This is a genomic window from Lactobacillus sp. JM1 (assembly GCF_009834385.1).
Classification (GTDB): domain Bacteria; phylum Bacillota; class Bacilli; order Lactobacillales; family Lactobacillaceae; genus Lactobacillus; species Lactobacillus paragasseri.
The window spans coordinates 1,669,803-1,900,488 of sequence record NZ_CP044412.1; the positions used below are offsets into that span (position 1 = coordinate 1,669,803).

Genomic DNA, 230,686 nt, shown 5'->3' on the forward strand with positions numbered 1-230,686 from the left:
ACTACAAATGTATGTTGACTAACTCTCTTAAAGCCATCTTTTTTGTAAAAAGCCTGAGCTTGATAATTTTTCTCCCAAACACCAAGCCACATATTAGCCTTGTTCTTTTTCCTAGCCAGTTCCTCAGCTAGTTTAATTAAAACCAAGCCAAATCCCTGATGCTGAAAGTTTTGTTTCAAGTAAATTCTTTCCACTTCTAAAGCATTGTCTGCCACCCGCTCTGTTTGAGCATCGCCTTCATTTACCTTTAAATAGCCAGCTACTTGATTATTTACAATTAAAAAATAAAAATTACTATTTTTGTTTTCGATTTCAGATCTCAATTTTTCTTCTGCATAAGCTTTATTCAGAAATTTTTCCATGTTTTCAGTACTATTTTGCGAGCCAAAAGTCTCTGAAAAAGTCTCGCGCGAAATCTGTTGTAAGTCTTGAATATCAGCTATCGTCACTTTTTTTATTTCATATGCTTGCATCATCCTAGTACTCCCTTTTTCCACCATTCTTTACAAAGCTCCAATTCTCATTAGCATTTTTTTCAATAATGCTCAAATATCTTCCTAACTCAGCTTGTTCAGTCTTACTTAGTCCCTTTATCATTAGTTCATTGGAATAAGTATTTTCTTTTTCTATCTCTTTCGCTAATTTTTCACCAGCTTCTGTGACAAAAAGATGCTTAATTTTCTTATTAACCTCATCATCTTTTTTAAAAACAAGTCCTGCCTGTTCAATCTTTCTAACTCCACGTGAAGTAGTAGTGCGATCGATATTCAATAATATAGCTAATTGATCAGAAATAATTCCAGGACGTTCAAAAATTCGAACTAAATATAAGTATTGTCCCCGATTCAACTTCAAATCCTTAAATTCAATATTCGCAATCGAATCTAATGCCCGTGAAATTGAACCGATTTGTCTTAGAATATCCTCTTTTTCCATGTTTACTCCTTTTATTTTTATCTAGTATATTTCACTATTGTTGTAAATGCAACAATATTACTAATTTATATTAAGTTGATCAGTTGCTTTACCTACTAACAATAAGTAAAATTTATCTGAAAGAATTAGTAAGGAGAGTACAAAATGATTTTAAGAAATATTGGAGTTATTCTAACAATCCTTGTCGGAATAGAACATATTGGAATTATGTGGTTAGAAATCTTTGGAAAGCCCGATTTACAAGCCAAATCATTTGACATGGATATAAATTTTGTTAAACAACCTGCTGCCAAAACTGCCTTAGCCAACCAAGGCATCTATAATGGAATGTTAGGTTTATTAATTTTAATCGTATTTTTCTTCTTTAGAATGCCAACTTTAATCACGATCTGGCAACTATTACTAGCATTTGTTGTAGTTGTTGCTATTTTTGGCGGTTTTACAGCAAGTAAAAAAATTTTTGTTGTTCAGATGTTACCTGCGTTAATTGCCTTTATTCTACTTTTCTTTTAAAAATCATCAAAAAAATGAGGATTGTCATCACGACAGTCCTCATTTTTTTACTTAATATTCTGTTTTTATTGATTCCAAGCACTTTGGAACTTAGTCTTACCAGCATCAATTTGTGAATTCCAGCTTTGACCCTTCTTTGCTTGTGCAAAGATGTTTTGCATAATTGAATTCAATTGAGTGTATGCGGCATTACTGTTCTTAACTACAGGAACACTGTATAAGTGCTTCATTGCCTTATCTAATTGAGCAGGAACTTTAGTCTTAGTTGAGTTCTTGTAAGCACTAGAATTAATTACTTTATTAGTTACAGGAATGTATCCAGTCTTATCAGCCCAAGTTAATTGTTGGTCCTTACCTAACAAGTACTTAATGTACATGAAGGCAGCTGCTTTTTGTTGAGCAGTACCCTTGTTAAACATGTAAATATCAGTACCTTGTTGCATATTGTACTTAGAAGGACGAGGTGCAACACCGTATTGGAACTTGTTACCAACACCCATCTTAACGAAGCCTTCACCAGCACTAGTACCTACAAACATAGCAATCTTTTGGTTAGAAAAGTCACCTGAAAGGTAGCCAGCTGAACCAGCAGTCTTAAAGTAGCCAGCCTTAATACCATCAGCATAGTAATTAATTACTTTCTTAGACTTAGAACCAGTAAAGTTGATGTTCTTAGAGAAGTTTACGCCTTCATCCTTCATACCTAAAACGTAGTAGTTTGAAAGTGAGTCAAATCCAGCACCAACAACTTTGTGGTTACTCTTTTCATAGATCTTCTTAGAAGCTGCCTTTAATTCAGACATAGTCTTTGGTACTTTAACACCGTATTTGTCTAATAAATCCTTGTTGTAAGTTAACATTTCAACAGATTTATTAAATGGAATACCATATTGAGTCCCCTTAATTTGAGCACCCTTTAATAATTCTTCACGGATATCACTCTTTTTAGCTGAACCCCAACCAATCTTACTATTATTAATGTAAGGGGTCATATCAACTAAGCGTTTGCTGTTAGCGGCATTTAATAGCCAGCCAGGATAAGCTTGAGTAATTGTAGGTAAGTTATTTGGTGATTGCAAAGTTGAGTTAATCTTTGCTTGCAAATCATTGTACTTACCTTGGTTTTCAAGCTTAATAGTAATGTTAGGATTCTTCTTTTCAAAATCCTTAGTCAAGCTTTGCAAAGTCTTTTCTTGAGTACCAGTCATACCATGCCAGAAAACAACAGTAGTCTTCTTGGTAATCTTAGTTGGAATATCAGCAGACTTACTACTTGAGCTATCATTACTCTTAGAATTTGAGCAAGCAGTAGTGCCAACAAGGGCTAAAGCAGCAACTGCAACTGCTGCAAATTTTTTAGTGAACTTCATATGTTCCTCCCAATAAAAACAACAACAAAATAAAATTTTAATTTTAACTAAGCGTAAATACCTCTCCGCGCTTAGGTAAAATCCTTTCTCCAAATGGGTTTTCTTCTAATTCAGGATGCAATGTGTGCACTGGAGCCAAGATTTTCGGCTCAAAACCCGCAATAATTTCTTTTAATTCAGCTACATCCGCATGTCCTGAGCAACGCAAAGTTATTAATTCAATTCCACGCTTCTCAATATTTTCAATAAACGGAGCATAGGCTGGATCAAAATCCCCTAAAGGCTCGGCATTACTGTGAATGTACAAGCCACCTTGTTGTAATTGATCATAATGACCAACTACTTGCCAGAAATATTGATGATCGTCCTTTAAAAGATCTTGATAACTAATTTCAAGATCAGGATCAAGCGCATCAATTTTTTTATCTTCTGGTAAATAATAATAAGGAACATCTTGCTTTAATGCTAGCTTCAAGAGTTCAGCACGTTTAGCATGAAGGACTACTTTTCGAGGTGAATCTGAAATGATTCTCAAAATTCGCTCTACATTTGTAGGATAAGTATTAAAAGTTAATTGGCGCTTCGGATTATCTTTTTGGTATTGAACTATTCTTTTTGTCAATTCAATTTCATTCTTAACGCCTTTAAATTCCTCGCTATCGTCTTCACTACGATCTGGCCATGAAACACCAGTACCTTCAATAATTAGCATATCACATCCCTTACCAGCTGCCATAAATTTACGCACCCAATCAGGATGATAGCCATGCAGACGTATATCACCAGTATGAACAATTGTTTTATCTGGCGTCTTCATAATTAAACCTGTTGCCCCATAAGCATCGTGGTCACTTGGGACAACTGTTAAAGTTATGTCACCAACATGAATTGGCTCATTTAACTTAGCAGCAATTATTGGGCGAGTATAATTTTTAGGCTTATCAGCCGCTGGCAATAAAAATTCGCCATCACGATTTAGCACTGGCAACAAGGCTGCTGTTAATGGACCTGCATATAAAGGAATTTCTGGCGCTAACAAGTTCATTGCCTTACTGTGATCTAAGTGAAGATGAGAAATATATGCTGCGCTATGTTCCCACCGTTCATGATCAATTTCTTTTCCTGTAACTTTAGGATCATAGAAATCTGGCACATCACCAATTAGTTGATACTTGAGCAGAGTAGCAAAATCTTCATCTTCCATTTTTAGCCCTAATTCTGGACGATATACTTCTCCTAAATCAAACAATACATGCGACTTATCATAAGCCACTTCAATCATTGGGCCACCGATGGTAGTTAATCCATTATAAAAAGTAACTTTAGTTTTAGGCTTTGAGGTCATTACGTACTACTCCTCGAATAATTTGCTTTCTAAAAATGAAGTAAACAATTAAAACAGGAACAACTGTTAAAGTTGCTGCTGCTAATTGCAGTTGCGTTTGAGCTCCTGCATCTGACGCAAATGCAGCTAACCCATTGTTTAATAAACGCATCTTATCTTCATTTGTAACCAATAATGGCCATAAGAATGAATTCCAGCCAGAAATAAAACTAAGTAACGCTACAGTAATTAACCCACCTTTAGACATTGGAACTAAAATTCTCCAAATATATTCCCAATCAGAAGCCCCATCGATCATGGCTGCTTTATAAATTGTTGGCGAAATTGCTGTGAAGTAGCTTTGCAAATAATACATATAGAAGATTGAAGTTAAGAATGGTAAAACTAATCCTAAATAAGTATTCAATAAGCCTAAATGAGCAATCGTGTTATAGTTGGTAAAAATTATTGCTTCTCCAGGCACCATTAACAATGAAAGAAAGACCAATTGAATTAATCCTTTTCCCCTGAACTTTAAGTTAGTCATTGCAAAAGCACCAAGGATTGAAGTAAATAGAGTAACAATTGTTGTAGTTGCTGCTGTGATAAAGGTATTCAAAAAATATCTTGCAAATGGCGCTTGTTCGAATACTTTTTGATAGTTACTCCACCTAAAGACTTTAGGAATCAAAGTTGGCGGAATAGTCGTGGTTTCTTGATATGACATCAAGCCACCTAAAATCATATAAATAAATGGGAAAACAGTTATAATGCCAAAAATTCCAATGAATAAATAGACAAAAATCATTCCCCAACGTAATTTTTTCTGCTTCATTTTAACTGTTCACCTTTTTCATCAATTTTCTTTGTAAGAAAGTTACGAACAATATAAATAGGAACAAGACCACAGTAGCAGCCATAGCTACGCCCGGAGTTCCAACAATTTGGAATTTATTATAAATATAGTAAACTGCCGTCATTGCTGAATTTCCTACTCCAGCTTGTCCATTAAATAATGCATAAACTTGAGTATAGATCTTAAATGCCCCAATTAAGTTAACTGTTAAAAGAAAAGCTAAGGTTGGTACTAGTTGAGGAACAGTTATCCGCCAAAATTTTTCTTTACTTGTTGCCCCATACATATCAGCCAAAACATAGTAATTCGGTTCAATATTTCTTAACGCACCCATTAAGATAACAATATTAAAAGCTAAGGATGACCAGACACCAAAAATAATTAGTGAAACAAGACTTAAGCTAGGATTATCTAACCAATCTGGTTGCGGTAAATGAACAAGTTTTAATAAGAAATTCAATAGGCCATATTCACCATTGAAGATGTAGCGAAAAACAATTCCGATTGCAATTGTACTTGTAACATATGGCATAAAGAACATTGTTTCAAAGAAAGCTGTATGCTTAATTTTAGAAAAAATAAACCAAGCAAGGGCAACAGAAATTATTAAAGCAATTGGAACAGCTAAAAATGAATAAATAGCTGTATTCATAATTGCACGCCAAAATTCTGGATCACTAAAAATATACTGATAGTTTGAGAAGCCATTAAAATGCAGATCAATTAATGGGCCTCCCTCAAAACTCATCGTAAAGGCACGTAAAATCGGCCAGATGCTAAATACAGTAACGCAAACAATTGCCGGTGCTAAGAATAACCAAGCTTTTTTCTGATTATCTTTCATTAATAGATTCGCTCCCCATCTGGCTTAAATAAGTAAATGCGATCCAAGTTCATCTTAAATTTAACTTTATCTCCGCGTTTTACTTCTTGCTCTAAATCAATTAATGCACGTTGACTAATTCCAGCATGATTAAACTTTAATACACGCTCACGTCCAATTAACTCAATATCATCGATCACTTCAGAGAGTTCGCCTTCATCAGCTAGCTTCAAGTTTTCTGGACGAATACTTAATGTATAATCGCCATCTGTTAATTCGCTTCTAAATTTTGAGCTATTTAACTTTGCAACTGGAATTTCAAAATCTGAGCCAACAATTTGATCATTTGCTACCTTAACATCAAAGTTATCAATTACTGGATTACCAATAAAGTTAGCCACAAATTGATTATTTGGTTCTAGATAAAGATCTTGTCCCTTATCATCTTGTTGAATTACACCATTATGGAAAAGAATAATCTTATCTCCAATTGATAAAGCTTCTTCTTGATCATGCGTAACAAATAAGGTTGTAATGCCAACTTCTTTAACTAAATTACGAATCTCTTCACGAATCTTTAAACGCAGGCGTGCATCTAAGTTGCTTAGCGGTTCATCCATTAATAAAATCTGGGGTTCTTGCACTAAAGCACGTGCAATTGAAACACGTTGTTGTTGACCACCAGAAAGGTTACCTGGTTTTTGATCAGCCAACTCTTCAATATGAGTTAACTTCATAAATTTTTTGGCAATTCTTTCAGCCTCGTCTTTAGGCTTCTTATTCTTTCCAACTGTCATTGGAAACATTACATTTTGTAAGACTGTCATATGAGGGTACAAGGCATAGTTTTGAAAAACATAGCCAATATTGCGATCTTTGGGCGCAACATTAAGAAGAGACTTACCATTTACAATAATGTCTCCTCCAGTTGGATTCAATAAACCCGCAATCATATTTAAAGTAGTGGTTTTCCCACAACCACTAGGACCCAACAAACATACCAAGTCGCCTTTCTTTACGGAAAAGCTAACAGATTTAATTGCTTGGTAACCATTCTCATAAGTTTTTTCTAGGTTATTTACCTGAATGAATTTATCTTCGTTCATATATCTCTCACTACTACATTTAGATTTAAATCATATTACACCACAAATTTTATGATAAAAGCAACAAAATCACAAATATTTTTTCAGTAAATAATTCGTACTTTGTGAATTTTTTATTGCTTTTTTGTGGATAAGGTGTGGATAATAATATCATTTTAAGAACATTTTCATATAAAAAATATTAATAAATCGTATTTTGCTACTTGCATTTTTTAGTTTTATGTTTTGTATTGGTTTTCTCAATATACAAGATAGAGAAAGTCGAACAATAAAAAAACACTACATCTTGTGCAGTGTTTTCTCAAAAAATTATAAATTATCGCCGCGTTCAAATTGAAATTTAGATGTATTTAATGCTTGTCTAGTTAAGTCACTAATCAGTTTCTTAGTTTCAGTAGTAATATGAGCAGCAGTTTCAGCATTAGCAGCCGTTAAATATTTAGTTTGTTCTTTTCCAGACATTTCTCTTGCTTTCTCATCAGTTGCTGAAACGCGACTTACAGCATAACTTTGACATTCATCTCTAAAGTTATCAACTTGGTAAATAAATTGATGATATCTTGGTTCTACTAATACTTGTAAGCTCTTATATAACCAATAAGCACTAGATTCAGGCGTAACCATATGACTAGCTTTTTGATAGTTAAGTGGCGTGTCATCAATATTGGTATAGAAAGGTACATAAGGACTATAAGCATAAAAACCAAAGTTAATCCATTGAATACCAGCTATTTCTTTAGGTACATCATTTCTAATTTGAAGAATACAACTAGATTGGTTTCTATCTAAAGCAATTGACCTGAACATCTTTTGCTTCTTATCATCCCCAGAAGCAAAAGATCCCATTGGATCATATTCAGTCCCGTTATAGTGACTTGATAAGAAATACTCTACATCTTCAACGCCAATCTTCTTTTCAGGCTTTCTGATAAATGGCATTTCTTGACTTAGAGGATCTTGTTCAACACTAGGGTTAAACAACTTTTGACCATACCAAGTTCTAGGAGTGTTGTAATAACTATCAGCTTCAGCTTTAGTACCGAAAATATCTCTAAAACTCCACTTGTCATCAGTACTTGGATTCAAATGGTTCTTTTCCACAAAATCACGAATTGTAGAAGCATACATAAAATTCTCATGATCATCAAAGTCGATATCTTGAATAACCATAATATTCGGACAAATTGCATAAGAATCTTCTGGAATTCTTTGAGCAACCCATTGATGGCCAGCACCAGTTTCAAAATACCAAACTTCATTGTGATCAGAAAAAGCGATACCGTTACTTTCACCAGTACCATATTTTTCAATTAACTTACCTAAGCGTTCCACACCCTCACGAGCACTTTTAACGAATGGTAAAACAAGATACACCATGGAATCTTCATCAACACCATTTTTAACTAAAGGATCATGTCCTAAACAGCGAGCATTGGTTGCTTCAGTTTCAGTAGCTGACATTGCTACGTTATATTCATTAATTCCTTGCTCATCCCAGCGACCTTCTGAAGCATCTGCTGTTGGTGTAGCAGTCCACTTGCAGCCATGCCCCTTTAAGTGAAGCTTCAAGCCGTTATACTTTGATACATAGTCTTCATCATAGTCCTTAGCTTCATGAACGACAAAAAGCTTTTCATTAATACCACCATAACCATCTTCATCACGTGCAATGATAGTTGAACCATCAATTGTAGCTTTTTTTCCGACAATCATTGCCGTACAGTTATCTTTACTTTTCTTCATTGTTTTCTCCTAAAAATTATTTATTGATTAACTACCATATTACGATCTATTTTAGCCCTACCATTATTATAATCAAACACATAATCAGGCTGCACGTTAAAAAGATAAACATTAAAGTTCAAATTATTGTTCAAGCTTATTGCCTGTAAATTAATACCACGCGCCATTAATTCATTTCCCCTAAAAATTGGTGTTGCTTGAAAAATAATTTTATTTCCTTGTTTTAAAGAATTTCGAACTTTTCCCTCAAAAATGGTCTGGATTTTTTGATTAGAAAATGCAGTTTGCGTAAATAAATTTTTCGGATTATTTTGATCACCTGACTGATTATTAGGATTATAGTTACCATCCTGATCAATTCCTGCCGAAATTGAATAAGCAATCAAATGACCACGATTATAGATCTGCGTTCCATTTTCTCGGTTAGAATGCCATGCCGTAGGATTTATAAATTGTCTTACTCTTAAAGAATCATTAGCCACATTTCTTGGTTCGAGAAAAGCAGTATTTGAATGAGAAGTACGATTTAAATTATCTAAATTAGAATAGATTACCTTATTAACTTTCCAGGCATTCTTAATCAATGTCGACTTATTATTATTTACGTAGACATAAGCCTTGTCGCCACTTTTAAAATCCAAATTGGCTAGTTTTTGATAATCATCACTAGATAATCCGCCATAATTAGTATTAGCTGTTGTAGCCTTATTTATTACTTGTTGAGAACTACTTGGTTCTTGACTTTGATTTGATGTATGGTTAGAAGATTGAAGCTTAAACCAACCACCCCAAATAATAATCACAATTGCTATAATCCAGTTTGCTACTGTATTTTTTTGCTTTTTTCTATATTTTCTTCTCTTTGCCATTTCCTATTCCCCTAGCTTTATTTCTTTCAGTATAGATATTTGAACGTATGTTTGCAATATGATTAATAAGTTTTTATTCATTTAGACTGCTACAATAAACATGGCAACTCTATCAAAAATAGAAAGAAGAAAAAGAATGGAATATTTCAATTTAAACGATGGGAATCGTATCCCCAAAATCGGTTTTGGAACTTATAAATTAAACGGTTCTCGCGGCGTTTTTGCTATCCAAGCAGCCTTAAAAAATGGTTATCGTCTACTAGATTCCGCTGTTAATTATGAAAACGAGGGAGCTGTAGGGCGTGCCATCAAAAATAGTAGTGTAAACCGCGACAATATTTTTATAACTTCTAAATTACCTGGGCGTCATCACAAATACCAAGAAGCACTTGAACAAATTCAAGAATCTCTTTACTCTGCCGACCTCGACTATTATGATCTCTATCTAATCCACTGGCCAAATCCAAAGGAAAACCACTACCTTGAAGCTTGGCAAGCCATGATTGATGCACAAAGATTCGGCTTAATTCGCTCAGTAGGAGTTTCTAACTTCGAACCAGAACATATTGAATACTTATACCGTGAAACTGGTGTTATGCCAGCTGTTAACCAAATCGAACTGCATCCTTACTGGTCAAGTAAAAAAGTTCGTGAGTATGATAATCAACATCATATTATTACTGAAGCTTGGAGTCCGCTTCAGCGTGGTGGTGAGGCCTTTCAAGAAAAAGAAATTATTGAATTAGCACAGAAATATCACAAATCTCCCGCTCAAATAATCTTACGCTGGGAAACGCAAATCAATGTTGTGCCAATTCCAAAAGCCAGTTCTTATGAGCACCAACTAAGCAATTTAGACATTTTTGATTTCAAATTAACTCCTGAAGAAGTTCAAAGCTTAATTGATTTAGATAAAGAATCCGCACGCCGTTTCGATCCGAATGAGCACGAAGAATTCTAAAGAAAGCAGGTAAAATCTTCATGCAAGCAATTTTAAATAAACGAGTTTCAAAAATTGCTTTATTTTATGATCTCGTTTTTGTCTACATGATCTCTAAAACAACTGAGATACTTCATCATCTTGAGCATGGCCTTGTTTCCCCTACATCTTTTGCACTATTTGCATTAATTGTTATTATCTTTATTAATTCATGGATGGTTCAAACTGTCTTTACTAATCGCTATGGGATAGGTAGCTGGGCAGACATTGCTTTTTATTTCATTGACATGATGATTCTGCTTTACATGTCTAACTCTTTTGACACAAACAACCTAACTGAAATGAAAATTTTATTTATTTCTGCTGGTTTACTTTCTTTTACTTTAGCAAGTCATTACTTAATTAATTATTTTCAAACTAAAAGTGAAATTGATCAAAATATTTCCCGGGCATTTTTTCTAATTTTAATTTTTAGATCAATTACTTTAATCATTGGCGGACTATTAGATAATATTCCTGGCTTTGTTTTAGCAGTCATTGGCATTATTTTTAGTTGGTTAATGCCTATTTTAACCACAAAATATACTATTAAACATCCTATTATTTTTCCTCATTTACTTGAAAGATTAAATCTTTTAGTAATTATTATCTTTGATGAAACAATTATTGGAATTGCGGATTATTTTCGACCTAATACTTTTTCACTTTATTCAATTCTTATCTTTTTAACAGTCGCTTTATTATTTTTCACTTATGCTTTACAATTCGATAAGTTTACTGATGAAGATCAAGATGACGTTACAGGTAATGCTTTAATTTATTTACACTATTTAATAATCTTTGGAATCAGTCTAATTACTGTTAGCATTAAATTTATTCACGAAACAGACGCTAATTCTTGGTTTGCCGTCTTATGTCTATATTGCGGGGTTGGTTTATTTTATTTAGGATTATTATTTGCAACACGCTACAATAAACCGCAATTCAAATTAAGAAGATCTACTATTCTGGTCTTTTTAATTACAACTATAATTGGAGCAACTGCTTGCCTTATTTGGTCTAGTTTTGAGGTAATTACAATTCTAACTTTTATAATCGTAGCAATTAATATCAGCTGGTTAGTCCATCTTAATCTTCCCCACATAAAAAAAGGAATCCTACTATAGGATTCCTTTTTAGTATCTAGATTTTTAACTACGTGCCCAATTATCAAGCACATTTAAGAAAAAGCTCTCTGACCAAGTTCTAATGTTTTGCCCTTGTTTTTTCAGAGCTTTTGCCTTATTTAATTCAGTAACATCTGTTCTGAAGAAATCGTGATCACCAACTAGAACGTAATCCGTATCTTGCCCCACTTCTTCTTGAATAAAGCCGCCTAGATTTTTTACTGCGTTAGCTAATTCATACTCATCTAGGTCTAAATCACCAGCAATTACCACTTTTTTATGAATAAAAGGACTGCGAAAAGCTTGCGTTTGCTTAACAATATCAGGCCACTCACTAGTTAAATCTAAAGTTTTAACTGCCTCTTGTGCTCTAAGCATATGCTCTTGTTTAAATAGTTTATGAAACTCATCAAAAACCTTTTTAGTATCTAAGCAATCATCTAAACCACGGTGTTCTTGGTTCTCTGCAATATTCATTCGATGCATGCAATCAAGCAAGCGATTATGTCGCTCTTGTGGATAAAAGCTACGCGCCAAACGGTAAACATCTACATAGTCATTGTTTAAAACTGTCAAATGATACTTTTCAGCTAAATCATAAACAAAGTTCAAATCAAAATTTACATTATAGCCAACAATTGGATCACTGCCGATAAATTCGCGATACTTCTTAATTGCTTCTTGAACTGGTAATCCTTTTTCTTCAATAGCTGCTTCATCAATTCCATTTAATTTAGTAATAAAAGCAGGTACCTTATTATTATCAGGAAACTTCACTAATTCTGAAAAAGTTGCTACTACTTCTCCATGACGTACTTTCAAGCCACCCATTTCGGTAATTCGATCACGATATGGACTAAGACCAGTAGTTTCAACATCAATTAAAGTATAGTTTTCTGGAAAACCAGGCTTTTCAATTCCTTTTTGACGTATTTTATCTTGAGCAGCTGGAATTCGTAGCACACCTTGAATAACTGAAATACTCATTTTTTAACCTTCATTTTTAGAAATTTTTTCAATCACTTCAGGAAGCGCCATCCTTAACCCGGCACTTCTTTTTTGAATGTTATCAGGTAATTCATCCTGACTTAAATCGGCTGCAACATAATGCCAATCTTTAAATTGTTCTACTAATTTTACCATTGGATCAAGCAATTGTGGACTAGTTGGATCAACACCTAATTCTAAAACCACAACTTTCTTAGTTTGATTTCTAGTTAAAAACCACCGAAATCTTGTATTAGCATCTTCATCTGGGAAGAAATGTGCATTAAGCGGCATATGAATTTCCATTGGTGAATCACAATCTTCGCAGCGCGGAATCTCGCCTTGTCCATTAATATATCTCTTTACAACAGACAAATCAGAGTAAGTACCATGGTTTAATCCACTAGAACACTGCATTCTAGTCCAATCGCCAAAAACATCAAAAATTTTCTCTTGCTCAAATCCCGCTGTTTCAAAAAAGTGGCCAAAAGCACTGGTCGCAATAAAATAGTTCTTTCCATTTAAGAGCTCTTTTAATTGCTTCATTGCCTTACTTGGTTCATATTCAACTGAATATTCATTAATTAACTGACTCCAAAACTGCCATTTTTCATCCCAGGAATCAAAATTTTTGTCTAAGGCATCTGCAATAGTTTTAACATGATATTTTTTGCTTACTGCTTGATATTCAATTGGAAAAGCCGCGTCCTCAAACATATCAAGCCCCTCCATTTGTGCAAAGCCATTACCAGCAGTAACAATTACTGCATCTGCTTCAGCTAGCCATTTTTGTATTTGTTTAAAATCTTTCATGTTATTTCTTCCTTTTTATTTTTCAGAATATCCAACCAAACGTAGTTTTCCTTCGATATATTCTCCTAAAAAGACATCATCAATACTATTATAACCAGCTTTAGTTACTTCTTGTTCAAGCCAAGCACTAGATTTATGAATTAAATCTAAAACGTCATCATTAATTTGACCATCACTAATAATTGGAAAGCGAATATTATCTTCATCGTTTTCAATTACCGTTAACTGCCCATTTTGTTCAAAAATGCAATTTTTAACTTTTTCAACTGAATAAATTCCTCGACTCCTCAATCTAAACATTAATTCATTAGCTGAAATACCCGCCTTCATACAATTTCCAACTAAGACCTGACCATTCTTTATCACTTGAACCGGTTTTCCATCAATTAAATTACGAACCCAATTACTACGTTCACGTCCAAACTTCAAAATAAAAACTACTAAAGTCCAAATCACTAATACGAGTAAAAACTGAATAATTGTAATGCTGGAATTATAAATTAAACCACCAATAATTCCACCAAGGACATAATTTTGTAACTGATCTAATGCTGTAGTTGGTGCTAAATTGCTCTTACCAAAAACGTTAATCTGAATAATGAGAGTTAAGATCCCTAAAGCAAACTTAATAAATAATTGTGTATAATCCATCTTTTACCTACTTTTGTACATATACATGATGATCAATTACATGAGCACGAGTCAAAGTGTAACTATTATTATCTTCATTTAAATTCAATTGATAATCTTCATTTTTGGAATCGATTCGGATAATCATTCCATCTTGCAAGGTCGTCGAACTTACCATTACATCGCTTTTCTTAACATTTGCATCGTCTGCAATTGACTTAATAAAAGGAACAATTTGAGCAGCCTTTGATTTTTGCTCATTATTTTGAATATATTTTTCATACTGAGTACCAGCAAATAATACCAAAAATAAAAGTGCGATGATTCCTAAATCACGATACCTGGTATTAAAACGATCTCGCAAATAAAGAATAGTAAAAATAATCATCGCACTAGCTGCTACAATCATTAAGATATATAAGGCCGTCCGATCAGTGTTTTGGTGACTTTGAATATAATTTATTGTATAAAAATTCATTTAACTTAATACTTTCTCTTTAATGGACGTTCATCACGATTACTATTTAATAAAACATGTTGCCGAACAATTTCAATCAAAGTTCTAGAAAGCAATGCCATACTCTCAGTTGTTACATATTCATATGGCCCGTGGAAGTTCGCACCACCATTAAATAAGTTAGGTGTAGGAATGCCCTTTTCTGAAATAAAATCTCCATCTGTTCCACCGCGAAATGGAATAATTTTAGGCTTTAATCCTAGAACTTCATAGGCATGTAAAACTAAATTTACAACATAAGGATGTTTCTTAATTAAATCACCAGGACTACGGTATTGATCATGTAACTCTAAGGTTACGCGATCTTTTCCATATTTTTCATTTAACTTATCCACTAGGTCTGTGACTAACTTTTTCTTTTTCTCAAAGCCATCAGTATCAAAGTCTCGGATAATCAATTGAATTTGGGCATGATCAACATTACCGTTATTGGATAAAACCATAAAATAGCCATCAAAGCCCTTACTATTTTCTGGGACCTCATCAGCTGGCAAGCCTTGGATAAATTCACTAGACATCAAAGCGGCATTAACCATTAAGCCATATGCTTCTCCGGGATGAACAACTGTACCATGAAAATGAATTGTAGCAGCTGCTGCATTAAAAGTTTCAAAAGCAATGTCACCTGGATCTCCATTATCTAGAGTATAAGCGAACTCAACTGGAAAACGTTGAACATCAAAACGAGCTGCTCCTTTGCCAATTTCCTCATCAGGACCAAAAGCAACCCAAATATCACCATGCTTTACGCTAGAATTTCCTTTTAAATATTTGAGCATTCCTAATAAACCCGCAATTCCGGCCTTATCATCCGCTCCAAGCAAGGTTGTTCCATCAGCAGTAATTAAAGTCTCACCTAAGTGCTTTTTCAAACTAGAAAATTCACTTGTGGACAAAACTCGACCTTCTTTTAATACAATATCTTTTCCATTGTAGTCTTGATGTACTTGCGGCTGAACATTTTCTGCATTGAAATCAGCTGTATCCACATGGGCCACAAAACCGATCGGAGTAACTTGTTCATCTCTCACTGTGCCAGGTAGTTTTCCAACAAGATATGAATCTTTTTTAAAAAAAGAGATATTTTCTAAGCCTAAATTTTCTAATTCTTGTTCGATTATTTTTAGCAATTCAATTTGTCCAGGTGTTGTTGGTACTTCTTTACTTTGGTCATCTGAGCGCGTGTTTACTTTACAATATTCAATAAATTTATCTTGAATATACGCTTGATCAATTACAGCCATTTTAACTACATTCCCTTCTCCTAGATATTTTAATTATATTTTAAGGAAAAATATGCTTATGTCAATTTTCTATAATTCAGACGCTCCACTTTCGGCATCAATTTCTTGATTTTTACGATAAACTTCACCATTCGGATTATTTGGATCATCAACTAATTTTTGCCCAGTTTCCTTTAAATAATATTCCACAAGTGGATAAATATCTTGAATACTCTCATTAATTCCTGAAAATTGATGATTTTTATCAAAAACAGCACGATAACTATCCACCATAAACCTCTTTTGAGTATTAGTCTGGTCCGCAAAGCGGAATTCTTTTTCCCGACCTGTGCTTAATTTGTGGAAGACTTCCTCTAACTGTTTCTTTTCTTGCTCTGTTTTACCCAACGAAATAATATTTTCTCCAAGCTCTGGTGGATTATAGTTCATTCCCGGCAATTGTTTATAATATGTAAATTTTCCCAATTTATTAAAAGCAAGCAAGTTACTAGGAAAAGATGATAAATAATTATTTAAATCTGATACTCTCATTAAGCCCGTATTTAGCTTTACATAGTCATCATTATTTGCTGCATTTGCCAATTTCTTTTTCCACTTTTCATTCATCTATTTATACCTCACAAACAAAAAAGCATGCCGAAACTCGACATGCTCATTTTAACTTATTTCGATTTTTATTAGTCTTTAATAGCTTTTAATCCTTCACGCTTTCTTCCCATATTAAACCAAGGGGAAACAGTAAAGGCCAAAACGTCATTAACAACATAAATTAAGGAGTTAACTGCCATTGCTAAAGTTGCATCTCCTTGTGCGTAAGTTACACCCCAAAGAATTAATTGAAAAATTCCACTAGCAGTCCACCAGAAGTATTGGTTGTTGTAGCGTAAGAAACACATAATTCCAGCAGTTAATGAAATAGCGAAACTAATTGCATCAATCCAAGGACGTGGATCGTTAGTAAATTTACCAATTAAGTAACCTGATACTGCATACACAATTAAGGTACCAACAATTGCAATAATCCATTCTTTAGCACCAAATTTACGTAAATGGTTCTTAGTATCATCATTCCAAGATCTAACTGAAATAATAACTGGTAAGTCTAAAGTTAAAATATAAGCAATTTGCTCAAAAATCGATAAGTAATTTTTAGCAGCTAAACCTGCATAAATAAAACAAGCTGCCGAAATCAAACCAAGCCAACCATTAATTGCCTTAGTAGCATTGATTGCTAACACACATAATGTTCCAAGTAGAGTACCAATGAAAGTAATTAGTGTTAAAGTAGTAATTTTGTTTTGAATCAAAATAGCCAATTGAAACCCAAAGGCAAAGAACCAAAGCATATAGTTTTGTACTGGCCAGCCATGTAATTGCTTAAATAGCCAAACAAAGTAATTATCCTTTCTTTCCTTATGATCTTCTTGTAATGATGTTGAATTATCCATCCATTAACTCCTCTTTCTCTATATTAGGTCACACCATATATTGTGCCTTATCCGCCTTTTACTCAAAAAAGCATCTGTATCTAGTATAGTAGTCAAAAAATTCAAAACAAGAGTTTACATCTTTAGGTAAATATGCGGTAGGCGTTCCTTCCAGTTAAATAAAGCGTTTTCTTTTCTTAGTCATTAGGATTTTCGAATAATTTAATATTTTTTTGACCTTTCAGCTTGCATCATCAGCATAACTTTACGTTCCAATTTATTTTTTTGATACCTCTTTTAATAACGTTTTTTAATTAGGTGCTTATTTTATTATGGTATAAAATTTATAGTCTTTGCCTTTTAAAGCTATTAATAGCAACTTTTTATCAAAAATAATATGAATATTCAGATTAATCAATCTTTTTTGATTTCATTATTTAAAGTTGAGTTATAATAACTTGTTGGAAAACAAAATTGTTATTTTATATATAAAATGATTGTAATCGAGGAAAAAGAAATGTCACATAAGAATGATTTATCTTTTATTGCTAAGCTTAATGGGAAAGAAAAGTTTAGCCTTAGAAAACTTTCAGTTGGATTAGTTACTGTTGCATTAGGTACAACATTCTTTTTAGAAAGTTCTAATACCGCGCATGCTGCTGAAGTAGACACTACAAATCAAAATGTTACTAGCCAAGAAAGTACTTCCGATTCTCTCAAATCGCGCACTTTAAATATTCAAAAAACTAAAGCTACAGAAGATTCCACAACTAGCACTAAACCTGTTCAAAATAATGAACAAACTTCTGTAAATCAAACTAGTAAAAATAGTGGAACTACTGTTAGGCAAGAAACTAACTTATTAGCTACTAAGTCAGAAAAAGCAAACACTACACAAGCATCAGCTCAAGCAATTAATTTTGAAGAAAAAATTCAAACTACCACTGATCAGAATCAATCTACAGCTGTAAGTATTACAGGTGATGACGCTAATAAGTCAATAATGGCTAATGTTACTCAAGGAACAATTAGAGTTCATATTAATCAAAATAAAGAGAACCCCATTACTATTAATAATGGACAAAAAATCACAGTTTCAATCGCTGCCACTAATAACTTGTTACGCTTTAGTACTCCTCCTTCTAAGATTAACGACTTTGAGATAAGCACATCACAAACAAATACCAATAAAATCTTTACTTTTACTTATACTGGTAGTGATGATGGGATTCTATCAAATTTTAATCCAACCTTTTATTTTACAGCTGATAATGACGCAACTAAGCAATATAAGGACATTCACGGTACTTACCCAGACTTCAATTTACCTGTTACCGTAACTTTATTTAATAACCAAAAATTTACTCAAAACTTACCAATCAAGATTACTCCATATAAAGATTTAGTTGTAACCAAAGAAATTCTTCACGGTTTTGTTATGGGACCAAAATTAATTGGAACCCCTGGGCAAGACGGTTATCCTGGTAATAATGGTTCTTATACCGAAAATGGTGCAACTTATTATGGACCAGAACCAAGTGCTGCGGCAGATGTTCCTGCTGATAAACAGAAATCTGCTCGGCTAATGCAATACGCACTTGAGTGGAATTATGGTTCTGCTAAAGATCCAAGTTTAAATCCATTAATGAATGTTTTAGCTAACATAAAATTTAATAATGGGCAAGAAATTCTTCCATCTACTATTAAGGCTTTCAAGATTCCAGCAGATATGGAAGTCGTTGATTCTGAGGGTCAAAGAGTACCAATTAATAAGTACTATGGTAACCTTGCAACTCTTCCTGAAGACACCAACTTTGAAAAATTTTTAAGAGACTCAATTTCTAGCGACAAAAAACAAATTACTATTGATCAAAAAGGCAATTTTACAGTTAACGGCGTAGATTATTCTACAATGGGGCCTTACTTTATTCAGTTAGATACCCTATTAAACCCTAACGCTATTGACAATTGGGCAAGTAATCCAGATTCCGGTGTGGGGCCTTCAATTACTACTCCAATTGTTAATGAAAATGATTGGAAACACTCCGGTTCAGGAAGTACAACTAATACCTCTACTCAAACTTATACCGACTTCAAATTTGATCCTGCAGTTGATCGTGTTGTTAGAATCTACTTCATTGACGAAAACACCGATAAAGAAATTCCAGATACTGTAAGATCAATTATTGCTAAAACTAATTCTACTGTTGATAACCCAACTAGCAGTATTATCAATGATCTTAAGAAACAAGGCTACGTGTTAGATAAACAAGCAACTAACGGTGAATCAAGTGATTTCAGCAAGAATCTGAAAAATTACAATATAAGTAATCAAAACTTTAAGACAGATTCTTTAGAAAATAACTACAACAGTCAAAAGATTAATATCAAAGATAAATCACTTAAGTATTACGTTTACCTTTACCATGGTACTACACCAGTTAGCGACAAAAAGACAATAAAAGAAACAATTAATTACGTTTATGCTAACGGTACTCAAGAAGGAAAAACGGCCGCAAATCCTTATGATAAGACTGTAAGTTATACTCGCACTGGAACTAACGATTTAGTTACCGACCACATTACGTGGGAAAAATGGCAACCTGATTCCAGTTTCAATGCTGTAGAATCACCTAATGCAAATGATAAGAATTATACCTTAGTTGATAAAGATGAAATCCCAGTCATTAAGTTAAATATCGACAATGACGGTAAGATTACTATTGAAAATAATGTTCCATTAATTTACACAGTTCATTACTATGCCCCAGAACATGCACGCCTTACTTTCTACGATGATACTGAAAATCAAAACTTATCTGATTATTTAACCAAAAATGGACAGAAGGCCTCATTAACTGATACTTATTCTGAATTAGACAATAATTCAAGCAAGCAGCCTATCTCATTTACTGATGCAGATAGTATCGTTAACTTTTTAAAGAACAATCACTACATCTTTACCGGTGTTTCTGGTAATGGTTCTATCACAAATTCTGATTATTCAAAGATCGCTTATGGAAACTTCGATAATGATGAAACTAAGGATCAAGAGTTTATTCTTCATTTTAAGCATGCATTAGATAATCAGAATGAAACTGCTGTAGTTGCAGAAAAAGTTAACTATGTCTATGAAAATGGTCCCCACGCAGGTAAGACAGTGGTTGATGCTGCAACTTCTCCAATTGACCAAAAAATTACTTACACAAGAACTAGAACTGTAGACCTTGTCAATGATCCTAAAGGTGAAAACACTAAATGGTCTAACTGGATACCTGATAAAGCATTCATTGAAAACTTTAATTTACCAGAAAAAGTTAGTGGTCTTGATAACCAAGAAAAAATTTATTCATTAGATTTAGCTCAAGTTAAAGCTACAAAAGATGGTAAAGTGTTCGACTACTCTTCACTTAAACTGCCATTTGAAACATCAGAATTGAGTAATGATAAGACTATTAATCTAAACGTCACTATTCCATATACTTTAGCTGAAAATATTACAGTTAACTATATTGATGACACGACTGGAAAAACTTTAGAGAGTAAGTCATTATCAGGTAAGCCTAATATAGAAGCCAATTATTCAACTAAGGATACTATTGATAAATATGTCGCTCAAAACTACGTTCTAGTTAGCGACCCAACCAATCAAGCCCCTCTTTCATTTGACAACGACGAACTTCCTAATAATCAAAATTATGAAGTTCATTTCAAACATGGAATCGGTCCTGTTTCTAATAAGAAGACAGTTACCGAAACTATTCACTATATTTATAAAGATGGTTCCCTAGCTGCTAAAGATGCTACTAACCAGCTCACTTTCACTGAAACTGGTACAAAAGATTTAGTTACTGGCACAACTGATACAAAATGGTCTGCTCCACAAACTTTCGCTTCAGTCACTTCTCCAACAATTTCTGGCTATACTCCAGATCAACTTAAAATTGATGCTATTAAAGTTGACCATAACTCTCAAAATATTGAGAAGACAGTCATCTACAATGCTGATAAGCAAGGTGCTGTTCTTCGCTTCTATGATGATACTGAAGGAAAATTCATTGACTTTGCTAAAGACCTTAAGACAGATGGAACAAGCAAATCTACTATCTCATTTACTATTCCATCCAATTACGATTTTTCAAACTATAACTTTGTTGCAGTAAACGTAGGTAATGATCCTAAAAATATAACTACTAAGTTGTCAGGCGATACGTTGTCTGATGTAACTTACGGCAAGTTTGATACTAATGATCAAGTCGACCAGTACTTCATCGCTCACTTTACTCATAAGACAAATGACGTTAAAGAAAATAAGTCTATTTCTGAAAAAGTTGTCCTTTATGCCGAAAATGGTCCTAAGAAAGGTCAAGCTCTCCAAACTATTGAATTAGGTAATACCGGTTTCACTAGAAATGGACAAAAAGACTTGGTTACAAATCAAGTTTCTTGGGAAACATGGACAATAGAAAATAATAGTCACGCTGTTTCTCTACCAGTGACATTTTCAACTGTTTATAAGATTGATCCTACTAATATTACTCAAACTACACCTGTTTCCAAGAAGTTTGAAATTAATAATCAAATAGTATCTCCACTAACCTTCAATGCTACGACGGATCAAGATTTGATTAAATCTTTAGCAAACAGTACAGAATTTATGGTTAAAGTTCCGTATGAATTAACTGAAAATGTTAATATAACTTATATTGATGATACTACTGGTAAAACATTAGAAACTAAGAGCTTATCTGGTGAGCCTAATACAAATTCACAATATTCTACTAAAGATACAATTGATAAATACGTAGCTAATAATTACGTTTTAATCAGTGATCCAACTGATCAAAAGAACATTTTCTTTGATAATGATGAAAAGCCTAACAATCAAAATTATGATGTTCACTTTAAACACGCCTTTAAAGAGATCGATAATTCTAAGACTGTTAACGAAACTATCACCTATATTTATGATAACGGCAAAGAAGCTGCACCAACTTATAATACTTCTGTAGAATTTACCCAAACTGGAAAGCTTGATTTGGTAACCGACAAGGAAGAATTGAATGATTGGTCTCCAGTTTCTAATACCTTTATCGCAGTTACTTCACCAGTCATTAAGAACTATACTGCCGATCAAAAACAAATTGCTGCACAAGCAGTTCAACCAAATAGTAGTGACCTTTCGTTCCAAGTTGTTTACACTGCTGTTCCAGTTCAACCTACCAAACCAACCGAACCTACTAAGCTGGTTCAACCTGCTAAACCAACTATACCTACTAAACCGGTTCAACTTGCTAAACCAGCTAAATCAACACAAACCCAATTAGTAAGAAAGAACAACGAAACAAAATCACCTATTTCTTCTCATTTAGCTTTACCAACAAACGCTGCTAGTCACGAAACTAAGAAGACTGAAGAAAACAACTTACCTCAAACTGGCGCTAAGCCAAATGATGCTAGCCTAATCGGTTTAGCCTTTGGCGCTACTTCATTCTTACTTGGTCTAGTTGGCAGTGAACTTAAACGAAAGAGAAAGAATTAATTTCTTTTCAACAAAAACGTTAGATTAAAACTCTAACGTTTTTTTGTGTTCTAAAAGCATTTTTCTAGTGAGAAGTTAATTACTTTCGGTATAATTTTTAATTAATAGCTACTTTTTTAGAAAGGAAAAGCAAATGATTAAAGAATTCAAAGAATTTATTTCTCGTGGTAACATGATGGACTTAGCTGTCGGAGTTATTATCGGTGCAGCATTTACCGCAATTGTAAATTCATTAGTTAAAGACTTAATTAATCCCCTCATCGGATTATTTATTGGTAAGATTGACTTATCAAATCTGAAATTTACTGTCGGTGAAGCCACATTCAAATATGGTAGCTTCTTAAATGCAATTATTAACTTTTTAATCATCGCATTGGTTGTCTTCTTCTTAATTAAATTAGTCAATAAAATGATGCCTAAAAAAGAAACTGAAGAAGACGATCCAACACCAACTAATGAAGAAATATATCTTCGTCAAATTCGTGATTTATTACAAGAAAAAACTAAATAGATTACTGCATCCCTTAAATATTTGAGGGATGCATCTTTTTCAAAAAATAAAACTCCTTTTTGCGTAATTTAAATTAGAGATCTTTCTCTAATACACTTAAAGGAGCGTTCTATGAACAAAAAGGAGCTTGAAAGCGCGTTGATGAAGCAGATATCACTGCTGATCCGATCTTTAGCTGGGTTATGGAACAAGGAACTAATTGCCGCGATCTTTTGCAGGCAATTGCACCTGAATTGCATATTCAAACTGCTAGTTTTGAAACGCAGAAAAGATTAAAGTTTCATCCTGCTATGCATAGCATTATTCCAGATATCTACGCTACAGACGACAAGGGCCGAGTCTTTGATATTGAATTACAAATGACTCTGCCAGACTTTTTAGGAAAGCGAATGCGGTATTATTTTTCAATGATGGATCAAAGTCTGTTTATGCAAGGTGAAAATTATCGCAATTTGCCTACTACGTACTTAATTTTAATTCTGCCAACTGATCCTCTCGGACTTGATCAGTATCGCTATGATACGACTTGGAACACCAAGGGATTCAAACATGATCCACTAAATATTGGTCAAAAATTAATTTTACTTAATGCAAGTGGAACAAAAGGAAAAATCACGCCACGTCTCCAAGGATTTTTCGATCTAATGCGTGGTAAAATTAATACAAATGATAGCTTTATTCAAAAGCTACAAAGCGATGTTGAGAAATACAAAACCAATCCAGAAAGAAGGAAAGAACTCATGGATTATCAAATGAAACTTGATGACATGCGATATGTCGGCGAAAAAAATGGTAAAGAAGAAGAACGAATTGATGCCATTAAGAAGATGATTAACCTCAGTAGAAAATTAAATGCTAGTAATGACTTCATATTAAAACAATTAACTGATGATTATGGTGCATATTTTTCTCAAGAAGAATTAAAACAATTTATTAAAAATAATTAGATAGTTAAAAGACACCCATGACTCTATAAAAAATTAAGTCATGAGTGTCTTTTGTATTTAAACTAAAGTCTAATTTTTCCTAAAGGTAATTATTTGTACCTTATCACCAGAACTAATAGATCCTTTTTGAACTGGAGTAATAGATTCAATTAAATCCATATTAGTATAAACAACAATTACAGAATCATCGCGACCGCTATCAGTAACTTGTTTTAAGTCCATTGTTCCAAGCAACTGACCAGGAGTAACATGATCTCCCTTTTGAATTTCCATCTTAAAAGGTGCCCCATTTAACTCCACTGTATCAATTCCTAAGTGTACAAGGATTTCTAATCCTTCTTTGGTCTTAATACCAATAGCGTGCTTAGTAGGAAATAAAGTAGATATGTCGCCCTCTACTGGTGAATGAATTTCTCCACTAGTAGGCTTAATAGCATAACCATCGCCTAACATTTTAGTAGAAAACACATCATCTTTTACTTCGGTAATTGGTATTAATTCACCATCAACAGCGGCATCTACTTCTAATCCTTTATTTTTCTTTTTAAAAAAATTAAACATTTCTCTAACCTCTTAAATCTTTTAATCCAATTAAACCCAGCAAAAGAATACACAAAACATACAATACTGTACTGATGATAATAGTTGTCTTAAAATACGCTATTGCTCTGTCTGTAACTTTAAAACTATGTAAAGCACGTAAGCCAAAAAGACTTAATAGAAAACAAATAATATTGCCTACTAGCAACTGACAGAAACACTGACAAATCCAAAAAATTTTTAGTTCTTTGGTACTATTGACTAACTTATCTTTCTTTATCCAGCAATAATATCCTAAAAGAAAATCAGTAATGGCAACAATGACGGAAACAGCTATCGTGGGCTGACTATGAAACATATCTGCCAAACTTACTTTCGTCATTACAACTCTAAATTCAAGCAGTCCCCAAAAAAGTAGCGGAGCAACAAGTAGAATAATTGAGTACCACTTCAAAATAGAACGTATATTTAACCGTAGTCGTTCCATAATCTGATCACAAAAATCAGTTACTTTATTCTTCGTCATAGTCCACATTATCTAACTCTCCTTTTTGTTCCTCCCACTGATAGTACTTAGCAATCAAAAGGTCAATGAAAGTATACGCAGGACTAAAGGCGTCATTGGTAGCCTCTTCTTCCCCTCCAGAAAATTTTTTAAACTTCAAGGTACGGAAGAAAAAACTATAATCTACTAATGAGATCAACTCTGCTGGGCGCAAGGTTGTAAATGATACTGTCGTTATTTTGTTATTCAAAAGTTTTATCTTACTTATTTCATCGCGGATTTGAATATTATCACCACTATAAGAAATGATAAACAGCATATCTTCCTCTACGGCCCGTCTACTTACTATTCTTAGTTCTTCAATTGCCGATGGAAGAATTACAGCTCTTTTCCCGATTATGAATAACTCATGAGCCAAATATTTTGCTATTAACTCTTGAGACCAACCTGTTGAATATAAATAAATCGTATTTGCGCGCTCAATATCAGAAAAAACCTTTTCTAAGTCTAACGTGTTATAGTAATTCAGCACCTCTTGACTTGCATTTTCTACTTCAGTTGCAATATCAATCGTATTCATTTTCTTTTCATGAGTTAAATCTGATAATTCAAACCGCAATTCACTGTAGCCTGATAAACCTATTTTTTTGCACAGTCTAAAAATAGAAGATTCTGAAACATACAATTTTTTTGCTAGTTTTGCTAAGCTCAAATGGCTACATAATGTTGAATTTGAAAATAAGAATCTAACAATCTCTTTCTCAGATTCACTTAACTCTCCGTTTTTTTCCCAAACGCGTCTTTTCAAGTCAGTCATTGTTACATTAATCTCCCCAGTAATGTAAATGCTATCATAATTACACTACTAGAATAACATAAGACTAGTCTAAAAAGCGTTTGGAGTACTACATATTTTCTTTCATTTTATCAACAATACTATCTGCATTTAAGCCAATAACAATATCAATTTCATTGTCTCTACGAGTAACTTCATGAGCTCCTAAATCTTTAAAGTGAGCATCATCTGCAACTTTAGATAGATCATAGACTTCAACCCTAATTCTAGTTGAGCACGATATTAATTTCTTGATATTATCACGACCACCAAGTAGATCAATAAATCCAATAGCTTGTTCAACTTCTGGATCTTGTTCTTGACTTACCTTTGTACTTTGACCAGCTTTTTCAATTAATGTTTGCATTCTTTCTAAGACTTGCGCAACATCAAGACCAACAATCACTTGAATAGCTTTACCATGGTGAACAACATTAACAGCTTTATTAGCTCTGAATTGAGCATCTGATCCCAACTTATCTGGATCCTTTACAGTTACACGTAATCTAGTAGCACATGACGATAATTCTTCAATATTGTTTGGTCCACCTAATAATTCTAGATAAGCTTGTGCTCTAGCAATATATGGATCAGAAGCATCGACACCAGTAGCTTGTTGAGCCGCCTTTTGTTGAGCCATCTTTTCTTTATATTCTTTCTTATTGATTAATTTAACATCTTCATCATCAGCTTCACGGCCTGGAGTTACGTAGTTAAATTTTTCAATCATTATCTTAAAAATAAAGTAAGTAAGAAGACCGAATACAATTCCGACAATAAATTGCATTACATAGATGTGCCAGTGATTTGCCCAAAGTGGAAGCCAGTTCATTGACGCAATACCAATTGCACCATCTGACATAAGTCCTCTTAAACCAAAACACCACATAACCGTATTCATAGTAGCAGCCATAACTGAATATACAATCCAGAGTACTGGGGCAGCAAACAAGTAAGTAAAGTCAATAGGTTCAGTAATACCAGCAAAAACAGAAGTTAGTGCAGCTGGGATAAGCAATGCTGAGGTTTGTTTCTTCTTATTCTTCTTAGCGGTTGCATAGAAAGCCCAACAAATAAATGGTACTAAGAAGACTTTTTCATTACCGTAAAGTTGAAATCCTTCTACAGAAGCAATTTGTGATAAAGGTTTTGTACTTGCAGCATATTCTGTTAAGTGCTTTAACCAATATGGTTGAAGTCCACCAGCAACCACGGCTGGTCCAAACTGGAATGGAATATATACTAAGTGGTGGAGTCCGGTAGGAATTAATACACGGTTCAAAAATGAATAAATCCAAATTCCTACAAAACCACTGCTTACAATAAAGTGTTGCATACTGTTAATACCTAATTGAACTTTAGGCCAAATTAAACAAGTTAAAAATGCAACTGGGATCATTACAAAGAACCCTAAGAAGTAAACATAAGTTGACCCCTGAAAAGTACCTAGCCATTCTGGTAATTTCTTATCAAAGTAATGATTATGGAGATAAACAACAATACCAGCAATAATTAGGGAGAAGACAATATTAGTATCTAGTGTCTTAATACCGGCAATTTCAGTTAAACCACCGTTAGTCGCATTAGCAGTAATTTGAATCTTATTAAAGTTTGGTACTCCAAAGAAAGCACCCCAATGACTTAGCATAGCTCCAACAAAATAGTTGAAAGTCAAGTAAGTAATAAGAGCTTCCATTGCAGCACGTCCGCGTGATTTATTTGCTAGTCCAATTGGCAATCCAACAACAAATAATAGACATTCTTGATTAAATACAGTCCAACCACCAGCGGAAATTGTATCCCAAACTTTATACCAACCAGTCGTAGGATTAGCTAATGATCCAAAAATTGTCGCATTGTTAAATAAGCTTCCTAAAGCTACCACAATACCGGCAAACGAGAAAAGCAAGACAGGTACGAACATTGCCGCCCCAAATCTTTGTAGTTTCTGCATCATAATTCATTCACCTCACAAAAAGAAGGACCTATTAAACCACAGCATTAACAAGTCCCCCCTTTAATAAATCGTTTATCTATTAAATTCCTATTTCAGTTCTGGCCAGTAAGGCTTGTTTTCTGGAATCATATCGTCAAGTATCTTCTTAGCAACAAGTGCATCTGGAACGGTCTTATTAAGTGCAAATGCTTCCCACATCTTTTCATATGAGTGTTGTTCGTATGCATCAACAACTAGTTTTTCACAAGTTTGTTGTTCCATCATCAAGCCTCTTTGGAAGATTCCAGCTTTACCAGTTGCCATTGGTTCAACGCCATGTGAGGTAAACAAGCAAGGAACTTCAACGATTGAATCAGGATCCATATTTGAAATAGCACCATTATTTGGAATATTTGCTAAGAACTTTTCTCCGGTGTTATAAGCAATTGCATGACAGATATCAACAATATATTCTGAGTGAGTTGCGTTACGATCCCACATATTATTTTCGGCAGTACCTTCTTTAACGATTCGTTCACACTCACCAAATACAATCTTTTGACGATATTCACGAATTTCATCAGTACGAGTATGATGCGGATCTGCATGCTTAACTTCATATTGTGGATAGTAATAATATTGCATGTAAGTGTTTGGTAAAGTATTTGGTTCCAAAGCATAGCAATCAGCTGCTTTCTTAAAAGTTGCTTCCCAGCTAGGCTCAGTATCCTTATCAAAATCACCGCCTACCCAGTAACCATTCTTTGAAACGTATTTCTTAAGTTCTGGCATTAAATCTTTTCCAGTCTTCTTGTCCCAAACACCTTTCCACCAACCAAAGTGGTTTAAGCCGTAATAGTTGAAATCTAAGTCATGATAATCTTTCAAGCCACAAATTTGTGCCATTCTTGTCATGATATCAATTGGCATATCACAAATATTAATAACTTTTGAATGTGGGCGAAGTCGACGACATGCTTCAGCAACAATGGCAATAGTATTAGAATAATTAATCATCCAAGCATTAGGTGAATATTCTTCCATCCAGTCAATAATTTGAATAATTGCTGGAATAGAACGAAGACCGTATGCCATTCCTCCGGGTCCTGTAGTTTCTTGTCCATTAACTCCATATCTCAATGGTATTTTCTCATCTAAACTACGCATGTGGTATTTACCAACACGAATTGAACCCATAACGAAATCAACATCAGTAAATGCTTCCTTAGGATCAGTAGTATATTCGAACTCAATTTCTGGAGCTCTTTCTTTCATAATAATTGCTACTGCATCCCCAATTTTCTTTTGACGTTCTGCGTCATTATCGTAGAATTTTAACTTTCTTAATGGAAATCTATCTTGATTCTGTAATAAGTTCAGTACAAAGCCTGGTGTAAATGTACTACCACCACCAGCAATAACAACTGAAAACTTACGGTTATCTTTAGTCATACAGTTTCTACTCCCTTTTGTGATTCTCTTTTATAAGATATATCTCGAAAAACTTTTCCTTGTTTTTCCTCTCAGCTAGCTTACACATTATTTATACCGCTCCCAGTCTATTAAAGAAAGCGATTTCAACACTTAAGAATTCTATTTCACTTGTTCAAAAATTCTTGTCAAATACTGAAATATATTTCATCCATCAGTTTAATTAAAAACATTACGTATCAATACTGTTTAACAATACAAATTTTATCAATTGGTATTTACCATTGATGTGATATTTCATCATACTAATTAGTTAATAGACATCCCTTTAGCAGTTACTCCTTATCTACATACAAGCAAAAGAAAAAGCCTACTTCAAAAAAGTAGGCTTTTTAAAATCTAAAAATTATTCAATTAATATTCCGAAGCACCAGAGTTAGTATCAGGTTTTGCTTCTTTCTTTTCTTCTACGTGTTCTTCGTGCTTAGACGCACTAGTTGCAGTATCAACTTCATCTTTCTTATAAGTTGCGCCAGTGGTTGCGTCAGGATCATCTACCAGCTTTTGACCAGTAGTTTCACAGAAATATTTTACAAATGGATAAATATCTTGTACCCATTCATAAGTTCCCATATAGTTACCATCTTCGTCTTCAATTCGCTTATAATCATGCAAAATCAACTTATGACGATTACCATTTGGCACTGGCATCTTAACTTCATCGTGTCCATCTACCTTATTTCTTAAAGCATAGATAACTTTCTTAGCTTCAGGAATAACATTACGAATATGAGGGTGAACTGCTCCCATAGTATCACCAACTTGGTCTGGAGTACGACCAGCAAGCATCTTTTTATTTGGATCAGTTGGCTTGTTATACCATAAAAATTGGTTATTATCATCAACATAAGTCAATTCGCCAAACGTACGACGGAGCATCCAATTAATTTGATTAACCGTAAGAAGACCAGCATCCAGCTTTACATAGTCATCACCTTCAGCTGCATTAACTTTCTTAGCTGCCTTATCTAACCACTCTGGATCATTTTTGTCTATACCTTCAACAGTGTAGCGTGATTTACCAGTCGCATCAAAATCTTCTTTAAGATAATCTTCTTCTTTTAAATCTTTTAACCATTTAGGTTCTGCCATTTTACTTCACCTCATAAAACTTATTTACTCTCAAGTTGATTATACCTACTAAAGAAAGAGCTTTCAATGTCTATATACAATATTTTATATACTGTTTTAGCATAATATATATTTATGGAATATTATTTTTTTAAGATTAATTGTTGACTAAAAGTAAGTTATAAGATATTATAACTTGTGAAAAGTAAGAAAGAAGCTAATGATTATGTTTAATGTACGTCAAGCAAATTCTTGTTGTTGTAATTGTCAAAAAATTTGGCAATTATTTGGCGTACAGTCATTAGTTCACTTCAGGAATTTCTCTAGTTAGAAACTAGCTTTTCAAAGTTATAACTATGATTTTTCTCAAGAGCTGTTGGCACTAGGCCAATGGCTCTTTTTGGTTTGCTTAGAATCGGGGTTGAATAAATTGCAAACTACTCTCATTGTTTTAGTAGCCGTCGCTATTCTAGCTGGCATGGCTTACTTACATAAAAAGAATTGGGGATTTACCAAGCTAGTATTTCTCTCATTAGTCGTTGGAATCGTCTTTGGAGTTTCTATTCAATTAATGTTTGGTGCCAAAAACGAGATTGTAAAAAATAGTATTGATTGGATTTCAATTGTTGGAGATGGGTATGTCTCCTTATTACAAATGTTGGTTATCCCACTAATCTTTGTTTCATTAGTTGGTGCCTTTACGCAATTAAAAATGACTACTAAAATCCGAAAAATTGCTACAAGTGTCTTAGCTATCTTGCTAGGAACTACTGCAGTTGCTTCATTCCTGGGCTTTAGCAGTGTTGCAATTTTTAATTTAGGCGGAGCTGGCTTTGCTAAGGGAATGACTGCTTCTTCAACTGCTCTTAGTGCAATTAAGGACCATCAAGAACAATTGAAAGGCCTAACTTTACCGCAACAAATTACTTCGTTTTTCCCGCAAAATATTTTTGCCGACTTTGCAGGAATGCGTTCAACTAGTACAATTGCAGTTGTAGTTTTCTCTATCTTTGTCGGAATTGCATTCTTACAAGTTAAGAAAGAAAAAGCCGAAGTTGCTGCAACTTTCGCACGTGGCATCCAGGCATTACGCGCAGTTATCATGCGTATAGTAAAAATTGTACTTGAACTCACTCCATATGGAATCTTTGCTTTAATTGCTAGAACTACTGCAACTAACAGTTTTGCAACAATGAGTAAATTATTAGTCTTCATCGTTGCCGCTTATGTTGCAATTGCAGTTATGTTCATTGTTCACGCTGTTTTACTTTTAATTAATGGAATTAATCCTATTACTTACTTCAAGAAGGCATGGCCAGTTTTAGTTTTTGCCTTCACTTCTAGAACTAGTGGTGGTAGCTTGCCACTTAACGTTCGTACTCAACGTGAATCAATGGGTGTTAGCGATACAATTGCTGATTTTGCCGCTAGCTTTGGTCTAACTATTGGTCAAAATGGATGTGCAGGTATTTACCCATCGATGGTTGCAGCAATTACTGCTCCCCTTGTTGGAGTTAATATTTTCTCATGGCAATTTATCTTAACCTTAGTTGTAATTGATGTTATTTCAAGTTTCGGCGTTGCCGGTGTTGGTGGCGGTGCAACATTTACTACTTTAATGGTACTTGGAGCACTTAACCTGCCAGTTACAGTGCTTGGAGTTTTAATTGCTATTGACCCAATCGTTGACATGGCAAGAACTGCTCTTAATGTTAATGATTCGATGGTCGCTGGTGTAATTACTGCTAAGCGTACTGGTGAATTAGATTGGAATATCTTTAATAATCAAAAAGATGATGTAGATACTGAAATTGAATAATTTTTATAAATATTCTTGACATTATTATTTAGTCATTGTAGTATTATGACAACAAAATTAATTAAAGCTTAGAAAAGATGAGTAAGCACTTAATGCATCTCACAGAGAGTCGGAACAGGTGTAAGCCGATGTTGCTAGAGTGAAGAAGATGGTCTTGGAGCTAAATTAAAATGCGAGCTATTTAAAGTAAGCAATTTACGATTGACGTACGTTATCACGTCTGAGTCTTCCATATTTTGGAGTACTTATTAAGGAACTGATTGTGAAATTGGTTTGAATATAGGGTGGTAACACGTATTAAGCGTCCCTAGTGTAGTGTAATAGCTATACTAAGGACGCTTTTTCTTTTGCCGATTTATTTTTTGTCAAAGGAGGGATCATTATGAAAAATAAGAATATTATTTTTAACGAACGGGTATTTAATCGAATGTGCTACTTAAATATGATCCTCTGGTTAGTGGATCCTCAAAAAACATTTAAGTGAAAAAATTAGTTAAAATTAAGAGGTAGATTACTATGACAGAATTAGCACATTTCGACATTGTTGGTAGTTTTTTAAGACCGGAAGAATTAAAACAGGCTAGAGATAAATTTAATCACGGAGATATTTCGCAAGCTGAACTAACTCAAGTAGAAAACCAAGAAATTGAGAAGTTAATTCATACAGAAGAAAACTTAGGCTTAAAAGCTGTAACTGATGGCGAATTTCGTCGCAGTTGGTGGCATCTTGATTTTTTATGGGGTTTAACTGGCGTTAAAAAATATGATTATCACGAAAGCTACAAGTTCCATGGCGCTAAAACTAGAACAGATAATGCAGAATTAGCTGGCAAAGTAGCTTATAATCCCGAGCATCCATTCTTTAAAGCGTTTGAGTTTGTTAAAGAGCATACTAATGTGACTCCTAAACAAACTATCCCATCCCCTACACTGCTTTTTAGAGATAATCGATCAGACAATTGGCCTAATTTTTATAATAATAAACGAGCTTATCTTGATGATCTGGCTAAAGCGTACCATGAAACAATCAAGCACTTTTACGACTTAGGTTGTCGCTATCTTCAAATTGATGACACAACTTGGGCTTTTTTAATCAGTAAATTGAACGAATCCAAAAATGATCCTAAGGAACATGAAAAATATATTCAATTAGCGGAAGATTCGGTGTATGTAATTAATAAGTCACTAGAAAATCTACCAGATGATCTGACTGTTGCTACACATATCTGTCGTGGTAATTTTAAATCTACATTTCTTTTTTCAGGCGGATATGAACCAATTGCTAAGTATTTGGCGCAATTAAATTATGATCGCTTTTTCTTAGAATACGACAATGACCGTGCTGGAGATTTTGCTCCAATTAAAACAATCTGGAACAACCGGGATGACGTCACAATTGTTTTGGGATTAATTACATCAAAAAATGGACAGCTAGAAGATCCTAATACAATTATTCAAAGAGTCAATGAGGCCGCCAAACTAGTTCCTTTAACTAATTTAGCTCTCAGTACACAATGCGGCTTTGCTTCAACAGAAGAAGGCAATATTCTAACTGAATCTGACCAGTGGAAAAAGATAAAACTAATAGTTGATACTGCTAATAAAATTTGGAAATAAAAAAGATTTTATAAGGAGGAAATTTATTATGGGTAAAGTTGAAAGTTTTGAATTAGATCACACTAAAGTTAAGGCACCTTATGTTCGCCTAATTACTGTTGAAGAAGGTAAAAAAGGTGACAAGATTAGTAATTTTGATCTTCGCTTAGTTCAACCAAATGAAAATGCCATCCCTACTGGAGGTTTACATACTATCGAGCACTTGCTAGCTGGATTGTTACGTGATCGCATTGACGGCTACATTGATTGTTCACCATTTGGTTGCCGAACAGGCTTTCATCTCTTAGTTTGGGGCACCCCATCAACTACAGATGTTGCTAAGGCTCTTAAGGAAGCACTTGAAGAAATTCGCGATAATATTCAATGGGAGGATGTTCCTGGCACTACTATTAAATCTTGTGGGAATTATCGCGACCATTCTCTATTTTCTGCTAAACAATGGTCAAGAGATATTTTAGAAAAGGGTATTTCTGATGATCCATTTGAAAGAAACGTTGTAGAATAATTATTTTTGAAAAATAGGACAAAAAAGATGCATATTACTGCTTCAAACAGTAAAAATGCATCTTTTTTCGTATTTATTTAATTTTTATCTTTTTCTTCTCTTCCTTTCTTTACCACCAATTAGTCCAATTATTGCTCCGACAGAAGCTAATGCTAATCCTGCTAATGATAAATCTGTCTTTTGACTACCAGTTTGCGGTAGTGTTGTTCTAGCACGATTAATTTGCTTAGCTGATGTGACATTTCTTGAAGTTCCAACTGCATAAGTTGTATGAGTTAAGCTTGTAGAAGTGTTTGAAGCACCTGCGTTATTAGAATCATTTATTTTGCCAATTTGTTCAGAAGTCTTAGGTGATTCTGTTTCATTCGATTGATTTGGCTTGTTAGGTATTGTTTGTTCTTTCGGCTTTGTTGGTTCACTCGGTTGTGCTGGCTTACCTGGTGTTGTCGGTTCTTCCGGCTTCGTTGGTTCACTCGGTTGTGCTGGCTTACCCGGTGTTGTCGGTTCTTCCGGCTTCGTTGGTTCACTCGGTTGCACTGGCTTACCTGGTGTTGTCGGTTCTTCCGGCTTCGTTGGTTCACTCGGTTGTGCTGGCTTACCCGGTGTTGTCGGTTCTTCCGGCTTCGTTGGTTCACTCGGTTGCACTGGCTTACCTGGTGTTGTCGGTTCTTCCGGCTTTGTTGGCTTACTTGGTTGTGTTGGCTTGTCCGGTGTTGTCGGTTCTACAGGTTTAGCTTTATAAATTACTGTACGTTCAATATCCTTCGAATCTTTTGAAACAACCATAGAATTAATCTTTCCTTGATCTGGTGTGTAACCTGGAATTTCTGGAGAGAACACTTCATTAAATACCTGTGGACCGCTCCAACTGCTCTTTTCTTTACCAGTTACTAAGTCTTTGCTCCCAGTCTTAGTGAATATTACTTGCTTTTGAACATCATCATGAGCTTTTGCGCCATCTTCATATAAATAGTGAACTATTTCAGTTACTGCCTTTGTATCCTTAACTGGTACAGTCTTGTGAGTAAAGTGAGCAATAAATACTTGATCTGCATTCTTATCCGTATCAAATCTGCCATAATTTACATTATCTAAACTATCACCATTCAACTTATCAGATTTATTTGCTGGATCATTGCTGCTATCAACCTCAATAAAACTATAGTTTGATAAATTATATGGAACATTGAAACTGATATTTTCATTGCTCTTACCTAGAGTATTAATATCTGGCGCTAATTCAATAAATTTATGATCAGTATCATCGTAGAATCTCAATTTAGCTTTTTGTTCATCAGCTTTGTACGTTACTGTTCTATCAATATCAGAGTCAGTTGGTTTTACCTTTATTTCAGGAACAGCATCAACATTAGGTATATATCCCACTATTTCTGGAGATTGAACCTTATCAAAACTATCCTTTTTAGTCGTCCAATCGTTCCACATATCTTCATTAGTTACTTCATCACGTTCTCCATCACGAGTGAAAACTACTGGAGTACCAATTACATCAGGTCTTGCAGTCTTGCCATCTTCATAAACGTAATGAATCGTTTCATTAATCGTCTTTGTATCACTAATCGAAGACAGATGATGGATCAAGTGTACATTGTAAACTTGGTCTACCTTATCATCGTGATCAAAGATCAATTCACTTCCATTTGTTTCATCAGAAACTAAATCATAATGTTGCTTTTCATAATTAGCAATTGAATCACCAGTTGTATAGCCTGACTTTTCATCAGATTTACCATTAAGCTCCTTGGTAGCTAAAGTCTTACCTGTTGTATCATCGACATAGTTTACTGTGATCTTTTGCGGATTTGCCTTATAAGTCACTATCCTAACAATATCTTTTGAATCATGTGAAACTGTGACAGAATCGATCTTTTCTTGATCTGGTGTATAACCTGCAATTTCTGGAGAAACTACTTCTTCAAATTCTTTTGATTTACTCCAATTGCTCTTTTCTTCACCTGTTACTAAATCCTTAGTTCCTGTCTTAGTGAATGTTACTTCTTTTTGTACATCGTCATGAGCTTTTGTACCATCTTCATAAACATAATGAACTGTTTCAGTTACTGTCTTCGTATCCTTAACTGGTGCGGTCTTGTGAGTAAAGTGAGCTATAAAAATTTGATCAGTATTTTTATCCTTATCAAAATTACCATAGTTTACTTTATCTAAAGTATCTCCATTTAATTTGTTAGATTTATCCGCTGGATCATTACTACTATCAACTTCGATGAAACTGTAATTTGAAAAGTCATAAGGAACATTGAAACTAATATTTCCATTGCTCTGGCCAGTTGTATTAATATCAGGTGCTAACTCGATAAATTTATGATCAGTATCATCGTAAAATCTCAATTTAGCTTTTTGTTCATCAGCTTTGTACGTTACTGTTCTATCAATATCAGAGTCAGTTGGTTCTACCTTTATTTCAGGAACAGTATCAATATCAGGTGTATATCCAGCTACTTCTGGTGATTTTACTGCATCAAAGCTATCTTTTTCAGATTTCCAATCGTTCCAGTGTTCCTTATTAGTTACTTCATCACGTTCTCCATCATGGGTGAAGACTACGGGTGTACCAACTACATCAGGACTTACAGTTTTGCCATCTTCATAAATATAATGAATAGTTTCGTTAATCGTCTTCGTATCATTAATTGGCGTCATATGATGAGTCAAATGAACGTTGTAAACCTGGTCCACGTCGTCATCGTGATCAAAGAGCAATTCATTTCCATTTGTATCGTCAGAAACTAAATCATAATGTTGCTTTTCATAATTAGCAATTGAATCTTTAGTCGTATAGTCTGATTTTTCATCGGATTTACCATTAAGCTCTTTAGTAGATAAAGTCTTACCTGTCGTATCGTCAATATAGTTGACTATGATCTTTTGATTGTCAAGACTGTAGGTCACAACATAGTTATAATTATGAGTCTTTTCATTTTCAAAATCACTATCAACTGGAACTGGAGCAGTAATTTCTTTCTTGTCAGCAGTATACCCATTAATTAATGGTGAAGTCACAGTTTCAAAATTAGTATCTTTTTGATTAATGACTGGTTTCCATGCACTCCACTCACTATCATTATTTGTCACTAAATCATGAGTTTTTGTACGTGAATATTTAATTGTACGGTCATAATCATTTGCAACTTTAGAACCATCTTTATATTGATACTTAATATTTTCATGTAGAGTAGCGTTTTGAACAGTAGTGGTCGTAGCATGTTTTAAATATACATAAACATCCTTATTTGGTGCAGAAATTATACCACTTGTTGCTGCATTAGGAACATCTGCTGCCAAAATATAATTATTCTGTGCATAATCCCAAAGCTCGTTACTGTAACTATCACCATAATTTTTATCGGTTAAATTCTGGGCAGTATCAGAAATCTCTGTACCATCGCTTGGATTGAAATCTTTAGTCTTAGCAGAACCATTTACGTCAATGTAGTGAACAGTTACTTTACCTTTCTTATAGGTAGCATAAATAGTAAATAACTTAGATTCAGTATCACTAAAGTTACCGTTAATTTTATCTGTTACTTTTAATTTTTTATTATCTGTTGGTTCTAGAACAAAATCATAGTTTTTATACTTAGGATTTTTCTTCAAAGTATCAATAATACTTTGATACTTTTGTTCAAGTGTTTCTAAACTATGTCCAGTTGGATCTGCAAAACTAGTGGCAATATCTTCATCCTGGCCACCTATTCCTAATTCAGTTAAGCCAACTAATTCTTTTTCAACCGTGCCATTATCATTTTCTAAGAGAACCTGATAATTTGCTGGATATTGCGCCTGCTTTTTGAGGAAAACATAGTAGTTTAAAGTTGCCCATAAATAGCCGCTATATCTCATTCCGGCATCATTACTATCATATGATCCATTTCCTTGATCGCTATCAAAGATATTAAATTGTTGCTTACCACGGGTTTGTTTATCACGTTGAACAACAACATATCCTTCTTTAGCCAATTTTGAAACAATTTCATTATCTTTATTGGTATTATCATAGCTTTGATCAACATTAGCAATATTAAATATTGATGGAGGATTGCCCTGGTTATCTAATTCCAGTTCATTCCCCATATAAGCTCCATACTTACTTGTTGCTGGATTTAGCTTATAAGTAATTCCTTGATTTTCCGGATTTAAATGATCTACTCCCGTAACATCTACGTAGTGAATTTGTACCTTAGCTACACTACCATCTTCTGACAACGGAGTCGGAGCATAATGTAAGTGTAGAATTTGAGGACTAGGATCTTGCATTTTACTAGAATCGTAGTCAGTATTATCAAAGGTCCATATTTCATCCGCGGGTATATCTACATAGCTGACTCCTGATTCATCGTCTTTTACTTTCCAATCTTCACTACCAGAAATTTTAATTTTATAAGGAGTTGTATCTGAAGTATAACTTTCTGGCATCAAGTAGCACTTTTTACCACTATTTGATGGACCACTTGTTAAATAGTTCAAGATAGGTAATAAGCCATTATCACTAGAATATGACACATTAACAGCTTGGCTTAGATCAAAATTTTTGGTTAATTCTACATTAAACTTAATTTGATGTTTTTTACCTTGAGAATCTTTATATTCATATATTGCTTCATCAATATAGTAACCTGTCCGTTGATAAACCATTAGTCCACTTAAATACGGATTAGAATCATCTGAAGGTATACCTGGATTATGTTTGATCAGATTACCATTTGCATCATAATCATACTGTCCTTGACTATAATTAGTTGCAGACCCCTGATTATATAAGGAGTTATACCTTGCTCCACCAGATTCATTATACGGGATCACTTCACTCCCCTTATTTCCCTGTATCTTAAAGTAATCTGTTCCAGATTTATCTGCATCTTGAGTAGTTTCAGGCAATGCAAATTGCTTAGTTATCGGATCTCTTCTATATGGATCATTGTCACTAATTATATAAAAGTTTTGTTTTTCTTGTTGCACGGGCGTATAAACCACAAAGAAATTCTGAGTATAATCTGATACGACATTACCATCAGCACTTGAATCATATTGGTTATTAGCCTTCAAGGCATCTGCTAAACTATCATAAGCAGGAAAGCTATTTTGTGTCGCATAATTTATTAGCCAAGATTGATTAATAGCATGAACTGCATCCTCACCATTTATTACCGAACCAATTGCACTGGCTGCTAAAGAAGCCAAACTACTACCATCTTCAGCGTAATAAATCTTATAAGTATAGCCATCACGCTGTAGTTGTTTATCAGTATATTTGAAAGTGATTTTGTCTTTATCATTTCCAATAGAAGAATCTAATAGCTGATTTGTTTTTCCAAGCGCTTGTCCAATCAATACTAAGTTAGCATGGTTACTTCCATACTGAATCAAAATATTTTGATCGAATTCAATTGTATTATCATCTACTTTTGCAGCACTTAATTCTTTAATATTATATGGATCATTAATATTATATGCTTTTCCTTTAGTATCAAATTTACCTGTACCTATTCCTCTAACACGTACATATGAGCCTATTAAACTTCCAGAAACTTTAGGTATAACGTGTTCTTGATTTTGATTATAACTAACAGTAGCGTTGGCAGACTGATAAATTAGCCCATTAATTTCATCTGGGAAACTATATTCTTTTAAATCTAAGCTCGATGTCTTACTTGAAAAATCGGCAATACTAATTATTCTGCCAGTTAAAGGATTATATAATCCAGAGACTTCTATAGGATCTAGTTTTTTATTGTAATCTGGTTTTAAAGCTACACCAGGTTTATCAATATTTTCAAATTTAACATTTCTTTTAACAATTATTTTTTCGTTGATTGTAAAATCAAATTGAACACTTTAGAAAAATAAAAAGTCCATTCGGACCTGTTTGATAGAATGTTAATAACCACAAAAACTTTCTATTGGAGGTCAAAATGGACTCTTTACATTCTACCATGAATCGGCACGTTAAAGGAAAGCATTTATCATTTGAAGAGCGAGTTATTATTCAATTGCGTTTGAAAGATGGCTGCTCTTTGCGTGCAATTGCTCGTGAACTCAACTGTTCTCCTTCTACTATCAGTTATGAGGTTAAACGTGGCACTGTAAAACTGTATCATGGTAAAGTCAAAAGATACAAGGCTACTCAAGGACATGATGTATATCAAGCTCATCGTAAAAATTGTGGGCGTAAATCAGACTTTCTCAAAAAAAATCAATTTATTCACTATGTCCACAAACATTTCTTTAAAGACGGTTGGTCGCTTGATGTTTGCAGTAATCGTGCCACTGTTGCTGGCGAATTCTCTAGCAGCGATGTTGTCTGCACCAAAACTCTTTATAATTACGTTGATAAGGGCTTATTAGGCATTTATAATTACGACTTGCCTGAGAAGCTTAAACGCAATACCAAGCTTCATCGTGTTCGCAAAAACAAGAAAAAGCTTGGCAGAAGTATTGAAGAACGTCCAAAAGAAATTAGTGAACGTAATGAATTCGGTCATTGGGAATGCGATTTGGTCCTTGGACATAAGACTAAAGATGATGAAGTGCTGTTAACCTTATCTGAGCGCATGAGTCGTGAATTCTTAATTATTCGTATTCCCGACAAGACTTCTATCAGTGTCATGCAGGCCTTTAAAGAACTCCAAAGACAATACAGTGAACACTGGAATGATATTTTTAAAACTATTACCACTGATAATGGTTCAGAATTTGCGGATCTTTCCAACCTAGAAGAAGCCTCCAATACACTGGTTTACTATGCCCATCCTTACACTTCTTGTGATAAGGGAACAGTTGAAAGACACAATGGTCTTATTCGCAGATTCATTCCTAAAGGAGAAGCAATAGCTAACTATTCTTTACAAAATATCATTGACATTGAAACCTGGTGCAACTCATTGCCAAGAAAGATCTTAGCTTATCATACACCAGATGAAATCTTTGAAAGAGAATTAGATCGAATCTATCAAGCAGCTTAACCAAAAGTGTTCAATTTATTATTGCAATTTACGACAATTTTTTTTTTAGTAAAACTATTAGCTTTAATCAAGTTATAAACGACGGTATCGCCATCAAAGTAATACATTGATGTCTTACCAAATTCAGCAGTTCCATTTTTCATTCCATTAGGATATTTAGTATCAGAGTTTTCAATCTTAGCGCCAGATTCAACATCTAATACATAACCATTAGGAATGGCGTCAAGTACAGCTTTAGGAATTAGGGAATAATCCTTATTGTTAACAGCATTATCATAGTCACTATTTTTAGTTGCCTTAATAAAGTCAGACTTATTGACAGTATCAACGCCATCTTTATAAGTATGATTTATATCTGGCACTAAAATATCTGCTTGACTACCATCATTAAAATGAAGTTTAAAGTTAATTGTTGATTGCCCAGAAATAGTTATAGAAGCTGAATTTTTATCTCCTGCGTTAATAACAATTGGTTTAAGTAAATCCGTCCAGGCAACAGAAGATCCATAAGCAGTCTTATTCAGATCTTTTTCAAAAGTTGGATCATAACCATTTAGAGTAACGCCATAAGTACTATTAGCAGGAACAACAGAAATCGTTGTTAGTACTGTCTTAATCTTTGCCCAATCAGTTACTTTATCAGCTGTTACAAAATGTGACTTCAAGCTAGGATCATCCCACTTAATACTATTCAAATTAATATTTTCAGTAGAATAATATTTTTCTATACCTGACTCAATAATATCTCCCGTGGCGGTATTTACTACTTGAACTGAATTTGCATCCTTTAGCTTAAAATCAAATTGAGACTTGCCATCATCAGTTCCAGGTACATGTGAAACCACTACAGCATTGTAAGTATCTTTGTCTTCTGAGTTAACCAACACATTAGAAAAGGTCATATTCCATGAACCTTTATCATCTGATTGTCCTTTAAATAATAAATCAATATCTTGGTTACCTTGAGCCAGACTCTTAGAGTAAGTTCCTGTTGCTGCAATAACATCCCAGTTACTTGTGGTTAAGCGATAAGCATTTTCAGAATTTTCAACAAATGGTAGTAAAGATTGATCAGTAACACGATAAGAAGTATTACTTAACTTTTTGCCTTCTGGTAATGCTAAGTAAACTTGCAAATCACTTGATAAGTTAAGGTGCGTAATTAAGTTTGAATTATTTAAGACTAGCTCCCAATTTTGATTAGTTGCAGTAAATTCACCAGAAATTTTAACAACTGTACGACCATTTACTTTAAAGCTAGTTATCTTTACATCTCTAGGTAATGCAGTTTTATTAATGCTTGATAAAACTGTATTAATTGGTAACACAGCATAATAAGTCAATTTTTCAGGCTTGTTTAATAAGTCAGAAATATAAGAAGAAATACGACCAGCTTCTGATGCTCCAGGAACTTTATTATCCTGTCTTCCAGAAGCCGTGATGGTATTATAGTGAACCTCGGGCCTAACTGGAATTTTTTCAACAATAATTTGATTTTGAGTAAAGAGAGCTGGGGCACTTGAATTATTAATACCATCAGCAGTCACATACAAGTCAGTATGTAAATTATTACCTACTTTAACCTCACTGCCATCTGCATAAGTTTTAGCCAATACACCATTTAGGCCAAAATTAGGAGTAGATTCAAAAGCATTAAGTTCGTCAAAAGTCAGAACAACTTTCTTAATCAACTTGCCCGCATTATCTTTTAAAATTGTAGATTGATTGTTGACATCAACTGAACCCGTTTCAGTTGTTCCATCAGCGAGTGTAAAAGTATATTTAAATCCATTAGTGTTTGAAGGAACTGATAAACCACTTATATTCATTCCATCTGGAATATTAACAGTCATTACTACGTTTTTTAAATTATAGGCCGTTGTGTTTCTTGCAGAAATAGAACTATTTAAATTATGGTTACGTGTATCTTCCATTGGAGTAACTGGCTTACTGTCATCAATACTGCCATCGCTCTTAAACTCATATCTATCCGGGTCAATAGTTGCAGTAAATATATCTCCAATTGGCAAACTATCTAATCCGTGATCTTTTCCTAAAATAGTTACTGTAACCGGATTTATGGAACTACTAGACTTATCCCCTACAGCATTAGTCTGCTGAGTTATTGTTGGTTGATTCGAATTGGATAATTGCGTATTTCCTCTTGGAACATCCATTTTAAACTGACCAATAATTTTAACTGCACTATAAATATTTGATGCCCTGCTTAGTTGAGCTTCACTTAATTGTGGTAACGTAAGTTTTACTACTGTACCATCTTGACTAAAGCTAGCATTATATGCAGATAGATCTGAATTATTAGCTTTATTTGTAGCATCAGTATTTAAAACAAAATTTTCTGGCATTGGAATTTCTAAAGTCGTACCATAATTGAAATTTTCGTTAAAGTTACTTATATTTAAATGCCATTCATAGTCTGTATTAGCTAATAAAGGATAATTTTCATTAGAATCTACATTTACCTTATTTCCTTTTGTCGTATAAAGGGAATTTTTAGAATCTCCTCCCTGTTCCCAATATAAATAAACGGAATCTGTTACAGTCTGTTTAAATTCGACGGTCTTTAATAGATGATCATTCTTATATAAAAATGCTTGGCGTGTGAACGTACCAGTTGAATGAAGTTTGTCATCTCTAAAATGATTTGAAGTAGTTAAAATAATTGGCTGACTACTAGTATTATCATGCGTAAATGTATCAGTAATTACCCATTGTTTTTTATCTGCATCATAAGTTTTAGTTGCTGTTCCGTAGCTACTATCAAATTGACCAAAATCTACTGAATCTATAGTAGCAGGATTTTTATCAGTAGACTCACCATCTTTAGTCGTGCCGTCAAATCCATCCGTGGTTGTTTCGGGGATAACAATCTTATAAACGTCCCCAGCTTTTGCTTCATTAGTACTAAAATTGAATGTTACTGAATCTTCAGTATCAATTTTATCCTTGTCTACAGTAAAGTCAGTATACGTATTTTCTGCCTTACTTTCATTAAGTTCAGCCGTGTTAGTTGGAACTGCTTTTAAGGTATCTAAAGTTTGAGTATTTTGCCGTACCTTTTCAGCAGAATTTACATCCTTAGTTGCTACTGGTTTATCGTCTTTTTTATCTACATTAGCCTCCGTAGCTTGAACAGTAGATTTATCTGTTTTATTTTCTACATCTGTCTTTGCTAATTCAGCAGTTTTTTGGTGAACTATCTGAGTTTTAGCATTTGTATCTGCTGAACTTTTAACTGTTGTAGCCTCATTTTTTACAATTGGGGAAGTAGCTACAGTCTGCACTTCTTTCTCTGCACTATCAGCGCTTGCAGCTTGAGCTGTCGTTTCACTTGTTCCTAAATAAAAAACTGTTCCCAATAAAACAGAAGCTGTACCGATGGTAAGTTTACGAATGCTAAAACGTTGTCTTGCGTTAGCACTATTTTTTATATATTTTCTATTGTTCATCGATTACTATCTCCTAATAAATACTAGCTGTAATAAATAACACACTTACATTTTAACACCTAAGTTTGTTTAGTATTAGTCTTGACTTATTTTTAGTTACTATAAAAAACATTTACTATCAAAAGTTATCTTCATTCTTAAACCATCCCAAAATAAAAAACATAATTATCAACTAGACAATTATGTTTTCTACCTTAATTATTCTTTTTATATCTCTTCCACAAGACTATATTCCAAATTATCAACAAGCACACCCAAAAGATGACTAAAATCATCGTATTCCGATAACCACTGCCTTTTTGAATCTTATTCCAAATTTCGCTAAAGTATGTTCCACTTAAAAATGCACTTAAAGTTATTATCGATAAAGTCAAAGACATCTTTTTAATTTTACCCTTAACCTTCATCAACTGAATCCAGTTATAGACAACTTCACAAATTACGATTAGTAAAACTAGTAAGTCATACCACCATTCACGTTGTTTAACAAATTCATCAATGGTAGTAATAAAATAGTAACCTGCAAGGATTGCAAATATATTTAAGATCAACAGCTGTCCCACAACTGTACTTTGTTCTTTTTCTTTCATGATCTTCCGCACTTTCTACTTTTTCTCTTCATATAAATTATAAAACATTCGCTTTTCTTCTTGCTTAACCTAAGGCTCTATTTTTTAAACTGCCGCCAATAATTAGCAAGGTATTCTGTTGTTAAACTCACGGGATGGTTAATCAAATCTTGTGTTTGTCCTGCAGCAACGACTTTTCCACCATTTTTTCCGCCACGTGGACCTAAATCAAGAATATTATCTGCATTAACTATCATATTTAGATCGTGCGTAATCATAATAATAGTTGCCCCTTGATCTAGCAATTTCTGCATTACTTGAACTAAAACTTTCACATCAAGCGGATGTAATCCAATTGTAGGCTCATCAAATACAAATAAAGTATCGTCCTGTTTATGACTTAAATGTGTCACTAACTTCAAACGCTGTGCCTCTCCACCAGATAAAGTTGGTGTACTTTCACCTAAATGAAGATAATCTAGTCCCACTTCTTTTAATAAAAGTAAGTCACGCTCAATTTTAGGTTCTTTCTTAAAAACAGGAATTGCTTCATTAATATCTAAATTTAAAATATCAACAATTGAGTAGCCGTTCCACTTTACTTTTTGAACTTCTGGATTATAGCGATTACCCTCACAGGTCGGACAAATCTGCTGCATATCAGGTAAAAATTGAATATCTAAAGTTACAATTCCAGTTCCACCACAAGTTGGACAAGCTCCCTGTTTATTATTATAAGAAAAGTAAGTTGGCGTATAATGCTTGTTTTTTGCAAGAGGCTGCCGAGCAAATAATTTACGTAAATTATCCATAATTGAAGTATATGTAGCAACAGTTGACCTGGTACTTTTACCAATTGGTGAAGCATCAACGCTAACTACTTGATTAATTGGCGATTCAAAGTTCTTAACTTGTTTAGGTAAATTTTCACCTTTTGCTTGTGCTTGAATTGCTGGAACTAAACTATCTAGAATTAAACTTGTCTTACCTGCTCCAGAAAATCCAGTCACAGCAGTTAATTGATTAACAGGAATATTCGCATGAACATCTTGCAGATTAAAATAATGATCCACATTAAATGAAATTTTTACAGAGTTAACTTTTTCTGCTCGCTTTCTCCCCATTAATTCAGCAGTTCCATCAAGATAAGGTCTAATTAAAGAGTGCTTGTCTTTTTTTATTTGATCAACGCTACCTTGATCCAGAATTTCACCGCCTTGTTCACCTGATCCTGGTCCAATCTCAATTATTTCATCAGCTGCTTTAATAATATCCACATTGTGATCCACAACTACTAGTGAATTTCCTTGTGCTACTAATTTATGCAAGACCTTAATTAAGCCATCAACATTAGCAGGATGTAGCCCAATTGAAGGTTCATCTAAGACATATAAGACGCCAGTTGTTTCTGTTCTCAACGTGCGTGCTAACTGAATTCGCTGTAATTCACCTGTGGATAAGGTGTTACCATTTCGAGCCATTGTTAAATAATCTAAGCCTAAATCAAGTAGTGGTTGCAAGTTCTCCACAAACTCTGTGAATAAGGCGCTGGCCATTTTATGCATCTCAGCTGGTAAACTCTTAAGCACTTGATCTTTCCAAGCAATCAAATCACCTAACGGCATTTCAGCTACTTCGTTAATATTTAAACTACCTACTAATTGCTTCAATAATCCTGGCTTTAATCTTGAACCATGACACACAGGACAAGTCTGATATGAGAAAAATTCTGAAATCCGCTTTTGCGCACGTTCGCTCTTACTAGTTTTGGCAGAACGTAAAACGGCTTGGTGAGCATTTTCATAAAGGGCATTAAAATCATGAAAAACTCTCCCCGTTCCTGATAAAAAGTCCATTTTATACTTCTTTTCAGGACCATTAAGAACAAAATCTTTTTCTTTATCAGTTAAATCCTTATAGGGAATGTCAATCCTAACCCCCGCATGTTCTGCTACATTGGGCATAAAGTTTCTACCAGGTAGCGACCACGAAGCAACTGCTCCATCTTTAATAGAAAGACTAGGATCAGCAATCAACTTACTATCATCCAATTGACGTACTTTTCCTGTCCCGCCACATTCTTCACAAGCTCCATCAGAATTAAAGGCAAATTGCTCAGCACTTGGCACATAAAACTTAACACCGCAAACTGGACAAGTAAGTTGACCCATTTCTTCACCTGACTTTGCCATTGCTTCTGCAATTTCTAGACTTGGCTTTAAACGGTGACCATTAGGACAAACAGGCGAGCCTAATCTAGAAAAGATCAACCGCAAAATATTAAAAGTTTCGCTCATTGTTCCAACCGTTGCGCGTTCAGATGGAATAGTTGGACGCTGCCTTAAGGCTAAAGCTGAAGGAATATGCTTGACGCTAGTAACGCTCGCCTGATTTCCCTGCTTGATTCGCCTGCGCATATAAGTAGACAAAGCATCTAAATATCTTCTTGAGCCTTCTTCATATAAGATACCCATGGCTAAAGAAGATTTTCCTGAGCCTGACAAACCAGAGATTGCAACAAATTTATGAAGTGGGATATTAACATCAATATTTTTCAGATTATGAACACGTCCCCCACGCACTTCAATCTGAGTTGGTAACTTTGCAGTCAAAGTCAGTTCCTCCTTACTTTTTATCAACTACTATCTTACAACAATTATTATAAAAAATAGCCATTCTATCGTTGCCTATACAAAAAGAAGACTCTGCTTTATAAAAGTAGAGCCTTCTGTAGGAATATAACTATGAAAATTTAATTTAAGGAAATATTATTTAAGAATTTGTGTTAATGTATGAGGATTATATGTATGGAATAAATTAAAAATTATCCCCAGTAAGTGTGTCCTGGGGCAGGCCAACGACCACTACCAGGGCCTACTTCGATTCGGTTAAGATTAGATCCACCAAAAACAGCTAAGTTTAGTTTACTCGAAGTAGACAATGCCAGTGCTGAGCCTAATGTTAACAAAACTACAACTGATAATAATAATTTTTTCATATTTTTCTCCTTCCTATTGTTTTAAATCAAAAATTACTTGCTAAAGCCAACATCGTACCATCTACTATTGCTTGCTGATGGCTTAAGTGACCAGCCAGTTACCTTGTTGTTAACTGCAGTTACTGACCAACTGTTTGTGGTAGGTACAACATAGGCATTGTCATACATCCATTGTTGCCACTTATCAAATGCTTGTACACGGTACTTGTGGTTAAAGGCCTTAGTTGAATCAATGTTAGTAAGAAGCTTAGATTGAGTTGGAGAAACAAAACGAGCCATGTTGTATGGAGCACCTTCACTGTAAAGGTCCATTGGTGATGGTTCAGATGATAGGCTCCAACCACCTTCAAATACATCAATCTTAGGACTATCTGCTTGAACATCTTGTACCCAAGAGTTGAATTCCATTGGACGACCACCAACAAATTTAGCATCTAAGCCAATCTTTTGCCATTGTTGGAGGTAGTTAGTCCAGATCTTTTCAGCGTTTGGTTGTGTATTACGAACGGCAACGTTAATAGTTAACTTCTTGCCATTTGGTTGGCGACGGTATTTTTCACCCTTACGCTTCTTGTATCCAGCCTTGTCTAACAATTCATTAGCCTTCTTCAGGTCATATGGATAGCCCTTGATACTCTTGTCAGAGAAGTCGCCAAATTGTGCTGGGATTAAGGTGTTAATACGGAAAGTCAAGCCATTACCGTAGCGCTTGCTAACAGCGTCAATGTTCATTGCATAAGCCATCGCCTTACGTAATGAAACATTGTTCATCTTAGCATTCTTATCTTCAACGTTCTTGCCAGTCTTCTTGTCAAACTTACCTACCTTAAAGCCTAAGTAGTTGTAAGATAGAGGAATCTTACCAACGAAGTTAACGCCCTTAGTATCCTTAACGTTGTTCCATTGAGAGTTAAGCACACCAGTAATATCAAACTTGTGACTCTTAATAGCTTGAGAAACAGAGTTAGTTCCGATTACTTCCATAGTAACCTTGTCTAAGTTTGGCTTACCACGCCAGTAGTGTTCATTTGGTACATAAGTAACTGATTGACCACGAACAACCTTTTGAACCTTGTAAGGACCAAAGAATAATGGTTGCTTACGAACTTTATCATCAGATAAAAGCTTATCAAATGGCACATCTTTCAAGTAATGGTACGGTTCTGCAGTTTCAAGGAAGTAACCATTACCAGATTGAAGCATACCTGGTTTCATTTCTTTAAAGTGAAGAACGACTTTTCTGCCATCTTCGCCATTTGGCATTTCGATACCAGAAATCTTGTCGCTCTTTCCCTTGTGGTATTCTTCTAACCCAACAAGGTTAGCTAAAGAATCTGTATATCTTGAAGTCTTAGTCTTAGGATTACCAACGATCTCATAGGCATATTCAAGGTCCTTAGCAGTTACTTGCTTACCATCTGACCACTTAACACCCTTTTTCACTTCAATAGTGATTGTCTTGGCATTCTTATCTAACTTAAAGGTAGCTGGACCCTTACTATTAATCTTATAGCTATCATTAACATCGAAGAGTCCTTCTACTCCTGGTGCTTGAATCTCACCATCAGTAGCAGTATCAGATAATTCTGGTAAGAAAATACCTGTGAAAGGTGAGTCACTTTCAATTGAATACTTTAACGTTCCACCCTTTTTAACTTGTTTCTTAGGAACAGCTTCTTTAAAGCTAACTTTCTTGTCGCTAGCGTTATTATTGTTGTTATTGTTCCCACAAGCAGTTAAAGTTAATGCCGCACCGGACAATACTGTAATTGCTCCTAACCACTTAACTTTTTTCAATTTGTTCTCCTCCTTTGTGAGATGACTTAAATTTCTCGATTTTTATTATATGATATTAAAATGAAAAAAACAATACAAAATTAAAATATTTTTTGGCTAAATTTGTGTTTTATTAAAAATCTAGTATTAATACACTTGTTTTCTTTAAGGTGTAATCTGATAGTTATAAAAATCGCCAAAAGTTATAAAGAGTTATAAAAAAAGAAAGATGATACACATGAATAATAATCCTTTCAATCCTAGTTTTGGCAAAATGCCAAGTATCTTTCTAAAACGCGATAATTTATCTCAAAGAATAATCGACGAATTAAATAGAGAAAATTCTCCATTTCAAACTTCACTCATTTATGGTCAAAGAGGGTCTGGAAAAACCACCCTTATGTCTGAAATTTCTTCTAAACTTAAAGAAAATAAAGACTGGATCATTATTGACTTAGTCTTTGATAATGATTTACTCATTTCTCTAACTAATCAACTTCAAGAACATTTATTAAAATTAAAACTAATTAAAAATTTAGATATAAAAATGAACTTTCTCGGCATTGATATTAATGCTTCCTTAGCTCAAAACATCGATGCCAATTTTCAACAAATTTTGCAAACTAGTCTTGAGAAATTAACAAGAAAAGGCAAAAATGTGCTAATTAATATTGATGAGGTTCATTTAACTCCTTTACTAAAGAAATTTGCCAATTGTTATCAGATCATGATTAGAAAAAATCTTAAGGTTTCTTTATTAATGGCTGGTCTTCCAGAAAATGTTTCTGAAATTCAAAATGACGATGTCTTAACTTTTCTTCTGCGAGCTAATCGGATTGTCCTCAATCCATTGAACTTAGAAACTATTAAACTTAGCTACAGCATATTTTTCAAAATGCCAACTTCAATATTGATGATAAAACTATTTTATATATGACCAAGCAAACACAAGGATTTGCATATGCCTTTCAACTTTTGGGTTATCATATCTGGAGATATGCTACAGAACAGAATAAAAAGACTATTTCTCTTTCTTTAGTAGACGAAATCTTAGACATTTATTTGAGTGATTTAAATCGCAATGTTTACTTTAAGGTTTACAATGATCTTTCAAAAGGAGTTCGTGCAAGCAATGGGAAAAGTTGGAAAACAAAAAGTCAAAAGCCAAGAAATCGGGAAAATAATGAATAAAGGTGCTAATTATTTAGCTGTTTATCGGAGAAAATTAATAGATGATCAAGTAATCAAACCTGATGGTTATGGCTATGTCAGTTTCTTACTCCCGCATTTTGACAAGTTCATTGAACAAGAAATGATCTTAAATGAATTCTAAAATTTCAAGCAAAAAAAGCTGGTAATACCAACGCCATTTCAAGCGAAGATATTGCCAGCTTTTCTTTATATTCTCTTTTCAGAAGTTTTTTTAATTTTTCTCTTAGGTGTGAAATTCAAAGCTAAAACTGCCCCAATTACTAAAAATGTTCCTAGCCAATCCATCCCTGACATCACCAAACCAAAGATTAAAACTGAACCAACTGTAGCTGATAAGGGCTCAAACGCATCAAGCAAACTAACCGTTGACGGCTTAACATAACGTAATGCATTCGCCATAATCTGAAAAGGCACTATTGTTCCCAGAATAATAATTGCTCCTACCCGGAGCCAAACTTTTGGGGTGTTTGGAACAGCGGGAAAGCTAGGATGAAAAATCACCAAACCAAGTCCAGCAAAAATCATCCCCCAGCCAGTCAAAACTAAACTTGATATTCTTTTAACAATTTTAACTGGAATCAAAGTATAGCTTGCTTCACCTAGAGCAGATAATAAGCCGAAAAATAATGCCACTGGCGTGATTGCTAAATGATTCAAATTTCCATGAGTTGACAGCAAAAATACACCAATAAAAGCCATAATTGCTGCTAAAACATCTAACTTTCTTAAAACTTGCTGATGAGTTAAAGCAAGATAAGCAAGAACAAAAAACGGTCCAATAAATTGTAAGATAGTCGCAATCGAAGCATTCGCCATTTCAATGACAATAAAGTAAAAAACCTGTACTGGTAATAAACCAAATACACCATAAGCAATAATGTGCAACGTATTTTTCTTGTTTTTTAAAACTAAAATCGGCTTTTGATGTAAAATTGTCGCAATGATTAATAAGACAATCCCAGAAATAATTAGTCTTACTTGTGTCAGCCAAATAGGTGTAATTTTAGAACTGATCTTAAATAAAGACTCCGCAAATAAACCTGATATTCCCCACATCACAGCTGCTAAAGCTGCCAAAACTGTCCACAGTCTGCTTCTAGTAACTTGCTTATCCATCCAGCTTCTTCCTCACAAATAAAAATCAATCTAAATCATCATAGCATAGTTACTCTAAGCAATCATTGTAATTTCGATAAAAAAATACTGTTCAATTAGGTAAGCAACCTGAACAGTATTTTTTAATTCAAATTAATCTAAATCTTTTCCATCAGATTCAATAACTTTCTTGTACCAATAGAATGAATCCTTGGGCATTCTCTTTAAAGTACCGTTGCCTTCATCATCTCTATCCACATAGATAAAGCCATAACGCTTACTCATTTGACCGGTACCTGCAGAAACTAAGTCAATACAGCCCCAAGTAGTGTAACCAATTAGATCTACACCATCATCAATTGCACGCTCCATTGCCTTAATATGCATTCTCAAGTAATCAATCCGGTAATCATCATGAATCTTGCCATCATCGCTGATCTTATCAACTGCGCCAAGACCATTTTCAACAACCATCATTGGAATGTCGTAGCGATCATACATTACTTCAAGATAATATTGAAGTCCATCTGGATCAGTTGCCCAGCCCCATTCGGAATACTTCAAGTATGGGTTCTTAACACCAGCAGCAAAATTGCCGCCCACTTTATCTTTTACTTCATGGGTAGTAATAATGTTAGACATGTAGTAAGAGAAGGTATAAATGTCAACTTTTCCTTCAAGCAAGTCTTTTCGATCTTGCTCAGTAATATCTAAATGAACATTATGTTCATTCCATAAACGCTTAGCATAAGTTGGGTATTTACCTTTTGCTTGCACATCACCGCAGTAGAAGATATTTTGTTCCCACATATGACGGTTAGCCAAAATATCCTTAGGATCTGGTGTTAATGGATAGTCTACAATACCGCAAATCATATTACCAACTACATAGTTAGGATCTAATGCATGAGCAATCTTAACTGCGCGAGCACTAGCAACAAATTGATAATGCAACTTTTGGTAGGCATGTTGATATACCTTATCATCAGTTACATTATTACCAAATGCACTCAGCATTAAAAGCGTTGAGTTAATTTCATTAAATGTAAGCCAGTACTTAACCAGTCCTCTGTATTCTTCAAACAAAGTAGTTGCATACTTAACATACATATCGATCATTTTGCGATCGCCCCAGTCATGGTATTTTTCACTGAGGTATAGCGGATCTTCGTAGTGAGAAATAGTAACTAAAGGTTCAATCCCGTACTTTTTGCATTCTTCAAATACACGGCGATAAAAATCTAACCCAGCTTGATTTGGCTTTTCTTCATCGCCTTTAGGGAAAATTCTAGTCCAGGCAATTGAAAGGCGGAAGGTCTTAAAGCCCATTTCAGCAAACATCTTAATGTCTTCTTTATAGTGGTGATAAAAATCAATTGCCACGTGGTTTGGGTAATATTCATTTGGATCAATTGCACCAACTGCGCCTTCTGGCAAGCCCGCCCCAGGAATACCTGGAGTTTTTTCTAACTTACCATTCAACTTATAAGTCAACATTCTTGGTGCATCTAAACTACCAGCAGTTGTAATATCAGTGACTGATAATCCTTTTCCATCTTCATCATACGCACCTTCAATTTGATTTGCGGCAGTAGCTCCGCCCCATAAAAAGTTTTTTGGAAATGACATTTATATTTCTCCTCTTTTTCAATACTAATCATTTTTATTATATATGAAATCGATTACATTATCTAAGCCATTTGCGGATTTGAACTAGCTGCTTCTGTTTCACTAGCTCCTTCTAAGTCTAAAATCTCTTGTCCTACTTTTACCTTGCCTTGACTTACAACAGTGATCTTTTCATAATCTTTTGAGTTAGTAACTACGATTGGTGTCGTTACAACATAGCCCTTAGCATGAATTGCATCGATATCAAACTTAACTAATTCATCACCTGCTTTAACTTCGTCGCCTTTTGCAACTAAGGTTTCAAAACCATGTCCTTGTAAATTAACAGTATCCATTCCGATGTGCATCAAGATTTCTGCACCATCGCTTGTCTTCATTCCGATAGCATGTCCTGTTGGGAAGGTCATTACAACTTTACCATCTGCTGGTGCATGGAGAACTCCTTCGCTAGGCTCAACAGCAACGCCTTCACCCATAGCACCGCTTGAGAAGACTTCATCTTTTACTTCTGATAGTGGCAATAATTCACCAGCAAGTGGACTAACTAGTTCAGTTGAAACATTTAAGTCGCTAGTACTTGCTAAGCTTGGAGCAGCTTTTGCAATAGCATCTGCTTGACTTGCAACTTCTTGAACAGCTTTTGCTTGTTTTTCATCATAAGCTTGATCAACACTCTTCTTACCAAGAGCCATTTGTAAAATAAAGCCAAGTACAAATGATACAGCCATCGCAATCATTAAGCCGTAAACACTCATATCAACACCAGTCTTAGGACCGATAGCAGCAGGGATTACGAAGACTCCCATACCACCCATCATGTACATCTTAGTACCAAAGAATCCGATTAAACCGCCGCCAACACCAGCAGCAATACAACTTAAAATGAATGGCTTTTTACGTGGAAGAGTTACACCATAAATAGCTGGTTCAGTTACACCAAAGATACCTGATAAGAATGCTGGAAGAGCGATTCCTTTTAATTTTTGATCTTTAGTTTGTAATAAGATTGCTAAAACAACACCAATTTGTGCAAATGAAGCACCTAATGATAAACCTAAGATTGGGTCATAACCTAATGCAGCAATATTTGACATCATTACTGCAACAAATCCCCAGTGAACACCGAAGATAACGAATACTTGCCAGAAGCCACCAAGTAAAATTCCAGCTAATACTGGACTAAAGTTGTAAACGGCTGAAGTAATGGCAGCAAGTGCATTACCAATCCAAGTAGCAAGCGGCCCGATAATTAAGAAAGTTAAAGGAACTACAATCAGTAAAGTAACAAATGGAACTAAGAAAGTTTTTACCACAGTTGGAATCCATTCCTTGCACCATTTTTCAACAACAGAAGCAAACCAAACTGCTAAAATAATTGGAATAACTGTTGAAGTATAGTTCATTGAAATAATTGGAATACCTAAGAATGTAGCATGAACTTGTGAATGTAAGAACGTTCCGTTAAATAGATCAAACAAAACTTTTTTGCTGCTATTCATTGCTACCATTGCTGGATAACACATCGCAGCACCAATTGTAATGGCTGTAAAGCGGTCTACCTTAAACTTCTTAGCACTAGTAATTGCTAGAATAAGTGGCAAGAAGTAAAAGAAACCATCCCCAATCGCATATAAAACTTCATAAGTACCAGAGGTTTTAGCGAGCCAGCCAAATGAAGCGCACATTGCAGTTAAGCCTTTAATCATACCTGCTGCAGCCATTGGCCCCAAGATCGGAGTAAAGATACCTGAAATAAGATCGATAGCTTTATCCATTAAACTCATATTGCTGTCATCTAAATCGTCATCAGCAACTTGACCACCACCAGAAAAGCCACCTTCTTTTAAGACTGCCTCGTATACGTCAGCAACTTCATTACCAATAACTACCTGATATTGTCCACCAGCTTTAACAACTGTAACAACACCATCAGTATCTTTTAAGGCATCATCATTAGCCTTTTTTTCATCTTTTAATTTAAAACGCAAGCGTGTTGTACAGTGAACAACGCTGATTACGTTGTCTTTTCCGCCAACGTCCTTAATAATCGTTTTTGCTAGAGCATCATAGTTCTTAGCCATAGCTTTTTTCCTCCCAATAATAAAACCCAAGCTACACAGAAACTAGAGAACGTAAATGTTCAATGTCTTTCAGTAACTTGGGTTCTTGCCTAATCGAATTAGTAACATACCTAAATATGAAAATATTTAATTTTCTTGGCGGTTTGTCACGCGCCAAATGTGTAAAACAAGATAGAACTTATCATCTGAATTTAGGGTCCATCCCTTTTTACTATGTAAATAAGTTGCGATTCTCTCTGCCGTATCATAGGCATGATTGTACTTAATCTTCATAAAAGCTAGTAGCGAATCATCAAGTTCGCCACTTTTTTGATGCTTATTTCTTAAAAGTCTTACCAATAATACTCTTAAGTGAGTAATGAAGCGACTATAATTAAACGACTCTGTATCTAAAGTCATTTGGTATTGATACTGAATAATATCAATAATTCCGCTAATCAACTCAGTGATCTCAACTGTTTCTTGAACCTGATCATTATCAGAAGCTGCATTAACGAAGTGATAAGTCATAAAAATACTTTCACTTGGTGGTAAGTTGACTTTCATTTCTTTATTAATTAAAGCAATGACTTTTTCGCTAATCTTATACTCCTTAGGAAAAAGATTCTTATCTTCCCAGCGTGTATTAGCAGCACTCATATCAATATGATCTTCAATTCTTGAAAGAGCAAAATCAATATGGTCAGCTAAAGCTAAGTATTGAAAATCATTGAACTTCACATTTAGAAGTGGCTCCACCATCTGGATCACCTTATTGGTTAAATCGATGGTTGAAGCATTGATTTCTTTAACTTGATTGACTTCATCTTGATGAGAAGTAGCGGTAAACCGCCTTTCAATTTTATTCTCATCAATCTTATCGCCTTTCTTTAAGCCAAAGCCCACGCCTTTGCCCAGGACTACTTGTTCTTGGCCTTGATCGTCCTGAACCAAGGCTGCACTATTGTTAAATGTTTTAAGAAATATCATCCGACGAATCACCTTTATATAGAAAAAAGCTACCACAAACTACAATATACACTTTAAGTATATCATCATTATTTGTAGTAGCTCAGACCTGATCGCATCAGTAATCCGCTTATTTACAGTAATTATAATAGCGCTTTCACATATTTGTGTCAACAAGCATTTGCAGAAAAATGCTTATTTTTATGTCAGAAAAAAAGAGGCTAGACCTCAATGTCTAGCCTCTTTTAGGGATTTCAAACTAACTTTTATTATTTTTGACGCTTTTTTCTATCTACGCCTAATCCGAATAAACTACCTACTGCGGCAATTGCTAAGCCTAAGATACCAGCTGTATTTTCTGACTTAGCACCAGTCTGTGGCAATGTATTCTTTTCAGCATGGTGATTTTCATTTACAGTAGCTGTCTTTGCAGTATTGGCTTCAGAATTAGTTTCTGTAGTCTTACCACCATTGTTGTCACTTGTTCCAGTAGCGTCTACATAGACCTTAACTGTTACATCTACGCTAGAGCCATCTGGATAAGTTACCGTAACAACGCCTGTATGTTCACCAATTGTAGAAACATCTGGCACTTCTTTCCACGTGTACTTAATACCTTCTGGCATATCGTTCTTGTTCTTAATACCTTCTGATGGGTTTGGAACAACACCTGGAGTAGTGTGAATTGGTTGTGGCTCTGGAGTTACATGGTTCGTACCGATAATTACTGTTACGTTAACCTTATCTTTTGAACCATCTGGGTAAGTTACAATCACAGTGCCTGTAGTCTTGCCTGGCTTAGTTACATCTGGAGTCTTCTCCCATGTGTACTTAGTGCCGCTTGGCATATCGTCCTTGTTCTTAATGCCCTTTTCTGCTGGTGGTACTACACCTGGGGTAGTGTGAACATCTTGACCTTCTGGGGTGTACTTATCTGCATCACTTGGAGTAGTTGGATTGTCAATAATTACTGGAACATCAACTTTATCCTTTGAACCATCTGGGTAAGTTACAATCACAGTGCCTGTAGTCTTGCCTGGCTTAGTTACATCTGGAGTCTTCTCCCATGTGTACTTAGTGCCGCTTGGCATATCGTCCTTGTTCTTAATGCCCTTTTCTGCTGGTGGTACTACACCTGGGGTAGTGTGAACATCTTGACCTTCTGGGGTGTACTTATCTGCATCACTTGGAGTAGTTGGATTGTCAATAATTACTGGAACATCAACTTTATCCTTTGAACCATCTGGGTAAGTTACAATCACAGTGCCTGTAGTCTTGCCTGGCTTAGTTACATCTGGAGTCTTCTCCCATGTGTACTTAGTGCCGCTTGGCATATCGTCCTTGTTCTTAATGCCCTTTTCTGCTGGTGGTACTACACCTGGGGTAGTGTGAACATCTTGACCTTCTGGGGTGTACTTATCTGCATCACTTGGAGTAGTTGGATTGTCAATAATTACTGGAACATCAACTTTATCCTTTGAACCATCTGGGTAAGTTACAATCACAGTGCCTGTAGTCTTGCCTGGCTTAGTTACATCTGGAGTCTTCTCCCATGTGTACTTAGTGCCGCTTGGCATATCGTCCTTGTTCTTAATGCCATTTTCTGCTGGTGGTACTACACCTGGGGTAGTGTGAACATCTTGACCTTCTGGGGTGTACTTGTCAGCATCAGTTGGAGTTGTAGTCTTAGTGTAAGCAACTACCACATTGGTATTTGGTGTGTTAGCATTTACATTCTTATCAGCTAAAACAACTTTTGCATCTTTGCCATCAACGGTTGAAGTATAGTCAGTTACTTGTGGCACATTGTATTCTGGCCAAGTGCCTTCAGTTGCTCCAGTTGACTTCCAAGTATTGCCATCTTTTACGCCAACAGTCCATGGAGTATCAGCTTCTACATTTTCACCTTCACCGCCACGAACAAAGTGAACAGTTTGAACAATCGTTTCAGTTGTTCCATCAACCTTATTAACAGTAATCGTACGAACAACGTCTTTGTTCATGTCCTTATTATTTGGATCATATGGTGTTGGAGTTACTGTATTACTCTTTTGGTAAGTAATATGAACTGCTTCACCATCTACTGGCTTGCCGTTTTCAATTGCGGAAGCTGATTGAATTTCAGTTGCTTTAGTGCCATTTACGTATGAATCGTAACTAGAAATTTGTTCTACTGCTGCAGTTGGATATTCTGCTTCGCCGCCTAAAACAAACTTGTTGTTTTCGATCTTACCAACTTCCCAAGCACCAGTTCCAGTAACTTTTCCAGTTACTAAGTCTTCAACACCGTTTCTACCAAAGTTAACAGTTTGAGTTGCAATTAATTGCTCTGCTTTGCCTGGCTTAGTTTGGTAAATCTTACGGCTAACGCTAGTAAACATGTCCTTGTACTTGTACTTAGGATCAGTTGGATTTACACCTGGAGTTGTTGGAGTAATGTCCTTTGTTTCGTGAACTAAGTTAATAACAACTGCTTCATTCTTAGCAGGAATAACTACATTTTCTGGTAATGTTTGACCTGCAGCTAGCTTGTAACCTGCTGGAATGGTTAAGTTAGTCTTTACATTAACGCCTGGCTTACCACTTACAACAATTGGGTTACCAACATTCTTCTTGTCAACAGTGTCATAGAATTGATAACTTACAGTTACATCTGCAACTGGAGTTTCACTTTGTTGGTAAGTAATGTGAACTGCTTCACCATCTACTGGCTTGCCGTTTTCAATTGCGGAAGCTGATTGAATTTCAGTTGCTTTAGTTCCATTTACATATGAATCGTAACCAGAAATTTGTTCTACTGCTGCAGTTGGATATTCTGCTTCGCCGCCTAAAACGAACTTGTTGTTTTCGATCTTACCAACTTCCCAAGCACCAGTTCCAGTAACTTCTCCAGTTACCAAGTCTTCAACACCATTTCTACCAAAGTTAACCGTTTGGGTTGCAATTAATTGCTCTGCTTTGCCTGGCTTAGTTTGGTAAATCTTACGGCTAACGCTAGTAAACATGTCCTTGTACTTGTACTTAGGATCAGTTGGATTTACACCTGGGTTTGTTGGAGTTACTGATTTAGAACCATGCTTAAGAGTTACAGTTAAAGCTGCTGGATTCTTCTCAGCAATAGTTTCAGCTACAGGGTAATTTCCTGCAACAACCCAGCCCTTAAGAGCACTATTATTCTTCAAATCGTTATCAATTTGATTCTTAATTTCTTCAGCAGATACTGTAGCTGGGTTATCAGAAGTAAATGTATCAGTAAATGCATCTGCAGTAGTTGCTAGCTCTTGACCAGCTTCATCAACATATTTGATAGCTTGTGTGAAGCTCTCTTCAGTTGGCGATACTGCCTTGTATGTTACAGTTACAGTCTTACCATTTTGTGGTGTCGCATAACCATCAATTTCTTTGGTAGTAATAGCTGCTGCAGGAGCTTGGGTACCTTTTTCGCCGTTAACATATGAATCAAATCCTGAAATTTGTTCAACATTCTTAGCAGAGAATTCAGCAGAACCAGCTTCTGGAGTCCATGCTACCCAAGTAGTTTTACCAGTTACAGGATTGTAATAGCCGGCGTTACCATTAGCATCTTTACGTACATAATGAACTGTTTGGGTTTGATCAGTAATTGCTGCATGACCGGTTCCAGAAACATCGTACTTAATTGTACGAGTTACGTCCATATTCATATCTTTGTTAGAAGGATCATATGGAACTGGAGTAGAGTCTTGAGCAACATACTTAACGTCAATCGTCTTGTTGGTATTTGGATCAACAGAGCTCTCAGTAGCAACTTTAGCTTCTGTCGTCTTTACACCATCAATCATATAGTCATAGCCTTGTGGAGCAGTAGCAATGTCAGTGTATTCTGCCCAAGTACCAGTTTTATCAGAAGTTAATTTATTAGTAGTTGTGTTGTAAACGTACCAAGTACCTTCTGATCCTTCCATGATCTTGCCAGTGTATTGATCAAGCACACCAGTCCTACCAAATGTGATAGTTTGCTTTTCAGTATGATCAATGGCTGAATTGTCAGTCTTATAGACATTAATTGTACGAGTTGAAGTAGTGAACAAGTCTTTGTATTCAGGATTATCTGGAGTAACACCTGGTTCGCCTGGAGTTACTGTGTTCTTAACTAATTTAACCGTAATTGTATTATTGTCAGTTTGATCACCTGGATAAGTAAAGCCTTCGGCAATCTTCCAACCAGCTGGAATATTATTGTCAATATTAGCCTTCAAAGTTGAAGCCTTTAAGCCTTCCTTCTTGTTGAAGTCAAAGGTCAACTCATCTTTACCATTCTTAGTCTTTAATGGTGCACCATTAGTACTATCAACATACTTAACAATTACTTGAGCGTTGTAATCAGAATCATCATGTTGCTTTTGGCTTTGCTTTAATGGAACTACAATTTCAGCTGGTTGAGAATTAATGTTATTTTCGGCAGCTGGGTAAGTATAACCATCAGCAATGCTGTAGTTATTTGGTAAGTTGCCATCAATTGCGCTCTTTAATTGATCAGCAGTTAAGCTTGATCCTTTAGCAATATCAGCAATAGTATGACTTGCTACTTCTTGACCCTTAAATTGGTAAGAAATTCTTTGACTAAAGCTAGTCTTCTGATCATCTGGCTTATCAGTATTTGAATCAGCAACTACATTAATATTAGCCTTGACGTCTAAGTAAGTACCATCGTTAAAGCTAATCCGAACTGTTCCTGCAACATTATTCTGAATATCTTTAGTAGATGGCATCCCGTTTGGAGCCCAAGTCATTGCAAATTGACGACTGTTATCAGTACCTTCAACGTAAGCTAATACTTGAGGTGCATTTGGATTGATATTTTGACCATTCCAACCTGCTTGTCCAAGGTCAGCAACGTTAATTAACTTACGGAATGCATCTTGTGAAATACCACTAATATCTTGACCTTGTTTGTAAGTTTCAGTAGTACCAGTTGTTGCACCATAAATATTACCAAAGACGTTAATCCAGTTAAGACCAGAACCAAAGATTTCCTTGGCCGTACCTGTTAAATGGATAGTTGCACGAGTCTTAGAATTACCTGGAAGATCGTCGCCTTCACTAGTACGTTGATCAGTACGTGGATTAGTTTGTTGTGATGCTAATGATGAACCAGTTTTATCGCCATAATTAGTTACATTAGTATTAGGCTCCCTGTTTTCCATCCACTTAGTAGTTACATCATTAGCAGAGAATGATTCTGGAGCTGAAGCACCATTGTTCAATGTAGGGTTACCGTGCTTCTCCGTGATCTTGTAAGTATTACCTTCTAGCTTGTAGGTTACCCAATCAGTAGCATTCCATTCACTATCTTCATTCTTAAATGTAATTTCAGTAATTGCTGGAACTGGAATATTTTCAACACTGCCATCAGTGGTCTTGTGAGCAGTATAAGTACCAATTGTATAGCTTGTAGTTGTGTTGGTACCATAAATAATTTCAGTATCGCCTGGCGTACCAACAGTTACTGGAACGTATACCGTAGTATCAGGTTGATTATTCTTTCCAGAAACTGTAACTTTAATTACTTGAGTTTCAGGTTTATCTGGGAATGGCTTTGGATCAGTACCATTATCTCTCCAGGTGATAGTAGTACCTTCTGGTAAATTATTTGGATTATGAATACCATCACTTGGCTTATAAGTATTATTAGTTGGATCACTTGGTTTAGTTACATTTTGTGGCTTTACAACAACAACTGTTGCAGTTGTGTGATCAACAGATGGTCTTTCATTAGTATTATCTGGATAAGTTATAGTAACTGGAATAGTTACAACACCAGTATCTGAACCACTTGGAATAGTGTAAGAAACTTTACCAGTGTTTGGATCAACTTCTGCACCTGCTGGAGCATTTTCACCAAGTTTATAAGTTGGTTTTACTGAATCTGGAAGGGTTGGAGTGTAATGAACATCAGTAGTTACCGTTTGACCAGGTCTACCACCAATTGGATTATAGCTTGGTTCATATTTATCAGCATCATTTGCTGTTGGAACAACCTTAACAGAATTATCTTTAGTTACGATATTTAAGTAAGTCTTTTTACCTGGAGTGTACTCATCATCAAAGGTCAACTTAATAGTTGCATTAGTGTCACCAAGACTAGGAGCAGTTGCCCAAGTAGCTGTGTAATGAATATCGGCACGAGTTAAAGAACTGGTGTCAATTAATTTTCTTGCTTGTTCATCAGTTAATTCTTGACCAACAACTACTTCAACTGGAGTAGAAACATCTTTAGCAGTAGCACCAGCTGCTGGAATTGTTAATTTGTTGCTATTAACTTCTGTACCATTGACTGTAACTTGAACAGTACCAGTCAAGTTTTCACTTGCTGAAGGAGTAGTTACAACAGTTGAAGGAGCAGTTCCTTGCCATTCAATAGTTGCATTACTCTTCTCCACAGCAGTTGGTTCACTAACAGTTTCCTTACTTTCTGCATCAGTATTAATTGTGTAGTGGTTAATCTTTGAAACAGCATTCCCAGCATTAAGAACTTGTGAATGATCGGAAGTTTCATGAGCCTTAATTGATGAAATATCAGTAACAACTTCGTAAGCACCTGTTACTTTACCATTTTCATCTTTAGTAATTGTACCAGTATGTGTACCGTCACCAATGTAAACTGGAACATTCACGACATCCTTAGTAGTGTCTGGATAAGTTACTTCAACCGGAACTAAAACTAGACCGGTTTTACTATTTTCTGTTGTTGGTGCAATCGTTAATTTACCGCTATCAGGATCAACAGTTACAAATCCTTGACTAGCATCACCCTTGGCATACTTTGTGCCTTCTGGAGCCTTACCGTTTGGATTAATAGTAATGTTGCCTTCTTGGCTAGTGACATATTTTGGATCTTCACTCTTAGATTCACCTTGCTTAACATTCATTGGATCATAAGCAGGTTGATATTGATTATTATCGATTAAGTCACTACCAAATTTAACACCGTTAGTGTTCCACCAGCTAAAGTGATTGATAAACTGTTGCAATGCATCAGAATCGTGCTGAACAGCACCATTTGCAAATTCTCCGCCATCAGTTAAGGTAACAGCGTTAGTACCACCGGCAGTATTTGCAGCATTGCCAGAACCGTTCATGTATTCAGAACCATATGTATATGGAGGAAGAAGTGTATTACTTGCATCAAATCCTTTACCCTTAGCACGGAAGGCGTATGAATTAGTACCACCTTGAGATAGGTTGCTTAAAGATTTAATTTGCCAAGTTACAGGATTAGTTTCACCTGCAGGAATTATTGTTAATGGTGTAAAGCCATTTGCAGTTGAGTTAGTAATTGTTATTTGATTAGTATTACTTGGGTTGGCAGCTGCTTCAAGGTGAACTAAATAACCAGCTGTATGCTCCTCAGAATTTCTCTCTAAATCAATATATTTAGCGTCTGTGAAGTTCACATAGTTATAGCTGCTTGTGCCCCACATAGTAAGTAAGCCTGGCCAAGCTTCACCGTACTTACCAACCTTAGCCAAAGTATATTGGTCTGGTAAAAGTGAAGAATAAGCTGAATCATGTAAGATCAAACTACCACCATTAACTTCAAAGTGATATTTATCACCTAAACCATTAGTAGGGCCCATGGCAACTAACGGCGAGTCAGAATCGGCAACACCATCACGAATCACCTTAAGAACAGCATCTTTGCCAACCCGTAAGGTACTATCAGCAATACTATAAGATGAGTCCAAATTAATTGGTGCATAAGCACGTGTGCCTTTCGTATTAATCTTGGTGTTGATGTTTAATTGTGAACCGTCTTGTAAATCAAGGTGACTACCATTCATAATTGCCATTGAACGGCCAGCACCAAGATCCATGTTGACAACTGCTCCGCTTTCTAAGCGAGTTACACCAACTGTAGCGGCATCAATGCCTTGACTTCCAGCACCTTTATCAAAGTAAATACCGCCAAAGTTAGCAGATTCACTACTAATATTTAATGTAGCGCCACTCTTAACAACTGCATTACCATTAGTAATTTCAAAAGCAGTTGTATCACCCTTTTGGTTATTAACATTAATAGTAGTTGTTCCATCTAATACACTTAAACTAGTAACTTTGAATAAAGCGCCAGAAAAAGAAAGAGAGCCACTTAATGAAGTAGAACTATCATTCTTTCCTACTAGTTTACTATTAAAATTGTTAACCCCACTAAAGTTGGCATTTACCGCACTTGAAAGAACACGATTAGTATCAGTAGTTGAAGTAACATTCTTAAATGTTACAGCATTTTTAGCAGCATTAACGGCTGAAAGGCTACTAAAATCAAAGATACCCTTTGCACCAGTTGAGCCAATTGTTACCTTATCTAAGGTAATATTCCAATTATTGTTTTCAATTGGAGTGGTATTAGTTTGATTGCTGTCATTAAAAGTAACTGCATTTTGACCAAAGTCTAATTGATGACCATTACCTTCAATAGTAACTGCACGAGCACTACCAGTATTGTTAACATTTAAATCAGATGCGTTACTTTGACTAAAGTCAATATTATTACTCAAAACAATATGACCTACATTTGCATCTTTTAATGCGTTAATAAAGCTACTAGTATCAGTAACATCTTGAGTTTGATCATTAGATCTAGCAGTTGCTGAACTGGTAGTTACATTTTTTTGCATTTTTAATGTATTAGCAGCTACTTGCTTTTGGTTATTATTAGTAGTTGCTTTTGCCAATTGTAATTCAGTAGTTGCTACTTTATTATCGCTAACTTTAGCAGTTTCAGTTTTCGTCGTTTCAGCTTTTGCAGCTGCAACTTCTGACTTTACCTCATTATTAGTTACAGTCTTTGTCTCAGTTGATTTATCAACTTGATTATTCATTGAGAGCAGCTTGCTTTTCAGCTTCAGTATTAGCTTGCTCTTTATTTGCTTCAGAAGACTCATTCTTTGATGTTAATTCAACCTTAGGCTTTGAATTAGCATTAACATCAGCCGCCTGAGCTTTCTCGCTATTAGACATTCCCATAAAACTGAAACCAATTAAAACAGAAGCTGCTCCAACAGTGAATTTTCTAATTGAAAATCTTTCCTTCTTCGGTTCCATTTTACGAAGACGCTCTTGATAATTTTTTCTTGATAGCATATTATTGCCCTTCCCTTCAATAATATCAGCGTTAAATCGTATATTAATAAATAGCATTTCCGCTATTAAGTCAAGAAACAAATGTTATTGAATGGCCATTATTTAAAAGTTATTGCTTAAAAATCTGTATTTCTCACACTCAAATTTAACATCCGTTGTCTTTATTATAACACCTGAGATGATATATGAACCGCTTTTTTTCTTAATATAATAGCATCTTTCGCTATTTTACTAATTAAATAAATCACAAGTTAAAGCTTGTCGGCTACTGTTATTAAATAAAAGCCACTATAAATTTAATTAGTCAGTACTTTTAAAGATTATTATGTTTTGCTTATCAATTCACTATATTAATTCAAAGCCAAACGAATGTTATATATAATTTACGTCAAAAATAGAAATATCATATATACATATACTTTATTTTTATCTAGTTTCTAGCCATTTGCTAATGAAACTAATTTTAATTTTCCTTATAAAAATCAAGCCCAATATAAAAAGCTGCTCAAAACGAGCAGCTTAATCTCTTTATCTACTAATGCTATCAGCACGGCCTTTATAATCACCGTTTTCAGTTCCGATGATTAATTCTTCGCCTTCTTTAATAAAATCTGGCACAGTTACAACTAAACCAGTATCCATCGTTGCAGGTTTACCACCGCCAGCAGCAGTTGCACCTTTGATTTCTGGTTGGGTTTCTTTAACAGTCATCTTTACAGTAGATGGTAAGTTGATTCCGATTAATTTACCTTCATCAGTAAACTTAAGATCAACATCAATATTGGGTATTAAGAACTTAGCTTCTGCTGCAAGGTGTTCCTTTGGAATTAGATATTGTTCATAAGTATCAGTATCCATAAAGATAAAGTTAGCATCATCATCATAAAGGTATTGTGCCTTCTTTAAAGCAACGTTAACTAACTCCACCTTCTCACTTGGACGCATTGTTTTGTGAACAACAGCTCCACTCATCACGTCACGTAAGTCCATTTGCATAACCGTGTTACCCTTACCAGGCTTGTGGTGGTTACTCTTTAGTACTTCAATTAACTTACCATCTTGGCTAAAAATCATACCCTTTTTTAATTCGATTGCTTGCATGTTTTCTCCCTAAAATTTTCTAATATACATATCGCTGATCTCATGATTACCATACTTTTTAATAATCATATCAGCTCTCTTCTTAGTTGGTTCGATATAGTCATGTAAATTCTTCAAGTTAACATCACGCCAGACTCTTTTGGCAAAATTATCTGCTTGTTCAAGCGGGACGTTAGCCCACTTATAAAAGAAATTATCTGGATTATTGCGATTAATCTCGAGCATTAAATGGTAGCGATCAAGATACCATTTCTCTAAGTCTTCTTCGCTTGCATCCAGATAAATTACATAATCAAAAAAGTCACTTGGAGGAGCTTGCCCGTCTGGAGGCACCTCTAGCAGGTTAATTCCCTCAACTACCAAGATATCAGGAACACTGACATACCCCAATTCATTAGGCACCAGATCAGAAATTTCCTGCGAGTATAGTCTATATGGTACTCTTTCTTTACCAGCTTTAACGCTTGCTAAAAAAGTATAAAAGGCATCCCAGTTAAATGACGATGGGAAGCCCTTTTGATCCATTAAGTTTTTAGCTTTAAGTTCTGCATTCGACATTAAAAAACCATCAGCAGAAACTTGGGCAATTGTTTTATCTGGTTCAAGGCGTTCGAACAAGCGAGTTATTTTCTTTGCAAAAGTAGATTTCCCTACAGCAACAGACCCAGTTACTCCGATGATAAAAGGTATTTTTTGCCATTTTTCATTATAAAAGGTCTGCTTAGTGCGGTAGATTGCATTTTTTTGGCTCATATTGTACTGAAGATTCTTCATCATGAAAATCTCCGCACTAAATTCATCGCTTGGAGGGATTAGTGTCTGCCACTTTTCAGATGTCAGATGTGTAAATTGCTCTTGCATAAAAAAGCCGCCTTCCTTCTGCCTTGTTCCTAGTATTTTTACATTGTTCAGCCTATCATATATATTGAGAGAAAGAAAAGAAGATATCTATGAAAAAATTAATTCTTTTTGGTGATTCCCTACTTGCAGGCTATATTGATGGACGCGCAACTAATATTGTAACTCAAGGACTGCAAGAAAAATTACCTAAATTTACAATTATTAATAATTCTGTACCTGGGACAACTACTGAAGAAGCAATTGATTTCTATGAATTACGAATTAAACCTTTTAAGTATGATCTAGTTATTCTGGCCCTAGGCACTAACGACGCCAACATGCAGTTTGGTTTGAGCGCTGGACGATATGCGCATAACTTACAAGTATTGGTCGATTTAATTGGGGCTGATAAAACATTATTAATGGGACCTTCCTATACTAATTGGAAAATTGCTCAAGATCAAGCCTGGCCTAAAACTTTGCAATTTGAATTAGTTGCTCAAGAATGCCATGTTGAAAATAAAATTCCATTTTTAAATTTTGCCAAAGTAATGCGGCAGACTGGTCATCCCAATAAACTATTGCAAAAAGATGGTATTCACCTAAATAAAGCAGGAAATAAGTTATTGATTGAAAGATTAGCAGATCTAGTTGAAGAAAAAGAATTGGTTACTGCATCGTAAAAAGGCATCCCATTGTTGGGATGCTCTTTTGTACTCCGGATATTTTATTCAGTTACTTCTTGCTTTCTTAATTCATTTTGTTCAGCAACTCTAAAGAATGGTAAATAAATAAAAATACCGATAATGATTAAAATCACTTCAAAAATAATATTTCTCCAATCCATTGAACTCATATATGCCTGGAAGAAAAACGGTGTAAATGAAGGATCTACAATATACCCCATTCCAATCCAGTGTAAACTTTCAGCAATATAAGTAAGAATAATATTAATAATTGGAGCAATCAAAAATGGAATACCTAAAATAGGATTAAAACAAATTGGTGTACCAAAAATTACTGGTTCATTAATACTACAGATTCCAGGAATAATTGATAGCTTACCTAATGCACGATATTTTTCTACTTTGCTTCTCATCATTAGAATTACTAAAGCAAGTGAATTACCAGATCCACCTAAAACAGCAATTCTAAACATCTGTAAATTCATTAAATGAGTAGGTGCTAATCCTTTTGCTACTAAAGCAGCATTAGCACCAGTAGCTGCAATACCAGTTGCAAAGACAATTGGAAAAATTACATTACTTCCGTTAACACCAATTAACCATAATAGATTTCCTAAAGTTACGATCAAAATATAACCCCATAAGCTATTAGCCAAAAATGTAGCTGGAGTCAAACACTTCATAATGAAGGTAGTAAAATCAGCATGCGTTAAGCTGACTAAAATTAAATTAGCACCATAGAAAATAAAGATATTTGCTAATAGCGGTATTAAGGAATTAATAAAGTTGGCAACCATTGGGGGAATCGATGCTGGCAACTTTATCTTCAACTTACTCTTTTCAATCCCGCGGTCAATTTCGACAGCTAATAATCCAATGATAATTGCAACAAATAGTCCATTTGTTCCTAAATTATTGAGACTAATCTTATTATTCTTATCAACAGTAGTTGCAACCATTAAAAAGGTAACTAATGAGATCATCCCATCAGTAGCAGGATGAAGCCTACGATATGACTTACTTAATTCATATGCAATACCAAAAGCACAAATCATACCAAAGATTCCCATAGTCATATTGTATGGGATAGTTATTTGAGCATAATGTGCGACAGCCCAATATTTCCAACCAGCAAGCCATTGCATAAAAATATTAGCTGTTCGTGGATTATATCTATCAAGTACAATTGGTGGGTTAGCAACAATTAAGAAGAATGAACCAATTACCAAAAATGGCAATCCGAAAAGCATACCATTTGATATAGCTTGTAGATGCTTTTCATTTCCAAGTTTTTGTCCAATAGGCGTTAAAACTTTATCCAATTTAGTAATCAGTGAATCTTTTTTAGCAGCAGTTTCAGCCATTAGAGATCACCTATTTTCCTTACTAAAGATAAATACAACTTAAATTTGATATGGATTGAACTTGAAAGCATTAGGTATAACTTTACTGTCATCCCAATTTTCTCTAATTTTGTGGTATTCGTCCCAATAGTCATTGTCCACTTTTAATTGTGGAGTAACCTTAGAATCGACTTCTAGAAAATGCATACTTCCTCTTCCCATCTTTTTGCCACGAGTGGTGTGCTTGTCTAATGCATAATCTGGAATTTCAGGAACATAACCTAGAGCAAAGTTCTTAATAATGATATTCTTAAGTAAATCAGAAGACCGATCCTTAGTTGATTCACATAAGTAACGAATTGCATGAACAAACATCATGGCACGATCCGGCTCATTGTAACTAAAGTTTTGTCTCATTTGATTTAGACTATTAATCAAAATTGGAGCTTGTGGATTTCCCATTCCTATATCTTCAACCGAAATAGCTTGAAGTCTACGCCATAGTTTTTCTTCCATTTGCGGAGAAGAAATATACATTTCATAAGCAAATTCACATGCTGCTCGTTCTTTGCCTTTTCTGATTGATTTTTGCAATGCAGAGATAACTTCATCAGCTGCTAATCCATTTCTAGTCCTAGTTCTAGCCCATGGATCAGCTAGAAATTCTTTATCTCTATTTTGTGGTACTCCATTTTTCTTAACATCTTTTTCTGACATCGTGAGTCCTTCTTTCAAACTATAGGAGAAAACAATGAATATTCAAACTATTAGCGAAAAGTTTCAACTGAATACTGATGAGCAAAAAATATTAATTTATATGAATCAACACCGTAATGAAATTAAAAATATCAATATTCGTGAACTCGCTAAACGAACATTTACATCTCCTAGCTTTATCGTTAAGACCTGTAAAAAGATGAAGCTTTCAGGATATTCAGAATTGGTCTTTCTAATTGCAGATGCACCAAATTTTCCTAATAATACTGAAAACGACTTAAAAGTAGAGTCATACGTAAAGCCTTTTTCCAACTTGATGGATAAGCATAAAGACTCAATGATCATGATATTGGGCAGTGGATACTCTCAAAATATTGCTAATTACATGAGTGAATATCTTAATTTGAATGGCTTTCGTTGTACATCCAATTCGCATCTGGAAATGCTTAGAAAGCATAAGAATACTTTAATAATTATCATCAGCAATTCTGGAGAAACAAAGCGATTAGCTGAACTTTGCATACAAGCTCAGAAAAATAATCGTGATGTTATTTCCTTTACAGGAGATAAGAACTCAACAATTGCAAAACACTCAACGCTTGCAATAAGCTCAGATACTTTTAACCCCACTTCTTTTGACAGCCATTACCCTCAGCTGTTTTTTGGTCTAACACTCATCTATTTTGAATTATTAATGAGTAACTTTTTGTCTAATTAGGTACCTTCTTAAGACAATTCTTATACTACTTTGGTTTTTAACAATTTTGAATACTTTTCCTTGTTTTGAAAACATGTTTCCATTTTAAAAAACATTTTTATTCAGGCATCAAAAAAGGCATCCCTAACGGGATGCTTTTTTTACACACACTACTCTACATACAAGGCTTGCTTACCTTGCTGATTATAGCTAGCCTCTATTTTCTTTAAACTTACTTTTTTATTTTTAATGCCATAAGGATCATTTACGTAAACAATCCCCTTCTTTTTATTATATCCAGTAACCACACAAGCATGAGAAGAAGGTGTCACATTAACCTTTCCCTGCTTAGTCTGCCATGTCCGCATATCATTTACCCGGTCATATTTTAAAGTCGTAATAATCATCACTGGGTGTCCTTTAGAAACTAACTTCAACACCCTAACAAAATCATTGCCAGTATAATTACGAATTCTCTTAGTATACTTCTTAGCAACATCATAAAGCGGCTCATTATAAACGCACCATCCTGCGTTTTCGATACTCATATAACCAACAAAACCAACATGAGGATTACCGCGATAATCATTGCCAATAAAAGAGGAAACATGCTTAATGTTAGAAGACAATTCTAATTTACTTACATTAATATCATAATAATTTAGGAGCATTGACAGTGACGTAACTTCACAGCCATTTGGCAGGTCCGGTAATTGCCTTTCTAAGGGGACATTCAATTTTTGCTCAGGTCTTAAAGTAAGCCAGTCATATTCATTTTGAATTTTTTCAAAATTAAGGATAATCCCAACTACTCCAGCTGTAATCAGTATTAAAATTCCATATAAAATCTTTCGTCGACGTCGATATCTCTTTGCTCTGCTTATTCTTTTCATGCTGAATATTCTATATCAGAAATGTCAAAACGCAAATTAATTTGGCAATGTAAGAATTAAATAGATTTCATTTCTTTTGTGCTTTTAGCATAAGAATTAAATTAACTTTATTTATACTCGAAATATGCAACAAGAATTAAGTTAATCTAATTTATATGCTAAAATTAAATTAAGAATTAAATTAGTTAAAATCTTGTATCAACTATTATTAAAATTAGAGGTTAACAATGGTACCACGTGATTCTTACTTAAATACTTTAGATAAACTACGTAATAAACAAATCATTAAAGTCCTAACTGGAGTACGTCGCTGCGGTAAATCTACTATTCTTCAGTTATATCAAGAGCGATTGCTCAAGTCTGGAGTAAATACTAATCAAATTCAAACGCTGAATTTTGAAGATTTAGACTTAGTATCAATTAAGACCTACCTAGACCTATATAACTACATCAATGAACATCTCATTCCTAACAAAATGAATTACATCTTTATTGATGAAATCCAAAGCATTCCTAATTTTGAAAAAGCACTCGATAGTCTTTATATAAAAAATAATGTAGATTTATATGTCACAGGATCTAATGCCTTTATGCTTTCTGGCGAATTAGCTACTCTTCTTTCGGGACGCTACATAGAAATCCCTATCTATCCTTTTTCTTTTAAAGAATTTTTACAAACAACTGAACTTTCAAAAGAAGAAGCCTTTTCAACTTACTTAGAACGAGGTGGATTTCCATTTGCTACTGAATTAAACGACAATAATACTTATCTTTCTTACATTCAAGGAATTATCAATACAGTATTAATAAAAGATATCCTAACGAGAGTGAATCGCGGTAATGCAACTTTACTTGAAGCAATTGCTAGTTTCTTAACTGAAGCCAACGGCAGTCTCGTTACTCCTGCTAAAATTGCCAATGCTCTAACCTCTAATGGAATCAAGACTAGCAACGCCACAGTAATTTCATACCTCGAAAAATTAGTAAATTCCTATTTATTCTACCAATGCAATCGATATGATATTGCAGGCAAAAAATATCTACAAATTAATAGCAAGTATTACCCCGTTGACCCCGCCCTCAGACGTGCTCTTTTAGGTCAGAAACGTCCAAACATGGGCAGCAGACTTGAAAATATCGTGTTTATGGAATTAAAGAGACGCGGTTATGAAGTATATGTCGGTAGTCTTAAAAATAAAGAAATTGATTTCGTTGCAATCAAAGACGGTGTTAAGCAATATTATCAAGTTAGTCTCACAGTCCAAGACGATAAGACTTATAACAGGGAAATTGCACCCTTTCTTGAAATTACTGATAACTATCGGAAAATTCTTCTCACTCAAGACCCCGGTAGCTACAACGACAATGGTATTGAACAAATAAACGTTATCGACTGGCTACTAAAAGAGCAATAAATTTAAATAAACCCACAAAAAATGGAATGCCAAATTTGGCACTCCATTTTTTTATTTATTCACATAAGTCTTCTCGTCTAAATCATCAAACAGCGGGCTCTTCTCGCCTGTATAAATCAAGTCAAGTTTATACATTGCACGTGAAGTAATTGTGTAAAGCAATTGCGTTTCATCAAGTTGATGATAATTATCCCTTGAAACATTCCAAGCAATTACTGCATCAAATTCAAGTCCTTTAGCTAAATATGATGGCATAACTAAAGTTCCAGGCACTAAACGCTGGTTAGCTGACCCAATTAAAGTTGCCTTAATTTTTCTTTCTTTCAAAACCTTAGCCACTTCTTTTGCTTCAGCCAAAGTCTTAGTAATAATGGCAGTAGTTAACTTTTGCTCATCATTTTCTACTAAGATATCTTCTAAAGCATTATATTCTTTTTCAAGACTATCACGCTTGTAAAAAGCAGGCTTAGGGCCACGTCTATCAAAGGCCTCAATCTTTTCACCTTGCCGCAGAATTTGCTTAGTAAAATTAGTTAATTCCTTAGTTGAACGATAAGACTTGGTTAATTGAACAACATCAGTCTTTTCAGGATCAAACAACTTGGAAATCTGACCTAAAAGAGTTTTACTTTCATCTTTAGTAAAAATAGCCTGGTTCAAATCTCCGAGCATCGTAAACTTAGCTCTTGGGAAGTTGTATTTAAGGTAAGCTAACTGGAATGGAGTGTAATCTTGAATTTCATCAATAAAGGCATAACGCATTTCATAGTCAGTTCTACGCCCTGTAACTAAATCGTACAGGTACAAATATGGTGAAATATCAGCCATCTTGATCTTGCCGTTTCTGAACCTATCTTTAACATTTTCAATATGTGCTTCCCATTCTTCTTGGCTAATCTCCCACTTGCTTAAATCAATCAACTTAAGAACAGCACGCAAGAAGCGCAAGTATTGCGCACGAATATTCAAGAAACGGTTCTGATGAATCTTACGACTAACTTGCTTTAATTGCTTAATTACAATTTTACGAGCTAAGAAGTGCTCTTCTTTAGCACTTGATTCAAATTCTTGGTCTGGACGATCATATAACTTATTCAATTGCTCTTGATCTAACGATTCAATCGTCTTATCAACCCATGCTTTTCTTGTTTCTGGCTCAATTCTTCTATTTAAGCTATTAATTAAAGCTTCTTTTGTAGCTTCAATTCTATTTCTTAAATGGTAATTTTCATTAAAGCCATAGTAAATTTCCTTGATCTTTTCCTTTTCAAAAAATGGTTTCTTCTTATTCTTGAAATAAATATTTTTAAAAATTAAACCATTCTTTTCAAGGTGCTTAGCATAGCGAGTTACCGCATTAAAGAATTGCAAGGAATCTTTTAAGTTAACGATCTTGTCATTTTGCTCATTATCTTCGAATTGTTCAAATAAGTTTTCAACATTCATCCCTGGAACGCGACGAGAAACAAATTGCCAGTAAGTCATCTGCACCATATTTTGTTCACCCATTTCAGGTAGAACATTTTTAACATAATCGTTAAACAATTGATTAGGGCTAAACATAATAACATCGCTAGAAGTTAAATTCCCGCGATAACGGTAAAGTAGGTACGCCACACGTTGCATAATAGCTGAGGTCTTACCTGATCCTGCTGCCCCTTGAACAAATAAAAGATCTGCACTAGTATTTCTAATAATCTTATTTTGCTCACGCTGAATCGTTGTTACGATCGACTTCATCTGTGTAGAAGATTTTTCGTTTAAGACATTTAAGAGCATTTGATCCCCAATTGATTCATTGGTATCAAACATATTGGTAATCTTACCATCTTCAATTAAGAATTGCCGTTTCTTAGTCATATCAACGGTTTGCACACCATCGGGCGCATTATAAGAAACTTTACCTAACTTACCATCATAATAAATAGAAGATATCGGTGCACGCCAATCATAGATTAAAAAGTGATCTTCTTTATCTGCAAAAGACCCTAAGCCAATATAAATCGTTTCAGGATCTTCATTAGGTTCTTGGAAATCAACTCTGGCAAAGTACGGTCTCTTTTCTAGACGCTGCAAAGTTGATAATTGCTTAGCAGAATGTTGCCAGGCATTTTGACGTTCTGCTAACATTTGTTGCTGCTGATGAATTGACAAGGCAGTATCCATTGAAGTTGAATAGCCATCATAATCTAATTTCACATCATCAAAAAAGTGCGAATTAATATTTTGCGCTTCATTTTGCGCATGTTCAATTGAATGATCTAATTCGCTTTCTTTCTTTTTAATTAAGCCTAGAACTTTATCTAAATGTTTTTGTTCTTTTTGTTGTTCAGTTTCTTTTACCAAAATTAAGTCACCTATTTCTAGTATTAGTAAAAACTTTGCATACTATTTTATCATATGTATACGCTTTCTAAAAGAATTTACAACTTTGAGAAAGTCTCAATTATTATTTAGTCTTTTCTTAACTAATTAGTTTTATAATTAAATAAAATTACCTAGCGAGATGAAAAAGTGAAACGATTCTTTAAAAGTATTCTAGTTCTAGCTCTTTTATTTATTGGACTTAACTTTGCTTATCAAAAGACTGCGCCAGAAATTGAAAAAACTTTTGGAACTAGAAACCCACTCCCATATTTAACAGCCAAAGTACAACAATTTATTTCACCTGAAAAAATTCAAAATGATGATACAAATGCCGACAGCTCCAAAGGACATACTTTTGAAACTAACTCTGCATCTGTTTATCTTGACCTCTCTGATCCCACCCTCAGGCAAGCCGCAATTGATGGAATCAATATTTGGAACAATACAGGGGCCTTTAATTTCAAAATTACGAATGACAAAAGTAATGCCAAAATCATCATTAAAGCAATGAATGATGGACAGACTAACGCGGCTGGTTTAACTGATACGCAATATAATTCCCTAACAGGGCACTTAATTAAAGCAACTGTCCGTTTAAATTCATATTACCTTTTAAATCCAAGTTATGGCTACAACCACGGTCGAATCGTCAACACAGTTGAACACGAATTAGGCCATGCAATCGGGTTAGGCCATAAGAACGGCATTTCCGTCATGTATCCACAAGGATCTTTTTATACCATTCAGCCAAGCGATGTTGAAGATGTTAAAAAATTATATCAAAAACAATAAGAGCGATTCTATTTTTAAGAACCGCTCTTATTTTGTATTTTTCTTTTTTAATTGGTGTTGCTTTTTAAAATAAGGAATCCAGAAAGTTATGACATAACCTACTGCAATACCTACAAAAGTCCATACCATAATATTTTTAACAAATAAACCGATAAACAAACCAATTAAGCCAAAAATCCCAATAATAAATGATTGATCTAGTTGCTTCATACTTATTTCTCCATTTCTATCTTAACTATAACAAAATTATCTTATTATAAGCATATTTTTAGACTTACTTTGCCTTGCATTTTATACTATATATCATAAATGTTTTTAGATATATTTGCTTATATGCAAGCAAATATCAACACTATACAAATAAAGAAATGTATTTTAATAAAAGAAAGGAATGGTATATCCTTTATGGATAATCAGAAACAACCTCCCTCGTATTCTCAAACAACAAACGAGTTATTTTCAGATTTAGAAACAAGTTCTACTGGCTTAAGTGAGCCAGAAGCTCAGCGGCGGTTAAAGAAATATGGACCTAACGCTCTAGCTGAAAAGCCACCAAAATCAACCTTAATGATGCTCAAAGAGCAAATCATTGATCCGATGATTTTGATCTTATTAGGAGCAGCTGCTTTTTCTGCAATTTTAAATGAATGGGTAGAAGCCAGCGTAATTTTCTTTATTGTTGTCGTTAACTCAATCATTGGAATTATTCAGGAGAAAAAAGCTCAGTCTTCTCTAGCGGCTCTCAAAACGATGAGCGCGCCAACTGCTACAGTTATGCGTGGCGGTATTGAAAAGATCATCCCTGCTAGCGAATTAGTTATCGGGGATTTAGTTATTCTAGCTAGCGGCGACATGGTTCCAGCTGATTTGCGTTTAATTCAATCTGCTAACTTAAAAATTGCAGAAGCCTCTTTAACCGGTGAATCAATTGCTAGTGAAAAGAATGCGAAAGCTGTTCTTTCAGTAGATTGTCCTCTAGGCGACAGAAAGAATATGGCTTATACTTCTTCAATCGTTACTTACGGACGAGGAAGTGGGATTGTAACTAAAACTGGAATGGACACCGAAATTGGCCAAATAGCCGGTATGCTTGAAAATGATGATGCTGGTGATACTCCATTAAAGCGAAAACTTAATACAGTAGGTAAAGTCTTAACAATCATTGGCTTAATTATCTGCGTTTTAATCTTTGCAATTGGTGCCTTTTACGGCCGCCCACTTTTACCCCAATTTTTAGTAGCAATTTCTTTAGCAATTTCAATTATTCCAGAAGGTCTGCCAGCAACAGCAACAATCATTATGGCGCTTGACGTGCAACGAATGGCAAAACAACATGCCTTAATTAAGAAGTTGCCTGCTGTTGAAACTCTAGGAAACGCGACGGTTATTTGTTCTGATAAGACAGGAACATTAACGTTAAATAAAATGACTGTAACTCATTTAGCTAATGGTGATGATTTCCTTAATAAAAAAGTTCTAAGTGTAGAAAAAGCAAGTAAGGATTCTAATTCATATAAGCAATTAATCTATGCATCTAGTCTTTGTAACGATGCTAGTTTTAATTTAGAAAATCCTAAAGAAGTAATTGGAGACCCAACTGAAGGTGCACTTCTTCCTCTAGCACAAGATTTAGGTTACTCGGCTCTTAACTTAAGAAAAGAGTATCCAAGACTTAGCGAATATCCTTTCGATTCAATTAGAAAGAGAATGACTACGGTTCATGAAATAAACAATGAATACGTCGCTTACACTAAAGGTGCGCTCGATGAGTTACTGCCACTTTGTGACTACATCCACACAAATAATGGTACACGTAAGTTAACTAAGGCTGATAAAGATAATATTCTTACCTTATCGCACAAGATGTCTGATCAAGCATTAAGAGTCTTAGGCTTTGCCAGCAAAAATATGCTAAACCTGCCTCAAGAAGGAGAAAATATTGAACAGCATTTAGTTTTCTTAGGTGCAGTCGGTATGATTGATCCTGCCAGAGATGAGGTTAAGGCATCAATCAAGATGGCTCGCGAAGCTGGAATTAAGACCATTATGATCACGGGTGACCACAAAAATACAGCAGTCGCTATTGCTAAAAATTTAGGTATTTATACTAATGGAAACACTGTTATTTCAGGTACTGAATTAAACGAAATGACAGATAATGAACTAGATCAAGCAGTTAAATCCGCTACTGTTTTTGCTCGTGTTTCGCCTAATGATAAATTAAGAATCATTCAAAGCCTAAAACGAAATAATGAAGTAGTAGCCATGACAGGAGATGGGGTCAATGATTCACCCGCCCTAAAGGCTGCTGATATCGGTGTTGCTATGGGTATTGGTGGTACTGATGTTGCTAAAGATGTTTCAGATATGATTTTACTTAATGATAGCTTTACAACAATTACGGCTGCAATTAGAGAAGGTCGAAAAGTATATCGCAATATTCAGAAAGTAATTCAATTTTTACTAGTTGGTAATATTGCCGAAATTACTACTTTATTTGTAGCTACAATCTTCAACTGGGATGCACCGCTACTTGCTGTGCATATTCTCTGGGTTAACTTAGCTACAGCTAGTTTGCCTGCTTTAGCTTTAGGAGTAGACCCAGCAAGTAAAAATATCATGAAACATAAGCCAGTAAAGACTGGAACTTTGTTTGAAAAAGACCTTGTTTGGCGTGTTATCAGTCAAGGAATTTTCGTCGCCTTAATGACCTTAATAGCTTACTGGATTGGAGAGTCGTTTGATAATCCAATTGCTGGTCAAACAATGGCATTTTGCGTTTTAGCCTTATCCCAAATGCTTCGCGCATTTAACCAACATTCTAATACTGATCCAATCTGGGTTAGAGGCAATAAAATAAATGTTTGGTTGATTATCTCCTTTATTGTTTCAGCGGTCCTAATGGGAATCATTCTTTTCACTCCTAACTTACAAACTCTCTTCCATTTGACTAGTCTTACTTCAAGACAATGGTTAGTAGTAATTATTCTTTCTCTCTTCTCTATCCTGCAAGTTGAGATAAGCAAGTGGATTAAGAAGCTAATTAAAGCTAGACAAAAAGAAAACAAGCTGCAAACAACCAGTGACTAACATAATATAATAATTTAATTATTATGAGCATATTTTTCGACTTATGATGATTTAATTTATATAATATAAGTATAAATTTAACACTTACAACTGGCATAAAGACTTAAACAACCTTTATGCCTTCCACTTTTTGGTAATCAAAATAATCGGTATCGTAGATACCAAAACAGCCAAATTACTTAATCAAAGTAGTTTGGCTGTTTTTTTAGAGATTTTTGATGACAACTTTAGTGCCAGCAGGAACAGTTGCGGCAAGCCATTTTGAATCGGGAATGCTTAAGCGAATGCATCCGTGAGAACCTGGACTCTTACCAAGTTTTTTAGCTTCTTCTTTATTGATAGAACCATCTGACTTAGTTGGAACCGAGTGAAATAGATATACTCCATGATCCTTCCAGCTAACATAATATTTAGCTCCCTCATTTAATTTATGATTATAAAAAGCAGCTCCACGCTCATGCTGGATATGATATGTTCCTGTTGGCGTATCAGACTTATTTTTATGATATACTCCTCCAGTTGAAAGCATAGTATAAATCGGCTTCTTGCCACTCATAATATAAGTCCGATTTCCTTTAAGAGAAACTCTAATCCAAAGGTCTTTAACTTTTGTCAAATCGGGTTGCTCTTTATTTTCACTCTTTTTATTCCAGGTACCAGCTTTTACCAAGTCTTTAGGATCTTGATAAGGTCGAAATTTTTTTACTTTTTGAGCTGTAGTTACACTCGAATTTGCCTTTTCATGTGAATTTTGTTGCTGGTTAAAAAGTCTATTCCATATTCTTACCAAAAAATTAGCTTGTTTAACATCCTGGTGAACTGTCGCTTTAATCGCAACATCTTTATTACTATTAAGTACTGGTGTATTAATTAAATAAAATCTTCCAACTGTTTTACCGCTAATTTGAGGTGCATGAATTGCATTTTTTGAAAATTTAACTTTTAAATTAGATAATTGTTGCTTTTTAGGAAGCCAAACCACAGCGGATTCTTTTACATAAACTGGAGCAGATTTTTCTTTACCATCAACAACTTTAACTTTTCTTACTGAAGCAAAGCTATATCCTTGTTTAATCTTCTTACTACTATAATTATCAAAAATATATTTTAATAATTTCTTAGTTTGGATAAATCTTGATGGATCATCTCCACTAGCATGCTGTGCTCCCATTACTACAGTAACTAAACGTCTACCATTCTTTTTCATCGTAGACGCAAAACAAGCTCCAGCCGCATCAGTAGTTCCTGTTTTTAATCCATCTACTGGATAATTAGGATCATATTGAGATAATCCTTTTAACATCCAGTTCCAATTTTGCATTGGAGTAATAGTTTTACCGTCAACAAAAGAGCTTTTTGCAACTTTTGTCGTATTTAATACTTGAGGATATTTTTTCAATAAATGAGAAATTATAATTGCCATATCAGATGCTGACAAAGTATTTTCTGCATCTTTAGACTTATTCTTAAACCTTTCTTCTCCTAGAGTGTAATTAGGCAATCCATTGGCTGTAAGGAGCTGCGTTGCCCCCCCCAATATTCCACGAAACTAGCTGCTTCCGCATCTTTTTAACAAAAGCTTGCTGCGATCCGCTAATTGCTTGTCCTAAAAGCATAGCCGGACCATTCGCAGATTGAATTAAAGTAGCTTCATATAATTGCTTAATTGTATAACCATGATTTAACTTTAATGGAACACCAGAATATTCTGGATTATTACTGATTTTTACAATTTGCTTTGTTGGTTTTACCTTTTGATTCCACGATAACTTTTTATTATGAATCGCATCTAAAGTTAAATAAATGGTAATTAACTTTGACATTGACGCAACTGGTAATTTTTTATCTGCATTCTTTGCATATAAAACTTGCCCACTCTTTAAATCAATTGCAATTGCAGACTTTGCTTGTAATTCTACTTGCTCTTGATTGTAATTATTAATACTACTTGCTTTAACGGTTATTGGTTTAATCAAAAAAATCAAAATACATACCAATAATGATATGATTGAAACCAATTTCACTTTATTTTTTCTCATTCTTTTCTCTCCCTGTATTAAATAAAATTTTAGTAAAAAACTAGGCACATTATACCATCTTTTTTAATTTATTAAGGAGCCAAAAAACGTCAAGTACATTGTATATACTTGACGTTTTCCTATATTTATTTAAATAGATTTCTTTATAACTGCTGCAAGAGCTCGTTCTTTAATTTTATCTACATCAACTTTATTACGCTTTTCATATTCTCTAGCTAAAACGTCGCACAAATATAATTGTGAGACTTGCCCTGCTACACTACCAATACTCATAAACTCACTAACTGACGTTTGTAAACTCACATCCCCTAATTGAGCAATTGGAGAAGTAAGATCATTGGTAATTGCCAGGATTTTTGCTCCATAGTCTTTAGCAACATTTAATGAATCATACGTATCCTTAGTATGCCCTGAAAGAGATAAGCCAACTACTACATCGTCTTTATTCAGCAAGGTTGCAACTTGGACTTGAATATGAGGATCCGACTCTGCATTAGCAATTAGCCCAATTCTTAGCCATGTTCTCTCATAGTCTCTAGCAGACTCACCGGAATGTCCTACTCCAAAAATATGAATTCGCTGAGCTTTAGCTAATAAACTAACTGCTTTTTTTAGAGTAGGTGGATTAATTAATTCTTCTGTTTTTTCTATTGAAGAAATTAAAACTTTACTACTTCGCTGGGAACTTGTCTGAGCTCCATCATGGTTCTTAGCTGTAGTCATCATTGAATCTTGCGCTAAAGCAATTTTTAAATCCGAAAAACCTGAATAGCCTAGTTTTTTACATAATCTAACTATCGTAGCATCTCCCGTATTGGTTGCCTTTCCCAGTGACTTAATAGTGTCATAAATTACACGCTCAGTATGAGCAGCAATATAGTTAGCTAATTTATTTTCTGACTTCGTTAATTTATCTTTATTTTGATTGTAGAGCTGAATAAATTCCATTTTCTCACGTCCTCGTCCTAATAACTATATCATGTTTTTACTAGAAAACGCTTGCATAATATTTAAATTCATTATATTATCTTCTTGGGAGGAAAACTCCATAATTAAATTAATTTGGAGTATATTTACAAATGAACAAGGAAGAATTTATCAACAAAATCCATGGTGGTTTAATTATTTCATGTCAGGCTTTACCTGGCGAACCACTCTATACTAAAGAAGGCGGCATTATGCCATTAATGGCAAAAGCTGCTCAAGAAGCTGGTGCAACAGGTTTAAGAGCAAACTCTGTTAGAGATATTAAACAAATTAAAGAAGTAGTCGATCTACCAATGATCGGAATTATTAAACGAGATTATCCACCGGAAAAACCATACATTACACCAACTATGAAAGAAGTGGACGAATTGATGGAAACTGGTGTTGAAGTAATTGCACTTGACTGCACCTTACGGCCAAGACATGATGGCAAGACAGTAGCTGAATTTATTAAAGAAATCAAAGCTAAATATCCAAACCAACTTTTAATGGCAGATACTTCAAACTTTGAAGAAGCCAAAAACGCCTATGAAGCAGGCGTAGATTTTGTTGGTACTACTCTTTCTGGCTACACTGAGGAAAGTCCTAAGACTGACCATCCAGATTTTGATTTAATTAAAGCTTTAGTCGATGATGGTCTGCCAGTAATTGCTGAAGGAAAAATTCACACTCCAGAACAATTAAAGCAAATAATTGATATCAATCCAGCAGGAATTGTAGTTGGTGGTGCAATTACTCGCCCACTTCAAATTGCTAAAACTTTCACTTCTGTTTTTGAAAAATAATAAATCATAACGAAAGAGGCTTAATCATGTCTAAGAAATTTTCTCATGTTGGGCAGGCCTTTTCACAACTAGGTCAAGCCTTCATGCTTCCAATCGCCATTTTACCGGTAGCTGGTTTGCTTTTAGGTTTAGGTGGTGCTCTAACAAATAAAGCAGCCGTTGGCGCTTATCCTTGGCTTAATCAAGAATGGCTTCAAACCATCTTAAAAGTAATGAACTTCGCCGGTAGTGCAGTTTTTAATAATTTAGCGCTTATCTTCTCAATTGGACTAGCTGTTGGTCTTGCTAAGGGAGATAAAGGTACAGCTGGCCTGGCTGGTGGTGTAGCTTACTTAGTTTATACCGCAACAATTTCAGGCTTGCTACAAATGTTTTCACCTAAAAACACTATTGATACTGGTGTTTTAGGAGCAATCGTTATTGGATGCGTAGTCGCTTATCTTCATAACCACTATCGTAAAGTTGAATTACCTCAATTTTTAGGATTCTTTGGTGGATCAAGATTTATACCGATTATTTCATCCCTTGCAGCTATTGTAATTGGAGCTATCTTCTTTATCATTTGGCCACCAATTCAAAGCGGTTTAACTAGTGCTGGTTATGCAATTGCTAAAATGGGAAGCTTTGGTAGTTTCTTGTATGGATTTTTGCTTCGTTTAACTGGAGCAGTTGGTCTTCACCATACTATCTATCCAATGTTTTGGTACACAGCATTAGGTGGAACTGCGGATGTTGCAGGTAAAACTGTTGTTGGTGCACAGAATATTTTCTTTGCTCAATTAGCTGACCCTAACCATCATGGCTTATTTACCTATGGTACAAGATTCTTTGCTGGTCGTTTTGCTACAATGATGTTTGGTCTTCCAGGTGCAGCTTTAGCAATGTATCTTTGCTTACCTAAGAGAAACCGTAAAACTAATGGTGGTTTATACCTTTCAGGCGGTTTAACCTCTTTCTTAACTGGTATTACTGAACCTATTGAATATACTTTCTTATTCGTAGCACCTTGGCTATACGTTATTCATGCCTTTCTTGATGGCTGTTCATTCTATGTAGCTGACATCATGAATATCAGAATTGGTAATTCATTCTCTGGCGGTTTAATTGACTATTTACTCTTCGGTGTCTTACAAGGAAGAGATAAAACCAATTGGCCAAACGTCTTAATTATGGGTGTTATTTGGTTCTTCCTTTACTTCTTTGTATTTACTTTTTGCATTAAGAAGTTCCATGTTGGCATCCCTGGAATGGTTGTTGAAGATAATCAAGCTGCCGATCAAATTATGGCAGCTGGTCCTAAGACTGATGACAAGCTTTACAATGAATCATGCGAAATTATTTCAGCATTAGGTGGCTTAGATAATATCGAAACTGTTTCAGCTTGTGCAACAAGATTAAGAGTTTCACTAAAAGACAATAACTTAGTTAATGATGATGTCTTTAAGATGCTAGGTGCTCCAGGTGTCTTGAAAGTAGCTGGAGGGGTTCAAGCTATCTTCGGTGGAAAGGCCGATCTTTATAGCCAAGAAATTAATGACATTATCACTCATCCTGACATGCAACCAGCAAATAATCCACAAGTGGATAAAACTAACAAATCTGCTTCTACTAAAGTAGAAACTGTTCATAAGTCAGAAAAAGTTATTTTTAAAGCACCCGTAAAAGGTAAATTTGAAGATATCACCCAAGTTAAAGATGAAGTATTCTCACAAAAGATGATGGGTGAAGGGTTCGCAATTGAACCAGAAAACGGAAAAATCTACAGCCCAGTTGATGCTACTGTCATTTCGATTTTCAAGACGAAACATGCTATTGGCCTTAAAGCAAAATCTGGCCTAGAAGTAATGCTTCACCTTGGAATAGATACAGTTGAACTTCAAGGCAAACCATTCACAATGAAAGTTAAGGAAGGCGAGCAAGTTACTCCTGAAACACAATTAATTGAAATGGACCTTGAACAAATCAAGGATGCTGGAAAAGATCCAGTTGTGATGACTTTGATTACTAACAGCAATGACAGAGTCTCACAAGTTGAAGATATCGTAACTAGTGGACAATTAGTTGAACCTCATGACGATGTCTACTCTGCATTAACTAAATAATATCGAATCAAAAAATGCACTTCGTATAACTACGAGGTGCATTTTTCTTTATCTAATGAAAATTATTTTCCTGTTTTAATGTCTAAATCTAATTCAATTGGGCAATGATCTGATCCCATAATGTTGTTTAAAATCTTGGTATTGATCATCTTATCTTCTAAGTTATGTGATACCAAGAAATAATCTAGCCTCCAGCCAATATTCTTTGCTCGAGCATCTTCACGATAGCTCCAATAAGTATACTTTGCTTCATCTGGGTGGAAATAGCGGAAAGTATCAATGAAACCAGCATTCAATAATTCAGAAAATTCTTTTCTTTCAATTCCAGTAAATCCTGCATGACGGTGATTGTCATCTGGTTCTGCTAAATCAATCTTCTCATGAGCCACGCTCATATCCCCGCCAATGATTACTGGCTTATATTGCATTAACTTAGTAACGTAATTTCTAAAGGTTTGTGCCCACAATTCTCTAAAATCTAATCTTTGCAATTTCTCTCCAGAGAATGGAACTTGGACATCAATGAAATAGAAGTTTGGAAATTCTAAAGTAATACTTCTACCCTCGCCATCAACTTCTGGAACGCCGAATCCATTTGCGACTGTAATCGGCTTTTCTTTAGTAAAGACAGCAGTACCAGCATAGCCCTTTCTTTTGGCATAATTCCAGTATTGATAATAGCCTGGTAAGTCAATTTGTACTTCATTTGCCTCTACACGAGTATCTTGTATGGCAAAGATATCTGCATCTAAGTCTGTAAAAGTATTAACAAAGCCATGACGCAACGCAGCACGCAACCCATTTACATTCCAAGACATAAATTTCATAATAATCCTTCTTTCTATAAGCTTACTAGTCAGCTCTCTCACCTTTTATTGTACATAGCTGGTTCAAACAGATGAAATATTTCGATTTCTCTCATCTAGTCTTCAAATGCCATACAAAGAAGCCAATTCCAATAATCAAGGCTAAAATTCCAGTCCAAATCAAACCAGCATATGTTCCGCCGAAAAAGCCTAAAATTCTGGCAACAATCATCATGGCAAAGCCAGCAATATCACCGCCTAGACCGTCACTATTTTCAGTTGAAATATAGACAATCCCGCTTGCCATAAATAAGCCGCAAAGGAGAATGCCAAGAATCCCTGCTAACATATTTTTGTCAGCAATTATTCCTAAAAATCCACCTAATAAACCTTGAATAAATAGCCATACAGAATAAACAATCATCAAAATTCCGATTACTAATTTTGTAACTCTCATAAAAATCACTCTTCTTTCATCTCTTAAGTTAGTATACTTAGCTTTAATATTCAAAATTTTTGATACAATGTTTCTATCACAAGGAAAGATGAGAATCACAATGCGAACCTTCGAACTAATTGGCCTATTTATTTACCTAGTTTTAATTGCTATTCTTGTAGGTCGACAAATTAAAGTAAGTAGTGATTTTAGAAATAGTAAGATCACTGAAGAAAAACATCAAAAATTTACTAAAAGAAATACTATTCTCTTAATTATAGTGGGCATTTTGTTAATTCTGTTTTTGTATACGCCTTTTAAGATTTTAATTTTTTAGGTTTGATATAATCAAAGTAAGTAATTCAAGGAGATTTTTATCATGAAAAGAATCTATATCGTCCGTCACGGTCAAACTTATATCAACCGCTATGACAAAATGCAGGGCTGGTGTGACACCCCATTAACTGATGAAGGAATAAAGGGTGCAAAAGATGCTGGTAAAGCTTTAAGCGATATTCCTTTTGATATTGCTATTTCAAGCGATTTAAAGAGAGCTAGCGACACTTGTGACTACATTATCAATGAAAATTGCAACCGTGATGAGTTGCAGCATATCGCAACGCCATTTTTCAGGGAACAATTCTATGGCTTTTTTGAAGGAATGAATTCTGATGAAGCTTGGCGCATGATTGGTGGCCCTCATGGCTATCCAAGAAGAGATGAACTCCTTAAAAAAGTTGATATCAATACTATTAAAGACTACATGAAAGAAGCAGACCCATATCATGAAGCAGAAAATGCGGAGGAATATTGGGGCCGAGTTAACAAAGGCTTTGATTTAATCAGTAAATTAGATGGTGCTGAAAACATTTTACTTGTTACTCATGGCTTTACCATTAGAAGTATTGTTTCTCGCTTTGCGCCTGGCAAATACAACTTGGCTCACGGTCCAAGAAACGCATCAATTACAATTATGAATATGACTGATAAAGATATGAAAATTGCTTCTTATAATAAAATGTCAGTTTAACGCAAAAAAGACTTCACCAATTTTTGATGAAGTCTTTTTCTTAATCTTCTTTTTGTAAAACAATATGTTGGTATAAAATCACTGTTAATAGGTAGTAAATTACGTAAAGCACTCCGAAAATTGTAAATGGAATCCACAGTTTGTCATATGTATTCATTCCCAAGATGGATTTAAATAATTGAAGTCCGAATAGGACGTCTACCACACCTAAAACTGCTGGTAAAGCAAACAGAATTCCAATTTCTTTAGTAATTGATGATTTCAATAAGCTCTTTCTCGTTCCAACTTTCCAAAGCATTTGATATCTTGGCTTGTCGCTGTTTGCACCAGATAAAACCTTGAACATCAAGGTTGAGGCAAGCATTGCTAGAAAGGCTAGTCCTAAGAAGAAACCCATAAATTCAAAACCAGAAGTCATACTTGAAACTAGACGATATTGAGCAGATTTTGAATTAGAAAGATTTACATTAATTCCATCTTTTTCAGCCTCTGGTGAACTAATCATTTGATTTACTGATAATTTTTGCAATTTTTCAATATTGTTGAAATTACTTCTAAAATTATTAACTCTTAAAAGCTCAATCTTATTTACTTTAGCCTTAATTTGATCATATTGAGCTTGCGATACAACCTTAGCTTGAGCGTCAATATACGGAGTAAGAGACACTAATTGATATTCACCCTCTGCTGCAACATCTGACTTCTTATTTTTAAAATCATTAACAGTAAGACGCCTAGTATCGTAGTGGTTCACGTCATTTTTACGTGAATAGTGCTGATACATAATCTTATTATTCTTGAGCTGATTTTCAGAAATGTAAAGGACGCGATTCTTTTCTTTTCCCTTACCTTCTACGACCATCTTATAGTCAAAATGAGTTGTAGATTTTATAGAAACTTTCTTTAATTGATTATCAACTTTTTGATTACGGTTGTATAAAACTACATCATAATAAGTACTTTGCATTGCCTGCTCAGTCATATTGTTGAAGTTTAAACCCACAGTAATTGCTCCTAAAGCAAGCGCAAATAGTAATGATACAGTTGATAAAATTCTAGTATAGTCACTTAATCTAAACTTCAATTGACCTAAAGTAAAGGAATGAAGTTTTCGATATTTGAAAGATAAGTTCTTACGAAGCAAATCAATAATTGCTGTAAAGAAGGAATCAAAAGTAAAGTAAGAACCGAAAACAATTGTAAAGAAAGCAATGGGAACGGTTTTGGTACCTAATTTTGCTGCATGCATCATTGCCCAATAACCTGTGGCAAGTAATGCAATACCTAATAGTGCCTCAATAAACTTCCATAATTTATTTCTATGTAATTTAACTGGTTTTTGATCTTCATGAAGTAAATTAATTATATTCGATTTAACTAACTTATGACGATTCCAGAAAGCAGCTAAAAAGAATAAAATTGCAAAAAATGCGATCGTCCAAAGTAAAGCTGGTAAATAGAATCCTACAAATTTATGAATTTGTAAGCCCAATTGTGAGATTAAAATGCTAGAAACGCCTTGCGTTAAAGCAACTCCTAGAACAGTTCCTAATAAAGTAGCTAATAAACCAACAACAAGTGTTTCAGTAAAAATCAGTCTTCCAATTTTACTAGTCCTAGCACCTAGCATCATGTACATCCCATAGTCTTTCTGCCGCATGCTCAGCAAAAAGCTATTAGCATATACAATATAAACAAAAGTGATAATTGATAAAAGCGCAATCCCAAAGCCAAAAACAATTTGAGTAATTTGGAAAGCAATACTTAACGAGCCTTTTAAGAAAGCAGGATTAGTTGCTAAAGTCATAAACATGTAGAAGATTGCACTAGCAAAAGTTAAGCCAGAAAAAAGAACTAAATAGTCTTTGAACCGGCTTTTAATTCCGGTTAATGATAATTTCCAAAGCATAATTATTTCCTTCCTACTATTAACGTCTACCTAATTCCGCAATAATTTCTTGATAGAATTCTTCGCGGCTCTTGCCATCCTTTTTAATTTCTTTACCAATCTTACCATCCTTGATAAAAAGAATACGGCTAGCATATGAAGCTGAATATGGATCGTGAGTTACCATCAGGATTGATACTTTTTCTTTTTCGTTCAACCCCTTCATGGTTTCAAGAAGTTCTGTAGCACTCTTTGAATCAAGTGCTCCAGTTGGTTCATCCCCATAAAGAATAGCTGGTTCATGAACTAATGCCCGCGCTGCTGCAACACGTTGTTTTTGACCACCAGATATTTCTGCTGGATATTTATTTAAGATATGATCAATCCCTAATCGCTTAGCAATTTTATCAACTTTAGGATTAATTGCACTTGTCTTCACATTTTGAAGTGATAAAGGAAGTGCAATATTTTCACGATTAGTTAAGTTCTCTAATAAGTTAAAATCTTGGAAAATAAAACCAATCTCTTGTCCACGAAAATCGGCCATTTGGTTCTTATTTAAACCAGTAATATCACGACCATTGATATAAACATTTCCTGTAGTTGGTTGATCTAAAGTTGAAAGGATATTCAATAAAGTTGTCTTACCTGAACCAGATGCACCCATGATTCCAACAAATTCGCCACGTGCCACATCAAAGCTGATGCCTTTTAAAGCTTGGTATTGTTTCTCACCTTTCTTACCATAAGTCTTGGTAATGTCTTGAACTTGAACTACTTCACTCATGATTACTCTCCCTTTTCGTCATAGTGTATTACGTACCTGTTACACTATATAATACAGACACAGGCATAAAAAGTAAAGCCTGTTTTTCATTTTTTTGAACTTTTATTCTTGTATAATAGAAAACGGTATTGTAATTAAAATACGAAAAGAGGTTTAGTATGCAGGGAAGCTACTTCTTCAACCCTCCTCCTAAATTTAAATAAATAAAGTAAGATAGGATTTTTAGGAGGAAACATGGATACTTTTGATGAAGCTCAAAAACGTAAAAAACTAACCTGGCCGGTAATTGCACTGATGGACTTTGTTACAGTTATTGGTTTTGATGATATTACTTACAACTTTCAAAACCAAGGGTTAGCTGTTGTTAGTGACTGGATTTTATTATTAATTTTATTTGTCGTTCCTTATGAATTGATCGTTGGACAATTAGGTGCAACATTTTCTGATGATGGCGGTGGTTTATCATCTTGGCTAAGACATACCTCTGGAGACAAAATGGGATATATTACTGCCTGGTGCTACTGGGTAGTCTCTCTGCCTTACTTAGTTGATGTAGCAAATTCTACCGTTGTTTCCTTTGCATGGCTTTTTAAAGGACACGCATTAAGTGACAAGGAAATGAGTAATTGGGCTTTTGCCTTATTTACTGCAATTATCTTTGTCATTTTTATATTTTTCCAACACCGATTTGCTAATTCATTGCAATGGTTATCCATTATCGGTGGCGGAGCAATGTTTATCATGACTATTCTTTTCGTAATCATGACTATTGTCTACCTCGGCGAAGGACGCACGATTGCTACGCAGCCATTCCACTTTAAGAATTTCTTGCCAACTTTTGATATGAAATTCTTAATGTCATTAGGCTTATTGATTTTCGCTATGAATGGAGCCGAATTTGTTGCTCCTTACGTTACTGAAATGAAAGATGGACCTAAAAACTTTCCTAAAGCAATGTACATGTTAGCAATCATGACTGGATTTTTAACTATTTTTGGTTCCTTTGCATTAGGCGTATTCTTTAATGCTCATCACTTACCAGATGATTTAAAGATGAATGGTTCTTACTATGCCTTTCAAGCAATGGGTGAAAAATTTGGAATGGGCAAGTTTTTCTTATATACTTTCATCATTACTCAGGCTCTCTACATGCTTGCCCAACTAGCTGTTTTAGTAGATGGCGGGGCTAGAATCTTCTTATCAGATACTGCTAAAAAGTATCTACCTAAACAATTAACTAAGACTGATAAAAATGGTCTACCAATTAACGGTTACTGGTTAACAACTGGAATTTGCTCCGTTTTACTATTTTTAAGTGCTACTCTTCCTTCAGTTAATGACATTTTCAATCAATTACTGAACTTAAATGGAATCGTTTCGCCTTATGTTACTGGATTAATATTCTGGGCCTTTATTAAAATCAGACTTCATCCGGAAAAATTCCCATCACAATATGTATTTATTAAAAACAAAACTTTTGCTGTTATTGTTGGTTGGTGGTGCTTAATTATTACCGTTACTGGTGCAACTTTTGGTATCGTTCCAATTGATGCTAAAGCTGGTTCAGCTACTTGGTGGCATATGTTAATCCTAAACATTGTCGAACCTCTTTTAATGATTGGCTTGGGAATTGTTCTACCATTAATTGCTAAGTGGCAAAGATCAAAAGAAAATTAATCTATAACATAAAAATGCTATTGACTCTCGGTATGCGTACTTGAGCCAATAGCATTTTTTATTTATTGCAATTAATTATCGTTCTTGCTTTCTAAAAAAAAATATCTTAGTACTTAATAAACAAACTAGATACCAAACTAAAATTTTGACTAATAAAATTAACATATCTTGATTAAAAAAACTATTTTCTTCTATCCAATCTATTAAATTACTAATTGGAAGTAGTTCTGCAAAAAATTTTAACCAAGCAGGATATTCACTTACTGGAATAATCATTCCAGCTAAAATAATCAAACTACCCGTTACAATATTAGAAAGCCAGTAAGGATTCTCTTTTTTCATTCCCCATACAGCACAAAAATAAGCTAAGAGAACACTTATAAAGATTTCAAAGGGTAAAGCAAGAAAAAGCCTAGGAATAATATTTACTTTATTAAGCACTAGTAAACCTATTACTCCCAAAAGAATTGTTTCTAGAGAAAGGACAACTGCCGCAATTACAAATTTTACTAGCCAATAGTTTTTAAAAGTAGGTCTAATTGAAAAAATATCGTCCAGTAAATTAATATTTTGATCATAAACTGTGGACGCTACCACAATGCCAATACCTGTAGAAATACCTGTAGTAATCACGCTTCCGACCAAAATACGAGAATAATCTTGACTCGCTCCAAAGGCAATCAACAAAAACATAATTAAGGATACTAATGGTAGCAATAAATAATTAACTAAAATTACGTTAACACTGTCAAAAGTTCCAATCGAACGTAGAGTAACACGATAGGCAGCTTTCAAAATATGCTCAATCTCCCCTCTTTAAAAGCTCGTTTAATTACAATATTAGTCATTAATTTAGATAAAACTCCAAAGACCACTACAACTAAAATGTAGCTCGTTATCCAATTCCATTGAATAGATTCATGATAGATAATCCTAATTGGTAAAGTTAACGGACTTAGCATTTGAAAAGGTTTGATACTTATTCTAACTGCGTCTGGAATACTTAAAAGTCCAGATAAAAGCAAAATTGGTAATAATAAAAGCTGTTCATAAACAATTGCATTCTTGCTTAAAACAAAAAATAAACTAATAAAATAGCTTAAAACTGCAGCTGCAATCCATAATAAGATGATCCCTACTAATAATTGAAAATCTAAGTAATTAACTGGCATTTTTAATAACCAAGCTTCTAATCCTGCTAAAGGAAAAGCAATTAAACCATACACAGAAGCTGGAATCAGAGTAGCTAGTAAAACTTTTTCTCTAGCTACACCAGTATTTAATAGATACGGTAGAGTCCCTTGAAATCTCTGAAAGCCTAATGCGCCAGCACTAGTAGTACATGATGCCCATGTTCCCATTACTCCCGCAATTAACCATTCTTTACCGTCATAAGTTTGCAAAACATAGTGAGCCAAATATTCATAAAGTAGCATTGTAGTTGTTTCAATAATCACTAAATTTACAAAATAAGTATTTTTTATATATAAACGTACTTGAAATAATGCTAATTTAATAAAAGACATACTACACCTGCCTTCTTTTCAACTGATCAGCTACTGCTAAATAGGCATCAGCTAAACTTGCATTATTTTCCACACCAGCAAATTTCTTTACTTCTTGAATTGACCCTTCAAAATGAATCATCCCACCACCAATTAAAAAGATCCTATCAGCCAAGCTTTCAATATCTGACATATTGTGACTAGTTAAAATAATACCTCGTTTTTCTGATGCTATTCTTTTAACTAATTGTCTAATCGAAATAACTGATTCAATATCTAACCCTGCTGTTGGTTCGTCTAACATTAATATTTTGGGATGATTTACTAATCCACGAGCAATATGAAGTCGCTGCAGCATGCCTTTAGAATAAGCAGATACTTTCTTTTCAGCTACATCGACTAAATTAACAGTCTTCAAAGCTTCTTGAACATTGCTTTTAATATTTCTTTCTTTAACACCTACGACTCGAGCAAAAAATTCTAAATTTTCTCTCGCAGTAGCGCCGTAATAAAATCCACGATCACCACCAAAAACAATACCCATCTTCTTCCTAGCTTTTCGTGGATACTTAATCAGATCAATACCCTCAACTTCAACTTGTCCTGAAGTAGGCACTAAGTAATTAGAGATGGATTTAATGAGTGTTGTTTTGCCAGCTCCATTTGGTCCAACAAAAGAAATTACTTCTCCTGCATGTAATTCAAAACTAATATTCTTTATTGCATGAAATAATTTTTTCTTATCTTTATAATCACGTGTAATGTTGTCAGCTTTAAATATAATATTTGTCATAACTTTCTAAAATTCCTATTTTATCAAATTTCAAATTCTTTATATCTTTTGTTACTACTTTTACTGACATATAGCATTACCTCTTTTTGATTTTTTATAAGCATATCATCGTATAAATTAATATTCAATAAAAATTTAATTATTTTTTTATTTTGTCACATTGATAAATTATTATACTTCAATAACATAACAATTTATGAAAGCTCTTTTATTTGCTATTATTTTTATAAGGTCTTATATTTATAAATGAAGACAGTCTTCATAGAGAAGCAATAAATAACAAATATTAATTGCTGTTACTTTATATAAATATCTAGTAAATATATTAAGAAGAAGTTTTTGATGTTCTGAATCATAGTAATAATTCACTATTTTCACTACTTTTTCCCGTCTATAGTTCAACAAAATTGAAAATAGTGAAACTTATTGTTAATAAAATATAGTTTAACTAAATTCTTCAGGAAGCTGAAATGTATATTAATATAATTTTTCAGTTTAAACTATGTATTACAAAGATAATAAATTTGTCACCCTATATACCCTTAAGTCGTGAGCTTTCCTATTCCCCCATAATTATGTATGGCTTAAGTGATTTTCTTAATTAACTACCTTTGATACAGTCAGTTTAATTTCATTTATAAGTGTAAGATTTATTATGATATCAGAATAGCAATTATATACTCCACTCATATTTATGTGCACGGTTAATTAAAGTAATTATCTCTATTCGGATATTACCGTGTTCAAATATCCTAAGGTCACTTCGGAATCGAAGTGGCCTTTTTGTCTTTAAAATTGATTTTTATTTAAAAAGAAATTATAATTTTCATACTATCAAATAAAGGAATGGTTATGATGATTTTCTAAGCTATTTATCTAATATAAAAACTTAATTTATGAAAGCAGGTGAATTATTTGATCGACAATCAACCAAAAAAGACTAAAGCCTTTATCGCTGGCGTAAATTTAAACGATCCTAATTTTGACTACTATATGACAGAACTAAGAGAATTAGCTCTCGCAAACAACTTAGATGTTGTCGGCCAGGGAAGTCAAAAGGCTGAAAATATTGTCGCAGGTACATACTTTGGTGTGGGGAAGCTTAACCAGATTAAAAATATGGCCCGTGAATTACATGCTAAAGTCTTAGTTATCAATGATGAATTGTCTCCTACTCAAATCAGAAATATTGAGGGCATGACAAAGCTTAAAGTTTTAGACAGAACAGAGTTAATCTTAGAAATTTTCTCTAATCGAGCACGGAGTCGACAAGCCAAATTACAAGTTCAACTTGCAAGATTACAGTATGAATTACCTCGGCTTCATCCTTCTGAAAATAATCTAGACCAGCAACGTGGTTCTGGTGGAGCAAGTGGCGGTTTCGCCAACCGCGGTTCTGGGGAAACTAAACTTGAATTAAATAGACGTACTATTGGTAAACAAATTAGCGCAATTAAGAAAGAGCTAAAAGACATCAGTAAACAAGAAGAAATCAAATCTGCTAGAAGAAACAATTCTCGTCTGCCTCAAGTGGCTTTGGTTGGCTACACTAATGCAGGAAAATCAACAACGATGAATGAATTGCTAAATGTTTTTAGTGACGAAGTCAATAAAAAGCAGGTTTTCGAAAAAAATATGCTTTTTGCGACTTTAGATACTAGCGTTAGACGAATTGATTTGAAGGATGATTTAAGTTTCATTCTTTCAGATACCGTTGGTTTTATTTCTAAGCTCCCTCATAATCTGGTTGAGTCATTTAAAGCTACATTGCAGGAAGCAAAAGACGCCGACTTGCTCATTAATGTAGTAGACGCATCGGATCATAATATGGTTCAAATGATTAAAACCACGCAAAAAGTTCTAAATGAGTTAAACATCACTGATGTTCCAATGATTACCGCTTATAACAAGGCTGATTTAACAGAACGTAATTATCCTCAAATTGAAGGAAATGATATCTTATATTCCGCTAAAGATCCCGAATCAATTAAGCAGTTAGCTAATTTAATTGTCAAAAAAGTATTTGATAATTACGAAAAAATAAACTTAGTATTGCCACTTTCAGATGGCAAGAACTTAGCTTACTTACATGAATATGGTCAAATTTTAAGTGAAGACTTTAAAGACGACGGCGTTCACGTTACTGTAAGGCTATCTCCAAAAGATCTAGAAAAATTTAAAGTAAATGCTGTATAGCAGACAAAAAGAGTAGATTTAAAATCTACTCTTTTTTCGTATTATTTATAAATGATTACTGCTTCATTCTTTTCTATATTATTCCACACTTTTGGCGCGTCACTAGGTTTTAAGTTTACACAACCATAAGATCCGTCATTTAGGTAAGCAGTCTTAGACCAGTTCTTTCGCCAGCTATTATCATGAAAGCCACAACCAGTTAAAGTAAATGGCATCCAGTACTTAACATCAACTGAGTATTTAGAACCATCATCATTTGTTCCCTTTAAGACACTTGGAGATTCTTTATATTGGATATACCAAACTCCGGTAGGTGTTTCTAAGTTTTTATGAGCAATTTTAGTTTCAACTGTACCAGTAACGATCGTGTTTAAAGTAACCACGCACTTACCATTCTTATATATCCACAGCTTTTGATCAGTTAAAGAAACAACAATGTAACTATTTCCAATTCCATTATTACTTAAGCCATATCCAGTTCCATACGTACTGAAACCTTCACCGTAGATATAGTTTTTACCATTTAGCTCTTGCGTATTATTGACTAAAGCATTTTCAACAGCAGCAACAAGCTTTTTCTCATTAATAGCCCAACCATAACTTTCATTTTTTACTTTTGTAACTTGACCATTTGGCAATTGGAAGTCATAAGATTTATGAAGTGTAGATACTTCTTTATTAATACTGCTAATCTTATTCGCTAAGATCTTTGTATCTGAAAAAACATACTTATCATTTTCATAAGTTACCGTTGGAAAAATTTCCGACCGCTTAAATACAAAAGACTTACCATTAACCGTATATTTTACTTGTCGATCTTTAATCTGATTTAACTTTTCTTTTGCTTTTAAGAGCTCAGTATTCTGAAAATTCCATTTTTTACGGCTAGGGTAGCGAGTATGTTGTTCTTCAAAGTAAGATTGAACTTTTTTGTTCGTAATTACTTTATCGCTATTCTTCTTTAAAATGACTTCGTCACCTTTTAAAACCGCACTATTTTTAGCTTTCTCATTTATTTTAGCAGTAGCTTTTTTAACAGTTAGTTTGCCGACTGGAACATTATAAATTACAACATTTGAATTAAAGTGACTAGCATTAAATTTTTCCGCTTCAGCATTTCTTTTTGACTGGATATATCCAACTACCAACCAAGCTATTAAAACAATTACTAAGCAAATTAAAATACCTATTAGCCACTTACGATAGTTATTTGTGGGATGGGTATTTTTTTCTATATTCTTGTTATTCATTAAAAATACCTGTTTCCTAAAAAATTTCTTTTCATTATAACACAAAAAAGAAGGTTAATCTTTCAATTAACCTTCTAAAATAACTATGTTTATTTCATTTAATTATCTTACACGGATTGCGTAATCTGGCATGAAGTAACTTGAGATAGTAGCTTGAGTTACGTTTTGACCTGGTTGTGGTGCGTGTACGTATTGGTTGTTACCTACGTAGATAGCATCGTGGTAGTCACCCCACATTAAGATGTCACCAGCTTGTGCTTGGCTTACAGAAACGTGTTGACCGGCACCAGCTTGTTGGTAAGTAGTACGTCCAATGTTCTTACCTGCTTGGCTGTATGCGTATTGTACTAAACCTGAGCAGTCGTATGCGTTAGGACCAGTTGCACCCCATACGTAAGGCTTACCGATTTGTGATTTTGCTGCATTAACTACAGTTTGAGCAGTGCTGCTTGATTGAGTAGAAGCTTGTTGCTTAGCTGGTTGAGCAGCTTGGCTTGAAGCTTGTTGAGTTTGGTGTTGTGCAGGCTTAGTAGCAGTAGTGTTTTGTGCAGGTGCACTGTAAGTTGCTGCTTGTTGAGTCTTAACTGTAGTGTTAGCTTGTGCGTAGTAGTTAGTCTTTGCTGGAGCAACATAAGTGTTGTTAGTTGAAGCAGTGTATGTACTTTGTTGTGCAGTAGTTTGTGCTACTGGAGCTTGTGCAGCTACTGAAGTTTGTTGTGCAGTAGCTGCAGTATTAGTTTGTACAGGTGCAGTTGCAACTGATGCATTGTTAGTAGTTGCTGCTTGTTGTGCGTTGTTAACGCTAGCTACAGCAGTTTGTGCATCGGCAGTAGCGTTGCTTGCAACGTTAGCTGCAGGAACTTGACTTACAGCTGCCTTAACTGCAGATAAATCAGCAGTAAGTGCGATTGGAGCTTCTTCTTGTACATCATCGCCTGAGATCCATTGGTCTCCACCTAAGTTGTACCAAGTTTCACCCTTAACAGTCTTAACCTTCTTGTATGTCTTCCAGCTTGATTCATGTGGTAAGTACTTACCAGTTTGTTGCTTGCCATCTTCGTAGCTGTTCCAAACTGCAACACTTTCACCAGTCTTAGAATTTACTTTTACAACACCAATTTGCTTTGCAGGAGCTTGGATAGTTGAAGCTTGTGCAGTATTGTTAAATGATAATGAGTTTAATTTAGCTGCACTTAAAGTTGCGATACCTACAACAGCGAATGAAGCAGCAGTGGTAAGTTTGATTACTTTAGATTTGATAGTCAAAGGTATTTCCTCCATAAAATTCTTTTTTCTTAATATTATCAACATAGCCGTCATTAATTAACTTAAAAGTTATGCTATGTGTTTCTTTTTTTAATTGACAATGGTTATTGTAGGGCATTAATATTACAGCCCTGTTACAAAGCTAAATCATTGTCATTACATTTCGCTTATTCTCAATCTTTTTCATTATTCAAAACCTACTCATTATCAAGTTTTGCTATGATTTCATCTATTTTTTTAGCTGTTTCTTCCCAGTTATCATTATTTAATACATGCGCTTCTTTTGCTAATTCGTCTGATAAATGTAAGTCGCGTTTAAATTCATAGCTGTTTAATCGTTTATCAATTTCACTCGCTTGATCGCCGCGTGCTAGTAGTCTTTTTTTCAAAACAGAAAAATCAGAAACGGTCAAATAAATAAAATATACCTGCTTTCCTAATTTTTCTAAATATGATTTAACCCCATCTGTTTCTACTATTAAAGAAACTAAATCATTCTTTTCCCAAGCTTTTTCTAACGCTTCTTTACTTGAACCATATTGATATTCCCCATATTTTACATGTTCAAAGAAATGAAGTTTTTTAAAGCTCTCGTCATTTTCAAAATAATATGATTTTCCTGGGATTTCACCTTTTCGGATTGGTCTTGTAGTATGTGTTACTACACGAGGAATATTATATTTTTCTGTTAAGTATTTTGAAATTGTGGTCTTTCCTACCCCACTTGGTCCAGCAATTATGATAATTCTTTGCAAAATATTACTCTCCCGCTTGAAATCGACTATTATATATAATAGTATTTCACTATTGTAAAACATTTCTGTACAGAAAAGGGAGTTTTTTAAATGAAAAAAGCTGACGTAAAGATTGGACAAATTTTAGCTGCTACTTCTGAAGAGGAACTTAAGCATCCTTTTCAAGGAAAAGTAGAAAAAATTTACGAAAATTCTGCTTTGCTAGCTATTACTTCATACGATCCAGAAGATGAATCTTCAGTTAACGAATTAAACAATAAAATGGTTATTAACTTTAAGAACTTAAAGAAAGTTAAATCACCTGCACGTGGAAAAACAGCTGCAACTAATGATGTAAAAATTTCTAAAGTTCAACCAGATAAAACTAAAAAATCAAAATAAAAATTAGGCCTAAACAAGTTTTATTTTTTTAATAAAAGGTATCGATAATCATATGAAAAAAAGGCTACAAACATTCTTATTTTGGTTTATCTTAATCCAACCATTTCTAGATATTTATTGGTTATCCAGACCACCACTTCTAAAATTCTCACTTCCATCGATTTTGAGAGTTTTAGGAGTTTTTATTGCTATTATTTTATTCTTTAGCATCAAAAGTAATTGGCAAAGGTTAAAAAAACAATGGTGGATTATTACTTATATTGCAATTTTAATCCTCTATTCGCTTTGCCATTTATTCTCTGTTAAAAACTTTACTGGTGTAGATCCAACAAGCTTTGGCTATTCGACAAAAGTTGAGATCTTTTACTTAATTCGAGCTTGTTTACCCTTGATAGTTATCTATATCACTTCATACAGTGATTTTAAAACTAAATACTTTTTCAGAGTAATTCAAGCAATTTCGGGTTTATATTCCTTAACGATTGTCATCTCAAATCTCTTGGTTTTTTCGCTAACTTCATACCATACTACAGGAGCTGAGCAAATCAGTGCCAATATTTTTTCTTGGTTTACTCAAACAAATTATCCTTTTAACGCTTTAGCATCTAAGGGAATATTTTTTCAAGCTAACACTCTATCAGCTATTTTATTTATGATTATGCCGATTATGCTCTATATTCTTTATAAAGAGTTTAACCTCTTAAATATAGTGCTAGTGAGTGCACAAGCCTTAGCAATGTTAATGCTAGGAACAAAGGTGGGAAATTTTGGCTTAATTATTAGCTTAGTTATTTTCTTAATCATCTTCTTATTCCATAGTTTAATTTTGAAAAATACCAAGTTTTCAGCCAAATTTCTAATTACATTGATCTGCATCTTAGCTGCTTCTAGTGCTATTTTTCCTTATAGTCCAACGCTCAGAAGATCTTCGCTTGAAAATGGCGTAGCTCAAAAAAGAAGTAATCTTGGTGACAAAAATAGACTCGATCAAGAACTCGACTCTAGATTAAAAAGATATAAGGGGCAAAAACAAGAAGAATATCTAAAGAATTTTATTAAGAAAAATTATTGGGTCTATTCTTTAAAAAATGACTTAGTTTTAGATCATTATTCCTACAAAAATGATCCCTATTATTGGCTTGACGTCATGAAAAGGCCGGCTACTGAGCGATTAAACTATCGACATCTTGAACAAGATATTCTTAGTCGCGTCATGAACAATGATAAAAATAAACTCAATAAACTTTTTGGTATTTCCTTTAGCCGTGAAAATAATATTGCTCCGCTAGAGCGTGACTTTTTAGCGCAGTATTATTCAATGGGATTGCTGGGAACAATCTTATTAACAGTAATCTACATATTTGTTCTTGGCTATGGAATTTTTTACTGGTTAGTCAATAAAAATTCGAAAACTTTATTGATCTCTTCCCTGCTCTTATCGGGCGGCTTCATTTTATTTGCTGCCTTTTATGCAGGTAATGTTCTTGAATACTTATCAGCAACCTTAGTGATGGCATTTATCTTAGGATTTTTATTACAAAATATCCGTTATAGCAGAACAGCTAAAAAGCTAATGAAGTAATAAACAAAAGACCTTATCCCGAATTTTCAATCTTCGGAATAAGGTCTTTTTCTACATAAATTCTTCTACTTCAATTCTCTCACAAAAGTACGGTCAGGTACTCTAATCAAGTAATATCGAGCTGCAGTCTTACCAGCATGCATTCTAAGGCCGTTATACCAATTTTTCTTGTAAGTAGCAGTATATGTTGCCACATAGGCACTTTGATAGCGCCCATCTGCTTGAACTAATTGCTTAGCAGAATATGGAATAGCTGCTGCTTGAACCGACATTGGATTCTTACCATCAGAAATGGTAGCGTAATTGCTTTTAACAGTTACTCTGTTTCCATTGCTATAGAAAGTATATGTTTGAACAGGCGCTTTCTTATTATCAGATCTAGCAGTAACATAGTATGAACGTTTATTACCAGCTGTTAAAATCAATGGCTGATATTCAATTTTACTAGATAAAACTTGTTTATTTTCTAAATCAGGATTGTAAAATAAAGTGATGCTAAACATATAGATCGCACCGCATAGAAGAACTAAAACCTCTAAGATGTCTAGCAGAGTAGTCTTCCATTCAAATCGCTTACGATCTTTTACAATCATCATTAAGTGACGTTTACGAATATTTTGTACGATAAAAATCAAATACAAAACAAGTATTAACCAGGCCAAAATACCTAAAATATTCCATCCAAGTGTCATAAAGGACCCTCCATTTTCTTTAATTTAAGTATACGGTACTTATGGATGTTTTTAAAACTTTTTTTAATTTGACTTTATTAGAAAAAGTCGCGACAATTGAATACGTAGAAGGTAGTTTTGGTATATAGCGTTAGGCAAAACTATGGTAAAAATAGCTTTTTATACAATTACAGGACAAACGCAACGATTCATAAATAAAACGGGCCTTGATGCACATCGGATTGAGGATGCTCATCCTCAATATCAAATGAATGATAAATATATTTTGATCTTGCCGTCGTATCAAGATTTTATGATGGATTCTGTTGTTGATTTTTTAACATATAAAGATAATAAAGAGAACCTTTTAGGTTTAATAGGATGTGGCAACCGTAACTTTAATGATCTTTTTGCTCAAACGGCAAAAAAGATTTCTGTTACATTGCACGTACCGATTCTCTATTTACTTGAGCTAAGTGGCAACTCGGCTGATGTCAAAAACGTTCGCCAAATTGTCAAAGAAGCTTGTAAAAAGGAACGAGGCGCACAAAAAGATTTGCCAGTTCAAAATCCATCTCTTAGCAATATTAGTTTCTTAAGTGACTTCAGGCAGAAAAATGAATAAAAAATCTTATTATAAAGCAAGTAACTGGAATGCTGTCGAAGATCAAGTAGATCGTTCTGCTTGGGCAAGATTAAATGATATTGTCTACGAACCTCGTCGTGTTCCAATTTATAAAGACCGAGATGAATTTTCCCATCTCCCTAAAGCTGAACAAACTATGCTCCTACATAGCTTTGGTTCTTTAGCTCTTTCATCTACTCTCCAGATGAAAGTTTCACTTTCAAAAATTAAGCAAGATGCGGAAAATTCCGAAGAAGCTGCTGTCTATAATGCATTGCAATATTTGGAATCAATTAATAATAAAGCCTATGGTCATGCTCTGAGTGAATTTTCTACTTCCGATGAGCAACGAGATGAGGCTTTTAATTGGGCAAACCAAAATCCATATCTGCAAAAAAAGATGAGACTTTTAAACACAGTCTATCAGTCAGAGAATGCAATTCAGAAAAAGGCAGCACATGTTTTTCTCTCAACTGGTTTATATCATTCGTCATTCTTTGGACCCCTATATTTATTCGGACAGCATAAATTACCACGAACAGCGGAATTGATTAAATATGCACTTAGAATAACGACTTTAAATGGTATTTATACAGGAATTAAATTTAGGCGTGACTATTTCAAACTCTCTAAAGAAGAGCAAGAAAATGTTCACAACTGGGTATATGGGTTATGCGATAGATTATATGCTAATGAGCTTAACCACATTCATCTTTTATATGAAGACACTGGTTTAGAAGATAAGGTTGAACATTATATTCATTACACCTTAAACAAGGCACTTATGAACTTAGGACAAGAGCCCAAGTATCCTGAAAATGTTGAAACTTTAGATCCCACTTTAACAACAGGTTTGATGGAAAGTGCAATGATTGAAGATTTCTTCTTTTATACAAATGCCCATCCAATTCTAAAAATGCGTGAAATAAAGAAATAAGGAGTTAGCCCTCAAGGTTAACTCCTTATTTTGTCTTTTTAGCTTTCGTTTTTGATTCTGGTTTTTGATAATTACGAATGACCTCAATTTTCTCTTCAATTGCTTTAACCAGTAAGTCGCTATACTTATCTGGATCAGCCACAATTTTATCACTTGAGCCCAAAATATCGATTCTAAAGTGTGATACATTTACATATTCTGAAATAGTTTCAAAATAAATATTTACTTCATATTCATCTTCATTATTACAAAAATTGCTAATTTTTTTGTAATTAGCAAAAGGAAGATTAATGATGTTACTCTCTAATGCAAAAGTCATTGGTCTTCTTCCACTAATTGCAAGTTGCGTTTGAATAAGTGAATTATGCTTAAAAGCTTGGACTGCTTCACCAATCATCTTAGTTGCAATTTTCTTTAATTTAGTTTTTGTTATTTCACTATACTTAATTGTTTCAAGATCTTGAAGATAATCTTGTTCTTCAATTTTTTTAGTTAATTCTTCTTGTTTAATTTTCACGATAAAAATTCCTTCATGTATCCTTTTTTCATTACTAAGATACTCAATAAATCTTATTCATGCAACCGAAAAAAGTTAGATTTGATTAATCAAACTGTAAAGCAAAGCTAAGTAGTTCCATTACCTTAAGCATATCTTCTGGTCTAAGATGATCTGCTGGTTTTTCATCTAATAAACGCATTCTAGAAAAGGTTTGAATTTGTGCTGCATTTACTCGTCCATGAACCCGATAGCCTAGCAAGTCTAGATATGTCGGAAAATGATTGCCGTGTGAAGTAATGGGACAGAGCATTAAATAATTAGTTTTCTCATTGTATGAATTAGAGGATACTACAACTGCAGGGTGCTTCCCCTTCATTTCCTGTCCAACTGATGGTGAAAAATCCGCCCATACAATATCTCCTTGTTTAAATCTAATCTTCGGCATGACGTAATTCCTCCATAGCCAAATTTTCCCAAGCTTCCCTTTCTGGTTCTGGTACATCTTCAAATTTAGCATCAGAGGTATAAGGATTCGAAATTTTCGGTATTAAGATCAAACTACCATCAGATTTTTGATGAATTGTATACTCAGTTCCTACCTCTACTTTAAACGAAGCAGGAAGTGAAAAGCCTACTGAGTTACCAACCTTTTGAGTTACAATATGATGAATAGATATTTTCATAAGTTTTTACCTCATTAAGTTACTTTCAAAAATATTGTAGTACTAAAAAAGACTAACTTTCAAAAGAAAGCTAGTCTTTTTGGCGAGAAACATACAAAAGTATGTCAGGGTCTTTGTTTCACAGCCAAAGTAGCCCATCATCAGCACTTCCCGTGCTTTGACTTCTAGAGTCCAGATGATCTCTGTCAAAGAACGCATCTCGCGTTTTCCTCGACTCGTCGCATCTATAATTATACTAAATTTTTCTTATTTTTTCTATTATTGCGCGTCTTAAAAAAGATCTCGCCCATCAGCTGAGCCAGCATAAAGCCCATTGCAATCGCAATTGTGACAATTGCCACTCGTAAAATTAAGTCTTCTGCATCAGACAGCTGCCCTTCTACCATTGCACGTACTGCCTGATAGGCTGGCACACCTGGCACAAGTGGTACAACACCAGGAATGTTGAAAACAGTTACGGGGCATTTTTTAATTCGAGCAAATACTAAACCTAAAATTCCAACGCACAATGCTCCTAAAAGATTAGATCCTAATCGGCCAATGCCAATTCGATTAGCCAACCAATACAAGATCCAACCCGCACTCCCACTGACACCGCATAACACAAGAGCACGGTGAGGGACATTAATAATTAATCCAAAGCCCACAGAAGCAAGCCAGGCAAACACTAAATTAACAATTATTTCTAACCAAAAAGGCATCACATCACACCCCATAATAACTTAATTGCAATACCGATGCCGCCACCAAGAGCAATAGCAGTTAAAACTGCCTCTGTTGTTCTAGCCATCCCCGACAATAAATCACCACCAAACAGATCTCGCAGAGCATTAGTTATCGCCACTCCAGGCACCAATGTCATCAAGGATCCGATTAAGATATTATCGACAATAAGCTTAGGAAACAACTTGCAAGCAAAAATGGTAATTACTCCCATAAAAATTGCCGTCACCATTTCAGCTAAAAAACGAATATTAGTATGGCGTTTAATAGCTAAATACACAGCATATGATAAACCGCCAATAACAGCTGCTGCTGGAAAATCAATCCAGTCATAATCATCCATAAATAAGACCATCAAAGTCGGACTCAAAATTGCAGCTCCGATAATTTGAAGCCAAATTGGAAAATCTGGAATAGAAATTGAAATCTGTTGAAGTCTTTCCTGTAATTCCTTCAAAGTGATTTTTTCGGCAGCAAATTCACGTGATAACTCATTAACCCGGTCTACCAACTCTAAATTAATGTTTCTTTTCTTAACTTGCGTAACTTGAGTATAGGAATGTTCACCTAAACTCATAAATATTCCAGTTGGAGTTGTAAAACATCTAGCACCAGTAATACCTGCGTTGCGAGCTATTCTCATCATCGTATCTTCAACTCGATAAGTTTCGCTGCCGCCTTCGATCATTAATCTACCTGCTTTTAAGCAAGTATCGAGCACTTCAGCGGCATAGTCTTGACTCACATGCTCTTTATTCATTTTTATCCTCTAAAATACTTATCTATTCATTATTCATTTTTTCAATATCGATTGTCTTGTCAACCCAGTTTCCTCTAAAGAAGTCTCTTTCGTGACTTACAATAATTACTCCACCTTTAAACTCAACAATTGCCTTTCGCAAAGAATCTTTAGTAGCAATATCCAAGTGGTTAGTAGGTTCATCTAAAAACAATAAATTAGATGGTTCAAACTGCATCTTAGCTAGTTTAACCTTTTCTTGTTCTCCACCAGATAACTCCCTTAAGGGACTCATTGCTTGCTGAGCTGTCAAACCCATTCTAGCTAAAGCTTGACGTAATTCTCTAGGACGCAATCGTGGAAATTCTTCTTGTAAATATTGCAAAGGCGTCATATTTTTATTGGGCCAAACGAGATCTTGCTGAAAATATGCCAGCTCAGCAGTTGAAGATAATTCAAAATTACCATAAATTGGTTTCAATTTTCCTAGCAATGTCTTCAATAAAGTAGTTTTCCCAATTCCATTAAAACCGGTTACTGCTACCTTTTCACCATTTCCAACAGAGAAATTAAATGCTGACTTAACTAACGCCTGATCATACCCAATTACCAAATCCTGAGTCTGCAGCAGCAAGTTTGAAGCTGTATCAACATAGGGGAAAACGACATGCGCTTTTTTATTATTTTGTGGTGGCGTTAAAATATCCATCTTTGCTAGTTGCTTTTCCCGCGACTTAGCACTCTTAGATCTTGAACCAGCTTTATTCTTTCTAATATATGCTTCAGTCTTTTTGATTTTTCGTTGCTGATTGGCATAAGCTTTTAAATAACTCTCTCGGTCAGCTTCTTTTTGGCGTAAGGCATGTTTTAAATCCCCGCTATAGCGAGTAATGGTGCCAAAATCAATATCAATAATGCAGTTGGTAATTCTCCCTAAGAAATCATAATCATGTGATACTACAATAAAAGCTCCTTCAAAATCATTTAAATAATCAGCTAACCAATCAATGTGGTTAACATCTAAATAGTTCGTCGGTTCATCTAAAACTAAAACATCAGGATTTTGTAAAAGAAGTTTAGCCAAAATCAATTTAGACCGCTGTCCACCAGAAAGCTTAGCTACATCTCGCTCATAACCTAAATCAGCTAAGCCCAGTCCTGTTGCTACTCGGTCAATCTTAGTATCAATATCGTAAAATTCCTTTTCTTCAAGGAAAGTCTGAATCTTACCGGCTTTTTCTAAGAGAGAGTCATCCCCATTTTCACCATATTTCACATAAAGGTCATTCAATTCTTTTTCTTTTTGAAAAAGATCGCTAAATGCTGTTTGTAAAAACTCTTTAATTCCTATACCTGCTTTAAGTTTGGCATACTGGTCTAAATAACCGACATGGAGTTTATTTTGCCACTTAACCTCGCCCTCATCTTGGGTAATTTCACCAGTTAGAATCTTAATTAAAGTCGATTTACCAACTCCATTTTGCCCAGTTACCCCCATATGGTCTTCTTTATTTAAAACAAAATTTGCGTCTTCGTATAAAGTTTTATCAATAAAAGTTTGGCTTAGATTTTTAACCGTTAATAAGCTCATTATTTCCTCTAGTCTAGATTATTTTCTTGATCTTTTAATTTATTTTGTTGCTTAGCATCATATTCTTGCAAAGCATTCAACACTCTTGGCCATTGTCTTTTAGGAATAATTAGTTGGAGTTTATTGTGATAAATTGGAAAATCACTGGCTTTCATCCCTGTTATTTTTGCTAGTTCTTCATCTGTTAAATGATACTTGGCTACAATGGCTTTAATTTCATAAGATGCATGTCCTCTAAAATATGAAAGAACATAAAAGAATGCCGCAAAAATACCTGCACTTAAAATAGCCATCGGCAGAGAAAAATGAAATGTCCGTTGCGCAATAAAAAACACTGCAATAAATGCAATCAGTGCAGAAATTATCCCGTAAATGACTGGAAAATACTTATTTTGCTTCATTTTTTATCATCCTTTTTATTACACTAGTTTTTCAAATATTACATTCAATTTACGCAAATAACTTTTTTGTAAAAAAATGTAAATTGTGTTTTATTTTACTGCAATAATCCTCTTATATAATACAGTTTGTTAAGTAAATTAAAAATGACTTTTTAAATATCATTAGTGTAACACGATTACCATTCAATTATTATTAAATTTAAACTTAAAGGAGTAAACACTTTGACACATAAGAAGGGAATTTCAGTGGTACTTATTGCCCTACTAGGTTGCGGTTTTCTTACAAATTCAGTTACTTCCAAAGCAGCTGACCAAGATACTAATTTTAATGTTTCTAAAAGCCTAGTTGAAAATACAATTAAACCAACTCTTCTCAGTAAAAAATTTAAAGAAGAACAAATCAAAGAATTTAGAGAAAACAAATTAGTAGAAATTAAGTTTGAAGAAAAAAGAATTAATCATGAAAATTCTAATTCTCAATTAGGCAATTAAAACTTTGCCAACAAAAGTTGCAGTTATCAGACAAAATCACTAAGATAGAATCATCAACAGATATCTTAAAAAAAGCAGTTAGCGTTTCGCTAGCTGCTTTTTTCTTAATTTCCATCCCATGGAATCGTATCAGAATCTTTATCATAAATAACATAATTTCTAAAGTCTTCTGGATCATTCCAGTCTAGACCTTGCTGTAAGCTATTTTGTCTTGTTTCTTGATTACGTAATTTTTCTTTCTTTAAACCTAAGCTAGAACGGACCAAATCTGAGACGCGTTGTAATTCTTTAGTAGAAGCTACTTGCATTGCAGCAGAGCCAATCCAAACATTATGTCCATGAATATAGCCACTCTTAATATCCTGCGTACAACTACGATAGTTCATTGCAATTGAAAGCATATCATCAAAAGTTAGGTTAGTTTTAACATACTTGGCAAAGACTTTGAGAATCTTACGATAATTTGTGATTGAGTTAACTGACATTCCTTTACGTACAATGTCATTAATGACCTGTCTTTGTCGCATTTGTCGGCCGTAATCGCCCTTAGGATCTTCTTTACGCATTCGAACGTAGTCTAGAGCTTCTTTACCATTCAAGTGCTGCTTACCCTTTTTGAAATGCGTGTGATAAGTAAAGGTAAATGGAACATTAACATCTACCCCTCCTAAGGCCTCTACCATGCTCTCTAAGGCTTTCATATTAACTTCCATATAATAGTTAACTGGGGTATTTACTAGTGCTCTAACCGTTCGTGTAGCTCCTTTACTGCCACCAATTTGATAAGCTGAATTGACCCGGAACATGTAGTATCTTCCTTCACCCTTGCCATCTCCCTTAATATCAGCTAGCAAGTCCCTAGGAATTGATGTCATCGTTGCTTCTTTTTTCTGCGGATTCATAGTTGCTAAAATCATCGTATCTGAATTTCCGCGATCGTGCCTACCTTCAATTCCTTGATCAACACCAAGAATTAAAATAGAGATTGGCTTCTTCTGAGAAATTAACTGCGAAGTTTTTCCAGTCCCGCGATAAGCCTGCTGCACCGAACTCATAGCTGAGAAATAAGCATGAGCAAAATAGGCTACGCTTCCGCAAACAAGTAGAATTGTTAAGAGACCTACCAGGCGAGCAAAGTTATTTCCATTCTTAATATCTTTTTTATTCGCCGCAAAAACATTATTTCTTTCTAGTTTTTTATTTGGCTTATTAGGTTCATCTGGTCTCATTAATTTTTGACTCCTCTGGCTATTAGCTTACCTTTTCATATTACAAAAATCACTGGCTAAGCACATTAGTTTCATTATTAAAAAATTTTTATTTTTTAGCAAGCGAAATAATGTTCTATAATGGTGATTAATAAAATTTGTATCACAGAAAGAAGGAAAAAATATGGCTCTTCCAACAAGAAATGAAGTATCCGATGATCTTAAGTGGGACTTAAGTCGTGTTTTTAAGAACAATCAAGAATGGGAACAAGAATATAAGCAGGTTGCACAAGAAATCAAGAACTTAAGTAAATTTAAGGGAACACTTGCCAAATCTGGTAAAGATCTTTATGAAGGAATTACAGCAATTTTAGCTGTAAATCGACGCTTAGAAAAAGTATATGTTTACGCTACAATGTCAAGCGATGTAGACACAAGCAATAATCATTACCTCGGTTTTGTTGCTAAAGCACAAAGCTTAGCTAATCAAATGAGTGCTGCAATTGCTTTTGTCGATCCTGAAATATTATCTATTCCAGAAGAAACCCTTGCTAAGTTTATGCAAGATGAACCACGTTTAGAAAATTATCGACACCGCCTTGAACAGATTACGCAAAAACGTCCTCATACCTTGCCAGCAAATGAAGAAAAAATCATTGCTGACGCTGGAGATGCAATGGGTACATCTGCTAATACCTTCAACGTCTTAACTAATTCTGATATGGAATATGGCTACGTCCAAGATGAAGACGGTGAAATGGTTCAATTATCTGACGGGCTATACTCACTTTTAATTCAATCTCAAGACCGCAACGTCCGTAAAAACGCCTTTGACGTGATGTATGCAAGCTACGGACAGTTTGAAAACAGTCTTGCTTCAACTTTATCAGGTGAGGTAAAAGCTCACAATTTTAATGCTCGCGTACATAAATACAATTCGGCTAGAGAAGCTGCTTTAAGTGAAAATAGTGTACCAACAGCTGTTTACGATACATTGATCAAGGAAGTAAATAGCCACCTTGACTTACTTCACCGTTACGTTGCATTAAGAAAGAAAATTCTAGGCTTAAAAGACCTTCAAATGTACGATATGTACGTCCCATTAACCGGGAAGCCAGTTCTTTCTTATAACTTTGAGGAAGCAAAAGAAGAAGCAAGAAAGGCTCTAGCACCATTAGGAGAAGACTATTTAAAACACGTTGATTATATTTTTAATAACCGCGTAATTGATGTGGTTGAAAATCAAAACAAGGTTACTGGTGCATATTCAGGTGGTGCTTACGATACTGATCCATATGAACTACTTAACTGGGAAGATAACCTTGATTCACTCTACACTCTAGTTCATGAAACTGGTCACTCTGTCCACTCTTGGTACACAAGAAACACTCAACCTTATGTCTATGGTGATTATCCAATTTTCGTTGCTGAAATTGCTTCAACTACTAATGAGAATATTTTAACCGAGTATTTCTTAGATAAAATTACTGATCCAAAGACCCGTGCATTTGTCTTAAACCATTATCTGGATTCGTTTAAAGGCACACTCTTCCGTCAAACTCAATTTGCGGAATTTGAACAATTTATTCATGAAACTGATGCTAATGGTCAGCCGCTAACAGCTGACGTACTCGATGAATTTTATGGCAACTTAAACCAAAGATACTATGGAGATAGCGTAGAACCTGGTGGAGAAATTGCTATGGAATGGTCACGTATTCCTCACTTCTACTACAACTTCTATGTTTACCAATACGCAACAGGTTTTGCAGCTGCAACTGCACTTGCTAATAAAGTTGTCCACGGTACTGAGCAAGAACGTGATGCTTATATTAATTTCTTAAAATCAGGCTCTTCAGATTACCCAACGGAAATTATGAAACGAGCTGGCGTTGATATGACTAGGGCTGATTACTTGAGGGATGCTTTTGATACTTTTGAAAAACGTCTTAATGAATTTGAAAAAATCGTTGATGAATTAAACGCTGAAAAGTAGGATTCACATCTAAATAAGCTGGTAGATTTAATTTCTACCAGCTTTTTCATTAGCTATTTTATTTATACATGGCGACAATCTTTTCTAACTCTTCATTAGGAATCAATTTCAAATTTCTAACAAATTCTGTAGCTTGTTCTAAGGTGCTACCATTATCCATTTGATTCTCAAGAATAACTTTGGCGGAATCTACTTTTCCTTGTTCTACACCGTCTTTTCTACCTTCTGCATATGCTACTTTCCCTGCTATTTTAGCAGCAGCCTGTTCACGTTCTAACATTCTTGTCTCGTAAAGCATAATCTTCTCCCTCGTTTCCGGATCTTCGTTAATTTCTTTGATTCTTCTTTGCGCGTAATCAAAATGTTTATTTAAATTCACAGGTTCATTGTTCATTAATTTAGCCAAGGCTTTTAAGTCTTCGCTCTGACCCTCAGCTGAAACTTGTGAATTAATGATAATCTTTGTCACGCCATCTTGCAATTGCTTTGATCTATCTTGATCAGAATAAGTATGGTACGACTCATAAAATTTATCATCTTTCTTGGGTTTGAAATTACAGAGAAAAATAATGAAGGCGTCTTTCAAATTTCGATAGGTCTTGCCTTTATTTAAAGTATAGCGTAGATCAAGTCTTGAAAGATAATAGCGCATGCGTCTACCAATATCGTCTTGGTCTGTTGTCTGCATTTCGATATTAAACACGTGACCTTCATGATCTGTGACTAAAACATCAAGTCTAACTTCTTTAGCTTCGTTCTTACGTTCAGAATTATTAATCTCAACTTGCTTATCTAACCAATCAATCTTCTTGATCTTTAGATCTGGAATAATGATCTCGAGCAAATACTTGCAGAATTCCTTATTTTCCATCACCATCCCAAAGACCTTATCTTCCGTGAACCCAAACCAGGGTTCAATCTTTTTAACCATATGAGCAAATCCTCTCTAAAAATATTTGAGGAGTCATCCCATATGTTTATTACGCAAAGCGGGGATGCTTTTTCTGAAAAAATACTATTATATCCCGATAAACAAAAAAGTTCTTAACCCCAATGAAGTTAAGAACTTTTTTATTACACCAATTTAGCAAACAAACCAACTAAATAAAGAAATACACAAGTAATCAACAAGTATAAGCTTCCCCACTTAACGGTTTCCTTCAAAATTTTTCCTTCTAAGCCTTCTTTATTAATCGCACCAGTAGCTACTGCAATATTCTGCGGTGATAGCATCCCTGCTGTCGCACCAGTCATGTTTGACGCTACAATCCAGTACTTGCTTACACCCAAAGATTGAGCAGCCGAGTACTGCAAATTACCAAACAAGACATTAGCTGAAGTAGCAGACCCTGTTAAAAATGTACCAAGTGCTCCAATTAACGGTGCAAATAATGGGTAAGCTGGTCCAAGCAAACTTACTAAAGCCAAAGCTAAGGCATTCGTCATCCCCGCATAAACCATTACCTTAGCTAGACCCACAATTGCACACACTGTAACAGTCGTCATGCCAATTGTCTTTAAAACATTGACTAGAATTTTGAACATTTTATTAAAGCTTAAACCCTGGATTTTTCCACCAATTAAGCCAGCTAATAAAATTAATGTTCCTGGAGAAGAAAGCCAGTTAATTGGAAGATCATTTGGATTCTTTCCTAAATAAACATGTAAATGGGTAGTTACACTAGTTAAGAAGTTATTCACAGGTGGACAAAGGGACGAAGCAAGTAAAACAAAAACAAATACTAAGATGAATGGCGAGCAAGCTTTTATAATCTCGCTAATACTTTCATTTTCTACTTCTTCTACTGCACCAGTTTTTCGCTTTGTGAGCCACACTGTAATTAAAATTGAGAACAATGATCCCACTAAAGCCGGAAGTTCTGCACCGGTAAACTTAGCAATAATAACTTGCGGAATTGCCATTCCTACTCCTGACATTAAAGTAATAAAGACAATTCCCTTAAGCGCTTTAACACTTTTACCAGTAAGAATTACCAAGATAAACGGTACTAAAATAACCAAAATGACCAGCTGTAAAGTTACAATAAAGCCCAATTGCACCTCATTAAGATTAGTTACTTCAGCTAATGTCAAAACCGGCAAGCCAATTGCTCCAAAGGCCGTTGCTGTACTATTAGCAACTAAGCAAATTACAGATGCTTGAATTGGCTCTAAGCCTAATGAAATCAAAATACCAGCACAGATTGCCACTGCTGTACCAAAGCCAGCAATCGACTCAAGAAATCCCCCAAAGCCCCAGGCAATTATTAACACTAAAATTCTTTTATCAGTGGTAATAGACGATAGCAACGTTTCAATCGTCTGCATACTCCCTGATTCAGTTGTAATCTGGTAGACAAAAAGCGCCGCCAAAATTACATACATAATTGGCCAAATTTCCATTATAATACCTTCCAAAGCTCCAGAAAGAGTATTAATTAGGGGTTGTTTAAACATTAAAACAGCGTCCGTGATCGTAATAATTAATCCAATCGTACATGCTCTTGAAGCAGACATCCCAATAATTCCAAGCGAGATTATTAACCAAAGAATTGGTATCAATGCCCATAAGAAATTTATCCACATAATTTTCCTCATTTAAAAAAGTAATACTATTTAATTTTATCCTTTTTCCACATTTTAAGGAAATTTAAAAAACAAAAAAACCTACAAAAAAGCTTCTGCTTTTGTAGGTTTCACAAAGATTACTTTTTAATTGCATGTACGCCATAAACGAATAAATAAATTCCAACTTCAATAATTGAAATAAAGAAAGTCACTGGCAAATTAGTTACATATCCTAAAACTAATCCTGCCCAAACACCAACTAAGGCAATCCCAACTGACCAATATAACATAGCCGGGATTGTTTTGCCTAAATAGCGGGCACTTGAAGACGGCAAAGTTAATAAGATAAAGACCAATAATGATCCAACAACTTGCGCACCAATTGAAACAGCTAAGGCCAAGGCGATTAAAAATACTACCGAAACTAAACTTGTATTAATATGATGGCTAATTGCACCAACATGGTCAAACGAATCATAATTCAACTGTCTTAAAACTAAGAAAATGATTGCTAAAACAAAGAGAGACAGGATAACTAGTTGAATAACTCCCTCTCTATCAACGCCAATAATTGAACCAAACAAGATATTAGTAGCGTAGCGACTATTACCACCAGCAATAGCTAAAAATAGTACACCTAGACCAATAAATAAGGCTGAAATTGCACTTATTGCGGATTCCTTTTGGTCGCTTTTCATTGATAATTCACCAACGCTAATTGAACCAAGCAAGGTAAAGAGAACCATTCCCCATAAAGGAACCCAGCCAATCCACACTGCGAAAGCAGCCCCAGCAAAGCCAATTTCTGAAAGAGTATGGGCTAAAAATGAAAATCCTCTAGCTACAACATATACACCAACTATTCCACAAGTAATAGCAATAAAGGTACTAGCTAGAAATGCATAACGCATAAAATCATACGCAAACATTATTCTTCACCCACCTCCTCAGTTAAGTCTTTAATTTTACCAGCTACTAGACCTTTGTCTTTAAACAAAAGATAGTCCTTCATATATTTCTTTGCTAAAGGAATATCATGAGTTGTGAATAATACAGTCATCGCATGCTTTTCATTCAAATGCTTAATTAACGACATCAATTCTTCTTTAGCGACAGGATCTAAACTAGCGGTTGCCTCATCTAAAATAATAAAATCTGGCTTGTCTAGTAAGGCTTGAGCTAAATATGCGCGTTGTTTCTGACCACCAGAAGCCTCACCCATTCTAGTATTTTGAATATCTAACAGATGAGTTTCTTTTAAAATTTGATTTACTCTTGTCTTTACTTGGGCATTTTTAAACAAAGGAGTATTGAGTTCTACAAAAGCCCTAATTGAAAGTGGGTAATCAGCATCCAAATTTCTAAACTGAGGCACATAGCCAACTTTAGTATCAGTTGCAAATTTAAACGAGCCTGTTGTTGCTTGTAGCATTCCCATTAAAATTCTAATTAGGGTTGTTTTACCTGTACCATTTGCACCAAGTAAGGCCGTCATTGATCCCCTAGTTAAGGCAAAATTCAAGTCCTTAAAAATTACCTTATCTTCAAATTTCATTCCCAGGTCTTTAACAGTTAAGATATTAGTCATCTCACCCTTCCTCTCTTTATTTCATAAACTGATCCTATTTATTTTCGATATTAGCTAGATTTTGATAATTTTCCTTCATCCAAGTTAAGTAAGTAGTGTGATTTGGGATAGTTTCACGAACGTTTAGAACTGGAACACCATTCTTTTTGGCTAGCTTAACAAAAGATTTAACCGTTGAGCTGCTTGCCTGCGTATTATTAACAAAAAAGGCTATTTTCTTTTCTTTAATATCAGTATTCATCTTGTTAATCATCTTAGGACTTGGATCTGTACCATTCTCAATGGCTTCTTCAAATTCCTTGTCGCCTATCTTATAACCCGCTTCCTTTAAAGCATAATCAAAAACGGGTTCACTAACAAAGACTGGCTTTTTATTGCTCTTATCAGTCTTAACTAGCTTCTTAATTTTATCAACCTTAGCTAAATACTTTTTACCATTAGCCTTAAAGTAAGCTGCATGCTTCTTATCTAGCTTAGATAAGCGTTTAACTAAATAATCCACATACTTAGTTGGCATATTTAAATTGTACCAAATGTGAGGATTATCGCCGTTCTTTAATCCCATTAAGTCTTCACCAACTAAAACTGGCTTTTTATTAACAGATTTAGCTAACTTATTCATCCATGAGTCATACCCTAAGCCGTTAGCAACAATAATATTTGCCTTAGTTAACTTCTTAGCATCAGCAGTTGTTGGATCAAAATCATGTGGGTCAACACTACTTTTATCAATAATTGCCGTAGCTGTACCATATTTTCCAACAATATTTTTAGCAATGTCTGAATAGACATTAGTTGTTGTAACGATCGAGATCTTATCTGATTGGCTAGCCGCTTCTTTTTTATTGGCACACGCTGTAGTCACAAGCGCTAAAAGTCCCACTAGCCCAATAATAGAAATAATTTTTGTAATTTTAGATTTAAAATTTTGCATATATTTTATCCTCCTGTGCAAAACAAAAAAGCATTAAGTTAGAAAATTCAGCATAAATTCTAACTTAAAGTTAGACTAAGCTACTTTTTTTATTATGTCAATAATTTTTAGATAGACAAATAGCACCAAGACGTCTCAGACTTGATGCTATCAATAAGTGTAAATAATAAAAATTTTGCTGAATTTTTAATTTAATGCTTTTCTCTAAAATTACATCTTTATATAAACATATTTTTATATCTTTGTCAAAAGAGATTATTAAAAATCTTCCTTAACGTGCTGTCTTAAAACATCCAAAATCTTAATTACATGTTTATCTTCTAAACTATAGTACCGCTCCTGCTTAACCTGTTCACTTTTAACCAGTTTGGCTTCCTCTAATATTCTTAAGTGTCTAGAAATAGCAGGCTGACTAACATCAAATTGCTTAACTAAGTTATTTACACTGCTTTTTTGGTGATCATTCAAATAATACAGAATTTGTATTCGAATGGGGTGGTTCAAAGCCCTGGTAACTCGAATAATTTGTTCGTTCAACTCGTTCACCTATCTCAATTTATCATTTAATTATGAGAGTAATTCAAGAATTTTCTTCTGAACACTTGAATCTTCACTTGATCCAATAATTTGATTTGCTGCCTTTTTAGCTTCAGGCAAGGCTGTTGCTGTCGCAAAACTAGTTCCTACGTACTTAAGCATTGCTTCATCGTTTCCGCTATCGCCAAAAGCAATCATCTCACTAGATTTTATCCCTAATTTCTTACCAAGATATTCAAGCCCAACAGCCTTATTCATCCCCTTAGTCTGCATATCAATTGAAGTGCTTGCACCTGCTACAAAATCAATTTGCGAATAAAGTGAACGCAACTCAGCTAGAATAACTGGCATGATTTCAGCTGGGACGTTTAAACTAACTTTAAAAATACGATCATCAATTTCTTTAAAGTTATCAACAACTTGAATTTTATTAAAAAATTTAGTCATCTCTTGAGCAAATTTTTCACCATCACTTTTTCTTACGTAAGCACTAGTTACTCCAGCGACAACTGCTTGATATGGCAAATTTGAAACAATTTTCAACATTAAATTATAATCGTCATCAGATAGATCTGCAATTTTAAGAATCTCTTGTCCATGAGCAACTAAAGCACCATTTTCCGCAATAAAGTATATCTTACGATTATAGTCTGGAAAACGTGAAAAAATATTCTCATACTGATTACCACTCGCAACTACAAATTTAATATCGCGATGTTGCATAATTTGAAATTCTTTTTCAAAGAGTTCCTTATCATAAGTCTTATTTTCTTTTAACCAAGTACCATCCATATCAGTTGCAATAAGCTTAATCATTTTTAATCTCACTTTCCACTTTTACTATCCACACTCCACTATACTAAAAAACGCCACCCGGAGGTAGCGTTTTTCACAAAACTATTTTTATGCAACTAGCTTAGTCTAATTCTTCTTACGTTTTCTAGTGCCAGCTAAGCCTAAAATTGACGCAATTGTTGCTAAGCCTAGTCCAATAATTCCTACATTAGCATGTTTATGTCCTGTTTGAGGTAATGAAGCCTCATTAGTCGTTGCTGCTTCTACCTTTCCAGGTTCGTTATGTTCTACAGTTGAGACATTCTTAGCTGTATTATCAATAGAAATATTATCTGGAGGAGTATCAGCGTCAGATTTGTCTGGTTCTGTTGTTTCAGTTGGTTGTTTTTCTGAAACTTCTGGCTGTTCGGATTCTACTGGAGATTCTGGTTCTTCTGGCTTGTCTGGTTCAACTGGCTTTTCAGGCTCTTCTGGCTTGCCTGGTTCAACTGGTTGCTCTGGTTCTTCCGGCTTACCCGGTTCAACTGGTTGCTCTGGTTCTTCCGGCTTACCCGGTTCAACTGGCTTTTCAGGTTCTTCCGGCTTACCCGGTTCAACTGGCTTTTCAGGTTCTTCCGGCTTGCCTGGTTCAACTGGTTTTTCAGAATTCTTACTGTAAACTACGGTTTCAGTAATATCCTCAGTATCACTATCTACATTTTCAACACTGCCAATTTCTTTTTTATCGGCCGTGTAGCCAGCAATTTCTGGAGAAATAACCTGTACAAATGTTGTGCCATCAAGTGCAGTCCACTTAATTCCATCAGAAACTTTTCTACCATTTTCATCTAAAATAATGATTTCACCAGTCACTTTATCAATTACCGCTGTACCACGGAATCTTAAAGTTTGAATCACATCATCCTTTGCCTTAGTCCCGTCAGCGTAAACGTACTTAATTGTACGAGTAATGGTCTTATCTAAAGCAATTGAATCAAATGGATATTTCGGACCTTCAGGGTTGTCTGGATTAATTGGATCGTCCTCTGTGAACTTATCATCAGGAGTAACAGTAATTGTACCGTGCTTGAATATCACATAGAAGGTCTTAGTTGTTTCGCCAAATTTACCACCAGTGTAACCGTCTTTAACTAGTTCGTAGCCTAAACTTTCGTAGTATTTGATCTTGTCAGCTGTACTGTAATTGATTGACTCATTGTATTTGCCATCAACCGTTGCTGTTTCAAGTGCTTTACCTGTAGTTTCATCAACGTAGATAATTTCAGCTTTCACTGCATTAGCTGTGTAGACAACTTTGGTTTCAAGATTATTACTATCTTGGTTAATGCCTTCAACTGCATTCACAACTGGCTGATCTGGAGTGTAGCCACTAATTGTTGGAGAGATCACTTCAATGAAAGTTGTGCCATCCTTAGCTGTCCAAGTTAACTTACCTGGAATTGGTTTACCATTTTCGTCTAACTTAACATTACCGTTTTCATCTACTTCCACGTATTGGCCAGTTACCTTATCAATCACACCAGAACCAGTGAACGTTAAAGTCTGAGTATGACTTGGTTTAGCTACAATACCGTCTGCGTAAACGTAGTAAATAGTATGTGTTACATCTTTATTCAAGTTTGCAGAGTCAGTTGGATATTTTGGTCCGTCTGGGTTATCAGGATTGATTGGCTCATCTGGTTTTCCTGGATTGTCTGGATTTACTACCACTGTACCATGCTTGAATGTTACATAGAAGGTCTTAGTTGCTTCGCCAAATTCACCACCAGTGTAGCCATCTTTAACTAATTCATAGCCTAAGCTTTCATAGTACTTGATCTTGTCTGCTGTACTATAGTTGATTGTTTCATTGTACTTGCCGTCTACTGTAGCTATTTCTAGCTCTTTGCCAATAGTTTCGTCAACATAGATAATTTCAGCTTTTGCTGCATTAGCCGTGTAAACAACTTTAGTTTCAATATTCTTGCTGTCTTGGTTAATTCCTTCAACTGCATTCACAACGGTCTTATCTGAAGTGTAGCCACTAATCATTGGAGAAACCACTTCAATGAAAGTTGTACCATCACTAGCTGTCCAAACTAGCTTACCTGGAATCGGCTTACCGTTTGCATCTAACTTAATGTTGCCATTTTCATCAAGAACTACGTATTGGCCAGTTACCTTATCAATCACACCAGAACCTTTGAAAGTTAAAGTTTGTGTATGACTTGGTTTAGCGGTTGTACCATCAGCGTAAACATAGTGAATAGTATGTGTTACATCTTTATTCAAGTTAGCTGAATCAGTCGGATATTTTGAACCTTCTGGATCGTTTGGATTAATTGGTTCATCAGGCTTTCCAGGATTTTCTGGATTTACAACTACAGTTCCATGTTTAAATGTTACATAGAATTTCTTAGTTGTTTCACCGAATTCACCACCAATATAACCATCTTTAACTAACTCGTAGCCTAAACCTTCATAGTACTTGATCTTATCAGTTGTACTATAGTTGATTGTTTCATTGTACTTGCCGTCTACTGTAGCTATTTCTAGCTCCTTACCAGTGGTTTCGTCAACGTAGACAATCTCAGCCTTAGCAGCATTAGCTGTGTAAGTTACAGTATGAACATAGTTTTCACTATCATGTGCCACATTTTCAACACCATCGATTTGCACGTGACTAGGTGTATGACCTGTAATTTCTGGAGATGTAACAGCTAAGAAACTGTTTCCAAGCGTAGCCACCCAGTTTAACTTACCAGGAACTGGCTTACCGTCTGCATCTAGCTTAATGTTGCCATCTTCATCAACTTCTACATATTCACCAGTTACTTTATTAATGTGGCCAGATCCTGTAAATGTAATTGTCTGAGTATGGCTTGGATTTGCTGTTGTGCCATCAGCATAAACATAATGAACAGTATGTGTCACATCCTTATTTAAAGCACCGGAATCAGTTGGATATTTAACATCCCCGCCTGGATTAATGTTTTCACCAGGTTTTCCAGGATTTTCTGGATGAACGTGAACTACACCATGTTTAAATGTCACATAGAAAGTCTTAGTTGTCTCACCAAATTCACCGCCATTATAGTCATCATTAACTAATTCATAGCCTAAGTTTTCGTAGTATTTAATCTTATCAGCTGTACTGTAATTGATGACATCGCCGTATTTTCCATTTAGCATTACAGCTTCTAGTTCTTTACCAGTTGTCTTATCTACAAAAATAACCTTTGCATCGGCATCATTTGCAGTGTAAGTGACCACAATCACATTACTCGACATATCATGGGTCACTTTAGTTCCAGCAACATTAGCTTTGTCTGGTGTATAACCAGTTATAGTCGGGGAGCTCACTTCAGTAAACTTAGGATCTGAGACATTTGCATTCCATACAAGTTTGCCTTCAATTGGTTCCCCATCATCGCCAAGAATAACTTTACCGTTTTCATCAAGAACCACGTATTTTCCAGTTGTCTTATCTACAACTCCATAAGCAGTAAACTTAACAGTTTGCTTGTTACTTTCAGCTGCTGCATTTCCATTTGCATAAACATATTGGATCTCTTGAGTTACTTCTTTATTGTAATCTTCTGATCCATAGACTGGACTGTCAGGATCTTTAGGATCAATAATGATCAAATCTCTAGTTAAATGAACCTTAAAACTGTTCTTGGCTTCTTCTGCAGAATAGTAGTAATCTTTACCGAATTCGTAATCACTACTTACAAGTTTGTAGCCATTATTTTCAAACATTTTAAGCGTAGCTTCAGGATTTAAATTCCAACTAATGATGTGATCAACCTTACCATTAACAGTATCACTACCGATAACTTTTCCAGTCACATCATCAATATATTGAATCTGAGCAGTTTGCTGATTTGCATAGTAAAGAACTTCCTCAGTGATGTTATCCGAGTTACCACTTACTAAAACTGATTCTACTTGCAACCTATTTGCACTGTATCCTGAAATCTTTGGTGAATTTACTTGAGCAAAAGTATAGTTAGCATTGCCGTCTTCTGCAGTCCAAACAATATCGCTAATCCAAACTTTATCTACAAAGTCATATTGACCTTTTCCAATAAAGCTAACCTTTTGAGTAACAGAACTAGCAGCTACTTGCCCTTTATTAGGACCATCAGCATAGACATATGTAATGACACGATTTACTTCTTTAGTTTGTGAGTTTTCAGCTATTTTATGTTTCAGCGTAATTACATAGTCATTGCAGCCTGGGTTATAGTCTGCATCTCCAAAGACCGTAGTATACCCTAAAGGATTATTCACTAAAATGTAGCCATTATTTTCGTAATTCTTAATGCTGCCTAAGACGTTATCAATAACCTGGTAATTAATTACTTCACCATAATTTCCAGCAATATTGATAGTAGTACCAAGTTGTTTTTGAGATGTTTCATCCCAGAAAACAATTGTTCCTACCTGAGCTTTTTTATCGTAAATGATATTTTCTATCTTTAACTTTTCATTCTGCTCTACTTTATCTGCTGTACTCCACTTTTGATTAGTAGTGTAACCAATGATATCTGGAGATTTAAGAGATTCAAAAGTTGTCTTATCAGCAGTCCATTTTAGACTAGCATTTTTATTAGTAATCTCAGTAGCAATTAAGTCATTACCTACTTGTTGGGTACCAGCAACTAGGACAATATTTCCAGTTACTTTATCGCGATAACCAGTAGCAGTGAAAGTTGCTGTCTGAGTAGTTGAAGGACGTAGCTCATTACCCACTGTATCTACATAGTGAATATCTTTTTGAACTGTTTGCGATTCATTAACTGCTTCAAGCACATGCTTTAATTGAATTTCAAAGCTTAAATCATGTACACCAAACTGTGTTCCAGGCTTATAGCTATTACTAATAACTACATAGCCACTATCAAGCAAACTAGAGAGAGTAGCGTCTAAATCCACAAAGTTAATTTGAGCATGTACTTTTCCAGTAGCGTTTAATTGAGCAAGACTATTACGATCATTGTCCATATCAATAATTGTAATTGTAGCTTTTGCATCTTCACGTAAACGGTAAATTACTTTGATATCTTCACCTGGATTTTCAGGAATTACATATTCAATATCAGCAATGTATCCTGCAATAATTGGCGTATCGGTTCTACCAGCCTCTGTTGGATCAGTTAAGTTATTATTAAACTTCACAGCATCTCCAATTTGATTACCATTTTCATCAACAGGAATAATTGAACCCAAGTCCTTGTAAATAAACTGTACTTCATGAGCTGAGTCAGTTACGAATGGATTTCTTGCAGTAAAGTTATTATGAGTAAATTTAACTGATTTACCAGCTTCTACAGTATGACTTTCAATCACACGATCCATGTTACTGCCGTCATACATAAGAACTTCCATCTTACCTGTAGCATCAATTTGACGGTAAACCACAGTAAAGTCAACTGTTAATTGGTTAACAGTACCTTCTGTTCTATTGCCAGAACTGTAGTAAACCTTCTTGTAGTAACTACCATCACCAAATTGAGAAATAGTTCCAGTAAATGATCCACTAGGAATATTTGAGCCATCTAAATAAAAGCCATCAATTAGTTGTTTGTATTGATCAACATTATCGATAACAAATTCTTGTCCTGTCCAACCAGAAACACTAACATTAGGATATTTATCAGTACCTGGAATTTCAACTAAATTACCATCTTTATTGTGGTAGTAGTACTTAATTACAGATTCTTCAGTATGAACTGGAATAATTTCACCAACTGAACTTGCATCCAAGTTAGTAATATTTCCTAGGCCATAGACAATTTTTGTGCTACCCACAACTGTCGTAGCATTACCAACAGGCATTGAACTACCACCAACTGTGATATTAGATTTACCACTGTTTACAATTAAAAAGTCTCTATCGCTTACTTCAATTTTTTTGAAATATCCAGCTTTAATGATATGCTCAGCTATCAGATTTTTATAATCAGCATCAGTCACGTAAGCATAGAGATTTTCATCAGTTAAATCATTACGGTTTACAGATAGAATAAGTTTCTTATTACTACTATTCCAAGTTCCAGTATTATTTAAATTCAAAATCTGATATATATACTTGTCATTGCCAATTAAAGCACCAGCTTCTTTGGGATATTTATCTGTATCAGTTGCAGGAATGGTCACAGAAGCCTTACTTTGAACTTCTTTAACATCTGTTTGACCGGTAGTTTGATTGTTTTCTTCTACTACAGTTTCTTCAATTGGAGAAACTGCATTTTCAATCTTCGTTTCAGCTTCAACAGGAGCAGTTTCTGCTACCTTATCTGTAATCTCAGTTTTAGGTACTTCTTCTGTTGCAACTATTTCTGTGCTTTCACTTGAATTATTCGTTTCTACGCTAACTGCCTTATGTTCTTCGTTAGCTGTTTGAAGATTTTCTACATTAGTAATTCCTTCTTCAACAGAAGGAATACTATCGTTTTTGGACTCATTATTTTGTTCATATGAGGGAGTTAAATTAGGCTCAACTGCTTGACTATTACTTAAGTGTTCAGTTGCTTCTGTACCTCCCCCATTTGTATTTTGAGCAGTCAGATTATTATCAATTGTTGTATTTTCAACTTCATTGTTTGTTTCTATTGAAGCCACTTTTGCTTGTTCTGCATTCAGAGCTTCACTTTGCTCTTCAGTACTTACTGTATTTTCAACATTTTCTTTTAAGCTATCAGCTAGATTACTTGTTACATTTACACTCTCTTCTTGAGCAACTGTAGTATCAGCTTTAACTGTTCGACCATTAACTCCCATAAAGGTTAACCCAATCAATACAGAGGCAGCCCCTACAGTAAACTTACGAATAGAGAAGCGTGGCTTTTGCGGTCTAATTTTCCGCATTTTTTCACTATAATTGTTCTTGGAAACCATAATTTTACCCTCATACTTCTAGTATTAGGTGAGTATTAAGTTATAGCTTTCATGCTAGCGATTAATTTATATAGTAATCGCTTACTTCACCTTTTATAATATTTATTTTTTACAATAAGTAAGTATACTGAGGATCTATGATCCAATTATGTACAATTTGTGATTTTTGTGTGAATCTGCGGCTTGCCGATGTTATAAATTATTTGCTATATATCAATACATAATGCGGTACCATAAATACCATAATTTTAATCCTATACAAATCGCAAATTTCTATATGTTATTTAATATACAAAAAAGCAAGATCCGATAAAATTGGAATCTTGCTTTTAAATTAATTATTTTTACTCATCTGGATCTTTAGAAACAGGTTTCTTCCAGAAACTCATGATTAATCCAGCTACAATAGAACCAATAATTGTAGCAACAAAGTAAAGTAGAATGTGGTTAGATAATGGAGATACCCATAATCCACCATGAGGAGCTGGTACTTGAATATGCCATAATCCTACAAGTAAGCCGCCCACGGCAGAACCAATTACACAGGAAGGAATAACACGACCTGGGTCAGCTGCAGCAAATGGAATAGCACCTTCAGTAATGAATGAGAATCCTAGAATCCAGTTTGAAACACCAGCACGACGTTCTTCTTTAGTGTAACGATTCTTAAAGAAAGTAGTACCAATTGCAGTAGCAAATGGAGGAACCATTCCACCTACCATAACAGCTGCCATCATAACAGCTGCAGTTGCAGAATGCGGATCATTAGCAAAAGCACCTGAAGCAAAGACGTAAGCAGCCTTGTTGAAAGGACCACCCATATCAATAGCCATCATCCCTGCTAGGATTAAAGTTAAAATTACGAGGTTTCCAGTCCCCATACTATTCAAGAAGTGGGTAATAGCAAAGTTAATTGAACTAAAGATTGGGTTGATGATGTAGAACATAATCAAAGCAATGAAGAGTAATCCCAAGATTGGGTAGATCAACATTGGCTTCATACCTTCTACAGATTTTGGAAGCTTAGCAAACAACTTCTTCAAGCCAATCATCATATATCCAGCGATAAAACCTGCGGCAATACCACCTAAGAAACCTGCTGGAGATACAGCATGAGCTTGAACATTAACTTGTAAGCCGTTAGTCCCATTAACAATGGCTGCCATGTAACCACCAACAAATCCTGGCATCAAAGCAGGCAAGTCACCGATTGACTCAGCAATATAAGCAGCTAAAACTGGAACCATGAAGGCAAAGGCCAAGTTACCTGCACTGTTTAAAAAAATAAATGCAGGATTCTTAGCACCACCAGCCATATAGTTTTCAACGATAAAGGAGATGGCCATTAAGATACCACCACCAATAACGAATGGAAGCATATGGCTAATACCACTCATTAAGTTCTTGTAGATCGAAGCCCATAAACCTTGTTTTTCTTTGGCACTATCATCGTTAGCACTAGCATTACTATCAGCATGATAAATCGGAGCTTTATTTTCTAAGATATCTTCAATTAACTCTTGTGGATGATTAATACCATCAACAACAGGCTTCATCACAAGTTCTTTGCCATCAAAACGTGGCATTTCAACTTTCTTATCAGAAGCAATAACAACACCCTTAGCGCGTTTGATCTCTTCAGGAGTAAGTCTGTCTTTCACACCTTCAGAACCATTAGTTTCAATTCGAACATCAACGCCTAATTTCTTACCAGCCTTAATTAAAGCTTCTTGAGCCATATAAGTGTGAGCAATACCATTAATACATGCAGTAACCCCAACAATTAGAGGTTTTTGCTCATTAGCAGGCTTAGCTGCTTCTTTTGCAGCTTCTGCTTTTCTTTTTTCAGCATCAGCCTTATCTTGAGCATCTTTTTCAGCTTCAGCCTTTTTAAAAATGTCAATTACTTCTTCTGGCTTAGTTGCTGCCTTCAAAGCATTCACAACATCTGGATTAATTAATAAACTAGATAATTTAGCTAATGCTTGTAAGTGCGTATTATCAGCACCAGCTGGTGCTGTAATCATAAAGAATAAGTGAACTGGTTGACCATCAAGAGAATTATAGTCAATTCCCTTAGGACTCTTTGCAAATAAAACAGCAGCACGGTTAATATATTTGTTTCTTGCATGTGGCATCGCAATTCCATCGCCAATACCAGTTGTTGATTCTTTTTCACGAGCCCAAATTGATTTAATGAATTCGTCTTCGTTATTTACAACGTCTTGCTTTACTTCAAGATCAGCCATTTCTTTAATTGCTTCTTCTTGAGTAGTAGCCTTAAGATCCATAATCATTAAATCAGGACTTAAAAGATCTTCAATTTTCATGAAAGTAACTCCTTATCCTAATTTTATTTTTTATTTTTAACTACTTTACTTCTTCAACTGTAATTTGTGGCAAAACAGTATCGATTTGACTCTTAACTGCAATGTCTTCAGTAAATGCAGTAGCTCCGCCGCAAGCAGATCCCACTTTTAATGCTTCAACAACATCATGAGTCTTGTAGTAAGTACCTACGAAACCAGCAATCATTGAATCTCCAGCCCCAACAGAGTTAACTGCAGTACCAACAGCTGCACTTGCATGATAAATGTGGTCCTTAGTTACTAGATAAGCACCATCACCCGCCATAGAAATCATGACATTTTGTGCTCCCATATCTAAAAGCTTCTTAGCTGCTTCAAGCATTTCTTTATCATTAGCAAAACTAGTATTAAATAAGGCTGCCAATTCATGGTGATTTGGCTTAATAACTAATGGATGGTACTTCAAAGTTGCAAGTAAAGCTTCACCAGTTGTATCAATTGCAAATTCGGCACCGGCTTCTCTAATAGTTGGTAACAATTGCTCATAGAAATCTGTTGGTAAACTTGGTGCTAAACTACCGCTTAATACAACAATATCGCCTTCATTAAGATCATCCAAACGCGCCTTAAATGCAGTAATTTCTTGTTCATCAATCTTTGGACCAGCCGCATTAATTTCAGTTTCTTTTTGAGCATGAACTTTTACATTAACACGGGTATCATCAGAAATAGTTACAAAATCACTTTCGATTTTTTTAACGTTTAATTGGCGAACCAATTCCTTGCCAGTAAAACCACCGACAAAGCCCCAAGCAGTATTATCAACATCAAGTTGGTTTAAGATTTGCGAAACATTAATTCCCTTGCCACCAGCTAAAAATTGACAATCATTTGAACGGTTAACGCTACCAGCATCAACCTTTTTTAATTGCATAACATAATCTAATGCTGGATTAACTGTAACAGTATAAATCATGACCGAGCCTCCTCAACTCTGATTTGTTTAGGTAGAAGATTCTTCTTGCCTATATTTAAATGGTTAGTGATGAGTATTGCCTCATTGATATGTGCAAAGCTTGCAAAATTTGCTGCTCCAATCTTACTACTATCCATTAAAACGAAAGCTTCTTTTGCTTGTTCAATAGCAGTCTTTTTTATTCCAGCTTCTGCAGGATCTGGAGTAGTAAATTGCCCTTCTGTTGTTAAACCGTTGGCACCAATAAATGAAACAGATAAATTCATTTCCTGCAGTTGTTTCATTGCAGTATTACCTACCACAGCATGTGTTTCAATCTTCGCCTCGCCCCCTAACAAGCGAGTCTGAATACCATTCTCTAAACATGCTAATGCAATATCAACACCATTGGTCAACACATGTAAATCCTTAATTTCTCGCAAAAATGACACCATTTCATACGTTGTCGTTCCAGCGTCAAGGAAAATATGATCTCCACTAGTAATATGGTTTATTACGGCAAAACGAGCAATTTCACGCTTCTTATCAACATTAAGATTAAATCTAACCTGCTGTTCAACATCGCGTGAATAATCTTGCAATGAACGTGCACCACCATGTACACGTACAATTACACCACGTTTTTCTAATTCAATGAGGTCACGGCGAATTGTTGACTCTGACGACTTAGTCAACTTACATAACTCATTAACACGACAGATACTATGATTATTAATATAACTTGCTATCGCTTGTTGACGTTCTTCAGTCAGCATCGTTCATCATCACCTCGTTTAATATGATAAACGCTTCCAATTATAAAATCAATCATTTTTCTTCAAAATCGGTCATCTTCATTCATTATTAGTCATAACTAACTTCATGAAAAGCTAAGCCTAAATAAAAAAGCTAACGACTTAATCGCTAGCTTTTAATTTATTATCAAATTTGTATATACTTTTGATCCTTAAAAATAAAGTCTATTTTCTTGTCCATAGCTCTAAGCTCAATTCTTTGATAGATCGGTTGATAGCCATGTTTTTTCAAATTAATACTTGTTCTATTTTTATCAATATTTATCTCATACAAATTATATTCACCATTTTTATAAGCAAAATCAGCACCATTATCTTGATAATGCGTATAGTTACCATGTTCGCCAAACACTCTAAAGATCATCTTTTCATCTGGTTTAGATGAAATATGATTCTTCAATTTTCCCCAAGGCAAAATCGTATCTTTCTTAATAAATAAAGGCAATTTATCAAGCGGCGCATTAACTAAAATTGTATTGTTACCACTATACGTAACATTATTCCAAAAATCAATCCATTCACCTTGCGGTAAATAAACAGCTCTAAAGTTTTTCCCTTCTTCAACTACCGGTGCAACTAAAATTCTTGTACCAACCATATATTCATCATTCATATTTTTAACCATTGAATCAGTTGGATAGTTTAACACTAAAGGTCGCATAAGTGGTAAGCCGTTTTTACTTTCTTTGACAAACAGGTCATAAAGGTAAGGAATAAAGTGATAACGAAGCTGCAAATATTTACGGTACGTTGATAAAGTTGGCTCGCCAAATACCCATGGTTCCTGCGAGCGTGTTCCTAAAGCTGCATGATTTCGAAGAAGTGGACTAAAAATTGCAGCTTCAATCCATCTTGTTAATAATTCAGGTGTAGTATCAGCACCAAATCCGCCAATATCAGTTCCTGCAAATGCAAACCCGCTCATTCCAAGATTGCATAACTGCGGAATCATCATTTGTAGATGAACCCATAAGCTTTGATTATCACCAGTCCAAACAGTAGAATATTTTTGCGTTCCAGCATAAGCAGCACGAGTAATCACGAATGGTCGCTTGCCACTTGCTTTTTTTAAGCCATTATAAGTTGCTTTAGCCATATTATGACCATAAACATTGTGTATTTTACCATGTGTTGATTTTTTATCTTCATCACTAAAAATGATATCTTCAGGAATTTCTCCATTAAATGAAGCTGGTTCATTCATATCATCCCAAATTCCGTCAACGCCTAAATCAACTAAGAACTTACAATTTTCTGCCCACCATTTTCTAACTGCTTTACGACCAAAATCAGGATAAACCGCATCCCCAGGCCAAACCTTATTAACATAAACTTGACCATTTGGCGCCTTGACAAAATAACCTTTTTTAAGTCCTTCTTGATAAATCTGATAAGATTCATCTTTTTTCACACCCGGGTCAATAATTGTAATAATGTGCAAACCTAATTTATGCAATTTATTGATAAATTTCTTGGGATCGTCATAGGTATCCGTCCGCCAAGTAAAAACACGATAGCCATCCATATAATCAATATCTAAATGAATCGCATCACATGGAAGATGATATTTACGCATTTTATCAACAATTTCTCCCACTTTCTCAGCACTAATGCTGTATCCCCAACGAGACTGTTGATAACCTAAAGTCCATTTCTGCGGCAGGGGCGTTCTACCAGTTAAATAGGTATAGTTTTCAACAACCTTTTTTAAACTACTGCCGCCAATAATGTAATAGTCAATATTTCCATCATCAGCTGCATAGTAGTAATACTTATTGCTTTCTTTTCCTAAATCAAAATAACTATGATAGGTATTATCGAAAAAAATCCCATAGGGATGATTGTTTTTTAAACCAATTAAAAATGGAACAGATTTATAAAGTCGCGTAAAGCTCTCTACTTGGGGCTCTGGATTATCAGTATTCCAATTTTCATAAGCATAGTGGCGTTTATTTAAAAATCCCGTCTTATCTCCCAAGCCGTAAAACTGTTCGTCTGCTGATAATTCCTTAACTAGTTCATAATAATGACTATTCTTTTTTGTACCAACTGCTACTTCATGTCCTTCAGATTCTGCTAATTTTTGATGGCTAGCGTCTACTTGCCGATCAAGCGGAATTCGGTTACCGCGATAATCAATAATTAATGGATTTTCTTGTTCATCGTAAACATCAATTTTTTCATCATCATAAATTTTAATAATTAGTTTTGAAGTCTTCAGTTCAAAATAATTAGCTATTTTTTTACTTTAAAACTTGTTTCTTTAGTCTTACTTCCTTCAATTGCATATGAATTATTGCTACACCCGCGATCTTGAAATACACGAACTATTTCAGAAGTTAAAACAGATAAAGTAAGAATGGAATTAGTAAACTTTATTTTAACTTGATTGCGATCGATTATATATTTTTCCAAATTATTTCTATTCATATTCAGCCTCATCATCTTGTATTCGTTTCCAATTTTATCATAAAAAAGACCGCTCTCCTTTTGAACGAAGAGCAGTCATCTAATATAAATTTTTATTCTTTTATTCCTTGCAATGCACGTTTCATATTTTTCCACATGCCATTATCATCAGTTTGTAAAATTAAACTTGGGTAAATTTTTCTAATCCACAAAATCGATCCCATTAAAAATATCACTAAGATTACCATTGAAACCCCCGCTTCTAGATTTGTCGCATTTCCTTTAATTAGCCGAAGTGGCATTAAGAAAGAAGATAAAAATGGTACATAAGACATAATTATTGCAAAAATACTGTCGGGGTTATTAGACAAACTCATGCTGCTGAATAAACAAAGTAAAGTCAAATAAACTAGAGGTTGAACTGCCTTATTAGCATCTTCTGCCTTAGTTACAATTGCACCACAAACTGCAGCATAGACAATATATAGGATCAATCCTAAAATCGCGAATACTAATCCCCATGAAATTATTTGTCCTAAAACTTGATCAATTGCCGGTTTTACTTGAGCAAAAGTTTCTTTAATTCTATCAATTTGTGGAGCTAAATAATAAAATCCAGAAAACATTAGTGCATAAATTATTAATTGTGTAAGAATTTCCATGAAAATTCCTAAAACTTTACCATCAAAATAATTTCCACCTGGCATACTTGAAAAGATCATTTCCATGATCTTAGTTCCTTTTTCACTGGCAATATCTTGCGCCATAATAGTGCTGTAAGTCTGAACCAAAAAGTACAAAACAAAAATCAAAATCCAAAAAGTAGCCGTTTTCAAATTTTTCTCATCATTTGCATCCAGCTTTTTATTATTAGTTTTTTCAGTAAATTTAACTTTTTGAGAAAGTGATTTTAGCTGCTGCTCACTAAGTTTTGCATTCTTTAGATTAAGTACTTGTTGCTGGGCGTTTAAGCCTCGCATCAATTCTTCTTTAAGATCACTATCAAGTCTTTCCGTACCATAGTAAGTCGCCTCTAACTGAGCAGAAGTATTTTCAACGACAATATAGCCGCTAATATCTCCAGCCTGATATGCTTTTTCAGCTTTTGTCTTATTCTTATACATATCAAAATCTTTGGTTTTCTTTAAAGGCTGAACTAAACCCTCGTTTTGGCTCACAATACCCACTTTTGTATTATCGTCAAAAGCCGAAGACGAACTCATTCCAAAGAAAAATGAAATAATTAACACAATAAATGGTGCAAAAATCATCAATAAAAATGACCAATTTTTAACTTCCCTGCGGTAGGTTTCTTTAGCTACTAACCAAGTCTTATTCATTATTTTCACCGGCTTTCAATTTAAAGATTTCATCTAAAGTTGGTGGTTCTTGATCAAAAGTTTGCAAATATTCTCCATGAGACAAAATTTTAAAAATTTCTTGGCCATAATTAGCTGCTGCTAGCCAAAGCTTATAAATACCATTATTTTGTAAAATAGCATTTTCTACCCCAGGTAATTTCTTGACCTCATCAAGCCCTAAATCTGTCCTAATAAATAAGCGTGTTAGGCCAAAGTTATTTCGCACTTCATTTACCGTACCATTTAAAACAAGATGACCATTGTTAATCATCACTACATCATCACATAATTCTTCAACATTAGACATATCATGATCAGAAAATATAATTGTTGCACCACGCCTTTTTTCTTGAAGAATTACATTTTTAATTATTTCAACATTTACGGGATCTAAACCACTGAATGGCTCATCTAAAATAATTAAATTTGGCTGGTGAATAAGTGTTGCAATTAGTTGAATCTTTTGTTGGTTTCCTTTAGATAGACTCTTGATTTTATCAGTAGTCTTGCCCTTAACTTCTAATTTCTGCATCCAGTCCTGCAAATCATGCTTTACAGTATCTTTTTTCATGCCTTTTAAACTAGCTAAAAAGCTGACTTGGTCTAAAACTGTGAGCTTAGGCATCAGACTACGCTCTTCGGGCAAATACCCCACAGAATTGTAGTCACGGCTTGAAAAAGAATGATTATCAATAGTAATTTTGCCCTGATACTTAACAAACTTCAGAATGCTATGAAAAAGAGTAGTTTTTCCTGAGCCATTTTTACCGATTAAGCCTAATATTTTTCCATTATCTGCTTTGAAGTTAATATCAAATAAAACTTGTTTACTTCCAAAGCTTTTATTCAAATTTTTTACTTGTAACATAGCTTTTTCTTTCTAAATAAATTCTATTAAAGTTATGCCCAATTATATCAATATTCCTCCTAGAAATCTTTTTTTATATCAAAAAAGCCTCTCAGCTGTCTAAATCTGAGAGGCTTTACTTTATTTATACATATATTTTGCAGTTGCTTCTTTAGGATCCATTCCATTACGAATCTTCAAAGCAAGTTCAATTGAAACATCAGCAATAATTGACTGAGGATCAATCACATTATAAGGATGATCTGGTGCCTTTTCTTGAGCAAGCGATAATTCCGTACATCCCAATAAAATTACATTGCAACCATATTTATCATGCATTGTCTTCAAGATCTTATGATACAAATCATGATCAACAATACCCTTTTCCTTAATATCACTGTAAATTAATTCATTGACCATAGGCTGAATTTCGGGACCACCTAATTCTACCTTCTTGCCAACGCGTTCTAATTCGTCCACATACAAATGATCATAGATAGAACCTTCAGTTGCAATTAAGCCAATTTTTTCTTCCTTAGGAAAATCATCTACAAATTTATGCACAGCAATCCGCATCATGTGTAAAAATGGTACATCAGTTAATGCAGCCAAATCGTCATAAAAATAATGTGCGGTATTACATGGCATTACAAAGAAATCAGGATTAAGCTTTGCTTGACTTAAAACATCATCTTTTAAATCATAGAAAAAGTTAGGCTTACTATGATCCATGATATAAGCAGTTCGATCGGGAATTTGAGCATCATTTACTAAAATATAATTCAAATAATCTTGGTCTTTAGCGATTTTAACTCGGTGATTAATTAAGCGGACATAACTTTCAGTTGCGATTGTCCCCATTCCGCCAATAATTGAGAAAAAGTGCTTCATAACTATTCCTCATCGTCTTTTTCTAATTCATTAATTACACTTTCAGCCACTTTAATATCAGTTGGATATGGTGTATCTACTCCGCGAATCTTTTGGAATGGATCTGCACCCTTCCCGCAAATTAAAACAATATCATCTTTATTAGACATTGCAATTGCATCATGAATTGCCTTTTCACGGTCTAATTCAATTGTGACATCAACTTTTTCATGATCAATGCCAGCATCAATTTCTTGAGCAATATCCATTGGATCTTCAAAACCAGGATCATCAGTAGTCAAAAATGCCTTATTTGCATATGCAGTCAAACTTTCACTAAATCCAGGGCGACGTGATACTCCCTTATCCCCAGGAGCTCCAACAACTACAATGATCTTTGGATTATTGAATTCACGTTGCATAAAGCTCATTAAGGCTATCATTGAGGCCTTATTATGTGCATAGTCAACGATAACTGTCCCATGGTTCTTTGATGGTAAAGTTTCCATTCGACCTGGAATTGTTACGTGACGAATTCCTTTAGCACATTCTGCATAGCTTTCACCAGCAAGACCAGCACCAATAATTGCAGCAGTACCATTCATCTCGTTGAAGTCACCAATCATTTGAAGAGTGTAATCTCCAGCGATTGGTAATTTCTTAGCTTTTTCAGAAGCACAGAATAACTTAAATTCAGTTTCCTTCATGTCTGTTTCAACTGATTGGAAACGGAAATCAATTGGTTGTTTTAAGTTAGGATTTTCGAAATCATTTCTAGCAAACAAATAGATACTATCTGGATTAGTAGTCGTAGTTGCTGCTGCATAAATTTCATCAAAGTGGTCTGACATTGCGTTAATAATACACTTACGCGAGTTAACCATTAATTGTAATTTACAATGCAGATAATCTGCGAAGTTAGGGTGTTCATTTGGACCGATATGGTCTGGAGTAATGTTTAAGAAAAATCCTAGATCATAGGTTAAACCAAAGACACGATTTTTCTTATAAGCTTGACTAGAAACTTCCATTACCAAATGAGTCATACCATTATCAACAGCTGTTCTCATATCACGGAACAAGTCTAAACTTTCAGGCGTAGTCAAACTAGACTTGAACTTATCTTCAGGCTTGGGTCCGACAATATCATCTACTGATGAAAATAAAGCTGTTCGACCCCCGTTAATTTGGTCAAGCATCCCTTTCAAGAAATAAGCAGATGTAGTTTTACCTTTTGTACCAGTGAAGGCTACAACATATAAATCATCTTGCGGGAATCTGTAAAAAGCAGCCGATAAAAGAGCCATGGCTTTAGTTACGTCTCTAACAACTAAAGCATGCATTCCTTTACCTTCTGGATATGGTTGTTCTGCTACATAACAAGTAGCTCCACTATCTTTAGCCATTGATAAATAAGTAGGTCTAAAGCCTTTACCCTTACAGAAAAACAAGGTATTTGTTTTTATATCACGTGAATCATATGAAATATAATTCATTTTAGTTGGAACCGCATCTTGTACTGCACTTGACTTAAGCAAGTGGTGTTCCTTCAAAATTAAGATGCAAGTGTTTAAAGAAATGCTAGAATCGCTCATTTTTTCTCCCCAATTTTTTAATCAATTCAGCCTAAATTATAGCACACCATCATTTTGCTTTGGGGCTATTGAGTGGTAGTTGAATAATAAAACTAGTTAATTCTGATGTTGACTGACACTTAATTGTCCCGCCATGTAAGTCAACAATACTTTTCGTAATCGCTAAACCTAATCCAGTACCGCCGGTTTTTAAATTTCTTGAACTTTCTACTCGATAGAAGCGATCAAAGATTTTTTGCAAAGACTTCTTAGGTATCTGCTCCCCATTATTTTCAACTCTAAGTTCTACAAACTTATTATTCACCTTATTGGCAATTAAATTAATTTCAGTTGCGCCATGACCATATTTCAAGGCGTTTGAAATCAAATTATTTAGCATTCGCACAATCATTTTAGCATCAGCATCAATTACTAAATCTCTTGGTCGTGTTACTACATTAAAGGTAATGTTTTTCTTTTCTGCTTCTAATTCAAAACCAGCTGCTACCTGTTCAAGCATTGAATTAACATGGAGCGGTGCTAAGACTAGTTTATTATTCGTTGACGAACGAAGCGTAGTGTATTCAAATAAGTCTTCAGCTAAAGCTTTCATTTGGAGAGCTTTATCATAGGCGATTTTAATATATTTAGCTTGATCCTCATTTAGTTCACTACTCTTTAATAAACCCAAGTAGCCAATAATTGAAGTTAGCGGTGTTCTGATATCATGAGATACGTTAGTAATCAAATCATCCTTTGATTGCTCAATCTGGCGCTCTTCTTCCATTGAAGCTACGGTACTATCAACTAAAGCGTTAATTGAATCGATTACCTTTTGTAAATCTGTCTTTACTACAAAAGGAATTCGATGATCAAAGTGACCATCAGCTATATAATGTAATTCTTCAATAACATGCCGCAGTTGCATTTGACGATATCTCCTAATCAATCGCCAGTAAACAACAATGGCATCGCCCACTAACATAACACCAACAAAAAGTCGTTGCCAAGACCATAAATGCATCCCGTTAGCAAAAGTAATTGTCTTTTTGAGAAAGAATATACCATTTTCTAAACGTGGATCATTCAATACTGCCAAATTAAGCAAAATAATAATCGAAAGATTCAATAGCAAAAGCAGAATAACAGTTATAACGCCTTCGCCAAATAATTCACTTTTTTCTTTCGTGGTTAGGATTACTTTTTGTTTTTTCATCCTTACTAAGCCTCTACTTTATAGCCTACTCCCCAAACTGTTTGGATAACTTCTTCTCCATCAGTTGCTTTTTGAATCTTATCACGCAAGTGAGAAACGTGAACCATAACTGTTTTAGCTGAAACAACCGATTCTTGTTGCCATACTCTTTCAAAAATTTCATCTGCACTAAATACGCGATTAGGATGACTAGCAAGCATATATAAAATTCCAAACTCTAAAGCAGTTAATTGAATAACTTTCCCTGTTAAAGTCTTAACTTCATGTGAGTCCTTATTAATTACTAAGGGTCCTACTTCTAATACATCCGGCTTGTCGTCTTTGACTTCTTTTTGACTGCGACGGAGCAATGATCTTACTCGCGCCATTACTTCTAATGGGTTAAATGGCTTAACAACATAATCATCTGCTCCAGTAATCAATCCTTGAATTTTATCCATATCGCTAGTCTTAGCTGAAACAACTAAAATTGGAATTTCTGAATCTTTTCTAACCTCTTTAATAACTTCAATTCCCGACATTTGTGGCATCATAATATCAAGAATCATCAATGCAATCTCTGGATTAGTAGAAAGTTTAGTTAAGGCTTCTTTACCACTATAAGCGGCAATTGGTTCATAACCTTCATTTTTTAAATATATACTTAATAATTCAACGATTTCTTTGTCATCATCAACAACTAAGATCTTCATGAGGAATGTCTCCTTATTCTATATTTATCACGTAAAAAAACTATTATTAATATTTTACCTGTTTTACATCTATTTACCTAAATTAAACCACGTTTTTAAAGAATCATAAAAAATGAACCCTAGAAAAAATATCTAGAGTTCATTTTCTAACTAATCTAATTCTTTTTTACCAGTATACAACTCGTAATAATAGCCTTTTTGCTTCAAAAGTTCTTCGTGATTACCACGTTCAATAATATGACCATGATCCAGAACTAAAATGAGGTCTGAGTTAACAATGGTTGATAAACGGTGGGCGATCACAAAACTAGTTCTACCAGCAAGCAAGTTATCCATCCCTGCTTGAACCATTCGTTCAGTCCTAGTATCAATACTTGATGTTGCTTCATCTAAGATCATCACCGGTTCATCAGCAATCATGGCTCTAGCAATACTTAATAACTGCATTTGACCTTGTGACAAATCGCCACCATCTCCATCAATTACAGTCTCATATCCATCATCTAGCTCATGAATAAATTCATCAGCATGTGCTAAACGAGCAGCTTGATAAACCTCGTCATCACTCGCATTTGGTTTTCCAAATCGAATATTGTCCATGATCGTACCAGTAAAGAGGTGCGTTTCTTGTAAAACAATCGATAAAGAATGGCGTAAATCATTTTTTCTAATTTGAGAAATTGGAACGCCATCATACGTAATCTTTCCAGACTGAATCTCATAGAAACGATTAAGCATATTAGAAATAGTCGTCTTACCAGCACCAGTTTCACCGACTAAGGCAACTTTCATACCCGGTTTAGCATCAATATTAATATCGTGCAAAATTTGCTTTTCAGGAACATATGAAAAGTTCACATGATCAAAAACAATATGTCCTTTAATTGGAACTTTTTTAATATCACCATTCTTCTCAGGAACATCCCAATACCAACTATTTTTAACGTCGGGATTGGCCGACATAATAACGTCGCCATTATCAACTTCCGAAGGTTCATCTTCTAACTCAAAAATTCTCTGCGCACCAGCTAAAGCCAAAACTATTGAATTCAATTGCTGTGAAATCTGAGCAATCGGCATACTAAATTGCCGCGATAATTGTAAGAAAGAAGCAATTGCACCTAAAGTCAATGGTGCCCAGCCGTTAATTGCTGCAGCTCCTCCGATAAAGGCAATTAATACGTACAATAAATTTCCCATATTACCCATAATTGGGAACAAAACGGTCGCATAAGTATTAGCCTTCCCAGATGCTCCACGCAGTTCTTCATTAAATTTATCAAAGCCCTCTTCAGCTTCAGGTTCATGTGAAAAGACCTTAATGACTTTTAAACCATTAAGCATTTCTTCGTCATAACCGTTAATTTGACCTAATTTATTTTGTTGAACCTTGAAGTAGTAGCTAGACTTCACAGTTAAAAATCTAACAATTCCAAATGATAGACCAAAAATAATAAAAGAGAATAAAGTCAATTGCCAGCTTAAACTGAACATTGCCACAATAACAAAAATCAAACTTAGAGCTGAATTCAAAAATTGTGGTAGCGATTGTGAGATCATCTGCATTAAGGTGTCGATATCATTAGTATAGCGACTCATGATATCACCATAATTATTTTGATCAAAGTAAGCAATCGGCAGAGATTCCATGTGGGTAAATGTCTCATTACGAACCCGGAATTGAACTTTTTGAGCTAACACTCCCATTAGCATGCTAAAAAGATAGTTAGAAATAAAGCCAATTGCATAAATTCCAAACATTACTAAAATTGCATTCAGTAATGGACCATAGTTAGGAACCTTTTCATGCAGTAAGGGAGTAACATATGTATCAATTAATCGCTCAATGAATAAGGATCCAATTACCGCTGATCCAGCTGCCAAAATGATAGTAATTACTGAAACGATTAACATCCAAGGACTAGTAGTTAAGACTACTTTTAGCAGACGACCTAAAACTTTAAGACGATTTCCTTTAGTTTGTTGTTTTGCTTGATCCATAAAGTTCTCTCACCTACTTTCCTGCATTATTTTCTTCTTGGAACTTAGCGATTGAGTGATAAAGCTCATTAGTCTTCATTAGCTCCTCATGAGTTCCAATTGCTTGAATGGTACCATGATTCATAACAATAATCCGATCAGCGTCTTTAATTGAAACAACTCTTTGCGAAATAATAATCTTAGTCGTTGTTGGCATATCTTTAGCCAAAGATTCACGAATTTCACGTTCAGTTGTTGTATCAACTGCGGAAGTTGAATCATCTAGAATTAGAATTTCCGGATTCTTTAACAATGCACGTGCAATCGTAATTCTTTGTTTTTGACCACCAGAAACATTATTTCCGCCTTGTTCAATCATAGTATTATAACCATCTGGCATTTCACGAATAAAGCCATCAGCATGTGTAATTTTAGCAGCAGCTACGACTTCTTCGTGCGTTGCATTTTCATTTCCCCATTTTAAGTTTTCTTCAACAGTTCCACTGAACAAAACATTCTTTTGTAAAACCATTGCAACTTTATCACGAAGAGCCTTTAGTTCATATGACTTAACATTATGTCCAGCTACTCTAACTGCACCAGATGTTACATCATAAAGACGCGGAATCATGGAAACTAAAGTCGATTTTGATGAACCAGTTTCACCAATAATACCAATTGTTTCACCTGGCGTAATATGTAAATTAATATCTTCTAAAGCATAATGCTTTTCATCTGGCGAGTATTTAAAGTTAACATGATCAAAAACAATATCACCGTTTGTCACATCTTTAAGTGGTTTACGTGGGTTTTCAATCGCTGATTTTTCAGTTAAAACAGCTGCAATACGTTTACCACTAGCTTCTGAAATAACCAATTGCGTAGTAATCATAGCTAGGATGTTTAAACTAAATAAAACAGAGTTTGAATATGAAAACATTGAAACTAATTGTCCAGTTTGCAAGCTTCCACCAACAATTTCTTTAGCACCAAACCAGCAGATTGCCAAAGTCGAAATATTAAGAACTGCCATTACAACTAACGCATTAAGTGACATGATTTTCTGCGCAGTTGAGAAAAGCTTATAGATAAAACCTGAAGATTTCTCAAATTTCTCAATTTGAGCTTCTTCTTGAACATAAGTCTTTACCTCACGAATTCCACGAATATTTTCACGAACATCTTGATTCATTACATCGTATCCTTTAAAAATACGTGGAAAGTAAGGATATGCACTTTTAATAATTAATGCCAAAATTAAAACAAAGATTGGAGCAATTACCACAAAGATTAAAGATAGTCTTGGACTAATTATGACTGACATAATAATTGAAAAAATTAGCATCAGCGGTGCACGAACGGCAATTCTGATTAACATTTGATAAGCGTTTTGTACATTAGTTACGTCTGTAGTAAGTCGCGTTACCAAACTAGCGCTAGAAAATTTATCAATATTGCTGAAAGAAAAATCTTGAATATGATAAAACATATCTTTTCTTAAATTAGCTGCAAAGCCGGCTGCTGCATGTGCAGAAACGTAACTGGCAGCTGCACCTAAAGACAAGGAAATTAAAGTTAATACGAAAAGGATTAGGCCCCATTTATTGATGTATCCCATATTTCCTTTCATAATTCCCTTATCAATTAAAATACCAACCAAGTACGGGATCAGCATTTCAATTAAAGCTTCACCTGCAACTAGGACTGGGGAAGTCAATGACAATTTTTTATATTGCCGAATTGACTTACGTAACACATTAACCATATAAAACCCCCGTTCTTTTAACTTAAAAAAGATAAAAATAAATAGACGCCTCGCGCCGTCTATTCATTCCTCTAACAAACACATTATTTGCTATCTTTATTTATACTGTAGACTACTTTAATTAAATAGTCACGCTTTAACTTCTGCGATTTCTTCTACGTGCTGCAATCTCATTTTCACGTTTAATTTGTAGTGGATCGACAACATGGTACTTTTGACGGAACCATCTGCGGACAAAGAAAGCAATAACTGCTAGCACAATGTAAACCCATGGATTAAGAACTGGGTTAATCACACGTAAGAATGGCATTGAAGTAATTGTAATCCACACCATAACTATTCCGACTAGGAAGATTCCTATTAAGACTACCTTCCACGTCGATGGTCGTTTGCTCTTTTCTCTGGTTACTAAATCGTTATAATATGCCATCAAAATACCAAACAAGATGGTAACAGAAGCAACAGTTAAAATTCCCATCTGTTGTACACCATTTTGTTGTTTAGAGTTCATATTAAACAATTGTACTACGCCAAAGAACCCTGCAAAGATCACAAAGTAAAGTAAGCCATTATCTACTGCATGCATCCAGAACTTATTCTTGGGTGCTTCTTTCTTTGGATTAGCAATTTCAATTGCTTTTTCTCTTGGAGCTTTTTGGTACAAGCTGGATGCTGGAATACCTTTACGTTGTGCAACAATAATTTCTGGCAAGATTTGATCAATTGCAGGTTCTACTTGATCCATAGTGTAGTTTTGATCTTCTGCCAGAAATTTTTCCAAACGAAAGACGTAATCTTGATTTTTATTACTTAACTTCTTTCGTAATTCTTTTGGCGGCATCTTCTTAATCTCTTCTTCACGAGAATTTTGTTCATGTGCCTTTTTTAATTTCTCTTGTTTTACGTTACCTACTGTTGAGTTTTTAGCTGCTTCAGTATTTTCACTCTTGTTTTGATCTTTTGGATCCATTCAAAAAACTCCTAAACATTAAATCTAAATTCAATAATATCACCGTCTTGAACTACGTAATCTTTTCCTTCAAGACGAAGCTTTCCTGCTTCCTTAACTTTTTGCATGGTTTCAAGTTTGTCTAAGTCATCAAATGAAACAACTTCTGCTCGAATAAATCCACGTTCAAAGTCTGAGTGAATAACACCAGCAACTTGTGGTGCTTTCATCCCTTCATGGAAAGTCCAAGCACGAGTTTCAGGACCACCAGCAGTAAAGAAAGTACGAAGTCCTAAAATATGATAAGCAGCCTTGATTAAACGATCAAGACCAGATTCTTCAACGCCTTCCATTTCAAGAAATTCTTTTCTTTCATCTTCATCCATTGAAGCAATTTCTTCTTCAGTAGCAGCACTAATTCCTAAAGCTTCTGCGTTTTCACTTTCAGCGTGCTTTTTAACGATTTGGTAGTACTTGTCACTTTCTGGATCAGCCATTGAACTTTCTGCAATATTAGCAACATAAATAACTGGTTTAGAAGTAAGTAAAAATAGCCCCTTTACAATCTTTTGCTCATCTTCATTAAAATCAATTGAACGGGCAGCCTTTCCTTCTTCAAGAACAGGTTTTAACTTGTTCAAAACAGCCATTTCAGCCTTAGCTTCTTTATCACCTTGTTGTGCAACTTTTTGAACTTTTCCAATTCGACGGTTAACTGCATCTAAGTCCGCAATTGCCAATTCAAGATTAATGGTGTTGATATCTTCTTCAGGATCAACTTTACCAGTAACTGAAGTGATATTGTCATCATCAAAAGCTCTTACTACATGAACAATTGCATCCGTTTGGCGAATGTTTTCAAGGAATTTATTTCCAAGTCCTTCACCTTTAGATGCGCCCTTTACTAAACCAGCAATATCAGTAAATTCAAAAGTGGTATGAACAATCTTTTTAGCTGGAATTAATTCTTGAATGCGAGCTAGACGACTATCTGGAACTTCAACCATCCCCACATTTGGTTCAATAGTAGCAAATGGATAGTTTGCCATTTCAGCACCAGCCTTAGTAATCGCGTTAAACAAAGTAGATTTACCAACATTTGGCAATCCAACAATACCTGCAGTTAATGACATTATATTTCTCCTCTTAATTGGTTTTATTCAAAGTGTGGTACAGCAATGTTTTCCTTTGGAACATAATATTCTTCTTTTAAGTTAACTGGATCATTTGCTGCATGCAGCACTTTTTTAAATTTTTTATTGAATTCTGCTCGAGGCATCATAATCAAATGACCGCACCCTAAGCACTTAATGCGAATGTCTGCACCCATTCGCAAGATTTCCCACTTATTTTCACCACATGCATGTGGTTTCTTCATCTGCACAACATCGCCCAAATGATACATGAAAAATCACTCCTATTAATTATTTATCTAAATTAATCCCTAGTAAATCTAAAATTCGATTTAATTCATCAGTCGAAGCAAAATCAATCGCTAAATGACCATTTCCCTTTTTGCTTTCTGTAATGTTTACGCTAGTTCCAAATTTATCAGTTAATTGAGATTCGCTAGCTCTGATAAAAGCAGACTTTTTAATAGCCTTCTTCTTAGGCTTCTTTTCTTTTTCATTTAACTTAGCCACTAATGACTCTAATTGACGAACAGTAATTCCGTTCTTAACCACTTTTTTAGCTAAGTCATCGATTCCATCCTTATCTTTTAAGCCAAGCAGTGTTCTTGCTTGCCCCATTGATAATTCTCCTCTTTGAAGAAGACGTTTAGTCTTTTGCGGCAAGGTAAGTAAACGAAGATAGTTTGCAATATACGGACGAGATTTTCCTAATCTTTTAGAAACTTCAGCCTGCGTCAAGCCCAAATTCTTTTGCAACATTTCATAAGCTTGCGCTTCTTCTAGTGGTGTTAAATCCTCACGCTGCAAATTTTCTAGAACTGCAACTTCCATCATCTGTGCTTCATCAAACTTACGAATGATAGCTGGAATTGTTTCTTTTTTGGCTAACTTAGAAGCACGAAAACGACGTTCTCCGGCAATGATTTCATAACCATTAACTGATTTACGGATTATGATTGGCTGAAAAACACCATTTTCTTTAATTGATTCAGACAGCTCTTTTAGACTCTTGTTATCAAAGGTCTTTCTTGGTTGGTAGGGATTAGGCCTAATTTCATCTAAAGGAATTTCTGTAATTTCTTCAGTTTCTTGCACTTGTGGGCTTTCATCAAATAAGGCTTCTAACCCACGTCCTAACCCACGCTTTTTTGGTTCTTTAGAGCTTCTTACCATGAGCTTTCAACACCTCTTTTGCTAAGGAATCATACACTTGTGAACCCCGAGATTTTGGAGCATATTCTGTAATTGGCTTACCATAACTTGGTGCTTCAGCCAATTTGGTAATTCTCGGAATAATTGTCTTATACACTTTTTTATTAAAGTAAGATTGAACTTCCTTAACAACTTCAGCGCCCAAATTCGTTCTTGCATCTAACATAGTTAGTAGAACGCCTTCTACGCCCAAGTTTTTATTAAAGTGCTTTTGAACTAAACGAATCGTATTTAATAATTGGCTTAGCCCTTCCATTGCATAGTATTCGCTTTGTACTGGAATTAAGATAGAATCTGAAGCAGTGAAGGCATTAATTGAAAGTTGCCCCAAAGATGGTGGACAGTCAATCAAGATAAAGTCATACTCATGACTAACCTCATCAATTCCTTGTTTCAATCTAGTTTCACGTGCCATCATTGATGTTAATTCCATCTCAGCACCAGCTAATTGAATTGTAGCAGGAACTGCATCTAGATTTTTAGTTTCAGTATGATGAATTGTCTCAGACAGGGGAATTTCATCAATTAAAACATTATAGATATCCTTATCTACAGTTGATTTTTCAATACCTAAACCAGACGTTGCATTTCCTTGAGGATCAATATCAACAATTAAAACCTTATAACCATGATTTGCAATGCTGGCACCTAAATTAATTGTCGTCGTTGTTTTACCGACGCCACCTTTTTGATTAGCAACCGAAATAATTTGAACCATATTTACCCCTTTGCTTACTTTTTAAGCAATTCAATAGTAATCTTGTAGGAATCTCCCTTTTTATCTTCTTTATACTTCACAGTCATTCCCGAATCTTTTGCCATTTTAATTGCTTTTTTAATGGTATTAATTTGTACTTTAAAGTCATTAGCTGTTCGAACTTGAACTTTTTTCTTAGGTTTCTTCTCTTTTTCAGGCTTATTCTCTTCAAGCTCTTCTTCTTTGGCCTGCTTCTGTGCTTCAAGGTAGCCGTCAAGATCTTTTACCATCTCTTCAGTTTCTTTTACAGTTAGACCATTTTTAATAATTTCACTAACAGCCGTATCTTGGTCTTCTTCATTTAAAGCTAAAAGTGCACGACCATGACGTTGCGAAATCTTCTTATCAATTAAAAAACCTTGTACCTTAGGAGTTAATTTTAGCAATCTAATCTTATTAGCAATATATGATTGGGTCTTTCCCATTTGCTCTGCTAATTCAGTCTGAGTTAAGTTATTAACTTTCATCAATTGCACATAAGCTTGCGCTTCATCAATTGGATTAAGGTTCTCACGCTGCAAGTTTTCAACTAATGCCAAAGAAGCGGCTTTCTCATCGTCCATATTCTCAACAATAGCTGGAACTTTAGCCCACTTCAGTGATTGAGCTGCACGAAAGCGTCGCTCACCTGCAATAATTTCGTATTCACCTTCAGGGCCATCAGCTGGCTTACGTAAAATAATAGGTTGAAGTAGTCCTTGTTCTTTCAAAGTAGCCGCTAATTCTTCAATTGATTCATCGCTAAAAGTATGGCGTGGCTGATAGCGGTTAGGCATAATTTTATCTAGTTCAATTTCTTGAACTTGCTTACTTTCAGGAATCTTTTTTTGACGATTGCCAAATAATGAAAATGCCATAATCTAAATCCTCCAATTAAATTTAAAGTGGTTTTCTATTCGGTGTGCCAGCCTGACGTGGATACTTCTTTGGCGTAGCTTTTACTTTTTTAACAACAATCAAGGTGCGTTCATCATCCGTATCAGGAAGCGTCAATTCTTTCACTTCTTTAACGCTTCCACCTAATACTTCAATTGCATTTTTAGCTTCTGCTAACTCATCCTGTGCTTTAGGTCCTTTAAGGGCAACTAAATATCCATCAACCTTAGCTAAAGGTAGACAATACTCGCTCAAAACACTCATTCTTGCCACTGCACGTCCAGTAACCAAATCAAATTTTTCTCGTAAATTTTTATTTTGTCCAGCATCCTCTGCACGACTATGAACTAGAGTAACTTTATCTAAACTTAAATCACTTACAAGTTCATCTAAAAACTTTAATCGTTTACCTAAAGAATCAACGATGGTAATGCTTAAGTCTGGGCACAAAATTTTAATTGGTAAAGATGGAAATCCTGCTCCAGCACCTACATCACATAAACTCTTCTCACCTTTAAATAAGTCTGAAAATTCTAAAAGAGGTGTAATGCTATCAAAGAAATGTTTTAAGTAAACTTCGTTTTTATCAGTAATTCTAGTAAGATTGACCTTTTTATTAAATTCAATTAATTTGTTATAGTATGTCGCAAACTGTTCTTTTTGCTTACTACTAAGCTTAAAGCCGTAATTTGCGAGTTCTTCTGCAAAAATTTCTGGATTCATTTTTCACCCGTGAAACCTAGTTTCACACTCCTAATTTACCGCAATTAAAGTCGGTTAACAATACTATCATCATCATAAACTAACGTATTTAATTATGTAGTATTTTTTAAGAATCGTCAAAAAACAACTAAGTCTGAAAAAATATGTATTTAAATCAATATCTATAGGCTATAATGATTAGCAAAAGGGGTTAAATTCATGATTGTTACGCTTATTGTGATTCTTTATCTTGGCTACCAAACCTACAAAGGATACCAGCTGGGATTTGCTCAACGTGTTATTAATATGATTTTTGGGGCAATTGTCTTTGCTGCTGCAATTTTAGGTCAAAATAGCCTAGGAAATTGGTTCTACCAACAATTCTCAGGTAATCTAGTTCCAACAACTGGTAATGTTAGTCTGGAATTAATCGGTTACCGTTTCTTAGCTTTCTTCGTAATTTGGATTATCGGAAAGATGATTCTAAAAATATTCAAAGGCTGGCTCCCTAAACGAGATCGTACTAATAAAGGGCTAAGTAATCTGTTAGACAATGTCCTCGGGGCAATTGTTTCATTTATTGCAGCTTACTTCTTAGTTTACGTTGCCTTATCTATGTGCCAAGCTTTTCAAAATCCTTGGTTCATCCAGCAAACAGTCGATTCACCAATTTTACGAGTGATTATTTACAACACTCCAGGTTTATCTAACGGAGTCTTTAAGACAATCTTTGGTATTAGTCGAACTGTAGGTTAATATTTCACAAAAAAAGATTCGGAAATTTCCGAATCTTTTTTTATACGCCGATTCTTTCAATTGAATCATCATCGTACACAAATATTGCACCATAGCGACCGGCTTTATCATTTTTCCATCCAGGAATAGATCCACCAGCAAAAAATAGTCGTTTACATTCAATCTCTGCTTGAACCGAATCCCTAGTAAATAATGTAACCCCTGCCACATGAGTCTGAACTGGATATCCAGTCTTAGGGTCAATAATGTGGTGGTATTTTTTTCCATTAATTTCTAAAAAGCGTTCATATGTCCCACTAGTTACAGCTGAGCATTCGTGAACTGTCGCAGTTGTAAGGTTATCTCCACGCTTCTTTTTCGGATCTTGAACACCTAAAATCCATTCGCCACTTGCCCTTTTTGGAGAACTATTTACGAATAAAACATTGCCGCCTAAATTGATAATCCCAGCTCGTACATCGTATGCACGCCAAAGGTCTCTAATTCTATCTGCAATATAGCCTTTAGCAATACCTCCTAAATCAAGTTCCATCCCTTTTTTAGTTAGGAAGACAGTCTGATTAGCATCATCTAAAACAACATCATCAGGATTAGTTAAGCCCATCTTTGCTTTAATCTGTGCATCAGTAGGAACATGTGCTCCTTTAAAGCCAATATGCCAGAGTTTTACAACTGGTCCAATAAGCGCATTAAAGCCAAAATTTTGCTTACTTTCATAAACTGCTAATTTAATTAAGTTATATGTACTTGCCGAAACTTGAACAGGATGAAGACCTGCGGCATGATTAATATCCATCACTTCAGAATGATCACGATTTACAGTTAAGCGATCCTCATATCCCGCAATTAAATCAAAACTCTGATCTAGGATTTTTTCGTTTTGATCGCCATAGATCTGTAAAGTAATAACAGTACCTAAACCACGACCAACTTTTGAAATTGGGGTTGAAGCATAGTTCTCTATCATTTTGATGCCTTCTTTGGCTCTAAATATAATTCTCTTAGGCTTTGAATCAATTCATCATCAATCTTCAAAACATTCTTAATATAGTTATCAAGACCATCATATTTTTCATCAATTAATAAAAGAGCTGTATCTAAGTATTCATTTGCAACACTTGCTAAACTTCTAACGTTGGCACGTAAAACCACACCGCCGCCTTCATCGATTATCTTTTGATTCATCATAGCCTGATATCTTCCGAGCATTAAGTTTGAAAATAGATAATCTTGTCTGATAGTTTCCATATCAACGCCTAAAAGATACAAAATTAAAACTGTAGCTAGACCAGTACGATCTTTTCCTTCAGAACAATGAAAAATAATTGCACCATCTTTAGTGTTAGCAAAAATATTCAGCAAACTTCTAAATGCCTTTTGTGAGTATTCTTGGCTAACGGAAGAATAATATTGATGACACATCGTTTTAAAACCAGCATATTGATCTTTAGTATAGGTCTTCTTTAATTGCGCTATCTTTTGATCCGTTTCTGCACTTTGATTGCCATGAATTGGATTATCAATATGTTCTATTCCCGCTGGTATAACATCAGGAGTAATTTTGATTTCTTTAGGTGAACGTAAATCAATAATTTTAGTTAAGCCATAATTAAGTAAAAAAGTTTCATCTTCCTTGGTCATTTGACATAATTTACCAGTTCTAAGAAGACGGTGCATTTTAATTTTACGGCCATCAAAACCTACATAGCCTCCCAAATCACGTGCATTAGGCACATGCTCTAGTGGTAAAACGTTGGGCCTAATCATTTTGTAATCCCTACTTTTCTAATTTTTTAAAAACAACTTTTTGTCCTGGCTCAATATGTGAAAGCAAACTACACTCATTAGCACAAACCTTACCAACTATTCTTACTTCTTTATCAGCTGGTAAGTTACGCTTAGCAATATGGACTTCATCCCTGTTTAAGCCATTACTATTAATACTAATAGTTCCAGCTGGACGGTCTAAAGGCAACTCTTGAGCTTCAAGTTGGGGCAATTTTCCTTCACAATGTAGTCTAACGATATCTTGAGCGAGATACAAATAATTATGCCACTGATTTTCTTCAAGAAGTGAACTTTCTTCATCTATTACATGAAGTGTAATTGCATGTTCTTTAGTATAACGCGCGAAAGACTTGATCGTTTCGCTAGTTAGACGATCACCTACAATAACATTGCTGCAAGCTAAGTCTTTCAAGTTAAGAGCAGCAGCTAAGGGGTAAACACCTCGTTGAGATTCAAGCGTAGTCTCTCCAGCAAAAAATGGACCTCTCTTAACGCCATCTCCTGAAATAAAAGCTGCAGTTTCTAAATTACATTTACGTAGCCATTGATTTTTCTTCTTAAACCAATTTTCATCCATTCCAGTTTCTGATTGAGAATAAAAATCAAATAAAGCCCTAATATGATCAAAGTTAGCTGCTTCTTCTTTTAAATGGGTAATATCTTCCGGCTGCAAATAAATTGCATTTAAAGATACCCACATAGATTTAGATAATTTAGATACAAACCGCATCAATACTTGATCATTAATTCTTAAGCCTGTAACATTGAGTGTCTTTAATTTTTCTACATCAGCTAAATCATAGCCTAAATAATGTAAATCATCTTGCGACACATCAGCCATGACCTTTAATTCTAGATCCTTGCACCAACTAGTTAACTGATTTAATCGCTTTAAAATTGTCTCTGCTTTGTCATTTAATCCGGTCAACGAAGTAAATACCTCGTTAAAACCAGCGTTTCTCATTCCCAGCAAATAATTATGGTCATCCGCTGTTAAATCTTTATCCAAGTAAACTGAAAAACCGAGCATCTCAATCTCTCTTTTCTAAGCTTTGTGAAAATGCTTTCTTTCATTAAAATGATAAACTTTAATGACAAAAAAAGCTAGATAGAAAATATCTATCTAGTTCTTTTTCACAATGCAAAAATAAGACTTTACTTATTTTTTAGCTTGTTCAACAAATTTGACAAAATTGTTGAATGCCAAGTCAATCGCATGGATTGTTTCTTGGTCTAATAAATCCCCAGTATTTTTATCAAATTTATCTGAAGCATGCCCAATTAAAACTTCATTTCCTGGCAAAACATTAGCACTTTGATCAGGTGAAAGTAAAATTTCACGCATTTCTTCTTGTGCCCTTGAAGCCCCTTGAATACCATAAGATGCACCCAAAACCATAACTGGCTTCATTTTCATCACATCTGCATTTCCTTGAGCGTGGCTACCAGTCCATTCCATTGCGCTCTTCAATGAAGACGGGATTCCGTGGTCATATTCTGGTGTAGCAAAAATCACACCATCGGCTTCACGAATTTTATTTTTAAATTCTTCAACCTTGCTATCTGGTTGTGCTTCTTTCTTGAAACGAGGTAGGTCAGCAATTTCATATACTTCAATTTCAGCTTGATCTTGATAACGTTTAGCCATAAATTGTTCCAAAAATCTGTTATATGAAAAATCTGCATTCGTACCAACAATTGCTAATAATTTCATGTTCTACCTCCCTACTTGCAGTTACCTACTTCAGAATAGAAAACGTCGAATTCATCAAAGAAATGGTCTAAAAACTTAACAGTTCCATCTGGTAAATCACCATTTTCATCAAATTGTTCTGGAGCAGTTCCCATCATAAATTCATCTCCATTAAACACTTTAGCGCTAAAACCTGGAGAAGAAAGTACCATCTTTAAATGACTTTGTCCACGAGCAGAACCTTGTGGCAAAACTGAGGTCCCTACAATAACCACTGGTTTATCCTTAAACGGATGCTCAGCTGATGAAAGCCATTCTAAAGCACTCTTTAAAGATGAAGGAACTGAGTGTTGTTGCTCTGGCGTAGAGATTAAGACTGCATCAGCTTCAGTTACTTTCTTAGCAAAACTAGCCACTTCAGCAGGTTCTTCGACTCCCTCTTTAAACATTGGAAGATCTCTAACTTCTCCTAATTCAATGTCATATCTACCAGTAAAATGCTTTTTAATAAATTTTAGCAAATCACGATTATAAGAATGATCTGCATTGCTACCCACAATTGCAAAGAGCTTCATTTCTACGTCACCTTTCTCTTAACTATCTTTCCCTTAAATTATACGTTTTAACTTTATAATTTTGAAAGCTATATTTTAATTTTAACAAAAAAACACCACTTTCACTTGAAAGCGGTGTTTAATTAATTCATAAAATTAGCCTAGACGTTCTTCAAGAGAAGCATCGGTGTCTGCAGCAAATAATGGATTTTCTTCCACATTAGTAAGACGGTCATTTAGCATCGCATCATGGATTTGCGCCTTCAAAACGCTAACCATTTGCGCTTGCGTAAAGTTTGCCATCTTGTTAATGAGTAAAGTTGCTAATCCAGTAGCAGCAATCCAGTTGGCAATGACAATATGCTTGAGTCTTTCATCAGAATATTGTTCTGCATCAAATTGTTGCTTGAATTTTTCGATTCCAAGTCCCATCAAAGTATCAACAATCATTTGATTGCCAAACTTACCATCTACAAACATTGCTCTAAATAAATCAACATGTTCTTTTGCAAAGTACAAGTATGAAAGATCTAAATCAATCAATGGTTCACCTGTAAAGTTCTGTTGAAGAGTGTTAGACTTCAATTCATCAGAAATTCTTGCTAGAACTTGATTACGTAAATCCTGCATATTTTCAAATTCAAGATAAATTGGTTGGGTTGAGCAGTTAACTGCCTTTGCAATATTTCTTGCAGTTAAACTTTCAATTCCACCACGAACTGCTAATTTATAAGCAGCATCGAGAATTCTTTGCTTGTCTATTTCTTTTTTTCTAGCCACTTTAATTACCTCACTTAATTATATTATCAACATCAACACATAGAGATCATCTAAAAATAACAGAAATTGTCTAACATCTGTTATTTTCTCCGTGACTATATTATAACAAAAAAATGAAAATGTGGAGAATTTTATCTCAATTTCTATAATCTTTTAAATAAACTCGAATCATCATCCCCAGTAAATTGATCATAATGGGAATTGACCATTTCAATAACTTGTTGTTTATCTAGGCCTTCATTTGCAGCAAATGCAAAAAATGCGGCTGAAAGAATATATCCTTTTTCACGATTATCAACTAAATTGTCAGAAAATTCCATATTAATGGTATTATCTTTGTAATCAGTTGTAAGAATAATTTTTTTATCTTCTGGTAATTCTGCCATTTTAATGCCCTCACTTATTTTTAAGTTTTATACGTTATACAATATAGATTATATTATATCAATAGAAAGTGTGAAACCTATGACATCTCCTGTTGGACGTTCTTCTTGTACATCGATTTTAATTGGCAAAAAAGCCACTGTTGATGGCAGTGTAATTATTGGCCGTAATGAAGATGCAAAAACCGCCTGGCCAAAGCATCTTGCGTTTAACCAACATCAAATAAAGAAAAATAACATTTTTAAATCAAAAGATAATAAATTTCAAATAACACTACCTAATGAATGTTTTTCTTATTCTTCTACTCCTGAATGGACAGATAAATATGGTGTATTCGAAGAAGATGGTATCAATGAATATCACGTTGCAATGAGTGCTACAGAAAGTGCTTATGCTAATGACCGTGTCATGGCTGTTGATCCCTTCGATGAAGAAAAAGGCATCCTAGAGGAAGCAATGATAACGGTTGTTCTACCTTTCATTAGGTCTGCTCGAGAAGGAGTAGAACGCTTAGGTAAAATCATCCAAAAACATGGAGCTGCCGAAGCAGACGGGATTTTATTCGCAGATAAAAATGAAGCTTGGTACATGGAGATTGGCTCTGGGCATCACTATGTTGCCCAACGTATCCCAGATGATTCTTACGCAGTTGTTGCTAATCAATTAGCAATTCAAGTAATTGATTTTAATGATAAAAAGAATTTTATTGCTTCTCCTGGAATCCAAGATTTTGTTTATCAAAACAATCTTTGGCCCAAAAACAAACCATTTAATTTTAGACTTATTTTTGGTACACATGATGATTCTGATTTAACTTACAATACGCCACGTGTTTGGAGTGGGCAAAAACTCTTGACTCCATCAGTAAGCCAGGATCCAGAAAGTTTTGATCTACCATCTATTAGAAAACCTGATCATCCTATATCAATTCAAGAAGCGCAACGTGTTTTGAGTGATCACTTCAACGGTACAAAATATGATTTAACTAATTCTAAAAACGAAGGACAACCAGCTTACCGCCCAATTGCTGTTGCTACCACTCAAGAATCTCATTTGTTGCAACTCAGAGATGAAGATATGGTTCATTGGCTTGCAATAGGAATTGCTGCTCAAAGTGTTTACATTCCCTTCTATCCTCAAGGCACTAAAGTACCTACGATGTTTAAATACGGAAAAGAAGAATTTACTACTAATTCCGCCTATTGGGTCTTTAAAATGGCCAGTGTATTAGTTGATCGGAATTGGGGTAAATATGCAACTGATTTAGTTAATACCCAAAAAGCAACTAATCTAACTTTGAATAAATTACGAGTTGAATACGACAAAAAATTAGCTCAAGAAAAAGATAATGCTAAAAAAATTGATCTAGTCAATGAAGCAAACAAAAAACTAGCTGATGTTGCTATTAAGAACTATCAAAAATTAATTGCAAAACTTATCACTGCTCAAACGGCAGATTCTCCATTGAGATTTAGGATTGATCCTAATTTGTAATACGTTCATAAAAAATACGCAGACACTTTATTGGTGTCTGCGTTTTTTTTTATTTATCTAAATAATCTTTAGGAATTTTATCTCCAAAAGATAGCAACTTTTGATACCAAAAGTAGGAGTCCTTTAAGTAACGTCGATAGCTTCCATTTCCTAAATCATCCAAATCAACATAAATCAAGCCATATCGCTTGGACATTTGGGTAGTTGATGCTGAAATCATATCCGTCATTCCCCACATACAATATCCCATCAACTCTATCCCATCATTTTCTAAAGAAATTAGCATTTGCCTAATATGCTTACGCAAATAATCAATTCGATAATCATCATGAACTTTTCCACTTTCAGTCAAACTATCTTTTGCGCCTAATCCATTTTCTACAATAAATAAAGGTTTTTGATAGCGGTCATATAAATTAATTAATATGATTCTTAATCCCACTGGATCAATCTGCCAACCCCAATCACTAGTCGGTAAATATTTATTATAAACTCCCTCAGTTCTATTTGCTTTCGTAATTTTTAAGCCAGTAGTATCAAAAGCAGTACAAATAGAAGAGTAATAGGAAAATGCCACAAAGTCTGCCGTATTATCTCTAATTACTTTTAGTTCTTTTTCCGTTATCTTCACATTAAGTTTTTTGAGTTTTGATAATAAATTTAACGGATAGTTACCACGAATTTGAATATCGCTAAAATTATAACTTTCTCGCATTACTTGTACACTTTTTAGGCTATTTCGAGGATCGCTATTGTAAGGATAAACCATCGTGCTAGTAATCATCGAGCCAACCACTAGATCAGTATAGTTCTCATGAATATATTTTGTAATTAACGCAGCTGCAACGAATTGATTATGCATTGCTTGGTATATAACTTTTTCAAAATTTTTATTTGGAAATCTATCTTTAACTAACCCCGCTGAAGAAAACGGATGACGTAAAATACTATCAATTTCGTTAATAGGAATCCAATATTTCACTTTTTTATGAAAATGATCTACAACAATTTTCGCAAATCTCATAAAATAATCTCTGACTTTTGGATCATACCAAGCATCATAATTTAAAACTAAATTTAATGGCATTTCATAATGTGACAGCGTAATAATTGGCTCAATATTATATTTATGTAGCTCATCAAATAAATTGTCATAAAATTTTAGACCTTTTTCATTAGGTTCAGGATCATCACCATTTGAAAAAATTCTACTCCATGCAATTGAAGTTCTAAAGGTATTAATTCCAGTAGCAGCAAGTTTTTTTATATCTTCAGGGTATGTATGATAAAAATCGACCCCGTGTCTCTTTCCCCAGCCATCGCTTTTCTTGTCTTTAATAGCTTTTTGAATCTCAGAGCTGGTTATATCATTTGCAACTTTATAACCTGCCTTAGCTTTTTTAGGATCATAACGTTCACAATCAGCAATTGAAAGTCCTTTGCCATCTTCATTCCAAGCACCCTCTACTTGATTAGCTGCTGTCGCAACGCCCCACCTAAAGTCTTGAGGAACATGATAATATTTCATACTATTTTCTCCTAAGCTAATACAATGACATTGCTACTCGTTGTAACATCTTTTTTCTCATCCTTTTTATTTACAACTGGCAATACTTCTAAGAAATCTTTACTATTCAACACAATCATCATAACTGTTGGATCATAGCCGGCTTTTTTAATTTTATCAATATCAAAATCAACTAATTCTTGTCCAGCTTTTACATGGTCCCCCTTTTTTACTAATTGTTTAAATCCATCACCATTCATTTGAACAGTATCAATACCAATATGAATTAAAACATCTGCATCATTGTCTAAATGTAATCCAATTGCATGCCCAGTATCAAAAGTAGCTGTAACTACCCCATCATCAGGTGCGTATATTTTACCTTCACTAGGAACAATTGCAATTCCTTTACCCATTACTCCACTAGCAAAAGTTTCGTCATTAACCTCACTAAGTGGTTCAACAGTTCCCTTTACAGGGCTCTTTAAATCATGCTTTTCATGAGTTTGTTCAAATTTTTCTTTTTGCTTATTTTTTTCTGACTTTTCGTCTACAGGATCATCAAATCCGATTACCCAAGTAGCTATAAATGTAGCTACACTAGCAACAATAATTACAATAATAGCTTGAATGACAAAATTTTCAGTTTTAGAAACCCACATTGGCAAACTTAAAAATGCAGGAGTTACGTAAATAAAGGCTTTAATCTTCATAAAACTTGCAACAACACCAGCAATTGCACCACCAATCATTGCACCATACATAGGTTTCTTTAATGGTAAATTAACACCAAACAATGCTGGTTCTGTAATTCCGCCTAAATAAGCAGTAGCACTTGATGACAATGCTAAACTCTTTAATTCTTTGTTCTTACTCTTCATACCGACAGCCAATGAAGCAGCTGCTTGAGACATATTTGAACATAATGCGACTACACGAATAATTGGATCGAATCCTTGAGTAGCTACTAATTGAATACTAATTGGACTTAAAGCTTTGTGAATACCGATTGAAACAAGCCATGGATATGCAGCTGCTAAGATCGGAATAGCCACAATACCTGCATTGTGGAATAGCCACATAGAAATAAATCCAATTCCTTCTGAAATCATGTTAGAAATTGGCCCAATTACTAGGAAGATTAGTGGAGCTGTAATTAACATTGTTAACATTGGCACCATAAAAATCTTAACCATGTTAGGAGTATATTTCTTAACATACTTGTAAATGTAAGACATAATCCAAACAGAAATAATCGCAGTAATTAAAGTAGAAGAGTACTTGATCAACTGTACCGGCATCCCTAAGAACTCCACTGGCTTTTTAGCTGCAACCATTGCTGTCCAAATTGGGTGCTCAGTTACTAAGCCCATAAAAGCGCCCAAATACTGATCAGTATTGAATACTTTAGCGGCAGAAAATCCAATAAAGGCTGGCATAAAGAAATATCCAGTATCAAAAATTAAATTCAAAATTTGATATGTCTGACTTTTATCTGACAGTAGGCCACTAATTGTTAAAATCAGGAGTAAAACTTTACCCATACCAGCACCAGCAAGTAATGGAATAGCTGGCGCAATGGATCCTGTAATAACACTGATTACAGTGTCGAAAATATTTTTCTTTTCTTTAGGCGTAGACTTATAATTATCGTCATTTTCAATATTAATCATTTTAACCAAATCGTTGTAAACATCTTCTACGGTGCTTCCAATAACTAATTGATATTGTCCAGCCTTTTTTACAACTTGCAGAACGCCCGGAATTCTTGCAGCGGCTGCATCATCTGCTTTACTTTCGTCTTTCAAAACAAATCGTAATCTTGTTGCACAGTGGACAACTGATTGAATATTATCTTCTCCACCAACAGCGGCTATGATTTGTTTGTTCATCTTTTCATAACTCATTTTTCTTCTCCGTGTACGATCTTGTTAATATGTATAGCTAAATACATAATTTCTTCATTGTTTAATTCATAATTGTATTTTTCCGAAATATACTCTTTTATCTTCAAAGCACATTTATAAGCTTCAATATCACTATTTTTTATTACATTTAAAATTTCTCTACTTAAGTCTCCAAAGCTTGATTGATCTTTTTTATACATCATTGCCTTCCAGAAGAACTTCAAATGAACGGCAAAACGATTATAATTTAAGGATTGATAGTCAATATCAATATGAAAATAGTATCTAACAATCTTAGTAATTGACTTTATAAAATCAACAGATTTACTAAAGTCACTGATATCATTCCCAAGCTCTCCACTAATGATATGTACCGCAATAAAACCTGCTTCATCTTCTGGAAAATTCAAATCAAATTGCGCATCTAACAACTTTAAAGCCCATAAACCATATCTGTATTCTTTTGGATAGTAATTTTTAACTTCCCAAATAAATTTATTACTTAAATACAAACCCTTTTTCGCTCTTTCTACACTTGTAGCAAGGTGATCTGTCAAAGTAATATATACACTATCAGCTAATTCGATATTCTCTTCATGTTTCAATCTATCCACAATTTTTTGTGAAATTTGAAAGAAAATAGGATCTGTTTCATGAATTGTCTCTAGCAATAGCTTTCTTTGACTATCAGACAATGGTGTAAAAATTTTATATATCTTCCGCTTATCAAACTCATCCCCAACTTTTTTACCATAAGCAATACCTTTACCAAGAGCTATAATTTCTTCATGATCTTGGTTTTCACTAATCACAGCGCTATTGTTTAAAATTCTAGTTATCTTCATCTTGCCTCCTTTAAAGCAACAAAAAAGCCCACTTAGCCCTTTATCAACAGGGTTAAGTGGGTTTTGTGCAAAAAGTTGCTACAATCTCACTACATTCACTTTTCACATATTATGTTACCGCTTTCTCGAATATAGTTCAAGATGAATTTTATCCTTTTTTCAAACTTAAACGTCCATCTAACATTTCATAGATTTTATCAGAATACTTATTAAGCCTTAAATCATGGGTAACTAAAATAATTGCCTTTTCTTTTTGTTTAGCTAGGCTCTTAAATAATTTTCCTACTTCTTCAACTTTTTCACTATCTAATGAAGCTGTAGGCTCATCAGCTAAAATAATTGCTGGATCCGCATATAGAGCTCTTGCGATTGCAACTCTCTGCTGCTGACCACCAGATAATTCTTTAGGATATTTATTTATTAATTGCATAATTCCTAATTCATTTAATAAATTATCCAATCTTTCTTTACTCATATTGCCACTTTTTTTAACTTTATCTACTAAAATAAATTGCTCTTTAACAGTCAAATATGGCACCAAATTATAAGCTTGAAGTACAAAGCCTATTTTATCTAATCTTAAGGCATCAGCTTGTTTAGGCGAATAATTCGTTACATCTTTTCCACCAATAAAAACTTCACCAGAAGTAGGTTTCTGAAGGGCTCCCGCAATCGTTAAAAAAGTACTCTTACCAGCTCCGGAAGGACCTTCAATTAGAACAACTTCTCCCTCTTTAGCTTCAAAGTTCACATCTTTAAGAGCGTCGACCTTAGCACTTCCTTGGCCGTATGATTTACTGATATTTTTTAATTCAATTACTGACATATAGAACTTTTCCTTCCTTAAACAGCCTTTGAAGGGTCAACTTTAAGAATTGATTTAATTGGAATCAAACCACCGATTATTCCCATTAAAATCATCCCAGCAAAAGTCGAAATCATAATCCATGGTGCAAAATTAATTGGCACAGTAGCCGGCATCACGCTAACTGTAATGAGCATCAGAACATATGCTAAAACCGTACCTAAAATCACCAAAATAAGCGATTGACTTAACGTTGCGCCAATTAAAGTCTTGCTTGGAATTCCTTGTGCTCTTAAAACCACATAATTTGGCATCTTTTGCATCGTTAAAATATATAAAAATACCGCAATAATAATTAATGAAATTACGAACAAGAAACCAATCATTAATTCAAAAGTTGAATTTTGAGCAGTATAACCGGGCAACTTATTAATAAAAGTTTGCTTGTCATAAGATTTAACATTCTTAGCTTTGAAATCTAGGTTCTTTTTAGAAATAATCCCAGAAGCTTCAACATTTGGGGCCATTGGACGTAATTTTCTCCAAGTTGCCATCGTACCATAAGCAATTGGAGCGATATTAATTTTGGCATTTTTTAAGAAACCAACAATTTTATACTTTTGATCACTTCCATTTAAGGTAACTTTATCACCCAGACGATAACCGCGATCCCACATAATTTGATCAACAGCTATTTCATTGTTATGTCTAGCTTTTCGACCAGAAACAAGTTCTAAATCTTTATATATGTATTCGTCTTTCTTTAAACCGACAAATTGAGCAGAAATCGTCTGATGTTTCTTCTCTTTAACCACAATAGGTACTAAGCCAACGAAGCTATCATTACTGGTCTTTTTAAAGTCTTTCAAATCTGCCTTAGTAAGAAGTGACTGACTCAAACTTACATTAGCATTGTCATTCAATACAACTGATTTTGTTTGCCAACTGTTAACTGCCTGCGTATTTTGCGAAGCTAAACCAACTGCTAGCGATGAAAGCATAAAAATTAAATATGAAATTAAAAAAATCATCAAAGTAATTAAGCCATAACGCAATTTTTCGTATTTTATTTCTTTTAAAGCTAAAAACATTTTTGCCTACTTTCTTTGCAATAAACATAAACTCTCATGATAACGTTTAAGGATTTTTGCTTTATTCTTTTTATCAAACAAGGCTAAATCGATTGCTTCATGAGTTAAAACCATCGCAGCCCAAACTTGAGAGTTCAAATTTAGAAAAGCATCTTTTTGCTTCTCATCTTCTCCTATAAAGGCTTGATTTTGACTAAGGTGCAATTTAATTAAATCAAAATAAATACTATTTTCTGTCTGATCAATAAAATTAACAGTCATCTTATAAAAAAATTCTGGGTCAAATTCTTTTAGCCTTGTTGGTGGTCCCATATGGACCTCTTTCATTGCTAAACTATAGAGATAACCATATGCATCTTTTAAATCTCCGAAATATTTATAAAATGCTCCCCTAGCAATACCTGCATCCTTTACAATCCGCGCTACTTGAGCCTTAGCTAAAGGATAAGTACTAAATTCTTTCAAGAGTGCCTGTGCAATTTTTTGCTTTTTTTCATCTGATAGATTTATAAATGTTTCACTAACCATATCATTTCCTCTTGTGACACCGTGTCATTTTTAATACAGCTTAAGTTTATTCTTAAATTGACACCGTGTCAATATTTATGAATAAAAAAATCTCATGCCCTCTTTCTGCATGAGATCTTAATTATGCTAAAACTCGATTATAGTAAACTAAAGTACCAAATTCTTGGTTAATATCCAATTCTGCTAGTCCACAATTTTGCATTTGATCAAAGCACTTAATATCACCATTAGTTAAAAAGTGAGCACAAATCATTCTACTTACCACACCATGGCAGACTACTAAAACCGTGTCAGTTTCATGCTTTTGGTACAAATCATCAAAGAATGAAGCAATTCTTCGTCTAAAATCTTCTCGTTTTTCAACGTCTGAAGCATACTTATAAATATTATCGGTAATTAAACCTTTTTTATTAAAAGCATCTGGATACTTCTTCCGATATTCAAAAGAAGATTTTCCATCCCAAGCACCATAATTTAATTCTTCAATTCGCTTATCGGTTTTGATTGGAGTTTTATTACCTACAAAAATTCTGGCAGTTTCTTGCGCTCTTTTTAAAGGACTAGCATAAACTGCATCAAATTGACTAGGATCAAAATTTTTAGCTGCTTTTTCTGCATAAGCACGCCCTTCTTCGCTTAGATCGGGATCAACGCTTGATCCTTGAATCATCCCTTGCTTGTTCAATTCAGTAGTTCCATGACGTAAAATTACTACTCTCATAAAATCTTATTACCTCTTAGTTCCGTAATATAAAGGCTCTGTCCGATTAAATGTCATTAACCGTGGTCGCTCAATATCATCTTTTTCAAAATGAAGTTCAGTAAAACTGACATTTCTGACTGTCATTACATCTTCAATTTTTAGTTTAAACCATCTAGCTATTAAACTCCTAATTACAAAACCATGACAGACAACCATAATCGTTTTGTCATTAGAATATGGTTGAATTTCAGCTAAAAATTCTTCAACTCGATCAGCTACCTGCTCAAAAGTTTCGCCATTTTTAGCATATTTTGTATATTTGCTATTGATGGTTCCTAAATCATCAAATGCATCTGGACATTTTACCTTCAATTCTTCCGCATGTTGACCTTCCCATGAACCGAAATCCATTTCTTTAAGCCGATCATCAGTAATAATATCTTTTTGAAAATCAGTTAAAATCTGCGCCGTTCTTTTAGCACGAATTAAGGGACTAGCATATACTTGGTCAATTTTATTATTATCAATTATTTTACTTACTTCTTCTACTTGTTTCACGCCAGCTTGGCTTAAGTTAGGGTTACTAGTACCGCCGGAGATTACATCTGAAGTATTGTGCTCACTAACTCCATGTCTCACTAATAACAAATCCATATCATCACAATCCTTTATTTACTATTCAAGAAAATATTATACTAAAAATTCATTAAGCTACTAAATTATCTCACATGTCAGACTATAATGAAGTTAAAGAAAAAGAAAGTAGGCATTTATATGGCAACAATTACAATTGAGCGCGATGGCTTGAACTTAGTTGGAACTCGTGAAGAACCTTTTGGAGAAATCTATGACATGGCAATTATTTTTCACGGTTTCACTGCTAACCGCAATACACTCCTTCTAAAAGAAATTGCTGATGAACTACGTGACGAAAATATTGCTAGTGTGCGTTTTGATTTTAACGGTCATGGTGATTCTGATGGAGAATTTGAAAACATGACTGTTCTAAATGAAATTGAAGATGCTAATGCAATTTTAAATTACGTTAAAACTGATCCACATGTACGTAATATTTATTTGGTAGGGCATTCTCAAGGTGGTGTTGTTGCTTCAATGCTTGCCGGGCTCTATCCAGATATTATTAAAAAAGTAGTTCTTTTAGCTCCAGCTGCCACCTTAAAAACTGATGCTCTCAAAGGGAGTACGCAAGGCGTAAAGTATAATCCGGACCATATTCCAGATCGCTTACCATTTAAAGATCTAACATTAGGCGGTTTTTACTTACGCGTTGCGCAACAATTACCTATTTACGAAGTATCAGCTCACTTTACCAGACCAGTCTGCTTAATACACGGTACAAATGACACAGTTGTCTCCCCCGATGCCTCAAAAAAATACGATCAAGTCTATGAAAATAGTACTCTTCACTTAGTTGAAGGTGCAGACCATAGCTTTACTGATACTTATCAAAGAACTGCAGCTGATCTAACTGCAGAATTTTTACAAGATAGTAATACTTTTTAATTATAAGCAAAAAGAGAAATCGACACCGATTTCTCTTTTTTTATGCTTCAATAGTCTTTTTGAACTGATCACCAGCTAATTGGCGGTAGTAATTTGCCTTAGTTGCTTGATAATAAGGAGTAAGCCAGAGCCAACCTAAGCCTAACGGAATAGTAGCTAAAATTGCCCAACCAATAAAACTTAAATCTAATAAGAATAACTCACCCTTATGACCATCCATTAATTTGCGGCTTTCACTAATTGCTTCAGTTGGTGCAATATCTTCGCCGGCTTCAGCCAGATCCTTAACAATGTATGGTGCCATTGAATAAGAATATCCTTTAACAATTCCTGGGATAATTAAAAGAATTGTCCACAAAGAAATAAAAATATTAACGAGCAAAGATGTTAATAACGTTGGCAAAAACTTACGACTAGTAAATCCAGAAAACATAGCGCTAAAAATATTTTCAATCTTTTTACCATCTGCTAAGGTTAAAAACGTATAGGTAACACCATATAAAACCATTCCGCCTAGAATTCCAACGCTAAAGGAACTAGTCAAACTAGCCATAATTGCGCCAACCAAACATAAACCAACTGCCCAGAACCAATTACCACGTAATTGTTCTTTCGCATTTGATTTTAACTCAGATCTTTTCATTTTTATTCTCCCCAAAATTAAATATAAGAAGAATTTATCATTTATCCATATTAATTACAAGTGTTTTTTAAAGACGTAGGTTTCTTTGGAAGAATCTGCTGCAGAAAATAGATAACCAAAATCAGAAAATTTTTTCAAATCTTCTGGATCATTAATTTGTTCTTTAGCCATAAAACGCACCATTTCTCCACGCGCCATCTTCGCATGAGTAGCACTTTGACGCCATTTTCCATTTTTATTCTCTAAAAACTTAATTGTGATCATTTTTTGACCATCTTTTAAATACGGAGAAATCAAACGTGAATACTCTAAAGATGCTAAATTAATAACAGTTTCTGTATTATTAAATAGTTCTTGATAAGGTAGGTCTCCCCAAAAATGATACAAACTATAGTCTTTAAATCCTGTCATTTGCGTTTTTAATTCTAAGCGATAGGGAATTACACCATCAAATGGTCTCAAAATACCGTAGAATCCCGATAAAATACGTAAATGATCTTGAAGATAATCTAATCCTTCTTGCGGTAAAACATCTCCAGCCAAATATTGATATTGAATCCCTGAAAATGCCAAAATCGCTGGAGTCAGATTTTTATCAAGCTTACTGGTCAAAAGATTCCTTTGATTTGCTCGGACAATATTATTATTTGCTCTCCACAAATTTTGTAACTGCTCGAAATCTCTAGTCTTCAAAAAATCTAACAATTCTTGCGTCTTGTTTAAAAAAGCAGGCTTAGATCTAACTAAAAAAGTGTCTTGATCAACTTTCATTTTCTTAGCAGGAGCGATAATTATTCTCATATTATCTGACATTAGCAACCACGATAAATAAAATAATTAAACTAATAACTGCTAAAATAGCAGAAATAATTAATTCCACTTTTCTCTTTTTCTTATCTTGCGGATTAGCTGCAATGTACCTAGCACTAGCTGCCACGCTAATAAACAAGAACATAATGAACAGCCATAAAAACAACCCAATAATATTTGGTAATGCCCAATAAATTTGTAAAGAAACTAAAACTGCCAACACTAACGTACTAATAATTAAGCCACGCAAAAAATTAACATTTTCATGCTTATGATAATGAAGTACTGTTTGATAGCCAAAATATACGATAAAACCAATTGTAATATATAAAATAATGTTGAAAATAACCATTTTTTATCCCTTCTATAGTCATCTTAATTATACGTGAAACTATTTTGCTTTGCTTAAAATTTCTTTTCCACTTATAATCAATCTTGAATACGACATAGAAAGCGAATAATAAAATGTGTGAAAAAGAAGATTTAAATATTGGGCTTGTTTTGCAATATCAAGTTGCTCCTAAAGGTACGATTAATGCCGATGCTCTGGTACGCCATGCACGCGACTTCGGCTTTAGAGGAGTAAGTATTAAAGATGGCGACGACTCACAAGTGGCTGCTTTACAAGATGCTTGTCAAAAATATGCAATAAAGTTTTGTCAAAAACGTCCAGCAGAAAAATTAATCTCTCCTGACGTATTAGCTAAATTAATTGCCGCTCGTCTAGATGACATGAATATCTATTTTGAAGTTAAATTAAACCAAGATGGATCAATTAATAACGAATCAGAGCCAGCAATTGAAACTTTGCGTAAGTGGATTGATCGCTTCGGTCATGCATATTATGAAAGCCGTGCTGACCACGAAATTAAAGCAGATGAAGATAATGTGCACGTCTTCTACAATGCGATTGCCAAATATCAACGCTATATTTTTATTCATATTCCACTTGAAGATAGCATTGAATTAAAGCACGTTCCTCATGTTGAAGAAGCAGCTTGGATTGATACTCGAAACGAAGTAGAATTTGATCAAGATGGTGACCATTTGCATTTAAAGCTGAATCGTAAAGCAGATAGTGAAAAATTTTCTGTCTATGGCTTACGTCTCCAGCTCCACCGTCCAGAAGATGATTTAGGTAAAACTGAATATTAAAAAATAAAGAAGATATCACGAGCCAATTTTGCCAAGATATCTTCTTTATTTTCTTTATCTATTAATTGAACGTGCCATTCGAGAAATCGTATGGTTCATCCCTCTAATCGTCTTACTTAATTCAAAAATAGTCTCAGTAGGCGGAACTACTCCCCAGGCTGCATCACCAATATGTTGCACGTCAACGCCGCAGATTTTATTTTGTAAGGCAATATCATGAACAGTTTGAGCACCAGAACTTTCCTGACTAGTTCCGATTGTACTCATCACTAATCCTCCATGTTCATGAACCATTTTTACTATTTTGATTAATTCTTCGCTAGTAAAACCTGGAACTGTGCCAACAGCTGGAACTAAAATCACGTCTGCTCCTGCATCTAGAAAAGCTTTAACTGATTCTTCGTTAGCAACTGGTTCATCTACTCCAGCTCCATGCATTTTTCCGGCAATAATCAATCCTGAAAAGTTTTCCTTAGCTGTTTTTACAGCTTTAGCAATCATTTTATTAGTTACGCCTGTACCAGGATTTCCAGTAAAGCAAACAAAGTTAAATCCAAGCTTTTCGGCAGCTTTTATTGAGTCAGCCGTTGCAGTCCTACCTAACGAAATTTGTAATTTTGTCGATTCCATCTTTGCACTATTATCGACAGGCTCTAGATTTACTCCAATTGGTCGACCTGTTAGTTTTTGAAGTTTCTTAACTGTATCTTCTGGCTTGTCCACTGTTAATCCACTTACTTTAGGGTTCAAGGTATCGAATAAATTCAATAAGATTAGATCAGCCCCAAAAGCAGCCGCAATTTCTGAAGTCGTCAAGCCATCAATTGCCGGCTCAATAACTACATTTTCACTTAGTACAGTTCTACCTTCACTAGCCTTGATGCTTTGTTTTAATTCTGCACCATTCATCTTTAAAATTTCACTGGCATTTGCACTTATAATTCTAGTAACCATTTCTCTAGCCTCTTACTTTTTTCAACCAATTGACATTTATTGAATGCTGCCATAAATGGGAAGTAAATCAAAATATTGGCGTAGCAATAACTGGTATATGCCCATACTATCATGAAGCGCTTTCGTCAGGCAATATCAAAATAAAGTTTAATAACTTATTCGCATAACTCCGATTATCTTCAAAATCTTTAATAGTTTCATTTAATTCAGCAAGTTGATCGGTAATAATTCCATTCACATTGTCATACATCATCTTCATCATCATATTTGGGGTATTAACCGTCCAAGCATAAACAGGCTTATTCTGCAATTGCGCTTGCCAAATAAAGTCATTATTTAAAGTTGAGTATTCCATAGAGTATCCATTGGCCACGCTTTGAGGATAGGTGAAATTATATGGCTGAATATATAAAACAAATAACTTAGAATTAATCTGATGCAAACCTTCAATCACTCTATAGTCTAACGATTGAACTTGATATTTTCGTTTAATAATTAATTTTCCATATTTTTTATTAAAATTCTGAAGCATCTTAGGCGAATCATTTGGCGTTGTCTTAACTTCAATCAACAATTTTTGTTTTATTTTAGCAGCGGCTTTTAAATACTGATCAAAACTAGCAATTTTGGCCTGATGTCCATCTTCATGAAGCGTAATTCTAGTTAGTTGCTTTAAAGTTAGATCTTTTGGCGTTTTATTAATTCCAGCTAATTGTTTTAAATTTTCGTCATGCATAACTACGAATTGCTTATCTTTTGTTTCATGTAAGTCAATTTCTACATAATCTGGATGAAGCTTGGCCGTCTTTTTCAAAGCTGGAATAGTATTTTGTACGCCATTTTTATTACTTACTCCGCGGTGTGAAATGGTAAGCGGACGCTGCATATCGATTTCTTTTAAATATAAAACATTGTTTGCACCAGCAGCAAGTGCAAAAACTAGCATTAAACATAAAGCTAGCATTTTTAGTTTTATTGTTTTTTTAACTTTACTTTGAAGCTTAAAACTCTTTAATGGCGCCACCACAATTAAAAGTGAAACAACGCTAATCCAAATTGCAACTAACTCACTGACTAATTGAACCAGTAAAAGATTAAATACAGCAAAGCTAAAACTGATATTTCTCGGCAAATGATCTAAGCCTAATTGGCAAAGATAAATTAACAGATTAAAAATCAATAAAACTATACTTACACTAAGCCCTAATACTAACAGGCGACTCAGGATCTTCCACCAATACTTATGACTAGTTAATTTCCAACTTTCCTTCATAGCAAGAAAAGTCTTTTTTCTTTGATAGATCATAATTGGAAGCGTCAAAATAAGACGAATACCCAAAATGAAAGCCAACAAGTAAAAGATTATTAATCCACTAGCAAGCCAAATATTCCGTGTCATAAAATCTAAAATAAATTCTGGAATTTGAACCTTAGCTAGTAATGGTGTTCGATAAACTAGATCAGCAAACGGAACAATTAACAAGAAATACACTGCTAGTAGCAAAACTGAACTAATTCGAACTGATCGATATGATTGCCATAGTTCTTTAAATAAGGCCCTCAATGAAAATCTTCCCTGAGAAATTTCTCTAATTCCTAATAATATCAGTGAAAATTCACCATAAATTACTAGAAGTAAAACAATCAATTCAAGAATTAAACAGAGAAACATCAAAGTGTGTGTACTGATAATCGTAATAATATTTTGATATGAAATAAACGGAATTGCGCTAGCTTTTAAAATAGCTGTAGTAAGATACCTAAAAAGCGGAATAATAAGCACCTGCGTAAAAAGATCAATTCCAATAAATAAGGCAATATATTGAAGCCAATATTTTCTGAAATTATTAGTATACTTATTTATTTCTTGAAAAATATTCTTCAAAAATCTATCCTCCATCGTTATGTTCTTGTTGCTATTGTATTCTTTAGAGCATAAAAATAGGAATCCTAATTCTCCCCGGATTCCTATTTTTCAATCTTAGCAGTTTTTACATGTGAAAAGATCAACTTACTTAATTCTTGGAAGAATAAACGATCTTCTATATCTCTTCCCTTATAACTACTTAATACAGTACAAAATACTGGTGCTTTCTTAGTCATAAACGCACAAACTTCATGACGCGCCCGCCTATCTCGACCCAATTTATTGTAGGTAAGAATATTATCACCATAAAAAGTTAAATCAGTTGGAATAGTATGATTGCTTAAGGCGTTACGAATCAATGCACAGAATGGATTTTGAGTGGTCATCAAATGAGTAATTAGTTTATCAACACTAGTGGCTGTACATTCATTATCTTGCCCACTAGCTGAATAACGCATTAATTCTCTTCCTAATCTTAAACCAGGATAGTTTTTCTTTAGCCACTCATCAATTTCATAAATATCAAATTTTTCAATTAATAAATTAGTAGCCACATTATCTGTTATCGCACTAGTTAAGTAAACTAAATCTCGAACACTCCAATTAGTGCGACGCAGATCCCCAATAATTCCGGCACCTCGTACCCGTGATAGATCAGTGACTTCCATTTCTTCATTCACAATTTCAGGATTGTTTTTCCACTGGTCCTCAATATATGCAGCAATCGCGAGGTCAATCAAACTTCCTGCTGGGAAAACCTTCTCAGCTTGATGTTGATACATTACTTGGTCGCCATATTTAACAATTACACTTGCATCGATATCATACTGTTGGATAATTTCAGTAATTCCATCCTTTAACATAAAGCTATCGCCTTCCTTATAGAATTAGACAAAACTTAACTTACGTTATCTTATATATTATGTCAGTAGTTTTATTTATAAAATCATTTTAAAACTTTTTATTATCATGCCGCAAGATAGCTGCAAATATTCAAAGAAAAAAGCTGCTTAAAGCAGCTCTTTATTAACTATTTACAATAATTATTTAATATAATAATGGAATACCGTATTATTCATTTAATTGTTTTAATTGGTTAGTTATTAATTCCGTTTCTCTAAATCTTTCTTCTAATCTTGGTAGTTCCTGGTTAATTGTTGCTAAAAATAAAACACTTGAAACAAACATCTCAGAAAAAAGTGAATTAATAGCCCCTACTCTGAGTAGCTTTTCATCAGTTGATACACCTAATACAACATCTGCGAGCTCGACTAAAGGAGACTGACGTGAACGTGTAACGACAATAATTGGAGTATGATTTTTACGAGCTTGATCCGCCATTAACAATATTTCCTGCGTTAATCCACTATAAGAAAAGATTACTAAAGCATCCGTAGAATGCGAATAGCAAATTCGCTCTAAGGCAATATGAATATCCTGATTAAAGACCACATTCTTATCACTACGAATAAATTTATAATAAAGATCTTGGGCTGGTAAACTTGAAGCCCCTACTCCAGCTAAATAAATTCGATCAGCATTCTTTAAAAAATTGATCGCTTGATTCAAGGCAAGCCCATCAATTAAATGAGCTGTCTGCTCTGTATTTTTCTCAATACTTGATAAAAGTTTCTGTAATACAATATGTGGATTATCATGATGATCCACAATTGGATCAATAGTTTCTTCGTTGTCCTGCGGCGTATCTTGAGCTAATTGAATTTGAAAATCCTTAAGCCCTTTAAAACCAAGTTGCTGACAAAACCTAATCATTGAAGCAGCGCTGGTTTTAGTCATCCTTCCTAGTCCTTGGGCATCTTCTTGTAAAAATGTTTTAGGATGGGCCAGTAAATAATCAGCAATCTTCTTAGATGCCCCTTTAAAGTTAGGATAATTATTTAAAACTTTTGTTGATAAATCCATAGTGTACCTCTTTTTCTAATACAACATTTTAAGGTACTGAAATATTATTTCAAGACTTTTGCACAAAGTTTAATAGCCTATTGGCTTCTCTTCTTAATGTCTGATTATCATTACATTCAGATAATTTATAACCTACAAAATATGGTGGGGCATAAAATCGTGGAATGATCTTGCAACAGATTCCGTCTTCATTGGGATAGAAGAATAGATTATAAGAATCGCATCGACCGCCATACATTTCTTCTAAAATATATTGCACGCCGTTTTGAATCCAATCTGCCCAAAAGTTTAAGCCACTGTTTTTTAATAAATTGATATTTATTTCCTGAAATCCTTGTATAGGGTGAGTTGCAAAATTAACATCCATATTATTTGTTTCAAAGACCTTAATTCCAGTAAAATTATTGGCATGAATATACTTATAGCCGTCTTCTTTATCTAATCCTACAATTTGCATATGTGGATGCGATAAGGATCCATTAGACTTGGGACCAAAATTTTTATACCAAAGGACTGACTCAAATTTGCCACTTTGCCGCATTTTATTGAAACACTTCAAGGCAAATTTCATCAATTCTCGGTTATATTCTTTTGAATAGTCGCTTACATCCCCATCATGGTCATCAGATTCAATCAGTACTGTCTGTTTTGTATCTTTCAATGTTGGGAATCGGTTAGCTAGCCAAATCATTGGTCCATTTATTTGATAGATATCGGTTAAGTTATCAACATCGCAAAAAGGGCAAGTATTATCTCTTTCAGCATTAAAACTGGACGGCTTATCTTTAGCTATTGCAAATTCAAATATAAGTGGATCGTTATTCAAGTTTTTGCTCCTCTCCCTAAAAAACATTTGCACTTCAGTCTCTACTCTACTATAATAATCTATGAAGGCGATTAAAGCGCTTTCATATAACATTTTGTAGCTTTCCTTAACTTTACTCTTTCGGTCACTTTTCCGAAAGAGTTTTTTGTTTGCTTAAGAAAGTACAACTCCTAGCTCCTTAGCCTTAGCATCTTGAATCAAACCTGCTATTCGATCAGAAACATGATCATGCTCGATATCAATTGCATTTCCTAGCTTAAAATCAATAGCAATTTTTACTAAATTTAGATATGCATCTTCACTATCCAGTTCAGTTTTTCCGCCGAATTTTTTACTGCGGAAAGTAATTAAAATCGGCGTTTTATCCATAATCGCCTTAACCTTATCGGCTACTTCCAGCAGTCTGTTCATTAAGACTACATCCTTAAAATAATCAATTCTCCATTCCATCATTTCGGGCTGGAGTTTTTTTATTTCTTGCGCCTGTTTTATTACATCCTCTTCACTTAATCCTTTATTAACTAATGTCAAAAAGGTTTGATCATTCACTGCTACTTTTTTCTTCTCAAAACTCATCTTTTTTCTCCAAATAAAAAATTGCTACCTAAATTATAGTAGCAATTTTATTTTCATTCATTAAAAATTATCTCGTTTAATACTACGGATAATTGCAATTACAAATACCAAAATACTACATCCCATTCCAAAGTAGGCCATATAACCAACACTAAACATTTGTCCAATTTGAGCCGTATTAATTTGGTGATTAATCGCAAATTGATTAGCCCATTGATGAATTAAAGTCGGAGTCAAAATGAACAAAACTGTCGAAATACCAGATCCAACCAGCATGGCACGACGTGAATAGGGTTCTCTAAAGAATTGAGCTAAAACACAAATTGCAGGTGCGACCATTAAAAGAAAGGTCCAAATCATAATCCATCTACCTGCAGAGTCATTCATAAATTGACCACTATTTGCAGCATAACGATATGTTCCCCATAAACTGCCACCCAATAAGTTATCAAGTAACCCAACTGCATTTGCTCCTTGAGCAGCATAAACATTATTGGTACTAGCAGCTGCGCCTTGCAACATTTTTAGCATATCTTGCGAGCCGGTAGTTTGAAAATTAATAGTTACAACTTGCCGCATATAAGTAGATAAAAACATAATCATCGATGCTCCCAGCTGCAGTGCCTTGAGTAAATGAAGCGTCTTATTTCCACCTAATTTAAACTCTAAACTAAGAGTACGGTCAGGATTTTTACTTTTGACAATAATAAATACACCTGCAATTGCCACAACGATTAAAATTGCAAGACCAAGCCACCACTTAGTCATAATAAAGATAATTGCCAAGACGATTAAGGTTACTGAAACATACGGACGATTTAAGAATAAATCCCAAACATTTACCTTACCGTGACTTGCTAAACGTTGACGATATTCTTCTCTTGTTAAGACATTTTGATTTTTTTTATCTTTAGAATCTTGTATTTTGCTCATTACTCTCAACCTTTACCTTATTGTGCTAATCAATATTAGCATGTTACACCATGTTCCGCATTAACTTTTTAAGAAAATTAACCAACTTAAGCAGATCGTGACATTTGTCTTTAAGGCACTATGCTATAATATTACTATTGAAAAGTAAGAAGTAAGTTCAGGATTGGGATGACTATGTGAGCAAATCACACGCTTATAATTTGCCAAATGGATGGCATAAAACATTCTATACACTTTGGCTAGGCTGTTTTATTACTGGTTTAGGGTACTCAATGACGATGCCCTTTATTTCCTTATTTATGGCTGAACTGGGTCACTATAATAAACTACAATTGAATTTATATTCTGGTCTAGCTTTTGCCATGACTTTTATTGCCCAAGCCATTATTTCACCTTATTGGGGAAACTTAGCTGACCGCAAAGGTAGAAAATTAATGTGCATGCGTGCTGCTGGCGTTATGAGCTTAACCATATTTATTACTGGTCTTGCTCAAAGTGCTTTCTTTATTATTTGTATGCGATTCTTACAGGGACTATTTTCTGGCTATATCAACAATGCCACTGCTTTAATGGCAAGTGAAACGCCGCATCAACGTAGTGGTTGGGTAATGAGCCAAATGATGACTGCGGGAACGGCTGGTAATTTAGTTGGCCCACTAATTGGTGGAGCTTTGTCTAGTGCCTTAGGTTACAGGATTCCTTTCTTTATTACTGGCGGACTAATGTTTTTAACATTTTTAGGAACGTGGTTATTAGTAAAAGAGGACTTTACTCCAGTTTCTCGTGAAAAGATGAAGCCAATGGGAGAAATAATGCATGGTTTACCTAATGTTAAGTTAATCATCATTATGTTTGTAACCACGATGATTGTTCAGTCATCAACTATGTCAATTGATCCCATCGTTTCTTTGTACGTAAAATCTTTAATGCCCCACAGTAACAATATTGCCTTGATTGCCGGTATTGTTGCAGCTACACCAGGGCTTGGTACAATGCTTTCGGCTTCTCATATTGGTCATTTAATGGATCATATTGGAGCTGAGAAAGTTCTGCGTTGGGGATTACTGATTGCAACAATCTTGTTTATCCCGATGACTTTCATTCCTAATGCCTGGTCACTAGCTTTCTGGCGATTTCTTTTAGGTATTGTTAGTGCTGGATTACTTCCTGCTGCTCAAACAGTTCTAACTTTAAATGTTCCACCAGAAGCATTTGGTAGAGTATTCTCTTATAATCAATCTTTCCAAGCCGTCGGGGCTGTCTTAGGGTCTTTACTCGGTTCAACAATTTCTGGTATGTTTACTTATGAATGGGTATTTGCAGCAACTGGAATTACGCTATTGATTAATTATTTAATCATGCAACTTTCCGCTCACCATCAAAATGCCTAACTTGTTAAAGGAGTAATTGTAATGAAAACTATTGGTATTACTGCAAGCATCAAAAACAATCAATTAGTCGTTGATCGTAGCATTATTGATACTGTTGTAAAGCTAGGCTATCTTCCGCTTGTTTTTGCTCCAGTGAGTTTAAAAACAATGCCATTACCTAACGTTAATTTTGATGCTTTAATTCTTAGCGATGGTCCTGATATTACACCAATTTTTTATAATGAAGAGCCACTTCCCGAACTCAGAGAAACGGATCCACACCGAGATCAGTTTGAATTAAATTTGATTAAAAATACCCATGATTCAAACCTCCCAATTCTAGGAATTGGGCGCGGGATGCAAATGTTAAACGTAGCCTTTAACGGAACGCTTTTCCAAGATATTTATGTTCAAAATTCTGGAGCAGGTATTCAGCATATCCAAAAGAATGATTTATCTTTAGAAAGTCATCATGTCAATGTAACTGAAGAAAGCGAACTTGCTAAGGCTGTTGGTACACATCCTTACGTGAACAGTAATCACCATCAAGCAATTAAGACAATTGCTAATAACTTTAATATTGTAGCAACTGCGCCTGATGGCATTATTGAAGCCATTGAATCAACTGACCAAACAATGCTAGGAATTCAATGGCGGCCTGATAAATTATTAGATGATCCAAAGCAAGAAAAGATCTTTACTAACTTTTTTGATAAATTGCAATAATAAAATAAGAGCTAGAGAAAAACATGATTCTCTAGCTCTTATTTTATTTACTAATCTTTTTTACCCTCACATAAATTCAACCGAACTATCTTATTAAACATTGCCTTTTCTTCAGGTGAAATCTTATGAGCAACTTCAATTACTGCTACATGAGGATTTTTTAATAACGTTTCATGGATTGCAAAAGATAAATTAGGATCTAGTGCACTTGTTGCTTCATCTGCTAGTAAAATTGGCCGGCCTGATAAGAGTGCCCGCGCAATTTCAATTCGTTGAATTTGACCACCAGACAAGCCGTTTCCGGCTTCGCCAACTTTATGATCTAGACCTTCTTTTTTTACTAATTCATCTAATCCTGCTAAATGAATAACCTTCTTTAGCTTCTCATCACTAACTTTTCTACCTAAAGTAATATTAAAGCGTAAGGTATCATCGAACATGAATGGTTTCTGGTTAACGTAAGAAAAGTAATTATGAGCCTTAGCCCAATCCCCAGTTACATTTTCTCCATTGATTAAAATTTTACCTTCTACTGGGCGCTTTAACCCTAACATTAATCGTAATAAAGTAGTCTTTCCCCAACCACTTGGAGCCATAAGTAAGATTTTTTCACCAGGCTTTACCTGTAAATTAACATCAGTAAAAATCGTATGCTTATCAGATTTAGTTTGATAAGCAAGATGTTCAACATCTAGTCCTTCAAACTTCTCTGGTTTTTCTGAGTTTTCAATTGCTTCATAGTTAAGAGCCTTTTGCGTCTTCTTCCACATTGGCACAGTAGATTTAACTTGATTAAATTCATTAAATAAAGTTACAACAGGCGTAATGAAGTTCATTGCTAAGTCAACCATCATAAATAGTGTACCCACGCTTAGGCTTCCCTGCATCATCATGATGCCACCAATTGTACATGGAATAATAAAGCAGAATAATTCTGCAGCAGAATAAATTAATTCTAGTGCCCAAGCTTGCGTTAAGTTCATATTACGCAAGGCATTTTCCATATTTTGAGCTGAATGCGTTGCTCTCACTACAATGTTATTTCTAACATTATATAGCTTAGCTGACTGGGCACCATTTAAAGAATCAGAAACATTTTGCGTATAGCTTGCATTGGTTTTGGCCCAAATTTTTGACTTTTTAGTAATAATTTTACTAGTAAAAATTTGCACAACTGCTGGAGCTGCCATTGCTACCACAAAAATAATCGTCATTTGCCATGAATTATACAAGGCAAAAGCTAATGAGCCAATGAAAGTTAAGCCTTGATAAATCATATCAAGTTGCGCTGTAATTCGATTAGTTTCAATTTGCTTTAAGTCGTTAGTCATAAGCGACAAACCATTTTTAATATCAGGATCACCTTGATCAACTAAATATTGCAAATTAGCCCGTTTAAAGACCATGTTAACATCACGAATTATGCCCATTTTTACCCGCTCATAGATAAAATTACTCAGCATAAAGCAGAGCTGTCCTAAGGCAGTCAAAGCTGCTAAACGCACTAAATGCATTACATCTTTTGAATGTGATGATGCTACATTTAGCATAATTTTAATCATATAAGCTACAAATAAAATGTTACAAGCTTTGATCGCAGCTAAGATGGTAAAACAGATCACCTGACTTCGTCTTGCATATTTTAAGCTCATCTAAAACTCCTCACTTTAGTTAAGACGTTAGTTTATTATATATGGCTTTATTTTCTGAATCAAATACACAAAAATAGATCTTAATATTAAAATTTTGTTGTTTAAGCCAATTCTTGGTAGTTTCGACCGCAATTTTTGCAGCCTCTACTTTTGGATAACCATAAACGCCTGTTGAAATACACGAAAAAGCAATTGAATGAAGATTATATTGCTTAGCTAAGTTCAAACTATTTCGATAGCAAGCTGTTAATAATTCAGCATCTTTTTGAGCAAAATTAGGATTATACACAGGCCCAACTGTGTGGATAACATATTTAGCAGGTAAGTTATAACCCTTAGTAATTTTGGCTTCTCCAGTTTCACAGCCATGGAGCGTTCTACATTCTGCCAGTAATTCTGGACCAGCCGCACGGTGAATCGCACCATCTACTCCACCGCCACCTAAAAGCGTTCGATTAGCTGCATTGACGATTGCATCAACTTTTAATTTGGTGATATCTGCTTGAATTACTTGAAGATCATTCACTAACTCTCACCCTTTCTAATATTTCATATTTATATTTTATCTCATATACAAAAATAAGCTCATCCCCACACGGAAATGAGCTTATTTTGATTTACGCTCTATTTTTATAAATATATATATTATATGAAACGAAATATGATATTAGTAAGAAAATAATTATTATAATTACAGCAATAGATATTATTTCACTCGTACTAAAATTTTTAAAAAATCGAGATAATTCAACTGTGATTTTTGTAAATTTAATTAGGCAAAAACATACTCCAAATATTGCAATAACGGCAATAGTCAATCCATTTTGTTCAAAAGCATATAAAAAAGGTAAAACTATTAATCCATAAATAATTGATATAAAAAATGCACTTCCACAAATTATATAAATATTTTGCATAGACATGCCGTACAGCCATTTTATTCCAATCAACATATATAATAGACTGATTATTGCAGAAAAATTACATACTAATAATAAAGTCGCATACCTTGCACAAATTACTACCGTACTTTTTATTCCGAGACTTTGTATCCATTTCAACCATCCATTGGACGTATCTTTTATAAAAAGAGACTGTATATTGTTTATCATCAATAATGAAATAAATGTTATGTATATTACACTATTTGTTTTCAAATAATAATTTATTAAGATAAGACTAAATATGCCTAGACTTATAATATACCATTTAAACCAATTATATTTTAATTGGTTTAAATCCTTCCTAATCAAGCCAACCATTTTTAACTATAATTCTCACTCTCTAGAAAATCATAAAACATTTTTTCTATATCTTTTCCAGTTTGATGTTCTGTCTTTTCTTTTAACTTTACTTTTCCATTATTTACCAAAACAAATTTTGTACAAAGATTCGCTACATCAGCTAAATTATGTGTTGTTAAAACAATAGGTACATTATATTTTTGACTATAATTAAACACTAAATTAATCAAGTTACGACGCACAAGTATATCCAGTCCAGCCGTTACTTCATCTAATATTAACAATTCAGCATGATGCGATAATGCAATAGCAACATTTAATTGCATTTTCATTCCCTTTGAGAAGGTCTTGCAAGGCTTATCTTGAGGTAATTTCAATTTTTTTAACAAAAATTCAAAAAAATCACTATCCCAGTTATAAATCAGCTTTTTAAAAATTCTTTTAAGTTCCCTTATGTTTAAATCCATAGGTACAGATAAATCATCAAAACAATATCCGACATTCGTTACATTTCTGATAATGTTACCTTTTTTCCAAATATATATGCCGGCTAACAAATTTAAAAGAGTAGTTTTCCCTGCACCATTTTTTCCAATTATGCCCACTATATCTCCTCTATTAATATCTATATTTATGTGTTTAAGTGCAAAATTAGCAACATAATAATTTCCATCATTAATAGAGAGTAATACATCATTTTTCTTTTTTATCATTTTTCTTTATTCCCATTAATTGCCAAATATAGCCAAAACTAACAAAAATTATTCCAAAAAATATTGTAATTTCTTTTAACCCAAAAAATACAAATAGAACAGATGCAATTATCATAAAAACAAATGTAAGAATTCTTACGATTTTTCTCATAGAAATATTTTTTTCTAACATAACATTCTCCCTAGGGCTGGCGTTATAGTACTTTCAACAAGTGCTCCACAACACAGAATAATATATCCGATAGCCATATTTTTTAAAATAAAATAAGATCGTAATTTCTGTAAGTCATTTAATGTATAGATAATTGTGATAGCTAAAATACAGTAAGCATAATACTCAAAAATTCCGTGTGGAAGAAAAAGAAATATTGTTTGTTTTAAAGTTAAATAATGTAAGAATCTTCCAATATTCATACCGTTCGCGAAAAAGAAAAAGAAAAAGAAAACAAAAGGTTTTCCTAGTATAAAACTTGCCATCAATAAAATATATGCTAAAGTGTTCCTCATTAATATATATCTAAATGATGTAATAACTGGTAATCCAACAGGTTTTAATGGCACAGAGGTATAAACAGTTCCTAGCTTAATATATTCATATAACTCACCTACGCAAATACCTAGTACCAATATGACCATTAGTAAATATCTATACTTCTTTTTACTTAACATTAATAAATAAAAACTTAAAAATAAAAAGATTGATTATCAACAGTTATATAAAATATTGATACCTCAATCTTCATTATTACAAAATTGATTTTTCTAGATTATTAAAAATATTTTATGCAGCAGTTGCTCCCATTGCACCAATAGCTGCTGCTGCCCATGCAGGAATTGTAATTCCAGCAATAGCAGCATAAGCCCCTGCTAAACTAGAACCGCTGCCAACGGCATCAATCAATTTTCTAAGAGTACCAGTTGCTAAATGAATCCCAAACTGATCAGCCACCCAGTATACATTTACACTAAAATATAGTAAACATGAACCCAAAATTAAAAACAATAAAGCTAGCTCTAAGGTATTAAGTTCAAACTTATTTGTATAACTTTTTGTCATTTCTTATTCTCCTCATTAATTAAAACTTGTCCTTATGTGATATAAAAATATACCAAAACATATATATAAGAAAAACTATTGATACTATTCCAAATATTACAGCTAATAAATTATCTCTATTTTTAACAATTAGTATTGCTGTTGGTCCTATACAACAAAATAGATAACTTACTTCTAATATAATTTTATTTAAATTCATTTTCATTTAATAAGTCCAATAATTGGAAAAATACTATTTATTACAAAAATAATTATGATAAAAATTATCAGTTTTCTAGAATTTACAACATATTTTTTTAGTTTTGAGTATATATCTATAGAAATAAAGAAAAATAAAATAATGCTACAAATATTTTGTTCTATTTTGCCAAATGGTCTATGTGACAATACTAAATACACAGCATAACCCACATTATAAACACCGTAATAAAAGAAATATGATTTATAGAAAATTTCTTTTACTTGTTTGTTAATTTTAGAATTATTAAATAATTCTTTTAAAACATATCTAGATACAAAATATGTTCCCAAAACTGAAATAAATATAGTAGCGAATAGTATTGCTGCATATACAAAAGCATATTTTATATTTTTAACAGGTATCAGCTCAGTTTGAATTGTAAGAATCATTCTCCATACAATTATTGAATATAGCATTACTACTTCAACTGGCCAGAACCATTTATTTTCTTCAAAAATAGACAATTCGTAAATTGCAATAATAAATTGAACACTTTTGGTTAAGCTGCTTGATAGATTCGATCTAATTCTCTTTCAAAGATTTCATCTGGTGTATGATAAGCTAAGATCTTTCTTGGCAATGAGTTGCACCAGGTTTCAATATCAATGATATTTTGTAAAGAATAGTTAGCTATTGCTTCTCCTTTAGGAATGAATCTGCGAATAAGACCATTGTGTCTTTCAACTGTTCCCTTATCACAAGAAGTGTAAGGATGGGCATAGTAAACCAGTGTATTGGATGCTTCTTCTAGGTTGGACAGATCCGCAAATTCTGAACCATTATCAGTGGTAATAGTTTTAAAAATATCATTCCAGTGTTCACTGTATTGTCTTTGGAGTTCTTTAAAGGCTTGCATGACACTGATAGAAGTCTTGTCGGGAATACGAATAATTAAGAATTCACGACTCATGCGCTCAGATAAGGTTAACAGCACTTCATCATCTTTAGTCTTATGTCCAAGAACCAAATCGCATTCCCAATGACCGAATTCATTACGTTCACTAATTTCTTTTGGACGTTCTTCAATACTTCTGCCAAGCTTTTTCTTGTTTTTGCGAACACGATGAAGCTTGGTATTGCGTTTAAGCTTCTCAGGCAAGTCGTAATTATAAATGCCTAATAAGCCCTTATCAACGTAATTATAAAGAGTTTTGGTGCAGACAACATCGCTGCTAGAGAATTCGCCAGCAGCAGTGGCACGATTACTGCAAACATCAAGCGACCAACCGTCTTTAAAGAAATGTTTGTGGACATAGTGAATAAATTGAGTTTTTTTGAGAAAGTCTGATTTGCGCCCACAATTTTTACGATGAGCTTGATATACATCATGTCCTTGAGTAGCCTTGTATCTTTTGACTTTACCATGATACAGTTTTACAGTGCCACGTTTAATCTCATAACTGATAGTAGAAGGAGAACAGTTGAGTTCACGAGCAATTGCACGCAAAGAGCAGCCATCTTTCAAACGCAATTGAATAATAACTCGCTCTTCAAATGATAAATGCTTTCCTTTAACGTGCTGGTTCATGGTAGAATGTAAAGAGTCCATTTTGACCTCCAATAGAAAGTTTTTGTGGTTATTAACATTCTATCAAACAGGTCCGAATGGACTTTTTATTTTTCTAAAGTGTTCAATTTGATTTTACAATCAACGAAAATAGACAATTTTTCTTTCATATATATTTTTTTACACCTAATAACCTATGAAATTATAACGGGAAACTTGGTAATGGATAATACATATTTTTCTCCTTTCAAACAATTGAATTACATATTACATTGTCCATAATATAAACTTATTGAACTTACGTCAGCGAAGTGTCTATCATGACACAATTAAAATGCTATATAGGCTGTAATCGACTCCATCCCATGTCTTTCAAAAAAGTCTAAAATCTTTTTTGCTTCTAATTTTTCTTCATTAAAAAGATAGCCATAATAATCTGCCATCACTTTAAAAAATATAGTTCTTGGCTCAACCGGTAACTTATACAAGAAATTTCTCAATTTGCTTATCATCTCAAAATTTCTATCATGTTTTAAGAACATTATGTTTAAATAATTAACCATTATTCCTCCAAGTATTTCTTGAATTTTCCTGCTGGCTTTATCTATTTCCTTATACTTTCTTAAAATCATATTTAGTTCATACTCAATCTCTGATTCATTAAACAGAGATATAGCCATAGCAAACAAGCGCAAGTTATCTTCTCCCCACTCATCTATATTAAGTATTAGTTTCTTAATCATTGCTTCTTCTTTGCATGATAGTTTATTCTTTTTAAAAAAGTTCTCTAAAAGAAGAGCATGAGCATAAGCATTTCTATATTGATAATCTTCAGCACAGATTTTTCTTATTTCTACAATTTTTGAAAGATTTTGTTCATAATATGCATTTCTTAACTGCTCTAAATACTTTTGGCTTTTCTCCTTACTTTCTACACCTTTAAAGAAATCGGAAATATTAACTTTATTTCGTTCAAGTATTTCAATTAGATCTTTTGCGTTAATTTCATGTAATCCTCGTTCAATTTTTGAATAGTATGATTTTGTTAAAATGTCCCCTACCATCTCTGTTTGGCTTAGTCCTAATTCTAATCGTATTTTTTCAATTCTTTCCCAATCTGCATTATTTCCATCTCTTTTCTAAGTTAATGATATGTATTATATAATTTCAGTTCTAAATTTAGAACAAAAAATAAGCTCATCCCCACACGGAAATGAGCTTATTTTGATTTAATCATCAATAATTATCTCTTAGTAACTGCGATTAAATCGTCGCCATGTTTCTTGTCTACGCCATCAATACGTTGAACATTTGCATAGCTAGCTGTGTTAGTAATAACAGTCATAACAGTTGTGTCATATCCTGCTTTATTCACAGCATCTAAATCAACAGTTCCTAACTTTTCACCTTTTTCAACATGTTGGCCTTGTTTTACATCGCTAGTAAAGCCTTCACCCTTCATGTTGACAGTGTCAATACCAATGTGAATCAAGACTTCTGCACCTTCATCAGACTTAATTCCGTAAGCATGCTTAGTTTCGTAAGCAACGGTGATTTCACCAGTGACTGGAGAATAGATAGTTCCTTCACTTGGAACCATAGCAGCACCCTTACCCATTGCTTCAGTTGAGAAGACTGGATCTTTAACATCTTTTAAGCTTTCTGCCTTACCGGAAACAGGTGCAGCAATTACTTCATCATGTAATTCTTTATCTTCTTTGATAATTTGATCAGCCTTTTCTTGTTGTGCAACTTGATCACCAGCTGATTCAACAGTACCAGATTCTTCGACTACATCTTCCTTGAAGTGGCGCTTACCATATACAAAAGTTAAAGCAAAAGCAACAATGAAACTAATTGCTACTGAAAGTGCCCACATTGGAATGCTCTTTGGCACCATTGATAAGAAGCCAAGGAAACCAGCTGAACCAAGAGCAGCAGCAGTAACATGCATTAAGCCAGCAAAAGCGGCACCTACACCTGCACCAATTAAAGCACAGAAGAATGGGAACTTGTACTTCAAGTTAACACCAAACAATGCTGGTTCAGTAATACCAAGTAATGCAGAAACACCAGATGAACTTGCTAAGCCCTTAACTTTTTCATTCTTAGTCAAGAAGTAAACCGCAAAAGTAGCAGCACCTTGAGCAACATTGGCCATACATGCGGTAACAAAGATAAAGTCACCAGAACCACGGCCACGTGCATATTCAGCTAAAAGTTGAGTTTCAACTGCTGGGAAGCTTTGGTGAAGACCGGTAGTAACAATTGCTGAGTAAGATAAACCAAAGATACCCATACCAAAGGCACCAGTTGTGTTATATAACCAAACAATTGCAGCAGTAATTGCATCTGACACACCTTTAAAGACTGGTCCAATAATTGTGAAAGTTAAGAAACCAGTAATCATGATTGAAAGAAGTGGTGTGAATGTGAAGTCAACTGCTGATGGTAACCACTTGTGGAATCTCTTTTCTAAGAAAGCTAAAAGCCAAACAGCTACTAAAACTGGGATAACTTGGTATTGGTAGTTAGTTTGAGAAACATGTAAACCAAAGATGTCCCAATATTTACCAGCCCCACCTAAAGCAGGCGTGGTCATAATCATACCAATAGTTGCACCTAAGAATTGGTTAGCTCCAAAACGTTTAGCCGCAGACATACCAACTAAGATAGGCATGAAAATAAATGGAGCAGCCGACATTACCTGAATGATCTCAGATAGTCCCTTAACGTTAGGCGCCATTTGAACAACTGATTTTGCTCCGAATAAACCTGGAGAAGTTAAGAAGTTGTTCAAAGCCATTAACAAACCACCAGCTACTAAAGCTGGAATAATAGGAACAAAGATGTCAGACAAAAGTTTAATAAAGGCCATTACTGGATTAAACTTTTGATCCTTTTGAGCAACTTTCTTTAAGTCGTCAGTTGAAAGTTCTGATAGACCTGTCATTTTAATTAATTCATCGTAGACGTTGTTAACATCCCCAGGTCCTATAATAATTTGAAATTGACCATTAGTTTTGAAAGTTCCCTTGATATCTGGATCGCTATCAAGCATCTTCATATTTACTTTACTATCGTCTTTTAAGACTAAACGTAGACGCGTAGCACAGTGAGCAGCGGCTACTAAGTTGTCGCGACCAACAGCTTCAATGACTGTTTCAGCAACTTTTTTGTGATCCATGTCTGTCTCCTCCTCAAAATTGTGTAAGCGTTTTTAAATATTTTACATATATTATGATAGCGCATTCTAGTTTTATGTCAAGCGCTTATCATAAAAATATCAGCATTTTGATACTTTCTTGCCATTTTCAAGGTATGTTATCAATGAAAGTACTGCTATTCGTTTGACATACATAATATTTTTAGTTACTATCTCTATATAAGAATGCGTTTACATATTCAATGAGGTGAATAGTTATGGAATGGACAAGAGAACAACGTTATCGTAAATACAAAGATTGGGATGCACAGACCTTATTAGATCTCCAAGCTCAAGCAGCAACTTCCCCGTATCAGATGCACTATCATATCCATCCACTTTCAGGATTACTAAATGATCCTAATGGTTTTTCTTACTATAATGGCGAATATCATTTATTCTGCCAGTCATATCCTTTTGGTCCAGTTCACGGAGTTAAATCGTGGATTCACTTTGCTTCTCCTGATCTAGTTCATTGGCATTATTTAGGACCCGCAATTGATCCCGATAGCGACTTAGACAATGCTGGAGCATATTCCGGTTCAGCAATGGAACATAACGGGAAACTTCTATTAATGTATACGGGTAATCACCGCGATGAAGACTGGACTAGAATTCCTTATCAAGTAATTGCCGAAATGGATGAAAATAATCACATTACTAAACCTGATAAGGCAGCAATCTTACCACCAGATCATGTTAGCGAACATTTCCGCGATCCACAATTATTTAAACATAATGGTAAGTATTATGTTTTACTTGGTGCTCAAGATGCTAAAACTAAGAGCGGTCATATTGATATTTATGAATCAGATGATCTTGAAACTTGGCATGAAAATGGTTATTTAGACTTAGGTAAAGACGAAATGGGCTACATGATTGAATGCCCTAACTTAGTTTTCGTTGACAACTATCCTGTTTTAATTTTTTGTCCTCAAGGTTTAGATAAATCAATTGCCGACTATCAAAATATTTATCCAAATATGTACTGGATTGGCAAAGATATTAACTTAAGTAAAGCCCAATTTACTCCGCTTCAAGATCATCCAGCTAATTTAGATGATGGCTTTGATGTATATGCCACACAAGCCTTTAATGCTCCAGATGGAAATGCTTATGCCATTTCTTGGGTAGGTTTACCCGACTGTACTTATCCAACTGATAAAGAAAATTGGGCTAATTGCTACAGCCAAGTTAAACGTTTAGAAATTAAAGATGGCGTGTTATATCAACATCCTGTAGACGCAATCAAAAATTTACGTCATAATGAAAAACAGCTCAATAATGAAAAAATAATTAGTCAAAAGGCCGGTAAACAATATGAATTAAAACTTCACTTAGCTGCTGGTCAAGCTGGAAAATTACATCTAGCTTCTAATGAGGATTTATCTGCAAGTTTAGTAGTTGACTTCAATACAGCTCAAGATGCTAAATTAACGATTGATCGTGCTTCAAGTGGTCCAGCTGTTAACCCAGATTACGGTGCAACTAGAACAATTGAACTTAATGCCAACCAAGACTTAGATCTAGATATTTTCGTAGATGGCTCATTATGCGAAATTTTCATCAATGATGGTCGCCATGTTGCAACTTTACGATTCTTTGCACCAAGCTCAAATCAAAAAATTGCCTTTGACAAAGATACCAAGTACACAGGACGATTATGGAGCATGAATTCTATATTATAGGAAGATGACAATGGTTAAATTAACCGACGTAGCTGCTAAAGCAGGCTGTTCTGTAACTACCGTTTCACGAGTAATTAACAATTATGGCTATATTAGTCAAAAAACAAGAAAAAAAGTTCACGAGGCAATGAGAGAGCTGAACTATCAACCAAATTCTGTTGCCCGTTCTCTTCAGGGAAAGAAAACCAAGCTTATTGGTTTAATTTTTCCAGATGTATCTAATCCATTTTTTGGTGAATTAGTTTCTAAAATTGAAGATCAATTATTTAATCATGGCTACAAGACGATCCTTTGCAATGCTGGTAGTGATACAGAGAAGGAACGTACCTATCTGCAAATGCTCATGGCTAATCAGGTAGATGGGATTATTGCTGGCGCTCATAATCTGGGCATTGAAGAATATCAAAGAACGGGTTTGCCAATCGTTTCGTTTGATCGTAAACTCTCAGATAACATTCCAATTGTTAGTGCCGATAACTTCAAGGGTGGCAGTTTAGCTACTCAAGAACTTTATAATCATGGTGCCCGCCATATTTATTTTGTAGGAAATCCAACTCTAGATGGGCACCCTACGCAAAAGAGATTGCTTGGCTACAAAGAAACAATCAAGGAATTGCAATTAACGGAACATATTCATCCAGTAATTTTTAATGAAACTCTTGCACTAAAAGAAATGGCAATTAAAGACTTACTGGAGAATCATAAAGTAGACGGGATCGTAGCATCTGACGACCTTACTGCTCTTTTGATCATGAATATTAGTCACGAATTAGGAATTAAAATTCCTAAAGATTTAAAGATTATTGGATTCGATGGAAGTAAAGTAGTACGTGATTTTGAACCACGTCTGTCTACGATTGTTCAACCTATTCCTTCAATTGCACAACTACTTGTTAAGCTTTTAGAAAAGCGAATCGACAATCCTACTGAAAAATTAGATAACTATACATACTACTTGCCAGTAGAATTACTTAAGCACGAATCTAGCGGAAACTAAGAAAAAGACTTTAGACATTTTTAGTGTCTAAAGTCTTTTTTACTCCAAATACAATTTCCTAAAATCTTTCAAATCCTGCTTTGAAAAACCAAATTCCTTCGTAAAATAATTTTCAAAACCACCATACCCAGCATCAATTGTTTGCGTAATTCCTTTAACAGCCATTCCCTCTCCTTCAGTAACATTCATTCGATTAATCATTTTAATCATCTCAGAATCACTTGGGAGCTGCTTTTTAAGGCCAAAAGTATACAACTCATTAGTTAATAAATAGTCGCGTGCAATGGTATGCTCGTCAATTCCAAGTCCTTTTAAAATTAGAGCTGTTGTCATCCCTGTACGGTCTTTTCCAGCACTGCAATGATAGACTAAGGCTTCATTTTCAGGCAAAGTAAGTAATGCTGCAAATACGCGTGCAAAAGCTTTTTGACTAGCTGGGCTCAAAATCACATTTTGATAAATCTCGCCTAAATAACTGTCAACTTTAGGAATGTGATGCAAAAAGCGATAAAGCTTATGACTATCATTAACAAAATTACCACTGCTATCTTCCGCATAGACATGACAATCCAAAACTTCAACACCCTGCCATTTTCGATCTGGCGCCATTACTTGTTCATTGCTAGTCCTTAAATCACAGTCTACTGTGACATTCATTTTTGCTAATTTTTCTTCGTCGCGTTCAGTTAAGCTGCTTAATGAGTCAGAGCGATAAATTTTTCCCCACTTCACATGTTTACCTTCATTATTTTCATAGCCACCGATATCACGAAAATTTACAGTACCGTCAAAAGTAATTAAGCGATTATGTTCCATAGCTTCTCATCCTCTATCTTATTGTCTCTCATCTTATATTCTAGCTTATTTTCTTAAGGAATTAAGTATTTAAGACTTAGGCACTTACTTTATTTACAAAATCTCTAGCGATAGTTTTAGACATAAATACAGAACACTTTCACTTTGTTAGTTTCTTATCTATAATTAATAGTAATAATTTACCAGTAAATAACTTTCAAGGAGGATTGCACAATAATGTCAAATGAACACATAGAAGCTCTAACAATTGCTGGTCATGATAGTGATGGTAGCGCTGGGATGCCAGCTGACTTACATGCCTTTTACGCACGTGGCGTTTATGGTATTGGTCTCTTAACTGCTGCCGTTGCTGGAAATTCGCAAGGAATTTTTGCTCAACAATTAATGCCATTAGATTTTATTCAAAAGCAATTCGATGTCTTAAATGATGATTTCAAAATAAAGGCCGTTAAGACTGGAATGCTTGCTAATAAAGATATTATCGATGTAGTTGCTAAAAACTTAAAACATTATCAAATGCAAAATATTGTACTTGATCCAGTGATTATTACTAAACATGGTGCCACCCTTTTAGCAGATGATGCATACCAAGCATTTCTAAAAAAATTAGTACCACTTGCCACAATTATTACACCAAACTTTTTTGAAGCACAAAAGCTAACCGGTCTTGAATTGAAAAACGAGTCTGAAATCAAGCAAGGCGCTAAAATGTTACAAAAAATGGGTGCAAAAAATGTTTTAATTAAAGGCAGTCATCATAATGACAGACAACCAGAAGTTAAAGATTACTTACTGTTAGATGACGGCTCAGACGAATGGTTAACCAAGCCTTACTTTAAGACTGATCGAGTTAACGGTACAGGAGATACTTTATCAGCAGTAATTGCAGCTGAACTTGCAAAGGGTAATGATGTCAAAACTGCGGTTAAAATTGCCAAAGATTTCACCTATGAGGCACTTTCACATCCCATTAACGTTGGTGCAAAATATGGTCCCATTAACCATCTAGCTGCTCAAGAAGAAATGCAACAATAATTTTTACTAACTAGGATTTAAGACAATTTTAAGTTATACTTTGAACATACAATTTAAATAGGGATGATAATTATGGCAGATAAAACAATTAAAATTGCATACTTATATGAAGACTTAATGAATACTTATGGAGATTCAGGTGACGTCAAAGTAATTCGTTACTTACTTGACAAACAAGGCTATCAAACTGAAGTTGATAACATTTCTCTAGATGACAAATTCGATGCTAACGACTACGACTTTTTATTCTTTGGCGGCGGTCAAGACTTTGAACAAACTGTTGTAGCTAAAGATCTGCCACGTCACAAAGAAACAATTGAAAATTATATCAACGCTGGCAATCCAATGCTTTGTATCTGTGGTGGTTATCAATTAATGGGGGATTATTACAAGACTAATTCTGGGATTACAATCAAAGGCTTAGGTATTCTGCCCCTTCATACTGTTTTTAAGGCTGATAAGCGGATGATTGGCGATACTCGTTACATGACTGAATGGGGCGAAGTAAAGGCCTTTGAAAATCACTCTGGACAAACTTACTTTGATAATACTGATATGCTTCATCCTTTCGGCGAAATGATTGAAGGCTATGGTAATAACCCACAAGATAAAGTTGAAGGCTTACGTTACAAGAACTTTATTGGTTCATATTCTCACGGACCTTTACTTCGAAATACAAATGTCGCAAATGCGATTGTTAAGATGATTTTAGAACGTCACAAGGAGCGTACTGCTAATGAAGTTGAATCCGTTTAGAAAAGAAAGCCTCAAGCGTTATTTGGGTACTGATAAGCACTTTGCCAAAACGCTTGGGGCTTTTGACTTATTAACTATCGGTATTGGCGCAGTTATTGGTACTGGAATTTTTATTTTACCAGGTACTGTTGCCGCTAAAGAAGCTGGCCCTGGTGTAACTTTATCATTTTTAGTTGCAGCTTTAGTTTGTACTCTAGCAAGTATGTGTTATGCGGAACTTTCCTCTAGCATCCCAGTCGCTGGCTCAGCCTATTCCTATGGAAATATTCTTTATGGAGAAGTCATTGGCTGGATTCTAGGCTGGGCACTGATTCTAGAGTATATGCTGTCCGTTGCGGCTGTTTCTGCTGGCTGGGCTTCTTATTTTAATTCGCTGCTCCATAGTTTTGGTTTACATATACCACATCATTTTGAAGGACCGTTTGATCCCCTAAATGGTACGTACCTAAATTTATGGGCGGTTATCAGTGTTTTATTAATTGGAATTTTACTCTCACGTGGAATGAAAACATCCATGAAATTTAATAATGCAGCAGTTTTAATTAAGATTGCTATTATATTTATATTCATTGGTGTTGGTTTATTTTTCATTAAACCGAAAAATTATCAACCTTTCACTCCCTATGGTACAACTGGTGTTTTACGTGGCGCTACAACGGTCTTTTTCGCCTTTCTAGGCTTTGACGTTGTTTCATCCTCAGCTGCCGAAGTTAAAAATCCTAAGAAAAATATGCCAATTGGAATCATTGGTACCTTAATTGTGGCAGCCCTTCTTTATATGGGAGTATCAGTTGTTTTAACTGGAATGGTAAACTACAAGCAGCTAGATGTAGCAAATCCCGTTGCCTACGCTTTAAAATTAGTTAACCAAGGATGGGTAGCTGACCTCTTATCAATTGGAGCAATTGTGGGAATGAGTACAATGATGCTTACCATGATCTATTCAAGTTCACGCTTAATTTATTCTATTGGCCGTGATGGATTATTGCCAAATTTTTTAGGAAAAATTGATAAGCATGGACTTCCAGAAAATGCTCTGTGGATTGTAACCATCGTTATTGCTTTAATGGGAGGGTTATTTTCACTAGAAGAACTTACTAGCTTAGTTTCAATTGGAACGTTACTTGCCTTTACTTTCGTATCTTTTGGCGTCATTTTATTGCGCAGAAGAAAAGATATTCCTGAAGGCGACTTTAAAGTCCCATTTTACCCAATAATTCCAATTCTTTCTGGCCTAGCCTGCATTGGAATGATGTGCTTTTTATCAGTTAAAACTTACATTTTTGCTGGTATTTGGTTCTTATTTGGATTATTTATTTACTGCGTTTATGGATATAAGCATAGTAAGATTAGTAAGAAAAATAATTAGTTAGAAAAAAGCTTAGTTACTGCGCAAATACGTGTGCTATCAAGTAACTAAGCTTTTTCTTATCTTTTATGTTTGGGTTCCCAGTTAAGGGCTAAAACGGCACAAATAATCATAATTGACCCAATCCAATCAATTGGCGCCATCACCAATCCAAAAATAATTACAGAACCAATTGTAGCTGAAACCGGCTCAAAAGCATCTAACAAACTAGCAGTTGATGGTTTAATATAGCGAAGCGAGCCCATCATCCATTGAAAAGGAATTAAGGTACCTATTACAATCACGCCAGCCATCAGCCAAAAAATATTAATATTGTTTGGAATCTTCGGCCATACAGGATGTGCAAGTGCCAAAGCTATTCCTGAAAAAAGTAATCCCCAACCTGTAACTACAAGACTTGAAGTATGATCAAGCAATCTACGTGGAATCAAAGTATTAGTAGCTACTCCGACTGCAGAAATAAGGCCCCAGAATAAGACTGATGGGGTCAAAGATAGTTGATTAAAATGACCATGTGTAGCTAAAAAGAAAACACCTAAAAAAGCGACGATAGCTGCAATAACATCTACTGCCCGCAATACTTGGTGTTCAAATACTACCATATAAAATAAGACAAAAAATGGCCCAATAAACTGTAAAACGGTCGCAACTGAAGCATTTGCCTGTTGAACCACGATAAAGTAACAATATTGCACAGGCAATAAACCTAATAACCCATAAGCAATAACGGTAATCGCATCTTTCTTATCAGTCATTGTTTTTAATGGCTTTTGCCCAGTTACCTGGGCAAAAATCAAAAGCAAAATTCCACTTAATACCATTCTTACCTGAGAAATCCAAATCGGCGTTATACTTGCACTGATATTAAAGAGTCCCTTAGCAAATAAACCCGAAATCCCCCAAAAAACACAAGCTAAAGCAGCTAAGCATGTCCATAATCTTTTTTTCGTCATATCTTTCCAACTTTCCTAATCTTATGCAAAACTCATCATAACATACTGCAAAAAAATTATCTTTTTTCTCTTGCTTTTTCAAAGTAAATCGATTTAAATATAATTAATATAAAAATTAAAAAGCAATGAAGAGACGAGTAGATAATTTTATTCTTTCAGTGAATTAGCGTTAGTGAGAAGCTAGTAGACCCTGAATTATCGAATAACACTTTTTCGCTGTGCTGCTAGCCTAAATTACAGTAAGCTACGCCGTCATCGGTACGTTATCAAACCGAGGAGCATGCTTGTGCTCTATTAAGCTGGTCTATTTTTAGACAATTTAGGTGGTACCGCGGAAAAAAGCCTTTCGTCCTGAGAACATCAGGAGTGAAGGGCTTTTTCTTTACTCTTAATATTTTTTCTAAGGAGTACATAATTATGACATTGATATTACCTAAGGACTACCAACCAAGTCTAACCATTCGTGATACTGAAGCCGCAATTGTTTTCATTAGAGAAACTTTTCAAGACAAAATTGCTGAAAAATTAAATGTTCAACGAATGTCAGCACCAATGTTTGTTGAAAAATCTACTGGATTAAACGACAACTTAAATGGTGTTGAACGCCCCGTTTCTTTTGATATGAAAGCTATGCCTAACGATACAATTGAAGTAGTTCATTCACTAGCCAAATGGAAACGTCTGGCACTTAAGCGCTACGGATTTGGAATGCATGAAGGTCTTTACACTAATATGAACGCAATTAGACGTGATGAAGACTTAGATAATTTCCACTCAATTTACGTAGACCAGTGGGATTGGGAAAAAATCATTTCCAAAGATGAGCGTAATATCGATACCTTAAAAGATACTGTTAAGCAAATCTTTAAAGCAATCAAAGAGACAGAAAAAGAAGTTGCAGCCCGCTACCCTAGCTCTACTTATCGTTTACCTAGCGAAATTACATTTATTACTACGCAAGAACTCGAAGACCGCTGGCCTGATTTAACACCTGATGAGCGTGAAGATAAAATTGCTAAAGAGAAAAAAGCTGTATTTTTAATGAAGATTGGGGATAAGCTAAAACGTAGTGGTAAGCCACATGATGGTCGCGCACCAGACTACGATGATTGGCAATTAAATGGTGACCTCTTATTTTGGTATGAACCTTTACAACGTAAATTAGAAATCTCTTCAATGGGAATTCGTGTCAGTGAAGAATCACTAAAAACGCAACTAAAAAAAGCCCATGCCGAAGAAAGAGCAGCTTTGCCATTTCATAAAATGCTTTTAAACGGAGAGCTTCCTTATACAATTGGCGGAGGAATCGGACAATCTCGTTTGTGCATGCTTTTACTCGGAAAAGCCCATATTGGAGAAGTTCAAGCTAGCATCTGGCCTCCAAAAATGATTGAAAAATGTGAAGCAGCTGGAATGCAAATGTTATAAAAAAGGAGTATCGGTTGATACTCCTTTTTTTAATACATTAAATTATTAGTTACTGGTTGTAAGATACGCCTACTATTTTCCTGCATTACTAACTTTCGTTTTCCCGTAATCATCCACAAATAAATGCATACCGGAACGACTACTGAAATAATGGCAACTAACCATTCACCTGTGCTCCCATTCCAAGTACCAGGTTGATCTCCATTTTCTTGTAAAAAGATCAAAAAATCCATAAAGAAGTGCATCAACATTGTCAGCCATAATTTACCAGTATATAAATAAGCAATCGCAAAAAACAATCCTATTCCAAATGCAAATGTAACTTGAGCAACAGTTGGTGCCAATTTTTGCCATCCCAAATTATCGAAATGAAGTAAGCCGAAAAACAAAGCACTGATAAAAATAGTTATTGGGACCTGCCATTTGCTCTTTCTCAAAGCATATAGCAATATGATAATCATTAAGTATCGATTCATTTCTTCCATTAACCCAGCTTCAGCTGCTTCGCTAAAACTATTTAGAGTAAACTTCATTGGATCAGCATGATAGGAAAAAAGGATAGAAAATAGATTATTACCCTGTCCACCAAATGCATTCCACAAAATATCAACAATCCCAAAAGCAATTAAAAAGACCAATACACTGTTAGAGAAATTAATTGATCTGTGGAATTTCAAATTGAAGTTAAAACTATAGCCCCATCCCTGTGCTAAAAAACAGCCTAAAATGATATAAGCTACGGCAGCCCAAAGACCAGTTGATATAATAGTATTAAAGAATTTATTTCCCGGGATATGACCTAATGTGCTAGCTTCCATTACATTTTCCATCATTAAAAAGACAAGAATTATGCGTGGAATAATCCAATTAACATCCCCAGCTATTGCGATGATAAAAGGCACTAACCATACTAAGCCGATTAGTAAAAAGACACTTGCTACTAAAATCCCCATTTGTGGCCAAGTTTTAGCTACTGCATTCATTAGTTCAATCCAGCCGCCTAAGGACAATAACGGCCAAAAGATAATCATCAACCATCGATTGAAAGTATCAACTTTTGGTGGCTTTTTCTGCCAAAGAACTAGTAGTAACATCAAAACTAACACTGGCGAGAAAAAGATTAATAAAAATACTTCGTTATGTTGCACCCATAATTGATGTCTCAAACCTGGATTAAGATAGAGAAAAATATAAAAAATTATACTTAGGACTAATTCCGCAATTAATGCATAGCGTGCTTTTTCTTTCATGTGGTTTAACTTCTTCCTAGTATTACTAACATACTCTCTTCAGTATACAAAAAAGGACTACCTAAGCCAAACTGCCTAGTAGTCCTTTCTTAAATTATTTACTAGCCTTACGATCTTTTCTAGAGATAATGAACATAATTAATGGTAAAACAATAAATCCAAAAATCATCATTGCTATTGCATACCAATTAATTCCAGTTACTTGTCCACTTGCATTAACCACACCAAATTGTGCTTTCCAGTTATATTCAACTAATAAGAAAATAACTAAGACGATTGAAAGAATTGGAACAACAATATCAGTCCATATGTTCTTCTGGGCATCTAAGACAGGTTCTGCAGTCTTTCCACGATAAAATTGGATAACTGCTAACGGAACTACAATGAAGCCTAGAAAACGTACCATTGCACTTAATGTAATCAAGTTAACCATGTTATATTCAAATGCCATTGGAATTAAAATTGCAAGTAATACTGAAATAAAGAACGTTCTAATTGGAAAATTATTCTTGGTTCTCTTAGTTAAACTCTTTGAAAATTGGTTTTCACGCGCCATAGCTTCCAAAATTCTCGGAGCATTAAAGCTAGAAGCAACGTTAATACCAAACATTGAAATTAAAGCACCTACTAGAATAACATCCCTTAAAATCTCATTTTTAAAAATTGCTGCAATCGCTACAACCTGCTTAGTTGTCATCAAGGCCTTAGGATCAAGCACCATCGCAACTGCAACAACACCAATATAAACTATCGCAATTACGATGATTGCTAAGGGAATAGCACGTGGTAAATTCTTAGCTGGATTTTTCATATCCTCTGAACCAGAAGCAACGGATTCAAATCCAGTAAAGGCATAAAAAGCTGATACAATTGCCATTACAAAGCCTGTAGTAGTTAAAGTTGGCACAATCTTTTGACCATTTTGAGTAATTTGATCTACTTCATTTAAGTTGCTTGAAGCCCCAGTCATAATTAATAATACTACTCCAGCAACAATAATTAATACTAAGGCAGCTAACTTACCAAGTGTTGCTAAATTCATGACATACTTAACAACCTTTTGACCAAATAAGTTAATGATCGTAATAACAGCCATTAAGATCAAAAAGCCAATGGTCACACTCATCGTTTTGTTTGGATTACCACCAAAAATAGAAATTGTTGATTTGATAACCCCAACTGCCATAACACCCCAAGCTACACTTGCAGAAAAGTAACGTAAAATCCCCATATAGAAACCTACATTATTTCCAAAAGCTGCCTTTGAATATGCATAAGCAGCACCAGATTTAGTTACATATTTTGCAGCCGCCGCAAAAGAAACAGCTAAAATAGAAGCAAAAATTGCCGCTATAAAGTATACAATTAACGCTTTTGATCCAGCCTGTTGAACAACGCTACCTGGCGTCAAGAATATTCCTGAACCAATAATTGAATTAATGGCTAAAAGTACAATCGACCAAAAGCCTAATTTACTTGTTTCATTCTCATTCATCTATTATTAACTTCTCTCTACTCTCTTTTTGCATTATCAATAATATGTTTAAATAAGTTATTTTGATAAGAAACAACGCGGTGAAGCATTTCAGGATGCCATTGAACAGCAATCACTGAAGCATCTTTATTTTCAATTGCTTCTACTACTCCATCAACACAACGAGCTGAAACCTTAAACTCAGGTGCAACATCTTTAATTAATTGATGGTGAAAAGAATTTGTCTGTATTTTTTCTTTTCCCAACAATTCAGCAATCTTAGTTCCTGCAACTGTTTCAACAGTATGAGTAAGTAAAGTTGGCGTTTGTCCCTGATTGTGTTTTAAAGTTTTTCCTTTTCTATAGCTTAAGTCTTGGTATAACGTTCCCCCGTGATACACATTTATTATTTGCACTCCACGACAAATTCCTAAAACAGGGACCCCGTTTTCTTCAGCTAACTTTAACAATAGCATGTCAAATTGATCTCGTTCAGGCCAAATATCTCCTAATTTTTGTTCTGGTTCTTCCTTATAATTATGAGGATCAACATCATGTCCACCAGATAAAATTAGACCCTGCACATTTAAAAGTTGTTCCTTAATCACTTCTTCATTTTCATTAAAGGGAATAATATAAGGAATTCCGCCATTCTGGATAACAGAATCAACATAATCTTCATTAACATAGCTACGACGATAACCTGGAAAAATACCACTATCATCAATGATTACAGAACCAGAAATGCCAATTATTGGTTTCATGTTGCACTCTCCTTTAACTTACTTTTTACCAGTTAGATTTAATTATAGAGTATATATTCTACTACGTAAATACCACAAGTTAAAATTAGCACTTTTTTCTCACAGTTCACTAATTTTTTGTTTCAATAAAAAAATCATCCTTTTACAGGATGATTTACAAGCTATTTTTTCTTTCGGTGCTTAATTGCATAAACAATTGCTGCTAATACTAGGACACCGGCTCCCACAGCAACAGAAACTCTAGTTTCTGGATTAATAAACATAAAAATAACGATTATTAGCAACATTACAAAGGCAAAATAATTTGAATATGGGTATAGCGGTAGCTTAAATGGATGTTTATTCATCAAATGAGCATTACTTTTTCTAAATTTTAGTTCAGCAATCAAAATTACAAACCATGCTACCATCCCTGGTAAAACTGAAGAACTATAGACGATGACAAATAATTCTCCCATTGATTTATTCATTGTTGAGACAATTAGGTTTAAAACGAAGCCGAGTAAAATACCAACAGTAATACCAATAATTGCACGATCAGGAACAATATGCTTTGATAGCTTACCAAATATCTTTGGCGCTTCTCCTTCATGAGCCAATTTAAAGAGCATTCGACTAGAGGAATAGATTCCAGAATTTGCACCCGATAAGGCTGCTGTTAACACAACGAAATTGATAATCCCTGCCGCTGCTGTAATTCCGACCTTAGTAAAAGTTTCTACAAATGGTGACCCAATATTACTTAGCTGGTTCCATGGATAAATGGTGACAATAACAAAAATTGCTCCAACGTAAAAAATTAATATACGCCATAAAACAGACTTTACGCTCTTCACTATTGCTTCTTGCGGATTTGCAACTTCTCCAGCTGAAATTCCAATTAATTCTATTCCTTCATAAGAACCTGCAATAATTGCCATTGAAAAGAAGAAGCCTTTCATTCCACCCGTGAAGAAACCACCATGCGACCATAAATTACTAAAACCAAGTGGTTTTCCATGATTACCTACACCAAGTAAAATTACCAGCAAACCCAAAATAATCATTAATATAATTGTTACCACTTTAATCATTGCAAACCAAAATTCTAAAGCTCCATATGCTTTAGCACTAGCCAAGTTTGCTAATAGCAAGAAAGCAATAATAATGATACCCGACCAAAACACACTAACTTGGGGCCACCAAAATTTTAAGTATTCTGTAGCAGCGACAACTTCAGAAATACCAACAACAACGTACTGAAAAACATTGGCCCATTCTGCCAAATATCCGGCTAAAGGAGAAATATATTCTGTAGCATAATCAGCAAATGAACCTGTTCCCGGACTAACATAGAGCATTTCGCCAAGTGCCCGCATTACAATATATAAAATTAACCCCACAAACATATACGCTAATAATACTGAAGGTCCTGTCCATTTTATAGTTGAAGTTGATCCCATGAACAAGCCAACACCTATTGCCCCACCGAGAGAGATCATTTCCATTTGGCCTGCAGTCATGGATCTTTTTAATTTAGGAGGATGATTTTTCTTATTTTCCATCAACACCATCCTTTCTATGACGAATCAGATATACAATTGTAGCTATAATTAATACCGCTGCTCCAACTAGTACAGAAATCCGAGTTTCTGGATTAATAAGCATAAATACTACAATAACAATTAACATTAAAAATGCGAAATAATTAGAAATAGGATATAGCGGCAACTTAAACGGATGATCAACTAGCAAATCTTGATTATTATGTCTAAATTTTAGTTCTGCAAGTAAAATTACAAACCATGGAATCATGCCTGGTAACACTGAGGACGAGAACACGATTACAAATAAATCCTGCGTAGATTTATTAATCGTAGCAGCAATCATATTTACAACAAATCCAATCAATATTCCCCCGGAAATACCTAAAATTGCATGATTAGGGACAATACGCTTAGATATATGACCAAATGTCTTAGGCGCATCCCCATCATGAGCTAATTTAAAGAGCATACGACTAGATGAATAAATTCCAGAATTTGCACCTGATAATGCGGCCGTCAAAACCACAAAATTAATGATACTTGCTGCTGCTGTAATTCCTACTTTGGCAAACGTAGTTACAAAAGGTGATCCAATACTGCTTAATTCATTCCATGGATAAATGGTAACAATGACAAAAATTGCTCCAACATAAAAAATTAGAATTCTCCATAAAACGGATTTGACGCTTTTTATGATTGCTTCTTGTGGATTAGCAACTTCACCAGCAGAAATTCCAAGTAATTCTATTCCTTCGTAAGAGCCAACGATAATTGACATTGAAAAGAAAAAGCCTTTTACGCCACCAGTAAAGAAACCACCATGTGACCATAAATTGCTAAAACCAGTTGGTTTTCCTCCATTACCTACACCAAAGAAAATCACAATGAAGCCCAAGATGATCATCAAAATAATAGTTACAACTTTGATCATAGCAAACCAAAATTCAAGAGAAGCATATGCTTTTGCACTTGCTAAATTTGCTAAAACTAGAAATAAAATGATAATTATTCCCGACCAAAAGACATTAACCTTGGGCCACCAAAATTTTAAATATTCAGTTGCCGCTACCACTTCAGACATTCCAACAACAATATATTCAAATACATTAGCCCACTCTGCTAGATAGCCAGCTAATGGATGCACATACTCAGTTGCATAATCAGCAAATGACCCAGTACCTGGATTTACATATAGCATTTCTCCTAAGGCACGCATTACAATGTATAAAATTAAGCCGACAAACATATACGCTAATAAAACGGATGGTCCCGTCCATTTTATTGTAGAGGTAGATCCCATAAATAATCCGACCCCAATTGCACCGCCCAAAGATATCATTTCCATTTGACCAGCAGTCATAGAACGCTTTAACTTCGGAATTGACTTTTTATTTCCCATTACTTAATGCCACTCCTATAAAAAAAACTAGCAGTCACTCGAGAGCTAGTTTTAAATATCAACAAATTGATTAATGTCATTTTAATACAGGTAAGCAGCAATTCCAAGAACTTTTTGACAAAAAATAAGGAACTCAGTCCTAAAACCAAGTTCCTTTTTAATTTCGTGTAAAATTACGTTTGATCTTTTGCCAAATTGTAAGAGCTCTTCTCATATTGTTTGCTGGAACATGCTTTCGAATAGCACGCAAAGTTGGCTTTACATGTCTTGCAGCAAAGATAAAACTACCATTTTTTTTAGTGCAAATCTTAAATCGTGGAATATATTTTCCACCAAAATATACATCTGCTACTACAACAGTTACTTCGTTCCAAGGAATCTGAACATAATCATTAGGATTGTTATCACTATAGAATTCGAATCCCTTGTCACCAACAAGAATTTTTCCATATGTAGGAATTCCTCTAAACCAAGTCGCAGTATCAACATATTCTGATTTTGTATTTAGTGATTGAACCATATAAAAACCTTTTCATATATAAGAAAAACGGTCTAGAGCAGACCGTCTTTTACTTATTATTGTTATAGTAAGCCAATTACGTGACCTAAAATACCAACAACGAAGATACCAATAATAATAACAATTGGTGAAACTTTCTTCTTTAGTAACCACATACATAAGAAAGTTAATAGCAATGCAGCAAGACCAGGAATTAAACTATCTAAGTTTTGTTGCAAAGTTGTTTCCTTAATTTTATCTAAGGCCATACCATTACCTAAATTATATTCAGATAATGCTTTGTGAATACCTTCTGCTCCCTTTGGAAGAGCGTTCCAATCGATGTAAGCACCCTTTTGAAGTGGAACACTTGAAACAACTGGCTTAAAGTTAATCGTTACCCAACGTTCAATTAAGGCACCGATAACAAACATACCCATCATTGAAGCACCACGAGTGATCTTTTGTAATAAACCACCTGAAGCATCTTCAGTAATCTTAGTACCAGCTTTGTAACCCATTTCTTGAGTGTACCATAAGAATGCCATACGAATTACATTCCATAATACAAAGAATAAGATAGGACCTAAGATGTTTCCGCTCAAAGCAAGTGAAGCACCTAATGATCCAATAATAGGACGAACTGTGTACCAGAATACAGGATCACCAACACCAGCTAAAGGACCCATCATACCAACTTTAACACCTTGAATGGCGGTGTTATCAACATCAGCACCATTAGCCTTATCCTCTTCTAGAGCAAGAGTAACACCAATAATAGGTGATGCTAAGTAAGGGTGTGTGTTAAAGAATTCCAAGTGTCTCTTTAATGCAAGAGATAAATCCTTCTTTTCTGGATACAATTTTCTTAAGGCGGGGATTAAACTGTATGCCCAACCACCGTTTTGCATTCTTTCATAGTTCCATGAACCTTGAAGGAAAGTAGAACGCCACCAAACCTTAATACGATCTGATTTACTTAAAGTTAATTTCTTTTTTGCAGTTTCAGTCATTTATAATTAGCCTCCTCTCGCTCAAATTTTAATAGTCATCCAGGATGTCGCCCAATGGGTCGCCTGAACCAGAATTAGAGTTATTATTGTTTCCACCCTTAGAACCTTCAAGAGCAAGGTACATAATAGCAAGTGAAATACCAATACCACCAAGAGCGATCAAAGTTAATTCCTTAACAGCTGCTAAACAGAAACCAATAATGAAGAATGGCCATACTTCACGGCTAGCCATCATATTAATAACCATTGCGTAACCTACGGCAACAACCATACCACCACCAATGGTCATACCTTCGTTCAACCATGCAGGCATTGCGTTTAAGCCAGCACGAACAACGGAAGCAGGAATGGCAAGTAATAAAGCTGCTGGAATAGCAATTCTTAAACCTTGTAAAGCAACAGCAATCATTTGCCAACGATCAATAGCTTTCCAGTTAGCTTCTTCTGCTTTTCTATCCATAATATGAACAATGGCAACTGAAATAGTACGAACTAACATAGTTAAGAATAATCCAGCAACAGCCAATGGAATAGCAATACCAATAGCAGTACCAATACCCTTTTGTCCTTGTCCACCTTGTACCAAAATAATAGTTGAAGCAACAGATGCTAAAGCAGCATCAGGCGCAACAGCAGCACCAATATTAGCCCAACCTAAAGCAATCATTTGTAGTGAACCGCCAAGAATAATACCTATAGTTAAGTTACCAGTAACTAAACCAATTAAAGTACATGCCACTAGAGGTTGATGGAATTGGAATTCGTCAAGAATCCCTCCCATACCTGCAAAGAAGGCAACGATCACTACCAGAATCATCTGAATAGCATTCATTTATAAAAATCCCCCTATAATTTATTTCTTTTCATCAACTAATTTTTGAGCTTTTTCCAAAAGTTCATCCATATTTTGCTTACCATCAGAAGGAACTTTACGGACATCAAACTTAACGCCCAAATCTTTTAATTTTTTATATGCATCAATATCTTTTTGATCCATTGCCAAAACAGTATTGACATTAACTTTACCATCGCTATAAGCCATGGAACCGATATTCAATTCTTTGATATCCATTCCACCTTCAATAGCTTTAAGCGCGTCTTCTGGATTTTCAAATAAAATTAATGCTTTAGTATTTCCAAACCGTGGATCTTTTACTACTTTAAGCATTTTATCGATTGGAACAACGTTTGCAGGTACACCAGCTGGAGCGGCTTCCTTAATCATTGTCTTACGAATTTTATCCTTAGCAACATTATCTGAAACAACAATAATCCGATTTGGATTCATTGCTTTAGTCCAACCAGTTGCAACTTGACCATGAAGAAGACGTGAATCGATTCTAGCTAAAACATATTTAATGTGGCCATCACCGATAACGGTGCCTTCTGGAATTGCACCTTGTGGATGTGCGTCAGAACTAGAAGCTGATTTAGCAGTAGTCTCTTTAGGCATAAGAGATTCAGGTTGCGTCTTAATTCCATCACGACCTGGCTTAACAATGGCTTTGGCAATATCATGGGCATTATCACTTCCCATTCTTTGACCTAAAGCTTCAATAACCATTGGTAAGTTCATACCAGAAACAATAGCCCAAGTATCTTCATGTTCTTTAACAAGATTGTTTGCTTGGTTAAATGGCGTACCTCCCCATAAATCGATCAAAAACAAGACTTGGTCTTGATCATCAAAAGAAGCAACCGCCTTTTCCATCTTAGCTCTAATATCATCAGGACCTTCATCCGGCTTCAAAATCACATGAGCAAGATTTTCTTGCTTACCGAAAATCATCTCAGCAGATTGAAAAATTCCATCAGCAAAGCCACCGTGACTAGCTAGGACAATTCCTACCATTTGATTTCCCCCTTAATCAAAATATCTTCACGAATACTTTATAGCGGAATAAATGTATACGTTTACTTTTAATATCATACCATTTTTTTGCTGAAAATGCTTGCATAATAGCAAAAAAATTCAAAAAATAATATCTATACAGAATAAAAAAGAGAGAATGAAAATATTTTCGTTCTCTCTCTTTCATTTCTTCATTTACTTACTCCGGCTGTCAGACTCGAACTGACGACAACCTGATTAACAGTCAGGTGCTCTACCAACTGAGCTAAGCCGGAATATTAAAAAAGAGCACGGCGACTGCCTACCCTCGCAGGCAGTTTCCCACCAACTACTCTCGGCGTTAAGAAGCTTAACTTCTGTGTTCGGCATGGGAACAGGTGTATCCTTCTTGCCATCGCCACCGTACTCTTTCTGAGCTTTTACACTCAAAACTGAATATAATCTTCCGCTCTAAACCTTTGAGCTTTGGTCAAGTGCTCGACTGATTAGTACTAGTCCGCTCCACATATCGCTATGCTTCCACTCCTAGCCTATCTACCTCATCGTCTTTAAGGTGTCTTACTGCTTGCGCATCGGAAATCTCATCTTGAGGGGGGCTTCGCACTTAGATGCTTTCAGCGCTTATCCCTTCCATACATAGCTACCCAGCGATGCCTTTGGCAAGACAACTGGTACACCAGCGGTATGTCCATCCCGGTCCTCTCGTACTAAGGACAGCTCCTCTCAAATTTCCTACGCCCACGACGGATAGGGACCGAACTGTCTCACGACGTTCTGAACCCAGCTCGCGTGCCGCTTTAATGGGCGAACAGCCCAACCCTTGGGACCGACTTCAGCCCCAGGATGCGACGAGCCGACATCGAGGTGCCAAACCTCCCCGTCGATGTGAACTCTTGGGGGAGATAAGCCTGTTATCCCCAGGGTAGCTTTTATCCGTTGAGTGATGGCCTTTCCATGCAGTACCACCAGATCACTAAGCCCGACTTTCGTCCCTGCTCGAGGTGTACCTCTCGCAGTCAAGCTCCCTTATACCTTTACACTCTGCGAATGATTTCCAACCATTCTGAGGGAACCTTTGGGCGCCTCCGTTACATTTTAGGAGGCGACCGCCCCAGTCAAACTGCCCACCTGACACTGTCCTCCAGAACGCTCAGCTCTGCGAGTTAGAGGATCCATCAAACAAGGGTAGTATCCCAACATTGCCTCCAGTAAGACTAGCGTCCTACTTTCTCTGGCTCCTACCTATCCTGTACATGTTTAACAAATACTCAATATCAAGCTACAGTAAAGCTCCATGGGGTCTTTCCGTCCTGTCGCGGGTAACCCGCATCTTCACGGGTATTATAATTTCACCGAGTCTCTCGTTGAGACAGTGCCCAAATCATTACACCTTTCGTGCAGGTCGGAACTTACCCGACAAGGAATTTCGCTACCTTAGGACCGTTATAGTTACGGCCGCCGTTTACTGGGGCTTCAATTCAAACCTTCGCTTGCGCTAAGCTCTCCTCTTAACCTTCCAGCACCGGGCAGGTGTCAGCACCTATACGTCATCTTACGATTTTGCAGATACCTGTGTTTTTGATAAACAGTTGTTTGGGCCTATTCACTGCGGCTGATCTTTTACCATCAGCACCCCTTCTCCCGAAGTTACGGGGTCATTTTGCCGAGTTCCTTAACGAGAGTTCTCTCGCTCACCTGAGTGTTCTCCACTCGACTACCTGTGTCGGTTTGCGGTACGGGTAAAATTGCTCTGGCTAGAAGCTTTTCTTGGCAGTGTGACATCATGACCTTCGCTACTTTGATTTCACTCCGCGTCACAGCTTGAAATCTAAACATAAGCATTTGACTCATCTTTTTTCTTACTGCTTGCACATGTTTTTCCAGCTACATGCGTCATTAGCCTCCTGCGTCCCTCCTTTGTTCTTATCGAACAATTTCAGTACAGGAATCTCTACCTGTTGTCCATCGGCTACGCCTCTCGGCCTTACCTTAGGTCCCGACTTACCCTGGGCGGACGAGCCTGCCCCAGGAAACCTTAGTCTTTCGGCGGATAGGATTCTCACCTATCTTTCGCTACTCATACCGGCATTCTCACTTCTAAGCGCTCCATTAGTCCTCTCGATCTAACTTCGCCGCTCTTAGAACGCTCTCCTACCACGCATATCCTTTGATATGCATCCACAGTTTCGGTACTATGCTTAGCCCCGGTACATTTTCGGCGCAGCGTCACTCGACTAGTGAGCTATTACGCACTCTTTAAATGGTGGCTGCTTCTAAGCCAACATCCTAGTTGTCTACGCAACTCCACATCCTTTTCCACTTAGCATAGATTTGGGGACCTTAACTGGTGATCTGGGCTGTTTCCCTTTCGACTACGGATCTTATCACTCGCAGTCTGACTCCCGTGCATTGATATCTGGCATTCGGAGTTTATCTGGATTCAGTAACCCCTGACGGGCCCCTAGTCCAAACAGCGCTCTACCTCCATTATCATTCACACGAGGCTAGCCCTAAAGCTATTTCGGAGAGAACCAGCTATCTCCAAGTTCGTTTGGAATTTCACCGCTACCCACAACTCATCCCCGCGATTTTTAACTCACGTGGGTTCGGTCCTCCAGCGTGTTTTACCACGCCTTCAACCTGGTCATGGGTAGGTCACTTGGTTTCGGGTCTACGTCATGATACTCTCTCGCCCTCTTCAGACTCGCTTTCGCTCCGGCTCCGTCTTTTCTGACTTAACCTTGCACCATAACGTAACTCGCCGGTTCATTCTACAAAAGGCACGCCATTACACTTTAATGTGCTTTGACTACTTGTAGGCACACGGTTTCAGGTTCTCTTTCACTCCCCTTCCGGGGTTCTTTTCACCTTTCCCTCACGGTACTGGTTCACTATCGGTCACTAGTTAGTATTTAGCCTTGCGAGATGGTCCTCGCGGTTTCAATCGGGATTCCTCGTGTCCCGACCTACTCAGGATCCTGCTAAGTCTCTCTGCAATTTCGCTTACGGGGCTCTCACCCTCTCTGGCTTATCTTTCCAGATAATTCTGCTATCGCTTCAAGTACTTTATTGCAGTCCTACTACCCCAACTGGCAAGCCAGCTGGTTTGGGCTCTTTCCTGTTCGCTCGCCGCTACTTGGGAAATCGATTTTTCTTTCTCTTCCTGCAGCTACTTAGATGTTTCAGTTCACTGCGTCTTCCTTCAACAGCCTTAACAGCTCTTGATAATACCTCGCGGTATTGGGTTCCCCCATTCGGATATCTCCGGATCATCGCTTACTTACTGCTCCCCGAAGCCTTTCGTGGTTCGTCACGTCCTTCATCGGCTTCTAGTGCCTAGGCATTCACCATGCGCCCTTTTCTACTTGACCTATTTCAAGTTGAGTTTCTCTCTCTTCTCGGTCGCTCTTCAATCTGTTTTTTTCGATTGTCTCGGTTTTTTGCTTTAGATTATATTCAGTTTTCAATGTACTAACCCTTGAGACACAAGGTCTCAATGGAGGCTAACGGGATCGAACCGATGACCTCCTGCGTGCAAAGCAGGCGCTCTCCCATCTGAGCTAAGCCCCCATCATTGCCTTTTATCAAAGCTTTCACTTTGAATGGGCCTAAATGGACTTGAACCATCGACCTCACGCTTATCAGGCGTGCGCTCTAACCAGCTGAGCTATAGGCCCGATTGTGCTTGGCTTGTTATTCAAGTTGTTTGAGGTAATACCCTCAAAACTAAACAAAGTTTCTCAGTGTGCTTCCGCTTGGCTTTCTCGATGACTTCTCTTTAGTGCTCTCGCACTCTCCATCATCTTTCGCCTTCCTTAGAAAGGAGGTGATCCAGCCGCAGGTTCTCCTACGGCTACCTTGTTACGACTTCACCCTAATCATCTGTCCTACCTTAGACGGCTGACTCCTATAAAGGTTATCCCACCGGCTTTGGGTGTTACAGACTCTCATGGTGTGACGGGCGGTGTGTACAAGGCCCGGGAACGTATTCACCGCGGCGTGCTGATCCGCGATTACTAGCGATTCCAGCTTCGTGTAGGCGAGTTGCAGCCTACAGTCCGAACTGAGAACGGCTTTCAGAGATCCGCTTGCCTTCGCAGGTTCGCTTCTCGTTGTACCGTCCATTGTAGCACGTGTGTAGCCCAGGTCATAAGGGGCATGATGACTTGACGTCATCCCCACCTTCCTCCGGTTTGTCACCGGCAGTCTCATTAGAGTGCCCAACTTAATGATGGCAACTAATGACAAGGGTTGCGCTCGTTGCGGGACTTAACCCAACATCTCACGACACGAGCTGACGACAGCCATGCACCACCTGTCTCAGCGTCCCCGAAGGGAACTCCTAATCTCTTAGGTTTGCACTGGATGTCAAGACCTGGTAAGGTTCTTCGCGTTGCTTCGAATTAAACCACATGCTCCACCGCTTGTGCGGGCCCCCGTCAATTCCTTTGAGTTTCAACCTTGCGGTCGTACTCCCCAGGCGGAGTGCTTAATGCGTTAGCTGCAGCACTGAGAGGCGGAAACCTCCCAACACTTAGCACTCATCGTTTACGGCATGGACTACCAGGGTATCTAATCCTGTTCGCTACCCATGCTTTCGAGCCTCAGCGTCAGTTGCAGACCAGAGAGCCGCCTTCGCCACTGGTGTTCTTCCATATATCTACGCATTCCACCGCTACACATGGAGTTCCACTCTCCTCTTCTGCACTCAAGTTCAACAGTTTCTGATGCAATTCTCCGGTTGAGCCGAAGGCTTTCACATCAGACTTATTGAACCGCCTGCACTCGCTTTACGCCCAATAAATCCGGACAACGCTTGCCACCTACGTATTACCGCGGCTGCTGGCACGTAGTTAGCCGTGACTTTCTAAGTAATTACCGTCAAATAAAGGCCAGTTACTACCTCTATCTTTCTTCACTACCAACAGAGCTTTACGAGCCGAAACCCTTCTTCACTCACGCGGCGTTGCTCCATCAGACTTGCGTCCATTGTGGAAGATTCCCTACTGCTGCCTCCCGTAGGAGTTTGGGCCGTGTCTCAGTCCCAATGTGGCCGATCAGTCTCTCAACTCGGCTATGCATCATTGCCTTGGTAAGCCGTTACCTTACCAACTAGCTAATGCACCGCAGGTCCATCCAAGAGTGATAGCAGAACCATCTTTTAAACTCTAGACATGCGTCTAGTGTTGTTATCCGGTATTAGCATCTGTTTCCAGGTGTTATCCCAGTCTCTTGGGCAGGTTACCCACGTGTTACTCACCCGTCCGCCGCTCGCTTGTATCTAGTTTCATTTGGTGCAAGCACCAAATTCATCTAGGCAAGCTCGCTCGACTTGCATGTATTAGGCACGCCGCCAGCGTTCGTCCTGAGCCAGGATCAAACTCTCATTTTCCTTCTTGAAAATGAGCTTTTTATCGTTTAGCTCTAAAACTTTCTTTGAGTTATCTCAAATTTATTGCTTGCGAATTGACTTCGCTTTTGTTTGGGATTTTTATATCCCGCACACTTTCAGCGAAACTTTGTTCAGTTTTCAAGGTACTACCGTTGCCGTGTGACAACTTTTATATTATATCATGCCTCTTGAGTTTTGACAAGCTTTTTTCTCTTTCTCATCTCTCTCAAATGACAGCTTTATAATATTATCATCTTTCTGCTCTCTTGACAAGCTTCTCGCTTTGCCTCCTGGCTCTGCTTCTTGCTTGCCTCAAACAGCATGTATTACTTTACAGACTTTTCTCCTTTTCGTCAACCCCTTTTTTCTAAAAATTAGCAATATTTTTTTAGAGTGCTAAAAAAGGTCTCATTTTGTGAGACCTTTTATTGTTTTTGTAATTTAGAATGTCTTACACCATACGTTACATATACAACTATTCCAGCTATTAACCAAATTCCTACCATAATTTTTGTCATTTTTGGCAGCATCCAGATGAAATATACGCTCAGCAATCCAGATATTATTGGTAAAACCGGATAAAATGGCATTTTGAATCCATTATTTACAATATCTTTTCTATGACGAAGCGGAATAATTCCAAAAGATATTAAAGCAAAAGCAATTAAAGTGCCAGCATTTATTAAAGACGCTAATTCCATCAATGGGACTAACCCAGCAAAAATAGCTGCTACTATAGTAGAAACGATTACAGCATGATCAGGAATCATCTTTTTAGCATGTACACTCCCCATTGAGTCAGGTAATAATCCATCTCTTCCTAAAGCATAGAGTAATCTTGATCCACCTAGGAGCATTGTAATCATTGCCGTAAAAATTCCTACCAACGCCCCAACTGTGATTAACTTATTCCAAGCAGTTAATCCGACAACTTTTAGTGCATATGCCGCTGGATCGTCAACATTTAATCGCTTATAGTTGACCATCCCAGTCAAAACTAAAGAAAAACTAACATAAAGTAATACTGCAATAATTACTGTTCCCATAATTCCTTTAACTACATTTTTAGCAGGATCTTTAGTTTCAGCACTATTAGCTGCTAAAGCGTCAAAGCCAATGAAAGCAAAGAATACTGTCGCTGCTGCTGTAGAAATTCCACCCATTCCTAATGGCGGAGTTTGAAATTTCTTAGGATAAAAAGGAACATAATTTTCTGCCTTAATATAGAAAAGTCCAATCACAATAAACAAAATGATAATAGCAACCTTAATAATTACTGCTATGTTTTCTACCCGTTTCGATAAATTAGCGCCTTGATATAAAATTAGAGCTACAATCAAGACAATCAAGACTGCAGAAAGATTAATTACTCCGCCCTCCATTGGTCCCGCTTCAAGAGCCTTAGGCAAATGAATACCAATTGGCGCCAAAATATTATTATTAAAATAAGAAGCAAAACCTGTTGCTTCGGCAGAAACAGCCAAGAAATATTCTAATAGTAGTCCCCATCCGATTATCCAACCCACAATTTCTCCGTAAATCACTGAGCCAAAAGAATAAGCAGATCCAGCCACTGGCATAGCAGAGGAGAACTCAGCATATGCCATTCCAACCATACCAGAAACAATTGCCGCTAACAAAAACGAAATCGCAACAGCAGGTCCAGCATGTTGAGCAGCTTCATGACCAGGTAAAATAAAAATACCTGTTCCAATAACTGCCCCAATTCCCAATGCAACTAAATCACGTGCATTTAAATGTCTAGTTAAGCGAGAATCCGCTTTTAAAAAAGTATTTACTGGAACTTTCTTAAAGAAATTTTTCATTCCAATTCTCCTTAATTTATTTTTAATTATTATACCTGATTTTGTCGGGAATTCTACCCTATAATTAAAATTAATTAAAAAAAAGAGACGGTGAATTAATCCACCGTCTCTTTTCAAGCAAAATAGTATTAACTATTTATTTTCTTTTTTATCAGCTTTTTCAGCTTCTTTAACGTCTTTCTTTTCTTGTTCGCGTGTTTCTTTATCAAACAATACGTCTTCAAGTACTTCACCATTTAAGTATAAGTGCTTATCGTCGATGGTGAACTTAACTTCCTTAGTATCAGGCTTAGAAACAATTAACTTAGCAGCTGGGGTTTCAAGATCTTGTTCAACAACTCTTCTCAATGGACGAGCACCGAATTCTTTATCATATCCCTTCTTAGCCAAGTACTTCTTAGCATCAGCAGTAACATGAAGTTTGATGTTTCTCTTAGCAAGTGATTTCTCCATCTTAGCTAAGTAAAGATCTAAAATCTTAAGCATATCTTCGCTAGTCAATGAATTGAATGGCACAATTGCATCAAGACGGTTCAAGAATTCTGGTCTGAAGTAAACTTCAAGTGCCTTACGTAAAGCATCTTGATCGTCACCCTTAAGTAACTTATCAGAGTATCCAGCGTTTGAAGTCATGATGATGATAGTATCCTTGAAGGAAATTGTTCTACCTTGTGCGTCAGTCAAGCGGCCATCATCCATAATTTGAAGTAAGGCATTGAAGACTTGTGGGTTTGCCTTTTCAATTTCGTCAAGCAAGATCAAAGAATATGGTTGGTGACGAATCTTTTCAGTCAATTGTCCGCCTTCACCATAACCAACATAACCTGGTGCTGAACCAATTAACTTGTTAACAGCCATTTGGTCTTGGTATTCTGACATATCCAAACGTACTAAGGCATCAGCCTTACCGAACAACTTAATTGCTAACTGCTTAGCCAATTCAGTCTTACCAACACCAGTAGGACCAGTAAGTAAGAATGAACCAGTTGGACGGTTAGAATCCTTAAATACTTGCTTACGAGCAATTGCATCAGTGATGATATCAATGGCCTTATCTTGGTCAATGACAACCTTCTTCAAGTCAGCAGCTAAGTTAGCGTTCTTTTGAGCTTCATTTGCATTAATTTCACTCATTGGAATACCAGTCTTAGTTTGAATCAAAGAGTACATATCTTCTGGTGTAACTTTAAGTTCACTAGCTTTACCCGCAGTCTTGAGATCTTTCTTGAGGTCTTCAATTTCTTTCTTAAGCTTAGCAGCTTCATCATATTTTTCATTTTTAGCTGCTTCTGCCTTTTTACCTTCTAAGGCATGAATCTTATTCTTGATTGAAGTTTCATCCTTTTGATCCATCCCTAAGGACTTCTTAGCACCAGCTTCATCCATTAAATCAATGGCCTTATCTGGTAAATGACGATCATTGATGTAACGATTTGAAAGTTCAGCAGCAAGCTTTAATGCTTCTGGATCGTATTTTACATTGTGATACTTCTCATATCTTGGAGCTAAGCCTTTCAAAATTTGAACAGCATCTTCAATCGTTGGTTCTGGTACTTGAACTGGTTGGAATCTTCTAGCTAAAGCTGGATCCTTTTCGATTTGTTGGTACTCACTAGTAGTAGTTGCACCAATCAGACGAATTTCACCACTTGCTAATGCTGGTTTCAAAATATTAGCAGCATCCCCAGAATTGTTTTCTGAGTCAGTAGAACCTGCCCCAACAATATTATGTAATTCATCGATAAAGAGAATAACATTCTTGTCACCCTTAGCTTTATCAATAATCTTCTTTAATTTTTCTTCAAAACTACCACGAAGAGAAGTACCTGCAACTAACTCATTAATGTTCAACTCAATAATGTGGGCGTTCTTAAGTTTTTCAGGAACGTCTCCATCAACGATTCTTTGAGCTAAGCCTTCAACTACTGAAGTTTTACCAACACCAGCAGGTCCAGTTAAAACAGGATTGTTCTTCTTACGTCTACTTAAAATTTCAATAACTTGGTCAATAACAGCTGTACGTCCAATGACAGGATCATATTTACCCTTTTTAGCTTGTTCAGTTAAATCAACACCAATTGGCTTTTCCTTTTGTTGTTGGCCATTTTGTGCTCCTTGTTGAGGTGCTTGACCAGCACTATATCTCATTGGTTGTTGACCATTGGTCATTCTTCCATCATTGAAAAAGTCTCTGTTTAATTCATTAAACAAATCATCAAAATTGTAGTTTCCATTGTCAAAGTATGCCATGCTTTACACACTCCTCATATTCTCAAAAATTTTAGCACTTGTAACTAATGAGTGCTAACTACTCACATTTTTTATTATAACAGGTTATCCACAGAAAGCCAAATATTATATCATGTTTTTTCCACAGATTATTTTAATTTGTGAACAAAAGAAGCACAATACGCTATTCAAAGTGCATTGTGCTTAAATAATTTGTGAATTAATATGTCAGATTTGTTTCTAAATTATTTGTTTTTATTATTTTTCCAATCTTTTAATTATTTAACTTTTGGTCTTGCTTTTTTCGACTTCCTCTTGGTCTTTGACCATTTCCTTGCGTGTTATCTCCAATAGTGCTTTCAAGCAAGTATTGTTCAATTAGCTGAACTACTTGCTTATTCTGCGGCAATGATGAGTGCTGAGCATCAGCTCCAGTAACAGTCATCGTAGTATAATGTTTTACTTGATTTTGGAAAATATATTTTCCTGCAGCTACACTACTTTCTGGAACCAACCCATCAGATTCATAATTCTGTCCGCCTGATACAGAATATACATCTAAGTTCTGTGGTATTTTCTTTCGATTCTTAATAAAATCATTTAACATTTCAGTCTTATGATCAATATTACTTTCATTAAAGTTATACGGAGTACCTAAGGTCATTAATTTCTTGATCCGAATTTCATCACTATAATCGTCATAATAATTTTCTAGCCAATAAGTCCAAATCAATCCCCCATTAGAATGTCCAAAGGCCTTAAAATTATTAAATTTGTACTGCTGACTAAGTTGCGCAAATGCTTCATCAAACCAACCAGCTTGTTTTTTGATATTAGCATAGCCATCATGATTGTTTTCAAAACCTACAACAATAAAAGGCTCATTATCATTACGGTTGATTTTTCCACTATATTTCAGCGTTCCATCCTTTTTTACTTGAATTTTCAATAAACTATGCTTTTTAAAAGTATCTTTATTCAGTAAATTAACTAATTCATTAAATCGTTCAGTCGTAGCACTAGAGCCCGGAATCATAATGACTGGTGACATTTGTGATTTTCTTCTTTCAGCTAAATCATGATTGGCACTTTTGATCCAGAAAAAAGTAGGAATGGACAAAACTATTAAAAAAATAAATGTTCCTAGTAAAAGTAGGCGGTTTTTTGACACCCTTTTTTTATTTAACATGTTTATACCCCGCCTCCTTATCATTTAACAAATCAATTTCATCCTGGACATCCTTAGACATTTTAATGATCGGTAAATATAACAAAATATCCAAAGCAAAGAGTAACATCGAAAATACTAAAGCTTGCCACGTTCCATTTGTAGCAATAAATGCTACTAAGGGGCCTGGTGTGCCAGATAAGACATTATAAGCCGAAGCTGGAACCAAATGGACCGCAATCATGCTAGCAGCTAAAAGCATATTCATAACTGGCAAAATTACATATGGAAATAAAAATAGTGGATTAAGCATAATAGGTATACCTAGAAAAGCACCCTGATTAGAACCGAATAATGTCGGTATAAAGCTCCAGCGTGCCACTCTAACAATGCTGCTTTTTTTAATAAAAATTAAAATACCAATTAATAAAACTAAAGTTAAACCGCTACCGCCAAATTTTCCATAAGATTGATATAAAGAATTACCAATATAAGGATTAGGTACATTCCAGCTTGAACCATGAGTTAAAGCATAGTTCAGATTAGCAACATTAGTCGCACTATCGCTACCTGCCGTCAAAGATGCTAAAGGTTGACCAATTCCTAGCCAATTAAGTAGAAGTGCCAAGAGCAAGAAAGGAATAAATACTCCTAAGTTTAAATTATTCTGACCTTGACTTTGGAAAAATTGATAAAAATTAGTTGCTACTACACGCACATGCACCAAACTAGTTAAAATTCCAACTATTAAGCCAATTACCCAAGTTGCAAGCATTGGGCGGAAAGAATCAAAGGCTCTTTGCTTAATTTGCTGTGCACTCTCTGTATGCCGATGGTGATACTCAACTCCTAAAAATCTAAAAATAAGCCCAGTACCAAAACCTATTAAAAGGGCAAATAAAAAGCTATTAATATTTAAAAAACGCCAATTAAAAGAAAGCTGAAAATCTCTCGTGTCCCTAAAACGATACGCACACAAAAGCAACGCTAACATTCCTGAAACTCCAGCCATTTGAGCATCTTTTTGATAAAGACGAGCAGTATACTGAGCTGAAAAATAGGCGGTAAACAAACCAAAAGTGCCAAATATTACACTGGTAACGCCTTGACAGGAATACCATGCCGCATTAAACAAATGGTCAGGCAACCATTTATCAAAATAGAAAATATTTGATATCAAACTTGTAGGTGAAAAAACACTCTGCCATAAAAATTGGAAAATACTTCCGACAACGGCCAAAGGCATTAGCATCATCAAAGTTCGATCTGCCACTCTAAAAAACGCTAGTCTCCGAAGTCGAACGATAGTTTTAAAAATTATTTTCTCCATATTTCTCTAATCCTTAGTTCTTTAAGTCTAACCTTTAGTTTAAATTAAATATAAAAAGAAACCTATCATTTTTCATTAAAATATCGCAAAAAATACAAAATTCGGGAATCATTGACTCGATAAAGAACATGATATAATGATAAAGAAGATAACAAGGGAGAAAAATTATGGCTAAACGAAGTTTTTCTATTAATGATGAAACTGACCGTCTACTCAATTACTACTTAAATCGTTCCGAAAAGGATTGGGACTCAGTAATTAATGAAGCAATTAAATATTATATCTGCGATCATTTAACACAAAAGCAAGTTCATGAAGCAATAAAGCATACAGGAAAAGATGCTTTTCCAGCAGATGAAGTTCTTCGTAATTTTAATAGCAGCTGGATGAACGGCGATGCTTAATATGGATTGCATAAAAGACTATCTTAGGTCAAAATGAAAGTAGCATTATTAAAAAGAAGCTGACAAACGTCAGCTTCTTTTTATACGATAAATCTTAATTTAAAAGGAGGAACACCCATGTTAAAAAAGCATGCGCTAGACCCTATTAAGTTAATTTGGCTATTTGCTGGTTCTTTAATCATCAATACCGGCGTTAGTTTTATTTGGCCACTAACTACAATTTATATTCACAATTATCTTCATGAAACGCTTACTATAGCTGGTATTGTATTATTTATTAACTCAGCTTTTACAATGGTAGGAAATGCACTAGGTGGCTTTTTATTTGATAAGTGGCATCCATATCAAACGCTTTTAACTGGTGTAAGCATTTCTACACTATCCACTTTTTTATTAGTCCTCTTTCATGGCTGGCCAGCATATCCAATCTTGTTAATTACTCTAGGCTTAGGGAATGGGATCGTAGTTACTGGTCTAAATTCTATCGCTACTCTAATTAGGAGTCGAAATGCTTCTTATGTTTTTAATGTTTTATATTTTACACAAAACCTAGGACTAGTATTTGGCTCGTTAATGGTTGGATTTATTTTACCCTTTGGTATTACTTATATCTTTCTACTTGCTTTTATTATGTTTGCATTCTTAAGTATCGTGGTTTTTCTTGAATATCGCGGTTTAAATCAGGCTCATGCTGCAAAAGGTAAAAAAGTAGCTGAATCAGAATATCAAGAAAAAATTCCCTATGGTGCAAAAAAAGCTATTTTCTCTATCTTAATTTGTGTTCTAGCAGCGTGGATTGCATATGAGCAATGGAACTCGAACATTTCTTCCTACATGTTAGGCTTACATATGAGTGTGCGTTTATACAGTTTGCTTTGGACTTTAAATGCTGTTTTAATCGTACTCATTCAACCTCTTTTAACTTACTTCGACGATTGGCTAACTCAGCACTTACACGGTCGTTTATATATTGGCTTTAGTCTATTTGGACTAGCTTTCTTGTTGCTAATCGGAGCAAATCACTATTTCAGCTTTGTCTTAGCTATGGCTGTCCTTACTTGCGGAGAAATTTTAGCCTTTCCTGCTGTCTCCACTTTTGTTAATGATCGGGCAAGTAATAAAGATAAGGGAAAATATCAAGGTATCGTCCAATCAGTTACTTCAGCTGGTCGTGCTTTGGGACCACTAATTGGTGCCTTAGTAATTGATAATTTTTCTTACTTAGTTTTATTTATCTTTTGTACCATTCTAGTTTTAATTTCCGTCCTTCTATTTGCAATGATTAATGCCTATAACAAGAAAAAGATCGCTAAATAGCGATCTTTTATTTTATCTAATTTCATAAGAAAAGCCTAATTCCACCAACATCGGAATCAGGCTCACACAGTGTTAGGTACCGTTATTCTGACCAAATAAAAAGCGACGTTTTCGCTACCGTAGAAAACGCACTTTGTTACAACGGTACAGGTAAATCTTAGCACAGCAATCTTACTTACACAACCAGTTTTAGCGATGCTTAAATGGCAAAAAAGAGATGGAAAACATGTTTCCATCTCTATGAAGTAGCCTTTATCAAATTTTCCATAAGATCATTACACATCTGTCTTACTTTAAAATAATCCTTAACCGGATAATTAGACTGAATCACTAATACATCCCTTGTATCATTAGAAATTCGATAGTATGTTGTGTAACCATCTCCAGAACCATTTGAAGAATGAAAATCAGGGAAATTGTAAAAACCAGCATTATACTTAGCAGGATCAGAAGGAGTATAGGCTTTTTGTACTGAAGAAGGTTTGATTATTTCTCCATTTAAAATAGCACTAGTAGCTCGATACAGGTCTTTATTGGACATTACCAAGCATCCTGCTCCTAAGTCCCCATGTACCTTATCAGCTGAGATAAAGTGCGGGACTAAGTATCCCTGAGAGCTCTTTGTATAAGGGATTGCAACCTTAATTTGCTTATTCTTAGGAATATCCCAATAAAACTCAGTTTCAGACAGACCCAATTTTTTAATATAAGTATCTTTCACAAGGTTTTCATAAGAACGATGAGTTACTTTTTCCAAAATACCTGATAACAAAATGTAATTAATTGACGAATATACACGTTGATTATAGTGCCGTTTATCAAAAATTACATTGTGCTTGATGTCATACTTAATCCCTGCTTGGTTGTTTTTGAAGACAGGAGTTCCATAATTTGACTCATCTTTTCCTTGTAAACCAGCCTCCATAGTTAGAAGCTGCTCAATCGTTATTTGATTAGCATGCGGAACTTGAGGATAAAATTTCGATAATTTGTCACTAAGCTTTAGTTTCTTTCGCTCAACCTGTTTCATAACTAAAGTACCAGTAAAAACTTTATTGACTGAATTAATGAAAAAAGCAGTCTTCGGCGTATTACGCACTTTTTTACTGATATTAGCATAGCCAGTTGACTCATTAAGAATTACTTTATTATTCTTAATCGCCAAGACGTTACCAATAATTCCTGCCTGTGCTAGTTTTTTTTTATATCTGTCGCTACCTTACTTTTAGTATTTGGCATTTTTACGTCAGATTTATTACCCCAGGCTTTAGTGAAGTAGTAACTATCAAGTTTGTAATTAACCGGATGGTTCTTTTCTTCCATAAATGGCTTAACATATTGGTCTACTTTTAACCAACCGTTCCAGCCAAGGTGAATCGTATCTTCCATGAAGAACTTCTTTCCACCATCTTTTGATAAATCGGCGATATTGTTAAAGCCCTGAGAAGTAAGTTGTTTAGTAATTTTAGCAACGCACTCTTGATACATTGTTTGAGATAGGCCGGTGTACTTAGCCCATTTTTCATTAACAGGTGGAATAATAAACAGGACATTCACATGTTCATGAGCTAACTCATTTAATACTAATTCAAAGTCAGCATATTCTGGCGACTTAGTGTAGTCAAAGCTTCGCTGGGAATCTTTTAACTTCTTTAAGTGCTTATTATTTAGTTTCTTATCAAAGAAACCATTAGAAATACCGAATTTATTGTTCGTAGTACCTTGCTTACCTTGTTCATTAGCGAATTGACGCAAATTATCATATGCGTAAGTACCTGGTAATTTACCAGCTTCTTTTTGAATCTTAGGGATATTGTTAGTCATCCCTATAGAAGAAAAGAAGTTATCCTCATTAGCTAGCATTCGACGTCTAGCCTTCAAGTATAAGGTTTGATACTTAGACAGTTTTTGTCCTGAAGCTAATGTCATTAAGGCATACTTCGTAGTTTCACTAGCAGTGCCAGCAGGCATATCTAATAAACGTCTTGCAGCATAGCGCGTAGCAACACTATCTTTAGCACCTAAAATCCAGTCAACAGCTTGAAGCTGAGAAAAGTACATGCCAAAAGCAGCTGGATTTTGTCCCTGTTTAGTAAACCACTGCGGAGAAATAATAAATACAGCCTTCTTATTAGAAAGTTGATTTACTGTTTCTTGCATAGTGAAAAAGTGGGTTAATGATTGACTTCCCGGTCCTCCCAATAAGAAAGGTCGATAATTTCTCTTATATTTATAAGCTAAAACACTTGGGTGCAAAGCATCCATTCTTGATAATTCACTAGAGCCATAAAATGGAACATAGTTTTTTTCAAAAGCGGCTTGCTTAATTGATTGTCCCTTAAAAACAGTCTGAGATTGTGAAACTGAAGCTTTAAATAAAGCATTATCTGACTTTTCACCATTTTGCCATGGAATCAAAAATAAGATCACTAGCAAAATGAAAGCACAAAGAACTGGGCCAAAAATCTGCCACAGTTTGCGTTTATTACTCATTTCTTAAGCTTTCTACCTTTGCAATGATTTTATTTGGAGTGTCCCAATCTTCACGGTGAAATTCTGAAACTGGTGCAGTAACACCACATTTATCTTGTAATTCAAGTAACATTTGAACAGTTGCCATGGAATCTAACAAACCATTTTCAAAAATGTTTTCATCCATTTGATCACTTAAATCTTCACCAGTTAATTCATTTAAAATATCTAAAACAGCTTGCTTTGTATCCATAATTAAGAAAATCCTTTCAAAAATAATAAATTACTTCCAGCCAAACCATAATGTACTCAAGAAACCTGAGAAAATTAGGAAACTGAAACAAACAACATTAAATGTTAAGAAGATCGCAAACCACTTAGTAAACTTATTATGTGGAATTTGCTTACGGTGCTTGCGCTTAAATCTTAGCCAAATATCGTTGATGATAATTGCCAAAGCATGGTAAATACCATATACGATATAGTACCACGTTAAGCCATGCCAAAAGCCCATAATTAAGAAATCTACTAAATATGCGAGTTGCGATAATCTGATTCTATTCTTTACCAATTTATGCTTCATTGCAAAGAATGTAAAACGCATAAAGATAAAGTCACGGAACCAGAAAGATAGAGTCATATGCCATCTATTCCAGAAATCTTTAATATTTTGAGAAATAAATGGTTTATTAAAGTTCATCGGAGTTCTAATTCCCATGAAATATGAAGTACCTACAGCAAATAAAGAATATCCTGCAAAGTCAAAGAAGAGATACATACTGTAGCAATACATATAACCAAGAAGAGCCCAAGATAAACGTAGACCACCATTGGCTTGACCATAAAATAGTGCATCTCTAGCTAATTGCGGCAACCACAAAGTACCAAAGACATAACCAATAATAAATTTATACAAGAAACCTTGGAAAATATATCTTGTCCCAAATTTTAGGTTTTCAATATATTTGTCTCTCTCTGGCGCCTTATCATAGTCTTCCTTAAATCTCCGATAACGATCAATAGGACCTGAGGAAATAGTTGGGAAGAAGAGGAGGAATCTTGCATACGTAATTGGATCAACTTTTTTGATAGTTTTATCGCGAAGTTCCATAATAACTTGCACTGTCTTAAAAGTTAAATATGAAATTCCGAAGAATCCAATTAAATCAGCAGTCTTATTGTGTGCTAATGGTGCGATCTTTACCGCTGCTAAAGGCAAAATTGCTAAGATAACGGCTAAACAAAAAACAGAGGTCTTATTCTTTCCAGAATTAACATACTTTTGATAAGCAAAAGTAATTAAAAATTGGAAAATAATATATCCAATCAGTTGGACTCCCTGTATCCAGTCCTTACCATTAAACATCAAAAACAAGAATAGTAATGAAACGAAAGCTTCATAAGTCTTAAAGCGCCGACCATGATATAAACCAATAATTAATGGCAAAAGCGCAATAAAAAGAATGACGAAGTAACGCGGATTACTATATGGCTGAATGTTGATCACGCGTTATTTACCTCCTTAATTACTTGTTTAATATCTACCTTACCGTTTTGAGAAATTGGCATTTCATCACGATAGATAAAGCGTTGAGGAAGCATATATGGCATAATATCTTGACTTAAAGACTCACGTAGCTTTTTAGTCAATTCAGCATCATCGTACTTTTCTCGCACTCCATCAGCTAATTCAACTACAGCAACTAGTTGTTGAACCTTGTGGTCTTTATTGTACTTAGGAGCAACAACGCCATAACGCACTAATGGATTCTTGGCGAGATAGAAGTTAATTTCTTCTAGTTCAATACGATAGCCATTGAACTTAACTTGGAAATCTATTCTTCCGCGATAAAAGAGCATATCGCCATCTAAAAATCCTAAATCTCCAGTACGGTAGCTTGAATGCTCTCCGTCTTTAAAGAAAGCAGCCTTAGTCTTTTCTGGGTTATTTAAATAGCCTTTTGAAACACTAGGTCCCTCAATAATAACTTCGCCTTGATCCTTTTCTTCACCTTTTGAAGTATCAATTGAGATTTTAGTATCTTCTTTAGAAACACCAATTGGTAAGCGATCATACTTGCTCAAAATATCATCAGTAATTTCTACTTGAGTAACAGCAACAGTTGTTTCTGTAGGGCCGTAAGTGTTGAAAATATGACTATCTGGGAATTTCATCTTAAGCATTTTTGCTGTTTTATGACTTAATTCTTCACCGCAGAATAAAAAATGAGTTAATTCTGGGTGGTGCTTCGCGTCAAAAGTTGGATCTAAAAAGCTCATCTCTACAAATGATGGTGTTGAAACCCAGACATTAAATTTTAATTGTGGCAAAGTCTTAAATAACTGACCTAAGTTCTCAGTTACATCATGAGGTAACACTACTAACTTGCCACCTGCAGTTAAAGCAGGATATAAGCTCATGACAGATAAGTCAAAAGAGTATGGAGCTTGTGCTAAGAAACTAGGTTGATCTGGAAGTGAAAAGTCATTTAACTCCCAATTTACAAAGCTCAGCAAGTTATCATGGCTAATTTGCACACCCTTAGGTTTACCGGTAGTACCTGAAGTAAAGATAATATAGAAGTTATCATCCCCACTTACAAATTTACTTTGCTCAATCTCTGCGTGATTGTCAGAAACTTCCTCAGGAGTTAAAACTTTGATATTATCCATTTCAATTGGAAGCTTATCAATTGCAATTACCAAAGGTGATTCAGAAACTTCCTGAATCATTAATAAACGTTCACTATTAGAATAACTAGCAATTGGAATATAAGCATGTCCCGCTTTTACAGCACCAAGAAAACTGGCGATCATTTCAAAGGTTTGACCACCCCAAATCATTACTGGGGCTTTTTCGGGAAGATCTAATTCGCTAATCTTAGCTGCATATGCATCTGAGCGAGCTTTCAAGTCTCCATAAGTATTAGTTTCGCCAAGATAATCATAGGCGATCCGCTTTGGATCTTCAGTAGCAATTTGATCGATTGTCTTGATTACATCTTTAATCATTTAATGCGACCCTTTCAGTTCTAGAAATCTTTATAAATAAATTTTGCAGCCCCAATGCCGCTATATGAGTACAAGTAAACTAGCACTACAAGCACTGCAAAGTAAAAGAGAGTTTTGGCAATGAATAGGCCGATCTCTTTTTTCTTTGTATTATTTTGCTTATCTTTATTTTCTGCCATGCTTACACCTCGTAATCTTTTTTCTAAATTTTACAACATTGTTATAAAACAGGTTAACATTTTTACTATTTCTTAGAAAAATAGCATGAACAGAAGTAATTATACCAAAAATAGCCTTAGTTATGGATAGTTCACTATTATTGATTACGTTTTCTTTCAATAAAATAACCAATTCCTAAGAAAATAGTCGGTAAAATCGAAACAAACACTAACACTACTAAGATTACCTTTAAAAGCCAATCAGGATTTTCCCACTTTTTATCATTGGCAGTTGCTAAAGCATAGGCCGAGAATAAAACAATTGTAATAAGGTTTATTAAAAACAAGCTGCTATGCGAATATTGATACAGCATTAAAACACTACTTCCTGATATCAAGCCACTCCAGCCTGCTAATCGTACCCAAAAAGCTATCTTCTTAACCATTTTAACCCCCTAATAAGGCATTAATATTTGCTGATAAAATTCGATCGACAATCATAATTTGATCACGTGCATAAGCCTTTGCACCAGATTCAAATAACATTAATAGCTGACCATTTTGAACATAAATTTGTTCTAAATATGGCGGCATAACTACAACTTTTTCTGCATTTCCTTCATCTAGATAGATTAAAGCTGAAATTGGGAAAAAGTATAACTTAGAATCCTTGCTTCCATAAGACTGACTCAAAATAATCCAATTTTGATAAAAGGCAATTCCTTGAATCTGTCGATCCATTGAGGCACTTCCAGAACCTAAGGCCCAAGATACTTGACCAGTTACTGCCTTAATTTGGTCACTAGTGATTGTTCCCTTAAAGTTCCCTGAACGAGCAATAGGATAACTAGCAATTTGTCCTTGTCCATCTGTATTAAAAAAGCCAACAAACAATTGATTATCATAATAAGTTACACAAGATGCTCTTTCAATCGTTGGCAAAGCAATGACATTGTCATATTGAATAGGTTGCTTTTTCTTATTATAACTGTATTTCTCTAGTTTCTTTAATGAAAAAGACATTAGGGCCGAAGAATCATCTTGACTACCTGTTACCCAAATATTTTTAGCAGTTGGATCATAAGCAATACCACCTAAATGCGGAGATCCAGAAACCTGAATAGTCTTCAAATATTTACCAGTTTTTTTATCTAAACAGTAAATAACTGAGCGATGATTATGTGTTGAATCGTAAGCTGTAATTAATAAGTACTTCCCCGCTACAGTTAATCCTTGAGGAGTCATCGAATCTGCGTCTGTAATTTTCTTTTTATTGAAATCATAGCTTGGCGTTACAACTTGTCCTGGGATTACGACACTGCTACCAATTTTACTAGCACGTGGCGTTTCATATGCTGCACTATAGACATCAGGATACTTTTCATTCAATAACTTCTTAAAGTAAGCCAAATTATGATGACCTGGGCTAATGCTTGTGCCATCCTTTGCCTTTTCTACATCAGGTCTAGAAGTAAACGTTGCTTTTGCCTGTTCTCGCTTTTGATATTGCTGATAGCCATAGTAACCGCCATAACTAGCCCCAGCAATAATTGCCAAAATTAAGATTAGTTTAAACAGAATCTTTAAAAATCTTTTCATTAGCTTTCCCTACCTAATAAACAACTTCCTTAATTCGATATTATACCTGAACAGTCCATTTACTATATGAAAATAAAAAATTAAGCAAGTATATTATATTTGGTTCTAGTTTGTACTATAATATATTAATTGTAGTAGTGGATTAATAATAATTCACTGCTATTAGCATTAACATCCAACTTTTTATTTTCATTCTTACTCCTCCAAGTAGATTGAATAATAACAAGATTAGCTTAAAGGCTGATTATCTATCTTTGAAACGACTTATGCACTTCCCAGCATAGGTCGTTTTCTTTTTAACGCATTAAAAAAAGAATCCTGATTATGGATTCTCTTTTCTTGTACTGATGATTATTAAGGGAATGGAATGAAATTAAGTAAGTTACCGTCTTTAGTATATCTTTGATAGGTGGCATCCCTCAATTTATTCCAAACCTTACTTTGAAAAGTATTCAAATTTAAGACATTAAACGCCATTAAATTTTCAACTAAACTAACAACATCAAATAATTGCGATGTTAAAGCAACAGCATGATATTTTCCTGTTTTCAAGTTAGCTACTGTCTCATTTATTCGATCAACTATTTGAACAACGTTAGGATTATTTTCAGCGGTTAAGCTTAACTGGAATGCTTCAAGCAAGCTGATATATTCTTGTGTATTCATCAGTTCTCACCAGACACCAAATTGATTAATTAATTTGAATATTATTTCGTTCTTTTGCAATTTTTCATCTGTTGGATGCACAAACAAATTCCATGCTTCAGATTGTTTTTTGGAAAAACGCAGTCCTCTAAAAGCAAGTGCATCATTAATGTAGCTCATTGTTTTTCCAACTCGAACAGATAAGGTTATTCCCTCATACTTCTTATTCTGTAAATCAGATATTGTTTCATCAATAACTTGATATAATTCAGCAAAATCAGTAAATTTATTTAAATCTCCATATGGCTCATGCTTTAATTGATATTCTAAATTTTTAAGCAATACAATTGCTTCTTTAACCTTTGCTTCCATCCTTACTCACCAAGACTAGAATTAATTCACTCCAAACGCTCCAGAAAATCCCAAAGCATTCCTATCCTGTGAATAACTCTGATACGACTTTTCCTTTAATCTATTCCAAGCTTTACTTTGATATGGATTCATTTTTAAGCCCTTGAACGCCATATCTTTATTTACTAAGTCTATTACTTCAAAAACCTCTTGTGTTAAAGCCATTGCATGATATTTTCCTGTTTTTAAATGAGCAATAGTTTCATTTATTTGATCAACTATTTGAACAACGTTAGGATTATTTTCAGCCGTCAAACTTAATCTGAACGCTTCAAGCAAGCTGATATATTCTTGATACTCCATTTTGACAATACCAACTTTCTAGCCTAGCAAAAAATATTATGTTTTGATCATGATAAAAGCGATTTCATTTATATATAAATTATATCATACCAATTTTCAGAATAATGATTTTCCCACTGGCAATATTATGCCAAAATACGTAGCATATTTGGCAACGAATCAACTTAAGCTTTATTCCTAATAAAAGACATACCAATCCTATATTTTTATTAAAAAATAATTGTATAAAGTCAGCTTTCATAATACGATTATCTTACAAAGAATAATTTCTAAATTTATTAAAATATACAGAAGGTGAAAAAGATGGTTTCTAAAGATGAAATTATTACTACAATGACCAGGTTAACTGACCTACTTAATGAAACAAATCCAAATTCAGAATTTACTAACTTTCTTACAGATAGTCTAACAACTATCAAATCAAGCAACGGTGTTGCTTTCACGGGTCAACTCCAATATTTCTTCAATCGCGTACCAGTTATAAAATTTTCTGATAATATCACTTTTACTCCTGAAGAAGAAAAGCTATACAATAAACTCCTCTCTCTAAATGAGTTAGGAAACAATCTTTGGAGCGCAAGTTTATAATTTATCCCAACTTCTTTAACAAATTTAACTTTTTTAATAAAAAACGTCACAATTTGTTCACATTTTCCCTCTAATATATAAACCATAGCAACGGGGGAAAACAAAAACCCCATCGCTATTAGCATTAACATCCAACTTTTTATTTTCATTCTTACTCCTCCAAGTAGATTGAATACATTTATCAGTCTTTGACTGATCCTATACTTATATATCTGAAATCCGCGTCTTTCCCAGCGCGGATTTTTTTGTGGGCTTATTTCCAAGACTTTCCTATAATAGAAGTGAAAGGGAATACAAATTTTAGAAATTAATTATTTAAGCATAGGAAGGATTATTATGTTCTCACCATCAATTCAATCCTTGATTGAAGAAAAAGCAGGCTCATTTATCATCCCTGCCTCCAGAATTGCATTCGTAGAAGATGAAAATCCACTCTACCATGCATTTTTAATTCTTACTAAAATGAAATACTCAAAAATTCCAGTTTTAGATAAGAATCAAAAAGTAGTTGGTTTAATTAGCTTATCAATGATTACAGATAAGATGCTAACGCCTGATAATATCGTTATCGAACCTTTATCAGACTTGAAAGTCAAAGACGTAATGCAAACAGACTTCGAAACGATCAATTTTGCCCATACTAATCTTGAAACGCAGCTGCATCTTTTAGTCGATAATCCTTTTATTCCAGTTGTAAATGACAACAATATTTTTCAAGGATTACTTACAAGAAGAGAATGGATTAAGGCGTTTAATTACGTAACTCATTCAATTGATGATAAATATGACATTACTAAAAAGAGCGATCCGAGCGAAGCAAGCTAAATTGCTTAAATTTAATCTATTAAGTGGTATAGTAATAATGTTTTAGTATTATTGTTAATTTAGTTGGAGGTAAAGCTAATGAGACATCAATGGAAATTTTTCACAATTCTCGGAATTGGTGTCATTGCAGCAATTTTAGACTTTCTGTGTGGAGCTCCTAAAATTGGTACATGGCCAATCTCAGGTATCTTAATTGATATCTTCGGAATTTTTATGGCAATTACAATGCTCCGTGAAATGATTCATACGCTTGAATCAGGACGCTGGGGTGTAGATATCTTAGCAATTATTGCCGTGATTTCAACAATGATTGTTGGCGACTATTGGGCAGCTTGGATGATTTTAATCATGCTTACCGGTGGTGACTCACTTGAAGATTACGCTACCAGTCAAGCAGACAAGGAACTACGTTCTTTATTACAAAACTCACCAAGAATTGCTGATAAGTTAGTCAATGGCAAGATTGAAGAAGTTAAAGTTGACGATTTAAAGATTGGCGACATTGTCTTAATTAAGCCAGGTAGTCAAGTTCCTGTTGATGGAGAAATCATTAAAGGTAATTCTAGTTTTGACCAATCTTCATTAACTGGTGAATCAGTTCCAGTAGATAAAAAAGTCGGCGATGACTTAATGTCAGGATCAATTAATGGGGATGCAGCAGTAGAAATGAAAGTTACTAAAGCTGCTAAAGATTCTGAATATCAATCAATCGTCGCCTTAGTTAAGTCTTCAGAAGCAAAACCTGCTAAATTCGTTAAAATGGCTGACCGCTACGCTGTACCATTTACCATTATTTCTTTAATTATTGGTATTGCAGCTATGATTACTTCTGCTGTAACTAATCCAGCACTAGGTTGGCAAGGTCACTTCTTACGTTTTGCACAAGTTATGGTTGTTGCTTCGCCTTGTCCATTGTTAATTGCTGCGCCAGTTGCAATGGTTTCAGGCATGAGTTCAATGTCGCGTAGCCACATTATTGTAAAGTCTGGTACTACGCTTGAAAAGTTATCTCGTACCCTAACTTTTGCTTTTGATAAAACCGGTACTTTAACCGAAAACCAACTAGTTATTGACCAAGTCGTTTTAGCAAAAGATAGCTCAATTTCAAAAGAAGAATTACAAGGTTTGGCAGCTAGCGTTGAACAACAATCAAGTCACGTTATCGCAACCTCATTAGTAAAGAGCACAGATAAAAACTTAATTAAACCAGTTACCAACTTAAAAGAGGCTACTGCTAAGGGTGTTAGCGGTGAAGTAGACGGTAAACTAGTAAAAGTTGGTAAACTTGCCTACGTTGATCCTGATCAAGAAAAAATCACAGTTCAATCAACAGCTGTCTTTGTTTCAATTGACAATAAATTTGCTGGATATATTACTTTCCAAGACCAAATCAGAAAAAACACCCCAGAAACAATCGCTCGTCTTCGCCGTCAAGGTAT

At 34.9% G+C, this 230,686-nt stretch carries 197 protein-coding genes, 3 tRNA genes, 3 rRNA genes, 2 pseudogenes and 1 other annotated feature (2 of these 206 only partly in view); of the genes and pseudogenes, 47 read left to right on the forward strand and 158 right to left on the reverse strand.

Annotated elements, in window-relative coordinates:
• Both F3I00_RS08690 and F3I00_RS08695 read right to left on the reverse strand, forming a co-directional pair.
• A protein-coding gene (locus F3I00_RS08690; RefSeq protein ID WP_024273087.1) for a GNAT family N-acetyltransferase crosses the window boundary here: on the reverse strand, window positions 1–500 show its 5' portion. The gene continues 49 nt to the left of window position 1, outside the view; 500 of the gene's 549 nt are visible here — the first part of the coding sequence; the start codon lies at window positions 498–500; its stop codon lies off the left edge, out of view.
• The gene (locus tag F3I00_RS08695) at window positions 478–936 is read right to left on the reverse strand and encodes a MarR family winged helix-turn-helix transcriptional regulator (protein WP_020807606.1); all 459 of its coding nucleotides are present in this window, start codon (window positions 934–936) and stop codon (window positions 478–480) included. Before F3I00_RS08695 ends, F3I00_RS08690 begins: the two co-directional genes overlap by 23 nt.
• Window positions 937–1,080: 144 nt before the next feature.
• On the opposite strand from F3I00_RS08695, the gene F3I00_RS08700 reads away from it, so the two are divergent.
• Window positions 1,081–1,449: a DUF1304 domain-containing protein gene (locus F3I00_RS08700; protein WP_020807605.1), complete on the forward strand. Its 369-nt coding sequence runs from the start codon at window positions 1,081–1,083 to the stop codon at window positions 1,447–1,449.
• A 65-nt stretch (window positions 1,450–1,514) separates the two neighbouring features.
• Here F3I00_RS08700 and F3I00_RS08705 read toward each other — a convergent pair whose 3' ends face one another.
• From F3I00_RS08705 to F3I00_RS08735, 7 genes are all read right to left on the reverse strand, one after another.
• Window positions 1,515–2,819 carry an extracellular solute-binding protein gene (locus F3I00_RS08705; protein WP_003650041.1) on the reverse strand — a complete coding sequence of 435 codons (1,305 nt, stop codon included), beginning with the start codon at window positions 2,817–2,819 and terminating at the stop codon, window positions 1,515–1,517.
• A gap of 43 nt (window positions 2,820–2,862) precedes the next feature.
• A complete protein-coding gene (locus F3I00_RS08710; protein WP_020807604.1) occupies window positions 2,863–4,164 on the reverse strand; it encodes an MBL fold metallo-hydrolase in 1,302 nt (433 codons plus the stop codon).
• On the reverse strand, window positions 4,148–4,978 hold the full coding sequence (locus F3I00_RS08715) for a carbohydrate ABC transporter permease (protein WP_003650039.1): 831 nt from the start codon (window positions 4,976–4,978) through the stop codon (window positions 4,148–4,150). The genes F3I00_RS08710 and F3I00_RS08715 overlap by 17 nt, the downstream gene beginning before the upstream one ends.
• 1 nt (window position 4,979) lies before the next feature.
• Complete coding sequence (locus F3I00_RS08720) at window positions 4,980–5,843, reverse strand: carbohydrate ABC transporter permease (protein WP_020807603.1); 864 nt, start codon at window positions 5,841–5,843, stop codon at window positions 4,980–4,982.
• On the reverse strand, window positions 5,843–6,928 hold the full coding sequence (locus F3I00_RS08725) for an ABC transporter ATP-binding protein (RefSeq protein ID WP_020807602.1): 1,086 nt from the start codon (window positions 6,926–6,928) through the stop codon (window positions 5,843–5,845). Before F3I00_RS08725 ends, F3I00_RS08720 begins: the two co-directional genes overlap by 1 nt.
• Before the next feature lie 309 nt (window positions 6,929–7,237).
• Window positions 7,238–8,671 carry a C69 family dipeptidase gene (locus tag F3I00_RS08730; protein WP_020807601.1) on the reverse strand — a complete coding sequence of 478 codons (1,434 nt, stop codon included), beginning with the start codon at window positions 8,669–8,671 and terminating at the stop codon, window positions 7,238–7,240.
• A gap of 20 nt (window positions 8,672–8,691) precedes the next feature.
• On the reverse strand, window positions 8,692–9,540 hold the full coding sequence (locus tag F3I00_RS08735; protein WP_020807600.1) for a DNA/RNA non-specific endonuclease: 849 nt from the start codon (window positions 9,538–9,540) through the stop codon (window positions 8,692–8,694).
• 136 nt (window positions 9,541–9,676) lie between these two features.
• On the opposite strand from F3I00_RS08735, the gene F3I00_RS08740 reads away from it, so the two are divergent.
• A complete protein-coding gene (locus F3I00_RS08740) occupies window positions 9,677–10,501 on the forward strand; it encodes an aldo/keto reductase (protein WP_003650035.1) in 825 nt (274 codons plus the stop codon).
• A 20-nt stretch (window positions 10,502–10,521) separates the two neighbouring features.
• Window positions 10,522–11,646: a low temperature requirement protein A gene (locus F3I00_RS08745; protein WP_159311078.1), complete on the forward strand. Its 1,125-nt coding sequence runs from the start codon at window positions 10,522–10,524 to the stop codon at window positions 11,644–11,646.
• Between the two features lie 24 nt (window positions 11,647–11,670).
• On the opposite strand, the gene F3I00_RS08750 is transcribed toward F3I00_RS08745, so the two are convergent.
• The 7 genes from F3I00_RS08750 to pnuC form a co-directional block, all read right to left on the reverse strand.
• The gene (locus F3I00_RS08750; protein ID WP_003650032.1) at window positions 11,671–12,633 is read right to left on the reverse strand and encodes an exonuclease domain-containing protein; all 963 of its coding nucleotides are present in this window, start codon (window positions 12,631–12,633) and stop codon (window positions 11,671–11,673) included.
• A 3-nt stretch (window positions 12,634–12,636) separates the two neighbouring features.
• On the reverse strand, window positions 12,637–13,446 hold the full coding sequence (locus tag F3I00_RS08755) for a hypothetical protein (RefSeq protein WP_020807598.1): 810 nt from the start codon (window positions 13,444–13,446) through the stop codon (window positions 12,637–12,639).
• Window positions 13,447–13,461: 15 nt separating this feature from the next.
• The gene (locus tag F3I00_RS08760; RefSeq protein ID WP_003650030.1) at window positions 13,462–14,097 is read right to left on the reverse strand and encodes a DUF421 domain-containing protein; all 636 of its coding nucleotides are present in this window, start codon (window positions 14,095–14,097) and stop codon (window positions 13,462–13,464) included.
• A 7-nt stretch (window positions 14,098–14,104) separates the two neighbouring features.
• Window positions 14,105–14,554 carry a DUF3290 domain-containing protein gene (locus F3I00_RS08765; protein WP_003650029.1) on the reverse strand — a complete coding sequence of 150 codons (450 nt, stop codon included), beginning with the start codon at window positions 14,552–14,554 and terminating at the stop codon, window positions 14,105–14,107.
• Window positions 14,555–14,559: 5 nt separating this feature from the next.
• A complete protein-coding gene (gene pepT / locus F3I00_RS08770; protein ID WP_020807597.1) occupies window positions 14,560–15,837 on the reverse strand; it encodes a peptidase T in 1,278 nt (425 codons plus the stop codon).
• 69 nt (window positions 15,838–15,906) lie between these two features.
• On the reverse strand, window positions 15,907–16,443 hold the full coding sequence (locus F3I00_RS08775; RefSeq protein ID WP_020807596.1) for a PAS domain-containing protein: 537 nt from the start codon (window positions 16,441–16,443) through the stop codon (window positions 15,907–15,909).
• A 71-nt stretch (window positions 16,444–16,514) separates the two neighbouring features.
• Window positions 16,515–17,285 carry a nicotinamide riboside transporter PnuC gene (pnuC, locus tag F3I00_RS08780; protein ID WP_003650026.1) on the reverse strand — a complete coding sequence of 257 codons (771 nt, stop codon included), beginning with the start codon at window positions 17,283–17,285 and terminating at the stop codon, window positions 16,515–16,517.
• 472 nt (window positions 17,286–17,757) lie between these two features.
• On the opposite strand from pnuC, the gene F3I00_RS08785 reads away from it, so the two are divergent.
• From F3I00_RS08785 to F3I00_RS08795, 3 genes are all read left to right on the forward strand, one after another.
• Entirely contained in the window at window positions 17,758–22,806 is a 5,049-nt protein-coding gene (locus tag F3I00_RS08785; RefSeq protein WP_159311079.1) for a YSIRK-type signal peptide-containing protein, read from the forward strand.
• A 133-nt stretch (window positions 22,807–22,939) separates the two neighbouring features.
• On the forward strand, window positions 22,940–23,317 hold the full coding sequence (gene mscL / locus F3I00_RS08790; RefSeq protein WP_020807594.1) for a large-conductance mechanosensitive channel protein MscL: 378 nt from the start codon (window positions 22,940–22,942) through the stop codon (window positions 23,315–23,317).
• A gap of 182 nt (window positions 23,318–23,499) precedes the next feature.
• Window positions 23,500–24,264, forward strand: a complete 765-nt coding sequence (locus tag F3I00_RS08795; RefSeq protein ID WP_020807593.1) for an Rpn family recombination-promoting nuclease/putative transposase — start codon at window positions 23,500–23,502, stop codon at window positions 24,262–24,264.
• A gap of 69 nt (window positions 24,265–24,333) precedes the next feature.
• Here the strand turns inward: F3I00_RS08795 and F3I00_RS08800 are convergent, their stop codons facing one another.
• The 6 genes from F3I00_RS08800 to F3I00_RS08825 all read right to left on the reverse strand — a co-directional run bounded on the left by F3I00_RS08800 (window position 24,334) and on the right by F3I00_RS08825 (window position 30,663).
• A complete protein-coding gene (locus F3I00_RS08800) occupies window positions 24,334–24,825 on the reverse strand; it encodes a PTS glucose transporter subunit IIA (protein WP_020807592.1) in 492 nt (163 codons plus the stop codon).
• Between the two features lie 4 nt (window positions 24,826–24,829).
• A complete protein-coding gene (locus F3I00_RS08805; RefSeq protein ID WP_020807591.1) occupies window positions 24,830–25,339 on the reverse strand; it encodes a hypothetical protein in 510 nt (169 codons plus the stop codon).
• Window positions 25,317–26,126: a MurR/RpiR family transcriptional regulator gene (locus tag F3I00_RS08810; RefSeq protein ID WP_020807590.1), complete on the reverse strand. Its 810-nt coding sequence runs from the start codon at window positions 26,124–26,126 to the stop codon at window positions 25,317–25,319. Before F3I00_RS08810 ends, F3I00_RS08805 begins: the two co-directional genes overlap by 23 nt.
• 88 nt (window positions 26,127–26,214) lie before the next feature.
• Window positions 26,215–28,101, reverse strand: coding sequence for an alpha-glucoside-specific PTS transporter subunit IIBC (locus F3I00_RS08815; RefSeq protein WP_020807589.1), 1,887 nt, complete (start codon window positions 28,099–28,101; stop codon window positions 26,215–26,217).
• Between the two features lie 87 nt (window positions 28,102–28,188).
• On the reverse strand, window positions 28,189–29,532 hold the full coding sequence (locus F3I00_RS08820; RefSeq protein WP_020807588.1) for a 6-phospho-alpha-glucosidase (maltose-6'-phosphate hydrolase): 1,344 nt from the start codon (window positions 29,530–29,532) through the stop codon (window positions 28,189–28,191).
• A gap of 393 nt (window positions 29,533–29,925) precedes the next feature.
• Complete coding sequence (locus F3I00_RS08825) at window positions 29,926–30,663, reverse strand: PAS domain-containing protein (RefSeq protein ID WP_003650022.1); 738 nt, start codon at window positions 30,661–30,663, stop codon at window positions 29,926–29,928.
• 409 nt (window positions 30,664–31,072) lie between these two features.
• On the opposite strand from F3I00_RS08825, the gene F3I00_RS08830 reads away from it, so the two are divergent.
• From F3I00_RS08830 to F3I00_RS08840, 3 genes are all read left to right on the forward strand, one after another.
• Window positions 31,073–32,461 carry an L-cystine transporter gene (locus F3I00_RS08830; RefSeq protein WP_024273090.1) on the forward strand — a complete coding sequence of 463 codons (1,389 nt, stop codon included), beginning with the start codon at window positions 31,073–31,075 and terminating at the stop codon, window positions 32,459–32,461.
• Window positions 32,462–32,977: 516 nt separating this feature from the next.
• Window positions 32,978–34,078 carry a vitamin B12 independent methionine synthase gene (locus F3I00_RS08835; protein ID WP_020807586.1) on the forward strand — a complete coding sequence of 367 codons (1,101 nt, stop codon included), beginning with the start codon at window positions 32,978–32,980 and terminating at the stop codon, window positions 34,076–34,078.
• Window positions 34,079–34,106: 28 nt separating this feature from the next.
• Window positions 34,107–34,583, forward strand: a complete 477-nt coding sequence (locus F3I00_RS08840; RefSeq protein ID WP_020807585.1) for an S-ribosylhomocysteine lyase — start codon at window positions 34,107–34,109, stop codon at window positions 34,581–34,583.
• A gap of 84 nt (window positions 34,584–34,667) precedes the next feature.
• On the opposite strand, the gene F3I00_RS10820 is transcribed toward F3I00_RS08840, so the two are convergent.
• On the reverse strand, window positions 34,668–39,989 hold the full coding sequence (locus tag F3I00_RS10820) for an LPXTG cell wall anchor domain-containing protein (protein ID WP_236547639.1): 5,322 nt from the start codon (window positions 39,987–39,989) through the stop codon (window positions 34,668–34,670).
• A 545-nt stretch (window positions 39,990–40,534) separates the two neighbouring features.
• Between F3I00_RS10820 and F3I00_RS08850 the strand changes: the two genes are divergently transcribed.
• Window positions 40,535–41,584 (forward strand): IS30-like element ISLga1 family transposase, encoded by a 1,050-nt coding sequence (locus F3I00_RS08850; protein ID WP_024272995.1) that lies wholly within the window; start codon window positions 40,535–40,537, stop codon window positions 41,582–41,584.
• Here F3I00_RS08850 and F3I00_RS08855 read toward each other — a convergent pair.
• The 5 genes from F3I00_RS08855 to F3I00_RS08875 all read right to left on the reverse strand — a co-directional run bounded on the left by F3I00_RS08855 (window position 41,581) and on the right by F3I00_RS08875 (window position 50,418).
• The gene (locus F3I00_RS08855; RefSeq protein ID WP_159311080.1) at window positions 41,581–45,054 is read right to left on the reverse strand and encodes a YSIRK-type signal peptide-containing protein; all 3,474 of its coding nucleotides are present in this window, start codon (window positions 45,052–45,054) and stop codon (window positions 41,581–41,583) included. The two genes, F3I00_RS08850 and F3I00_RS08855, sit on opposite strands and share 4 nt — an antisense overlap.
• Window positions 45,055–45,248: 194 nt before the next feature.
• Window positions 45,249–45,644 (reverse strand): hypothetical protein, encoded by a 396-nt coding sequence (locus F3I00_RS08860; RefSeq protein ID WP_020807494.1) that lies wholly within the window; start codon window positions 45,642–45,644, stop codon window positions 45,249–45,251.
• A 77-nt stretch (window positions 45,645–45,721) separates the two neighbouring features.
• Window positions 45,722–48,235 carry an excinuclease ABC subunit UvrA gene (locus F3I00_RS08865; protein WP_020807495.1) on the reverse strand — a complete coding sequence of 838 codons (2,514 nt, stop codon included), beginning with the start codon at window positions 48,233–48,235 and terminating at the stop codon, window positions 45,722–45,724.
• 212 nt (window positions 48,236–48,447) lie between these two features.
• Window positions 48,448–48,621, reverse strand: coding sequence for a hypothetical protein (locus F3I00_RS08870; protein WP_155761874.1), 174 nt, complete (start codon window positions 48,619–48,621; stop codon window positions 48,448–48,450).
• A gap of 33 nt (window positions 48,622–48,654) precedes the next feature.
• Window positions 48,655–50,418 (reverse strand): oligopeptide ABC transporter substrate-binding protein, encoded by a 1,764-nt coding sequence (locus tag F3I00_RS08875; RefSeq protein ID WP_020807496.1) that lies wholly within the window; start codon window positions 50,416–50,418, stop codon window positions 48,655–48,657.
• A gap of 217 nt (window positions 50,419–50,635) precedes the next feature.
• Here F3I00_RS08875 and F3I00_RS10825 point away from each other — a divergent pair, with 217 nt between their 5' ends.
• The 3 genes from F3I00_RS10825 to F3I00_RS10835 are packed head-to-tail and all read left to right on the forward strand — an operon-like array spanning window position 50,636 to window position 51,730.
• Window positions 50,636–51,334, forward strand: coding sequence for an ATP-binding protein (locus tag F3I00_RS10825; protein WP_231110823.1), 699 nt, complete (start codon window positions 50,636–50,638; stop codon window positions 51,332–51,334).
• Window positions 51,331–51,588 carry a hypothetical protein gene (locus tag F3I00_RS10830; RefSeq protein WP_231110822.1) on the forward strand — a complete coding sequence of 86 codons (258 nt, stop codon included), beginning with the start codon at window positions 51,331–51,333 and terminating at the stop codon, window positions 51,586–51,588. The genes F3I00_RS10825 and F3I00_RS10830 overlap by 4 nt, the downstream gene beginning before the upstream one ends.
• Window positions 51,581–51,730 carry a hypothetical protein gene (locus tag F3I00_RS10835; protein ID WP_231110821.1) on the forward strand — a complete coding sequence of 50 codons (150 nt, stop codon included), beginning with the start codon at window positions 51,581–51,583 and terminating at the stop codon, window positions 51,728–51,730. Before F3I00_RS10830 ends, F3I00_RS10835 begins: the two co-directional genes overlap by 8 nt.
• A 65-nt stretch (window positions 51,731–51,795) precedes the next feature.
• Here F3I00_RS10835 and F3I00_RS08885 read toward each other — a convergent pair whose 3' ends face one another.
• From F3I00_RS08885 to coaA, 8 genes are all read right to left on the reverse strand, one after another.
• Window positions 51,796–52,725 (reverse strand): DMT family transporter, encoded by a 930-nt coding sequence (locus F3I00_RS08885; protein WP_020807497.1) that lies wholly within the window; start codon window positions 52,723–52,725, stop codon window positions 51,796–51,798.
• 132 nt (window positions 52,726–52,857) lie between these two features.
• Entirely contained in the window at window positions 52,858–54,333 is a 1,476-nt protein-coding gene (locus F3I00_RS08890) for a glycoside hydrolase family 1 protein (RefSeq protein WP_020807498.1), read from the reverse strand.
• A gap of 62 nt (window positions 54,334–54,395) precedes the next feature.
• Window positions 54,396–56,414, reverse strand: coding sequence for a beta-glucoside-specific PTS transporter subunit IIABC (locus tag F3I00_RS08895; RefSeq protein ID WP_020807499.1), 2,019 nt, complete (start codon window positions 56,412–56,414; stop codon window positions 54,396–54,398).
• 126 nt (window positions 56,415–56,540) lie between these two features.
• Entirely contained in the window at window positions 56,541–57,383 is an 843-nt protein-coding gene (locus F3I00_RS08900) for a PRD domain-containing protein (RefSeq protein ID WP_020807500.1), read from the reverse strand.
• Between the two features lie 248 nt (window positions 57,384–57,631).
• On the reverse strand, window positions 57,632–66,226 hold the full coding sequence (locus F3I00_RS08905; RefSeq protein ID WP_236547640.1) for a Rib/alpha-like domain-containing protein: 8,595 nt from the start codon (window positions 66,224–66,226) through the stop codon (window positions 57,632–57,634).
• Window positions 66,219–66,488, reverse strand: coding sequence for a YSIRK-type signal peptide-containing protein (locus F3I00_RS10950; RefSeq protein WP_269466901.1), 270 nt, complete (start codon window positions 66,486–66,488; stop codon window positions 66,219–66,221). The genes F3I00_RS08905 and F3I00_RS10950 overlap by 8 nt, the downstream gene beginning before the upstream one ends.
• 528 nt (window positions 66,489–67,016) lie before the next feature.
• Window positions 67,017–67,589 carry an elongation factor P gene (gene efp, locus F3I00_RS08910; protein ID WP_020807501.1) on the reverse strand — a complete coding sequence of 191 codons (573 nt, stop codon included), beginning with the start codon at window positions 67,587–67,589 and terminating at the stop codon, window positions 67,017–67,019.
• A 9-nt stretch (window positions 67,590–67,598) separates the two neighbouring features.
• Window positions 67,599–68,450, reverse strand: a complete 852-nt coding sequence (gene coaA, locus F3I00_RS08915) for a type I pantothenate kinase (RefSeq protein ID WP_003650005.1) — start codon at window positions 68,448–68,450, stop codon at window positions 67,599–67,601.
• An 89-nt stretch (window positions 68,451–68,539) separates the two neighbouring features.
• On the opposite strand from coaA, the gene F3I00_RS08920 reads away from it, so the two are divergent.
• Entirely contained in the window at window positions 68,540–69,112 is a 573-nt protein-coding gene (locus tag F3I00_RS08920; protein WP_003651505.1) for an SGNH/GDSL hydrolase family protein, read from the forward strand.
• A gap of 44 nt (window positions 69,113–69,156) precedes the next feature.
• Here F3I00_RS08920 and F3I00_RS08925 read toward each other — a convergent pair whose 3' ends face one another.
• Window positions 69,157–70,479, reverse strand: coding sequence for a PTS sugar transporter subunit IIC (locus F3I00_RS08925; RefSeq protein ID WP_020807503.1), 1,323 nt, complete (start codon window positions 70,477–70,479; stop codon window positions 69,157–69,159).
• 39 nt (window positions 70,480–70,518) lie between these two features.
• Window positions 70,519–71,175 carry a hypothetical protein gene (locus F3I00_RS08930; protein WP_020807504.1) on the reverse strand — a complete coding sequence of 219 codons (657 nt, stop codon included), beginning with the start codon at window positions 71,173–71,175 and terminating at the stop codon, window positions 70,519–70,521.
• 34 nt (window positions 71,176–71,209) lie between these two features.
• On the opposite strand from F3I00_RS08930, the gene F3I00_RS08935 reads away from it, so the two are divergent.
• Window positions 71,210–71,893, forward strand: a complete 684-nt coding sequence (locus F3I00_RS08935) for a MurR/RpiR family transcriptional regulator (protein ID WP_003651499.1) — start codon at window positions 71,210–71,212, stop codon at window positions 71,891–71,893.
• A 149-nt stretch (window positions 71,894–72,042) separates the two neighbouring features.
• Here F3I00_RS08935 and F3I00_RS08940 read toward each other — a convergent pair whose 3' ends face one another.
• The gene (locus F3I00_RS08940; RefSeq protein ID WP_020807505.1) at window positions 72,043–72,765 is read right to left on the reverse strand and encodes a C39 family peptidase; all 723 of its coding nucleotides are present in this window, start codon (window positions 72,763–72,765) and stop codon (window positions 72,043–72,045) included.
• 227 nt (window positions 72,766–72,992) lie between these two features.
• Here F3I00_RS08940 and F3I00_RS08945 point away from each other — a divergent pair, with 227 nt between their 5' ends.
• A complete protein-coding gene (locus F3I00_RS08945) occupies window positions 72,993–74,180 on the forward strand; it encodes an ATP-binding protein (protein ID WP_020807506.1) in 1,188 nt (395 codons plus the stop codon).
• A gap of 51 nt (window positions 74,181–74,231) precedes the next feature.
• Here the strand turns inward: F3I00_RS08945 and helD are convergent, their stop codons facing one another.
• Window positions 74,232–76,526, reverse strand: coding sequence for an RNA polymerase recycling motor HelD (gene helD, locus F3I00_RS08950; RefSeq protein WP_020807507.1), 2,295 nt, complete (start codon window positions 76,524–76,526; stop codon window positions 74,232–74,234).
• A gap of 168 nt (window positions 76,527–76,694) precedes the next feature.
• Here helD and F3I00_RS08955 point away from each other — a divergent pair, with 168 nt between their 5' ends.
• Window positions 76,695–77,339 carry a matrixin family metalloprotease gene (locus tag F3I00_RS08955; RefSeq protein ID WP_020807508.1) on the forward strand — a complete coding sequence of 215 codons (645 nt, stop codon included), beginning with the start codon at window positions 76,695–76,697 and terminating at the stop codon, window positions 77,337–77,339.
• A 27-nt stretch (window positions 77,340–77,366) separates the two neighbouring features.
• Here F3I00_RS08955 and F3I00_RS08960 read toward each other — a convergent pair whose 3' ends face one another.
• Window positions 77,367–77,549 carry a hypothetical protein gene (locus F3I00_RS08960; RefSeq protein ID WP_003646756.1) on the reverse strand — a complete coding sequence of 61 codons (183 nt, stop codon included), beginning with the start codon at window positions 77,547–77,549 and terminating at the stop codon, window positions 77,367–77,369.
• A 195-nt stretch (window positions 77,550–77,744) separates the two neighbouring features.
• Between F3I00_RS08960 and F3I00_RS08965 the strand changes: the two genes are divergently transcribed.
• The gene (locus tag F3I00_RS08965) at window positions 77,745–80,429 is read left to right on the forward strand and encodes a cation-translocating P-type ATPase (RefSeq protein ID WP_159311081.1); all 2,685 of its coding nucleotides are present in this window, start codon (window positions 77,745–77,747) and stop codon (window positions 80,427–80,429) included.
• A 205-nt stretch (window positions 80,430–80,634) separates the two neighbouring features.
• On the opposite strand, the gene F3I00_RS10995 is transcribed toward F3I00_RS08965, so the two are convergent.
• The 3 genes and pseudogenes from F3I00_RS10995 to F3I00_RS08980 all read right to left on the reverse strand — a co-directional run bounded on the left by F3I00_RS10995 (window position 80,635) and on the right by F3I00_RS08980 (window position 83,416).
• Window positions 80,635–81,219 (reverse strand): L,D-transpeptidase, encoded by a 585-nt coding sequence (locus F3I00_RS10995; RefSeq protein WP_370519043.1) that lies wholly within the window; start codon window positions 81,217–81,219, stop codon window positions 80,635–80,637.
• Window positions 81,193–82,468: pseudogene (locus F3I00_RS11000) on the reverse strand (D-alanyl-D-alanine carboxypeptidase family protein); the annotation flags it as partial. The pseudogene F3I00_RS11000 and the gene F3I00_RS10995, both read right to left, overlap by 27 nt.
• A 129-nt stretch (window positions 82,469–82,597) precedes the next feature.
• Window positions 82,598–83,416 carry a MurR/RpiR family transcriptional regulator gene (locus tag F3I00_RS08980; RefSeq protein WP_020807512.1) on the reverse strand — a complete coding sequence of 273 codons (819 nt, stop codon included), beginning with the start codon at window positions 83,414–83,416 and terminating at the stop codon, window positions 82,598–82,600.
• A 131-nt stretch (window positions 83,417–83,547) separates the two neighbouring features.
• Here F3I00_RS08980 and F3I00_RS08985 point away from each other — a divergent pair, with 131 nt between their 5' ends.
• Entirely contained in the window at window positions 83,548–84,240 is a 693-nt protein-coding gene (locus tag F3I00_RS08985; protein WP_020807513.1) for an N-acetylmannosamine-6-phosphate 2-epimerase, read from the forward strand.
• Window positions 84,241–84,266: 26 nt separating this feature from the next.
• Window positions 84,267–86,342, forward strand: coding sequence for a PTS transporter subunit IIABC (locus tag F3I00_RS08990; RefSeq protein ID WP_020807514.1), 2,076 nt, complete (start codon window positions 84,267–84,269; stop codon window positions 86,340–86,342).
• A 62-nt stretch (window positions 86,343–86,404) separates the two neighbouring features.
• Here F3I00_RS08990 and F3I00_RS08995 read toward each other — a convergent pair whose 3' ends face one another.
• Window positions 86,405–87,169 carry an exodeoxyribonuclease III gene (locus tag F3I00_RS08995; protein WP_020807515.1) on the reverse strand — a complete coding sequence of 255 codons (765 nt, stop codon included), beginning with the start codon at window positions 87,167–87,169 and terminating at the stop codon, window positions 86,405–86,407.
• A 91-nt stretch (window positions 87,170–87,260) separates the two neighbouring features.
• Entirely contained in the window at window positions 87,261–87,605 is a 345-nt protein-coding gene (locus F3I00_RS09000) for a hypothetical protein (RefSeq protein WP_024273093.1), read from the reverse strand.
• 100 nt (window positions 87,606–87,705) lie between these two features.
• Between F3I00_RS09000 and F3I00_RS11005 the strand changes: the two genes are divergently transcribed.
• Window positions 87,706–87,921, forward strand: a complete 216-nt coding sequence (locus F3I00_RS11005) for a hypothetical protein (RefSeq protein WP_020807517.1) — start codon at window positions 87,706–87,708, stop codon at window positions 87,919–87,921.
• A 42-nt stretch (window positions 87,922–87,963) separates the two neighbouring features.
• Entirely contained in the window at window positions 87,964–88,614 is a 651-nt protein-coding gene (locus F3I00_RS09010) for a histidine phosphatase family protein (RefSeq protein ID WP_020807518.1), read from the forward strand.
• 40 nt (window positions 88,615–88,654) lie between these two features.
• On the opposite strand, the gene F3I00_RS09015 is transcribed toward F3I00_RS09010, so the two are convergent.
• Together F3I00_RS09015 and F3I00_RS09020 are read right to left on the reverse strand one after the other, a co-directional pair.
• Window positions 88,655–90,523, reverse strand: a complete 1,869-nt coding sequence (locus tag F3I00_RS09015) for an ABC transporter permease (RefSeq protein WP_020807519.1) — start codon at window positions 90,521–90,523, stop codon at window positions 88,655–88,657.
• 19 nt (window positions 90,524–90,542) lie between these two features.
• Window positions 90,543–91,289: an ABC transporter ATP-binding protein gene (locus tag F3I00_RS09020; RefSeq protein ID WP_159311082.1), complete on the reverse strand. Its 747-nt coding sequence runs from the start codon at window positions 91,287–91,289 to the stop codon at window positions 90,543–90,545.
• A 234-nt stretch (window positions 91,290–91,523) separates the two neighbouring features.
• Between F3I00_RS09020 and F3I00_RS09025 the strand changes: the two genes are divergently transcribed.
• The gene (locus tag F3I00_RS09025; RefSeq protein WP_020807520.1) at window positions 91,524–92,966 is read left to right on the forward strand and encodes an APC family permease; all 1,443 of its coding nucleotides are present in this window, start codon (window positions 91,524–91,526) and stop codon (window positions 92,964–92,966) included.
• Window positions 92,967–93,041: 75 nt separating this feature from the next.
• On the opposite strand, the gene F3I00_RS09030 is transcribed toward F3I00_RS09025, so the two are convergent.
• Genes F3I00_RS09030 through F3I00_RS09040 form a run of 3 tightly spaced genes read right to left on the reverse strand, consistent with a single transcriptional unit; the run spans window position 93,042 to window position 95,264 of the window.
• Complete coding sequence (locus tag F3I00_RS09030) at window positions 93,042–93,761, reverse strand: ABC transporter permease (RefSeq protein ID WP_159311083.1); 720 nt, start codon at window positions 93,759–93,761, stop codon at window positions 93,042–93,044.
• Complete coding sequence (locus tag F3I00_RS09035; RefSeq protein ID WP_020807522.1) at window positions 93,758–94,492, reverse strand: ABC transporter permease; 735 nt, start codon at window positions 94,490–94,492, stop codon at window positions 93,758–93,760. Before F3I00_RS09035 ends, F3I00_RS09030 begins: the two co-directional genes overlap by 4 nt.
• 1 nt (window position 94,493) lies before the next feature.
• Window positions 94,494–95,264, reverse strand: a complete 771-nt coding sequence (locus F3I00_RS09040) for an ABC transporter ATP-binding protein (protein WP_020807523.1) — start codon at window positions 95,262–95,264, stop codon at window positions 94,494–94,496.
• 915 nt (window positions 95,265–96,179) lie between these two features.
• On the opposite strand from F3I00_RS09040, the gene hflX reads away from it, so the two are divergent.
• Window positions 96,180–97,460 carry a GTPase HflX gene (gene hflX / locus F3I00_RS09045; protein ID WP_020807061.1) on the forward strand — a complete coding sequence of 427 codons (1,281 nt, stop codon included), beginning with the start codon at window positions 96,180–96,182 and terminating at the stop codon, window positions 97,458–97,460.
• 41 nt (window positions 97,461–97,501) lie between these two features.
• Here hflX and F3I00_RS09050 read toward each other — a convergent pair whose 3' ends face one another.
• The 3 genes from F3I00_RS09050 to F3I00_RS09060 all read right to left on the reverse strand — a co-directional run bounded on the left by F3I00_RS09050 (window position 97,502) and on the right by F3I00_RS09060 (window position 100,731).
• Complete coding sequence (locus F3I00_RS09050) at window positions 97,502–98,710, reverse strand: L,D-transpeptidase/peptidoglycan binding protein (RefSeq protein WP_020807062.1); 1,209 nt, start codon at window positions 98,708–98,710, stop codon at window positions 97,502–97,504.
• Window positions 98,711–98,812: 102 nt separating this feature from the next.
• A complete protein-coding gene (locus F3I00_RS09055) occupies window positions 98,813–99,976 on the reverse strand; it encodes a C40 family peptidase (protein ID WP_020807063.1) in 1,164 nt (387 codons plus the stop codon).
• A 197-nt stretch (window positions 99,977–100,173) separates the two neighbouring features.
• A complete protein-coding gene (locus F3I00_RS09060; RefSeq protein ID WP_003651275.1) occupies window positions 100,174–100,731 on the reverse strand; it encodes a guanylate kinase in 558 nt (185 codons plus the stop codon).
• Between the two features lie 90 nt (window positions 100,732–100,821).
• Between F3I00_RS09060 and F3I00_RS09065 the strand changes: the two genes are divergently transcribed.
• Both F3I00_RS09065 and F3I00_RS09070 read left to right on the forward strand, forming a co-directional pair.
• Window positions 100,822–101,112, forward strand: a complete 291-nt coding sequence (locus tag F3I00_RS09065; protein ID WP_003649982.1) for a DUF2187 domain-containing protein — start codon at window positions 100,822–100,824, stop codon at window positions 101,110–101,112.
• Window positions 101,113–101,164: 52 nt separating this feature from the next.
• Entirely contained in the window at window positions 101,165–102,694 is a 1,530-nt protein-coding gene (locus F3I00_RS09070; RefSeq protein ID WP_020807064.1) for an O-antigen ligase family protein, read from the forward strand.
• A 65-nt stretch (window positions 102,695–102,759) separates the two neighbouring features.
• On the opposite strand, the gene F3I00_RS09075 is transcribed toward F3I00_RS09070, so the two are convergent.
• A complete protein-coding gene (locus F3I00_RS09075; RefSeq protein WP_003651272.1) occupies window positions 102,760–103,386 on the reverse strand; it encodes an LVIS_2131 family protein in 627 nt (208 codons plus the stop codon).
• A 142-nt stretch (window positions 103,387–103,528) separates the two neighbouring features.
• Here F3I00_RS09075 and nrdI point away from each other — a divergent pair, with 142 nt between their 5' ends.
• Window positions 103,529–103,990, forward strand: a complete 462-nt coding sequence (nrdI, locus tag F3I00_RS09080; protein ID WP_003649979.1) for a class Ib ribonucleoside-diphosphate reductase assembly flavoprotein NrdI — start codon at window positions 103,529–103,531, stop codon at window positions 103,988–103,990.
• Window positions 103,983–104,927: a ribonucleotide-diphosphate reductase subunit beta gene (locus tag F3I00_RS09085; RefSeq protein ID WP_020807065.1), complete on the forward strand. Its 945-nt coding sequence runs from the start codon at window positions 103,983–103,985 to the stop codon at window positions 104,925–104,927. The genes nrdI and F3I00_RS09085 overlap by 8 nt, the downstream gene beginning before the upstream one ends.
• A 25-nt stretch (window positions 104,928–104,952) precedes the next feature.
• Here the strand turns inward: F3I00_RS09085 and F3I00_RS09090 are convergent, their stop codons facing one another.
• The 7 genes from F3I00_RS09090 to F3I00_RS09120 form a co-directional block, all read right to left on the reverse strand.
• Window positions 104,953–105,444, reverse strand: coding sequence for a hypothetical protein (locus tag F3I00_RS09090; RefSeq protein ID WP_003649977.1), 492 nt, complete (start codon window positions 105,442–105,444; stop codon window positions 104,953–104,955).
• Between the two features lie 85 nt (window positions 105,445–105,529).
• Window positions 105,530–105,871, reverse strand: a complete 342-nt coding sequence (locus F3I00_RS09095; protein ID WP_003649976.1) for a type II toxin-antitoxin system PemK/MazF family toxin — start codon at window positions 105,869–105,871, stop codon at window positions 105,530–105,532.
• Complete coding sequence (gene mazE, locus F3I00_RS09100; protein ID WP_020807066.1) at window positions 105,858–106,109, reverse strand: type II toxin-antitoxin system PemI/MazE family antitoxin; 252 nt, start codon at window positions 106,107–106,109, stop codon at window positions 105,858–105,860. Before mazE ends, F3I00_RS09095 begins: the two co-directional genes overlap by 14 nt.
• A 230-nt stretch (window positions 106,110–106,339) precedes the next feature.
• Complete coding sequence (locus F3I00_RS09105; protein ID WP_003646733.1) at window positions 106,340–106,810, reverse strand: threonine/serine exporter family protein; 471 nt, start codon at window positions 106,808–106,810, stop codon at window positions 106,340–106,342.
• A complete protein-coding gene (locus F3I00_RS09110) occupies window positions 106,810–107,592 on the reverse strand; it encodes a threonine/serine exporter family protein (RefSeq protein WP_020807067.1) in 783 nt (260 codons plus the stop codon). The genes F3I00_RS09105 and F3I00_RS09110 overlap by 1 nt, the downstream gene beginning before the upstream one ends.
• Before the next feature lie 22 nt (window positions 107,593–107,614).
• A complete protein-coding gene (locus F3I00_RS09115) occupies window positions 107,615–109,162 on the reverse strand; it encodes an ABC-F family ATP-binding cassette domain-containing protein (protein WP_020807068.1) in 1,548 nt (515 codons plus the stop codon).
• An 8-nt stretch (window positions 109,163–109,170) separates the two neighbouring features.
• A complete protein-coding gene (locus tag F3I00_RS09120) occupies window positions 109,171–109,563 on the reverse strand; it encodes a hypothetical protein (RefSeq protein WP_003649972.1) in 393 nt (130 codons plus the stop codon).
• A 222-nt stretch (window positions 109,564–109,785) separates the two neighbouring features.
• On the opposite strand from F3I00_RS09120, the gene F3I00_RS09125 reads away from it, so the two are divergent.
• Window positions 109,786–110,055 carry a hypothetical protein gene (locus F3I00_RS09125; RefSeq protein ID WP_020807069.1) on the forward strand — a complete coding sequence of 90 codons (270 nt, stop codon included), beginning with the start codon at window positions 109,786–109,788 and terminating at the stop codon, window positions 110,053–110,055.
• Between the two features lie 104 nt (window positions 110,056–110,159).
• Here the strand turns inward: F3I00_RS09125 and F3I00_RS09130 are convergent, their stop codons facing one another.
• Window positions 110,160–111,284 carry an LCP family protein gene (locus F3I00_RS09130; RefSeq protein ID WP_003649969.1) on the reverse strand — a complete coding sequence of 375 codons (1,125 nt, stop codon included), beginning with the start codon at window positions 111,282–111,284 and terminating at the stop codon, window positions 110,160–110,162.
• Window positions 111,285–111,447: 163 nt separating this feature from the next.
• Between F3I00_RS09130 and pepF the strand changes: the two genes are divergently transcribed.
• The gene (pepF, locus tag F3I00_RS09135) at window positions 111,448–113,259 is read left to right on the forward strand and encodes an oligoendopeptidase F (protein WP_020807071.1); all 1,812 of its coding nucleotides are present in this window, start codon (window positions 111,448–111,450) and stop codon (window positions 113,257–113,259) included.
• Between the two features lie 58 nt (window positions 113,260–113,317).
• Here pepF and F3I00_RS09140 read toward each other — a convergent pair whose 3' ends face one another.
• From F3I00_RS09140 to rsmG, 27 genes and pseudogenes are all read right to left on the reverse strand, one after another.
• Complete coding sequence (locus F3I00_RS09140) at window positions 113,318–114,190, reverse strand: Rpn family recombination-promoting nuclease/putative transposase (RefSeq protein WP_020807072.1); 873 nt, start codon at window positions 114,188–114,190, stop codon at window positions 113,318–113,320.
• Window positions 114,191–114,333: 143 nt separating this feature from the next.
• Window positions 114,334–115,857: an L-lactate permease gene (locus F3I00_RS09145; protein ID WP_081275674.1), complete on the reverse strand. Its 1,524-nt coding sequence runs from the start codon at window positions 115,855–115,857 to the stop codon at window positions 114,334–114,336.
• Window positions 115,858–115,964: 107 nt separating this feature from the next.
• Complete coding sequence (locus F3I00_RS09150; RefSeq protein ID WP_003649965.1) at window positions 115,965–116,756, reverse strand: metal ABC transporter permease; 792 nt, start codon at window positions 116,754–116,756, stop codon at window positions 115,965–115,967.
• Window positions 116,756–117,415: a metal ABC transporter ATP-binding protein gene (locus F3I00_RS09155; protein WP_003649964.1), complete on the reverse strand. Its 660-nt coding sequence runs from the start codon at window positions 117,413–117,415 to the stop codon at window positions 116,756–116,758. Before F3I00_RS09155 ends, F3I00_RS09150 begins: the two co-directional genes overlap by 1 nt.
• A 34-nt stretch (window positions 117,416–117,449) precedes the next feature.
• Complete coding sequence (locus tag F3I00_RS09160; protein ID WP_020807074.1) at window positions 117,450–118,349, reverse strand: metal ABC transporter solute-binding protein, Zn/Mn family; 900 nt, start codon at window positions 118,347–118,349, stop codon at window positions 117,450–117,452.
• 258 nt (window positions 118,350–118,607) lie between these two features.
• A complete protein-coding gene (locus F3I00_RS09165; RefSeq protein WP_020807075.1) occupies window positions 118,608–118,886 on the reverse strand; it encodes a helix-turn-helix transcriptional regulator in 279 nt (92 codons plus the stop codon).
• A 30-nt stretch (window positions 118,887–118,916) separates the two neighbouring features.
• Window positions 118,917–119,702 carry a Cof-type HAD-IIB family hydrolase gene (locus F3I00_RS09170; protein ID WP_020807076.1) on the reverse strand — a complete coding sequence of 262 codons (786 nt, stop codon included), beginning with the start codon at window positions 119,700–119,702 and terminating at the stop codon, window positions 118,917–118,919.
• A 105-nt stretch (window positions 119,703–119,807) separates the two neighbouring features.
• Window positions 119,808–126,566 (reverse strand): YSIRK-type signal peptide-containing protein, encoded by a 6,759-nt coding sequence (locus F3I00_RS09175; RefSeq protein ID WP_113533086.1) that lies wholly within the window; start codon window positions 126,564–126,566, stop codon window positions 119,808–119,810.
• A 344-nt stretch (window positions 126,567–126,910) separates the two neighbouring features.
• Window positions 126,911–128,896 carry a fructose-specific PTS transporter subunit EIIC gene (locus F3I00_RS09180; protein ID WP_003652109.1) on the reverse strand — a complete coding sequence of 662 codons (1,986 nt, stop codon included), beginning with the start codon at window positions 128,894–128,896 and terminating at the stop codon, window positions 126,911–126,913.
• A 40-nt stretch (window positions 128,897–128,936) separates the two neighbouring features.
• The gene (gene pfkB, locus F3I00_RS09185) at window positions 128,937–129,851 is read right to left on the reverse strand and encodes a 1-phosphofructokinase (protein WP_003649958.1); all 915 of its coding nucleotides are present in this window, start codon (window positions 129,849–129,851) and stop codon (window positions 128,937–128,939) included.
• Window positions 129,848–130,606: a DeoR/GlpR family DNA-binding transcription regulator gene (locus F3I00_RS09190; RefSeq protein ID WP_003652113.1), complete on the reverse strand. Its 759-nt coding sequence runs from the start codon at window positions 130,604–130,606 to the stop codon at window positions 129,848–129,850. Before F3I00_RS09190 ends, pfkB begins: the two co-directional genes overlap by 4 nt.
• A 166-nt stretch (window positions 130,607–130,772) precedes the next feature.
• Window positions 130,773–133,075, reverse strand: a pseudogene (locus tag F3I00_RS09195) (glycoside hydrolase family 31 protein).
• Window positions 133,076–133,167: 92 nt separating this feature from the next.
• Window positions 133,168–134,394: an ABC transporter permease gene (locus F3I00_RS09200; RefSeq protein WP_020807078.1), complete on the reverse strand. Its 1,227-nt coding sequence runs from the start codon at window positions 134,392–134,394 to the stop codon at window positions 133,168–133,170.
• Entirely contained in the window at window positions 134,387–135,283 is an 897-nt protein-coding gene (locus tag F3I00_RS09205) for an ABC transporter ATP-binding protein (protein ID WP_020807079.1), read from the reverse strand. The genes F3I00_RS09200 and F3I00_RS09205 overlap by 8 nt, the downstream gene beginning before the upstream one ends.
• Window positions 135,284–135,403: 120 nt before the next feature.
• A complete protein-coding gene (locus F3I00_RS09210) occupies window positions 135,404–136,153 on the reverse strand; it encodes an aspartate/glutamate racemase family protein (protein ID WP_020807080.1) in 750 nt (249 codons plus the stop codon).
• A gap of 2 nt (window positions 136,154–136,155) precedes the next feature.
• The gene (locus F3I00_RS09215; RefSeq protein WP_003649952.1) at window positions 136,156–137,727 is read right to left on the reverse strand and encodes a UDP-N-acetylmuramoyl-L-alanyl-D-glutamate--2,6-diaminopimelate ligase; all 1,572 of its coding nucleotides are present in this window, start codon (window positions 137,725–137,727) and stop codon (window positions 136,156–136,158) included.
• A gap of 49 nt (window positions 137,728–137,776) precedes the next feature.
• Window positions 137,777–138,922 carry a cell wall metabolism sensor histidine kinase WalK gene (locus F3I00_RS09220; RefSeq protein WP_003652122.1) on the reverse strand — a complete coding sequence of 382 codons (1,146 nt, stop codon included), beginning with the start codon at window positions 138,920–138,922 and terminating at the stop codon, window positions 137,777–137,779.
• Window positions 138,923–138,927: 5 nt separating this feature from the next.
• Entirely contained in the window at window positions 138,928–139,614 is a 687-nt protein-coding gene (locus tag F3I00_RS09225; protein WP_003649950.1) for a response regulator transcription factor, read from the reverse strand.
• A 150-nt stretch (window positions 139,615–139,764) separates the two neighbouring features.
• Window positions 139,765–141,615, reverse strand: coding sequence for an ABC transporter ATP-binding protein (locus F3I00_RS09230; RefSeq protein ID WP_020807081.1), 1,851 nt, complete (start codon window positions 141,613–141,615; stop codon window positions 139,765–139,767).
• 13 nt (window positions 141,616–141,628) lie between these two features.
• On the reverse strand, window positions 141,629–143,359 hold the full coding sequence (locus F3I00_RS09235) for an ABC transporter ATP-binding protein (RefSeq protein ID WP_020807082.1): 1,731 nt from the start codon (window positions 143,357–143,359) through the stop codon (window positions 141,629–141,631).
• A 136-nt stretch (window positions 143,360–143,495) separates the two neighbouring features.
• Window positions 143,496–144,329 carry a DUF1129 domain-containing protein gene (locus tag F3I00_RS09240; protein WP_020807083.1) on the reverse strand — a complete coding sequence of 278 codons (834 nt, stop codon included), beginning with the start codon at window positions 144,327–144,329 and terminating at the stop codon, window positions 143,496–143,498.
• A gap of 11 nt (window positions 144,330–144,340) precedes the next feature.
• The gene (ychF, locus tag F3I00_RS09245; RefSeq protein ID WP_003649946.1) at window positions 144,341–145,441 is read right to left on the reverse strand and encodes a redox-regulated ATPase YchF; all 1,101 of its coding nucleotides are present in this window, start codon (window positions 145,439–145,441) and stop codon (window positions 144,341–144,343) included.
• A 23-nt stretch (window positions 145,442–145,464) separates the two neighbouring features.
• Entirely contained in the window at window positions 145,465–145,713 is a 249-nt protein-coding gene (locus F3I00_RS09250; RefSeq protein ID WP_020807084.1) for a DUF951 domain-containing protein, read from the reverse strand.
• 19 nt (window positions 145,714–145,732) lie between these two features.
• Entirely contained in the window at window positions 145,733–146,614 is an 882-nt protein-coding gene (locus F3I00_RS09255; RefSeq protein WP_020807085.1) for a ParB/RepB/Spo0J family partition protein, read from the reverse strand.
• A complete protein-coding gene (locus F3I00_RS09260) occupies window positions 146,598–147,371 on the reverse strand; it encodes a ParA family protein (protein ID WP_003649943.1) in 774 nt (257 codons plus the stop codon). Before F3I00_RS09260 ends, F3I00_RS09255 begins: the two co-directional genes overlap by 17 nt.
• 14 nt (window positions 147,372–147,385) lie before the next feature.
• The gene (gene noc / locus F3I00_RS09265) at window positions 147,386–148,267 is read right to left on the reverse strand and encodes a nucleoid occlusion protein (RefSeq protein ID WP_020807086.1); all 882 of its coding nucleotides are present in this window, start codon (window positions 148,265–148,267) and stop codon (window positions 147,386–147,388) included.
• Window positions 148,268–148,289: 22 nt separating this feature from the next.
• Window positions 148,290–149,009, reverse strand: a complete 720-nt coding sequence (gene rsmG, locus F3I00_RS09270; RefSeq protein ID WP_020807087.1) for a 16S rRNA (guanine(527)-N(7))-methyltransferase RsmG — start codon at window positions 149,007–149,009, stop codon at window positions 148,290–148,292.
• Window positions 149,010–149,207: 198 nt separating this feature from the next.
• Here rsmG and F3I00_RS09275 point away from each other — a divergent pair, with 198 nt between their 5' ends.
• Window positions 149,208–149,744, forward strand: coding sequence for a CvpA family protein (locus tag F3I00_RS09275; RefSeq protein WP_020807088.1), 537 nt, complete (start codon window positions 149,208–149,210; stop codon window positions 149,742–149,744).
• 40 nt (window positions 149,745–149,784) lie between these two features.
• On the opposite strand, the gene F3I00_RS09280 is transcribed toward F3I00_RS09275, so the two are convergent.
• From F3I00_RS09280 to F3I00_RS09310, 7 genes are all read right to left on the reverse strand, one after another.
• Window positions 149,785–150,711: an FAD:protein FMN transferase gene (locus F3I00_RS09280; RefSeq protein WP_003649939.1), complete on the reverse strand. Its 927-nt coding sequence runs from the start codon at window positions 150,709–150,711 to the stop codon at window positions 149,785–149,787.
• On the reverse strand, window positions 150,708–151,511 hold the full coding sequence (locus F3I00_RS09285) for a tyrosine-protein phosphatase (RefSeq protein WP_020807089.1): 804 nt from the start codon (window positions 151,509–151,511) through the stop codon (window positions 150,708–150,710). The genes F3I00_RS09280 and F3I00_RS09285 overlap by 4 nt, the downstream gene beginning before the upstream one ends.
• Window positions 151,512–151,521: 10 nt before the next feature.
• Window positions 151,522–152,562: a MupG family TIM beta-alpha barrel fold protein gene (locus tag F3I00_RS09290; protein ID WP_020807090.1), complete on the reverse strand. Its 1,041-nt coding sequence runs from the start codon at window positions 152,560–152,562 to the stop codon at window positions 151,522–151,524.
• Between the two features lie 129 nt (window positions 152,563–152,691).
• Window positions 152,692–153,246 carry an NADH-dependent flavin reductase subunit 2 gene (gene nfr2, locus F3I00_RS09295; RefSeq protein WP_020807091.1) on the reverse strand — a complete coding sequence of 185 codons (555 nt, stop codon included), beginning with the start codon at window positions 153,244–153,246 and terminating at the stop codon, window positions 152,692–152,694.
• A gap of 11 nt (window positions 153,247–153,257) precedes the next feature.
• Window positions 153,258–153,800 (reverse strand): NADPH-dependent FMN reductase, encoded by a 543-nt coding sequence (locus tag F3I00_RS09300; protein WP_003652143.1) that lies wholly within the window; start codon window positions 153,798–153,800, stop codon window positions 153,258–153,260.
• A 135-nt stretch (window positions 153,801–153,935) separates the two neighbouring features.
• Window positions 153,936–154,559, reverse strand: coding sequence for a TetR/AcrR family transcriptional regulator (locus tag F3I00_RS09305; RefSeq protein ID WP_003649934.1), 624 nt, complete (start codon window positions 154,557–154,559; stop codon window positions 153,936–153,938).
• 143 nt (window positions 154,560–154,702) lie between these two features.
• The gene (locus F3I00_RS09310) at window positions 154,703–154,945 is read right to left on the reverse strand and encodes a hypothetical protein (RefSeq protein WP_011678984.1); all 243 of its coding nucleotides are present in this window, start codon (window positions 154,943–154,945) and stop codon (window positions 154,703–154,705) included.
• A gap of 79 nt (window positions 154,946–155,024) precedes the next feature.
• Here F3I00_RS09310 and F3I00_RS09315 point away from each other — a divergent pair, with 79 nt between their 5' ends.
• The gene (locus F3I00_RS09315; protein ID WP_159311084.1) at window positions 155,025–156,437 is read left to right on the forward strand and encodes a C69 family dipeptidase; all 1,413 of its coding nucleotides are present in this window, start codon (window positions 155,025–155,027) and stop codon (window positions 156,435–156,437) included.
• Window positions 156,438–156,486: 49 nt separating this feature from the next.
• On the opposite strand, the gene F3I00_RS09320 is transcribed toward F3I00_RS09315, so the two are convergent.
• The 8 genes from F3I00_RS09320 to F3I00_RS09355 all read right to left on the reverse strand — a co-directional run bounded on the left by F3I00_RS09320 (window position 156,487) and on the right by F3I00_RS09355 (window position 164,477).
• Window positions 156,487–157,965, reverse strand: a complete 1,479-nt coding sequence (locus tag F3I00_RS09320; RefSeq protein WP_020807093.1) for a glycoside hydrolase family 1 protein — start codon at window positions 157,963–157,965, stop codon at window positions 156,487–156,489.
• Window positions 157,966–157,976: 11 nt separating this feature from the next.
• Complete coding sequence (locus F3I00_RS09325; protein WP_003649930.1) at window positions 157,977–159,851, reverse strand: PTS beta-glucoside transporter subunit IIBCA; 1,875 nt, start codon at window positions 159,849–159,851, stop codon at window positions 157,977–157,979.
• Window positions 159,848–160,696, reverse strand: a complete 849-nt coding sequence (locus tag F3I00_RS09330; RefSeq protein WP_003652150.1) for a PRD domain-containing protein — start codon at window positions 160,694–160,696, stop codon at window positions 159,848–159,850. Before F3I00_RS09330 ends, F3I00_RS09325 begins: the two co-directional genes overlap by 4 nt.
• A 148-nt stretch (window positions 160,697–160,844) precedes the next feature.
• Window positions 160,845–161,522, reverse strand: coding sequence for an ABC transporter ATP-binding protein (locus F3I00_RS09335; protein WP_003649928.1), 678 nt, complete (start codon window positions 161,520–161,522; stop codon window positions 160,845–160,847).
• A gap of 17 nt (window positions 161,523–161,539) precedes the next feature.
• Window positions 161,540–162,592 (reverse strand): ABC transporter permease, encoded by a 1,053-nt coding sequence (locus F3I00_RS09340; protein WP_020807094.1) that lies wholly within the window; start codon window positions 162,590–162,592, stop codon window positions 161,540–161,542.
• Window positions 162,593–162,598: 6 nt separating this feature from the next.
• Window positions 162,599–163,120: a TetR/AcrR family transcriptional regulator gene (locus tag F3I00_RS09345; RefSeq protein WP_020807095.1), complete on the reverse strand. Its 522-nt coding sequence runs from the start codon at window positions 163,118–163,120 to the stop codon at window positions 162,599–162,601.
• Between the two features lie 121 nt (window positions 163,121–163,241).
• Window positions 163,242–163,841 (reverse strand): histidine phosphatase family protein, encoded by a 600-nt coding sequence (locus F3I00_RS09350; RefSeq protein WP_020807096.1) that lies wholly within the window; start codon window positions 163,839–163,841, stop codon window positions 163,242–163,244.
• A 9-nt stretch (window positions 163,842–163,850) separates the two neighbouring features.
• Complete coding sequence (locus tag F3I00_RS09355; protein ID WP_020807097.1) at window positions 163,851–164,477, reverse strand: histidine phosphatase family protein; 627 nt, start codon at window positions 164,475–164,477, stop codon at window positions 163,851–163,853.
• Window positions 164,478–164,597: 120 nt separating this feature from the next.
• On the opposite strand from F3I00_RS09355, the gene F3I00_RS09360 reads away from it, so the two are divergent.
• Window positions 164,598–165,347, forward strand: a complete 750-nt coding sequence (locus F3I00_RS09360; protein WP_035435430.1) for an alpha/beta hydrolase — start codon at window positions 164,598–164,600, stop codon at window positions 165,345–165,347.
• Between the two features lie 40 nt (window positions 165,348–165,387).
• Here the strand turns inward: F3I00_RS09360 and F3I00_RS09365 are convergent, their stop codons facing one another.
• The 3 genes from F3I00_RS09365 to F3I00_RS09375 are packed head-to-tail and all read right to left on the reverse strand — an operon-like array spanning window position 165,388 to window position 167,152.
• Complete coding sequence (locus F3I00_RS09365; RefSeq protein ID WP_020807099.1) at window positions 165,388–165,990, reverse strand: DUF975 family protein; 603 nt, start codon at window positions 165,988–165,990, stop codon at window positions 165,388–165,390.
• Window positions 165,991–166,044: 54 nt separating this feature from the next.
• The gene (yaaA, locus tag F3I00_RS09370; RefSeq protein ID WP_020807100.1) at window positions 166,045–166,803 is read right to left on the reverse strand and encodes a peroxide stress protein YaaA; all 759 of its coding nucleotides are present in this window, start codon (window positions 166,801–166,803) and stop codon (window positions 166,045–166,047) included.
• Entirely contained in the window at window positions 166,793–167,152 is a 360-nt protein-coding gene (locus F3I00_RS09375) for a hypothetical protein (protein ID WP_003646643.1), read from the reverse strand. The genes yaaA and F3I00_RS09375 overlap by 11 nt, the downstream gene beginning before the upstream one ends.
• Window positions 167,153–167,265: 113 nt before the next feature.
• Here F3I00_RS09375 and F3I00_RS09380 point away from each other — a divergent pair, with 113 nt between their 5' ends.
• Window positions 167,266–167,955, forward strand: coding sequence for a hypothetical protein (locus F3I00_RS09380; RefSeq protein ID WP_020807101.1), 690 nt, complete (start codon window positions 167,266–167,268; stop codon window positions 167,953–167,955).
• A gap of 54 nt (window positions 167,956–168,009) precedes the next feature.
• On the opposite strand, the gene F3I00_RS09385 is transcribed toward F3I00_RS09380, so the two are convergent.
• The 7 genes from F3I00_RS09385 to F3I00_RS09415 form a co-directional block, all read right to left on the reverse strand.
• Window positions 168,010–168,909 (reverse strand): PEP phosphonomutase, encoded by a 900-nt coding sequence (locus F3I00_RS09385; RefSeq protein ID WP_003652167.1) that lies wholly within the window; start codon window positions 168,907–168,909, stop codon window positions 168,010–168,012.
• 109 nt (window positions 168,910–169,018) lie between these two features.
• A complete protein-coding gene (locus F3I00_RS09390) occupies window positions 169,019–170,809 on the reverse strand; it encodes a glycerophosphoryl diester phosphodiesterase membrane domain-containing protein (protein WP_082228629.1) in 1,791 nt (596 codons plus the stop codon).
• A gap of 68 nt (window positions 170,810–170,877) precedes the next feature.
• A complete protein-coding gene (locus F3I00_RS09395; protein ID WP_020807103.1) occupies window positions 170,878–171,639 on the reverse strand; it encodes a serine hydrolase in 762 nt (253 codons plus the stop codon).
• Between the two features lie 208 nt (window positions 171,640–171,847).
• Window positions 171,848–172,699 carry a MurR/RpiR family transcriptional regulator gene (locus F3I00_RS09400; protein ID WP_003652172.1) on the reverse strand — a complete coding sequence of 284 codons (852 nt, stop codon included), beginning with the start codon at window positions 172,697–172,699 and terminating at the stop codon, window positions 171,848–171,850.
• 49 nt (window positions 172,700–172,748) lie between these two features.
• Window positions 172,749–173,525, reverse strand: a complete 777-nt coding sequence (locus F3I00_RS09405; RefSeq protein WP_024273094.1) for a DUF4931 domain-containing protein — start codon at window positions 173,523–173,525, stop codon at window positions 172,749–172,751.
• Between the two features lie 153 nt (window positions 173,526–173,678).
• Window positions 173,679–174,101, reverse strand: coding sequence for a type I 3-dehydroquinate dehydratase (locus F3I00_RS09410; protein ID WP_003652702.1), 423 nt, complete (start codon window positions 174,099–174,101; stop codon window positions 173,679–173,681).
• Between the two features lie 60 nt (window positions 174,102–174,161).
• On the reverse strand, window positions 174,162–175,034 hold the full coding sequence (locus tag F3I00_RS09415; RefSeq protein ID WP_003649912.1) for a hypothetical protein: 873 nt from the start codon (window positions 175,032–175,034) through the stop codon (window positions 174,162–174,164).
• A gap of 176 nt (window positions 175,035–175,210) precedes the next feature.
• Here F3I00_RS09415 and F3I00_RS09420 point away from each other — a divergent pair, with 176 nt between their 5' ends.
• On the forward strand, window positions 175,211–176,425 hold the full coding sequence (locus tag F3I00_RS09420) for an MFS transporter (RefSeq protein WP_003649911.1): 1,215 nt from the start codon (window positions 175,211–175,213) through the stop codon (window positions 176,423–176,425).
• 21 nt (window positions 176,426–176,446) lie between these two features.
• On the forward strand, window positions 176,447–177,130 hold the full coding sequence (locus tag F3I00_RS09425; RefSeq protein ID WP_003649910.1) for a gamma-glutamyl-gamma-aminobutyrate hydrolase family protein: 684 nt from the start codon (window positions 176,447–176,449) through the stop codon (window positions 177,128–177,130).
• A 50-nt stretch (window positions 177,131–177,180) separates the two neighbouring features.
• Here the strand turns inward: F3I00_RS09425 and F3I00_RS09430 are convergent, their stop codons facing one another.
• From F3I00_RS09430 to F3I00_RS09480, 11 genes are all read right to left on the reverse strand, one after another.
• Window positions 177,181–178,782 (reverse strand): ABC transporter ATP-binding protein, encoded by a 1,602-nt coding sequence (locus F3I00_RS09430; RefSeq protein WP_020807105.1) that lies wholly within the window; start codon window positions 178,780–178,782, stop codon window positions 177,181–177,183.
• A 19-nt stretch (window positions 178,783–178,801) separates the two neighbouring features.
• Entirely contained in the window at window positions 178,802–179,308 is a 507-nt protein-coding gene (locus F3I00_RS09435) for an O-acetyl-ADP-ribose deacetylase (protein WP_020807106.1), read from the reverse strand.
• A gap of 91 nt (window positions 179,309–179,399) precedes the next feature.
• Complete coding sequence (locus F3I00_RS11010; protein WP_020807107.1) at window positions 179,400–180,044, reverse strand: ABC-2 transporter permease; 645 nt, start codon at window positions 180,042–180,044, stop codon at window positions 179,400–179,402.
• A 2-nt stretch (window positions 180,045–180,046) separates the two neighbouring features.
• Window positions 180,047–180,739 (reverse strand): ATP-binding cassette domain-containing protein, encoded by a 693-nt coding sequence (locus F3I00_RS09445; RefSeq protein WP_020807108.1) that lies wholly within the window; start codon window positions 180,737–180,739, stop codon window positions 180,047–180,049.
• Window positions 180,720–180,911, reverse strand: coding sequence for a hypothetical protein (locus F3I00_RS09450; protein WP_020807109.1), 192 nt, complete (start codon window positions 180,909–180,911; stop codon window positions 180,720–180,722). Before F3I00_RS09450 ends, F3I00_RS09445 begins: the two co-directional genes overlap by 20 nt.
• Window positions 180,905–181,366 (reverse strand): stage II sporulation protein M, encoded by a 462-nt coding sequence (locus F3I00_RS09455; RefSeq protein WP_157957778.1) that lies wholly within the window; start codon window positions 181,364–181,366, stop codon window positions 180,905–180,907. Before F3I00_RS09455 ends, F3I00_RS09450 begins: the two co-directional genes overlap by 7 nt.
• A gap of 154 nt (window positions 181,367–181,520) precedes the next feature.
• Complete coding sequence (locus tag F3I00_RS09460; protein ID WP_020807111.1) at window positions 181,521–181,796, reverse strand: class IIc cyclic bacteriocin; 276 nt, start codon at window positions 181,794–181,796, stop codon at window positions 181,521–181,523.
• 201 nt (window positions 181,797–181,997) lie between these two features.
• Window positions 181,998–182,501 (reverse strand): hypothetical protein, encoded by a 504-nt coding sequence (locus F3I00_RS09465; RefSeq protein WP_159311085.1) that lies wholly within the window; start codon window positions 182,499–182,501, stop codon window positions 181,998–182,000.
• A gap of 35 nt (window positions 182,502–182,536) precedes the next feature.
• The gene (locus F3I00_RS09470) at window positions 182,537–183,586 is read right to left on the reverse strand and encodes an IS30-like element ISLga1 family transposase (RefSeq protein ID WP_024273054.1); all 1,050 of its coding nucleotides are present in this window, start codon (window positions 183,584–183,586) and stop codon (window positions 182,537–182,539) included.
• A 287-nt stretch (window positions 183,587–183,873) separates the two neighbouring features.
• A complete protein-coding gene (locus F3I00_RS09475; protein WP_020807114.1) occupies window positions 183,874–184,608 on the reverse strand; it encodes a hypothetical protein in 735 nt (244 codons plus the stop codon).
• A 179-nt stretch (window positions 184,609–184,787) separates the two neighbouring features.
• Window positions 184,788–186,731 (reverse strand): sucrose-specific PTS transporter subunit IIBC, encoded by a 1,944-nt coding sequence (locus F3I00_RS09480; protein ID WP_020807115.1) that lies wholly within the window; start codon window positions 186,729–186,731, stop codon window positions 184,788–184,790.
• 236 nt (window positions 186,732–186,967) lie between these two features.
• Here F3I00_RS09480 and F3I00_RS09485 point away from each other — a divergent pair, with 236 nt between their 5' ends.
• The gene (locus tag F3I00_RS09485) at window positions 186,968–188,437 is read left to right on the forward strand and encodes a sucrose-6-phosphate hydrolase (protein ID WP_065169712.1); all 1,470 of its coding nucleotides are present in this window, start codon (window positions 186,968–186,970) and stop codon (window positions 188,435–188,437) included.
• A 10-nt stretch (window positions 188,438–188,447) separates the two neighbouring features.
• Window positions 188,448–189,434, forward strand: coding sequence for a LacI family DNA-binding transcriptional regulator (locus F3I00_RS09490; protein ID WP_020807117.1), 987 nt, complete (start codon window positions 188,448–188,450; stop codon window positions 189,432–189,434).
• 39 nt (window positions 189,435–189,473) lie between these two features.
• Here F3I00_RS09490 and F3I00_RS09495 read toward each other — a convergent pair whose 3' ends face one another.
• A complete protein-coding gene (locus F3I00_RS09495) occupies window positions 189,474–190,250 on the reverse strand; it encodes a tyrosine-protein phosphatase (RefSeq protein ID WP_020807118.1) in 777 nt (258 codons plus the stop codon).
• A gap of 216 nt (window positions 190,251–190,466) precedes the next feature.
• Between F3I00_RS09495 and thiD the strand changes: the two genes are divergently transcribed.
• From thiD to F3I00_RS09510, 3 genes are all read left to right on the forward strand, one after another.
• Window positions 190,467–191,285, forward strand: a complete 819-nt coding sequence (gene thiD, locus F3I00_RS09500; RefSeq protein ID WP_020807119.1) for a bifunctional hydroxymethylpyrimidine kinase/phosphomethylpyrimidine kinase — start codon at window positions 190,467–190,469, stop codon at window positions 191,283–191,285.
• A 72-nt stretch (window positions 191,286–191,357) separates the two neighbouring features.
• On the forward strand, window positions 191,358–192,041 hold the full coding sequence (locus F3I00_RS09505) for a type 1 glutamine amidotransferase (RefSeq protein WP_003651816.1): 684 nt from the start codon (window positions 191,358–191,360) through the stop codon (window positions 192,039–192,041).
• Window positions 192,022–193,410, forward strand: coding sequence for an APC family permease (locus F3I00_RS09510; RefSeq protein ID WP_020807120.1), 1,389 nt, complete (start codon window positions 192,022–192,024; stop codon window positions 193,408–193,410). Before F3I00_RS09505 ends, F3I00_RS09510 begins: the two co-directional genes overlap by 20 nt.
• A 59-nt stretch (window positions 193,411–193,469) precedes the next feature.
• Here F3I00_RS09510 and F3I00_RS09515 read toward each other — a convergent pair whose 3' ends face one another.
• The gene (locus F3I00_RS09515; RefSeq protein WP_020807121.1) at window positions 193,470–194,363 is read right to left on the reverse strand and encodes a DMT family transporter; all 894 of its coding nucleotides are present in this window, start codon (window positions 194,361–194,363) and stop codon (window positions 193,470–193,472) included.
• A 116-nt stretch (window positions 194,364–194,479) separates the two neighbouring features.
• Window positions 194,480–194,720: a binding site (T-box leader), on the forward strand.
• A gap of 60 nt (window positions 194,721–194,780) precedes the next feature.
• Here F3I00_RS09515 and asnA point away from each other — a divergent pair.
• The gene (asnA, locus tag F3I00_RS09520) at window positions 194,781–195,791 is read left to right on the forward strand and encodes an aspartate--ammonia ligase (protein ID WP_003651821.1); all 1,011 of its coding nucleotides are present in this window, start codon (window positions 194,781–194,783) and stop codon (window positions 195,789–195,791) included.
• 29 nt (window positions 195,792–195,820) lie between these two features.
• Here the strand turns inward: asnA and F3I00_RS09525 are convergent, their stop codons facing one another.
• The 19 genes from F3I00_RS09525 to F3I00_RS09615 all read right to left on the reverse strand — a co-directional run bounded on the left by F3I00_RS09525 (window position 195,821) and on the right by F3I00_RS09615 (window position 217,513).
• Window positions 195,821–197,041: a CPBP family intramembrane glutamic endopeptidase gene (locus F3I00_RS09525; protein WP_020807122.1), complete on the reverse strand. Its 1,221-nt coding sequence runs from the start codon at window positions 197,039–197,041 to the stop codon at window positions 195,821–195,823.
• 94 nt (window positions 197,042–197,135) lie between these two features.
• Window positions 197,136–198,536, reverse strand: coding sequence for an APC family permease (locus tag F3I00_RS09530; RefSeq protein ID WP_020807123.1), 1,401 nt, complete (start codon window positions 198,534–198,536; stop codon window positions 197,136–197,138).
• A 17-nt stretch (window positions 198,537–198,553) separates the two neighbouring features.
• On the reverse strand, window positions 198,554–199,279 hold the full coding sequence (locus F3I00_RS09535) for a gamma-glutamyl-gamma-aminobutyrate hydrolase family protein (protein ID WP_020807124.1): 726 nt from the start codon (window positions 199,277–199,279) through the stop codon (window positions 198,554–198,556).
• A gap of 161 nt (window positions 199,280–199,440) precedes the next feature.
• Window positions 199,441–200,823 carry an amino acid permease gene (locus F3I00_RS09540; RefSeq protein ID WP_020807125.1) on the reverse strand — a complete coding sequence of 461 codons (1,383 nt, stop codon included), beginning with the start codon at window positions 200,821–200,823 and terminating at the stop codon, window positions 199,441–199,443.
• Window positions 200,813–202,204 carry an amino acid permease gene (locus F3I00_RS09545; protein ID WP_020807126.1) on the reverse strand — a complete coding sequence of 464 codons (1,392 nt, stop codon included), beginning with the start codon at window positions 202,202–202,204 and terminating at the stop codon, window positions 200,813–200,815. The genes F3I00_RS09540 and F3I00_RS09545 overlap by 11 nt, the downstream gene beginning before the upstream one ends.
• 157 nt (window positions 202,205–202,361) lie before the next feature.
• Window positions 202,362–202,724 (reverse strand): DUF956 family protein, encoded by a 363-nt coding sequence (locus F3I00_RS09550; RefSeq protein WP_003649885.1) that lies wholly within the window; start codon window positions 202,722–202,724, stop codon window positions 202,362–202,364.
• Window positions 202,725–202,786: 62 nt separating this feature from the next.
• Window positions 202,787–203,716: a PTS system mannose/fructose/sorbose family transporter subunit IID gene (locus F3I00_RS09555; protein WP_003649884.1), complete on the reverse strand. Its 930-nt coding sequence runs from the start codon at window positions 203,714–203,716 to the stop codon at window positions 202,787–202,789.
• 28 nt (window positions 203,717–203,744) lie between these two features.
• Window positions 203,745–204,548 carry a PTS mannose/fructose/sorbose transporter subunit IIC gene (locus F3I00_RS09560; protein WP_003649883.1) on the reverse strand — a complete coding sequence of 268 codons (804 nt, stop codon included), beginning with the start codon at window positions 204,546–204,548 and terminating at the stop codon, window positions 203,745–203,747.
• Between the two features lie 21 nt (window positions 204,549–204,569).
• The gene (locus tag F3I00_RS09565; RefSeq protein WP_020807127.1) at window positions 204,570–205,568 is read right to left on the reverse strand and encodes a PTS sugar transporter subunit IIB; all 999 of its coding nucleotides are present in this window, start codon (window positions 205,566–205,568) and stop codon (window positions 204,570–204,572) included.
• Between the two features lie 202 nt (window positions 205,569–205,770).
• A tRNA-Asn gene (locus F3I00_RS09570) sits at window positions 205,771–205,843 on the reverse strand.
• Window positions 205,844–205,856: 13 nt separating this feature from the next.
• Window positions 205,857–205,973: ribosomal RNA gene (gene rrf / locus F3I00_RS09575) — 5S ribosomal RNA — on the reverse strand.
• Window positions 205,974–206,033: 60 nt separating this feature from the next.
• Window positions 206,034–208,939, reverse strand: a 23S ribosomal RNA gene (locus F3I00_RS09580).
• A 126-nt stretch (window positions 208,940–209,065) separates the two neighbouring features.
• A tRNA-Ala gene (locus tag F3I00_RS09585) sits at window positions 209,066–209,138 on the reverse strand.
• A gap of 33 nt (window positions 209,139–209,171) precedes the next feature.
• Window positions 209,172–209,245: transfer RNA gene (locus tag F3I00_RS09590), tRNA-Ile, on the reverse strand.
• 142 nt (window positions 209,246–209,387) lie between these two features.
• Window positions 209,388–210,960, reverse strand: a 16S ribosomal RNA gene (locus F3I00_RS09595).
• Together the 16S, 23S and 5S rRNA genes with 3 tRNA genes alongside form the textbook arrangement of a ribosomal RNA operon.
• A gap of 425 nt (window positions 210,961–211,385) precedes the next feature.
• Window positions 211,386–212,786 (reverse strand): APC family permease, encoded by a 1,401-nt coding sequence (locus F3I00_RS09600; protein WP_020807619.1) that lies wholly within the window; start codon window positions 212,784–212,786, stop codon window positions 211,386–211,388.
• A 132-nt stretch (window positions 212,787–212,918) separates the two neighbouring features.
• Window positions 212,919–215,036, reverse strand: a complete 2,118-nt coding sequence (locus F3I00_RS09605) for an ATP-dependent Clp protease ATP-binding subunit (protein WP_020807620.1) — start codon at window positions 215,034–215,036, stop codon at window positions 212,919–212,921.
• 253 nt (window positions 215,037–215,289) lie between these two features.
• Window positions 215,290–216,204, reverse strand: a complete 915-nt coding sequence (locus F3I00_RS09610) for an alpha/beta hydrolase (protein ID WP_003649833.1) — start codon at window positions 216,202–216,204, stop codon at window positions 215,290–215,292.
• Window positions 216,194–217,513, reverse strand: coding sequence for a PTS transporter subunit EIIC (locus tag F3I00_RS09615; protein ID WP_024272987.1), 1,320 nt, complete (start codon window positions 217,511–217,513; stop codon window positions 216,194–216,196). The genes F3I00_RS09610 and F3I00_RS09615 overlap by 11 nt, the downstream gene beginning before the upstream one ends.
• 167 nt (window positions 217,514–217,680) lie before the next feature.
• Between F3I00_RS09615 and F3I00_RS09620 the strand changes: the two genes are divergently transcribed.
• Together F3I00_RS09620 and F3I00_RS09625 are read left to right on the forward strand one after the other, a co-directional pair.
• Complete coding sequence (locus tag F3I00_RS09620) at window positions 217,681–217,917, forward strand: hypothetical protein (RefSeq protein WP_003649831.1); 237 nt, start codon at window positions 217,681–217,683, stop codon at window positions 217,915–217,917.
• 117 nt (window positions 217,918–218,034) lie between these two features.
• Window positions 218,035–219,234, forward strand: coding sequence for an MFS transporter (locus F3I00_RS09625; protein WP_003650907.1), 1,200 nt, complete (start codon window positions 218,035–218,037; stop codon window positions 219,232–219,234).
• A gap of 238 nt (window positions 219,235–219,472) precedes the next feature.
• Here the strand turns inward: F3I00_RS09625 and F3I00_RS09630 are convergent, their stop codons facing one another.
• The 11 genes from F3I00_RS09630 to F3I00_RS09680 form a co-directional block, all read right to left on the reverse strand.
• Window positions 219,473–220,399, reverse strand: coding sequence for a serine hydrolase (locus F3I00_RS09630; RefSeq protein WP_020807622.1), 927 nt, complete (start codon window positions 220,397–220,399; stop codon window positions 219,473–219,475).
• A 26-nt stretch (window positions 220,400–220,425) separates the two neighbouring features.
• Window positions 220,426–221,727: a D-alanyl-lipoteichoic acid biosynthesis protein DltD gene (gene dltD, locus F3I00_RS09635; RefSeq protein ID WP_003650905.1), complete on the reverse strand. Its 1,302-nt coding sequence runs from the start codon at window positions 221,725–221,727 to the stop codon at window positions 220,426–220,428.
• Window positions 221,720–221,959, reverse strand: a complete 240-nt coding sequence (dltC, locus tag F3I00_RS09640; protein ID WP_003648200.1) for a D-alanine--poly(phosphoribitol) ligase subunit DltC — start codon at window positions 221,957–221,959, stop codon at window positions 221,720–221,722. Before dltC ends, dltD begins: the two co-directional genes overlap by 8 nt.
• A gap of 30 nt (window positions 221,960–221,989) precedes the next feature.
• Window positions 221,990–223,213 (reverse strand): D-alanyl-lipoteichoic acid biosynthesis protein DltB, encoded by a 1,224-nt coding sequence (dltB, locus tag F3I00_RS09645; RefSeq protein ID WP_003649826.1) that lies wholly within the window; start codon window positions 223,211–223,213, stop codon window positions 221,990–221,992.
• Window positions 223,210–224,718 carry a D-alanine--poly(phosphoribitol) ligase subunit DltA gene (gene dltA / locus F3I00_RS09650; protein ID WP_003649825.1) on the reverse strand — a complete coding sequence of 503 codons (1,509 nt, stop codon included), beginning with the start codon at window positions 224,716–224,718 and terminating at the stop codon, window positions 223,210–223,212. The genes dltB and dltA overlap by 4 nt, the downstream gene beginning before the upstream one ends.
• 20 nt (window positions 224,719–224,738) lie before the next feature.
• On the reverse strand, window positions 224,739–224,897 hold the full coding sequence (locus tag F3I00_RS09655) for a teichoic acid D-Ala incorporation-associated protein DltX (RefSeq protein ID WP_003649824.1): 159 nt from the start codon (window positions 224,895–224,897) through the stop codon (window positions 224,739–224,741).
• Window positions 224,898–225,034: 137 nt separating this feature from the next.
• Window positions 225,035–225,322, reverse strand: a complete 288-nt coding sequence (locus F3I00_RS09660; protein ID WP_020807624.1) for a hypothetical protein — start codon at window positions 225,320–225,322, stop codon at window positions 225,035–225,037.
• 1 nt (window position 225,323) lies between these two features.
• Entirely contained in the window at window positions 225,324–226,475 is a 1,152-nt protein-coding gene (locus tag F3I00_RS09665; RefSeq protein ID WP_020807625.1) for a YncE family protein, read from the reverse strand.
• Window positions 226,476–226,829: 354 nt separating this feature from the next.
• Window positions 226,830–227,141, reverse strand: a complete 312-nt coding sequence (locus tag F3I00_RS09670; protein WP_020807626.1) for a hypothetical protein — start codon at window positions 227,139–227,141, stop codon at window positions 226,830–226,832.
• A 6-nt stretch (window positions 227,142–227,147) separates the two neighbouring features.
• A complete protein-coding gene (locus F3I00_RS09675) occupies window positions 227,148–227,492 on the reverse strand; it encodes a hypothetical protein (RefSeq protein ID WP_020807627.1) in 345 nt (114 codons plus the stop codon).
• A gap of 21 nt (window positions 227,493–227,513) precedes the next feature.
• Entirely contained in the window at window positions 227,514–227,834 is a 321-nt protein-coding gene (locus tag F3I00_RS09680; protein ID WP_020807628.1) for a hypothetical protein, read from the reverse strand.
• Window positions 227,835–228,137: 303 nt separating this feature from the next.
• On the opposite strand from F3I00_RS09680, the gene F3I00_RS09685 reads away from it, so the two are divergent.
• The 3 genes from F3I00_RS09685 to F3I00_RS09695 all read left to right on the forward strand — a co-directional run.
• Window positions 228,138–228,422 carry a hypothetical protein gene (locus tag F3I00_RS09685; protein ID WP_081275670.1) on the forward strand — a complete coding sequence of 95 codons (285 nt, stop codon included), beginning with the start codon at window positions 228,138–228,140 and terminating at the stop codon, window positions 228,420–228,422.
• Between the two features lie 336 nt (window positions 228,423–228,758).
• Window positions 228,759–229,247, forward strand: a complete 489-nt coding sequence (cbpB, locus tag F3I00_RS09690) for a cyclic-di-AMP-binding protein CbpB (RefSeq protein WP_020807630.1) — start codon at window positions 228,759–228,761, stop codon at window positions 229,245–229,247.
• Window positions 229,248–229,325: 78 nt separating this feature from the next.
• Window positions 229,326–230,686, forward strand: partial view of a heavy metal translocating P-type ATPase gene (locus F3I00_RS09695; protein ID WP_159311086.1) — the 5' portion only. It continues 517 nt past the right edge of the window; only the first 1,361 of its 1,878 coding nucleotides appear in the window; its start codon is at window positions 229,326–229,328; its stop codon lies beyond the right edge, outside the window.

Coding starts and splice junctions, on each gene's coding strand:
- F3I00_RS09215 (WP_003649952.1), bottom strand. CDS start 137,727: ATGAGCGATTCTAGCATTTCTTTAAACACTTGCATCTTAATTTTGAAG.
- dltD (WP_003650905.1), bottom strand. CDS start 221,727: ATGAGTAATAAACGCAAACTGTGGCAGATTTTTGGCCCAGTTCTTTGT.
- F3I00_RS09095 (WP_003649976.1), bottom strand. CDS start 105,871: ATGCCGAAGATTAGATTTAAACAAGGAGATATTGTATGGGCGGATTTT.
- F3I00_RS09285 (WP_020807089.1), bottom strand. CDS start 151,511: ATGATTAGGCCCAACGTTTTACCACTAGAGCATGTGCCTAATGCACGT.
- F3I00_RS08740 (WP_003650035.1), top strand. CDS start 9,677: ATGGAATATTTCAATTTAAACGATGGGAATCGTATCCCCAAAATCGGT.
- F3I00_RS08925 (WP_020807503.1), bottom strand. CDS start 70,479: ATGGCTGAAACTGCTGCTAAAAAAGATTCACTGATTACTAAATTGGAT.
- F3I00_RS08820 (WP_020807588.1), bottom strand. CDS start 29,532: ATGACTAAAGATAACCGTAAGTTTTCAGTTGTTATTGCTGGTGGTGGT.
- F3I00_RS08960 (WP_003646756.1), bottom strand. CDS start 77,549: ATGAAGCAACTAGATCAATCATTTATTATTGGGATTTTTGGCTTAATT.
- pepF (WP_020807071.1), top strand. CDS start 111,448: ATGGCTCTTCCAACAAGAAATGAAGTATCCGATGATCTTAAGTGGGAC.
- F3I00_RS09290 (WP_020807090.1), bottom strand. CDS start 152,562: ATGCTCGGTTTTTCAGTTTACTTGGATAAAGATTTAACAGCGGATGAC.
- F3I00_RS09350 (WP_020807096.1), bottom strand. CDS start 163,841: ATGAGAGTAGTAATTTTACGTCATGGAACTACTGAATTGAACAAGCAA.
- F3I00_RS08890 (WP_020807498.1), bottom strand. CDS start 54,333: ATGTCATTTCCAAAAAACTTTTTATGGGGCGGAGCTACTGCCGCAAAT.
- F3I00_RS09345 (WP_020807095.1), bottom strand. CDS start 163,120: ATGGTTAGTGAAACATTTATAAATCTATCAGATGAAAAAAAGCAAAAA.
- F3I00_RS09275 (WP_020807088.1), top strand. CDS start 149,208: ATGATTGTTACGCTTATTGTGATTCTTTATCTTGGCTACCAAACCTAC.
- F3I00_RS09115 (WP_020807068.1), bottom strand. CDS start 109,162: ATGAGCTTATTAACGGTTAAAAATCTAAGCCAAACTTTTATTGATAAA.
- F3I00_RS08745 (WP_159311078.1), top strand. CDS start 10,522: ATGCAAGCAATTTTAAATAAACGAGTTTCAAAAATTGCTTTATTTTAT.
- F3I00_RS08985 (WP_020807513.1), top strand. CDS start 83,548: ATGAACAAGGAAGAATTTATCAACAAAATCCATGGTGGTTTAATTATT.
- F3I00_RS08785 (WP_159311079.1), top strand. CDS start 17,758: ATGATTGTAATCGAGGAAAAAGAAATGTCACATAAGAATGATTTATCT.
- F3I00_RS09280 (WP_003649939.1), bottom strand. CDS start 150,711: ATGATAGAGAACTATGCTTCAACCCCAATTTCAAAAGTTGGTCGTGGT.
- F3I00_RS09485 (WP_065169712.1), top strand. CDS start 186,968: ATGGAATGGACAAGAGAACAACGTTATCGTAAATACAAAGATTGGGAT.
- F3I00_RS09600 (WP_020807619.1), bottom strand. CDS start 212,786: ATGAAAAATTTCTTTAAGAAAGTTCCAGTAAATACTTTTTTAAAAGCG.
- F3I00_RS08870 (WP_155761874.1), bottom strand. CDS start 48,621: ATGAAAAAATTATTATTATCAGTTGTAGTTTTGTTAACATTAGGCTCA.
- F3I00_RS09170 (WP_020807076.1), bottom strand. CDS start 119,702: ATGATTAAGCTTATTGCAACTGATATGGATGGTACTTGGTTAAAAGAA.
- F3I00_RS09680 (WP_020807628.1), bottom strand. CDS start 227,834: ATGGAGTATCAAGAATATATCAGCTTGCTTGAAGCGTTCAGATTAAGT.
- F3I00_RS08735 (WP_020807600.1), bottom strand. CDS start 9,540: ATGGCAAAGAGAAGAAAATATAGAAAAAAGCAAAAAAATACAGTAGCA.
- F3I00_RS09670 (WP_020807626.1), bottom strand. CDS start 227,141: ATGAATACACAAGAATATATCAGCTTGCTTGAAGCATTCCAGTTAAGC.
- F3I00_RS08965 (WP_159311081.1), top strand. CDS start 77,745: ATGGATAATCAGAAACAACCTCCCTCGTATTCTCAAACAACAAACGAG.
- F3I00_RS09535 (WP_020807124.1), bottom strand. CDS start 199,279: ATGAAACCAATAATTGGCATTTCTGGTTCTGTAATCATTGATGATAGT.
- F3I00_RS09610 (WP_003649833.1), bottom strand. CDS start 216,204: ATGTTAAATAAAAAAAGGGTGTCAAAAAACCGCCTACTTTTACTAGGA.
- F3I00_RS09660 (WP_020807624.1), bottom strand. CDS start 225,322: ATGGTTAAGAAGATAGCTTTTTGGGTACGATTAGCAGGCTGGAGTGGC.
- F3I00_RS09320 (WP_020807093.1), bottom strand. CDS start 157,965: ATGAAATATTATCATGTTCCTCAAGACTTTAGGTGGGGCGTTGCGACA.
- F3I00_RS08935 (WP_003651499.1), top strand. CDS start 71,210: ATGAATATTCAAACTATTAGCGAAAAGTTTCAACTGAATACTGATGAG.
- F3I00_RS09250 (WP_020807084.1), bottom strand. CDS start 145,713: ATGTATCATTTGGGCGATGTTGTGCAGATGAAGAAACCACATGCATGT.
- F3I00_RS10950 (WP_269466901.1), bottom strand. CDS start 66,488: ATGCTATCAAGAAAAAATTATCAAGAGCGTCTTCGTAAAATGGAACCG.
- F3I00_RS09015 (WP_020807519.1), bottom strand. CDS start 90,523: ATGCTTTGGAAATTATCATTAACCGGAATTAAAAGCCGGTTCAAAGAC.
- F3I00_RS08905 (WP_236547640.1), bottom strand. CDS start 66,226: ATGAATAATCAAGTTGATAAATCAACTGAGACAAAGACTGTAACTAAT.
- F3I00_RS09260 (WP_003649943.1), bottom strand. CDS start 147,371: ATGGTTCAAATTATTTCGGTTGCTAATCAAAAAGGTGGCGTCGGTAAA.
- F3I00_RS09480 (WP_020807115.1), bottom strand. CDS start 186,731: ATGGATCACAAAAAAGTTGCTGAAACAGTCATTGAAGCTGTTGGTCGC.
- F3I00_RS09240 (WP_020807083.1), bottom strand. CDS start 144,329: ATGGATCCAAAAGATCAAAACAAGAGTGAAAATACTGAAGCAGCTAAA.
- F3I00_RS09410 (WP_003652702.1), bottom strand. CDS start 174,101: ATGAGTTTTGAGAAGAAAAAAGTAGCAGTGAATGATCAAACCTTTTTG.
- F3I00_RS10835 (WP_231110821.1), top strand. CDS start 51,581: ATGAATAAAGGTGCTAATTATTTAGCTGTTTATCGGAGAAAATTAATA.
- yaaA (WP_020807100.1), bottom strand. CDS start 166,803: ATGTCAGATAATATGAGAATAATTATCGCTCCTGCTAAGAAAATGAAA.
- F3I00_RS09110 (WP_020807067.1), bottom strand. CDS start 107,592: ATGAATAAAGAGCATGTGAGTCAAGACTATGCCGCTGAAGTGCTCGAT.
- F3I00_RS09375 (WP_003646643.1), bottom strand. CDS start 167,152: ATGGTTATTTTCAACATTATTTTATATATTACAATTGGTTTTATCGTA.
- F3I00_RS08710 (WP_020807604.1), bottom strand. CDS start 4,164: ATGACCTCAAAGCCTAAAACTAAAGTTACTTTTTATAATGGATTAACT.
- F3I00_RS09325 (WP_003649930.1), bottom strand. CDS start 159,851: ATGAGTTATGAAAAGATGAACAAACAAATCATAGCCGCTGTTGGTGGA.
- F3I00_RS09665 (WP_020807625.1), bottom strand. CDS start 226,475: ATGAAAAGATTTTTAAAGATTCTGTTTAAACTAATCTTAATTTTGGCA.
- F3I00_RS09255 (WP_020807085.1), bottom strand. CDS start 146,614: ATGGTAAGAAGCTCTAAAGAACCAAAAAAGCGTGGGTTAGGACGTGGG.
- asnA (WP_003651821.1), top strand. CDS start 194,781: ATGACATTGATATTACCTAAGGACTACCAACCAAGTCTAACCATTCGT.
- F3I00_RS08920 (WP_003651505.1), top strand. CDS start 68,540: ATGAAAAAATTAATTCTTTTTGGTGATTCCCTACTTGCAGGCTATATT.
- F3I00_RS09040 (WP_020807523.1), bottom strand. CDS start 95,264: ATGACAAATATTATATTTAAAGCTGACAACATTACACGTGATTATAAA.
- F3I00_RS09495 (WP_020807118.1), bottom strand. CDS start 190,250: ATGGAACATAATCGCTTAATTACTTTTGACGGTACTGTAAATTTTCGT.
- F3I00_RS10825 (WP_231110823.1), top strand. CDS start 50,636: ATGAATAATAATCCTTTCAATCCTAGTTTTGGCAAAATGCCAAGTATC.
- F3I00_RS09140 (WP_020807072.1), bottom strand. CDS start 114,190: ATGGTTAAAAAGATTGAACCCTGGTTTGGGTTCACGGAAGATAAGGTC.
- F3I00_RS09065 (WP_003649982.1), top strand. CDS start 100,822: ATGAAAAAAGCTGACGTAAAGATTGGACAAATTTTAGCTGCTACTTCT.
- efp (WP_020807501.1), bottom strand. CDS start 67,589: ATGCAAGCAATCGAATTAAAAAAGGGTATGATTTTTAGCCAAGATGGT.
- coaA (WP_003650005.1), bottom strand. CDS start 68,450: ATGCAAGAGCAATTTACACATCTGACATCTGAAAAGTGGCAGACACTA.
- thiD (WP_020807119.1), top strand. CDS start 190,467: ATGTCAAATGAACACATAGAAGCTCTAACAATTGCTGGTCATGATAGT.
- F3I00_RS08795 (WP_020807593.1), top strand. CDS start 23,500: ATGGAACAAGGAACTAATTGCCGCGATCTTTTGCAGGCAATTGCACCT.
- F3I00_RS09190 (WP_003652113.1), bottom strand. CDS start 130,606: ATGCTGACTGAAGAACGTCAACAAGCGATAGCAAGTTATATTAATAAT.
- F3I00_RS09380 (WP_020807101.1), top strand. CDS start 167,266: ATGTGTGAAAAAGAAGATTTAAATATTGGGCTTGTTTTGCAATATCAA.
- nfr2 (WP_020807091.1), bottom strand. CDS start 153,246: ATGAAATTATTAGCAATTGTTGGTACGAATGCAGATTTTTCATATAAC.
- F3I00_RS08695 (WP_020807606.1), bottom strand. CDS start 936: ATGGAAAAAGAGGATATTCTAAGACAAATCGGTTCAATTTCACGGGCA.
- noc (WP_020807086.1), bottom strand. CDS start 148,267: ATGGCATTTTCATTATTTGGCAATCGTCAAAAAAAGATTCCTGAAAGT.
- F3I00_RS09430 (WP_020807105.1), bottom strand. CDS start 178,782: ATGAGCTTAAAATATGCAAGACGAAGTCAGGTGATCTGTTTTACCATC.
- F3I00_RS09460 (WP_020807111.1), bottom strand. CDS start 181,796: ATGACAAAAAGTTATACAAATAAGTTTGAACTTAATACCTTAGAGCTA.
- F3I00_RS09225 (WP_003649950.1), bottom strand. CDS start 139,614: ATGAAGATCTTAGTTGTTGATGATGACAAAGAAATCGTTGAATTATTA.
- F3I00_RS09070 (WP_020807064.1), top strand. CDS start 101,165: ATGAAAAAAAGGCTACAAACATTCTTATTTTGGTTTATCTTAATCCAA.
- F3I00_RS08815 (WP_020807589.1), bottom strand. CDS start 28,101: ATGATGCAGAAACTACAAAGATTTGGGGCGGCAATGTTCGTACCTGTC.
- F3I00_RS09180 (WP_003652109.1), bottom strand. CDS start 128,896: ATGAAAATTGAAGATCTTTTAAGTCCTGATTTAATGATTATGGATCTT.
- F3I00_RS08900 (WP_020807500.1), bottom strand. CDS start 57,383: ATGATATTTCTTAAAACATTTAACAATAGTGCAGCCTTGGTTCAGGAC.
- F3I00_RS08835 (WP_020807586.1), top strand. CDS start 32,978: ATGACAGAATTAGCACATTTCGACATTGTTGGTAGTTTTTTAAGACCG.
- F3I00_RS11005 (WP_020807517.1), top strand. CDS start 87,706: ATGCGAACCTTCGAACTAATTGGCCTATTTATTTACCTAGTTTTAATT.
- F3I00_RS08730 (WP_020807601.1), bottom strand. CDS start 8,671: ATGAAGAAAAGTAAAGATAACTGTACGGCAATGATTGTCGGAAAAAAA.
- F3I00_RS09155 (WP_003649964.1), bottom strand. CDS start 117,415: ATGACTAATATCTTAACTGTTAAAGACCTGGGAATGAAATTTGAAGAT.
- F3I00_RS09385 (WP_003652167.1), bottom strand. CDS start 168,909: ATGGTTACTAGAATTATAAGTGCAAATGCCAGTGAAATTTTAAAGATG.
- F3I00_RS09120 (WP_003649972.1), bottom strand. CDS start 109,563: ATGAAGCAAAATAAGTATTTTCCAGTCATTTACGGGATAATTTCTGCA.
- F3I00_RS09340 (WP_020807094.1), bottom strand. CDS start 162,592: ATGTTTTTAGCTTTAAAAGAAATAAAATACGAAAAATTGCGTTATGGC.
- F3I00_RS09475 (WP_020807114.1), bottom strand. CDS start 184,608: ATGGTAGGGGACATTTTAACAAAATCATACTATTCAAAAATTGAACGA.
- F3I00_RS09555 (WP_003649884.1), bottom strand. CDS start 203,716: ATGACTGAAACTGCAAAAAAGAAATTAACTTTAAGTAAATCAGATCGT.
- F3I00_RS09605 (WP_020807620.1), bottom strand. CDS start 215,036: ATGGCATACTTTGACAATGGAAACTACAATTTTGATGATTTGTTTAAT.
- F3I00_RS09675 (WP_020807627.1), bottom strand. CDS start 227,492: ATGGAAGCAAAGGTTAAAGAAGCAATTGTATTGCTTAAAAATTTAGAA.
- F3I00_RS08855 (WP_159311080.1), bottom strand. CDS start 45,054: ATGAACAATAGAAAATATATAAAAAATAGTGCTAACGCAAGACAACGT.
- F3I00_RS09390 (WP_082228629.1), bottom strand. CDS start 170,809: ATGGAGGATAGATTTTTGAAGAATATTTTTCAAGAAATAAATAAGTAT.
- pfkB (WP_003649958.1), bottom strand. CDS start 129,851: ATGATTTATACTGTTACAGTTAATCCAGCATTAGATTATGTTATGCAA.
- F3I00_RS08755 (WP_020807598.1), bottom strand. CDS start 13,446: ATGAAAGATTTTAAACAAATACAAAAATGGCTAGCTGAAGCAGATGCA.
- F3I00_RS09625 (WP_003650907.1), top strand. CDS start 218,035: ATGTTAAAAAAGCATGCGCTAGACCCTATTAAGTTAATTTGGCTATTT.
- F3I00_RS11010 (WP_020807107.1), bottom strand. CDS start 180,044: ATGGTTGGCTTGATTAGGAAGGATTTAAACCAATTAAAATATAATTGG.
- F3I00_RS09490 (WP_020807117.1), top strand. CDS start 188,448: ATGGTTAAATTAACCGACGTAGCTGCTAAAGCAGGCTGTTCTGTAACT.
- F3I00_RS09230 (WP_020807081.1), bottom strand. CDS start 141,615: ATGGATCAAGCAAAACAACAAACTAAAGGAAATCGTCTTAAAGTTTTA.
- ychF (WP_003649946.1), bottom strand. CDS start 145,441: ATGTCATTAACTGCAGGTATTGTTGGATTGCCAAATGTTGGTAAATCT.
- F3I00_RS09000 (WP_024273093.1), bottom strand. CDS start 87,605: ATGAGAGTTACAAAATTAGTAATCGGAATTTTGATGATTGTTTATTCT.
- F3I00_RS08720 (WP_020807603.1), bottom strand. CDS start 5,843: ATGAAAGATAATCAGAAAAAAGCTTGGTTATTCTTAGCACCGGCAATT.
- F3I00_RS10830 (WP_231110822.1), top strand. CDS start 51,331: ATGACCAAGCAAACACAAGGATTTGCATATGCCTTTCAACTTTTGGGT.
- F3I00_RS09145 (WP_081275674.1), bottom strand. CDS start 115,857: ATGAGGAAAATTATGTGGATAAATTTCTTATGGGCATTGATACCAATT.
- F3I00_RS09445 (WP_020807108.1), bottom strand. CDS start 180,739: ATGATAAAAAAGAAAAATGATGTATTACTCTCTATTAATGATGGAAAT.
- F3I00_RS09655 (WP_003649824.1), bottom strand. CDS start 224,897: ATGGCAGAAAATAAAGATAAGCAAAATAATACAAAGAAAAAAGAGATC.
- F3I00_RS08825 (WP_003650022.1), bottom strand. CDS start 30,663: ATGGCAGAACCTAAATGGTTAAAAGATTTAAAAGAAGAAGATTATCTT.
- F3I00_RS08705 (WP_003650041.1), bottom strand. CDS start 2,819: ATGAAGTTCACTAAAAAATTTGCAGCAGTTGCAGTTGCTGCTTTAGCC.
- F3I00_RS08775 (WP_020807596.1), bottom strand. CDS start 16,443: ATGAATGAAAAGTGGAAAAAGAAATTGGCAAATGCAGCAAATAATGAT.
- F3I00_RS09550 (WP_003649885.1), bottom strand. CDS start 202,724: ATGGTTCAATCACTAAATACAAAATCAGAATATGTTGATACTGCGACT.
- F3I00_RS09205 (WP_020807079.1), bottom strand. CDS start 135,283: ATGTTACAAGTAAAAAATTTGAATAAAAGCTTTGGAAGTAAACAAGTT.
- F3I00_RS09565 (WP_020807127.1), bottom strand. CDS start 205,568: ATGGTAGGAATTGTCCTAGCTAGTCACGGTGGCTTTGCTGATGGAATT.
- F3I00_RS09615 (WP_024272987.1), bottom strand. CDS start 217,513: ATGGAGAAAATAATTTTTAAAACTATCGTTCGACTTCGGAGACTAGCG.
- F3I00_RS08895 (WP_020807499.1), bottom strand. CDS start 56,414: ATGGCTAAGAACTATGATGCTCTAGCAAAAACGATTATTAAGGACGTT.
- F3I00_RS09300 (WP_003652143.1), bottom strand. CDS start 153,800: ATGAAGCTCTTTGCAATTGTGGGTAGCAATGCAGATCATTCTTATAAT.
- F3I00_RS09365 (WP_020807099.1), bottom strand. CDS start 165,990: ATGAAAAGATCTGAGTTAAAATCAAATGCGAAAGAACAATTACGTGGT.
- F3I00_RS09525 (WP_020807122.1), bottom strand. CDS start 197,041: ATGAAAGAAAAAGCACGCTATGCATTAATTGCGGAATTAGTCCTAAGT.
- F3I00_RS09330 (WP_003652150.1), bottom strand. CDS start 160,696: ATGAAGATAACTAGAATTTTAAACAATAGCGCTGTGATTAGTGAAAAC.
- F3I00_RS09235 (WP_020807082.1), bottom strand. CDS start 143,359: ATGGTTAATGTGTTACGTAAGTCAATTCGGCAATATAAAAAATTGTCA.
- F3I00_RS09530 (WP_020807123.1), bottom strand. CDS start 198,536: ATGAATGAGAATGAAACAAGTAAATTAGGCTTTTGGTCGATTGTACTT.
- mscL (WP_020807594.1), top strand. CDS start 22,940: ATGATTAAAGAATTCAAAGAATTTATTTCTCGTGGTAACATGATGGAC.
- F3I00_RS09160 (WP_020807074.1), bottom strand. CDS start 118,349: ATGCAAAATTTTAAATCTAAAATTACAAAAATTATTTCTATTATTGGG.
- F3I00_RS09545 (WP_020807126.1), bottom strand. CDS start 202,204: ATGGGAAATAAAAAGTCAATTCCGAAGTTAAAGCGTTCTATGACTGCT.
- F3I00_RS09130 (WP_003649969.1), bottom strand. CDS start 111,284: ATGAGACCAGATGAACCTAATAAGCCAAATAAAAAACTAGAAAGAAAT.
- nrdI (WP_003649979.1), top strand. CDS start 103,529: ATGGTAAAAATAGCTTTTTATACAATTACAGGACAAACGCAACGATTC.
- F3I00_RS09505 (WP_003651816.1), top strand. CDS start 191,358: ATGGCAGATAAAACAATTAAAATTGCATACTTATATGAAGACTTAATG.
- F3I00_RS09395 (WP_020807103.1), bottom strand. CDS start 171,639: ATGTTAAAGGATGGAATTACTGAAATTATCCAACAGTATGATATCGAT.
- F3I00_RS09075 (WP_003651272.1), bottom strand. CDS start 103,386: ATGACACTTGGATGGAATATTTTAGGTATTTTGGCCTGGTTAATACTT.
- F3I00_RS09335 (WP_003649928.1), bottom strand. CDS start 161,522: ATGTCAGTAATTGAATTAAAAAATATCAGTAAATCATACGGCCAAGGA.
- F3I00_RS08715 (WP_003650039.1), bottom strand. CDS start 4,978: ATGAAGCAGAAAAAATTACGTTGGGGAATGATTTTTGTCTATTTATTC.
- F3I00_RS09175 (WP_113533086.1), bottom strand. CDS start 126,566: ATGGTTTCCAAGAACAATTATAGTGAAAAAATGCGGAAAATTAGACCG.
- F3I00_RS09310 (WP_011678984.1), bottom strand. CDS start 154,945: ATGGCAGAATTACCAGAAGATAAAAAAATTATTCTTACAACTGATTAC.
- F3I00_RS09025 (WP_020807520.1), top strand. CDS start 91,524: ATGGATACTTTTGATGAAGCTCAAAAACGTAAAAAACTAACCTGGCCG.
- F3I00_RS09200 (WP_020807078.1), bottom strand. CDS start 134,394: ATGAATAAGACTTGGTTAGTAGCTAAAGAAACCTACCGCAGGGAAGTT.
- F3I00_RS08995 (WP_020807515.1), bottom strand. CDS start 87,169: ATGAAATTTATGTCTTGGAATGTAAATGGGTTGCGTGCTGCGTTGCGT.
- F3I00_RS09150 (WP_003649965.1), bottom strand. CDS start 116,756: ATGTTTGCGTATGATTTTATGCGTTATGCATTTCTAGCTAGTACCTTT.
- cbpB (WP_020807630.1), top strand. CDS start 228,759: ATGTTCTCACCATCAATTCAATCCTTGATTGAAGAAAAAGCAGGCTCA.
- F3I00_RS09105 (WP_003646733.1), bottom strand. CDS start 106,810: ATGCCTTTTTGGTTAGAAATAATTGTTAATTTAGTGTTTGCCTGGCTT.
- F3I00_RS08840 (WP_020807585.1), top strand. CDS start 34,107: ATGGGTAAAGTTGAAAGTTTTGAATTAGATCACACTAAAGTTAAGGCA.
- F3I00_RS09210 (WP_020807080.1), bottom strand. CDS start 136,153: ATGAAGCACTTTTTCTCAATTATTGGCGGAATGGGGACAATCGCAACT.
- F3I00_RS09400 (WP_003652172.1), bottom strand. CDS start 172,699: ATGGATTTATCAACAAAAGTTTTAAATAATTATCCTAACTTTAAAGGG.
- F3I00_RS09035 (WP_020807522.1), bottom strand. CDS start 94,492: ATGTCTTTTATTAAATTAGCATTATTTCAAGTACGTTTATATATAAAA.
- F3I00_RS09355 (WP_020807097.1), bottom strand. CDS start 164,477: ATGGATTTGTTATTAGTGAGACATGGAGTTAGTGAGCACAATACTTCA.
- dltA (WP_003649825.1), bottom strand. CDS start 224,718: ATGATTAAAGATGTAATCAAGACAATCGATCAAATTGCTACTGAAGAT.
- F3I00_RS09540 (WP_020807125.1), bottom strand. CDS start 200,823: ATGGAAAATAAGAAAAATCATCCTCCTAAATTAAAAAGATCCATGACT.
- F3I00_RS09220 (WP_003652122.1), bottom strand. CDS start 138,922: ATGAAAAAACAAAAAGTAATCCTAACCACGAAAGAAAAAAGTGAATTA.
- F3I00_RS09470 (WP_024273054.1), bottom strand. CDS start 183,586: ATGGACTCTTTACATTCTACCATGAACCAGCACGTTAAAGGAAAGCAT.
- pnuC (WP_003650026.1), bottom strand. CDS start 17,285: ATGGATAATTCAACATCATTACAAGAAGATCATAAGGAAAGAAAGGAT.
- F3I00_RS09360 (WP_035435430.1), top strand. CDS start 164,598: ATGGCAACAATTACAATTGAGCGCGATGGCTTGAACTTAGTTGGAACT.
- F3I00_RS09315 (WP_159311084.1), top strand. CDS start 155,025: ATGACATCTCCTGTTGGACGTTCTTCTTGTACATCGATTTTAATTGGC.
- F3I00_RS08765 (WP_003650029.1), bottom strand. CDS start 14,554: ATGAATTTTTATACAATAAATTATATTCAAAGTCACCAAAACACTGAT.
- F3I00_RS08750 (WP_003650032.1), bottom strand. CDS start 12,633: ATGAGTATTTCAGTTATTCAAGGTGTGCTACGAATTCCAGCTGCTCAA.
- F3I00_RS08700 (WP_020807605.1), top strand. CDS start 1,081: ATGATTTTAAGAAATATTGGAGTTATTCTAACAATCCTTGTCGGAATA.
- F3I00_RS09620 (WP_003649831.1), top strand. CDS start 217,681: ATGGCTAAACGAAGTTTTTCTATTAATGATGAAACTGACCGTCTACTC.
- F3I00_RS08945 (WP_020807506.1), top strand. CDS start 72,993: ATGGTACCACGTGATTCTTACTTAAATACTTTAGATAAACTACGTAAT.
- F3I00_RS09560 (WP_003649883.1), bottom strand. CDS start 204,548: ATGAATGCTATTCAGATGATTCTGGTAGTGATCGTTGCCTTCTTTGCA.
- F3I00_RS08940 (WP_020807505.1), bottom strand. CDS start 72,765: ATGAAAAGAATAAGCAGAGCAAAGAGATATCGACGTCGACGAAAGATT.
- F3I00_RS09450 (WP_020807109.1), bottom strand. CDS start 180,911: ATGTTAGAAAAAAATATTTCTATGAGAAAAATCGTAAGAATTCTTACA.
- F3I00_RS08800 (WP_020807592.1), bottom strand. CDS start 24,825: ATGTTTAATTTTTTTAAAAAGAAAAATAAAGGATTAGAAGTAGATGCC.
- F3I00_RS08810 (WP_020807590.1), bottom strand. CDS start 26,126: ATGACTGACTTGAAAAGACGCGTTTGGGAAAAAAACGGAGAGTTAAGT.
- F3I00_RS08760 (WP_003650030.1), bottom strand. CDS start 14,097: ATGGATTATACACAATTATTTATTAAGTTTGCTTTAGGGATCTTAACT.
- F3I00_RS09020 (WP_159311082.1), bottom strand. CDS start 91,289: ATGAGTGAAGTAGTTCAAGTTCAAGACATTACCAAGACTTATGGTAAG.
- F3I00_RS08850 (WP_024272995.1), top strand. CDS start 40,535: ATGGACTCTTTACATTCTACCATGAATCGGCACGTTAAAGGAAAGCAT.
- F3I00_RS09425 (WP_003649910.1), top strand. CDS start 176,447: ATGAAAACTATTGGTATTACTGCAAGCATCAAAAACAATCAATTAGTC.
- dltC (WP_003648200.1), bottom strand. CDS start 221,959: ATGGATACAAAGCAAGCTGTTTTAGATATTTTAAATGAATTAACTGGT.
- pepT (WP_020807597.1), bottom strand. CDS start 15,837: ATGGCTGTAATTGATCAAGCGTATATTCAAGATAAATTTATTGAATAT.
- F3I00_RS08725 (WP_020807602.1), bottom strand. CDS start 6,928: ATGAACGAAGATAAATTCATTCAGGTAAATAACCTAGAAAAAACTTAT.
- F3I00_RS08980 (WP_020807512.1), bottom strand. CDS start 83,416: ATGGAATTTATTCAGCTCTACAATCAAAATAAAGATAAATTAACGAAG.
- rsmG (WP_020807087.1), bottom strand. CDS start 149,009: ATGAATCCAGAAATTTTTGCAGAAGAACTCGCAAATTACGGCTTTAAG.
- F3I00_RS08805 (WP_020807591.1), bottom strand. CDS start 25,339: ATGTGGACTATGACGAAGAATAAAGTAACTGATTTTTGTGATCAGATT.
- F3I00_RS09010 (WP_020807518.1), top strand. CDS start 87,964: ATGAAAAGAATCTATATCGTCCGTCACGGTCAAACTTATATCAACCGC.
- F3I00_RS08990 (WP_020807514.1), top strand. CDS start 84,267: ATGTCTAAGAAATTTTCTCATGTTGGGCAGGCCTTTTCACAACTAGGT.
- F3I00_RS09415 (WP_003649912.1), bottom strand. CDS start 175,034: ATGAGCAAAATACAAGATTCTAAAGATAAAAAAAATCAAAATGTCTTA.
- F3I00_RS09085 (WP_020807065.1), top strand. CDS start 103,983: ATGAATAAAAAATCTTATTATAAAGCAAGTAACTGGAATGCTGTCGAA.
- F3I00_RS09515 (WP_020807121.1), bottom strand. CDS start 194,363: ATGACGAAAAAAAGATTATGGACATGCTTAGCTGCTTTAGCTTGTGTT.
- mazE (WP_020807066.1), bottom strand. CDS start 106,109: ATGAAAATATCTATTCATCATATTGTAACTCAAAAGGTTGGTAACTCA.
- F3I00_RS09685 (WP_081275670.1), top strand. CDS start 228,138: ATGGTTTCTAAAGATGAAATTATTACTACAATGACCAGGTTAACTGAC.
- F3I00_RS09510 (WP_020807120.1), top strand. CDS start 192,022: ATGAAGTTGAATCCGTTTAGAAAAGAAAGCCTCAAGCGTTATTTGGGT.
- F3I00_RS09050 (WP_020807062.1), bottom strand. CDS start 98,710: ATGAATAACAAGAATATAGAAAAAAATACCCATCCCACAAATAACTAT.
- F3I00_RS08885 (WP_020807497.1), bottom strand. CDS start 52,725: ATGGATAAGCAAGTTACTAGAAGCAGACTGTGGACAGTTTTGGCAGCT.
- F3I00_RS08860 (WP_020807494.1), bottom strand. CDS start 45,644: ATGAAAGAAAAAGAACAAAGTACAGTTGTGGGACAGCTGTTGATCTTA.
- F3I00_RS08930 (WP_020807504.1), bottom strand. CDS start 71,175: ATGTCAGAAAAAGATGTTAAGAAAAATGGAGTACCACAAAATAGAGAT.